Source organism: Sodalis sp. RH19 (assembly GCF_047324215.1).
In the GTDB taxonomy this organism is placed as follows: domain Bacteria; phylum Pseudomonadota; class Gammaproteobacteria; order Enterobacterales; family Enterobacteriaceae; genus Acerihabitans.
In genome coordinates this window covers 5238834-5469519 of sequence record NZ_CP178734.1, presented here as the reverse complement: position 1 = coordinate 5469519, position 230686 = coordinate 5238834, and the positions used below count along the sequence as shown (strand labels likewise).

Annotated in this window: 209 protein-coding genes, 1 tRNA gene, 1 other RNA gene, 4 pseudogenes and 1 riboswitch (2 of these 216 only partly in view); of the genes and pseudogenes, 102 read left to right on the top strand and 113 right to left on the bottom strand. The window is 57.3% G+C overall.

Translation table 11 applies throughout. The features are described 5' to 3' along the window. The 6 genes from ACL2XF_RS24700 to ACL2XF_RS24675 all read left to right on the top strand — a co-directional run. Positions 1-459, top strand: the 3' end of a protein-coding gene (locus ACL2XF_RS24700; protein WP_413727688.1) for an FUSC family protein. It extends 1662 nt beyond the left edge of the window; 459 of the gene's 2121 nt are visible here — the last part of the coding sequence; the start codon falls outside the window, past its left edge; its stop codon occupies positions 457-459. Beyond that, positions 449-643: a DUF1656 domain-containing protein gene (locus ACL2XF_RS24695; RefSeq protein WP_410013535.1), complete on the top strand. Its 195-nt coding sequence runs from the start codon at positions 449-451 to the stop codon at positions 641-643. The genes ACL2XF_RS24700 and ACL2XF_RS24695 overlap by 11 nt, the downstream gene beginning before the upstream one ends. Beyond that, positions 636-1577, top strand: coding sequence for a biotin/lipoyl-binding protein (locus tag ACL2XF_RS24690; RefSeq protein WP_410013534.1), 942 nt, complete (start codon positions 636-638; stop codon positions 1575-1577). The genes ACL2XF_RS24695 and ACL2XF_RS24690 overlap by 8 nt, the downstream gene beginning before the upstream one ends. Positions 1578-1586: 9 nt before the next feature. Further along, positions 1587-3077, top strand: a complete 1491-nt coding sequence (locus ACL2XF_RS24685) for an efflux transporter outer membrane subunit (protein WP_413727687.1) — start codon at positions 1587-1589, stop codon at positions 3075-3077. 177 nt (positions 3078-3254) lie between these two features. Continuing rightward, positions 3255-4103 (top strand): helix-turn-helix domain-containing protein, encoded by an 849-nt coding sequence (locus ACL2XF_RS24680; RefSeq protein WP_413727686.1) that lies wholly within the window; start codon positions 3255-3257, stop codon positions 4101-4103. A gap of 1123 nt (positions 4104-5226) precedes the next feature. Next, positions 5227-6057 (top strand): N-acetylmuramoyl-L-alanine amidase-like domain-containing protein, encoded by an 831-nt coding sequence (locus ACL2XF_RS24675; RefSeq protein ID WP_413727685.1) that lies wholly within the window; start codon positions 5227-5229, stop codon positions 6055-6057. Positions 6058-6374: 317 nt separating this feature from the next. On the opposite strand, the gene ACL2XF_RS24670 is transcribed toward ACL2XF_RS24675, so the two are convergent. Further along, positions 6375-7406 (bottom strand): LacI family DNA-binding transcriptional regulator, encoded by a 1032-nt coding sequence (locus tag ACL2XF_RS24670; protein ID WP_413727684.1) that lies wholly within the window; start codon positions 7404-7406, stop codon positions 6375-6377. 200 nt (positions 7407-7606) lie between these two features. On the opposite strand from ACL2XF_RS24670, the gene ACL2XF_RS24665 reads away from it, so the two are divergent. From ACL2XF_RS24665 to ACL2XF_RS24645, 5 genes are all read left to right on the top strand, one after another. Continuing rightward, positions 7607-7774, top strand: coding sequence for a hypothetical protein (locus ACL2XF_RS24665; protein WP_413721446.1), 168 nt, complete (start codon positions 7607-7609; stop codon positions 7772-7774). A 26-nt stretch (positions 7775-7800) separates the two neighbouring features. Next, entirely contained in the window at positions 7801-9231 is a 1431-nt protein-coding gene (locus ACL2XF_RS24660; protein ID WP_410013529.1) for a 6-phospho-beta-glucosidase, read from the top strand. Positions 9232-9549: 318 nt separating this feature from the next. Then, entirely contained in the window at positions 9550-11004 is a 1455-nt protein-coding gene (gene ascF, locus ACL2XF_RS24655) for a PTS cellobiose/arbutin/salicin transporter subunit IIBC (RefSeq protein WP_413727683.1), read from the top strand. Positions 11005-11199: 195 nt separating this feature from the next. Further along, on the top strand, positions 11200-12318 hold the full coding sequence (gene ompC / locus ACL2XF_RS24650; RefSeq protein WP_413727682.1) for a porin OmpC: 1119 nt from the start codon (positions 11200-11202) through the stop codon (positions 12316-12318). Between the two features lie 323 nt (positions 12319-12641). Beyond that, complete coding sequence (locus ACL2XF_RS24645; protein ID WP_410013526.1) at positions 12642-13319, top strand: helix-turn-helix domain-containing protein; 678 nt, start codon at positions 12642-12644, stop codon at positions 13317-13319. 17 nt (positions 13320-13336) lie between these two features. Here the strand turns inward: ACL2XF_RS24645 and ACL2XF_RS24640 are convergent, their stop codons facing one another. The 7 genes from ACL2XF_RS24640 to ACL2XF_RS24610 all read right to left on the bottom strand — a co-directional run bounded on the left by ACL2XF_RS24640 (position 13337) and on the right by ACL2XF_RS24610 (position 21526). Then, positions 13337-13948, bottom strand: coding sequence for a 2-dehydro-3-deoxyphosphogluconate aldolase (locus ACL2XF_RS24640; RefSeq protein ID WP_413721449.1), 612 nt, complete (start codon positions 13946-13948; stop codon positions 13337-13339). After that, positions 13938-14831, bottom strand: coding sequence for a 2-dehydro-3-deoxygalactonokinase (locus tag ACL2XF_RS24635; RefSeq protein WP_410013524.1), 894 nt, complete (start codon positions 14829-14831; stop codon positions 13938-13940). The genes ACL2XF_RS24640 and ACL2XF_RS24635 overlap by 11 nt, the downstream gene beginning before the upstream one ends. Further along, a complete protein-coding gene (locus tag ACL2XF_RS24630) occupies positions 14828-15727 on the bottom strand; it encodes a dihydrodipicolinate synthase family protein (RefSeq protein ID WP_413727681.1) in 900 nt (299 codons plus the stop codon). The genes ACL2XF_RS24635 and ACL2XF_RS24630 overlap by 4 nt, the downstream gene beginning before the upstream one ends. Beyond that, entirely contained in the window at positions 15721-16881 is a 1161-nt protein-coding gene (locus ACL2XF_RS24625) for a mandelate racemase/muconate lactonizing enzyme family protein (RefSeq protein WP_410013522.1), read from the bottom strand. The genes ACL2XF_RS24630 and ACL2XF_RS24625 overlap by 7 nt, the downstream gene beginning before the upstream one ends. 20 nt (positions 16882-16901) lie before the next feature. Continuing rightward, entirely contained in the window at positions 16902-18224 is a 1323-nt protein-coding gene (locus ACL2XF_RS24620) for an MFS transporter (protein ID WP_410013521.1), read from the bottom strand. Between the two features lie 241 nt (positions 18225-18465). Next, positions 18466-19620 (bottom strand): porin, encoded by a 1155-nt coding sequence (locus ACL2XF_RS24615; RefSeq protein WP_413727680.1) that lies wholly within the window; start codon positions 19618-19620, stop codon positions 18466-18468. Positions 19621-19855: 235 nt separating this feature from the next. Continuing rightward, on the bottom strand, positions 19856-21526 hold the full coding sequence (locus ACL2XF_RS24610) for a methyl-accepting chemotaxis protein (protein WP_413727679.1): 1671 nt from the start codon (positions 21524-21526) through the stop codon (positions 19856-19858). 539 nt (positions 21527-22065) lie between these two features. Between ACL2XF_RS24610 and ACL2XF_RS24605 the strand changes: the two genes are divergently transcribed. Then, positions 22066-22866, top strand: coding sequence for a (S)-acetoin forming diacetyl reductase (locus ACL2XF_RS24605; RefSeq protein WP_410013518.1), 801 nt, complete (start codon positions 22066-22068; stop codon positions 22864-22866). Positions 22867-23051: 185 nt separating this feature from the next. Here ACL2XF_RS24605 and ACL2XF_RS24600 read toward each other — a convergent pair whose 3' ends face one another. After that, positions 23052-24707 carry a methyl-accepting chemotaxis protein gene (locus ACL2XF_RS24600; protein WP_413727678.1) on the bottom strand — a complete coding sequence of 552 codons (1656 nt, stop codon included), beginning with the start codon at positions 24705-24707 and terminating at the stop codon, positions 23052-23054. Positions 24708-25034: 327 nt separating this feature from the next. On the opposite strand from ACL2XF_RS24600, the gene ACL2XF_RS24595 reads away from it, so the two are divergent. Genes ACL2XF_RS24595 through ACL2XF_RS24575 form a run of 5 tightly spaced genes read left to right on the top strand, consistent with a single transcriptional unit; the run spans position 25035 to position 29473 of the window. Beyond that, positions 25035-26159, top strand: a complete 1125-nt coding sequence (locus tag ACL2XF_RS24595) for an FIST N-terminal domain-containing protein (RefSeq protein ID WP_410013516.1) — start codon at positions 25035-25037, stop codon at positions 26157-26159. Further along, a complete protein-coding gene (locus ACL2XF_RS24590; RefSeq protein WP_413727677.1) occupies positions 26137-27252 on the top strand; it encodes a sensor histidine kinase in 1116 nt (371 codons plus the stop codon). The genes ACL2XF_RS24595 and ACL2XF_RS24590 overlap by 23 nt, the downstream gene beginning before the upstream one ends. Further along, positions 27243-27431 carry a hypothetical protein gene (locus tag ACL2XF_RS24585; RefSeq protein ID WP_413727676.1) on the top strand — a complete coding sequence of 63 codons (189 nt, stop codon included), beginning with the start codon at positions 27243-27245 and terminating at the stop codon, positions 27429-27431. Before ACL2XF_RS24590 ends, ACL2XF_RS24585 begins: the two co-directional genes overlap by 10 nt. Further along, the gene (locus tag ACL2XF_RS24580) at positions 27403-28341 is read left to right on the top strand and encodes an HDOD domain-containing protein (protein ID WP_413727675.1); all 939 of its coding nucleotides are present in this window, start codon (positions 27403-27405) and stop codon (positions 28339-28341) included. The genes ACL2XF_RS24585 and ACL2XF_RS24580 overlap by 29 nt, the downstream gene beginning before the upstream one ends. Beyond that, positions 28334-29473, top strand: a complete 1140-nt coding sequence (locus ACL2XF_RS24575; protein WP_410013513.1) for a response regulator — start codon at positions 28334-28336, stop codon at positions 29471-29473. The genes ACL2XF_RS24580 and ACL2XF_RS24575 overlap by 8 nt, the downstream gene beginning before the upstream one ends. Before the next feature lie 57 nt (positions 29474-29530). On the opposite strand, the gene ACL2XF_RS24570 is transcribed toward ACL2XF_RS24575, so the two are convergent. Next, a complete protein-coding gene (locus ACL2XF_RS24570) occupies positions 29531-30178 on the bottom strand; it encodes a TetR/AcrR family transcriptional regulator (RefSeq protein WP_413727674.1) in 648 nt (215 codons plus the stop codon). Between the two features lie 76 nt (positions 30179-30254). Between ACL2XF_RS24570 and ACL2XF_RS24565 the strand changes: the two genes are divergently transcribed. From ACL2XF_RS24565 to ACL2XF_RS24535, 7 genes are all read left to right on the top strand, one after another. After that, positions 30255-30989 carry an SDR family NAD(P)-dependent oxidoreductase gene (locus ACL2XF_RS24565; RefSeq protein ID WP_413727673.1) on the top strand — a complete coding sequence of 245 codons (735 nt, stop codon included), beginning with the start codon at positions 30255-30257 and terminating at the stop codon, positions 30987-30989. 544 nt (positions 30990-31533) lie between these two features. Beyond that, positions 31534-32823, top strand: coding sequence for an MFS transporter (locus ACL2XF_RS24560; RefSeq protein WP_413727672.1), 1290 nt, complete (start codon positions 31534-31536; stop codon positions 32821-32823). Between the two features lie 618 nt (positions 32824-33441). After that, a complete protein-coding gene (locus tag ACL2XF_RS24555; RefSeq protein WP_410013509.1) occupies positions 33442-33954 on the top strand; it encodes a fimbrial protein in 513 nt (170 codons plus the stop codon). A 114-nt stretch (positions 33955-34068) separates the two neighbouring features. Continuing rightward, positions 34069-34755 carry a molecular chaperone gene (locus ACL2XF_RS24550; RefSeq protein WP_410013508.1) on the top strand — a complete coding sequence of 229 codons (687 nt, stop codon included), beginning with the start codon at positions 34069-34071 and terminating at the stop codon, positions 34753-34755. 70 nt (positions 34756-34825) lie between these two features. Next, entirely contained in the window at positions 34826-37375 is a 2550-nt protein-coding gene (locus ACL2XF_RS24545; protein ID WP_413727671.1) for a fimbria/pilus outer membrane usher protein, read from the top strand. A gap of 10 nt (positions 37376-37385) precedes the next feature. Continuing rightward, positions 37386-38408: a fimbrial protein gene (locus ACL2XF_RS24540; RefSeq protein ID WP_413727670.1), complete on the top strand. Its 1023-nt coding sequence runs from the start codon at positions 37386-37388 to the stop codon at positions 38406-38408. A 171-nt stretch (positions 38409-38579) separates the two neighbouring features. Beyond that, complete coding sequence (locus tag ACL2XF_RS24535) at positions 38580-39074, top strand: DUF1198 family protein (protein WP_410013505.1); 495 nt, start codon at positions 38580-38582, stop codon at positions 39072-39074. An 87-nt stretch (positions 39075-39161) separates the two neighbouring features. On the opposite strand, the gene ACL2XF_RS24530 is transcribed toward ACL2XF_RS24535, so the two are convergent. Further along, entirely contained in the window at positions 39162-39578 is a 417-nt protein-coding gene (locus ACL2XF_RS24530) for a winged helix-turn-helix transcriptional regulator (protein WP_413727669.1), read from the bottom strand. A 98-nt stretch (positions 39579-39676) separates the two neighbouring features. Here ACL2XF_RS24530 and ACL2XF_RS24525 point away from each other — a divergent pair, with 98 nt between their 5' ends. The 5 genes from ACL2XF_RS24525 to ACL2XF_RS24505 all read left to right on the top strand — a co-directional run bounded on the left by ACL2XF_RS24525 (position 39677) and on the right by ACL2XF_RS24505 (position 44683). Then, on the top strand, positions 39677-40408 hold the full coding sequence (locus ACL2XF_RS24525) for an SDR family NAD(P)-dependent oxidoreductase (RefSeq protein WP_413727668.1): 732 nt from the start codon (positions 39677-39679) through the stop codon (positions 40406-40408). A 317-nt stretch (positions 40409-40725) separates the two neighbouring features. Next, positions 40726-41529 (top strand): MipA/OmpV family protein, encoded by an 804-nt coding sequence (locus ACL2XF_RS24520; RefSeq protein ID WP_410013502.1) that lies wholly within the window; start codon positions 40726-40728, stop codon positions 41527-41529. A gap of 14 nt (positions 41530-41543) precedes the next feature. Beyond that, positions 41544-42254, top strand: a complete 711-nt coding sequence (locus ACL2XF_RS24515) for a response regulator transcription factor (protein WP_413727667.1) — start codon at positions 41544-41546, stop codon at positions 42252-42254. Then, on the top strand, positions 42247-43629 hold the full coding sequence (locus ACL2XF_RS24510; protein WP_413727666.1) for a sensor histidine kinase: 1383 nt from the start codon (positions 42247-42249) through the stop codon (positions 43627-43629). Before ACL2XF_RS24515 ends, ACL2XF_RS24510 begins: the two co-directional genes overlap by 8 nt. Positions 43630-44047: 418 nt before the next feature. Further along, positions 44048-44683: a transglycosylase SLT domain-containing protein gene (locus tag ACL2XF_RS24505; protein WP_410013499.1), complete on the top strand. Its 636-nt coding sequence runs from the start codon at positions 44048-44050 to the stop codon at positions 44681-44683. Here ACL2XF_RS24505 and ACL2XF_RS24500 read toward each other — a convergent pair. Then, the gene (locus tag ACL2XF_RS24500; protein ID WP_413727665.1) at positions 44680-45639 is read right to left on the bottom strand and encodes a LysR family transcriptional regulator; all 960 of its coding nucleotides are present in this window, start codon (positions 45637-45639) and stop codon (positions 44680-44682) included. The two genes, ACL2XF_RS24505 and ACL2XF_RS24500, sit on opposite strands and share 4 nt — an antisense overlap. Positions 45640-45721: 82 nt before the next feature. On the opposite strand from ACL2XF_RS24500, the gene ACL2XF_RS24495 reads away from it, so the two are divergent. Further along, complete coding sequence (locus tag ACL2XF_RS24495) at positions 45722-46723, top strand: MBL fold metallo-hydrolase (protein ID WP_413727664.1); 1002 nt, start codon at positions 45722-45724, stop codon at positions 46721-46723. A 22-nt stretch (positions 46724-46745) separates the two neighbouring features. Here the strand turns inward: ACL2XF_RS24495 and ACL2XF_RS24490 are convergent, their stop codons facing one another. Beyond that, positions 46746-47654, bottom strand: coding sequence for a LysR substrate-binding domain-containing protein (locus ACL2XF_RS24490; protein ID WP_410013496.1), 909 nt, complete (start codon positions 47652-47654; stop codon positions 46746-46748). A 103-nt stretch (positions 47655-47757) separates the two neighbouring features. On the opposite strand from ACL2XF_RS24490, the gene ACL2XF_RS24485 reads away from it, so the two are divergent. Continuing rightward, entirely contained in the window at positions 47758-48825 is a 1068-nt protein-coding gene (locus ACL2XF_RS24485) for an SDR family oxidoreductase (protein WP_413727663.1), read from the top strand. Positions 48826-48847: 22 nt separating this feature from the next. Here the strand turns inward: ACL2XF_RS24485 and ACL2XF_RS24480 are convergent, their stop codons facing one another. The 14 genes from ACL2XF_RS24480 to ACL2XF_RS24415 form a co-directional block, all read right to left on the bottom strand. Then, positions 48848-49813 carry a D-2-hydroxyacid dehydrogenase family protein gene (locus ACL2XF_RS24480; protein WP_413727662.1) on the bottom strand — a complete coding sequence of 322 codons (966 nt, stop codon included), beginning with the start codon at positions 49811-49813 and terminating at the stop codon, positions 48848-48850. A gap of 59 nt (positions 49814-49872) precedes the next feature. Then, positions 49873-51483, bottom strand: a complete 1611-nt coding sequence (locus ACL2XF_RS24475) for a methyl-accepting chemotaxis protein (protein WP_413727661.1) — start codon at positions 51481-51483, stop codon at positions 49873-49875. A 305-nt stretch (positions 51484-51788) separates the two neighbouring features. Further along, positions 51789-53456 (bottom strand): methyl-accepting chemotaxis protein, encoded by a 1668-nt coding sequence (locus ACL2XF_RS24470; RefSeq protein ID WP_413727660.1) that lies wholly within the window; start codon positions 53454-53456, stop codon positions 51789-51791. Between the two features lie 445 nt (positions 53457-53901). Continuing rightward, positions 53902-54948: a pyridoxal-phosphate dependent enzyme gene (locus tag ACL2XF_RS24465; protein ID WP_410013491.1), complete on the bottom strand. Its 1047-nt coding sequence runs from the start codon at positions 54946-54948 to the stop codon at positions 53902-53904. A 162-nt stretch (positions 54949-55110) separates the two neighbouring features. Beyond that, positions 55111-56154, bottom strand: coding sequence for an iron-containing alcohol dehydrogenase (locus tag ACL2XF_RS24460; protein WP_413727659.1), 1044 nt, complete (start codon positions 56152-56154; stop codon positions 55111-55113). 165 nt (positions 56155-56319) lie between these two features. Continuing rightward, positions 56320-57366, bottom strand: a complete 1047-nt coding sequence (locus ACL2XF_RS24455; protein ID WP_413727658.1) for a DMT family transporter — start codon at positions 57364-57366, stop codon at positions 56320-56322. Positions 57367-57375: 9 nt separating this feature from the next. Then, positions 57376-57753: a 4-amino-4-deoxy-L-arabinose-phosphoundecaprenol flippase subunit ArnF gene (gene arnF, locus ACL2XF_RS24450; RefSeq protein ID WP_410013488.1), complete on the bottom strand. Its 378-nt coding sequence runs from the start codon at positions 57751-57753 to the stop codon at positions 57376-57378. After that, entirely contained in the window at positions 57750-58100 is a 351-nt protein-coding gene (arnE, locus tag ACL2XF_RS24445; protein ID WP_413727657.1) for a 4-amino-4-deoxy-L-arabinose-phosphoundecaprenol flippase subunit ArnE, read from the bottom strand. The genes arnF and arnE overlap by 4 nt, the downstream gene beginning before the upstream one ends. Continuing rightward, complete coding sequence (arnT, locus tag ACL2XF_RS24440) at positions 58097-59761, bottom strand: lipid IV(A) 4-amino-4-deoxy-L-arabinosyltransferase (RefSeq protein ID WP_413727656.1); 1665 nt, start codon at positions 59759-59761, stop codon at positions 58097-58099. Before arnT ends, arnE begins: the two co-directional genes overlap by 4 nt. Further along, entirely contained in the window at positions 59758-60663 is a 906-nt protein-coding gene (arnD, locus tag ACL2XF_RS24435) for a 4-deoxy-4-formamido-L-arabinose-phosphoundecaprenol deformylase (protein ID WP_413727655.1), read from the bottom strand. The genes arnT and arnD overlap by 4 nt, the downstream gene beginning before the upstream one ends. Further along, positions 60660-62642: a bifunctional UDP-4-amino-4-deoxy-L-arabinose formyltransferase/UDP-glucuronic acid oxidase ArnA gene (gene arnA, locus ACL2XF_RS24430; protein ID WP_413728857.1), complete on the bottom strand. Its 1983-nt coding sequence runs from the start codon at positions 62640-62642 to the stop codon at positions 60660-60662. The genes arnD and arnA overlap by 4 nt, the downstream gene beginning before the upstream one ends. Beyond that, positions 62642-63622 carry an undecaprenyl-phosphate 4-deoxy-4-formamido-L-arabinose transferase gene (arnC, locus tag ACL2XF_RS24425; protein WP_410013484.1) on the bottom strand — a complete coding sequence of 327 codons (981 nt, stop codon included), beginning with the start codon at positions 63620-63622 and terminating at the stop codon, positions 62642-62644. The genes arnA and arnC overlap by 1 nt, the downstream gene beginning before the upstream one ends. Beyond that, positions 63609-64763: a UDP-4-amino-4-deoxy-L-arabinose aminotransferase gene (arnB, locus tag ACL2XF_RS24420; protein ID WP_413727654.1), complete on the bottom strand. Its 1155-nt coding sequence runs from the start codon at positions 64761-64763 to the stop codon at positions 63609-63611. Before arnB ends, arnC begins: the two co-directional genes overlap by 14 nt. Positions 64764-65240: 477 nt before the next feature. Beyond that, a complete protein-coding gene (locus ACL2XF_RS24415; protein ID WP_413727653.1) occupies positions 65241-66077 on the bottom strand; it encodes an SDR family NAD(P)-dependent oxidoreductase in 837 nt (278 codons plus the stop codon). Positions 66078-66261: 184 nt separating this feature from the next. On the opposite strand from ACL2XF_RS24415, the gene ACL2XF_RS24410 reads away from it, so the two are divergent. After that, positions 66262-66876 carry a TetR/AcrR family transcriptional regulator gene (locus ACL2XF_RS24410; RefSeq protein WP_410013481.1) on the top strand — a complete coding sequence of 205 codons (615 nt, stop codon included), beginning with the start codon at positions 66262-66264 and terminating at the stop codon, positions 66874-66876. A 49-nt stretch (positions 66877-66925) separates the two neighbouring features. Here the strand turns inward: ACL2XF_RS24410 and ACL2XF_RS24405 are convergent, their stop codons facing one another. Beyond that, entirely contained in the window at positions 66926-67423 is a 498-nt protein-coding gene (locus tag ACL2XF_RS24405) for a DUF1003 domain-containing protein (RefSeq protein WP_410013480.1), read from the bottom strand. 987 nt (positions 67424-68410) lie between these two features. On the opposite strand from ACL2XF_RS24405, the gene ACL2XF_RS24400 reads away from it, so the two are divergent. Beyond that, entirely contained in the window at positions 68411-69322 is a 912-nt protein-coding gene (locus ACL2XF_RS24400; RefSeq protein ID WP_410013479.1) for a LysR family transcriptional regulator, read from the top strand. 73 nt (positions 69323-69395) lie between these two features. Here the strand turns inward: ACL2XF_RS24400 and ACL2XF_RS24395 are convergent, their stop codons facing one another. From ACL2XF_RS24395 to ACL2XF_RS24355, 9 genes are all read right to left on the bottom strand, one after another. After that, positions 69396-70112 (bottom strand): ABC transporter ATP-binding protein, encoded by a 717-nt coding sequence (locus tag ACL2XF_RS24395; protein ID WP_410013478.1) that lies wholly within the window; start codon positions 70110-70112, stop codon positions 69396-69398. Beyond that, complete coding sequence (locus tag ACL2XF_RS24390; RefSeq protein WP_410013477.1) at positions 70109-70984, bottom strand: ABC transporter ATP-binding protein; 876 nt, start codon at positions 70982-70984, stop codon at positions 70109-70111. Before ACL2XF_RS24390 ends, ACL2XF_RS24395 begins: the two co-directional genes overlap by 4 nt. Next, positions 70981-72351 carry a high-affinity branched-chain amino acid ABC transporter permease LivM gene (gene livM, locus ACL2XF_RS24385; RefSeq protein ID WP_413727652.1) on the bottom strand — a complete coding sequence of 457 codons (1371 nt, stop codon included), beginning with the start codon at positions 72349-72351 and terminating at the stop codon, positions 70981-70983. Before livM ends, ACL2XF_RS24390 begins: the two co-directional genes overlap by 4 nt. An 11-nt stretch (positions 72352-72362) precedes the next feature. Next, the gene (locus ACL2XF_RS24380; RefSeq protein ID WP_410013475.1) at positions 72363-73277 is read right to left on the bottom strand and encodes an ABC transporter permease subunit; all 915 of its coding nucleotides are present in this window, start codon (positions 73275-73277) and stop codon (positions 72363-72365) included. A gap of 188 nt (positions 73278-73465) precedes the next feature. Then, positions 73466-74587 (bottom strand): branched-chain amino acid ABC transporter substrate-binding protein, encoded by a 1122-nt coding sequence (locus tag ACL2XF_RS24375; RefSeq protein ID WP_410016730.1) that lies wholly within the window; start codon positions 74585-74587, stop codon positions 73466-73468. Between the two features lie 633 nt (positions 74588-75220). Continuing rightward, positions 75221-76081 carry a D-amino-acid transaminase gene (locus ACL2XF_RS24370; RefSeq protein WP_413727651.1) on the bottom strand — a complete coding sequence of 287 codons (861 nt, stop codon included), beginning with the start codon at positions 76079-76081 and terminating at the stop codon, positions 75221-75223. A gap of 17 nt (positions 76082-76098) precedes the next feature. Then, positions 76099-77091, bottom strand: coding sequence for an N-acetyltransferase DgcN (gene dgcN, locus ACL2XF_RS24365; protein WP_410013473.1), 993 nt, complete (start codon positions 77089-77091; stop codon positions 76099-76101). A 668-nt stretch (positions 77092-77759) separates the two neighbouring features. Further along, the gene (thrP, locus tag ACL2XF_RS24360) at positions 77760-79148 is read right to left on the bottom strand and encodes a bifunctional threonine/serine APC transporter ThrP (RefSeq protein WP_413728856.1); all 1389 of its coding nucleotides are present in this window, start codon (positions 79146-79148) and stop codon (positions 77760-77762) included. Between the two features lie 70 nt (positions 79149-79218). Then, on the bottom strand, positions 79219-79872 hold the full coding sequence (locus tag ACL2XF_RS24355; RefSeq protein ID WP_410013472.1) for an NADPH-dependent F420 reductase: 654 nt from the start codon (positions 79870-79872) through the stop codon (positions 79219-79221). Positions 79873-80005: 133 nt separating this feature from the next. Between ACL2XF_RS24355 and ACL2XF_RS24350 the strand changes: the two genes are divergently transcribed. Then, entirely contained in the window at positions 80006-80899 is an 894-nt protein-coding gene (locus ACL2XF_RS24350) for a LysR family transcriptional regulator (protein WP_413727650.1), read from the top strand. A gap of 2 nt (positions 80900-80901) precedes the next feature. On the opposite strand, the gene arsC is transcribed toward ACL2XF_RS24350, so the two are convergent. Then, entirely contained in the window at positions 80902-81261 is a 360-nt protein-coding gene (gene arsC / locus ACL2XF_RS24345; RefSeq protein WP_410013470.1) for an arsenate reductase (glutaredoxin), read from the bottom strand. Between the two features lie 326 nt (positions 81262-81587). Next, entirely contained in the window at positions 81588-81773 is a 186-nt protein-coding gene (locus tag ACL2XF_RS24340) for a general stress protein (protein WP_410013469.1), read from the bottom strand. A gap of 643 nt (positions 81774-82416) precedes the next feature. Here ACL2XF_RS24340 and ACL2XF_RS24335 point away from each other — a divergent pair. Further along, entirely contained in the window at positions 82417-82575 is a 159-nt protein-coding gene (locus ACL2XF_RS24335; protein WP_413727649.1) for a hypothetical protein, read from the top strand. Positions 82576-82614: 39 nt separating this feature from the next. Here ACL2XF_RS24335 and ACL2XF_RS24330 read toward each other — a convergent pair whose 3' ends face one another. Further along, complete coding sequence (locus tag ACL2XF_RS24330; RefSeq protein WP_413727648.1) at positions 82615-83679, bottom strand: DUF808 domain-containing protein; 1065 nt, start codon at positions 83677-83679, stop codon at positions 82615-82617. Positions 83680-83781: 102 nt separating this feature from the next. Between ACL2XF_RS24330 and ACL2XF_RS24325 the strand changes: the two genes are divergently transcribed. Continuing rightward, a complete protein-coding gene (locus ACL2XF_RS24325; protein WP_410013466.1) occupies positions 83782-84078 on the top strand; it encodes a putative quinol monooxygenase in 297 nt (98 codons plus the stop codon). Positions 84079-84219: 141 nt separating this feature from the next. On the opposite strand, the gene ACL2XF_RS24320 is transcribed toward ACL2XF_RS24325, so the two are convergent. The 6 genes from ACL2XF_RS24320 to ACL2XF_RS24295 all read right to left on the bottom strand — a co-directional run bounded on the left by ACL2XF_RS24320 (position 84220) and on the right by ACL2XF_RS24295 (position 92093). Beyond that, positions 84220-85095 (bottom strand): alpha/beta hydrolase, encoded by an 876-nt coding sequence (locus ACL2XF_RS24320; RefSeq protein WP_413727647.1) that lies wholly within the window; start codon positions 85093-85095, stop codon positions 84220-84222. A gap of 652 nt (positions 85096-85747) precedes the next feature. Further along, positions 85748-86707: an ABC transporter permease gene (locus tag ACL2XF_RS24315; RefSeq protein ID WP_410013464.1), complete on the bottom strand. Its 960-nt coding sequence runs from the start codon at positions 86705-86707 to the stop codon at positions 85748-85750. Beyond that, entirely contained in the window at positions 86704-87684 is a 981-nt protein-coding gene (locus ACL2XF_RS24310; protein ID WP_410013463.1) for an ABC transporter permease, read from the bottom strand. The genes ACL2XF_RS24315 and ACL2XF_RS24310 overlap by 4 nt, the downstream gene beginning before the upstream one ends. After that, on the bottom strand, positions 87677-89158 hold the full coding sequence (locus tag ACL2XF_RS24305) for a sugar ABC transporter ATP-binding protein (RefSeq protein WP_410013462.1): 1482 nt from the start codon (positions 89156-89158) through the stop codon (positions 87677-87679). Before ACL2XF_RS24305 ends, ACL2XF_RS24310 begins: the two co-directional genes overlap by 8 nt. A gap of 91 nt (positions 89159-89249) precedes the next feature. Next, entirely contained in the window at positions 89250-90182 is a 933-nt protein-coding gene (locus ACL2XF_RS24300; protein ID WP_413728855.1) for an autoinducer 2 ABC transporter substrate-binding protein, read from the bottom strand. Positions 90183-90500: 318 nt separating this feature from the next. Further along, complete coding sequence (locus ACL2XF_RS24295) at positions 90501-92093, bottom strand: EAL domain-containing protein (RefSeq protein ID WP_413727646.1); 1593 nt, start codon at positions 92091-92093, stop codon at positions 90501-90503. A gap of 436 nt (positions 92094-92529) precedes the next feature. Between ACL2XF_RS24295 and ACL2XF_RS24290 the strand changes: the two genes are divergently transcribed. After that, positions 92530-93261, top strand: coding sequence for a helix-turn-helix transcriptional regulator (locus tag ACL2XF_RS24290; RefSeq protein WP_410013460.1), 732 nt, complete (start codon positions 92530-92532; stop codon positions 93259-93261). A gap of 202 nt (positions 93262-93463) precedes the next feature. On the opposite strand, the gene ACL2XF_RS24285 is transcribed toward ACL2XF_RS24290, so the two are convergent. Further along, the gene (locus ACL2XF_RS24285; protein ID WP_410013459.1) at positions 93464-94093 is read right to left on the bottom strand and encodes an acyl-homoserine-lactone synthase; all 630 of its coding nucleotides are present in this window, start codon (positions 94091-94093) and stop codon (positions 93464-93466) included. Between the two features lie 222 nt (positions 94094-94315). Here ACL2XF_RS24285 and ACL2XF_RS24280 point away from each other — a divergent pair, with 222 nt between their 5' ends. Beyond that, entirely contained in the window at positions 94316-94984 is a 669-nt protein-coding gene (locus ACL2XF_RS24280) for a carbapenam-3-carboxylate synthase domain-containing protein (RefSeq protein WP_413727645.1), read from the top strand. A gap of 254 nt (positions 94985-95238) precedes the next feature. Further along, complete coding sequence (locus tag ACL2XF_RS24275) at positions 95239-96138, top strand: SDR family oxidoreductase (RefSeq protein ID WP_410013457.1); 900 nt, start codon at positions 95239-95241, stop codon at positions 96136-96138. 60 nt (positions 96139-96198) lie between these two features. On the opposite strand, the gene exbD is transcribed toward ACL2XF_RS24275, so the two are convergent. Further along, positions 96199-96624: a TonB system transport protein ExbD gene (gene exbD, locus ACL2XF_RS24270; protein WP_410013456.1), complete on the bottom strand. Its 426-nt coding sequence runs from the start codon at positions 96622-96624 to the stop codon at positions 96199-96201. Positions 96625-96627: 3 nt separating this feature from the next. Next, a complete protein-coding gene (exbB, locus tag ACL2XF_RS24265; protein ID WP_410013455.1) occupies positions 96628-97584 on the bottom strand; it encodes a tol-pal system-associated acyl-CoA thioesterase in 957 nt (318 codons plus the stop codon). Positions 97585-98010: 426 nt separating this feature from the next. On the opposite strand from exbB, the gene metC reads away from it, so the two are divergent. Both metC and ACL2XF_RS24255 read left to right on the top strand, forming a co-directional pair. Continuing rightward, positions 98011-99237: a cystathionine beta-lyase gene (gene metC, locus ACL2XF_RS24260; protein WP_410013454.1), complete on the top strand. Its 1227-nt coding sequence runs from the start codon at positions 98011-98013 to the stop codon at positions 99235-99237. Between the two features lie 90 nt (positions 99238-99327). Continuing rightward, entirely contained in the window at positions 99328-99993 is a 666-nt protein-coding gene (locus tag ACL2XF_RS24255) for a DedA family protein (protein WP_410013453.1), read from the top strand. Between the two features lie 26 nt (positions 99994-100019). Here ACL2XF_RS24255 and ACL2XF_RS24250 read toward each other — a convergent pair whose 3' ends face one another. Beyond that, complete coding sequence (locus ACL2XF_RS24250) at positions 100020-100889, bottom strand: AraC family transcriptional regulator N-terminal domain-containing protein (RefSeq protein WP_410016727.1); 870 nt, start codon at positions 100887-100889, stop codon at positions 100020-100022. 291 nt (positions 100890-101180) lie between these two features. Here ACL2XF_RS24250 and dkgA point away from each other — a divergent pair, with 291 nt between their 5' ends. Then, positions 101181-102011, top strand: a complete 831-nt coding sequence (dkgA, locus tag ACL2XF_RS24245; protein ID WP_410016726.1) for a 2,5-didehydrogluconate reductase DkgA — start codon at positions 101181-101183, stop codon at positions 102009-102011. 111 nt (positions 102012-102122) lie between these two features. Here dkgA and ftsP read toward each other — a convergent pair whose 3' ends face one another. The 3 genes from ftsP to parC form a co-directional block, all read right to left on the bottom strand. Beyond that, positions 102123-103535, bottom strand: coding sequence for a cell division protein FtsP (ftsP, locus tag ACL2XF_RS24240; RefSeq protein ID WP_413727644.1), 1413 nt, complete (start codon positions 103533-103535; stop codon positions 102123-102125). A gap of 5 nt (positions 103536-103540) precedes the next feature. Further along, positions 103541-104293 carry a 1-acylglycerol-3-phosphate O-acyltransferase gene (locus ACL2XF_RS24235; RefSeq protein ID WP_410013451.1) on the bottom strand — a complete coding sequence of 251 codons (753 nt, stop codon included), beginning with the start codon at positions 104291-104293 and terminating at the stop codon, positions 103541-103543. A 162-nt stretch (positions 104294-104455) separates the two neighbouring features. Further along, a complete protein-coding gene (parC, locus tag ACL2XF_RS24230; protein ID WP_410013450.1) occupies positions 104456-106744 on the bottom strand; it encodes a DNA topoisomerase IV subunit A in 2289 nt (762 codons plus the stop codon). 223 nt (positions 106745-106967) lie between these two features. Between parC and ACL2XF_RS24225 the strand changes: the two genes are divergently transcribed. From ACL2XF_RS24225 to ACL2XF_RS24195, 7 genes are all read left to right on the top strand, one after another. After that, positions 106968-107549 (top strand): NAD(P)H-dependent oxidoreductase, encoded by a 582-nt coding sequence (locus tag ACL2XF_RS24225; RefSeq protein WP_410013449.1) that lies wholly within the window; start codon positions 106968-106970, stop codon positions 107547-107549. Positions 107550-107591: 42 nt separating this feature from the next. Beyond that, the gene (locus ACL2XF_RS24220) at positions 107592-107903 is read left to right on the top strand and encodes a putative quinol monooxygenase (protein WP_162366350.1); all 312 of its coding nucleotides are present in this window, start codon (positions 107592-107594) and stop codon (positions 107901-107903) included. A 288-nt stretch (positions 107904-108191) separates the two neighbouring features. Then, entirely contained in the window at positions 108192-109712 is a 1521-nt protein-coding gene (locus tag ACL2XF_RS24215) for a sugar ABC transporter ATP-binding protein (protein WP_413727643.1), read from the top strand. A gap of 8 nt (positions 109713-109720) precedes the next feature. Continuing rightward, a complete protein-coding gene (locus ACL2XF_RS24210; RefSeq protein ID WP_413728854.1) occupies positions 109721-110707 on the top strand; it encodes an ABC transporter permease in 987 nt (328 codons plus the stop codon). A gap of 229 nt (positions 110708-110936) precedes the next feature. Continuing rightward, positions 110937-112292: a glycerol-3-phosphate transporter gene (gene glpT / locus ACL2XF_RS24205; RefSeq protein WP_410013447.1), complete on the top strand. Its 1356-nt coding sequence runs from the start codon at positions 110937-110939 to the stop codon at positions 112290-112292. A 254-nt stretch (positions 112293-112546) separates the two neighbouring features. Further along, positions 112547-113617, top strand: coding sequence for a sugar ABC transporter substrate-binding protein (locus tag ACL2XF_RS24200; RefSeq protein WP_413727642.1), 1071 nt, complete (start codon positions 112547-112549; stop codon positions 113615-113617). A gap of 10 nt (positions 113618-113627) precedes the next feature. Next, positions 113628-114878 (top strand): LVIVD repeat-containing protein, encoded by a 1251-nt coding sequence (locus tag ACL2XF_RS24195; protein ID WP_413727641.1) that lies wholly within the window; start codon positions 113628-113630, stop codon positions 114876-114878. Between the two features lie 293 nt (positions 114879-115171). Here the strand turns inward: ACL2XF_RS24195 and mtnK are convergent, their stop codons facing one another. Further along, positions 115172-116371 (bottom strand): S-methyl-5-thioribose kinase, encoded by a 1200-nt coding sequence (mtnK, locus tag ACL2XF_RS24190; protein WP_413721489.1) that lies wholly within the window; start codon positions 116369-116371, stop codon positions 115172-115174. A 127-nt stretch (positions 116372-116498) separates the two neighbouring features. Here mtnK and mtnA point away from each other — a divergent pair, with 127 nt between their 5' ends. Continuing rightward, the gene (gene mtnA, locus ACL2XF_RS24185; protein ID WP_410013443.1) at positions 116499-117530 is read left to right on the top strand and encodes an S-methyl-5-thioribose-1-phosphate isomerase; all 1032 of its coding nucleotides are present in this window, start codon (positions 116499-116501) and stop codon (positions 117528-117530) included. A gap of 124 nt (positions 117531-117654) precedes the next feature. On the opposite strand, the gene ACL2XF_RS24180 is transcribed toward mtnA, so the two are convergent. The 5 genes from ACL2XF_RS24180 to ACL2XF_RS24160 form a co-directional block, all read right to left on the bottom strand. Continuing rightward, positions 117655-118200: a 1,2-dihydroxy-3-keto-5-methylthiopentene dioxygenase gene (locus ACL2XF_RS24180; RefSeq protein ID WP_410013442.1), complete on the bottom strand. Its 546-nt coding sequence runs from the start codon at positions 118198-118200 to the stop codon at positions 117655-117657. Further along, complete coding sequence (gene mtnC, locus ACL2XF_RS24175) at positions 118197-118886, bottom strand: acireductone synthase (protein WP_410013441.1); 690 nt, start codon at positions 118884-118886, stop codon at positions 118197-118199. The genes ACL2XF_RS24180 and mtnC overlap by 4 nt, the downstream gene beginning before the upstream one ends. Further along, entirely contained in the window at positions 118883-119497 is a 615-nt protein-coding gene (locus ACL2XF_RS24170; protein WP_413721491.1) for a methylthioribulose 1-phosphate dehydratase, read from the bottom strand. The genes mtnC and ACL2XF_RS24170 overlap by 4 nt, the downstream gene beginning before the upstream one ends. A gap of 152 nt (positions 119498-119649) precedes the next feature. Continuing rightward, a complete protein-coding gene (locus tag ACL2XF_RS24165) occupies positions 119650-120522 on the bottom strand; it encodes an NAD(P)-dependent oxidoreductase (RefSeq protein WP_413727640.1) in 873 nt (290 codons plus the stop codon). 219 nt (positions 120523-120741) lie between these two features. Then, positions 120742-121971 (bottom strand): MFS transporter, encoded by a 1230-nt coding sequence (locus ACL2XF_RS24160; RefSeq protein WP_413727639.1) that lies wholly within the window; start codon positions 121969-121971, stop codon positions 120742-120744. Between the two features lie 112 nt (positions 121972-122083). Here ACL2XF_RS24160 and ACL2XF_RS24155 point away from each other — a divergent pair, with 112 nt between their 5' ends. Then, entirely contained in the window at positions 122084-122698 is a 615-nt protein-coding gene (locus ACL2XF_RS24155; RefSeq protein WP_410016724.1) for a TetR/AcrR family transcriptional regulator, read from the top strand. Positions 122699-122761: 63 nt separating this feature from the next. On the opposite strand, the gene parE is transcribed toward ACL2XF_RS24155, so the two are convergent. The 5 genes from parE to nudF all read right to left on the bottom strand — a co-directional run bounded on the left by parE (position 122762) and on the right by nudF (position 127246). Continuing rightward, positions 122762-124657, bottom strand: coding sequence for a DNA topoisomerase IV subunit B (gene parE, locus ACL2XF_RS24150; protein WP_413727638.1), 1896 nt, complete (start codon positions 124655-124657; stop codon positions 122762-122764). Positions 124658-124752: 95 nt separating this feature from the next. Next, positions 124753-125334, bottom strand: a complete 582-nt coding sequence (yqiA, locus tag ACL2XF_RS24145) for an esterase YqiA (protein ID WP_410013436.1) — start codon at positions 125332-125334, stop codon at positions 124753-124755. Beyond that, positions 125334-126161: a 3',5'-cyclic-AMP phosphodiesterase gene (cpdA, locus tag ACL2XF_RS24140; RefSeq protein WP_413721494.1), complete on the bottom strand. Its 828-nt coding sequence runs from the start codon at positions 126159-126161 to the stop codon at positions 125334-125336. Before cpdA ends, yqiA begins: the two co-directional genes overlap by 1 nt. A 27-nt stretch (positions 126162-126188) precedes the next feature. Further along, the gene (locus tag ACL2XF_RS24135; RefSeq protein ID WP_410013434.1) at positions 126189-126614 is read right to left on the bottom strand and encodes a DUF1249 family protein; all 426 of its coding nucleotides are present in this window, start codon (positions 126612-126614) and stop codon (positions 126189-126191) included. Next, the gene (nudF, locus tag ACL2XF_RS24130) at positions 126614-127246 is read right to left on the bottom strand and encodes an ADP-ribose diphosphatase (protein WP_410013433.1); all 633 of its coding nucleotides are present in this window, start codon (positions 127244-127246) and stop codon (positions 126614-126616) included. The genes ACL2XF_RS24135 and nudF overlap by 1 nt, the downstream gene beginning before the upstream one ends. 221 nt (positions 127247-127467) lie before the next feature. On the opposite strand from nudF, the gene tolC reads away from it, so the two are divergent. The 3 genes from tolC to ACL2XF_RS24115 all read left to right on the top strand — a co-directional run bounded on the left by tolC (position 127468) and on the right by ACL2XF_RS24115 (position 131044). Beyond that, on the top strand, positions 127468-128997 hold the full coding sequence (gene tolC, locus ACL2XF_RS24125) for an outer membrane channel protein TolC (RefSeq protein ID WP_413727637.1): 1530 nt from the start codon (positions 127468-127470) through the stop codon (positions 128995-128997). A 195-nt stretch (positions 128998-129192) separates the two neighbouring features. Further along, complete coding sequence (locus ACL2XF_RS24120; protein ID WP_410013431.1) at positions 129193-129876, top strand: DUF1190 family protein; 684 nt, start codon at positions 129193-129195, stop codon at positions 129874-129876. Between the two features lie 7 nt (positions 129877-129883). Then, positions 129884-131044: a glutathionylspermidine synthase family protein gene (locus ACL2XF_RS24115; RefSeq protein WP_413727636.1), complete on the top strand. Its 1161-nt coding sequence runs from the start codon at positions 129884-129886 to the stop codon at positions 131042-131044. 45 nt (positions 131045-131089) lie between these two features. Here ACL2XF_RS24115 and ygiD read toward each other — a convergent pair whose 3' ends face one another. Both ygiD and norR read right to left on the bottom strand, forming a co-directional pair. Then, a complete protein-coding gene (gene ygiD, locus ACL2XF_RS24110; RefSeq protein WP_410013429.1) occupies positions 131090-131875 on the bottom strand; it encodes a 4,5-DOPA dioxygenase extradiol in 786 nt (261 codons plus the stop codon). Between the two features lie 194 nt (positions 131876-132069). After that, positions 132070-133590 carry a nitric oxide reductase transcriptional regulator NorR gene (gene norR, locus ACL2XF_RS24105; RefSeq protein WP_413727635.1) on the bottom strand — a complete coding sequence of 507 codons (1521 nt, stop codon included), beginning with the start codon at positions 133588-133590 and terminating at the stop codon, positions 132070-132072. A gap of 256 nt (positions 133591-133846) precedes the next feature. Between norR and norV the strand changes: the two genes are divergently transcribed. From norV to tehB, 3 genes are all read left to right on the top strand, one after another. Continuing rightward, a complete protein-coding gene (gene norV, locus ACL2XF_RS24100; RefSeq protein ID WP_413727634.1) occupies positions 133847-135253 on the top strand; it encodes an anaerobic nitric oxide reductase flavorubredoxin in 1407 nt (468 codons plus the stop codon). Between the two features lie 9 nt (positions 135254-135262). Then, entirely contained in the window at positions 135263-136399 is a 1137-nt protein-coding gene (gene norW, locus ACL2XF_RS24095; protein ID WP_413727633.1) for an NADH:flavorubredoxin reductase NorW, read from the top strand. A gap of 116 nt (positions 136400-136515) precedes the next feature. Continuing rightward, complete coding sequence (tehB, locus tag ACL2XF_RS24090; RefSeq protein WP_410013425.1) at positions 136516-137379, top strand: SAM-dependent methyltransferase TehB; 864 nt, start codon at positions 136516-136518, stop codon at positions 137377-137379. 214 nt (positions 137380-137593) lie between these two features. Here tehB and ribB read toward each other — a convergent pair whose 3' ends face one another. Next, positions 137594-138247 carry a 3,4-dihydroxy-2-butanone-4-phosphate synthase gene (gene ribB / locus ACL2XF_RS24085; RefSeq protein WP_410013424.1) on the bottom strand — a complete coding sequence of 218 codons (654 nt, stop codon included), beginning with the start codon at positions 138245-138247 and terminating at the stop codon, positions 137594-137596. Between the two features lie 109 nt (positions 138248-138356). Continuing rightward, positions 138357-138532: riboswitch (FMN riboswitch) on the bottom strand. 129 nt (positions 138533-138661) lie between these two features. Here ribB and ubiK point away from each other — a divergent pair. Beyond that, positions 138662-139063: a ubiquinone biosynthesis accessory factor UbiK gene (ubiK, locus tag ACL2XF_RS24080; RefSeq protein WP_413727632.1), complete on the top strand. Its 402-nt coding sequence runs from the start codon at positions 138662-138664 to the stop codon at positions 139061-139063. 85 nt (positions 139064-139148) lie between these two features. On the opposite strand, the gene hldE is transcribed toward ubiK, so the two are convergent. The 3 genes from hldE to ACL2XF_RS24065 all read right to left on the bottom strand — a co-directional run bounded on the left by hldE (position 139149) and on the right by ACL2XF_RS24065 (position 144904). Further along, on the bottom strand, positions 139149-140582 hold the full coding sequence (gene hldE / locus ACL2XF_RS24075; RefSeq protein ID WP_410013422.1) for a bifunctional D-glycero-beta-D-manno-heptose-7-phosphate kinase/D-glycero-beta-D-manno-heptose 1-phosphate adenylyltransferase HldE: 1434 nt from the start codon (positions 140580-140582) through the stop codon (positions 139149-139151). Between the two features lie 104 nt (positions 140583-140686). After that, positions 140687-143551 (bottom strand): bifunctional [glutamate--ammonia ligase]-adenylyl-L-tyrosine phosphorylase/[glutamate--ammonia-ligase] adenylyltransferase, encoded by a 2865-nt coding sequence (glnE, locus tag ACL2XF_RS24070; protein WP_413727631.1) that lies wholly within the window; start codon positions 143549-143551, stop codon positions 140687-140689. Between the two features lie 45 nt (positions 143552-143596). Further along, positions 143597-144904 carry an inorganic triphosphatase gene (locus ACL2XF_RS24065; RefSeq protein WP_413721504.1) on the bottom strand — a complete coding sequence of 436 codons (1308 nt, stop codon included), beginning with the start codon at positions 144902-144904 and terminating at the stop codon, positions 143597-143599. Positions 144905-145322: 418 nt separating this feature from the next. On the opposite strand from ACL2XF_RS24065, the gene ACL2XF_RS24060 reads away from it, so the two are divergent. Together ACL2XF_RS24060 and ACL2XF_RS24055 are read left to right on the top strand one after the other, a co-directional pair. Next, a complete protein-coding gene (locus ACL2XF_RS24060; protein WP_410013419.1) occupies positions 145323-145943 on the top strand; it encodes a TIGR04211 family SH3 domain-containing protein in 621 nt (206 codons plus the stop codon). A gap of 157 nt (positions 145944-146100) precedes the next feature. Next, complete coding sequence (locus ACL2XF_RS24055) at positions 146101-147354, top strand: multifunctional CCA addition/repair protein (RefSeq protein WP_413727630.1); 1254 nt, start codon at positions 146101-146103, stop codon at positions 147352-147354. A gap of 108 nt (positions 147355-147462) precedes the next feature. Here ACL2XF_RS24055 and bacA read toward each other — a convergent pair whose 3' ends face one another. Next, positions 147463-148281, bottom strand: a complete 819-nt coding sequence (gene bacA, locus ACL2XF_RS24050; RefSeq protein WP_410013417.1) for an undecaprenyl-diphosphate phosphatase — start codon at positions 148279-148281, stop codon at positions 147463-147465. Positions 148282-148425: 144 nt separating this feature from the next. Further along, positions 148426-148785, bottom strand: a complete 360-nt coding sequence (gene folB, locus ACL2XF_RS24045; RefSeq protein WP_413721506.1) for a bifunctional dihydroneopterin aldolase/7,8-dihydroneopterin epimerase — start codon at positions 148783-148785, stop codon at positions 148426-148428. Between the two features lie 105 nt (positions 148786-148890). Here folB and plsY point away from each other — a divergent pair, with 105 nt between their 5' ends. Continuing rightward, positions 148891-149586 carry a glycerol-3-phosphate 1-O-acyltransferase PlsY gene (gene plsY, locus ACL2XF_RS24040; protein ID WP_413721507.1) on the top strand — a complete coding sequence of 232 codons (696 nt, stop codon included), beginning with the start codon at positions 148891-148893 and terminating at the stop codon, positions 149584-149586. Positions 149587-149597: 11 nt separating this feature from the next. On the opposite strand, the gene tsaD is transcribed toward plsY, so the two are convergent. Further along, complete coding sequence (gene tsaD, locus ACL2XF_RS24035) at positions 149598-150611, bottom strand: tRNA (adenosine(37)-N6)-threonylcarbamoyltransferase complex transferase subunit TsaD (protein ID WP_413721508.1); 1014 nt, start codon at positions 150609-150611, stop codon at positions 149598-149600. 450 nt (positions 150612-151061) lie between these two features. On the opposite strand from tsaD, the gene rpsU reads away from it, so the two are divergent. The 3 genes from rpsU (at position 151062) to rpoD (ending at position 155146) form a co-directional block, all read left to right on the top strand. Continuing rightward, positions 151062-151277: a 30S ribosomal protein S21 gene (gene rpsU, locus ACL2XF_RS24030; protein ID WP_001144069.1), complete on the top strand. Its 216-nt coding sequence runs from the start codon at positions 151062-151064 to the stop codon at positions 151275-151277. A gap of 124 nt (positions 151278-151401) precedes the next feature. After that, positions 151402-153150: a DNA primase gene (gene dnaG, locus ACL2XF_RS24025; protein ID WP_410013413.1), complete on the top strand. Its 1749-nt coding sequence runs from the start codon at positions 151402-151404 to the stop codon at positions 153148-153150. Positions 153151-153304: 154 nt separating this feature from the next. Next, positions 153305-155146, top strand: coding sequence for an RNA polymerase sigma factor RpoD (rpoD, locus tag ACL2XF_RS24020; RefSeq protein WP_410013412.1), 1842 nt, complete (start codon positions 153305-153307; stop codon positions 155144-155146). 196 nt (positions 155147-155342) lie between these two features. On the opposite strand, the gene mug is transcribed toward rpoD, so the two are convergent. Continuing rightward, on the bottom strand, positions 155343-155849 hold the full coding sequence (gene mug, locus ACL2XF_RS24015) for a G/U mismatch-specific DNA glycosylase (RefSeq protein ID WP_413721509.1): 507 nt from the start codon (positions 155847-155849) through the stop codon (positions 155343-155345). A gap of 132 nt (positions 155850-155981) precedes the next feature. On the opposite strand from mug, the gene ACL2XF_RS24010 reads away from it, so the two are divergent. Further along, positions 155982-156058, top strand: a tRNA-Ile gene (locus ACL2XF_RS24010). Positions 156059-156168: 110 nt separating this feature from the next. Here ACL2XF_RS24010 and ACL2XF_RS24005 read toward each other — a convergent pair. Beyond that, positions 156169-157325, bottom strand: a protein-coding gene (locus ACL2XF_RS24005; RefSeq protein ID WP_413727629.1) for an IS3 family transposase whose coding sequence is annotated in 2 segments (ribosomal slippage) — positions 156169-157073 and positions 157073-157325 — 1158 coding nt in all. Because the reading frame shifts where the segments join, the coding sequence is not laid out codon by codon here. A gap of 243 nt (positions 157326-157568) precedes the next feature. Between ACL2XF_RS24005 and ACL2XF_RS24000 the strand changes: the two genes are divergently transcribed. Further along, positions 157569-157727: a hypothetical protein gene (locus ACL2XF_RS24000; protein WP_410013409.1), complete on the top strand. Its 159-nt coding sequence runs from the start codon at positions 157569-157571 to the stop codon at positions 157725-157727. Here ACL2XF_RS24000 and ACL2XF_RS23995 read toward each other — a convergent pair. The 5 genes and pseudogenes from ACL2XF_RS23995 to ACL2XF_RS23975 form a co-directional block, all read right to left on the bottom strand. Continuing rightward, positions 157724-158338 (bottom strand): Fic/DOC family protein, encoded by a 615-nt coding sequence (locus tag ACL2XF_RS23995; protein ID WP_410013408.1) that lies wholly within the window; start codon positions 158336-158338, stop codon positions 157724-157726. The genes ACL2XF_RS24000 and ACL2XF_RS23995 overlap by 4 nt on opposite strands. Positions 158339-158342: 4 nt before the next feature. Further along, positions 158343-159454: pseudogene (locus ACL2XF_RS23990) on the bottom strand (site-specific integrase). Positions 159455-160095: 641 nt separating this feature from the next. Continuing rightward, positions 160096-160221 (bottom strand): annotated as a pseudogene (locus ACL2XF_RS23985) (ogr/Delta-like zinc finger family protein); the annotation flags it as partial. Between the two features lie 19 nt (positions 160222-160240). After that, positions 160241-160735: an N-acetyltransferase family protein gene (locus ACL2XF_RS23980; protein ID WP_413727628.1), complete on the bottom strand. Its 495-nt coding sequence runs from the start codon at positions 160733-160735 to the stop codon at positions 160241-160243. Positions 160736-160832: 97 nt separating this feature from the next. Then, complete coding sequence (locus ACL2XF_RS23975; protein WP_413727627.1) at positions 160833-161237, bottom strand: YybH family protein; 405 nt, start codon at positions 161235-161237, stop codon at positions 160833-160835. 395 nt (positions 161238-161632) lie between these two features. Here ACL2XF_RS23975 and ACL2XF_RS23970 point away from each other — a divergent pair, with 395 nt between their 5' ends. Together ACL2XF_RS23970 and tnpA are read left to right on the top strand one after the other, a co-directional pair. Continuing rightward, on the top strand, positions 161633-162274 hold the full coding sequence (locus ACL2XF_RS23970; RefSeq protein ID WP_410013405.1) for a glutathione S-transferase family protein: 642 nt from the start codon (positions 161633-161635) through the stop codon (positions 162272-162274). 302 nt (positions 162275-162576) lie between these two features. After that, positions 162577-162870: an IS66 family insertion sequence element accessory protein TnpA gene (gene tnpA, locus ACL2XF_RS23965; RefSeq protein WP_410013404.1), complete on the top strand. Its 294-nt coding sequence runs from the start codon at positions 162577-162579 to the stop codon at positions 162868-162870. Between the two features lie 355 nt (positions 162871-163225). Here the strand turns inward: tnpA and ACL2XF_RS23960 are convergent, their stop codons facing one another. Together ACL2XF_RS23960 and ACL2XF_RS23955 are read right to left on the bottom strand one after the other, a co-directional pair. After that, the gene (locus ACL2XF_RS23960; protein WP_413723561.1) at positions 163226-163687 is read right to left on the bottom strand and encodes a DUF5680 domain-containing protein; all 462 of its coding nucleotides are present in this window, start codon (positions 163685-163687) and stop codon (positions 163226-163228) included. A 435-nt stretch (positions 163688-164122) separates the two neighbouring features. Then, positions 164123-165787 (bottom strand): methyl-accepting chemotaxis protein, encoded by a 1665-nt coding sequence (locus ACL2XF_RS23955; RefSeq protein WP_413727626.1) that lies wholly within the window; start codon positions 165785-165787, stop codon positions 164123-164125. A gap of 630 nt (positions 165788-166417) precedes the next feature. On the opposite strand from ACL2XF_RS23955, the gene ACL2XF_RS23950 reads away from it, so the two are divergent. Beyond that, positions 166418-167743 carry a hypothetical protein gene (locus ACL2XF_RS23950; protein ID WP_413727625.1) on the top strand — a complete coding sequence of 442 codons (1326 nt, stop codon included), beginning with the start codon at positions 166418-166420 and terminating at the stop codon, positions 167741-167743. Between the two features lie 2 nt (positions 167744-167745). On the opposite strand, the gene ACL2XF_RS23945 is transcribed toward ACL2XF_RS23950, so the two are convergent. Then, positions 167746-168051, bottom strand: coding sequence for an MbeD/MobD family mobilization/exclusion protein (locus ACL2XF_RS23945; protein ID WP_410013400.1), 306 nt, complete (start codon positions 168049-168051; stop codon positions 167746-167748). A gap of 139 nt (positions 168052-168190) precedes the next feature. Further along, the gene (gene rlmG, locus ACL2XF_RS23940; RefSeq protein ID WP_413721514.1) at positions 168191-169318 is read right to left on the bottom strand and encodes a 23S rRNA (guanine(1835)-N(2))-methyltransferase RlmG; all 1128 of its coding nucleotides are present in this window, start codon (positions 169316-169318) and stop codon (positions 168191-168193) included. 212 nt (positions 169319-169530) lie between these two features. Here rlmG and ACL2XF_RS23935 point away from each other — a divergent pair. The 3 genes and pseudogenes from ACL2XF_RS23935 to ACL2XF_RS23925 all read left to right on the top strand — a co-directional run. After that, positions 169531-170505 (top strand): annotated as a pseudogene (locus ACL2XF_RS23935) (Gfo/Idh/MocA family protein); the annotation flags it as partial. A 77-nt stretch (positions 170506-170582) separates the two neighbouring features. Next, the gene (locus ACL2XF_RS23930) at positions 170583-171314 is read left to right on the top strand and encodes a glutamine amidotransferase (protein ID WP_413727624.1); all 732 of its coding nucleotides are present in this window, start codon (positions 170583-170585) and stop codon (positions 171312-171314) included. 282 nt (positions 171315-171596) lie between these two features. Further along, positions 171597-172538, top strand: coding sequence for a TerC family protein (locus ACL2XF_RS23925; protein WP_413721515.1), 942 nt, complete (start codon positions 171597-171599; stop codon positions 172536-172538). On the opposite strand, the gene ACL2XF_RS23920 is transcribed toward ACL2XF_RS23925, so the two are convergent. The 4 genes from ACL2XF_RS23920 to uxaC form a co-directional block, all read right to left on the bottom strand. After that, positions 172535-173077: a YgjV family protein gene (locus ACL2XF_RS23920; RefSeq protein WP_410013396.1), complete on the bottom strand. Its 543-nt coding sequence runs from the start codon at positions 173075-173077 to the stop codon at positions 172535-172537. The genes ACL2XF_RS23925 and ACL2XF_RS23920 overlap by 4 nt on opposite strands. Positions 173078-173173: 96 nt before the next feature. Further along, the gene (locus ACL2XF_RS23915; protein WP_413727623.1) at positions 173174-174661 is read right to left on the bottom strand and encodes a UxaA family hydrolase; all 1488 of its coding nucleotides are present in this window, start codon (positions 174659-174661) and stop codon (positions 173174-173176) included. An 18-nt stretch (positions 174662-174679) separates the two neighbouring features. Next, positions 174680-176131, bottom strand: coding sequence for a tagaturonate reductase (locus ACL2XF_RS23910; RefSeq protein ID WP_410013394.1), 1452 nt, complete (start codon positions 176129-176131; stop codon positions 174680-174682). Between the two features lie 84 nt (positions 176132-176215). Further along, positions 176216-177625, bottom strand: coding sequence for a glucuronate isomerase (gene uxaC / locus ACL2XF_RS23905; protein WP_410013393.1), 1410 nt, complete (start codon positions 177623-177625; stop codon positions 176216-176218). A gap of 555 nt (positions 177626-178180) precedes the next feature. On the opposite strand from uxaC, the gene ACL2XF_RS23900 reads away from it, so the two are divergent. The 9 genes and pseudogenes from ACL2XF_RS23900 (at position 178181) to ACL2XF_RS23860 (ending at position 185768) form a co-directional block, all read left to right on the top strand. Next, positions 178181-179479 carry an MFS transporter gene (locus ACL2XF_RS23900; RefSeq protein ID WP_331120011.1) on the top strand — a complete coding sequence of 433 codons (1299 nt, stop codon included), beginning with the start codon at positions 178181-178183 and terminating at the stop codon, positions 179477-179479. Positions 179480-179751: 272 nt separating this feature from the next. Beyond that, positions 179752-180528: a transcriptional regulator ExuR gene (exuR, locus tag ACL2XF_RS23895; protein ID WP_410013392.1), complete on the top strand. Its 777-nt coding sequence runs from the start codon at positions 179752-179754 to the stop codon at positions 180526-180528. 411 nt (positions 180529-180939) lie between these two features. Continuing rightward, positions 180940-181620 carry a DedA family protein gene (locus ACL2XF_RS23890; protein WP_410013390.1) on the top strand — a complete coding sequence of 227 codons (681 nt, stop codon included), beginning with the start codon at positions 180940-180942 and terminating at the stop codon, positions 181618-181620. Further along, positions 181617-182006 carry an EnvZ/OmpR regulon moderator MzrA gene (gene mzrA, locus ACL2XF_RS23885; RefSeq protein WP_413727622.1) on the top strand — a complete coding sequence of 130 codons (390 nt, stop codon included), beginning with the start codon at positions 181617-181619 and terminating at the stop codon, positions 182004-182006. The genes ACL2XF_RS23890 and mzrA overlap by 4 nt, the downstream gene beginning before the upstream one ends. Before the next feature lie 153 nt (positions 182007-182159). Then, positions 182160-182465 (top strand): DUF883 family protein, encoded by a 306-nt coding sequence (locus tag ACL2XF_RS23880; RefSeq protein WP_162366294.1) that lies wholly within the window; start codon positions 182160-182162, stop codon positions 182463-182465. A 4-nt stretch (positions 182466-182469) separates the two neighbouring features. Further along, positions 182470-182853: pseudogene (locus ACL2XF_RS23875) on the top strand (phage holin family protein); the annotation flags it as partial. 74 nt (positions 182854-182927) lie between these two features. Continuing rightward, on the top strand, positions 182928-183212 hold the full coding sequence (locus ACL2XF_RS23870) for a YqjK-like family protein (RefSeq protein WP_410013388.1): 285 nt from the start codon (positions 182928-182930) through the stop codon (positions 183210-183212). Positions 183213-183440: 228 nt separating this feature from the next. Beyond that, complete coding sequence (locus ACL2XF_RS23865) at positions 183441-183833, top strand: DoxX family protein (protein WP_410013387.1); 393 nt, start codon at positions 183441-183443, stop codon at positions 183831-183833. Positions 183834-184766: 933 nt separating this feature from the next. Then, positions 184767-185768 carry a glutathione S-transferase family protein gene (locus tag ACL2XF_RS23860; protein ID WP_413727621.1) on the top strand — a complete coding sequence of 334 codons (1002 nt, stop codon included), beginning with the start codon at positions 184767-184769 and terminating at the stop codon, positions 185766-185768. A gap of 44 nt (positions 185769-185812) precedes the next feature. Here the strand turns inward: ACL2XF_RS23860 and ACL2XF_RS23855 are convergent, their stop codons facing one another. Next, on the bottom strand, positions 185813-186703 hold the full coding sequence (locus ACL2XF_RS23855; RefSeq protein ID WP_410013385.1) for a LysR family transcriptional regulator: 891 nt from the start codon (positions 186701-186703) through the stop codon (positions 185813-185815). A gap of 196 nt (positions 186704-186899) precedes the next feature. Between ACL2XF_RS23855 and ACL2XF_RS23850 the strand changes: the two genes are divergently transcribed. Beyond that, entirely contained in the window at positions 186900-187628 is a 729-nt protein-coding gene (locus ACL2XF_RS23850) for a pirin family protein (RefSeq protein WP_410013384.1), read from the top strand. Positions 187629-187693: 65 nt separating this feature from the next. Here the strand turns inward: ACL2XF_RS23850 and rnpB are convergent. Both rnpB and rsmI read right to left on the bottom strand, forming a co-directional pair. Beyond that, positions 187694-188070: RNase P RNA component class A (rnpB, locus tag ACL2XF_RS23845), an RNA gene on the bottom strand. 25 nt (positions 188071-188095) lie between these two features. Beyond that, entirely contained in the window at positions 188096-188965 is an 870-nt protein-coding gene (gene rsmI / locus ACL2XF_RS23840) for a 16S rRNA (cytidine(1402)-2'-O)-methyltransferase (RefSeq protein WP_413721517.1), read from the bottom strand. 62 nt (positions 188966-189027) lie between these two features. Between rsmI and ACL2XF_RS23835 the strand changes: the two genes are divergently transcribed. Genes ACL2XF_RS23835 through dolP form a run of 4 tightly spaced genes read left to right on the top strand, consistent with a single transcriptional unit; the run spans position 189028 to position 192618 of the window. Further along, complete coding sequence (locus ACL2XF_RS23835; protein ID WP_413727620.1) at positions 189028-191052, top strand: penicillin-binding protein activator; 2025 nt, start codon at positions 189028-189030, stop codon at positions 191050-191052. Continuing rightward, a complete protein-coding gene (locus ACL2XF_RS23830) occupies positions 191010-191405 on the top strand; it encodes a YraN family protein (RefSeq protein WP_410013381.1) in 396 nt (131 codons plus the stop codon). The genes ACL2XF_RS23835 and ACL2XF_RS23830 overlap by 43 nt, the downstream gene beginning before the upstream one ends. A 37-nt stretch (positions 191406-191442) precedes the next feature. Then, positions 191443-192033 (top strand): DnaA initiator-associating protein DiaA, encoded by a 591-nt coding sequence (diaA, locus tag ACL2XF_RS23825; RefSeq protein WP_410013380.1) that lies wholly within the window; start codon positions 191443-191445, stop codon positions 192031-192033. Between the two features lie 9 nt (positions 192034-192042). Next, complete coding sequence (dolP, locus tag ACL2XF_RS23820; protein WP_413721520.1) at positions 192043-192618, top strand: division/outer membrane stress-associated lipid-binding lipoprotein; 576 nt, start codon at positions 192043-192045, stop codon at positions 192616-192618. Between the two features lie 41 nt (positions 192619-192659). Here the strand turns inward: dolP and mtgA are convergent, their stop codons facing one another. From mtgA to ACL2XF_RS23800, 4 genes are all read right to left on the bottom strand, one after another. Beyond that, positions 192660-193388, bottom strand: a complete 729-nt coding sequence (gene mtgA, locus ACL2XF_RS23815; RefSeq protein ID WP_410013378.1) for a monofunctional biosynthetic peptidoglycan transglycosylase — start codon at positions 193386-193388, stop codon at positions 192660-192662. Beyond that, positions 193385-194038, bottom strand: a complete 654-nt coding sequence (gene elbB / locus ACL2XF_RS23810; protein WP_410013377.1) for an isoprenoid biosynthesis glyoxalase ElbB — start codon at positions 194036-194038, stop codon at positions 193385-193387. Before elbB ends, mtgA begins: the two co-directional genes overlap by 4 nt. 229 nt (positions 194039-194267) lie before the next feature. Then, positions 194268-196601, bottom strand: coding sequence for an aerobic respiration two-component sensor histidine kinase ArcB (gene arcB / locus ACL2XF_RS23805; protein WP_410013376.1), 2334 nt, complete (start codon positions 196599-196601; stop codon positions 194268-194270). 81 nt (positions 196602-196682) lie between these two features. After that, positions 196683-197609 carry a TIGR01212 family radical SAM protein gene (locus tag ACL2XF_RS23800; protein WP_410013375.1) on the bottom strand — a complete coding sequence of 309 codons (927 nt, stop codon included), beginning with the start codon at positions 197607-197609 and terminating at the stop codon, positions 196683-196685. Between the two features lie 678 nt (positions 197610-198287). Between ACL2XF_RS23800 and gltB the strand changes: the two genes are divergently transcribed. After that, entirely contained in the window at positions 198288-202748 is a 4461-nt protein-coding gene (gene gltB / locus ACL2XF_RS23795) for a glutamate synthase large subunit (protein WP_410013374.1), read from the top strand. A 10-nt stretch (positions 202749-202758) separates the two neighbouring features. Beyond that, positions 202759-204177 (top strand): glutamate synthase small subunit, encoded by a 1419-nt coding sequence (locus tag ACL2XF_RS23790; RefSeq protein ID WP_410016723.1) that lies wholly within the window; start codon positions 202759-202761, stop codon positions 204175-204177. 110 nt (positions 204178-204287) lie between these two features. Here the strand turns inward: ACL2XF_RS23790 and sspB are convergent, their stop codons facing one another. The 5 genes from sspB to zapE all read right to left on the bottom strand — a co-directional run bounded on the left by sspB (position 204288) and on the right by zapE (position 207974). Then, positions 204288-204785, bottom strand: a complete 498-nt coding sequence (gene sspB, locus ACL2XF_RS23785) for a ClpXP protease specificity-enhancing factor (RefSeq protein WP_410013373.1) — start codon at positions 204783-204785, stop codon at positions 204288-204290. Between the two features lie 3 nt (positions 204786-204788). Next, entirely contained in the window at positions 204789-205430 is a 642-nt protein-coding gene (sspA, locus tag ACL2XF_RS23780; RefSeq protein ID WP_410013372.1) for a stringent starvation protein SspA, read from the bottom strand. A 336-nt stretch (positions 205431-205766) separates the two neighbouring features. After that, entirely contained in the window at positions 205767-206159 is a 393-nt protein-coding gene (gene rpsI, locus ACL2XF_RS23775) for a 30S ribosomal protein S9 (RefSeq protein ID WP_162366275.1), read from the bottom strand. A gap of 15 nt (positions 206160-206174) precedes the next feature. Then, positions 206175-206603 (bottom strand): 50S ribosomal protein L13, encoded by a 429-nt coding sequence (gene rplM / locus ACL2XF_RS23770; protein ID WP_410013371.1) that lies wholly within the window; start codon positions 206601-206603, stop codon positions 206175-206177. Between the two features lie 243 nt (positions 206604-206846). Then, positions 206847-207974, bottom strand: a complete 1128-nt coding sequence (zapE, locus tag ACL2XF_RS23765; RefSeq protein WP_413727619.1) for a cell division protein ZapE — start codon at positions 207972-207974, stop codon at positions 206847-206849. 211 nt (positions 207975-208185) lie between these two features. On the opposite strand from zapE, the gene zapG reads away from it, so the two are divergent. From zapG to degS, 3 genes are all read left to right on the top strand, one after another. Beyond that, positions 208186-208590, top strand: coding sequence for a Z-ring associated protein ZapG (gene zapG / locus ACL2XF_RS23760; protein ID WP_413727618.1), 405 nt, complete (start codon positions 208186-208188; stop codon positions 208588-208590). A gap of 166 nt (positions 208591-208756) precedes the next feature. Further along, positions 208757-210136 (top strand): serine endoprotease DegQ, encoded by a 1380-nt coding sequence (gene degQ / locus ACL2XF_RS23755; protein ID WP_410013368.1) that lies wholly within the window; start codon positions 208757-208759, stop codon positions 210134-210136. A gap of 341 nt (positions 210137-210477) precedes the next feature. Then, positions 210478-211545: an outer membrane-stress sensor serine endopeptidase DegS gene (gene degS, locus ACL2XF_RS23750; RefSeq protein WP_410013367.1), complete on the top strand. Its 1068-nt coding sequence runs from the start codon at positions 210478-210480 to the stop codon at positions 211543-211545. A 106-nt stretch (positions 211546-211651) separates the two neighbouring features. On the opposite strand, the gene murA is transcribed toward degS, so the two are convergent. The 7 genes from murA to mlaF form a co-directional block, all read right to left on the bottom strand. Beyond that, a complete protein-coding gene (gene murA / locus ACL2XF_RS23745) occupies positions 211652-212911 on the bottom strand; it encodes a UDP-N-acetylglucosamine 1-carboxyvinyltransferase (RefSeq protein ID WP_410013366.1) in 1260 nt (419 codons plus the stop codon). A 65-nt stretch (positions 212912-212976) separates the two neighbouring features. Beyond that, on the bottom strand, positions 212977-213237 hold the full coding sequence (ibaG, locus tag ACL2XF_RS23740; RefSeq protein ID WP_413721524.1) for a BolA family iron metabolism protein IbaG: 261 nt from the start codon (positions 213235-213237) through the stop codon (positions 212977-212979). A gap of 92 nt (positions 213238-213329) precedes the next feature. Next, positions 213330-213638: a lipid asymmetry maintenance protein MlaB gene (mlaB, locus tag ACL2XF_RS23735; RefSeq protein WP_410013364.1), complete on the bottom strand. Its 309-nt coding sequence runs from the start codon at positions 213636-213638 to the stop codon at positions 213330-213332. After that, on the bottom strand, positions 213631-214266 hold the full coding sequence (gene mlaC, locus ACL2XF_RS23730; protein ID WP_410013363.1) for a phospholipid-binding protein MlaC: 636 nt from the start codon (positions 214264-214266) through the stop codon (positions 213631-213633). Before mlaC ends, mlaB begins: the two co-directional genes overlap by 8 nt. Before the next feature lie 14 nt (positions 214267-214280). Further along, complete coding sequence (mlaD, locus tag ACL2XF_RS23725; protein WP_410013362.1) at positions 214281-214853, bottom strand: outer membrane lipid asymmetry maintenance protein MlaD; 573 nt, start codon at positions 214851-214853, stop codon at positions 214281-214283. Positions 214854-214857: 4 nt separating this feature from the next. Continuing rightward, on the bottom strand, positions 214858-215643 hold the full coding sequence (mlaE, locus tag ACL2XF_RS23720) for a lipid asymmetry maintenance ABC transporter permease subunit MlaE (protein ID WP_410013361.1): 786 nt from the start codon (positions 215641-215643) through the stop codon (positions 214858-214860). Between the two features lie 7 nt (positions 215644-215650). Next, positions 215651-216460, bottom strand: a complete 810-nt coding sequence (gene mlaF, locus ACL2XF_RS23715) for a phospholipid ABC transporter ATP-binding protein MlaF (protein ID WP_410016722.1) — start codon at positions 216458-216460, stop codon at positions 215651-215653. Between the two features lie 251 nt (positions 216461-216711). Here mlaF and ACL2XF_RS23710 point away from each other — a divergent pair, with 251 nt between their 5' ends. The 11 genes from ACL2XF_RS23710 (at position 216712) to npr (ending at position 224754) form a co-directional block, all read left to right on the top strand. Further along, positions 216712-217677 (top strand): calcium/sodium antiporter, encoded by a 966-nt coding sequence (locus ACL2XF_RS23710; protein ID WP_410013360.1) that lies wholly within the window; start codon positions 216712-216714, stop codon positions 217675-217677. 34 nt (positions 217678-217711) lie between these two features. Beyond that, the gene (gene kdsD / locus ACL2XF_RS23705) at positions 217712-218698 is read left to right on the top strand and encodes an arabinose-5-phosphate isomerase KdsD (RefSeq protein ID WP_410013359.1); all 987 of its coding nucleotides are present in this window, start codon (positions 217712-217714) and stop codon (positions 218696-218698) included. 14 nt (positions 218699-218712) lie between these two features. Next, the gene (gene kdsC, locus ACL2XF_RS23700; RefSeq protein WP_410013358.1) at positions 218713-219276 is read left to right on the top strand and encodes a 3-deoxy-manno-octulosonate-8-phosphatase KdsC; all 564 of its coding nucleotides are present in this window, start codon (positions 218713-218715) and stop codon (positions 219274-219276) included. Further along, positions 219273-219842, top strand: coding sequence for an LPS export ABC transporter periplasmic protein LptC (gene lptC, locus ACL2XF_RS23695; protein WP_410013357.1), 570 nt, complete (start codon positions 219273-219275; stop codon positions 219840-219842). Before kdsC ends, lptC begins: the two co-directional genes overlap by 4 nt. Continuing rightward, the gene (lptA, locus tag ACL2XF_RS23690; protein ID WP_410013356.1) at positions 219820-220401 is read left to right on the top strand and encodes a lipopolysaccharide ABC transporter substrate-binding protein LptA; all 582 of its coding nucleotides are present in this window, start codon (positions 219820-219822) and stop codon (positions 220399-220401) included. The genes lptC and lptA overlap by 23 nt, the downstream gene beginning before the upstream one ends. A gap of 14 nt (positions 220402-220415) precedes the next feature. Beyond that, complete coding sequence (gene lptB / locus ACL2XF_RS23685; protein ID WP_410013355.1) at positions 220416-221141, top strand: LPS export ABC transporter ATP-binding protein; 726 nt, start codon at positions 220416-220418, stop codon at positions 221139-221141. A gap of 47 nt (positions 221142-221188) precedes the next feature. Further along, on the top strand, positions 221189-222622 hold the full coding sequence (rpoN, locus tag ACL2XF_RS23680; protein WP_410013354.1) for an RNA polymerase factor sigma-54: 1434 nt from the start codon (positions 221189-221191) through the stop codon (positions 222620-222622). 23 nt (positions 222623-222645) lie between these two features. After that, entirely contained in the window at positions 222646-222933 is a 288-nt protein-coding gene (gene hpf / locus ACL2XF_RS23675) for a ribosome hibernation promoting factor (protein ID WP_162366255.1), read from the top strand. A 106-nt stretch (positions 222934-223039) separates the two neighbouring features. Then, positions 223040-223519, top strand: a complete 480-nt coding sequence (ptsN, locus tag ACL2XF_RS23670) for a PTS IIA-like nitrogen regulatory protein PtsN (RefSeq protein WP_410013353.1) — start codon at positions 223040-223042, stop codon at positions 223517-223519. Between the two features lie 111 nt (positions 223520-223630). Further along, positions 223631-224485: an RNase adapter RapZ gene (gene rapZ / locus ACL2XF_RS23665; RefSeq protein WP_410013352.1), complete on the top strand. Its 855-nt coding sequence runs from the start codon at positions 223631-223633 to the stop codon at positions 224483-224485. After that, entirely contained in the window at positions 224482-224754 is a 273-nt protein-coding gene (npr, locus tag ACL2XF_RS23660; RefSeq protein ID WP_410013351.1) for a PTS phosphocarrier protein NPr, read from the top strand. Before rapZ ends, npr begins: the two co-directional genes overlap by 4 nt. On the opposite strand, the gene ACL2XF_RS23655 is transcribed toward npr, so the two are convergent. The 6 genes from ACL2XF_RS23655 to ACL2XF_RS23630 all read right to left on the bottom strand — a co-directional run. Further along, entirely contained in the window at positions 224755-226668 is a 1914-nt protein-coding gene (locus ACL2XF_RS23655; protein WP_413723501.1) for a BglG family transcription antiterminator, read from the bottom strand. 6 nt (positions 226669-226674) lie between these two features. Next, positions 226675-227415: a 2-dehydro-3-deoxy-phosphogluconate aldolase gene (gene dagF / locus ACL2XF_RS23650; RefSeq protein ID WP_413727617.1), complete on the bottom strand. Its 741-nt coding sequence runs from the start codon at positions 227413-227415 to the stop codon at positions 226675-226677. Further along, positions 227412-228530 (bottom strand): DgaE family pyridoxal phosphate-dependent ammonia lyase, encoded by a 1119-nt coding sequence (locus ACL2XF_RS23645; protein WP_413727616.1) that lies wholly within the window; start codon positions 228528-228530, stop codon positions 227412-227414. The genes dagF and ACL2XF_RS23645 overlap by 4 nt, the downstream gene beginning before the upstream one ends. Next, positions 228514-229656 (bottom strand): amidohydrolase/deacetylase family metallohydrolase, encoded by a 1143-nt coding sequence (locus ACL2XF_RS23640; protein WP_413721529.1) that lies wholly within the window; start codon positions 229654-229656, stop codon positions 228514-228516. The genes ACL2XF_RS23645 and ACL2XF_RS23640 overlap by 17 nt, the downstream gene beginning before the upstream one ends. Before the next feature lie 86 nt (positions 229657-229742). Next, positions 229743-230390 carry a DUF4310 family protein gene (locus tag ACL2XF_RS23635; protein WP_410013347.1) on the bottom strand — a complete coding sequence of 216 codons (648 nt, stop codon included), beginning with the start codon at positions 230388-230390 and terminating at the stop codon, positions 229743-229745. A 20-nt stretch (positions 230391-230410) separates the two neighbouring features. Further along, on the bottom strand, positions 230411-230686 hold the 3' portion of the coding sequence (locus ACL2XF_RS23630) for a DUF4311 domain-containing protein (RefSeq protein WP_410013346.1). It continues 501 nt past the right edge of the window; 276 of the gene's 777 nt are visible here — the last part of the coding sequence; the start codon falls outside the window, past its right edge — the gene reads right to left on this strand; the stop codon is at positions 230411-230413.

Below are 230686 nucleotides of genomic sequence, written 5' to 3'. Positions count from 1 at the left end.
ATCCGCGACGACGCGCTGGCCGTACTGCGCGGCACGCGGGCGGATCGCCGCAATTGGCAATGGTATCAGCAGCACCGCATGGCGCAGCTCGGCACCGTATTCAAAACCCAGCCCGCCGCGCTGGATCACGCCATCGGCGACGCGCTGGCCAGCCTGCATCTGGGCCGCGAGCTGCTGCGCTTGCGCGCATGGCTGCGGCTTGCGCCGACCCTGTCCCCATTGCGCCCGCCGGTCGCGGTCGCGCTGCAGCGGATGGCCCGCCGCGCTGATACTCCGGTCCTGGCCGCCCGGCATGCGCGCCGCGCCGCGCGGACCCTGATGTGGATGGGGGCCGGCGAACCGACCTTGACGGCGGACCGGCAGCGCCTGGCCGCGGCGTTTACCGATGTGGCGGCGCTGCTCGAGGGCCATGCCGCCTATTTCGCTACACTGCCGCGGAGCCGTGCCCATGTTCAGTGAAGTCGCCATCGCCGGCATCTACCTGCCGCCCTTTTTCATCTACGCCTGCATCGCGGTGCCGCTGTTCCTGGGCCTGCGCTCCCTGCTGGCACGCTGCGGCCTGCTGCGCCGGGTCTGGCATCCGGCGCTGTTTGAGTTCGCTATTTCCCTTTGTCTGGTTTCCATACTGATTCTTTATGTCTAACACTATGTCTACTGCCGCATTACTCGTAAAACCCGCCGCGAAAGCGGCCCTGACGCTGGCGGCGATCGTCGCGGCGGTGTTGCTGGTCGCCGCGCTTTGGCGCGCCTACGTGCTCGCACCCTGGACCCGCGACGGTCGCGTGAGCGCACAGGTGGTACGTATCGCCCCCGAAGTGTCCGGCACTGTCGCCGCCGTCGCCGTCGCCGATGACCAGTATGTGAAACGCGGCGACGTGCTGTATCGCATCGACCCCGAGCGTTTCCGGCTCGCCGTCGCGCAGGCCGAGGCGCAGCTGGCGGCGGCGACCGCAACGTCGCGCCAGAAGGCCCAGGATGCCAAACGGCGTCAGGGCATGGACGATCTGGTGCCCGGCGAGGACATCCAGCGGGCAAACCAGGCCGTTGCCATCGCCCAGGCGGAACAGCGCCACGCGCAGGTGGCCTTGGACGTGGCGCGATTAGACCTTGAGCGCGCAGCCCTGTACGCCCCGGTCGATGGCTACGTGACGCACCTGCGGCTGCGCCGGGGCGATTATGCCGTGGCCGGACAGCCGAACATCGCGTTGCTGGATGCGCACAGCTTCTGGATCACCGGCTATTTCGAGGAAACCAAGCTTTACGGCATCCATCCCGGCGCGCCGGCGCAGGTCCGGCTGATGGGATACGACGACCTGATCCAGGCGCATGTGTCCAGCATCGGACGCGGCATCACCGATACTAACGAGAAGGCCGACACCCAGGGTTTGCCAAGCGTCGAACCGAGTTTCAGCTGGGTTCGCCTGGCCCAGCGTATCCCGGTACGCGTCGAGATTGACCACGTGCCGCCGGGTATCGTCCTGGTAGCCGGCATGACCTGCAGTATTGACGTCGGCCAGCCGGGACACGCCCCGATTCACCAAGGGCGTTTGACGACCCTGTTGCATCGCTGGATGTAAGGAATGATTATGCGCACAGACATGCATCCCCGCGGATTCACCTTTCCGGTTCCCGTATGGGTACTGCTCCTGGCCACCGGCCTGTCGGGCTGCGCCACCGTCGGCCCCGACTATCAGCCGCCGCGGATCGCGGTGCCGACACACTGGAGCGAGGCGCCGGGCGCCGTCGCAGCCGCCGACCAGGCGCGTTTGCAGACCTGGTGGCGCACGTTTAACGATCCCATGCTCGATCGGCTGGTGGACAGGACGCTGGCCAACAACCAGGATCTGGCCATTGCCCAGGCGCGGTTGCGGCAGGCGCGCGCCGAGCGCGTATCAATCGCCGCCGGCCAGGGGCCAACCGTGTCGGCCGGCGGCTCGGGCGAAGCGTTGCGCTCCAGCAAGAGGCTGGACGATGGGACGCTGGGCGGCCAATCCCGGACCTGGCGCGCCGGCTTCGATGCCAGTTGGGAACTGGATCTGTTCGGCGGCACCCGGCGCGCGGTGGAGTCCGCCGATGCGAACATCGATGCATTAGCCCATGACCAACACGCGTTGCAGGTGAGTTTACTCTCGGAGCTGGCGGCCGACTATGCCGGGCTGCGCAGCGCGCAGGCGCGCCTGGTCATCGCCCACGACAACATCCGCACCCTGCATGAGGGCGAGCACCTGGCCGAGCGGGCAATGCGGCAGGGCCTGGGAACCGCCACGGACGTTATGCAGGCACGCGCCGAGCGCGAGTCCGCCGAGGCGCAACCGCCTCTGCTGGAGGCAGACATCGCCCGCCTGAGCCATGCCATCGGCGTACTGGCCGGAGGCTTCCCCGGCGAATGGCGGGCCACGCTGGCCAAGCCTGCGCCCAGCCTGCCCATGGTACCGGCTTTGCCGCTGGCGTTACCCTCGGACGTTATCCGCCGGCGCCCCGACCTGCTGGCGGATGAACGCCGCCTGGCCGCTGCCACGGCGCAGATTGGCGTTGCCGAAGCAGCGCGTTTCCCGCATTTCAGCATTCCGTTAAGCATCGGTACCTCCGCCAGCCTGTTGCATGACCTGTTTTCCGGCGCCAGCCTGGCGTGGTCGGCCGGGGCGCAGGCAAGCCAGACGCTCTATGACGGTGGCCGCGCGCGGGCCGGCGTCACGGCGGCACAGGCCGGAATGCAGGCGGCGGGGCTGGCCTATGAGCGCGATGTGCGCCTTGCCCTGCGTGATGTAGAAGATGCCCTGACCGGGTTAAATAGCGAACGACTGCGCCAGGCGTCGCTGGCAGCGGCGGTTGGCGACAGCCAACGGGCGCTGGAGGGGGCGACCCGGCTTTATCGCCAAGGCTTGAGTGGCTATCTGCCGGTGCTTACCGCCCAGCGCGCGGCCAATCAAGCCCGCGACGCCCTGGCATTGAGCCAGGGGGACGAAGTGCGCAGCGCTATCGCGCTTTACAAGGCCCTGGGCGCAGGGTGGCAGCGCCAAGCCATGGCCCTGGACAGCCCCGGCGCCGGCCAGCCCAACGCCGCTGCCGATGAATGAATGCACGGCTTTCAGGGTGTGACGCCAACCCGATAAGAAGACGACCGGGCGAGCCTGCAGAACGGCCCTGACCTTATTCCAGACAAGAAACGGCACGCCCCTGTTAATACCCGGTATGAAATCGCGTTAACCGCCATGACTCATTCATCGCCCACGCGGGAACAAGGGAAATTACCGATGACTTATGATGACATTATTTCAGATTTACTTAACTGGCTAGAGTCCCATATCGATCAGCAGTTATCCCTTGATGCCATTGCGGCGAAAGCAGGCTATTCTAAATGGCACCTGCAACGCATATTCCTGAAAATAACCGGCAGTAAGCTGGGTACCTATGTACGGGAGCGAAGGTTATCCAAAGCCGCATTGGCACTCTACCACAGCAGCCGATCCATTTTAGATATCGCGCTGGAATATGGCTTTGATTCGCAACAAAGCTTCAGCCGCGCATTTAAAAAACAATTTTTAATTACGCCCGATCAGTACCGCAAGATGGCGGATTGGGATACTGTCGGCCTCAGACCCCCGATACAGTTACACCCTTTTCATGTACCGCAACCAGCGTTAGTTATGCTGCCCCGCTTGGCATTAGTCCGTCTGCCCGCCAGCGTGTATCGCCCAGTAGATAACGATGGTTATCAGGGCAATACCTTAGCAAGCGATCTGCGAGGATGCGCACGGGACATCAATGCGGATGGAACGTCGATGCTGTATGGATTACATCATCTTTATCTGGCAAGAAAGCATAAACAACAAACTTACTATAGCATTGCCGCCGGTCATATTGACGAAACAGAACGTCAGGCAATATTTATAGAAACGGGAATCTATGCGCGGTTTACCTATAATGGCCCATCGGATATGTTACCTTCATTTATTATGAAGATTTATGAAAACCACTTACCCGCGCTGGGATTCATCCGCCGGCAAGGTTACGATATAACACGTTTCCATGCCCTCGAAAGGACCGTTGCCGCCGCTTCGTTACTGCAATGTGATTATTTTATTCCCTGGAAGGAAAAATGATACCCTTGGGGATATGCAATACTGTTGATGCCATTGAGGTTATCTGGCGTGAAGCGGGTCCGTTCGCGGGCCTTCTATACCGCCCCGCGTGCACGCGGATTCCCGGCGACCGCAGCGATGTCATGCTCTCGAAAGCGTCAGCGTGCTGCTTTGGCGGTCTGCAGATCGGACTGGCCATGCTCTTGACGGACGGTCAGGGCCGGAGCTCAGCCTTACAGATGTTAAAAGCCCCAACTCGGAGAGTCGGGGCTTTTAAGGTACAACGCACTTAAAATTTAACATTCATCAACTTTATAACGACTTACTGCTATGGGTACTGCGTTTATAGATGTACATGTGTATCACAGAATATATGAGCCACCTATATTGTACGATGTCCTCCCATCTGTTGCCTGAAAGGTAATTGTTCACTTAGCCCTATGCGTATCACTTTAGCTAAGCCTGTACAGTACATCCCCCTCGCGATATAGACTTTGTGTTACGTGGCTTTACTTCTGTCGCGATATACCTACTTTGATACCGTTTTACACCCATCGCGAACAATATAATAACTATAAAGCCTTAACTCATCGCGTTTTCATGACGATATTAACATGCGATGGCAGAGATTCACTACCTGGCCTTAAAGCATCGCCGTTCGAGTTTATTGAAGCCACTCTCACCGGCATAATGTTACTCTGTACTTCGTGGCCTTTATCGCATTATTTACTTACTTTTTACTTACTCTTTACTTACGCTTACTACTTAACTCTTACAACCTATACCGCTTAATTTAATCCACTACATACTACGCCGGCTCGATATAATCTTTACTGCTCAATGCACCGGCGTTGGATATAAATCTAATACATCTCACGGTAATGTCAATACTGTTTTTACAACCATGATTTTATTATCTGCAAATCAAACAAACCCGCGTCGGCTCTGCTTATCCAGCTCCTTTTTCTGCTACTGTGCGGCAGGGATTGAGCGTTAGCCTATTGTGCTCAGTACCCGGTATGGATCTGCCGCGCCCTGATTTAGCCCTGGCGGCCGCGATAAAACCGTGCTGCCGGCGTTTATTGAAATTTACCGCCAGGGTGGTAACCTTTTGCCTGGGAGCTCATGCCGGCGAGAGTGATTGATGAATATCGATAATGCTAACGATTATGCTCGTTTATCCTGCGATGAACGAACGGACGCCAGCGAGGTTCAAAGCAGCGTATCCGCTGGCCCGGACGATGCCTTTGCCACCATGGCGACGGATGCCGTTACCTCGGAAAAAATCAACCGGCTTATCGATCGCATCGCGCTGCCCTGCCGCGATCTTAGCCTTGGCCAGCGGCTGGAAAGGCTATCCGAACAGTTTTTAGCCACGCCCTATCAAGCCAATACCCTGGTGGGCTCATTAACCGAAAAAGAGCGGCTGGTGGCCGACTTTCGCGGCGTAGACTGCTTTACCCTGCTGGACTATGTCTGCGCGTTGGCCACATCCCGCAGTGAGCATGACTTTTTCCAGCTCCTGGCGGCAATACGCTATCAGGCGGGCAACATTGATTTTCTGGCCAGAAACCATTTTTTTAGCGACTGGTGCGCCAGGGAACCGGCCAATGCCGTGGATATTACCGCGACACTTAGCCCGCAGGCGATCGGCGTCACCAAATACCTCAACCGCAAGGGCGTTGATGAGGTGTATATTCCGGGGTTGGCTATCGTGGAGCGCAGGATCAGCTATATTCCCACGGAAAAAATCGACGCTGCCGTGCTGGCTGGGCTTTATTCCGGCGATCTGATCGGCATCTATGCACCCTCGCCGGGGCTGGACGTTTCGCACGTAGGCTTTTTGATCAAAAACGCCGACGGGGTTTATTTGCGTAACGCGTCATCGCTTAGCCACAATATGAAGGTGGTGGATTCCCCGTTGGCGGCCTATTTGCAAAACAAACCGGGCATCGTCGTACTGCGCCTCCACTGATATCGGACGAGGCCAAGGCCGTCTTTATTTGCCTGGCGGTTTTAAGCCCGTTATGGTGAATAAACCCGCCGTTCCAGGAGTCCAGCCATCAGAGTCACGGTCATAACGGGTCGTCATCGTTACTCCCGCGCCTGGCGTCACCCGCTTAGGCGATCGCGTCTATAGCGAGTCGGGAAAAACCCTATCCATGGCCGCAAACCGGGATTTGTCCGTCAAAAGCCCCCGGCGGTTCATTGCCCATCGATTGAGTCGGGAACGACACCCTGGCCGGAGAGGCTATGGCCAGTCATTGTTTATATCGCCGGGATATTCTGTATTCAGATGGCGTTCTGCGCAGAAAATTGCGGACCATTAATGACAGAATCCCGCAGAATAAGATCTGAGGTAAATTGATTTTGCTCGGACAAATATCCGCCATCAAGCATCGAAATAATCTGATTAATCACTTCGTTGACCATATCGCTGACGGGATCTTTCACGCTGGACAGCGCCGGAATCAGAAACGGCGCGATCGGGATATTATCAAAACCGATCACCGAGACATCGGCAGGCACAGCTATACCGGCGTCGTTGAGTTTTTTCATGGCACCAATCGCCATTTCGTCGTTACTGGCAAGAATGGCGCTGAACGGCTGATTCCCGGCGAGAAGAGTATCAACCGCGGCCGCGCCGCTGGCCGATGACCATTTACCCTTTACGATCAGCGCTTCCTGCACCGGTAAAGCACAGGCGGTCAATGCCTCTTTATAACCGGAAAAGCGTTCAATGGCCGTGGGGGAATCCATAGAACCGGTAATAAATGCAATGTCATGGTGACCACGTTCAATGAGCGCTTTGGTGGCGTTAAAACTCGATCCTTTATGATCACAATAAATACAGTGGCTCAGATGCTTCCTCAATTTTCGATTCACCACCATTACCGGTATTTTATATTTATCGATGATAGCGTCCATTTTGTCGATGGATAAAAAACGCGGATAAATAATGATGCCATCGCAACCTAAATCATGTAGAAATTCAATGGCCTCCAGCTCCTCGGCGACGCTGTTTTTCCCATCCACCAGAATCAGCTTGCGTCCATTCGCATCCAGTTTTTTGGCCGCCTGAGAAATGAGCTCACTAAAGTAATTACCGTTATACAACGTATTGGTGACCACCAGCCCGATACACTTGGATGTGCTGGTCGCCAGATTACGCGCCAGTAAGTTCGGACGATATCCCGTGTCTTCGATGGCCTTGAACACCTGATCCTTCGTTTCCTGGCTGACATAGCCTTTCCCCGAAAGAACGCGTGAAACCGTGGCTTTTGAGACGCCGGCTCTGGACGCCACTTCCTGCATTGTCGACATCAGGCATACCTAAACGGAAAATGATACGCCATTCTACACATTTTGTGAGTTTTCCGGAGATTTCGACCGGCAATGTCTCCCCATAGGGATCGGCATCACAAAATTGAAGCAGAGTTAAAATTAACTATTGAATTCTAAAATAGATAAACTCACTATTGTGTGAAACCGGTTACTTATCGTTTCAGCAAGAAAGTAAAAAGATGACGATAACGCAGGCTCATAGGCAACAAAAAACTTATAATTACATGAAAAATAGAGACTTATTGTTGATGCCTGCCTATTTTACAGCACTATCGCCGTCCATTGCCGACGCCATGGACATACCCATCGCCCGCGCCGTTTTGCAACGTGCTGTAAATATTGATTAAAGAAATTGAAAAAAGAGGATTGTTAGATGAGTGCATCATTATTTCCCGACGGTTTCTTATGGGGCGGCGCGATTGCCGCCAACCAGGCCGAAGGCGGGTGTTTTGAAGGTGGAAAGGGTCTGGCGACAATCGATATGATCCCGCACGGCGAACATCGTTTGGCGGTTAAACTCGGTCAGGAAAAGCGTTTCACGCTGCAAGACGATGAGTTCTACCCGAACCATCAGGCAATTGATTTTTATCATCGTTATAAAGAAGACATCGCGCTGATGGCGGAAATGGGTTTCACCGTGTTCAGAACCTCCATCGCCTGGAGCCGTCTTTATCCGAACGGTGACGAACTGACGCCGAATGCCGAAGGTATCGCGTTCTATCGCGACGTATTTGCCGAATGTAAAAAAAACGGCATCGAACCTTTGGTGACGCTGAGCCACTTCGACGTGCCGATGAATCTGGTGATTGAATACGGTTCTTGGCGCAACCGCAAAATGGTCGATTTTTTCACCCGCTATGCACGAACCTGTTTTGAAGCCTTTGACGGTCTGGTGAAATACTGGCTGACTTTCAACGAGATCAATATCCTGCTGCACAGCCCATTCTCCGGTGCCGGTTTGGTATTCGAAGCGGGTGAAAATCAGGAGCAGGTAAAATATCAGGCGGTACATCACGAACTGATCGCCAGCGCGCTGGCGACAAAAATTGCCCACGAAGTCAACCCGGAGAACCAGGTCGGCTGCATGCTGGCGGGCGGTAATTTCTACCCGAGAACCTGCAAACCGGCAGATGTCTGGGCGGCGCTGCAAAAAGACCGCGAAAATCTGTTCTTTATCGACGTGCAGGCGCGCGGTGCTTATCCGTCCTACACCAAACGCATTTTTGCCGAGAAGGGCATTACCCTCGACAAAGCGCCGGGGGATGACGAGATCCTGAAAAATACCGTCGATTTCGTCTCCTTTAGTTATTACGCTTCACGCTGCGCCTCGGCGGACATGAGCGAGAATAACAGCAGTGCGGTCAATGTCGTCAACTCGCTGAGAAATCCGCATCTTGACGTCAGCGAATGGGGCTGGGGCATCGACCCGTTGGGCCTGCGTATCACGATGAATATGATGTATGACCGCTACCAGAAACCGTTATTCCTGGTGGAAAACGGCCTCGGCGCAAAAGACGAAATTAACGCACAGGGTGAAATCGTTGACGATTACCGCATCAACTACCTGCGTGAGCACATCAAAGCGATGGGCGAAGCCATCGCCGACGGAATCCCGGTGATCGGCTACACCTCGTGGGGCTGCATCGATCTGGTTTCCGCCTCCACCGGTGAAATGAGCAAACGCTACGGTTTCGTCTATGTCGATCGCGACGACCATGGCAACGGTACCCTGGCAAGAAAGAGAAAAAAATCATTTTACTGGTATAAAAAGGTTATTGCGAGCAAGGGGGCAGATTTGGATTGACCGCCAATATAAACCTTAAACCCACATCAGGTCTGGGTAAGTAACATTATATTCATTCGAAGCGGTGAATGTTGACTTTAGCCCGCCCTCATGAATAGCAAAATAATAGGTTGCACAACTATCATAGCGACCAAGAAATACGTGGGCGGCTGCCTGATGGGTTATTACAGCCCCATGAAGCCACACCGCGATATCATGGGTATGCACCGGTATCAGCTGTAAATATGGCTGATTTACTGTCCGGATATTGTGGCCCACAAGCCGACCAGGTTCAGTAATCTGCATAGAACCGGGTACCTACTTAAGAGGACTTTATTTATGTCTAAAAATTATGCGGCATCAGCACAATCGATAGTCGATGCCCTCGGCGGGGCAAATAACATTACCGCCGTCACCCACTGTATGACACGCTTACGTTTTGTTATTAATGATGATTCAGCGCTGGATACAGAAAAGCTGAAATCCATTAGCGGTGTGCTGGGGGTAGTAAGAAACAACAACCAGTGCCAGGTGATCATCGGCAATACGGTTTCGCAGGCTTATGCCGAAGTCATTAAGCTGCTGCCAGAAAATGCCGGGGCGCAACGCCCCCTGCCGGGGAAAAATAAAATTACCCTAAGACGCATCGGTGCGGGCATTCTGGATGCATTGATCGGCACCATGTCACCGCTGATTCCGGCCATTATCGGCGGTTCTATGGTGAAATTACTCGCTATGGTTTTCACTATGACCGGAGCACTTTCCAGCACCTCGGCGACACTCATTATTCTTAATGCAATTGGCGACGGCGCCTTCTTTTTCCTGCCGGTGATGGTTGCGGCATCCGCAGCGGTAAAATTTAAAACGAATATGTCGCTGGCGATTGCGATTGCCGGTGTATTGGTCCATCCCGGCTTTATTGATCTCATGGCAAAAGCCGCACAAGGCCAGCACGTCGAATTTATGGGAATTTCCGTCACGGCGGTAAAATATTCCTACACGGTGGTCCCGGCGCTGGTGATGACCTGGCTGCTTTCCTATATTGAACGCTGGGTTGATAAAATCACCCCGGCGGTGACCAAAAACTTCCTCAAACCGATGTTGATCGTATTGATCGCAGCCCCGATCGCCATCGTATTGATTGGCCCGTTAGGGATCTGGATCGGTACCGCCATTTCCGCCTTGGTCTACACCATTCATAGCTATCTTGGCTGGTTGTCCGTGGCGATTATGGGCGGGATTTGGCCACTGCTGGTCATGACCGGTATGCATCGGGTGTTCACGCCGACCATTATCCAGACTATTGCTACAACCGGGACCGAAGGCATGGTTATGCCGTCGGAAATCGGCGCAAACCTGTCGCTCGGCGGCTCATCTTTGGCGGTGGCATGGCGAACTAAAAACTCCGAGCTACGTCAGACAGCCCTTGCCGCAGCGGCTTCCGCGATTGTGGCCGGAATTTCGGAACCGGCACTGTATGGCGTGGCAATACGTCTGAAACGCCCGCTTATCGCGTCGATAATCAGTGGTTTTGTGTGCGGCGGCGTGGCGGGCGCGGCAGGATTGGCGAGCCATTCCATGGCGGCGCCGGGGCTTTTCACCAGCGTTCAGTTCTTTGATCCCGCCCATCCGATGTCTATCGTCTGGGTTTTCGGGGTGATGGCGCTCGCCGTGGTGCTCTCTTTTATATTGACGCTGTTGCTGGGCTTTGAGGATGTACCGGTTTCCGGCAACGAAAGCCAAAAAACTCAGCCTGCACCCGCTGTATTGGCGCATGAGATGAAAACAGAATGATGTACTGAAACGCTGTACCATCACGGCCATACTATAGCAATGATAAGATAACGATCTTTACAGGAATATATCCTGGCCGTCGACACGTTCATTGCCATGCCATTTTTATATTAATGACATTATTACGCTGTTATTAAAAAGTAACGTTACCCTTACTATATTACACACACTTAACTTTGATAAAGGTCGTTTATAATGAAACCTTACCTACTGACACTTTTGATTCCTGCATTATTAGTTTCAACCACTTCCGGGGCGGCAGAAATTTATAATAAAGAAGGCAATAAATTAGATTTATATGGTTTTTTTAATGGCATGCATTATTTATCAGATGATAAAAGTGCTGACGGCGATAAAACATATATGCGTTTTGGTTTTAAGGGTTTGACCCAAATCTCTGATCAGCTGGCTGGATTCGGCCGCTGGGAATATCAAATTCAGGGCAACCAAACCGAGAGCCAAAACACCGCATTTACGCGTTATGCCTATGCCGGTTTAAAATTTGCCGGGTCTAACTCTTTCGATTATGGCCGTAACACCGGTGTTTTATATGATGCCGCATCCTATACCGATATGCAGCCGGAATTCGATGCTTCCACCTATGGCTCTGACCAGTTTTTGTTCAAACGTGGCAACGGTATCGCCACTTACCGCAACACCGATTTCTTCGGTTTGGTTGAAGGCCTGAAAGTGGCGTTGCAGTATCAAGGTAAAAACGATAGTGGGGCCAGCGAGCCGGGTACCCGTAACGTATTGTCGCAAAATGGCGATGGCTACGGCTCCTCTTTGAGTTACGATTTTAAGTCCGGTATCAGCGTCGCCGGTGCCTTTTTTAGCTCGAATCTTACCGATGAGCAAAATTCCGCGCCAGGCATCATGGGCGGGGGCGGAAAAGCTGAGGGCTATACCGCGGCGATTAAATATAATGCCGACAGCCTTTATCTGGCGGCCATGTATACGCAAGCCTACAATGCGGCGAAATTCGGATCGCCGAGTGGTACCGCCTACGGTTTAGCCAATAAATCACAGGCCGTGGAACTCTATGCGGGCTACACCCTGCTTTCAGGTCTGATTCCCTTCGTCGCTTATAACCAAACACGCGGCAGCAATTTAGGCACTGACCGTAAGGGCAACAACTACGATGCCCAGGACCTGGTCAAATTTGTTGACTTTGGTTTCACCTACAACTTCAACAAAAATATGGTGACCTATGTTGACTATAAAGTTAACTTGCTGGATGACAACACCTTCACCGAAAATGCCGGTATCGTCACGGATAATGTGTTAGCCGTAAGCATGAAGTACCAGTTCTGAGGGTATAGATAATCAGTCGGTTTTCCGTTTCGTTAAACCGACACGCCTCTGCCTCATTTTGTGTTATTGCCTGTTTTTGATGTCCTAATCCGCATAGCAAAAACAGGCATCCCTAACCGTAACGGTTACTCCCCCCAACCTGATTTACCGATGATAAAATCGCATCAGAGACATCGCTTACTCTTGACGGCGCCTGCGCGCCCAGGATTCCCGCGCCGGGATTCCGACCGCGCCGGATCCAGGTTATAATAGTGACCACCAAGCTGGATGCCGCTGCCCACGGTATTCCCGAACCCCATGGGCATCCCCCGACAGGGAGTAAGATGCTACTACATTCGGTTTATGATGCGTTTCGCTGTATGAACCTGCTGGCCACCCTGAGCGAGCCCACGGGTATTCGTGAGATTGGCCGCCAGTTATCGCTGGATTCGGCAAAAGTGACCCGCATTATGCAAACGCTCCTGGCACTGGAGATGGTGCATCGCAATGAAAAGCGCAAGTACTCGCTCGGCCTTGGCGTACACCGTTTTTCCGCCCATGCCATTCATAATTCCGCCTTTTACAAAGCCGTGCTTGAGATACTCGAGGAAGTGGGCAATAAGCCGGTTTCCATTGTCATCGGCGTGCTAAGCGGCAGGGATGTCGTCTATTTGATTCATACCCGGCAGGGGAAAAGCGTGGCCCGGGCGATAGGGAATTATGATTCGGTCCCGGTGACCGAGTCGATTATCGGCATTAAACTGCTGGCCGCGCGCAGCGATGAGGAAATCGTCAGCCTGATTGGCATCCATGACTTTCATTTGATAAAAGAAGATATCGACGGCGCCCGGCGCCATCAGGTGCTGGTGAAGCGCTATCCGCCGCAGGAGTACCGTATGGCCTGCACCATTCCGGGCATGCAGGCGGCGATAGCGCTGTCAAACCTGAGCGGCGAACGGCTGGAACTGGAAACCCTGAAAAAGTTCCTGGTGTCGGCGGCGCAGAAAATCAGCGGCGGATAAGCGCCGCCGGGCCGGCATTACAGGGCGGGGCCGGCCGGACTTCGCCCCATCAGCGCCACGGCGCGCCGGCGGGTAAGGGACGGCGGCTGTCCAGGCCGGTATAGCGCCGAACCGATGCCCACGCTATCGTAATACCGCAGATAGTCCGCCATATTGTCCGCATCAATGCCGCCCACCGCGCAAAAGGGAGTGGCATGGCAAAACGGCCCCTTAATAAGCTGGGGCCAATTTGCCGGCAGCGCCGCCGCCGGAAAGATTTTCAGCGCGCTGGCGCCAAGCGCGCTGGCGGCGAAAATCTCGGTACTGGTGTACACGCCGATACAGGTTTCCAGCCCCTGGGCCTGACAGGCGCGGACGACGTTTTCGTCAAGGTTGGGCGTGAGGACATAATCAGCGCCGGCCTGCGCGCAGGTCGCCACCTGCGCGGTGGTGATGATGGTGCCCGCGCCGAGATTCACCTGTCGCCCGAAGTGGCGTTTGATAGCCTGGATACTTTGCGCCCAGTCCGGCGAATTGGCGGGAATTTCCACATCGCTGATACCGCTGTCCACCAGGCCGGTGACCTGCGCAATAACGTCGGCCGGGGTTATGCCACGCAGGATGGCGATGACATTGCCATTAAACAGCATCGTCGAATACCTCATTCAATCCGGTGATAATCGCCTCTTCCGCCGCGAGAGTGGTACAGGGAAGATGAAGTAAATGACATGCCCGCTGATAGCGTTCAAGCAGGATGGCGGAGCCGATGAAGCACACGCTTTCGTGCCGCGCATGGCCGGTCAAGACTTCATGGCCCACCAGCAGGCCGGATAGCCAGGCCGCGGCAAAGGCGGCCTCGAATTCGCCAAGGATATAACGCCCCCGGCAGCGGAACAGTTCGCTGAGCAGGGTGCTGTCGCCCCGGTCAATGGCCTCGGCGGTTTCCACCCCCTGCCGGAAAATGTCCTCGGAAAAATCCTGCTCGCCAAGCCCCTTGCCGACCACCGAATGATTCAGCACCAGGTGGTACAGTTCGCCGGTCATCAGCGTGCGCAGGCCGACGATTTTTTGCTGCCGGCGATCAACGGTTATCCATTTGCTGTGGGTGCCCACGGCGGCGAATATCCGCGCGTCGCTGATGCTTAAGGCTCCTGCCAGCTGTATCTCCTCGCCGCGGCAGATTTCGTGCTCCTCGCGGCTGCAGATGCCCGGGCGCACGGTGACGGGATTGGGCAATACGTTTTCCAGCGGCAATCCGCGGGCGGTCAAATCATGAAAGCTGACCGGAAGCGCCAGGTAACCGGCATCCACTATGCCGATATTGCTGCCGATCATGCCGCACAGGATAACCGGCACGTGTTCGTCGTACTCATCGCCCAGCCGCAATAGCTCCTCGCGCAACACTGCGCCCAGCTGCTCGCGCCGGCAGCGGGCGACGCCTTTTTCAGACTGCACGGCGCGCACCACCCTGCCCTGTTTGACGCGCATGGCGCGAAAATTACTGGTCCCCCAGTCGACGGCAATGTAGTTCATTGCGCCCGTGCCAAAATCGCCAGCGGCAGATGGTCGGTTATCTCCTGCAGCTCCAGACGCGTCGTCTCGTCGAGCCCCTTTGCCGGATCGCGCACCGCGGCGGTGGCGAACAGTCCTGAGCGGTGCAATATCTCTTTATGCACCGCCACACCCAATCCTGGCTGCACGCCATAGCGCAGGAAGGGCAAATAACGGTAAAACAGCGCCCGCGCCGCCTCCTTGTCATGTTGTTCCCAGGCCTGCAAAATCGCATTTATCACCTCGGGAAATTCACAGGCGGGCATGGTGCCGACAATGCCCCGCGCGAGTTCCTCGTATAAGAAACCGGCGTTGAGCCCGCCGAAAAGCCCGACCCTGTCACCCAGCGCGGCCTTAAGCTGGCTGATTTTCAGCGTGGTGGGCGGCTGTTCTACCTTGATGTAGCGAATCTGCGGGAAATCCTCACACAGCCTTATCAGCGTGGGAACCGGAAAGCTGACGCCGGTCATTTGCGGCGCGTCCTGAATCATAATCTCGATATCGCTCTGTCGGCAGATGTCGCGGTAGAACCGATAGATCTCGTCCGGGCCGGGTTTTACCACCGACGGGGGATTGATCATCGCCACCTCCGCGCCCCAGCGCTCAACGCGTTTAATCTCCTCTATCGCCACCGGCGCCGCCGCGCCGCCGGTGGCAACCACCAGCGGCAGATCTCCGGTCAGGGCCTTTACGCTGTTAAAAATCGCTTCTTTTTCCCGCCCCGTCAGCGCATAGCCTTCCGAGGCATTGCCAAACAGCGCCAAACCGTCGATACCCTGATCAAGCAAAAAACGCACAAGTTTAACGATGGCGGGGAGATCGACCTCCCCCTGGTTATCAAAAGCGGTTGCCAGTATCGGAACATTACCTTTTAACATGCGTCACTCCAGTGATTTTCACGTACTTTGTCTTCATTGATGTCAATACCCAGGCCAGGCCCCGCGGGCAGCGCATAGTGACCGTCCCGGCAAACCAGGGGCTGGCGCAGCAAGCTGTTGGCCAGGTCAAACACCGGCGGCTGGAACTCAAGCATAAAAAAGTTGGGCAGCGCGGCGGCCACGTGGATGGAGGCGGCGATACAAGGACCCAGGCCGACGCTCAGATGCGGCGCCACCAGCAGGTTCCAGGTTTCGGCAAGGGCGGCGATATGCATCAGTTCGGTAATGCCGGTACGCCCCACATCCGGTTGCAGAATGTCGACGGCGCGCTGCTCGATATAAGGACGGAACTGATAGCGGGTGCGCTCTGTTTCGCCAAGGGCCACCGGCACCGCGCTTTTCCGGCGTAATTCCCGATGACCCGCGACATCCTCGGGCAGCAGCGGCGCTTCAAGAAAACCGACGTCACAGGCTTTAAGGCCTTCCGCCAGCCTTACCGCCTCGTGAACGCTGTAGTTCCAGTGCGCGTCGATAAAGAGGGTTGCCTGCGGCCCGAGCGCTTGCCGGATGGCGCGGACATTTTCCAGGTCCTCGTCGACGCCATAGCCCAGCGCCAGCTTGACGGCATTGAAATTTTTCTCCTGCCATTGCCGGGCCAGCTCGCAGCGGGCTTCGACGGTCGGGCGCGGCAGACCGGAAACATAGCAGGGAACCTGCGCGCGAAAGCTCCCCCCAAGCAGCTGGTGGAGCGGCAGCCCCAGAATATGCCCTTTGAGATCCCACAGCGCGATATCCACCGCCGCCAGCGCATCAATATGGTAGCCGGCGGTATGGCCGCGATCGCGCATTGAGTTGTACATCTGCGCGTTGAGGACATTGCTGCTAAACGGACTGGCTCCCAGCAGCAGCGGTTTAAACAGGTGCGTAATCAACTGCGCGACCACCTGCGGCACCACCGGGGCCAGCGCTTCGCCCCACCCCACATGGCCATCATCACAGGTTATTTTCACCAGGCAGGTTTCCATTTTGCGTGAATAGACGCAGCGGTATTCAGGGCGATAGTAGTAATCCCCGCCGCCATCCGGATCTCCGCCGAGATAAATCTGCTGCGGTTTGATTTTTAACGGGAAACACTGTACGTCGACGATCTTCATATCCACTCCGGTTTTGCGGGTTAATCCAGTTTTTTGCCTGCGGTCTCTTTGGCGAGGCACACGGCGACAAAAGAGATAAGCGCGGTCAGCATGACGTAAAAAGCGGGCGACAACGGATTGCCGGTGGCGGAGATAAGCCCCGCCGAGACCAGCGGCGTTACGCCGCCAAAGACCGCCACCGTCATGTTGTAGGCGATGGCGATGCCGCCGTAACGCAGCGCGGTGGGGAAAAGCTCCGCCATTGCCGCGCCGCAGCCGCCGTTAAATAAGGCGACCAGCATGCCGAGCAGGCTCATGGCGACGATGGAGACGGCCACCGAACCTTGCTCCATGACCATCATCGCCGGGTAGGTCAGCAGAATAAAACCGCCGCAGCCGATAAGCATCAGCGGCCGGCGTCCCCACCGATCGGAGAGATACCCCGCCAGCGGCATGACGATGGCGACGCTGAACAGACCGAGCATGGTGATCAGATAGGAATCGGTATGGGAATAATGCAAATAGGTGGAGAGATAGCTGGGCATAAAAGATTGCAATACCCAACTGCTCACCGCCTTCACCACGACAAAACCGACGCAAAACAGCAGGGCGCGGGTGGAGGTGGTAAGCGTGGTACGCAGCGGGGAGTGTTCCAGTTTTCCCGATTTTTGCAGCATATGGAATTCGGCGGAGTCTTCCATATTGCGGCGCATATAGAGACCGCCCAGCCCCAGCGGCGCGGCCAGGAGGAAAGGAATGCGCCAGCCCCAGTCGTTCATCGCCGGCTCCCCCAACTGGTGGGTCAGGAACAGCACCAGCCCGGAACCGCAGACAAACGCCATAAAACTGAAATTTTCACTCCAGCAGGTCAGGCTGGCCCGGCGATGAGGCTGCGCGCTTTCCGCCAGATAGGTGATAACGCCGGAACTCTCGCCGCCCGCGGCGAATCCCTGCACCAGGCGGGTCAAGACCAGCAGCACCGGCGCGAGTATGCCGACGTGCGCATAGGTGGGAAGAATGCCCATCACAAAGGTGGAACAGGACGTGATGACAATCACCGTCACCAGGACTTTCCGCCGCCCCAGCCGGTCGCCCATCGAGCCGAAGAAAAAGCCGCCCAGCGGACGCATTAAAAAACCGGAACCGAACACCGCGAAGGATTTCAGCAGCGCCACCGTCGGGTCATTGCTGGCAAAGAAGTTGCTGCCGATGATGGCCGCGAGCGTGCCGTAAAGGCCAAAGTCGAACCACTCGATAAAGTGGCCGACGCCCGCCGACATCATGATTTTAAACGTCCGTTGTCTTTTTGTTTTTGATGTCTCGGCCGGATAGTCCTCTGTCCGGTGAGTGATGGAATTGCTCATTTTATCTCCTGAACGAAACGTCATATGCCTGGCGGTACATCGGGACACCGGCAGGCCTGGGCAGCTGTTTTATCCGCATAACCCGCAGTGTAGGCGGCGGCGGGCGACAAGCCACTACGCGTGGGCGTTGCGTGAGAGCAGTCATAAAACCCATGCGGAAATTGCTTCATATGGTGAAGCATTTGCCAAAACAGCCCTGGATTGCGTTAGTACTCATCTCGATTGAATAAGGGGGGTGTTATCAGAACCGATACCAGAGGCGGACCCAGTTTTCATCCGGCTGGTTATCCGTGGTATTGCTGAAGGTGCGTTCATAATCAATTTGGAAGCCATGGGGCAGTTCCGCGGCAATCCCCAGGTAGGTGTGGTTCGTCTGGTAATGCTCCCAGCGCATCCCATCGCCGGCGATATAAGGCTTGACGGCGGTAATGGCCCGGGCGGCCACCGGCCACCGATACGACGCCATATATTCCCACCCCCGCGCCTGCCCTTCAAAATAGGCCGTCGGCACCCTGGCGGTACGCCGCGGAATAAAATCATGGTAATACCCGGCCGTTGCCGCCAAAGTCCAGTTATCCGGTTTCCATTGCGCCGCGATACCGGTTATCTGTTGATTATAACCCGCTGTATCCGCGCCATCCCCCGCCGGGGCGCGGCTGATGATATAAGCCCGGGTATAACTGTAGGCGGCGCTGAGCGTCAAATCCTTGGCGATATGGTAATCCATGCCGCCGGCGCCGCCGGTTTGGCGCTGGTAACGGACATTGTCGCTTCTGATATAATAATCATTCACCGGCGCGTCCCAACTGGCGCTCAGGGTTACCGGTCCCGCGTCCTGGACATATTTGAGCAAATATTTACCGCGGTAGGAACCATCATAATTGCCGTTGACGCCATTGTTCGACCCTTGACCGTGCATATCATTATCCCATACGTCGGTTTTGGCGCCGATAACACTGTATAAGACACTGTTCTGCTGTCCGAAGGTCAAGGTTCCATAGGTCTTGCTGGCGATACCAACATAATGTTTACGGGTGAAGGTGGTATCTTTATTATGATCAAAATGGCTGCCGGCCCCGAGCTCATTAAAGATATCGATACCGACTTCGTAATACCATAATAGATTAATATCATCATTGAGATAATAATTTAAAGAAGTATGAACAAAGCTGCCGCTGTCATATCCCCGCTGCATATAGGTGTGATCATCGGCCGAGCCCATTTTATTACGATATTGCGGCCGGATAAGGCCGCCGAATTGCCATTCCACCCCGTTAAGCATAGGCAGATTATTATTTCGATTAAGCAGCATGATATCCGCCCTGGCCAAATCAGGCAGGGCAAGCAGACTCAACAATACTGCGCTGAAGAACACAGTCGGTTTTTGTAGGGCCATTATTTTATTATTCCTCTGGAAATTGCGGCATTATTCCCGGTAAAAGCTCGGGTATCCGGCAGTGTATGCCGGCGCGGACGGGAAGCTATCGCCCATGCGCGTTGCGTGAGAGGAGTCATAAATTCATTGGCGATATTGCTTCATATAGTGAAGCAATTAACCTGCGCAGAGGAGAAAGGGATGCGCGCCGACGATTCCCGCCCCCAACGTGCGGGCGGAAATATGCGGCGGGGGACTAAAACGTTTCCCAGTTATTGTTGGCCTTGCCGGGCCTGGCCGCCGCTTGTGCCGGGGTAAGAGTGGCCCGGTTACCGGCCCGGTTGATCTTATCGCCGCCATTGCGCGCGTCCGCAGCCTGCGGCAGATGAAATACCGCGACCGTTTCCGTCAGCATCCGGGCCTGTTCTTCCAGCGAGGCCGCCGCCGCGGCCGATTCCTGGACCAGCGCCGCGTTTTGCTGAGTTACGCCGTCCATTTCCGCCACCGCATTGCCCACCTGGCTGATGCCGCGGCTTTGTTCTTCCGACGCCGAAGAAATTTCGCCCATCAAGTCGGTTACCCGGGTCACCGCCTGCACAATGTTATGCATGGTTTCACCCGCGCGGGACGCTTGTCTGGAGCCGGTATCCACCCGCTCAACCGACTCCGCAATCAACCCTTCTATTTCCTTGGCAGCCTGGGCGCTGCGCTGGGCCAGGCTGCGCACCTCCCCCGCCACCACGGCAAAACCACGGCCCTGCTCGCCGGCCCTGGCCGCTTCCACCGCCGCATTCAACGCCAGGATATTGGTTTGGAAAGCAATGCCGTTAATCACCCCGGTGATATCGGCGATCTTTTTCGAGCTGGTGGTGATGCTTATCATGGTTGACACCACGTCATCGACTATTGCGCCGCCCTGTCTGGCGGTATCCGCGGCATCTTGCACCATCTTATTGGCCTGCATGACATTTTCGGTATTTTGCTTCACCGTGGCGCTTAACTGCTCCATGCTGGCCGCCGTTTCTTCCAGCGCCGCCGCCTGCTGCTCGGTGCGCGATGAGAGATCGGTGTTACCCAGGCTGATTTCACCCGCGCCCTGGTAAATGGAGGCCGACCCATCGCGGATAGCGGTGACGGTACGAATCAGGTTGCGCTGCATTTCCTGTAGATCAGGAATCAGCGAGCCAACGTCGTTACGGCCAACATCGACGATGGCATCATCCAAGTGTCCTTCTGATAGCGTATGCAACTGCGCCTTAATACGGCCCAGGGGTTTAATCATATAATTGACGAGATAACGATCGGTGAGGAGCAGTATGACTACGCCGGCGATAATGGCCGCAATGAGTATGGTCTTACACCTGTCAACCATCACCACCATTTGCCGCGCGCTTTGGTCCGACATGGCCGCGGACTTGTATGTTTCCGCCGCCTGCCCAAAGGCGAGGCTGAGCGGGGGATACTGCATCCTGAAAACCTGACGAAATTGTTCAATATCCTTGTTCTGCACCGCGCGGTATAACGGCTCCAGTCCCTGGGAAACCATACGCGACCACGTCGCGATCATGTTTTCGGTCACCGCGGCGTCTATGGAGGGATGAGGGCGCAATTTGAATTCAGCCAGCGCATCCGCTGAGTTTTTCATCGCCACCGCGGCGGAGGCCAATACCTTATCGGCATCGGCCGTTTCTCCCGTCTGGCTATAATCCATAGTACGCGCCAACCGGGTAACGGTGCGGAAATATTGGTCGTTACCACGGGTAATGATATCAATATCTTTTTTCTGATCTTCACTGACAGTCAAAAGATGAGTGACCTGGCCCAATGACGATAGGGTAAATGCCGCAACACCGCCCCAGAGAAGCAAAAAAAATCCAAGCGTGATGATTAATATCACTCTGATACTGCTGTTTTTAAAAAAATTCATAAAACTGCTCCTATTCATCATTTCTATGCTGACATCCGGGCATAGGCGTTATAAGCCAATCAGTTGTAAATAAAATATTACCCACGCCTTATCAATTGGCTGATCTGAGCTTTTATAGGTATCGGTTTATGTGGGCGAAACTTTATAGCAAGGGGGGGGGAAATCAGCTCAAAAACAGAGAGTTAGAATGTGAATGGTTCGTATGAATGCCTACGCCGGTCATTAAAAGCCAAGCCGCTTAAGCCTACATTTAGCCCGCCTATTCTCATGATATTAATAAATAACAGCTTTAAGCCACTCAAGGCATCATCATCGCCCATTTCCCCTCAGTATTATCTCATAATAAAAATATATTGAGCGGGGGCCGCTGCGGTATTTACGCCTGTGTTTAATTGCAAAATTCCCAACTATTCTGTTTCTGTTAATGACTTATGCCAGGATAAAGTCTTTTTTTCTGCTATGCCTAGATACTCGATAAGAGTAATCAGAAGCCGTTTACGTAACGGTTTGCATGTAAACCAGAGACCCAGGAGGATACAGTGGTCGATTCAAGCAAGAAAGTCGCGGTTGTGACCGGGGCCGGACAGGGTATTGGCAGAGCCATTGCGCTGCGCCTGGCGAAAGATGGCTTTGCTATCGGCAGTCTGGACTTTAACGCCGAGACAGCGAAACAGACGGTGGCATTGATCGAGGCAGCCGGCGGCAAAGCCCTGGCCGTGGCGGTGGACGTGGCGAAGCGCGAGGATGTCATATCCGCTGTCGACCAGGTGGTGGCGACGTTCGGCCGGCTTGATGTCATGATTAATAATGCAGGTTTAGGCCCGACAACGCCTCTTGAGGATATTACGCCGGAAATCTACCATAAGGTTTTTGACGTGAACGTGGGTGGCGTCTATTGGGGTATCCAAGCCGCCCTTAAACACTTCAAAACCAGGACACCCGCCAAACCCGGCGACATCGTCGGCAAGATAATCAATGCTTCATCCCAGGCGGGACAGGTCGGCAACCCTGATCTGGCGGTCTATGGCGCCACCAAGTTCGCCGTGCGCGGCATTACTCAAACGGCGGCGCGCGACCTGGCTAAACTGGGCGTTACCGTCAATGCCTATTGCCCGGGTATTGTGCGTACGCCGATGATGGAAAACATCGCTAAAAAAGTCGCCGATGAAAATAAACAGTCCCTGGAGTGGGGTCTGCAACAGTGGGCGAAAACGGTTGCGCTGGGCCGGATATCCGAGCCGGAAGACGTGGCGGCCTGCGTATCCTATCTGGCGGGACCCGACTCAGACTATATGACCGGACAAGCGCTGATTATTGATGGCGGCATGGTCTTCAACTGATAGTCTATGGATAAAAAAACCGAGGCGCGCCCGCACGTTAACAGGCGGGCGCGCCGAAGCCGGCGGTGCGCGGAGCGTACCCATCCGGACACATTTTTCCCGACTGATGGATCCTTAATCCCAGTCCCTTTTCCGTCCCGGCGAACAGGGGCGGGCTCCCGTGTAGCGCTCGGGGGCTAACGTCTTCAGAATGTTTCCCAGCCGGCATTATCCTTGGGGTTATCAAGGGGCTTAACGGCACGACGCGGCGATGCTTTGGCGCCGTTTTGCCGGTTCTCTTCCTGCCGCCCTTGCGGTTCATGCAATTTGAACACCTGAATAGTATCAAGAAGCAGGCGTACCTGCCCCAGCAGCGAGGCGCTGGCCGCTGAGGACTCTTCCACCAGCGCGGCATTCTGCTGCGTGACGCCGTCCATCTGCGAAACCGCGAGGTTAACCTGGTCGATACCGGCGGACTGCTCTTGCGATGCCGCCGAGATTTCCGCCACGGTGTCAGTCACGCACTTCACTGACGACACGATTTCATGCATGGTTGCGCCGGCGCGCTCCACTTGCCCGGCGCCGATATTGACCTTGGCCGCGGAGTCCTCTATGAGCAATTTGATCTCCCTGGCGGCAGATGCGGAGCGTTGGGCCAGGGTGCGTACTTCGCTTGCCACCACCGCAAAGCCCTTGCCGTGCTCACCCGCGCGCGCGGCCTCCACCGCCGCATTCAGCGCCAGTATATTGGTCTGAAACGCGATGCTGTCGATAACCGAAATAATCACGGAAATTTTGCTGGAACTGGAGGAAATCTCGTTCATGGTCTGGACGACTTCCGATACGGCCTTGCTGCCGGACTCGGCCATTTGAGACGCGTTAGCGGCAAGCTGGCTGGTCTGGCGCGCATTCTCGGCGTTTTTCTTGACGGTGGAGGCGAGCTGTTCCATCGAGGAAGCGGTTTCTTCCAGCGAAGATGCCTGCGCCTCGGTGCGAGACGACAGATCGGTATTGCCTGCCGCAATTTCTTTGGAACCGGTGTTGATCTCTTCGACGCCCAGGCGGACCTGCGTGACCAGACGCATCAGGCTTTGCTGCATGCCGCTGATGGCGGAAAGCAATTTACCGATTTCGTTTTTGCTTGATACCTGTATGTCGGCGGTTAAATCGCCTTTGGCGACCGCATCCAGTTGCACAATCGCATAGTTCAATGGTCGCAGTATGATGTTTCGCAACACGTACAACACGGTAAGGGTTATCATAAAGGCAATAAGCAATACGATGGTCATCGTCCACAGCAACTGGCGGTATTCGCTGTTGCGCATCTGCGTCAGCGCGTTTACCGTTTCACGGGTGTTTTTCTGATACTTCTCCAGCGAGGTAGAAAACCGCCCTCCGGCTTTGTCGATATCCTGTATGTTGATAGCGTAATAGCCTTGCACATCCCCCACCTGCAGCAGATGCTCCGCCTGGTCGAGAAGCTGGCTGAGCGCATGCGCCGAGTCCACCAGTTCAGTCTTGATGGCCTCATCGCTGCTTAGCAATACGGGAAGGTCTTTGAATAACTGGATATTGGCCGTCATGCGCCCGTGGGTCTTCTCGATGTTTTTGAAAATCCAGTCATCGGCCTTGCCTTCTTTCAGCAAGCTGGCATAGACCAGGGCAAAGCCTGCGCGGGTACGCGCGGAATCTTTATAGACATCATTGATCAGGATCACCCGGCTGTCGGCCTGGTGAACGAACTCCGTCGTGTCGTTTGAGCGCGTGAGCGCAAACAGGCCCGCGCAGGAAATCGCCAGAATCATCAGAGCGAAAATGGAAATTGCGCCAGTCAACGCAAGTCGTACTGAAATATTCTTCATTAATGATTATTTTCCATAACTGAAACAGCAACACCGGGAGCGGGCGCAATGGATCGTTGTGCGTCGTCGACGTGAGGTTCTGTGGCCGGACACAATGATTGACAATGAGTACTTAACGACCAAAAACCAGGAAACTTTAACTTTTAACGTTACCCCGCCGTCCTTAAGTCAAACCGCGAAGACGCAGGCTATTCCCTGGCCGCAACACGGTTGCTATCTCTGCCGCAAAGACCTAATCTCTTCCCATCGCTATAAACCAAAGAATTTTGAATCGAACGAACGCGGGATCGCAGGCGAAAGTTCTACTCAGAATTGGGAGAGCTTGTCATGAATGATCAATTCCATTACGCCAGCAGCGAGTCGCCGGACCCGCGCCAGGCCGTCGCCGAATTTGCCAGCCAGCTTGGCCATGAAGGCATCGATACCGTTCTTTTCTTCTGCTCCCCTGACTACGACCTGGACATCCTGGGCCAGGAATTGAAGAACGCCTTTTCCTGTCCCTGCATCGGCTGCACGTCCTCCGGACAGATTGGCAAGGAAGGCTTCCAGCACTCCGGGCTGTTGGGTCTCGGACTGGACGGCAACTTTCGCACCCGCGCCTTCCTGATTCAACCTTTGACCAACTACACCGCGCTGGTGGCCGACATCGCCGAAGCCATTCGCCTCGACTGCGAGGCCAGGCCGAACCTGCAGCGCTTCGGGCTGCTGCTGGTAGACGGCCTCTCTATGGCCGAAGAACGCCTGGCGGCGAACCTCTATCAGCAGATCGGCAACATTCCCATAGTCGGTGGTTCCGCTGGCGATAACCTGCGATTCGAGAAGACGCACGTTTATGATGGCAATGGCCATTTTATTTCCGACGCGGCGGTATTCGCCGTTATAGAGACCAACGCGCCCATCACCATCTTCAAGGTCCAGCACTTCGAGCCCAGTGAGGTGGAACTCGTCATCACCGGGGCCGATCCTGAGAAAAGGCTCATCCTGGAGATCAATGGCGAACCTGCCGCCCAGGCTTACGCGGATGCCCTGGGCCTGACGGTGCGCGACTTGACGCCGACGGTATTCTCCCGCAACCCGCTGGTGCTCTCCTTCGGCGATGAGCCCTACATCCGCTCCATCCTGCGGTGGAACGAAGACCTTTCTCTCACCTGCTACTGCGCCATCGAGGAGGGATTGATCGTAGCCGTCGGCAAAGCGAAGGATCCCGTCCAAACCTTCAAGCAGGCTTTCGCCAAGGTCCGCGAGACCATTCCCGAGCCTGCGGCCATCATTGGCTTCGATTGCATCCTGCGCCGTATCCAGTTCGAGCAGGAAGGGCTGGAACAGCAGATCGGCAGCATCATGGAGCAGAATCATGTCGTGGGATTTTCCACCTACGGCGAGCAGTACAACGGCGTGCACGTGACGCAGACATTCACGGGCGTCGCCATTGGAGGACAGAACATTGCCTGATGAAGCCTGTCCGCAAGCGTCCGCCGCCGAATACGAGCGCAAGCTCGCCGCCCGGGACAAGACCATCGAGGTCCTCAAGCGCCGCATCGCACAAGAAGCCAGGCGCGGCAACGCGACGCCTTTTGCCATCCTGGAGCAGAATGTGGGCCTGGAGAAGGTGGTCGCGCGCAAGACCCTGGAGCTGGAAAACGAACGGCGCGAGCTCGAAAAAGCCCTGTCCGAGTTGCGCTTGACCCAGGCTCAACTGCTGCAGGCGCAAAAGATGGAGTCCATTGGCCAACTCGCCGCCGGCATCGCCCATGAGATTAATACGCCGACCCAGTACGTCTCCGACAATGTGGGTTTCGTTAAAGGCGCCACCGTTTCACTGCTAAGCCTGTTGGACGCCGCCCTGGCGCTGGCCGAGGCCGCGCGCGGGAAAATGGCCGGGGAATCCGTCATGGCGGAATTCGACGCGATCCTCAAACGCACCAAAGTGGATTTCCTGCGCCGCCAGATCCCGGGCGCCCTGGACGAATCGCTGGAGGGCCTTGGCCATATCGCCAAGATCGTGTCCGCCATGAAGGAATTCTCCCATCCCGCCCAGGACGAGAAGGAATGGGTGGATGTGCGCGAGGTCATCAATACCACCACGACCGTCGCGCGCAACGAATGGAAATACGTGGCGGAACTTGAGACGCGTTTCGAGGATGACTTGCCGCAGCTGCCGTGTCTGCGCGACATGATTGGCCAGGCCATTCTCAATCTGGTGGTGAACGCCGCCCACGCCATCGCCGATACCATCCAGGAAGGCGTTAAGGAGAAAGGCCACATCATCGTATCGGCGGCGCGCAACGGCGAATATATTGAAATCCGGGTCACCGACGATGGCGGCGGGATCCCTGCGGGGATCCGCGATCGCATCTTCGATCCCTTCTTCACCACCAAAGCGGTAGGCAAAGGCACGGGCCAAGGTCTCGCTATCGTCTATTCAACCGTGGTGGACAAACATGCCGGCCGCGTCTTCTGCGAGTCCGAAGAAGGCGTGGGCTCGACGTTCATCCTGCAACTGCCCCTGCACTGCGATAAAGAGGAGTGCCCGGCATGCAAGTGATGTTCGTTGATGACGAAAGCCGGGTACTCTCCGGCATTGAGCGGGCGCTTATGCTGCAAGACACCGAATGGGAGTGCCGCTTCGCCACCAGCGGCCAGGAAGCGCTGGCGATGCTGGAGGAAGAAGCCGGCCGACGTGGTGGTGTCCGACATGCGCATGCCGCTCATGGACGGCGCTGAATTGCTTACGCGGGTACGCGACCGCTGGCCGGGCACGATACGTATCATTCTGTCCGGCTACTCCGAGGCCAGCTCCACCTTGCGCATGGTGGACGTGGCCCACCGGTTTGTCGCCAAACCCTGTGACAGCACGGCGCTGCTGGCGATGGTGGGCGGCGCCCTGGCCCTGCGCGCCCTGTTTCAGGACCCGGCGGTGGTCGAGGCCGTGGGCCGCATCAGCAGACTGCCGGCCGCCCCGAAAGTCTTTACCGAAGTATGCCGCCTCCTTGCCAGCGCCGGCGGCGATACCCGACGCATCGCCGGGCTCCTGGGCAGTGACCCCGCCCTGAGCGTCAAGATTATGCAGTTGGCTAACTCGGCCTTCTTCAGCAGAGGCGGTCGCATTCATGATATCGGCAACGCCATCACCCGCCTGGGCCTGGATCAGGTGAAGCTGCTGGTCCTGGCTTCCCAGATCTTTGCGGATGCGAGTACGGACCCTTATGTGGACCGGTTACAGCGGTCCTCGCTGCTCGCGTCCACCCTGGCCGCCCGCATTTCCGGACACCAGGAACTGGAGCCGACCGCCGCCCTGCTCGCCAGCATCGCACGGCTTATCCCCGAACTGAGGGAGCCTGGCCGCGAGGTATCCGCCACCCAGGACAATACGTCCATGCATGCCGCGGTAGGCGCCTATCTGCTGGCCTTGTGGGGTTTGCCCATGGACATCGTGGAAGCCGTGGCCTATCACGTCGAGCCCTCCCGCTCCGCGGAGAAAGCCTTCGGCGTGACCGGCGCCGTGCATGTCGCGGTCGCTCTCGCCAACAACCGTATCCCCGATCTGGATTATCTCGAACAAACCGGCGTGCTGAATAAACTGCCCCTGTGGCAGGAGATGCTCGCCCACACGCAGGAGACGCTTGATGACTGAAACCGCCTTGCCCCGGGTGCTGTGCGTAGACGATGAACCCAATGTGCTCGCCGCGATGGAGCGCAGTCTCTTTAATGAATTCGACGTGGTGGTGGCTCTCAGCGGTGAAGCCGGCCTGCGCGCCGTGTCCTCGGGCGAGCGTTTTGCCGTGATCATGTCCGACATGCGCATGCCCGGCATGGACGGCGCCGCCTTCCTGTCCAAAGTGCGGGCAGTCGCCCCCGACAGCGTGCGGATCCTTCTCACCGGACAGGCCGATCTGGCATCCTCCATCGCGGCCATCAACCAGGGCGCCATCTTCCGCTACCTCTGCAAGCCTTGCCCCAGGGAGGAACTGGTATCGGCGCTCAATGACGCGGTCGGTCAATACCGTCTCGTTTGCGCGGAAAAAGAATTGCTGGCGACCACCCTCACCGCGTCGGTCAAAACGCTGACTGAAGTCCTCGCCATGGTCGCGCCATGGGCTTTCCAGCGGTCGGCCTTCGCCCAGTCCTGTGTCATCCACGCGCTGCCCAAGCTGGCGTGGCCTGATGGATGGCTATACACCATCGCCGCCTCATTGAGCCAAATCGGCTGTGTGGGCGTCCCCGCCGACATCGTCCAGGCCGATGTGGCCCAGAGAAAACTCTCGGAGGACGAAAAAAAACTCCTCCAGGAACACCCGGATGTCGCCGCCCGATTGGTTGAGCACATTCCCCGCCTCGAACTGGTGGCCGGGATTATCCGCCACCAGGCCCGTGAGGCCGCGCCAGACGCGCCCCTGGAGGTTATCCGCGGCGCCCACCTGCTGCGCGCCGCCCTTGAACTGGAACGCCACGCGGCGCGGGGGCAAAGCCTGGAACGCCCGTGGGAAATCCTGCGCGCGGCGCGCCCGGCGATCCCCGAGTACATCATCAAAGCCCTGGCTGATTTTCGCGCTAACGTGGCCGGCGCCCGCACCGTGCGCTTTAGCGAACTGATGCCCGGCTGGGTGGTAGACGAAGATATCCGCACCACCAACGGTTTGATGGTGCTGACCAAAGGTCATGAACTTACCGACACCGCCATATCCGCGCTTCAACGCCTCCTCGCCGCAAATGCCGTCAAAGAGCCGATCCGGGTGCGTGGACGGCCGGACGCCGCGGCGTCTTAAGATCCACGCCAGGCTCCCGGGGGAAAATGGCTTAGCCTGTGTTTTCTCCCCGCGGCACTACGCGTCCACCGGCGGCATTTTCGCCGCGTTCAGATAAGTACAGAACATTAACGTCAGCTGTGATGTCAGGCCGCCGCCAACGAACAGTTCCGACATATTCCTGACGAACACATTGCAGACGGTGCCGCACAGGACGTTCAACAGCGTCAGGTTCACCGTAGCGAGATCGGCAAATTTCGCGTCCGGGGCGCTGGCAAACATGGCCTCGCTTGCCGCTTCGACACGCCTGGTCATCGCCTCGACCAGTCCGGCCACATCCACCTCGGCCGCCGCACGATAGAGTGCGCTCGTCACATCGCGGCGCTCGATTTTGGCTGCAATGTAGGTGCTGACGAGCGCGTCGCTCATCTGCGCATAGGGTTTCCCGTGTTGCGCCAGACAGGCCGCCTCAACCCGTTCCGCCAGCATGATGAGATATCTTTCATTCAGCGCATAGAACAACGCCTGCTTATTGGGAAAATACTGATATAGCGAGCCAACGGATACCCCCGCCCTTTCAGCCACGCGCGTTGTCGTCAAACGGGTTGGCCCCGCGGCTAATAAAACCTGAATCGTCGCGTCGAAAATGGCCTCGACAGTGGTGGCCGATCGCGCCTGCTGCGGGACTTTACGGGCGCTGAGGCTGCGTTTGGGGACCGAAAACATAAGCGAATTCAAAACCTGAAGAATTATTCTTATTCTTAATGTGATCGGAATAACCGAAATTATCAAGGAACTTCACATGACAAATATCGCTAACCGCATTGCGCTCGTGACGGGCGCCAATAAAGGAATCGGCCACGAAATCGCCAGGCAGCTTGCGCAAAAGGGTGTCTTCGTCCTGGTGGGTGGACGCGACGCGGGCCGAGGTAAATCCGCGGCCGATAAGCTGGCCGCGCAGGGTTTGCCGGCGTCGTTCATTCAGATTGACCTTTGCGACGCGCGGAGCATAGCCGCGGCCGCGGTCAGGATCGACGCCGAGTATGGCCGCCTCGATATCCTGGTGAACAATGCCGGCGTTTCCGACGCCACGGACGGCGCGCCAGGCGCCGCCGCCCTGGACGCGGTGCGTCGGGTATTCGACACTAATTTCATCGGGACACTGGCGGTTACGCAGGCGATGCTGCCGCTGCTGCGTAAGTCCGAAGCCGGGCGTATCGTCAATCTATCCAGTAGCCTGGGTTCATTGACGCTCAATGAAGATCCCGACTGGCCGTACTACGATGTCCGGTTTATTGGCTACAACGCGTCAAAAGCCGCGCTGAATATGCTGACGATCCAGCTCAATGCCGAACTGCGCGCTACCGGGATTACCGCGGTATCTGCCTGCCCAGGCCTGGTGAACACCGAGCTAAGCGGAAATCGGGGTGATAGGATGCCCGCCGAGGCGGCGGTATTTATAGTGCGCCTGGCGCTGCTTACTGAGCACGACCCGAAAGGCGCCTACCAAAACGAGCAGGGTAGCCTCCCCTGGTAATGTTGACGCAGTCGGGTATGCAGTAGCGCGCTGATGCGCGCAATGAACGAGCCGGCTTGCTCCGCGCCAGCGGCAGCCGCGCTCTTTTTCGCGGGCCATCAAGCCCGCGGATAAAGTGTCCAAAGTGTGATCTGCATTGTAGTACAAGATAAAATTATGGTGCTACAATCACCAACAGATAATTATTGCGAAAGAAACTGCTTGGAAGCAACGACACATTCTTTCATCCATCGGGCAGAACGCCATATTGCCTTTAATACTGACTGATAAATATATTTTCAGCCGGTGGGCCATTAATTTCATTTAACTTAAAAAATTAATGAGTTCTTTTTATTGTATAACGTGCTGCGGTAGTTCATTAGGTTTTTAACACTGTATTGTTTATTTTGTCACAAAGCCAAAGCGCGCATCGCCTGCAAACACAATTTATTTTCGATGCTATAACAATGGATTTCATGCGCGTTTGCAGTTTCTATCAAAAATATTATCAACTCACTACCCACCTTACCTTACATGTTGTACTTTACTGAACGGGATGAACAAGATGGATATCTCAGTAGCCACCGCGCCGTCCAAACGGCGCTATATCACATTGCTCATGATCTTTATTACCGTGGTGATTTGTTATGTCGACCGCGCCAACCTGGCGGTTGCGTCGGTGCATATCCAGCAAGAGTTCGGTATTAATAAGACACAGATGGGATATGTCTTCTCGGCATTTGCCTGGACCTATACCCTTTGCCAGATACCCGGCGGCTGGTTTCTCGATCGCGTCGGCTCAAAAATGACCTATTTCATTGCCATTTTCGGCTGGTCCGTGGCGACGCTCAGCCAGGGATTCGCCAATGGTTTGATTTCACTTATGGGCTTACGCGCCATCACGGGGATGTTTGAAGCGCCCGCGTTTCCAACCAATAACCGGATGGTGACGAGCTGGTTCCCCGAGCAGGAACGGGCATCGGCAGTTGGTTTTTTCACTTCGGGGCAATTTGTCGGTTTGGCTTTTCTGACGCCGCTATTGATTTGGGTGCAGGAAATGCTGAGTTGGCATTGGGTGTTTATTCTCACCGGCGGGGTGGGCATAATCTGGTCGGTTATTTGGCACGTTGTTTATCAACCGCCGAAAAAAAGCAAAGGGATTAATGCGGCCGAACTGCATTATATCGCAGCCGGCGGCGGCATTATTGACGGCGATGCGCCTACCGCCAAGGCGCAACGCATGTCCATGACCGCGGCCGACTGGAAGTTAATATTTCACCGCAAGCTGGTCGGCGTTTATCTGGGGCAATTTGCCGTAACCTCGACGTTATGGTTTTTTCTCACCTGGTTTCCCAATTATTTGACCCAGGAAAAACATATCGGCGCCCTGACCGCCGGATTTATGACTACCGTACCTTTCCTGGCCGCGTTTGCGGGCGTATTACTGTCGGGTCTCTTTGCCGACCGTATGGTGCGCAAGGGCAAAACCATTGGATTTGCACGCAAAACGCCCATCATCTGCGGCCTGTTGCTGTCAACCTGCATTATGGGCGCGAATTATACCAACGATCCTGTTTGGATTATGACGCTAATGGCTTTAGCCTTTTTCGGCAACGGTTTTGCTTCCATTACCTGGTCGCTGGTATCGTCGCTGGCGCCGGTGCGGCTGATCGGACTGACCGGCGGCGTGTTTAACTTTGTCGGCGGGTTGGGCGGCATCACCGTTCCGCTGGTGGTCGGCTATCTTGCCCAGGATTATGGTTTCGCGCCGGCATTGATCTATATCGCGGCGGTCGCCCTGCTGGGCGCATTGTCATACCTGTGCCTGGTGGGTGAAGTAAAACGCGTCGGCTGATATGGCAGACCGCTAAACCCGCCGGATGGGAAGCATCCCCAAGGAATCACCGGCATTATTGCCTGCCGCGCCGACATGGGCGGCATTATTTTTATATACGCCTTATTTTTTGGCGGCGCAGCCGCACCGTTCATTAACTATCCATCACCGATTAGGCACCTGCTCTAATGCAGGCTATCAATTTCACTCAACATTCTATAACAATAATTTATCTGGCTATATCCCATATAAAATTAAAATTCATTATGATTATTTATGCGTAACCTATCTTGTCTCACAAAGAGGTTTTTATCCTAATTGCTCCCCGCCCCTTAAAATAACTCACCATTAAAAATCAATATCAAGGTTTTTATATTTTTTTATTCATTATTCACTTTGGCCCTATTTACAGAAGGTGACGTACCGGCGTTATTATCAACTTGCATCGCACGCTGTATTTTCTGCAAATACACCCTAATGAGGTTTATTATTCACTTGATCCCCTACTGGCGTTTTTCCCCACGCTCGTTGACAGGTAATGAGATCACGCGATCACGTTCCGGCAAGATTGAGTGGCATGTTTCAAAAGGGCAGTGATTTATCCAGCGATAAATAATATTAGTGAACGAGGGGCCTTATATGAAAAGCACATTTACCCTTCCCGCGTTAGCCGTAGCCGGCATTCTGTCCTGCGGCCTGGCTAATGCCGCCGATGGTACCATCAACTTCACCGGAACCATTCTGGATACAGCCTGTGTCGTGGAACCTGCCGTCGTGGCGGTGAATATGGGCAGTTTAACCGTCGCGGCGTTTAGTGGTGTTGGCGCAACCGCGGGTTCCACGCCGTTCTCCATTACGCTGACCTCCTGCCCCGCGGGTTTAACCACTGCCCAGGTCTTTTTTTCCGGCGCTGCGGATCCCGCGGATAGCACGGTATTAGGTTTAACCGCCGGGGGAGCCACCGGCGCCGGCATCGCGCTGTTTGAATCCGACGGCAGCACCCGGGTGAATCTTGGCGCGGCGTCCGTGGCGCAGCCTGTCACCGCGGCCGGCGGTTCGCTGGACTTCGTGGCGAAGTACATGCAAACCGCGACGCCGATTGTAGCAGGTGCCGCCAATGCCACGGCGGAATTCGTCCTGCAATATCCCTAAACATAAATGCCGATGCCCTGGCCCCGTCTTTAGGTCGCCCCAGAGGCCATATTTAATCTCTATCGGTCATTACTCTTGGGCCATGGCGCGCGTAGTGGCGGATTTTTACTGGAGATGACCATGTTTCAGTGGCTGAAAGCGGTATGCATGGCAGCCGGGCTGGTTAGCGCCTTACTGGCTCAGGCCGGCGTGGTGGTGGGCGGAACCCGGGTCGTTTACGATGCCGGGAAGAAAGAAGCGTCGATTTCCGTCAGCAATCCGGACAAATCGCTGCCCTATCTTATTCAGTCCTGGATTGATAACGAACGCGATAGCGACACCCTCAGGGTGCCGTTTATCATCACCCCGCCGCTGTTCCGGCTGGATGCGGGGCAGGAAAATGTCCTGCGCATCGTGCGCGCCGGCGGCAACCTGCCCGGGGACCGCGAATCGGTGTTTTGGCTCAATATTAAATCCATCCCCGCCACCGATAAAAATGCGATCAACCAGTTGCTGATCAGCATCAATACCCGCATCAAACTGTTTTATCGTCCGCAAAACCTGGCCGGTCGTGCCGGGGATGCGTATAAAGCCCTGAATTTCTCCCGCCAGGGCGGGCAATTAACGGCGCGTAACCCTACCCCGTTCTACGTGTCGTTCGCCAGTTTGAGCGTAAGCGGCCAGGACATTACAAATCCCGGCATGATTGCCCCGCTGGGCACCCTGAGCTGGCCGTTGCCGGCCGGGGTACGCGGTAACGTGATGTGGCGGGCGATTAATGAATTCGGCGGCACTTCCGCGCCGGCCAGCGCGCCGTTGTGATGGCTTAACGACGGCACGCCCATTAGCCGGCGAATCATCCGTTTGCCAGCATGCGGTAGAGGGGGTGAATATGAAAAATGCGCTATCCCGGCTGCCTGTCAAACCGATGTTGATGAGCTGCTTCGCCTGGTCCATCCCGCCTGTTTTGCCGGTCTTATCGCTGGGTCTCGTCCCGCTGCCGTCGCCGGCGCAGGACTACTTTAATCCCAACGCCCTATCCCTCAAGGGGGCGGCAATGCACACGGTTGATCTCTCCCAGTTCTCTGATATCGGGGGACAACTGCCCGGCATCTATCGCGTCGATATCTATCTCAACGGCAATAAGGTGGATACCCGCGAGGTCACGTTTGTGGCCTCCGCGGCGGGGCTGCAGCCCGAACTCACCGCCAGGCAACTGGCGGAGTATGGGGTGAATCGCGGCGCCTTCCCGGCCCTGCGGGCGCTGCCGGACGACCAGCCTATTACCGCGCTTGGCCAGTACATTCCCGAGGCCGGCAGCACGCTGAATTTCCAGCAATTGCGCCTGGATCTCAGCGTGCCGCAGGCGGCGCTGGACAGCCAGGCGCGCGGCTATGTCGATCCGTCGCAATGGGATCAGGGGCTGCCCGCCCTGATGCTGGGCTACGCCTATTCCGGCTCTACTACCTGGTATGACGACCAGTCGGGCAGCGACGAAAACCATTATCTCAACCTGCGCAGCGGGGCCAATCTGGGCGGTTGGCGATTAAGGAATTATTCTGTTTATAGCAACAGCAGCCGGGAGCGTTCCCATTGGGACAGCATCAACACGTACGTCCAGCATGACGTGCAGTCGCTTAAGGGCCAGTTTACCGCCGGCGACGCCTACACGCCCGGGACGATATTCGACAGCGTGCCGTTTCGCGGCGCGCAGTTGGCCTCCGATGATAATATGCTGCCCGATAGCCTGCGCGGGTTTGCCCCGGTTGTACGAGGCATCGCGCAAAGCAACGCGCAGGTGACCATTCGCCAGAATAATTCCATTATTTATCAGACGTACGTCGCCCCCGGCCCTTTTGTGATTACCGATCTGTTTCCCACCGCGGCCAGCGGTAACCTGGACGTGACGATACGGGAAGCCAGCGGCGCGGAACGCCGTTTTACCCAACCGTTTTCGGCGGTGCCTATCATGCAGCGCGAGGGCAGGTTGAAATATGCCGCCAGCGCCGGCCGATACCGCTCCGCGTTTAACGACGCGCGGGAGCCCAATTTTCTTATGGGCAGCCTGATTTACGGCCTGCCCGGGGACACGTCGGTCTACGGCGGGTCAATCGCCTCGGCGGACTACCAATCCCTGCTGCTGGGGATGGGCCGTGGTTTTGGCGACCTGGGCTCCGCGTCGTTCGATGTGGCCCGGGCCAACACCACGTTGCCCGGCAGCGATGAGCGCCATACCGGCCAATCGTATCGCTTCCAGTACGCCAAAGTCTTTACCGACTACGGGACCTCTTTTACCCTCGCCGGGTATCGCTACTCCAGCAAAGGCTTTTATGACTTTGGCGATGCCAACGAGATGACCCATCAAGCCTCCGACGCCTGGCAACGGCTCTACAACAAGCGCAGCAGGATCCAACTGAATGTCAGCCAGTCTATGGGCGATGCCGGCAGTCTGTATCTGGCGGGCTACCAGCAGGACTACTGGCGGCAAAGCGGTTATCAGCGCAGCTTAAGCGCCGGGTACAGTCTTAGCCACGCCGGCATCACCTATTACCTGAATTACACTTTTAGCCAGACGCCGGGGCCGCAGGACAACGATCGGCAATTTGCGTTCAGCGTGCAAATCCCGCTCAGCAAATGGCTGCCGAACAGCTGGGCGACCTACAGCGTCAATGGCGATAACCACGGCGCGGTCAATCAGCAGGCGGGCATCAGCGGCACCCTGCTTGCGGATAATAATTTTAACTACAGCGTGCAGCAAAGCTACGGCAACCGGGGTACCGGCGCCAGCGGCAGCGCATCGGCGTCGTACCGGGGAGGGAGCGGCGAGCTCAACGCAGGCTATAACTACAGCCGACACAACCGGCAGGTAAACTACGGGGCGCAGGGCGGCGTCGTGGCGCATCCTTATGGCGTCACGCTGTCGCAATCGCTGGGCGATACGCTGGCGCTGGTACGCGCGCCGGGCGCCGACGGGGTACGGGTGGAAAACAATACCGGCGTGGTGACCGACCGGCGTGGTTACGCCGTGGTGCCCTTTGCCACCACGTATCGCCGGAATCGCATTGCGCTCGACACCACGACGTTGGGTGAGGATGTGGATATCGATATCAATACCCAGACCGTCATACCCACGCAGGGAGCGCTGGCGCTGGCGGACTTCAAGACCCGGGTGGGCAGCCGGGTGCTGCTGACGATAACATATCGGGGTCAGCCGGTGCCCTTCGGCACGCAGGTCACCCAGATACAGGCCGCCGGTGAAAGCGAAAACAGCGGTATTGCGGATGCCGCGGGCCAGGTGTACCTGAGCGGAATGCCGGAACAGGGCCGGATCAAGGCGGTCTGGGGCCAGGGCGCGGACCAGCGGTGCGAAGCCGGCTACAGTCTGCCCGCCGCGGCATCGCCAACCCCCTCGATTCGCATGGCCAGTGTGCCATGTCGTTAGGAGCCATCGTATGAAGCAACAACGCATTTTATGGTCGATAAGCGCCCTGCTGGCGACGGCGTGCGCGGCGCTGGCGTATACCCCACCGGCCATGGCCGCCTGTACCACCACGGGAGCATCGCAGACCGGCGCCCCCGTCACCTTAACGTTAGCGCGTGATAAACCCAACGGCCTGATAGGCAACCCCTATGTTTTTCCGAGCTCGGATAGATATTCGTGCGCCCCCGCCGGCATAACCCAGCAACAATTTGGGCTACAGGGAAATTCGGAAAATATCACAGGTGAGGTATCGGCTGGCCGCAACATCTATAAATTGGGTGATACCGGATTAGGTTACATCGTCTATGGCGATGTGCAGCCTACAGGAGACTGCGTAGGATCCGCCTATATAGGCACCGGCCCGCAGATGGGGGGGGATGCCAATACCGTTCAGCTATGCTCCAATCCAAGCGGCTACATCCCGCAGTTAACCGGCGGCGCAACAATCACTTTTTATAAACTCGGTCCCGTCACCCCCGGAACCCTCCCCTCGACACATCTCGCCAGTTTTATCAATGTCGTAAACGGCAGTGATTTGACTTTGCCGGCGGTATCGCTTTTCTCGGGAATTATTACCGTTATCGTCAATGCATGCTCAGTGACCAACACCGCCATTACGGTGCCGATGGGTAATGTGGATCGCGCAGAGTTTACCGCCATCGGCAGCACGGCGGGCCTGCGCGGCTTTACTATACCGCTGGATTGTAATCCCGGCATTAATGTCAGAGTGCAGTTCGACGGCATCAGCGCCGGCAGCGCGACGAACGTACTGGCGCTGAGCCCATCCTCTTCCCCCCCCGCCGCCACCGGCGTGGGCGTGCAAATACTGTATAATAGCAATCCGGTCACCCTCGGCGCGCCGCTGGCCGTTGGCACCACCACCGCGGCAGGATTTTTTAATATCCCGTTAGAGGCGCGTTATTACCAGACTGAAAGCACGGTGACGCCCGGACTCGCCAACAGCACCGCCACCTTTACCTTAACCTACCAATAAATCACGGCGGGATGAAATGGGTTGGCCTTAAAGCGGACGCCAGTGCGCAGCTCCGGCAATAATGGTAAATTGCGGGTCGCTGAATCCCGGTGAACATCTTTCTTCCGCACGGCTGTTTTCTCGGCGGTGATTTACTCTTATGATGGACCCTGGTTTGCTTGAGGACGTCCCATGATCTGGCTCATACTGGCAACGCTGGTTGTCGTTTTCCTTGTCGGTTTTCGCATCCTAAACTCCGATTCCCGCCGGGCGTCGCAGGCGTTGACCAAACGCCTGAATATCGAGCCGGTCTATGTGGAATCCATGATAAGCCAAATGGGGAAAAAAGCCGGCGGCGAGTTTGTCAGCTATTTATTACATAACAGCGAATCACATCTCGGCAACGCCGCGGGCGTGCTGCTGATCTATCAAACCTTTATTGTCGATGACGCCGAAGAGAGTCTGGCATTCTGGCATTCGGTGTTGCATAAAGCGCGGCTGCCCACCGAACTGACGCATAAACATGTCCGTTTGGCGCTCTCGTTTTTACGGGACCTTGAGCCGGAAGCAAATGATCTCGCCGCTTACCGGCAACGCTATAACGCGCGCTTTACCGATATCTTTAACCAGGTCCCCGCCGCCAACAGCAATGTGTATTATCTCGACGGTGTCGCGCCGAAGAATTAAGGCGGCAGGACGCATTTGTCCAACAGGACGGTAAACCGTTCAGCCAGGCCATCACTCTGCGGATAAGACCGATGTCTCAATGCGGGTTCAATTAACCGCGCTGTTCATTTGATGAATATGCTGATCGAAATCCCGCTGCGCCCGTTCGATGTCGGGCTGATGATCGACAGCCCAGGCATAAATCGCGGCAAACGGTGATTGCAAGGTATGCCCCAACGGCGTGAGCGAATATTCAACCGCGACCGGCGATGAGGCTATAACACATCGTTTTACCAGCCCGTTTCTCTCAAGACGACGCAGGCTCTCGGTCAACGCCTTCTGGGTTATCCCCCCCACACGCCGCTGCAACGCGTTAAAACGAACCGGCTGCTCACAAAGGACAATCAGGATCATCAGGGACCATTTATTGGCGATTTGGTCAAGAATCGGGCGCGCCGTGCATACAGCGGCAAGGGTGTTCACCGCGCATGCGGCAGCAAGGGTGTTGATAGCGGGCCGGGACATAGTGGTTTCCTTGTGTATACCTACGCGACTCAAGGTGCGTAATTGACAGTAAGTATATAAGTTATACCATCATGGTTCAAATTCAATGGAGTACTTATATGTCGAACTTAAACGGGAAAATCGCGGTCGTCACCGGCGGCGGCAGTGGCATCGGCCTGGCCATCGCACAACGCTTCGTGCAAGCAGGCGCTTATGTCTTTATCACCGGCCGCCGCCAGGCGGAACTCGATAAGGCGGTGGCATTGATCGGCGGAAATATCGCGGCGGTGCAAGGGGATGTGACGGAAATGGCGGACCTTGACCGGTTATATGCCGCGGTCAAGGCTCAAAAAGGTCGGCTGGATGTTCTGGTGATCGCCTCAGGCGTTTCCGTGCCGTCCACATTAAACGAGATAACCGAAACCCATTTCGATCTGATGTTTGATGTTAACGCCCGCGCCGCGCTGTTCACGGCGCAAAAAGCGCTGCCGCTGATGGATAAGGGCGGCAGTATGGTATTGATTGGATCCATCGCCGGATTTATCGGCACCCCCGGCTATGGCGTCTATGGCGCGACCAAAGCCGCCATGCGCTCCTATGCCAGAACGTGGGCCAACGAGTTCGCCGATCGGGGAATTCGCGTGAATACGCTGAGTCCCGGACCGATCGACACGCCAATGTTTGATCAGGTTACGCAAGAGGTTCGGAAAACCTTGATCGGCCATATTCCGTTAGGCCGTCTGGGCAAATCGGAAGAAGTCGCGGCCGCCGCCCTTTTCCTCGCCTCGGATGAAAGCAGCTTTATTACCGGGGCAGAATTGTGCATTGATGGCGGAATGGCGCAAATTTAACCGGCGGCGCCCAGGCCGGCTACATGACTATCGTCGCCACCCAACCCGTGACCCTGGCCGGCGGATACATTCCGCCTCTTTGCCGGTCCCTGCCGGCGGCTCGGGGCCGGCGCGCGTTGTTCACTTATGTCATGTTGCCGGCACCCTCCCAAATTTATTCACTGCGATGACCATGCCATGAAATGATGGCGGACTGCCGCTGAAGGGATCATTAATCGCCTCGCTGTAAGTCGACTGTAAGCCTGACGGCCTTAGAGTTGACCCCATCTTGGTCACGTCCTCCCGGCGACATCCAGACAACCACTGTGAGAGAATTCATGCAACATCGGCTCAGGATAGGGTATGCAGTAGCATCCGTAGCGTTTTTTTCCGGCGCCGCCTGCGCTGCCGGCACCGCCCCGGCGACGGCGGAGAATGACGCGACGGGCTTTTCATTTTGGAGCGATGCGCCCAACGTTACCCACTGGGGTCTTGGCATCGGCGTGGGCTATGAGCAATCGCCTTACAAAGGAGACGATGCCAGCGTCTCCCCGCTGCCCCTGATCTATTTCGATAACAAATGGATCCATCTCTTCGGCAACAAACTTGACGTCAAGATCGGCCGCTGGGATAACGTCAGCGTTACCCTGCGCGGGGAATATGCCCTGGGCGATGGCTATAAGGAATCGGATGCGCCGATACTCGACGGCATGCAAAAACGCAAAGGCGGATTCTGGGTCGGACCGGCCATGGCCTGGGACAGCGGCTACGGCACCTTCGGCGCAAACGTCCTGACGGCGGGGAATAAAGGGCTGAAAGCGGGCATTGATTACCACCGGGCGTTCGAATACGGGGACGTCACGCTCGTGCCCCACGCCGGCATTGACTGGTATAACAGTCGCTATGTGGATTATTATTACGGCGTGGAAAATGATGAAGCGCGCGCCGGACGCGATGCCTACGCGGGCAAAGCCACCTATAACTTCTCGGCGGGCGTGCGTTTCGATTACCAGCTTACGCCGCACCAAAGCCTGAGCCTGGACGCCGGCGTCTCTCATCTGGGCGGCGGAATCACCGACAGTCCATTGGTTGACAGGACAGTGATCCCCGAGGCCCGGTTCGGCTACCTTTATCGTTTCTAACGGGAAAACACGACATGGCGCGTATCGCACTTATCGAGGATAACGAGCGTCTGGCGGCCATGATCGGTCAGGCGCTGTCCGGTGCCGGGGTGGAAACCGATTTTTTTTATACCCTGTCGCAGGCGAAATACGGCGTAAAGCAGGCTGATTATGCCGTGCTTATCATCGATCGCGGCTTGCCCGACGGCGACGGATTGGATTTTTTAAGGGAGTTGCGGGCCACGGGATATATGACGCCCTGCCTGATCCTGACCGCCCGGGATGCCTTGCACGATAGGGTCGACGGACTGGAAAGCGGCGCAGACGATTACGTTACCAAACCGTTCGCCATGAGCGAACTGGTCGCGCGCATCCGAACGCTGATGCGGCGGCCGGCTGAAACCGCCGGCCTGGTATACGCCTTCGCCGATATTACCCTTGATCCCCGGGAACCGACGCTGTACGGCGCAACGCAGTCCGTTTTGCTCGCCCCCACCGAGCTGCAAATATTGCTGGCGTTGCTTAAGGCGGGCGGGCAGACGGTGCGTCATGCATCACTGGAACACGCGGCATGGGGATTAGGGGAAGCGGTCACGCCGAATGCGCTGGAAGTCACCGTTCACCGGCTACGTAAAAAAATGTCCACCGCGGGCGTGGCCGCCCAAATCGTAAATGTCCGTGGCGTCGGCTTCGCCCTGGCCGTGAGGACGGCCTCCCGCGATGACGGCGGGCTTGGCTATGCTTAAGAAATTTCTCCGTGCGCAATGGATCCGTTACTGGACATATAGCCTGTCGGCAAGATTATGGCTGACCAGCATTGCGGTCCTGGCGGTCAGCCTGTCGTTTATCGCGGCGCTTTACCTCTACGCGTTAAATCAGTTTCCCCGGGAAATGTGGCAGAAAGATAATAACCAAAAAAACGCGCTGCGGGTTTCCGCCGGCTTACAATACAACGAACTGGGCATGCCCGTCTCCGCCAGGCTGGATGAACAAACGGCCTGGCTATTCGCTATCGCCCCCACCGAAGTGATGTATCGCGTGTTTGATAACCACGGCACATTGATGCTCAGCAGTGGGAAAGACAACAGCGGCCTGGCATGGGGCAAGGGCCGGCTGGCGGATCTGGCGGATTCCCATCAGCGCGTGACCATCAACGGCAGGCCATTTGATGTAATAACGCTTGCAACCGATCACGGGGGAAGGCGCTTTTACGTGCAGACCGCGACCAGCGACGTCTTCGGGGAAAATGTGGCGAATATGAAATTCGCGCCGTTGCCGGAGATCATCGCCTGGAGCATATTAATCGCGACCATCGCGTTCGGCCTGGCATTCCCTTTTACCATACGCCGTGTGCTCTATCCCCTGAAAGTGGCCTCCGAGGCCGCCATGTCGATCACGCCCGCTAATTTGCAGACACGCTTAAACGATCGTGATATTCCCAGTGAAATCAAGCCGCTGATTGTCGCTTTTAACGCCGCCCTGGCGCGACTGGAAACGGGTTTTATCGCCCAGCAGGATTTCCTCGGCGCCGCGGCGCACGAGCTGCAAACTCCGCTCACGTTACTGCGGGGACAAATTGAGCTGCAGCCCGAAATCGAAAATAAAAACCTGCTGTATCGGGAAATCGATCTGATGGCGCGTCAGGTCCGCCAGCTATTGCACCTGGCGGAGGTGAGCGAATCGCAGAACTATAGCTTTGGCGAGGTGGACCGGCTTGCCGTAATGCGCGACGTGGCATCCTATCTGGACCGCAAGGCCGCGGGCAACCGTATCACGTTGCGCCTGTGGCTGCCGGATACCCTGCCGCCGATACACGCGGATAAAAGCGCGCTGTTTATCTTGCTGAAAAACATCGTCGAGAATGCCATCCACTACTCCCCGCCCGGCGGTACCGTTGATATTCTGGCCGACGCCGCCTCCATCCAGGTCTCGGACAACGGGCCTGGCCTTAAAGCCGATGAAGCGCCGCGGGTGTTTGACCGGTTCTGGCGCGCGCCCGGCGCGGTACATGGCGGTACGGGACTGGGACTGGCCATCTGCAAAGAGATTGCCGTCGCCCATCACTGGCAGCTTGATGTCAAAGCCCTGCAGCAGGGCAGCCGATTTATTTTGCGGTTCTAACGCTTATGGCGCGGCAATATCCTGCCGGCGCCGGCAGGCGGCAAAATATCGCAGCGCATGTCGCGCTAAGATAAAAATAGAAATGAAAAATCGGTATAACCTGCGTTATTTACTTAATATCGACAGTTAAATTATACTGACATCGTTGTCGTATTTGGGGCCAGTCGCGTTATTTGGGCGGCAACGGCGATGCCGCGCGCTATTTGAGCGCGGCGTTACCCTTATATTTTTTTGAATATTTAAATATAATTTTAGGATGCATCTTAGAGACAGGGGAATATTCCAGCCGGAATCCCGCGCAATCTAACGAAACGGCGAGAAAAAATGCAATTTGCCTCGCATCACTGAAAAAAAATATTCAGAACTGGCGCAAACCTGTATATGCTGAGGGTCGCTCCCGTCGCCTGAGGCATACTGCGTGAAATTAAACTCCCTTTTCCTGATAGCGGGTTTGCTGTTGGCCGGGTGTGCCAAACAACCCACAGAGCGGCCTGTCGCCATCGTTACTCCCCCCCAGCCGCAGCAAATGTTGCCGCAGTCAGCGCCCAAGGGAATCTATGGCGGCTATATCCACGACTCCGCCAGCATTTACGGCGTCGATGAAACGCTGGTGAAAGCCATTATTCAGGTAGAGTCGGGTTATAATCCCAGCGTAATCAGCAAATCCAACGCCGTCGGGCTTATGCAGCTTAAGGCGTCTACCGCCGGACGCGATGCCTATCGGTTAAAAGGCCGCTACGGCCAGCCGAGCGTCCGTGATTTAAAAGACCCCGCCACGAATATTGATCTGGGCACGGCCTATATCAGCATCCTGCAACGGCAGTTATCCGGCATCCACAACCCCGAGACGCTGCGTTACGCCATCGCGGTCGCCTACGTTAACGGCGCGGGCGCCCTGCTGCGCTCGTTCTCAAGCGATCGGGACTACGCCATAAACAGAATCAACCAACTGACGCCGGAACAGTTCTACCAGCACATCCAGGAAAAACATCCCCAGCCGCAGGCGCCGCGATACCTGTGGAAGGTAAAAAACGCCTATCTGGCGATGCGCTAAGACTCTAAGTGCTTTGTCTCCGCGGTGCGCGGCGCCGCATTATTTCCCGCTATAGCGCTTATCTGCCCCGCGAGCCAGCGGCGGCCTGCATCGGCGTCATTTCTGGCATGCCATAACAGCGACAGGTCAAATCCCGGCAGCGCCAACGGCGGCGGACTGGCGCAAAAAGCGACATTGCGCATCCACGCCTGCGCCAATGCTTGCGGTACCGTGGTCAGCACCGGCGTATTCTGTAATATCCCCGGCAATGAAGAGAAGTGCGGCGTGGTATAACTGATGCGCCGTTCCATGCCCTGTTGCGCCAGCATATCGTCCGCCACGCTGCGCGCCCTGGAGCGATAGGTCACCAGCAGATGTTCATATCGCAAGTAATTGTCAAGGGAGAGCGGGGCGGGCAGCGGCAGCTGACGCGGATGCCATAATACCAGGAATTCCTGGGATAGCAGCTTCTCCCGCCGTAGCCAGGGGGCCTGATCGCTGGTGACTGAAACCACCATATCCACCTCGTGCTGCTCAAGAAAAGCCGGGTCCTCAAAGGGCGTGGTGGCGATAACGTTGATTCGAATAGCCGGCGCGTGCGTCCTGAGCTGTTTTAACAGCGGCGGCATCAGCCAAATCTCTACCCAATCCGTCATTCCCAGAGTGAATGTCCGCTGGCTCGCGCCGGGGATAAACTCATCGGAATTAAATAAAATCGACTGGATCTGTTCAAACTGCGGCGCAAACCGCTGGGCCAGGAAATCCGCCCTGGCGGTGGGTTGCATCCCGCGGGCGGTACGGATAAACAGCGCATCGTCAAATAACGCGCGCAGCCGGGCCAGGGCGCTGCTGACCGCCGGTTGCCCCAGGAAAAGCTTCTGCGCGGCCAGTGAAACGCTGCGCTCCCGGTACAGTACCAGGAAAGTAATCAGCAGATTCAAATCCACACCACGAAAATCATTTTCGTTGATATTCATAATTACTCCAATCAATTTGATCAATACTATCGCCGACCAGATACTTTAGCCATTGATTTATGTCGTTTTAAAATGGAAGGTAATGATGAAAAGAGTCAACAAGGTCAAGGTCGCCGCCGTCTTTATGCTTGCTACGGCGCTCTCACCCGCCCTGGCGCTGGTGCCCGCCGCCGCGACCCCGGTGGCGCAGCAAAAACACCAGGCTCCGGGCTTTTATCGTATGATGCTGGGCAAGTTTGAAATCACCGCCGTTTCCGACGGCACCGTCACCATCCCCCTGGACAAGCTGTTGCTGGACATCACCCCCGCCATGCTCAAACAGCGCCTGGCCGATGAAGATATGTCCGCCAATGTGGAAACGTCCATTAACGCCTATGTCATCAACACCGGCAGCAACCTGATACTCGTCGATACCGGTTCCGGCCCGCTGTTTGGCAACAATGGCGGACGTCTGCTGGAAAACCTGCGCGCTGCCGGTTATCCGGCGGAAAAGATAGATACCGTCTTGTTAACCCATATTCACGCGGATCATTCGGGCGGATTGGTGCATAACGGCCAGTACGCTTTCCCCAATGCCACCGTTTGGGTTAATCAGCGGGATGTCGACTTTTGGCTGAATCCCAGGAATATCGGCCAGGTGCGGGAGAGTGAAAAGCATACCTTCGCGGAATCCGCGTCCTCCTTCCGCCCGGTAATCGCCGCGGGAAAATTAAAAACCTTCACCGGTCAAACCCAGCTGTTTCCCGGCATAAACGCCATCCCCGCCCCGGGCCATACGCCGGGCCACACGCTTTATATGATAGAAAGCGCCGGCCAGAAGCTGTTGATCTGGGGCGATACCATTCATTCATCCGCCGTGCAATTTCCCGATCCGGACACGACGATTACCTATGACTGGGACAAGACGCAGGCGGCCAAATCCAGGAAAGCCATTCTGGAGGAGGCGGTAAAAAATGACTATTTGATTGCCGCCGACCATATTGCTTTTCCCGGCCTGGGCCATGTGAAATACCGGGATAGGACGGGCGATCGGCGGGGTTACCGGTGGGTGCCGGTGAATTACAGCCTGGCGGGATTAGAATAACCGCGGCACGCGCGCGCATGCCTTAGCGGATGCGCAGCTGCCCGGCGAAAGTTCGCAACAATAAATCGATCTTGGGGGTCAGTTGCTTATTTTTCGGCCAGGTAATATGCAAAGGCAGGCCGTCGACCACGGCCTCGGGCAGGACAGGCACCAGTTTGCCCTCATCAAGGCTTTTGCTCACCAGCCAGGTGGCTATTTGCGCCAGGCCCGCCCCCGCCTCGAGGGCCGCCACCTGCGCTTCGCTGTCGCTGACCATCATATGATGCGCGATCTCAAGCCCCCTAGTCCGCCCCCCCTCCGCCGGCAATAACCAGCGCGCCCCCGCGCCATCGCTTTTACCATAGACCACGCAATCATGATCGCTTAACGCCTTCACGGTGAGCGGTACGCCCCGGGATTTCAGATAAGCGGGCGCGGCGCAGAAAATCAGGCGTTCGGTGCCCAGGTAGCGGGAGCCGATCGCCGGCGGCAAATCGCCAACGCCGCCGATACGCACCGCGACATCCACGCCCTCGTCAACCAAATCGACAAAACGATCGGTAAAGGTGATATGGGGCCGCAGATGGGTATGCCGCCGGAAAAACGCGATCAATATCGGCATCACGATAAGGCGGCCGAACGAGGCCGGCAGATCGATACGCAGCCGGCCCATGGGCGTATGGGCATGGGACGCCAATACCGCCTGGGCATCGGCCAGGTCGTTCAATACCCGGGTACAGGTGGCGAAAAACGCCTGTCCGGCATCGGTCAGGACCAACCGGCGCGTAGTGCGCTCAAACAGCCGTGTGTCCAGGCGTTGTTCAAGGCGCGCCACGCTTTTACCCACCGCGGAACTGGTGAGGTTCAGCTGTTCGGCGGCGGCGGCGAAGCTGCCGTACCTGGCGGTGTAAACAAACGCGCTCAGGCCTTTCAGACGTTCCGTGGGATGCATATTATCAGGGATAAAAATTCTCGAATGGAAGGAAACAATAGCCGGGATAAGAATTAAATTCCAGTCTAAGCTGAAGACCTGGAATGATAATGGGAGATAAGCTATGCAACATCGTGCCTTAATCGTCGGCGTTAGCGGCATTATCGGCAGCGCGCTGGCAGTGAAATTATTGCACAGTGGGTGGCGGGTCTACGGTTTATCCCGTGGCCGCACGCCGGTGCCGGAAGGCTGCGAAGCCATCGTTGCCGACCTCACCGACGGGCAGTCCGTGACGGCGGCGTTGAAAGATCTTGCGGTCGATCGCGTGTTTTTCACCGCCTGGTCGCGTCAGGCTACGGAAAAAGAAAATATCCGCGTGAACGGCGCCATGGTCAGTCATGTCCTGGATGCGCTGGGCGCCTCTATGGCAGGCGGCCATGCCGCGCTGGTCACCGGGCTGAAACATTACCTCGGTCCCTTTGAGGCTTATGCCACCGGCGCGGTCCCCGTCACGCCCTTTCGCGAAGAACAGGGGCGGCTGCCGGTGGACAATTTTTATTACGCCCAGGAAGATCGCCTGTTCGCCGCGGCCAAACGCCATGGCTTCACCTGGAGCGTCCATCGCCCGCATACCATCGTTGGTTATGCCATCGGCAATGCCATGAATATGGGGGTAACGCTGGCGGTTTATGCCACGCTGTGCAAATACACCGGCCAGCCGTTTATTTTCCCGGGTTCCGCCATGCAATGGCACGGCCTGACCGATATGACCGATTCCCGGCTGCTGGCCAGTCACCTGGAATGGGCCGCCACCCATGACCAGGGGAAAAACCAGGATTTTAACGTCGTAAACGGCGATATCTTCCGCTGGCGGTGGATGTGGTCGCAGATAGCCGATTATTTTGGCGTGTCGCCGGCGCCGTTCCCCGGCCAGGCGTCACCGCTTGGCGAGCGCATGCAGGACGCGCCGGCGCAGTGGACGGACATTGCCGCGCGCTTTGGCCTGCGCGAGGCCAATATCGATAACCTGGTCTCCTGGTGGCATACCGACGCCGACCTCGGCCGGCCGATGGAAATCGTGACCGATATGAGCAAAAGCCGTAAGGCCGGTTTTACCGGCTACCAGGATACCCGCGACAGCTTTATCGACCTGTTTGACCGTCTGAAAGCCGAGCGTATTATCCCGGCGTAACCGCCAGATCCCGGCGGCCCGGTTATGCCAGCAGCCGGATAGGCCGGCCGGCGTGCCAGGCCAGGATATCCTCGATCATATCGCTGAAGAACACCTGGTAGCTTTCACGGGTTACGTAGCCGATATGCGGCGTCGCCAGGACATTATCCATGGCGCGAAACGGATGCGCCGCCGGCAGCGGTTCCTGGTCAAAGACATCCAGGGCCGCGCCGGCGATGCGCCGTTCGTGCAGCGCGGCAATCAGCGCCGCCTCATCAATTATCGGTCCGCGCGCGGTGTTGACCACATACGCCGAGGGTTTCATCAGCGCCAGCGATGGCGCGTCCACCATTGCGCGGGTGCGCCCGCTCAATACCAGATGGACGGATAAGACATCCGCCTGTGCAAACAGCGTTGCTTTATCAACATAGGTCACACCTGATTCGGCCGCCCGCTCAGCCGTCAGGTTTTCACTCCAGGCGATAGTCTCCATGCCGAAGGCCTGCGCATAGCGGGCCACCTTCCGGCCTATCTTGCCCAACCCCAGGATACCGAGCGTGCGGCCGTGCAGGCTGGTGCCCAGCCCCTGCTGCCAGCCGCCCGACCTCAACGCAGTCGCCTCCGCCAGCAGGTTGCGGGTAAGCGCCATAATCAACGCCCAGGTCAGTTCGGGGGTGGCATAGGGATTGCCGTCGGTGCCGGCGACGCTTATGCCCAGCTCTCCGGCGGCGGCAATATCAATCGCGGCATTTTTCATGCCGCTGGTCACCAGCAGCTTTAACTGCGGCAACTGCATCATGAGCGCGCGGTCAAAACGGGTCCGCTCACGCATGGCGCAGATAACGTCATAGCATTGCAGCCGTGCGGCCAACGCCGCGGTATCGGCGGGGAACTCGTGCAAAAATGTCACGTCGCCGACCGGCGTCAGCGCAGACCAGTCCACGACCTGACCGGCGACGGATTGCCAGTCGTCGATAACCGCAATACGTACAGGGGATAATTGGCTCATTTTATTCCTCGCAGTGGCACAAAGGATGGCAGGAAAATATCATCGGCTTTTCCGGCCGGTCATGCCAGCGCGAACTTACTGACGCTTTGCCGCAAACGTTGGGAATGGCCTATAAGCGCATCGGACGCTGTGGCGCACGCCAGGGTCAGCAGGTTGCTTTGCGCGATTTGATCGTTGAGCTGTTTAATTTCACCGGCGATGGTATTCACCCCTTCGCTTTGCGACGCGGCGTTGCGCTGCAGTTCATCCAATAACAATGCCACCCCCTGCACCGCCTGGACAATATCGTGGTATACCCGGTCCAACGCTTTTACCCGGCTGAAACCGCTGTCGATGTGCCGGTGGGTGGATTGGATCAGCATATCGATATCACGCGTCGACCCACCGCTTTTTTGCGACAACAGGCTCATTTCCCGCGCCACCACTGAAAATGTGCGGCCGTTTATCCCTGAGTGGGCCGCTTCGATGGCCGCGTTCAACGACAACAGTTTGGTTTGCATGGAGATACCGTCGAGGAAGGTCACGATACCGGCTATTTTTTCCGACTCCGCCACGATCTCATGCATTTTTTTATCAACCTCCGTCACCATCTCGCCACAGCGCCGGGTCAACGCCTCCGCATCACTCATATGACGTGTGGCATTACCGGCGAACTGCGCTCCGGTTTCCGCTTCCTGCGCCACATGGTTTAACCGCTCGCCGATAGTTTGAAAAGCCTGGGTCTGGTGCCGGTTATGCTGGCTGACGCGCTGGTTATGACTGGCGATGTCGCCGGCGCCCTGCATCACCAGGGAAGATATTTCATTGATTTCATTGACGATATGTTGCAAGCCCAGTTGCATCTGGCCGATACCTTGATTCAGATCCACGATCTCCCGCGACTGCCAGCGGGAGGCCGTCATAGGTTCGCTGAGGTTGCCGGTAGCAATCTGCGCCATATGGCGCAGGGCGTGGTCGAGAGGCATGATAACGGCATAGGACAGGGCCAGGCCGGCTAGCGCCAGCAAACCTGCCAGCAACGCCGAGATACCAAGCGACAGGCTGCGACCGGTGGTCAGCGAGGATAATATCGCTTGGTTAAAGCGCCCGGCTTCGGCGGTATCCTGGCTTAGCCGCTGATAAAACGCCGTGTTGAATTGTTCCTGAAACGCCTGGATGGGCACCATGAAAAACGAATCGATATTATCCGCGCGCAGTCCCTTTAACTGCTCATTCAGCCCGTCAAACACCAGGGCGAAATTCTGGCGCAGAGCGGCGTCGTTATCCTGCGCGCCATCCAGCTTTTGATAATCGGCAAAAAAGGACTGAGCCGCTTTTAGCGCTGTGTCGGCGCTGTCGGCCAAGGCCTGCCAACTGCCGACGGAGCCGCTTTGTTTATCCTGCATAAAATAAACGCCGGCGCGATTGATATTATCGCTGGCGGTCAATAATTCTATACGGGATTTATTCATTAACGCCTGACGTTCCGTCATGGCGTGGGCGGTGGTGATATTGCTTTTCATATGGGTGACCAACTGAGAAAGCAACGCGATAGAGAGGCATTGCAACAGACAAAATAGCAACAGGAACAGGACAAACCCGCCGCGCAGGCTGGTCATCCATTGCGGCGCGTCGATGCGCGGCAATCGCCATCTGCGGCCCTTGAAACCACCTTGACCAATAACCAACATGATTTTATCCATCATAAATAAAATGCAGTATTCGGCGGCTTGATGTCAGTGATGTTACAGCGGGGCAATCGGGGCGGTAAAAAACCGTATCCCCGGCGCTAAGTCAAATAAGCGGCAGGATATGCGGCATGGGTAACGCAATGGATAACGCAATAGGACGGTCTTGATCCGCGGCGTTCGCAACGCGCGCGCCGGGGGTTAAGGGGCGAAGAGAAGGGAGATCGTCTGGCGGCGGGACGGTGGGCGCCTAGCGGCGGCCGACACTTTTCCGGCAGCCACCAGGCGTTACTCAAAAAGGATTGACGTTAAAATGTTTCCCAATTTTCGTTAAGTTTTTCCCGGCCAGCCGGCGTTTTTAATCCGTCCTTTGGCGCCGCGGCGCAAGACGATATCGAGGTGTCTGTTTTCAGCAATCGCCCCGCCGCCGGCAATTGAAATACCGACACGGTTTCCGTCAGCAAACGGGCCTGCTCTTCCAACGATGCCGCCGCCGCCGCGGATTCCTGCACCAGCGCCGCGTTTTGCTGGGTTACCCCGTCCATTTCCGCCACCGCGGTGCTGACCTGGCTGATGCCCCGGCTCTGTTCTTCCGAGGCCGAGGAGATCTCGCTCATTAAATCCGTCACGCGGTTTACCGCCTGCACAATACTGTGCATGGTCTCGCCGGCGCGCGAGGCCTGCACGGACCCCGTGCTTACCCGTTCAACCGACTCCGCAATCAGCCCTTCAATTTCTTTCGCCGCCTGGGCGCTACGTTGGGCCAGACTGCGCACTTCGCCCGCCACCACGGCGAATCCACGACCCTGTTCCCCCGCCCTGGCCGCCTCCACCGCGGCGTTTAACGCCAGGATATTCGTCTGGAAGGCAATGCCGTTGATGACGCCGGTGATATCGGCAATTTTTTTCGAACTGGTGGTGATGCTGCTCATCGTGGCCACCACCTCATCGACGATTTCGCCACCTTTTTTAGCGGTATTGGAAGCATCCTGTACCATTTTATTGGCCTGGAACACATTTTCCGTATTTTGCTTAACCGTCGCGCTTAGCTGCTCCATGCTCGCGGCACTCTCTTCCAGGGCCGCCGCCTGTTGCTCGGTGCGCGAGGAAAGATCGGTATTGCCCCGGCTGATTTCCCCCGCGCCCTGGTAAATGGAGGCGGAACCGTCGCGAATGGCGGAGACCGTGCGGATCAGGTTCTGTTGCATTTCCTGCAAATAGGGGAATAGCAGGCCCACATTGTTACGGCCGAACACGGCGATGGTATCGCCCAAATGTCCGCCGGAAAGCGTGTGCAGCTGTACTTTAAACCGTTCCAGCGGCTTAATCATGCAGTTGACAAGATAGCGGTCGGTCAGGACCAGGATGATAAGTCCGGCCACGATGGCCGCAATCAATATTTTTTTGCACCAATCGACCACCACCGCCACCTGCAGCGCGCCTGCCTGCGACATGGCCTCGCTTTTGAATTTTTCCGCCGCCGCGCCGAAAGCCTGGCTGAACGGCGGTGATTGCGTCCGGTATATGCGGCGGTATTCATCCATATTTTTCGCCTGGGCCGCCTGCAATAAAGGCTCCATTCCCTGATTAATAAGCTTGGTCCAGCTGCTGATGATGTTTTCAGTTACCGCGGGGTCAATAGAGGGATGTTGCCGCGCTTTGAACTCATCAAGCGCCGCTTTGGTGCTCTGCATGGCGGTAATAGCCGTCGCCAGTACCTTATCGGCATCCCCTATTTCGCCAGTCTGGACATAATCCATGGCCCGCGACAGGCGCGTAACGGTGCGAAAATACTGGTCGTTGCCGTGGGTGACAATATCAATGTCTTTCTTCTGATCTTCACTGACTGCTAATAGATGGTTTACCTGATTCAGCGAGGACAGGGTAAATGCGGAAACCCCACCCCACAGTACCATAAAAAAACCAAGTGTTATTAAGAGTATAACTCGAATACTGGTATTTTTTAGAACACGCATAGGTACTGCTCCTGTTAATTATTTCTATGCTGGCTTGTGCGCATATGTTTGGCATGCATGGAGGATGGGGGGAAGCGTAAGAACATTTATTGCACCATTCATGCCCAGCCCAAACTGGAAATGATTTTTGCGCGCCGATCTGTCCGTTTAATGAAATCAAATATTGTCCACACCCTGTGAAACGACTTATCTGAGATACAATGGTTATCGGCAAACGTTAACAAAGCTTGATAGAAGATGAAGAAAAAAAAGATCAAAAACAGACAGTTAGCTAGGCGTGTACTCGGCTGTTAATAAATAAGGGTTTTAGGGGTTTTTTCCCCTTTAATTTCACGAAAAAAATATACGTATTATCTTATATGAGCCGCTAATGGGCGGCGGCATTGGGCATATTCAGCGCAAATACCGCCAATGTAATCCCGGTATAATTTGCCGGTGATGATCCTTACAGCATAACGCCCGCCCGGTCCGAACGGTTTGCGCTAGTGAAAAAAACCTCGCCCTTTTCACGGTCGCTGTCGCTACCCGCATCGGCAAACAGCGTTACCACCTGTTGATCGGGACCCAGCGTTTGCGCCAGGCGGCAAGCGCTCTTCCAGTTAGCCGCCGATGAGGCGCCGATGCGTATGCCGGTCAGGTGATAAAATTCATACATTGCCGCCAGCGACTCTTGCCAGCCAATCAGGCTAAACGGCAGCACGTCGAGCTGCATGCGGCTGATAAACGGCTGGCGGAAACCAAAGCCCATGCCGCCGGCACCGGCAAATTTATCCCGGCCGTTAGGCGGAGCCAGGGTGCCGAAAGGCAATTCCCTGGGCGTGGTGCCCTGCACTTTTAGCGCCGGATTATCCTGCGCCAGCGCGGCGTATACCCCGGATAAGGTCCCGCCGGTGCCCACCGCCGCCACCCAGCCGCCGGCCTTGTCGCCGCGCAGCTGACGGCGGATTTCCTGGCCGGTGCCGTGTTGATGTACGGCGACATTCACCAGGTTCCGGTGTTGGGCAAGCAGGGTCCAGCCGGGGTCCGCCAGCGCAATTTCCTCGGCGCGGGCCATTAATCCCAGCAGGAAATACCGGGAGTCCACCAGGGTCAGCCCGGCGTTGGCTTCCCGCAAGGCCTTAACCAATACCTCCGGCGAGGAGTCCGGGATAACCAAATGCACGGCGATATCGCACATATTGCCCAGCATCGCCAGCGCGCGGCCCATATTACCGCCGGAAGCATCAAGCAGCTTCAGCGGTCCCTGGTGAAAATCGTGCTTGTTTACCGCCTCGCAAAACATGCCAAACGCGGTGCGGTCCTTGACCGATCCGAAGGGATTTTCAAACTCCAGCTTCGCCATTATGCTGGCGCCGCCCTCAGGACCGGGTACCGGCATCAACGTGGTATTGCCCAAGGCTGCATGAAAAGAGGACAGTTGGGGAAACATATCCAGTGCCTTAGAGGGATCCGGCGCACGATCAATATCGTTGAATAATTCCAGGTTCATCATCGTTCCTTGAAAGAATCTATTATGCGGGAGCATAATTATCCTATGATTAACATCATGATCAATAAAGAATTATTCAATAAGTTATTTTTCTCGGCTCCCCTTTGCCGCCTGGTTATTTCATATAAAAGCGGCCAATATCGTCTCTGTCTGGCGCGACGCTGGCTATTTTATCTCAGTGAGAATGCTCTTTATAAATATGTCGGATATGGCATTATTGTATTTATCGCCAAAGGTATTCTCCCATAGGCAGGTCAAACTATCCCGGGTCGCATTCATTACCGATAATATTTTTTGTCGATCCGCGCTGGGGCCGGCGTTAATCTTATAATCCACCGCATATTGGCGACAAAATGCAAAAGCGACCTGGGCGTATTGGTCAAAAAAAAACCTCAGGTGGCCGAGCGCCACTAAATTGGCCTTCGAATGGCAAATGCCCATGGCATTTGATACGCCATACGATAATGCATGGACCGCGCCTAACGATCCGCCAAGTAATGAAAAAGCGCTGGTATAATTGGCATAATAAGCTAATTGGCACCATTTGCTATCCTGCGGATGGTAGCCGCTTTTGATGATTTCATTAAAGATCGAAATGACGTTACGGCAGGCGGTGCGCGACGCATGCGACCCTTTAATACCCTCCAGGCATTCCATGGCATGAATGTAGCCGTTCAGCAGCACGGGGATGCCGGTTTCCGCGCTTACCGAGGCAAAGAAGCGGGGATCCACCAGCGCGACTTCCGGCCTGAGGTAAGGTGAAGTCAGGTTCTGCTTGTAGCCGTCGCCGCTTAATACCGCGGATGCGCTAAACTCCGCCGCCGTGCCGGGTATCGTGGGGGCGACAATAATCGGCAATCCTGGACGGATAACCGTATCCTGGTCGCACAGCTTTTCCACATCACCGCCGTTGGTTAATGTTATGGCGATGGCCTTGCCGAGATCCATGGTTGAGCCGCCGCCAACGGCAATGATATTTTCGGTTCGTGGATAATTATTTACCGCTGCATTCACATCTTCCATGGTCGGTTCCCTGGTCACCAACAGGATATTCTTTCGTTTTAGCAGGCTGATGGTTTCTTTAATAATTTCATGGTTAACAACATTTACGTCAATTAATATTAAAGCATTATTTATGATATTTTTAGAGAAGTAAGTCTGTAGCATACCGGCGGACATTAATACATTTGTGGTAATATTCAGATTCATTACACACCTCTTCACCTATGACAATGAGTGTACTTACCATTTCTAAATTATATTTATTCCTTATTCTACCGTTTGTTTTTAAAACCCATGGGCAATAAACTCTACTCTTATAAATATTTTTTTATTTTAATTAGTTCATTACGAGTTAATCGGCACGACATAAAATTAATGATCGTGGCGGTGATGGGCGTCGGGGAAATGCGGATGGGAATGGGCCATGGGGTCATGTCGATGCCAATGCCGGTGAACGGTTCCCGGTGCCGGCGTTTCCTCATGCGAATGTTGATGATGCTCATCATGGCGGTGTTCATGATCGTGCGCCATGGGCGCGTGGACATGAGGATGCTGATGACGCTCGGTAAGGTGCAACCCGATGCCCAACGCCATCAGCGCCCCGGCGGCAAGCATTTGCAGCGTCAGCGTATCGCCGAGGACGACGGCCAGCGCGGCGCCGAAAAACGGCGCCACGGAAAAATACGCGCCGGTGCGGGCGGTGCCGAGCTGGCGCAGGCCGACCACAAACAGCGCCAGGCTGACGCCGTAGGCCAGGAACCCGAGCGTCAGGGCCCCTGCCGCCTCGGGCCAGCTGGGGAAGGCCACGCCGGCGGCAAAGGCCAGCGACAGATTCACCAGACCTGCCGCCAACCCTTTTACGGCGGCGATCCAGGTCGCGTCGGTTAAAGAAACCTTGCGGGTAAGGTTATTATCGATACCCCAGGCGAAACACGCGCCCAAAATGGCAAGCGCAGGCCACAGACCGGCAAATCGGGCCTCGCCCGGCCAGCTCAGCACCACGGCGCCGGCCACGATCGCCGCCATGCCCAATGCAATGCGGCGATCGACATTCTCTTTAAAGGCAAACCATGCCAGCAATGAGGTGAAGACCCCCTCGGCATTGATCAGCAGGGACGCGCCCGAGGCGGGCATGGCGGCAAGCCCCAGCATCAGCAACACCGGGCCGATAACGCCGCCGGTGATAATGGCGCCGGCAAACCACGGCACTTCCGCCCGCGGCAAACTGATCCTGGGGGCGCGCCTGATAAACCGGTACAGCGTCAGCCCCAGCCCGGAACCCAGGTAAAGCAATCCCGCCAGCAGCCAGGGGTTGACGCTGGTTAACAGCAATTTCGCCAGGGGCGTTCCCGCGCCGAATAATATCGCGGCACCCAGCGCCGCCAGTACGCCGGGATGGCGCAGCCCATTTTGCATCATGACCCCAACCTATGGGTGATGGCGATGGATAAGCCACACGCCGAATAAAATAAACGCCACGCCCAGGGTCTTGGCCGCGCTGGCCGCTTCGTTAAACATCGGCAGCGCGATCGCGGCGCAATAGACCAGGGCGTAACTGATGCTGAGCAGGGGATAGGCCAGGCTGAGCGGCAGATAGAGCAAAGCGCAGAACCAGCATAACATCGACAGGATGTAACCCAGCACACCCACCGCCACCGCCAGCAGAGGTATACCGTAATGGATGGCGAAGGCCGGCGTCAATGCCTTTAGCGACAACAGCGGGATCTGCTGCATCCCCCACTTCATCAGCAGTTGCGCCAGGGTGACCAGCAGCACGCTGGTCGCCGCCCAGAGATAACCCTTCATGGATTCAGACCCATCAGCACGATGCCGACCATAATGGCCGCCACGCCCCACCAGTGGCGGGACGTGGCGCGCTCATGGAAGATGCCCTGCGCGGCCAGCGTGACCAGCACAAAATTCAGGCTCAGCACAGGATAAGCCACGCTCAGCGGCAGGCGTTGCAAAACGCCAAGCCAGAACAGCAGCGCCACCCCCAGCAAAACCAGCGCCCCCGCCAGCCAGCCCAAGGTTACCGTGCGCCGGTTTTGCCGCGGCGGGCATTGCTGCCAGCGCACCGCGGCCTGTTTCTGACATAACTGCCCCGCGCAGGTGAGAACGCTGACCAGAAGTATCAGCAGATATCCGCTCATGGCCGTTGCCGGTACAGCACCAATGCCAGATGGGAGCTGCGTTGCATGTCATCGGGCGCGGGCAGGTAAACCGGCAGCCGGTTGTCGTCGGGCAGGCGGAGGAGAAGCGCCACATCCCCTTGCCTGCGCGCCGTTGCCAACCAGCCGGGGAAATCCTGTTCGCTGATAAAACGCCCGCGCGCGTCGGGATAAGATAACCCATAGGTCAACTCGCCGCGCTCACGAAACATTTTCACGTCATCGCGCCTGAGCTCCCAGGCTATGGCGGTCGCCAGGCCCACGCTGTTGCTCAGCACGTATTGGCTGTGGCGCAGCACGCCGGCATTGGCGCGTATAATGTGCTGCGGCAGCTTATTGTCGATCACCCGCTGGGGAATGGCATGGCCCACCACCAGGCTGAACAGGACGGGACAGGCCGCGGCCCAGGCCCAGCGCCGCCCACCCTGGCGCCAGGACACGGCGGCAAAGAGAGCCCAGCCGGCGAATCCCAGCAGGCTTAGCGCCACCTTGGGCCATTCATCGTGGCCTAATATAATCACCTGCGGCAGCAGCCTGGCGCCCAGCGCCGCGATAGCCGCCATGCCCAACAGACCGAAGGCGCCGTTGATCACCGCGTTAAGGCGGAAAACCCGCACGCGGCGGGATGCGATGCAATCTTGCGCATATGCGGCCATCAGCAGGCTCAGCGGCGCCATGCACGGCAAGATATAGGTAAGCAGCTTGCCTTTGGCGAGACTGAAAAACGCCAGCGGCATCAGCATCCAGCACAGCAGGAAAAACAGCTCCGGCCGCGTCGCCCGCTCACGCCAGCCCTTGAGCAGAGATCCCGGCAGCAGCGCCAGCCAGGGCAATGATCCCGCGATGATAACCGGCAGGTAGTACCATACCGGCGCTTTATGCTGCGCGTCGTCATCGGCAAAACGCTGGATATGCTCAATCCAGAAAAAATAGTGCCAGTAATCCGGCTCACGCCGGGCAACGGCCAACGCCCAGGGCAGGCTCAGCGCCACCGCGGCCAGTACCGCCACCGGGCCGAAGATCAGCAGATCTTTCAGCCGGCGCCGCTGGATGGCGACGGGCAGCGCGGCAATCACCGGCACCGCCAGCGCCAGGAAACCCTTGGTCATAAAACCCAAACCGCAGGTAATCCCCAGCAGGATATAGGCGCCCAGCTTATCGCGCGCGCCGCTCGCGTTGATCGCCAGATAAAAACTGACCATCGACGCCGTCAGCCACAGCGACACCATGGGATCAAGCACGCTGTAGGTGCCGACGCCGAATACCAGCAACATCGAAAGGAATATCAGCGCGGCCAGGCACGCGGTGCGGCGCGCTTGCCACATCATCATGGCCAGCACATACACCAGCAGCGCGCTGGCGCCGGTGCTCAACACCACCCCGAAACGTACGGCGAAATTAGAATCGCCGAACAGCCATTGGCTGATATTGTTAATCCAGTAACCCAGTACCGGCTTTTCAAAATAACGCACGCCCAGCAGATTAGGCACAATCCAGTCGCCGCGCAGCAGCATTTCGCGGCTGGTCTCGGCATAGCGGATTTCATCGGGCTGCCATAACAAACGGCTGTTCAAAGGCAGCAGATAGACCAGCGCATAAAACAGCGCCAGTATCGCCGCCCAGTAATGTTTAATTAATTTCATGGCGGTGAATTTGCCGGGGCCTGGCAACACAGCCAGCCTTCCCGTCCGGGAAAAGGGGAACGGACGACACGCCCCACCGGCACCGTGGAGACATCGGCCGGCAACAGGTCGGGCAACGGGCAAAAGGTGATGCCCTGCTGCTGCGCGCGTTGTAATAATTGCTCGAATAACGCCGACTGCGATCGCCCTTCCACTTCACTATGGATGGTGTAGACCGGCACACCGCTATCCCGGGCGATCTGCCCGAGGATATAATCGTTGAAATTTTCCAGACGCGCCTCTTTGCCGATGACTTCGTCAAAGGTAGGCAAGGTGACGGGAATCTGTATCGCGCCGATACGGTTATCGCTTAATAGCGGCCGGAAAGGATGGCGGCCGCGGCAGTCGCTATTGTAGTAAAAACCGAAATTCTCCTTCGCCGCCAATACGCGCGTATCGGCGCGCCAGCCCGCCGCGGCGGAGCACGTTACCGGCCGCCCGATGCTCGTCTCCAGCGCCTCCACGCCCAGCCGGATCTGCCGCTCCAGCTCGGCGTCAGGCCAACGCCCGGCCTTGGCCTGCCATCCCTGGTGATCCCAGGCATGAAGGCCGACGTCATGTCCCGCCATCAAGGTCTGTTTCATTAACGGTGCCTGGGACGGGGTAATGCATCTGCCCGGCCAGGCGGTGCCGGCCAGCAGGATATCCCAGCCATAAAGGGAAGCCGCCTGGGAACGCAGCATCTTCCATAAAAAACGCGGGCGCAGCAGGCGCCATAAATGGCGCCCCATGTTATCCGGGCCGACGCTGAAAAAAAAGCTGGCCTTGATATCATACTTTTCAAACAGTTCCAGCAAACGCGGCACCCCATCACGGGTGCCGGTGAAGGTATCCACATCAACCCGCAGGCCGACCTGCCTCACGCGTCCACGCCTTCTTTAACCGTGCTGCGCAGGAAGAAATCCAGCGTCTGGTCAACGGTGCGCCGCATCTCGACGGTCGGCTGCCAGTTCAGTAAGCGGCGGGCGTTTTCAATGCTCGGTTTGCGATGTTCGACGTCCTGATAGCCGTTGCCGTAATAACTTTTGCTTTCGATATCCTTAAAGCCAGCAAACGGCGGGAAATGATGGCGCAGCGGATGGTTTTCAAAACTGTCCAGCAGCATTTGCGCCAGTTCACGGATGCTGGCCTCGTTGCCGGGGTTGCCGATGTTGATGATCTGGCCGTCGCAGCGGGCGTCGCGATTTTCGATAATGCGAAACAGTGCCTCGATGCCGTCGCTGATATCGGTGAAACAGCGTTTTTGCTCGCCGCCGTCCACCAGCTGTATCGGCGATCCCTCCACCAGATTCAGGATCAATTGGGTAATGGCGCGCGAACTGCCGATTCGCGCGGCATCCAGGTTATCCAGGCGCGGCCCCATCCAGTTAAACGGCCGGAACAGGGTGAACTTCAGGGTCTCTTTGGCGCCGTAGGCCCAGATGACCCGATCCAGCAATTGCTTGGATACCGAGTAGATCCAGCGCTGTTTATTGATCGGGCCGACGATGAGCCGGGAGCGATCCTCGTCGAATTCCTTATCATCGCACATGCCGTAGACCTCGGAGGTGGAAGGGAAAATAATGCGCTTATGGTATTTCACGCAGTCGCGCACTATTTTCAGGTTTTCCTCGAAGTCCAGTTCAAATACGCGCAGCGGATTGCGGGTATATTCGATAGGCGTGGCGATGGCGACCAGGGGCAGCACCACGTCGCATTTCTTGATATGGTACTCCACCCATTCCGAGTGGATGCTGATATCCCCTTCCACGAAGTGGAAACGCGGGTTCGTCATAAAACGGCCGACGGCGTCCGAACTGATATCCAGGCCATAGACTTCATAGCCGTCCTCACGCAACAGGCGTTCAGTCAGATGGTTGCCGATAAATCCGTTTACGCCGAGGATCAGGACGCGGGTCCGGCGCCGCTGCGCGGGGCTGGGTTTAGCCGCCAGCCGCACGCCGGCCATCATGCCCATCTCCCGCGCCAGCCGGCTGCCCTGCAAAAATAAACCGGCTTCGCTCTGCCCGGTGATAATCTCCAGCGCGCCGTCGCCGCAGGCAATGGTCAGCGGTTCGGTGGCCAGCACGGTACCCGGCTGTTTATCATGCCGGATATCCCGGGCGCGCGCGTTCCAGACGATAAGCTTGCGCTGGCCCAGATAGCTGAAGGCGCCTGGATAGGGTTCGGTTACGGCGCGCACCAGGTTGGCGATATCGTGCGCGCAATGATGCCAGTAAATCTCACCGTCGGCGGCGGTGCGGCGGCCAAAGTGGCTGGCTTCTTTTTCATTTTGCGGCGTCAGGCTAAGGGTGCCCGCCTTCAGCGGCGGCAATAAATCGCGCAACAGCCGTTCCGCCGCGTCGCTGAGTTTGGCATGCAGCGTTAACGCGGTATCGTCCGGGGCGATATCAACCGCGGCCTGCCCGGCAATATCCCCGGCGTCCGCGCGCTTGACCATGCGATGCAGCGTAACGCCGGTCTGTTTTTCACCCTTGACCAGCGCCCAGTTTACCGGCGCGCGGCCGCGATAACGCGGCAACAGCGACCCATGCAGGTTAAAGCCGCCCCGGGGCGCCAGCGATAAAATATCCTCGCCCAGCAGCTGACGATAATAAAACGAGAAGATAATCTCGGGTTTCAGGTTGCGGATAGTCTCAACCCAGAGCGGATGGTTGACATCGTCCGGCGCGTAAACCGGCAGCTCGAGACTCGCGCCCAGCCGCGCCACCGAGGGGAAAAACCTGTTTTCGTCCGGGGCGTCGGTATGGGTGAACACGGCCTGTATGTCATAGCCGGCTGCCACCAAGGCTTTTAAACCGATACAACCAATATCATGGTAGGCAAATACAATAGCTTTCATCATTCTTCTTCCTGGGTAGTCGAGGACGGCCGGGCGCCGATCACCTGCTGCACGAAATAACGGGGTCTGGCGCGGACATCGTTGTAAATGCGGCCGATATATTCGCCCAGCAGCCCCATGCCGACGAACTGCGCGCCAATAAAGGTAAAAAGCACCGCGAACAGGGTAAAAACCCCCTCGGCCGCCCACGTGGGCCCAAGGAGCAGGCGCAGGGCGATCAGGATGATCGAGAGGGTGAACCCGGAAATGGCGATAATGCTGCCGACCACGCTTAACAGGCGCAGCGGCGTGGTGGTCAGGCAGGTCACCAGGTCGTACATCAAATTGATTAACTTCATCAGGCTGTATTTGGAATCGCCGAACTCGCGCTCGGCGTGCGCCACCTCAATCTCGATGGTGCGCCGGGCAAAAGAATTGGCCAGGATGGGAATAAATGTGCTGCGCTCATGGCAGTGCAGCATCGCTTCCACCACCTGGCGACGGTAGGCGCGCAGCATGCAGCCGTAATCGCCCATCGCCTTGCCGGTGGCGCGCTGGATAAGACGGTTAATCATGCGCGAGGCGCATTTGCGGAACCAGGAATCCTGGCGCCTGGCCCGCACCGTTCCCACCACGTCATAGCCTTGTTCCGCCACGCTCACAAGCCTTGGGATCTCCTCCGGCGGATTTTGCAAATCGGCATCAAGGGTGATGACCAAATCGCCGCTGGCCTGGATAAAACCGGCCATGATGGCGGAATGCTGGCCGTAATTGCGATTGAGCATTACGGCGACGATATGGTTTTCCGGCGTCTGCGCCGCCGCCGTCATCAGCTCGATCGAATCGTCGCTGCTACCGTCGTCCACCAGGATAATTTCATAGGATTGGGTTAACCGCCCGCAGGCGGCGACGGTACGCGTAATTAACGCCGGCAGGCTTTCCTGCTCATTAAATACGGGAATAACCACCGAGACCTTAGTAATAGGTTCAACGCGCGACAATGTTCAGCTCCAACACAGAAAACAAGGCGGCAACCACCCGATCGACATCGCTGTCGGCCATATCCGGAAACAGCGGCAGGGTACACAGACGGGCTGAATTCCATTCGGTCTCCGGCAAGGACACCTGTGGATAACGGTCACGGTAATATTTTTGCGTATGCGCGGCGCGGAAATGCAGGCCGGTGCCGATGCCCTTCGCCTGTAAACGGTTCATCAGTTCATCTCGGTCCAGCCCGCAGCGCTCGGGATCGATACGCACCATAAACAGATGCCAGGCATGCTGATGATCGTAGGCCGGCAACCCGAGCGGCAGAAACGGGGAACCCGCCAGAGCGTGGAGATAGCGCCCGGCAAGAGACCTGCGACGGGCGTTCAACGCCGGCAGGCGGGCCAGTTGCACCACGGCGATGGCCGCATGGATATCGGAGAGGTTATATTTGTACCCCGGCTCCACCACTTCGGCCTGCGGCTTGCGCCCCTGCTGACGGCGATCGAAGGCGTCGGCGCCCAGGCCGTGAAATTTCAGCCGCCGCACGCGCGCCGCCAGGGCATCGTCGTCGGTGCCGACCAGGCCGCCTTCGGCGCAGGTCATGTTTTTGATGGCGTGGAAAGAAAAAATCGCCGTACCCGTGGCGCCGATCCAGCGTCCTTTATAACGGGTGCCCACCGCATGGGCCGCATCTTCGATTAAAGGTATGGCGTGGCGGCGAGCCACGGCGCGCAGCGCATCCAAATCCAGCGGCGCGCCAGCGTAGTGCACCGGCACGATGGCTCTGGTGCGCGGGGTAATGGCCGCCTCCACCGCCGCCGCCGCGACCATCAGCGTGTCGCGATCGATATCGACCATCACCGGACGCGCGCCCAGCAGCTCGATCATGTTCAGCGTGGAAACCCAGGTCTGGGAAGGGGTAATGACTTCATCACCGGGGCCGATGCCCAGCGCCGCAAGGACCAGATGCATGCCGGCGGTGGCGGAGCATACCGCTATGGCGTGTTTACAGCCGAAAGCGGCGCAAAAGTCCGCCTCCAGCCGCTGATTTTGTGGTCCGGTGGTGATCCAGCCGGAGCGGAGAACGTCGCCCACGGCCGCAATTTCGTCCTCACCAATGGAGGGACGGGAAAAAGGTAATAGTTGATCCATAAATAAAATCGAATCCAAAAATGCATTTTGAAAGTACTATACCGACCAATAATTAAACGAAGATTAAATTTAAAAAAGAAAGCCTGATTTAATATTGCCGCCGTAGCCATGGCAAAGAACAAGGCAACGTATTTAGGCAGGGAAAAATAAGCTATATCATGCTTCAGGCATACCGCGTTTTTCGCCGCAGAATTATTACACCGGTTAAGCAATTGTAAAATTAAATTCTTCTAACGCCTTTGCAATAAACAGCGCGGCTCAACCTGGGTTTGAATATTTCAACGGCGACGGAACTTTTATGAAAGAACGGAATATGAAAATATTATTAATGTAATGACGTTACCTGCCCGGCTCTATTCTTACAGAATTCAGAGGTCTCCGTTGATATTCCCCGCATCGGTCTCTGGCATACTATAAGGAGGAGGCGCGGATTATCATTATCCGCGTAGCCCCGCGCGACATCCTCCCCCCGAGAGGTTATTGCGCCGCGGTCATCGTCACATGATAGCGCGTGGCCGGGCGTCCCCGGTTAACCTTACTGAACAGTTTAAGGCGCGCCTGAGTGTAATCCGCCAGCAGCCCGGCCTCTTCCAGTGAAGGCAGGGTTATGGCCTCGCCCATATCCAGACCCGCCAGCGCGGCGTCCACGCACTGCCCGGCCTGCATTATTGTGTCGGGGTCCAGCGTGGAGAGGGGCACGCCGGAAATATCCCAAATTTCCGTGGCGGTGGTGGCCGGAGCCACTAACTGAATCCTGACATTGGTATCGGCGAATTCCAGTTGGAGCGCCTGGGTGAAGCCGAGCACAAAGGACTTGGTGCCGCTGTAGACGGCGCTGCCGACGATGGAACTGAATCCCAGCACCGAGCCGATATTGATAAGCGTACCGCGGTTTCGCGCTCTGAATCCCGGCAGGACCGCCAGGCTAAGCCGGGTCAGCGCGGTAACATTTAAATTCAGCAGCGCCGCCACCGCCGGCGCGGGTGTCTGCTCGGCCGCCACCATCAGCGAGGTGCCGGCGTTATTGACCAGCAGGGTGATGGACGCATCGGCGGCCAGGATAGCGGCCACTCGGTCCAGATCGGCCGCCACGCCCAGATCCGCCACCAGGGTACGCGTTTCATGGCCGTAACGGGAGCGCAATTCCTCCGCCAGCGCCGACAGGCGATCGCCGCGGCGCGCCACCAGCAATAGATCATAACCGCGCTCCGCCAGCCGGCGGGCATACACTGCGCCGATACCCGACGACGCGCCGGTGATAACCGCGGTGCCACTGGCATCGCTGACAGGGTGAGTATCTGTTGGTTTCATCATCTTCTCCTGATAAGGCCGGTTGCCCTGCGGCCAAGCCGCAGAGGGGATTTGTCACCAAGCATGACACTCATCATGTTTGCAGGTAAATAACATGATGCTCGTCATGCTTGATGGCGACAAGCATGACCACTATCATGTATACTTGTCAAGCCCTGGCGCTAAACTGACGACAATAGGATGGAAGATGAGATATCCCGCGGCCGAAACGGCAGAAAAACATCAACGTATTCTCCAGGAAGCGGCACGGCTGTTTCGTGAACGCGGTTTCTCGGGCGTGAGCGTCGCCGAGATTATGAAGGCCACCGGCCTGACGCACGGTCCCTTCTATAATCATTTTGCATCCAAGGAAGCATTGATGCAGGAGAGCTTCGAGTATCGGGCGCAGACGACGCTTGCCGGTATAGATGAGGCCGCCGCCACGCCGGCAGGGCTGCTGGACTACGTTGATCATTACCTGAGCGTTCAGCATCGCGATAACCCGGCCCTCGGTTGCCTGGTGTCGGCGCTGGCAACCGAAATCGCCCGGGAAGAGACCGTCAGGCCGTCCCTGACCCGGCTGGTGGCCGCCACGGTTGAACGGCTGACCCGTTATTTCCCCTGGCGCAGTAATAAACACGCCCGGGGCGACGCCATTCGTCTGCATGCGTCGATGGTGGGGGGCATTATCCTGGCGCGCGCGGTCAACGACGAGGCGTTTTCCCGGGAAATCCTGCGCGAAGTCAATGCCGGGATACAACGGTTTGCGCGCGCGGGGGCCGCCGGCAATGATAATGTCCAGGGCGGACGGGTGGAAAACTAGCGGCAGGCGGCGGGCGCCGCCTCAATAGCGATGTTGCCGGCCGGTTGGGTCAGCCTTGTTTTTGCTTGATCTCTTCAAGCTGCCGGGTGATCTGCGCCAGCTGTTCTTTTATTGACGTGACGATGTCGCCTTCCAGATAATCAATCTTATCGTGCAGCGCATACATTTCCAGATCGGATTTCACATTCACGTTGGACGCGATTTCCGCGCGGTAGCGGTCCACTTCCCCTTCCCGCTTCTGACTCATCATAATGGCCGGCGCGGTATAGGCGGCTTGAAATGATAAGAAAAGATTCAGTAAAATAAAGGGATAAGGATCGAATCCGCTTTTACCGACGGCCAGGTTATATCCGGTCCAGCCGATGATAATAATGGTTTGGGTAATGATAAAGGTCCAGGTGCCGATAATGGCCGTGATCCTGTCGGCTAAACGTTGGCCCAGGGTCCGGGGCGCAACGGAATCAGATGACGGCATCAGCAGCGTGGCATGCTCGCTTCTGCTGCTGGCGCGTAACTCTTCAAGTTGCTTTTTGGATCTGGCATCCATGGTGCGTTTCCTTAATAAAGACGTTGAATTAACTGACATTATTATATTAGGAAAAATTATAAGTTATCTTTTGTGTTTTACCACTCGTCCCCGGCAGGAAATGTATATTAAATTGTTTCTGGCAATGCCATCAGGGCAAGAGACCGGCAAGCCGGGAACAGAGGTTAACCTTTACGATCTACCGCCGGCTTATACCATCATCCCGCGGTTTACCTCAACTTTTAGAGTAATCCAATGACCAGAATGGCGATATGGACCGGTTTTTTCCTTAATCATCATTCTATCTTAAATCATCGCCCGCCCCGTCGCCCCCGCACCTGGCGGCGCTGTAAATCGTAAGCAATTGAAATTGATCAATTTTAAAAACGCCAGAATGCGTTTACATCAATTTATTAACATGTCAGCAGGCGTAATCTGATATTGATGGCTAATATAGCCGACGGGGAATATCTGCTGATAATTAGCATTGCCTTTTGCATGCCATGGCCATTTTCGATACCTAATGTTAACAAGCGTGAGCTGGTTAACATTATTCGCCAATTGTTCTAAAGGATTTCAATGAAGGACTTGTCAAATACTATACTAACGTCGTAACGTCTATTCACACCACTGATAACAGCGAAGCAACTCCAGCGATTGATGTTGCGTTGCTGGTTAACTGTTTTTTGAATAAATCAGTTGAACGAATAAAACCATTCATAATGATGGTTTTAAGACATTACTGAACATCTCATTTTTTTTCGAGTTAAGAGCGGCATTTCTTAAAAAATATTCTAAATAAGCCTAGCGCTGTTTATTATAGTTCTCAGTAAATTCAGCAATGATTTTTCGGTTGCTGCTGACACCCTTAATATCAATAATATTAATAATAAAATAGCCTGGCAATGTTATTTGAAAAAAACAAAATAATTTTAATAATTATTCTATTTTTAAAAATATTTTCTTATAAATCTAGTCAATATAAGCAAAAGCCACCGGGGGCCTAATATGATCTTAATATCTAAAACATTACGGTATTTCATCGTGACCGCACAACAGCAGTCTATTCGGTTGGCGTCGATGATTCTCTGCATCACGCCATCCCCGCTTTGCCGGACAATTAAAATGTTCGAGTTAAGCCTTGGCCATAAACTGTTTTCCCGCACCAGCAATGGCTTAAAACTCACCAGTTACGGTAGCGAACTGTACGCAACGCTGCTACCGCTCTATCAGGAAGTGTGTGAACTGGAAAGCAAAATTCTGAAAAAAAACACCAATAAAAATCATATCGCCACCCAGTATAAACTGGGAATCGATCATCATGACTATTCCTATTTATCTCCTTTGCTTTCTGACTCGCCCTTCAAAAACGAGATTACCCTGGAATACTATGCTCCAGATAGCACGAGTATGGAAGACGTGCTCAAGGAGGGATTGTGCAAGATTTTTTTCTCGGATAAACCGCTACGCTGCCCGCCAGGGGTCATACATCAGCTTTTAGCGGAGGATGCCCTCATGCTGGCAGTCGGCAGCGATGTGAATATCCGCAATGTGCCCATAAATCAACTCTTGTATGATAAAGTCCTGGTGCAATACGAGGCGCAACTTCCTGGAAAGATCAATGAGGAGATAGATGCTCATTTGCAATTTAATAACTTAATGTTGAAACGGCTTCATGTCCCCACGTTTCAGGGACAGCTGTCGACGATTGAAAAGAGCGATGCCATTGGTTTTTTCCCCGCATCGGTAAAAAATATCATTGAAGAACGGCAGTATAAAATAAAATTACTGCCCTTTAAGTTCAGGAATAAAGAACTATTAATCCAGCGTCATATTTATTATTTTAAAGATGACAGCAATTGGGTTGAACAATATATCGCGCCACGCATAGCACCTGTTCCCAATAAGATAGCCTGCTGATAGTCGCGCGCCGGCGGAATGGCTGTTTAGCGCGGTCATTCCGGCCATGGAACGATATTGCGGTATTGCCGGGCTATATACCGCCTAAATAGGCCTTGCGTACCTCTTGGTTGCCCAGGAGTTCGGCCCCGCTGCCGCTAAGCCGGATCTGGCCGTTGACCATGACATAGCCCCGGTCCGATAACTTCAGCGCGTGGTGAGCATTTTGCTCCACCAGAAAGATGGTCATGCCGGTGCGGGCCAGCTCGCGGAGAATCTGGAAAATGTGCTTGACGATGATCGGCGCCAATCCAAGACTCGGCTCGTCAAGCAGCAGCAGCTTAGGCCGGCTCATCAGCGCACGCGCAATGGCCAGCATCTGCTGCTCGCCGCCGGAAAGCGTCATGGCGCGCTGGTTGCGGCGCTCACGCAGGCGCGGAAAAAGGTCGAACATCCGGAGCAAATCTTCGGCCTGATGGCGATTGCCGATGGGAATAGTGCCCATCAGCAGGTTTTCCTCCACCGTCATATCCGGGAATACCCGCCGCCCTTCCGGCGACTGGGCAATGCCGTTGGCGGCGATGAAATGAGTCGACTTGCGACTGATATCCTCTCCGCGCAATAGGATCTGCCCCGCGCTGATGCGCGGCTGGCCGAAGATGGACATCAGCAGCGTGGATTTGCCCGCGCCGTTGGCGCCGATCAGCGCCACCGTTTCCCCTTCATGCACCTGGATGGAAACCTGCCGCAGGGCCTGGATCGGACCGTAAAATACGTCTACATCGCGAAATTCCAGTAGAATGTCGGTCATAAGGCCAATTCCTCCTCGTCGGTGCCGAGGTAGGCGGCAATCACGCTGTCGTTATTCTGGATGGCTTGCGGCGTACCGGTGGCGATGACATCGCCATGATCGAGCACGATAATATGATCCGAGATGTCCATCACCATGCCCATATCATGCTCGATCAGCAACACCGTGATGCCATGGCGGTCGCGCAGCAGGCGGATAATTTTACTTAAGGTACGGGTTTCCACCGGATTAAGTCCCGCCGCAGGCTCGTCCAGGCAAATCACTTCCGGGTTGGTGCACATGGCGCGGGCGATCTCCAGCCGCCGCTGCTGGCCGTAGGACATTTCACCCGCCAGTCGGTTGGCGCAATCAACCAGTTCCACCACTTCCAGCCAGTAAAACGCACGATCCAGGGCGCGGTTTTCGGCGCGTTTATAGGCCGGCGTATTGCATATCCCGGCAATCAGGTTGCGGTTGGCCTGCATATGCTGCGCCACCAGCAGGTTCTCCACCACCGACATCTCGCGGAACAGGCGGATATTCTGGAACGTGCGCGCCAGCCCGGCGCGATTGACCAGATGGGTGCCGCCGAACATTTTATAAAAAACGCGCCGGCCCAGCCGGGCCGGATGGATAAAATCGGCGGCGCGAAATTTTTGCCCGAGGATCTGGATAATATTGGTGGGCCGCCCGCGGGTGTTGAGCATAATATTGCCGCCTGTGGCCTGGTAAAAGCCGGTCAGGCAGTTAAATACCGTGGTTTTACCGGCGCCGTTGGGGCCGATAAGCGCCGTTATGGAACCCCTGCGCACCTCGAGATTGACGTCGTTCAGGGCCTTAATGCCGCCGAAATGCATCATCAGGTGCTCGACGCTCAGGATAGTGTCGCTCATGGCGCCACCCCCTTACGGGCGGCGAAACCGGCGCGGCTGATACGGATAAGGCCGCGCGGCCGCCAGATCATCATCACCACCATCAGGATGCCGAACAGCAGCACCCGGTATTCGGCAAAACTGCGCAGCAGTTCGGGGGCCACGGTTAGCACAAAAGCGGCAATCACCACGCCGATGGTCGAACCCATGCCGCCCAGCACCACAATGGCCAGGATCAGCGCCGATTCAAAAAAGGTAAACGACGTGGGATTGACGAAACCCTGGTAAGTGGCGAAAAACACCCCGGCAATGCCGGCGGTGGATGCGCCGAGCGTAAAGGCCGACAGTTTAACCAGTACGTGGTTCAGTCCCATGGCGCGGCAGGCGATTTCATCCTCGCGCAGCGCCTCCCAGGCGCGGCCGATAGGCATGCGCGTCAGGCGGTGCTTGATATACAACACCAGCAGCACCACCAGGATCAGCACGCCGTAGATGAAAATAAACTTCAGGTTGGGATTATAGGGAATATTGAGGAACTCATGAATGGGTACCCCGCCCTCCCTGGCGCGGCGACCGGATTCCAGGCCGAAAAAGGTCGGCGACGGCACCGAGACGCCATTGGGGCCGCCGGTAAAAGCCAGCCAATTGTTTAAAATCAGCCGGATGATCTCGCCAAAACCCAGGGTCACTATCGCCAGGTAATCGCCATGCATGCGCAACACCGGGAAACCCAATAACGCGCCGGCTACGGCCGCCATGATTGCCGCCAGCGGTAGCATGGACCAAAATCCCAGGCCGAGATATTCATACCCCAGCGCCAGTCCGTAGGCGCCGATAGCATAAAACGCCACGTACCCCAGATCGAGCAGTCCGGCCAGGCCGACCACGATATTCAGCCCCAGTCCCAGCAGCACATAAATCAGGCCGAGAATTGCCACGGTCAGCAGGTATTTGGTCGCGACGAAGGGAAACAGCGCCGCGAGTACCAGGATCAACGGGATAATCCAGCGCAGGCGGCTTTTGTAGTCGGCTGGACGGACGTAGACGCCGCCGCTGTCGCCGTTAAAACGCAGTTGGAAACGTTGTCCCGGCCCGGTTTGCAGAAACAGGCTAAGGGCAAAACGCCCCGCCATCACCGCCAGGATAATCCAGGCCAGGCGCGGAGCGTGGAAATTGAAGCTGTAGCCGTCCAGCACCACGCCCACCACCGGGCCAAAAACAATCAGGGCAATAAAACCGGCCAGGACGGCATCAAGCAGGCATTGCCGGATATCCAGCCCTGCGGGCGGAGGCGATCCCGGGGAACGCGGCGCGGAGGTTGGCTTGTCCGGTGATTGAGCCACTGGAGGAGGCGTCCCGGCGGATTGCGGCGCTGTGGGTTGCGACATTATCTCTCCCTTTATACCTTAGCCACCAGTGGCCGGCCCAGCAGACCCTGCGGGCGAAAAATAAGAATGACCACCAGTAAGGAAAATGAAAATACATCTTTGTAATCGGAATTGACCATGCCCGAAAACTGCGCCTCGGCGACGCCCAGGATCAGGCCGCCCAGCATGGCTCCAGGCAGCGAGCCGATACCGCCCAGCACCGCGGCGGTGAATGCCTTAATGCCGATGATAAAACCGGCATAAAAATCAAAGGTGCCGTAGTTCATGGTAATCAATACCCCCGCCAGCCCCGCCATGGCGGCACCGATAACAAATACCCAGGAAATAACCCGGTCGGTATTGATGCCGAGGATCGAGGCCATCTTGCGATCCTGCTGGGTGGCGCGGCACATGCGCCCCAGCCTGGTGTGGCCGATAATATAGGTTAGCGCCAGCATCCCCAGCAGCGACGCCACCAGGATAAAGATCTTGGTATAAGTGAGCTGGACAAAGCTGTCGCCGATGTGGAACCTGAGCACCCCGTCCAGCATGGTGGGAATACCCTGTTGACGTGGCCCCTGGCTGATTTGCGCATAGTTTTGCAGGATAAGCGACATGCCGATGGCGGAGATCAGGGGCGCCAGCCGGGTAGAGTTGCGCAGGGGCCGGTAGGCAATGCGCTCGATAACCCAGCCGTAGACGCCCGTAACCGCGATGGTAAACACCAGGGTGCCGAGGATGAGCAGTGGAAACGAATGCAGGCCGAAAAACGACAGCAGCGCCAGCGCGATGGCGCACAGATAGGCGGAAATCATATAGACTTCGCCGTGGGCGAAGTTGATCATGCCGATAATACCGTACACCATGGTATAGCCGATGGCGATCAAACCGTAGACGGCGCCCAGTGTCAGGCCGTTAAACATTTGCTGCAGGAAGGAAGAATCCATAGTTACACCGTCTCGTCTTGCTTACAGATCGCCCGGCGGCCAGAAAAGCGACCACCGCACGGCGCGCGGGGTATTTTCCCCCGGTGAAACATGGCGTCGGGGCCGGCCCGTCAGCGGCGACGCCCACGGACAACCCCGGCGCCTGGCCCAGGGTCCGCCTGGCGCATTACCTTTAGCCCATGGTGGCTTTAGGGGATTTCGTGATATTTACCCTGGTCGTCCCATTGATAAACCACGTAATCGGATACCTTCAGATCGCCTTTGCTGTCCCAGGCCTTTTTGCCCATCACCGTATCTACGCTGTTGGCTTTCAGCCACGCGCTGGCCTTAGCGGAATCGCTGCCGCCGACGGCGTTAAACGCCGCGGCAATAGCCTGTACCGACGCATAGGAATAGAGAGTGTACCCTTCAGGCTCAAACTTGCCGGCGCGGAACTTCTCAATCACCGCCTTGCCGTCGGGAATAACGCGGGGATCTTTGCCGAAGGTCATTAAAACACCGTTGGTATACTGCGGGCCGCCGGCGGCGGTGACCAGTTCACTGGTGACCACGCAGTCGCCGGAAAAGAATTTAGCGGTGACGCCCTGCTCACGCATCTGGCGCACCAGGGGACCCGCCTCGGGATGGCAGCCGCCGAAATAGACCACGTCCGGATCCAGCGCGCGGATTTTCGTCACCAACGCGTTGAAATCTTTTTCACCGCGCGACAAGCCTTCATACATCACCTCCTTCACGCCGCGTTTGTTCAGCTCCGCCTTGGTGGCATCCGCCAGGCCCTGGCCGTAGGTGTCCTTATCGTGGATGATGGCCACTTTTTTCGCCTTCAGCTTATCGATAATGTAGTTGCTGGCAATCAGTCCCTGCTGGTCGTCCCGCCCGCACATACGGAACATGGCGGTCTGGCCACGCTCGGTAATCTGTGGATTGGTGGAGCCGGGAGTGATGGCGATAATACCCGCCTCGTCATAGACTTCCGACGCCGGCATGGTGGATGAGGAGCAGAAGTGGCCAATCACCGCCTTCACGTGTTCCTGATCCACCAGCCGGTTGGCCACCGCCACCGCCTGTTTGGGTTCACAGGCGTCATCTCCTTGCACCAGCTTAATTTTTTCCCCCTTGATGCCGCCCGCGGCGTTAATATCCTCGGCCGCCTGGGAAGCGCCGCGCCAGTATTGATCGCCATAGGTGGCATTGGGTCCGGAAAACGGCCCGGCAACGCCGATAACCACATCGGCATGGGCGGAGAAAGCCGCGCCCAGGCAACCGATAAGCAGGGCGGAAAGCGGGGTTCTTATCAATTTCATTGACATCATCTGGTTCCTTTATACAGTTTCAGCAAAACGCCCGAGGCGTGGACCATAAATCCTGAAGCTTAAACGTACAACCCATGAAGACGACGGGTATTTACCCCAACAAAATAAGCAATTATCCGGCCATAATGGCAAATTTCCGGCACATTAGAGGCACAGACCGTTTCGCTCCGGGGAGCTATCATCAGGGCGGGCGCCGCGCCGCCCCCTTTCAGTGCGCTTGTGCCGCCGGAAAACGGCGCCGGCGCCGCGGTTGCACCATTTCGGTGATACCGTCTATTAAAGACTATCTTTTAACGTTAAAGTCTAATTTTAATAACAAATAGGACATGTATCACATTAATTATCGGCGCGCCGCGGCACATGCCGCCTGGCGATTTAGCGTTAAAAAATAGTTGGTAAACACCAACGTATTTCTGAACCTTGAGATAATAAAAAGCGGCGCCTCAACACTTTCGCTGACTAATATTTACTGATAAGAAAAAATTAACCGCCCGCGCCGGTTTTATTGCCATAAAAATCATCAGCAATAAAGAACGGGCCTGAAAATAAAGGACCGGAATACCAAAATAAGGGCGGATACACCGCCCCCGGCCGGCGAAACCGCGGCATTGCCGGCCCGGGGCGTTATTATCAGGCGGTGGCCCGCAGCGCCATATCCACATATATCGCCCGCAGCGCCCGGGTTACCGGACCGGGAACGCCGTCCCCCACCGTCCTGCCGTCAATGCCGATAACCGGCCAGATAAAGGTGGTGGCGGAGCTGATAAACGCCTCCCGCGCGGCATAAGCCTCCTCAACGCTGAATGCCCGTTCCTCAAACGGGATAGCATGGGTTTCGGCCAGCATCAGTAGCGAACGGCGGGTTATGCCGTGCAAAATATCGTTGCTGAGCGGCCGGGTCACCAGGGTGCCGGCGGGCGTGACAATCCACGCGTTACAGGCGCTGCCTTCGGTTATCAGCCCGTTCTCCACCAGGAAGGCATCGTCCGCGCCCTGGGCATGGGCATACTCCTTGGCCAGGCAAGGCGCCAGCAGTCCCACCGTTTTGATGTCGCGGCGGTGCCAGCGGATATCCTCCAGCGTCACCACCCGGATGCCGTTGATAGCCTTGGCATTATTGATAACCGGCCGCGCCTGGGTAAACAACGTAAGCGTAGGCGGAGTGCCGGCCGGCGGAAAATCAAATTCCCGATCGCCGGTAGTGCCGCGACTCAGTTGCAGATAGACCGCGCCTTCCCGCAGTTGATTGCGGGCGATCAGCTCCCGCTGTATCGCGTCCAGTTCAGCGGGCGTAACGGGCAGGGAGAGTTTAAGCTCCCGGCAGGAGCGCACCAGACGGGCGATATGGCCCTCGTTTTCCAACAGCTTACCGTTTAATACCGCGGTGACTTCATAGACCGCGTCGGAGAACAGGAAGCCCCGGTCGAAGATGGAGATCCTGGCGTCCTGCTCCGGCACATAGTCGCCGTTAAGATAGACAATTCTGCTCATGGATTCTTCCGCCGTGGTTAAAGTTGCTCAATAATGCGCGCGACGCCCTGGCGGAACGGATCCACCACCGGCAAACCGTAGCATGTTTCCAACTCCGCCATATAGGCCAACGCGTCCGCCTCCGGCAGCAGGGCGCTGTTAACGGAGATGCCGACAAATCGCGCCTGCGGGTTGGTCAGCCGCGCCGCCCGCAGGTTCAGCGCCATACAATCGGCCAGGTCGGGCAGCGGATAATCGACGCCGCGCATAGTGGTACGCGTCGGCTCATGACACAAGACCAGCGCATCAGGCTGCGCGCCGTGGATAAGCCCGAGGGTGACCCCGGCAAACGACGGATGGAACAGCGACCCCTGCCCTTCGATGATATCCCAATGATCCGGCTCGTTGTCCGGCGCCAGGGTTTCCACCGCGCCGGCGATAAAGTCCGCCACCACCGCGTCGATACTGATTCCCGCGCCGCTGACCAGGATGCCGGTCTGGCCGGTGGCGCGAAACGTGGCTTTTCTGCCCTGTTCCAGCATGGCCTTCTCAATGGCCAACGCGGTATACATTTTACCGCAGGAACAGTCGGTGCCCACCGGCAGCAACCGTTTACCCGCGCGCTTGCGCCCGTTGCCCACCGGCAAAGCGGCGCGGGTGTGGCGCACATCGAACAGCGAGCGGCCAAGCCTTTGCGCCGTGGCTTGCAGTACCGGAACGTCCGACAGGCGATTATGCAGCCCGGCGGCCAGGTCCATGCCGTTTTCCAGCGCGTCGCGCAGCACCTCGACCCAATGCCCGGCAATCACCCCGCCGCGATTGGCCACGCCTATCACCAGCGTTTTGGCGCCCATGGCCCGGGCGGCGGCAATGTCCAGATCGGGCAGGCCGCAATCCACCTGGCAACCGTCCATGCGCAATTGGCCGACGCAGTATTCCGGATGCCAGTGGCGGATGCCGGTGGCGACTTTCGCCGCCAGCCGATCGTGCGCGTCCGCCAGGAACAGCAGATAAGGTTTTTGAATTTCCATCAGCAACGCCTCATTAAACAGTTAGGGTAAAGGGTGCGCCCCACCGATGCTGCGGACCCGTTGCTCCACGGACAGAGGCGGCCAGGGGGTTGGCGCGATACCACTACCTAGCACAGGTTATGCCAAATAGACTCCAATCCTAAATAGCGTTATAGATCAATTAAATAAAATCATCTTCCGCCATCGCGACCGATAAAGCCGTGGTCGCCGTGCTTTTTTGCACCAAATTCAGGCGTTAACGCTGCTTTATTGCCTCACCATGGTGATATTTAATAAAATATTAACAATTAGCCAGGTTAAAACCCGGCATATTGGTAAAATAATGGCATAAACCACGGCGCAAAAACGGCGTTGCCACGATAAAATCCGCTGCAAACCGAATCCGCCGCTGTTTGTGCGGTAAAACCGTTATCCGGCGCTGAAAAACAACAGAGTATCTTGCCGGCGGGCAGACACGGCGGGGCGTTTTGCCGGCTGGGGGCGAAAAAAAACCTAAACCGCTTGTTTGCCACCGCTGATACAGCGAGAGAAACAAGGAGTTTAGGTTTTACCTGGACGGCGGCGGTGCCGCCGACAACAGTGATTGATAATGCCGCCGGCGCGTTATTTTAACAAGTGCCGCCCGGAGGCAGATGTTAATAATGTGACGCCGTTCAGATTTTAATCAATCACCCGGCGTTCGGCGTCCCCGCCTGCGCCGCGCGATTAAATCCCAGCACGCGGTAAATTACGGCAACCAGGACTAAAAAGGCCGAACCTACCACCAGCGACAGCCGGGTGTCCGGGCTAAAGGCCATACCCGCCAGCACGCAGACTAAAAAGGCCATGGTCAGGTAGTTGGACCAGGGAAACCATACCGAGCGGAACGGATGCGACGCCATGGCATCCCGGTGTGTCCGGCGAAAGCGCAGCTGGCTTATCAGCACCACAAACCAGGGCACCATGCCAGGCAGAACGCTGGCGCTGTAGACATAAACGAATACCCGCTGCGGATTGGGAATAATATAATTCAGGCACGAGCCCAACAGCAGCACCACGATGGACAGCATCACCCCCACCGCCGGGATGCCGTTGCGCGAGACCCGCCCTACCGCCGCCGGCAGCTGGCGGTTTTGCGCCAGGGCGAAGAGCATGCGGCCGCAGCTGTACATGCCGCTATTGCAGCCGGACAGCGCCGCGGTGAGGATAACAAAATTGATAATGCCCGCCGCCGCGGTAATGCCGATTTTGGCGAAGGTCAGCACAAACGGGCTACCGCCGCCGTCGATTTGATTCCAAGGGTAAATCGTTACGATAACAAATATTGCCCCGACGTAAAAAATCAGAATGCGCCAGAGGATCTTGCTCACCGCGCGCCGCAGGGTCACCTGGGGATTACGGGCCTCGCCGGCGGTGATGCCGACCAGCTCCACGCCCTGATAAGACGCCACCACAATACAAAGCGCAAACAGCAGGCCCTTCCAGCCGCCGGCGAAAAAACCACCGTGGGCGGTAAGATTGCCAAGCCCCACCGCATGGCCGTGGTTGCCGATGCCGAAAAAGATAATACCCAGTCCCACCGCGATCATCACCACGATAGTGGTGATTTTGATCATGGCGAACCAAAACTCGATTTCGCCATACAGCCTGACCGCGGCCAGGTTAGCGAGCGCCACCAGGGCGACGGCGGCCAATGCCGGCAGCCATTGCGGCAGGTCGGGAAACCAGTACTGGACATACACGCCGATGGCGGTGATTTCCGACACCCCCACCGCCATCCACATAAACCAATAGCTCCAGGCGGTAAGGTAGCCGAAAAACGGACTCATATAGCGATGGGCATAGACCGCGAAGGAGCCGGCGATGGGTTCCAGATAAAGCATCTCCCCCATCGAGCGCATAATAAAAAAGACAAATAACCCGGCGATAATATAGGCCAGCAGCACCGACGGCCCGGCCCATTGCAGCGTGCTGGCCGCGCCCATAAATAAACCGACGCCGATGGTGCCGCCCAGGGCAATCAGTTCGATGTGCCGGGCTTTGAGGCCGCGCTGCAACTCCTGCTTTGGTTCCACTATCATCCCTCTGAATCCGTTGGCTCATTTCCGCGCGCGGATTTAACAATGAATATTATCGAGGGCAAGGAGATTACCGCATTTTGCGTGATATAACATGCTCCTCATCGTTTTCGCGCAGCGCTTTTTGCAGCCCGGCGGCATCGAAACGTTCGCAATACATCGGCCTGCCCCGCTGGAAACGCCACCCCTCGGCCAGAGACCCGGCATCCACGACATCAAAGCCGAATTGATCGATAAGCGCGGCGGCCTGCTGCTTTGCCTGCGCGTCGTCGCCGCTGATGGGCAGCGCGCGCCGTCCCGGCGCGCCCGCGGGCATACCGTCGCGTTCCAGATCGTTAACCCGGATGGAATTGAACGCCTTGACGATGTTCGCCCCGACAAGATGACGGGCCAGCAGCTCGCTGGTGGTGATGGATTGATTCTCCAGCTCAGGCATCTGCCCGTCGCGTTCGGGATAATAATTATTGGCGTCCAGCACCACTTTACCGACCAGGGGCGCAACCGGTACTTGCAGGTAATTTCTCAGGGGAATGGCGACTACCACCAGTTCGCCGAAGGCGGCGGCCTGTGCCGCGGTGCCGGTCAAACAGCCTATTGACGCCACCAGGCTCATCAGGGTTTGCGGGCCGCGTGAATTGCTGACCATCACCTCATGCCCTTGCTTCATCGCCAGTTGGGCGATGGCGCGGCCGATAAAACCCGCGCCGATAATGCCTATTTTCATAAGTCAGAACTCCAGTTGGAAGAAAAAAAATACCGAGGACCGACTTTACATTACCAACCGTTTTGCGATAAACAGGCATATCAGAACATATCCCGCAACCTACAGTTGTGAATTATCCGGCAGGAGCGCCGTAATGGACCGACTGACCAGCATGGCGGTATTTGTTAAGGTCGCCGACCGGGGGTCTTTTGCCGCCGCCGCCGAGGCGCTGAATATTTCAGCGCAAATGGTGGGCAAGCATGTGGTATTTCTGGAGGATCGGCTGGGGGCGCGCCTGCTAAACCGCACCACCCGCCGGCAGAGCCTGACCGAAATCGGCGTGGTGTTTTACCAGCGCTGCAAGATAGTGCTGTCCGAAGCGCAGGCGGCCGAGTCCGTAGCCCTTGAACTCAGCGCCGCGCCGCGCGGCCAGCTGCGCGTCAACGCGCCAGTGACGTTTGGCGCCTACGCCCTGACGCCGATGATTAACCGTTATCTGCTGGCGTTTCCGGCGGTGAAGGTGGATTTAACCTTGACCGACCGCTTTGTGGATGTGGTGGATGAGGGTTTTGAGGCGGTCATTCGCCTGGGCGCGCTGAAAGACTCAAGTCTTGCCGCCCGGGAACTCGCGCCCTACAGGATGATTGCCTGCGCATCGCCGGGATATCTGGCCCGTTGCGGGTTTCCGCGCCAATTAAGCGATCTTGAACGCCATGAATGCCTGGGCTATAGCTTCTGGTCGCGTCCGCCGCTCAGTGAATGGCGCTTTACCCGCGGCGGCGAGGAACAACGGGTGCGGGTGCTAAGCCGGCTACAGATTAACGACAGCTCGGCGCTGTTAACCTCCGCGCTTCACGACGGCGGGATTCTCCTCGGCCCGGAAGTGATACTGCGGCCCTATCTGGCATCCGGCCAGTTGGTGCGGGTATTGCCGGACTATGAAGCGCCGTCCCGGCCGCTGCATATCCTGTTCGCCGCCCAACGGCAGCTGACGCCGAAATTGCGCAGTTTTATCGACTGCGTGGTGGCGGAATTCGGGGCGCGCTAAGGTCAAACCGGCGGCAGGATCTCGAATACCGCCTCTTTAGGCCGGCATAACCGGGTGCCCAGGGGCGTGACGACGATAGGGCGATTGATCAACACCGGGTATTGCACCATAAAATCGATAAGCTGTTCATCGGTCCAGCGATCTTCCGCCAGGCCCAGTTGCTGGTAAGGATCGTTTTTGGTGCGAATCAACGCGCGGACCGGCAGGCCCATATCCCTGATCAACGTCTGCAACTGCTGATGATTGGGCGGCGTTTTCAGATATTCGATAACCTTGGGCTCAATGCCCCGTTCGCGCAGCAACGCCAGCGTATTGCGGGAGGTACCGCAGGTGGGGTTGTGATAAAGGGTGACGTCACTCATAGCGTGTCTCTTGTCCTTGGGTAATGACCCACTGGTCCGGCAATCCAAACAGTATCGTCAAAACCCGGTGACGGCGCACGCGGTATTTTTGTATTGTCTCCGACCCGACATCTGGCGCAGGAAGCGCCCAAACCACGATAAGCCCGACCAGAGCGTCGGGCTTATCGTTTATGTCATGGCATAGTATTTGAATTAACGCGGCCGGATCTTGGTTTAGTCCGACCGCCTTTACCTGTTTCTATTACATAATTACTCTGTTGTGAACAGGCATAGCCACCTAACTTACAGATTATAATTATGTAGCGACGAAACAAGCATAGAACCTATTATTTCGACGGTTTTCTGCCGCCGCCATGGCTGTTGCGCCCGCCTTTTTCACCGGCTTCGGATGCGCGCTGGGGGTCGTTTTTGAAGTTGCCGCCGCTCGCCTGGCCGCCTTTCTTGCCGGCGCTGGATGCCTTTGCGCGATCTTCCGCGAAATTGCCCGATCCGCCACGATGTTGTTCAGCCATCTTAAACCTCCGGTTGAAATAAAGTGAATTTCAATTATTCTGTATCTTTTCAAAGCGGCATAAAAATAAACTGCGATAATTTAATGCGGTTTACCGCATTTTTACTCCACTTAATTGCTTTCCACCCAATAACAGATAGGCAACTCATATCATGTCATAGGTATATTTAATACTAGACGACATACTCATACTGGCAAGCGTCATTTACAGATTGATACAAACTCCGCCCAAGGAATCAGCGTAAGTAGGTGCATTAATTTCTTAACTATCTATTATTTAAGGTTTTTTATTAAAAACATTATTTAAAGCCACATTATTTAACCCGTTATTGCATATAATTTAAAAATCGTGGGATACCTGCTGGGAACAACCGAAGCCGCAATTCTCTTTTTGCACCTAAAAATAAGAGACTTATAAGGCCTATAAAGATTATTCTCCCTATTGTCTTGTATGCCAGCCGCTTATCATGATGGAATCAGCACCCTATCATTTTTATTTCTGTCTATACTTAATGCGGACACTCATTCTATATTCGCAATCCGTGGTGTCCGACCGGTCCAGCCGCCGGCGGCAAGGTAAACATTAACCGCAACATTTTGCATGTTTGCATGTCGCTGCAAAAAATATTCACGGGAGAAAAACAATGTTCACCAACCAGACCCGATACCCTGGCAAGCCCGATGGACTGCTGATAGCGCAGGCGCCGCAACCCGTGGCGCCGGCCAAGCCGGCTGATCAAAAAAGTAAGGATGACCCGGCCAACGCGCCGGAATCCGGCGACAAACTGCCCGACCAGCAATAATCGACCCGCATTGCCAGCCAGCAGTCATACGCCGGGCGATTATGCATGGCTTTTTCCGGCAATTTTCATACCCGCCGTCACCAGCGCCACGATAATCCCGCCGGCCACCAGTCCCAGCAGCATATCGGTGGCGCTGGTCATCAGGGTGCCAACGAAACCGCCGTGCCCTTCTTGCATGCGGTCAATAAGGCCATGGGTCCAGGGCAAGCCGTGCGCCAGAATGCTGCCGCCCACCAGGAACATGGCGATGGTGCCGATAACCGACAGGGATTTCATCAGCAGCGGCGCGGCATTGACCACCCCGCGCCCCATGGCGCGCAACAGCTTGCGCGAGCCGCCCTGGCCGGGCAATTCGCTCAGGTAAAGTCCCACATCATCCATTTTGACGATGGCCGCCACGATGCCGTAGACGCCCAGGGTCATGGCGATGGCGATCAGCACCATCACCGCCACCTGGTTCATCAAGGGCGCGCTGGCCACGGTGCCCAATGAAATCACGATAATCTCCGCCGAGAGGATAAAATCGGTACGCACCGCGCCTTTAACCTTTTTATTTTCCAGCGCCAGCACATCTTCCGGGGTGACGCCGGATCCTGACGCCGGCGCATCCGTCTGGCGGGTCTCGTCCGGGGCCACCGAAGCGCCCTGCGCCACACCCGCCGGCGCGGCCTGCGCGGCGGTGGCCGGGACGATCGGCGGCGCATCGGCATTGAGCACCGCCATCGGCGCGGACGGGACCGGCTCAGCATGGTTTTTTTTCTGCTGACGGCGATGCCAGCTTTCGATCAGTTTTTCAACGCCTTCGTAGCACAGATAGGAACCGCCCAGCATCAGCAACGGCGTAATGGCCCAGGGAATAAATGCGCTGATAACCAGCGCCAGCGGCACCAGTATCGCCTTGTTGATCAGTGAACCCTTAGCGACTTTCCATACCACCGGCAGCTCACGGTCGGCCCTCACGCCGGATACCTGCTGCGCGTTCAGCGCCAGGTCGTCGCTGAGCACGCTGGCGGTTTTACGCGCCGCCACCTTACTCATCGCCGCCACGTCATCCAGTATCGAGGCTATATCATCAAGCAGCGCCAACAGGCTGGTTCCCGCCATATCGAATTCCTTTAATTGTGCTTTTTATCATTAGTATCGTTATGATTAAAGCAGGCTATTCCCATATTGTTAATAATTCATATCAGTTATTTGGAGAATGTTATGTCTGCAGAGGTTCATATCGTGGCGGTTGTCGAAGGTAAACCGGGCAAGGCGGAAGCTATCAAAGCGGTGATAAAACCCTGTATCGAAGCCACCCGCCGGGAAGAAGGCTGTCTGAAGTACCAGTTGCATCAGGATATTGTCCGGCCCGATCATTTTATTTTTGTCGAGCAGTGGGCAAGTGAGGAAATTGTGCAAAAACACAGCAAATCCGCGCATCTCAAAACCATGGTGGACGGGCTGACCGATCTTATCGTCACGCCGTTGGAAGTGTCGCTATTAAAAAGCATTTACTGAGCCGGCGTCTGCGCGCCGTGTTGCATGTCTGGCGGACGACGGCGACCACGGCCGCACCGATAGCATGGATACCGGCGCTTATGGCATAGCCCCGAACACAACCGGGCCGGGCAATGCCGCTGCGGCCCATGTCTGCGCCCTTCACATGTGTTTACGTAGCCAGTCCAGTTGCTGTCCTGCGACGCGATTAAGATGCTCGCCGGCAAAAACCTGGTAATGACGCGCCTTGGGCTGGATATGGCAGCGTTTATCCGCGCTAATGGCCTGGTATAAAGCCAGGCCGTATTCCAGCGCGATGACTTTATCATTTTCAGCAAACACCATAAACGTCGGCTGAGTCACCCGCGCCGCAGCTTGCGCCGGATGATAAAGAATGGTTTCCCATACCGCCAGATAAGGGACTTTATTCCCCAGGACCGGGAATTCCTTTTTTTTCTTTTCAAAGAACACGCGCGACTCCTCATCGGTCATGACCTTGATAATGGGCACCAACAGTTCACTGCCGCTCTGCTGCTGCTTACTCGCCATCCTTTTCAGGGTATCCATAAAGCGGGCCTTTTCCTCCCCCCCCATATCGCCGGTCACCAATTGCTCGCCGTCGGCGAAAGCCAGTTGGCTGAGGACGCATTTTATTTCCGGGCGGCGGGCGGCCACCTCGATAACGTGACAGCCGCCAAGCGACGTGCCCCACAGGGCGATACGCCGGGCATCTATCCCGGGTTGGGCTTGGCACCAGTCCAATACCGCCATGATGTCTTCAATCTGCCGTTCCGGCACTACCCTGCCGGCGTCGCCTTCACTGTCGCCGAAGCCACGGTAATCAAAGGTAACAACGCAGTAGCCGGCCGCGGTAAAATGCTTAACAAAGCCCGATAATAAGATGTCCTGGATGCAAAAGAATCCGTGGCACATCAATACCGCCGGCAGCGGCGATGTGGTGCTACCGCCTGCACGATGTATCCGTATGGCCAGTTTGTCCCCCGCAAATTCTATAGCGTGTCGCTCAATTTCCATCATATTTTCTCCTTAGGTAACTAATAATTTCGTCGTTTTAATTACAAATTTCGAACGCGCAATGAAAGTGGCGATCATCGCTGTTCACCGACAAATATTTTCATTAAAATATCAAGATAGTTATTTTAATTGATAATAATACAAATGCTAATGATATTAGGAACTCATAAATTGATAATACCGGTAATTATTATCGTTGAGCAAGGTAAATAATTTATTATCAGGCTCGTTTTTTATTATTGAGTGATAAACAGCAGGAAAATATAAAATACTCCAATTGAGCCTTTTTTAAAGACATATTATGTTAACTGCCAGTCAATCTTAACGTTTCTACTAATAGCCAGCCATTGTATAATAACATCTCTATGTTACTCAATCAGTTAAAGAGACAGCAATCAATTGCTTGGCTAATTATTTATTAGATTTATATTTATATACTCATAAAAATGGTTATTTTGACCGATAAAAGCCTGCGTTCCTGTGGGCAGTGATTAAAATCAATAAATAACTATTTTATTTGCATTTATATGAAAAGATTCTTTCACCGGCGGGGAGGATAACATGCATAACATTTTTCTGGGCAACGCGGACGGGAACGCAAGTTGCCGGGAACGCCGCACGGTTCGTCCGCCGCGCGGCGTTTTAATCGTCCCGGTTAACGGCTGGGAAAAGGTAGCCGTATGCCCTTCAGGAAGAGAAACGCCAATAACAGGCCGCCCCATAGCGCCATCGTGATATAACTGCTTATTCCCATGATATTCAGGCCGCTTTCCAGCATCTGCAGCAGGATCAGCGCCAGCACCATACCGACAATCTTGCCGAAACCGCCATCGGGATTAATCCCCCCCAGTACCGCCGCCAGGATACTCGTCAGCAGGTAGGACTCGCCGTAGGCGGCCTTGGCGGAATTCAGCTTGGACATCATCAGCAGCGCCGCGACCACGCACAACAGCGAGGAGATGACATAAACCGCCATCAGCGTGCGCGGCGTATTAATGCCGGCATAATGGGCCGCCCGCTGATTGGAGCCGATAAGATAAATACGGCGGCCCAGCGGCGACCGTTCCAGCACGATCCACATGATAAGCGCCACCAGGGCAAAGAGGTACAAGGGTACCGGGATGCCCAGCCAGTTATGGTTGTTCAGCCACAGCACATAGGCGGGAAAATTGGAGATAGCCGTCCCCTTGGATATCAGGATGGTCACCCCCTTCAGCAGGGTCATCATGCCCAGGGTGGCCAATATGGGAGAGACGCGGATGACGGCGATCAGGACCCCGTTCAGCAGGCCGATGAGACCGGCCATAGCGATACCGGCCAGCAGCATCAGCAGGGCGCTGCCTATCGACGGGGCAAAATGGGTGGCAACCCAGGCCATGACCAGGGCGCAGCAGTTGGTGGTGGCGATAATCGACAGGTTGATGCCGCCGGTCAGCATGGTCACCGCCATGGCGAACGCCAGCACGCCTAATACCGGCAATTGTGATCCGATGGACTGGAAATTCGACGCCGACCAAAATACGCCCGGAATCTGCACGCTGAAGGTCACCACCACCACTACCAGCAGCACCATCAGGTACAGCTCCACATGATCTTTTACTTTGGCGCCGCTCATGACAGGATCTCCGATTTACTGCGCTGACTCCAGGCGGTGGAGCTGATACTGACCACAATGACCAGGCCGGTAATCACCATCTGCCAATAGGAAGACACACCGATTAAATTCAAGCCGTTCTGCAGCATGGCCAGCAGTACCACGCCCAACACCGTTCCCAGCAGCGTGCCGCGCCCGCCGATGATACTGGTTCCACCCAGCACCACCGCCGCCAGCACGGTCAGTTCATATCCCAGCAGCGAGTCCGGCGCCACCGTCATCACGGTATAGGATTGCACCACCCCGGCCACGCCCGACAACAGCCCCATGAAACCATAGACAAACAGCTGTAGCTTGAAAATACCGAAGCCCAGCCGGGAAGCCGCCTCGCGATTACCGCCCATGGCATAGATTTTACGCCCGATACTGCTGCGTTTCATCAACAGGCCGGTGATGATCAATACCGCCAGCAGGGTCATAATGGGCAGGTTCAGGCCATAGTCATAGCCGTCGGCGGCGGTAAAAGTAAATAATGTCAGGCCGCCTTCGAACCAGTCGGGATATTTGTACAGCCACACGCCTTTGGAAAAATAGAGCAGTAAGCCATAAAATATATTCAGCGTAGAAATAGTGACAATAATGGAAGGCACTTTCAACCGGTTGACCAGTACAGCGTTGATCAGGCCCAGCACGGTACCGACGCCGCCGGCGATGAGGAACGCCACCAGGAAATTACCACCGTATCTCAGCAGCGCGGTGACCATGATATATTGCGCGATGATGGTCATCGCGGGAAAAGAAATATCGATGCCGCCCGAGATCAGGACGATAAACAGCCCGCAGGCCAGGATCAGCAGCATGGCGTAATTGTTGATAAGATCGTAAAGATTGCCGAAGGTGAGGAAATCGCTACTGTTCAGGCTGAACACGATCCCCATGATCAGGATGGTCGCGATCAGCAATACTTCATGCCGGTGCAATGCGGCTTTGTTAACCATTGACCACCTCCGCCAGCGCCGCTTCGGTGGTTTGGGACGTAAGGAATTCAGCCACCAGGGTGCCCGCTTTCATCACCAGAATCCGATGGCTGTTAAAATACGCCTCTTCAATTTCATCACAAATCATCAAAACCGCGATGCCCTGGGCGGCCAGCGCGTTAATAATCTGGTAAATCCCCGCCTTATTGGCAATATCGACGCCGACCGTGGGCGAATCCAGGATGAGCAGACGCGGACGGGTTGCCAGCCATTTTGCGATCGCCACCCGCTGGGCATTGCCGCCGGAAAGGGTATTGACCGGCAGCGAGGTATTATCCGACTTGATGGTCAGCCGGCCGATCATCTCATCGACCAGGGCCTGCGCTTTTTGCTTATCGATAAGGTGCCAGCGGTCTTTCACCTGCGCCAGTACCGTTGAGATGATATTGTCCTCAATGGACTGCTCCATGACCAGCCCGGTGCCCAGGCGGTCTTCTGACACATACCCTACGCCTGCGGCAATCGCATCGCGATTGCTGTTGAACGCGACCGGCCGCCCGTCGATTTTAATGCTGCCGCTGTCCGGGCGGTTCAGGCCGAACAGGCTCAGGCAAAGTTCCGTGCGCCCTGCGCCCAACAGCCCGGTGATGGCGACGATTTCACCTTGGCGCACCTGCAGCGAAATATCGTGGTATTGCCCGCGGCGGCTTAACCTCTCCACCTCCAGCACCACCGGCTTGCCGCCCGCATAAGGGGTCAGTACTCGATAATCGAACGCCAGCCCGGTCATCAGGAACGCCAGCTGTTTACTGCCCATTTCGGCGGCGGGGAAGGTGCCGATGTACTCACCGTCCTGCAACACGGTAATGCGGTCGGATACCTCCATAACCTCATCCAGCCTATGGCTCACAAACACCACGCAGATCCCCCGCGCCTTCAGCTGATGCACCAGCCGCAGCAGCCCTTTGACTTCCGTCATGGTAAGTGAGGCGGTAGGCTCGTCCATGATAATCAGCCGGGCATCCTGCGCCAGCGCCCGGCAAATCGCCACCAGTTGCCGCTGCGCTATCGACAGCGTTTCAAGGGGCGCGTCCAGGTTAAGCTGGATGCCGATATCGTCCAGGGTGCGCTGCGCCAGCTGGTAAAGATGGCGTTTATTCACCCAGAGATGGTGATGATAAAGATTGATGGCGATATTTTCCGCCACGCTCAGGTTGGGAAACAAGGACAGATCCTGGTAGATCACCTGGATGCCGCGTTTAACGGATTCCCCCGGCGTCAAATGGGAGAACTCGCGATCGTCGAGGGTGATTTTCGCCCCGGCATCCGGTTGATAAACGCCGGAAATAATCTTAATCAGCGTAGACTTGCCGCAGCCATTCTGCCCGGCCAGGCAATGCACCTCGCCCGGCAGTAACGTCAGTGCAATATCATTGAGCGCCTTCACCCCATAAAATGTTTTGCTGACATGTTCCATCGCAATTAACGGCTTCATTGCAACCTCATAGTAACGCGTCCGGGTGACCGGCCGGGGCAGTCGCCCTTCCCCGGCCAGAGCCTCGCAGGATGTAAACAGCGGCGAACAATTAATACAGGCTGTCGATGTTGTCCTTGGTAACCCGCAGCACCTTATGGAACTTAATCACTTTCTTGTCGGCATCCACTTCCGCTTTGCCCAGGCCTTTTACTTCATAGCCCGGGCCGATATTTTCGCCTTTCAGCAGGCTGGCCGCCACCGCCGTCAGGGCATACCCGGCGGTAGCCGGATCGTAGGTAATGCCTTCGGTGATATCGCCGCTTTTAATCAGCGACGCCGCCTGGGACGGAATCATCATGCCGTAGACATGGACTTTATTTCTGGCGCGTTTCTCCTTAACCGCGCGTCCCGCGCCGATGGGTCCCTGCGATCCAAACGCCACGATGGTATTCAGATCGGGGTGGGCCTTCATCAGATCAAGGGTGGTACGGCGGGAGTCATCGATGCTTTCCGACACCGGCATGCGGCTGGTCACTTCATGCATATCGGGATAATGCTCTTTCTGGTATTTCACAAACAAATCGGCCCAGAGATTATGCTGGGGCACCGTCAGGCTGCCCACATAGATGACATATCCCCCTTTACCGCCGTTGGCCTTGGCGACCTCCTCCACGTTGTCGGCGGCAAACTGCTGGTTGTCGATAATTTCGACATCCCAATTGGCGCTGGGCTGGCCCGGCGATTCATTGGTTAATACCACGATGCCCGCCGCGCGCGCTTTTTTAAATACCGGCTCCAGCACATCGGCATCATTGGGCACGATGGTTATGGCGCTGACTTTTTTGGCAATCAGGTCTTCAATGATTTTCACCTGTTGGGGAGCATCGGTACTGGACGGTCCGACTTGATAGGCATTGACGGAAAGGTCCTTACCGGCCTGGGTGACGCCTTCGCCCATACGGTTAAACCAGGGCATGCCGGCGATTTTGGAGATATTGACGATTTCGGACTGCGCGGCAAAGGCGCTGGACGCGCTCAGCATCAGGCCCAGGCAACCTGCGGTTAACCAGTTGTGCAGGGTATTTATTTTCATTTTATTTATCCTCATGAAGCAATAAAAGGTCGTGGTAGCTAGAGTTAAAATTTACAGAAAAGGCCATGGGAACAGGGTTAAAATTAAAACGCTTTTTCAACGCGTTATATCAAAAAAATAAGGAATTATGCGAAGAAAACGATTGAAATATGGAAGGATACGGAAAAATTATCCATATACATATTGGCTGTATATATGGATAAATAAGGCACTATTTTTGTTTGGGATTAAGCTCACAAAACGATTATAAAAAACCAGCAAGCCGGATTATGGTGCTATAGCTGTGGCGGCATGGCGCGCGTGTTCCTCGCGCATATACAGGGAAAATTGCGTCAGCGCCATCGGCCTGGAGAAAAAGTAGCCTTGCTGAAAGAACACCTGTTTATCCAGCAAATACGCCTTTTGCCGCGCGTTTTCCACACCTTCGGCAATCAGCTTCATATCCAGCTTCACCGCCAGATCGATAACCACGTCCACGATAATCCGGGAAGTGGTCTCCTCTTCAATCATCGCCACGAAGGATTGATCGATCTTCAGGAAATCGATATTCATCTTGCTCAGATAGGACAGGCCGGAATATCCCGTGCCGAAGTCGTCGATGGCAATCGCCACCCCGAGTTGTTGCAGCTCGGCCAGCACGGCCAGCGTCGTATCGTTGACGTCGATAAATTGCCGTTCCGTCAGCTCCAGTACCAGCCGGATATTTTTATCCTGCACCGTCTGCAAAAAAGTCCGGCAATCTTCCACAATCTGCCGGTCGGCAAGATGGTTAGCCGAGATATTGATGGCGACATGCAGCCTCTCCCGCCAATGCACCGCGCTATCGGCAATCACCGTAGCTACCTGCTGCATAAGCTGACGCGTTAAGGGAATGATGAGGCCCGACTCTTCGGCCAGCGGGATAAATACCTCGGGAGAAACAAATCCGTCCGTGGGATGCCGCCAGCGCGTGAGGATCTCCACGCCGGCGCAACGATCGTTGGCCACATTCATCACCGGCTGGAAATAGGGTTCAAACTCATTACGCTTCAGCGCCAGGGCCATATTGGTGCGAATGGACGTGGTAGCCGCCAGCCAGTTGCGGATAAGCAGCGACATGACCAGGCAAACCACCACTGAAAACAGGATTATGACGGCATACGTATCGACCATATAGTCAAAAAACTGACGTTGGGTAATGGCGATGCTCAACGCAAAAGGAAAATCCCGCGAAACCCGGTTGACGGCGATAAACCCGGTTTGCAGCTTGTCAGATGGGATCAGCCGCCCATCAGGCGACAGGGATTGATTCTTTATGCTCAGGAAAATCCGGTTATTGGATCCCACCGCATCCATCATATAATGCATATATTGCGTATCAATGACCACGCTGACGCCGTCATTGCCGCGATGCTTGCGCAACACGATGACAGCAATGCCGGGAAACAGGAGCGTGCCGGCGCGCAGCTCGATTTCCGGCGTCAGATCGCGCATTTCCGCTGCGTATTTGCGCGGCTTCATATTGGGCGGCGCCGGCACCGGGGAGCAATACACCAGGCCTTGATGATCCAGGATAACGGTGCGCACCAGCGAATGGCGCATGTTGATCATGCGTAATCGATCGACGATCTCCGCGCAAGGTCGGTTCAATAACATGATGGCTTCATCGGCCGTTGCGTCGGCGTCGTTTAATAACGTGTCGACAAAGGCCAGCGTACTGCCTATCTCATGATCGGCGCGGGATTTCAACGTCTGGTAAGCAAAAAAACTAATGAGAGAAACGGAAAAAATAAAAAAGCACAAGGGAATGATTACCCAAAAGAGCATGCGATACTTGTTGGCGATTTTTGCTATGATCCTGCTTTTCAGGCTGATAGGCATTGTGCGTTCCCTACTCCTCGGCACATCCCCGGGGGAGATGCAATCCCGCGTATTCGCCTCTGCGAAACTGTGGTAACTGGTTTGAGTATACACCCAGTTAATTATTTCACTCCTAATGCTTCGGGCAGGGAGGCGATATCACAGGAGCAGCTTGCCAGGGATTATACGGACGGCCAGGCTGGCCGGCAAGCGGACAACGCCGGGCACAAGGCGCAGACAGAAAGTATCTTGCACGATGAATAATATAAATTAAAATAATTAGCTTTATGCTTATATATATAATGATTTTTTTAGCGGGACGCATTTTCTCATTGACCGAATCTGTTAACTGATTTACTATCGATTAAAATAATATTATATAATAAAAACCTGCATTTCAATGTATTAAATATATCCCAGATCATTAACTAAACTCAGCTAAAATGATGAGATTCATATGCTTCTTACTGCAAATTCAATCAGGAAAAATGAACACAATCTTATCATTAAAAACATTAGCGATACTATTTTTCGTGAATTTCGCTTTCCGGCGCAAACCCGGTTTGCCTACGCCGTGATTAACAAAAGATACCCGAAGCCGCCGGTTATCTACTCCAACTATCCGGAAAAATGGATAGAAAAATATATCAATATGACATTATATAAATACGATCCCGTTGTCTTATTGGCGCGAAAAAGCATCATGCCCTTCGTGTGGGATGACAAAACGCCATTATTCAATAGTAGCGCCTATAGTAAAATTTTCTCGGCCGCGAAAGAATATAATATCCTCAGCGGTTATACTTTCCCACTGCACGATCATGAAAATAATCTGGCAACCTTAACCCTGTACGCGGAGGAAGAATGCGCGCTTCTCAAACAGCGCATCGAGGAGCATAAAAGAAATATCCAGCTGCTGCTGCTCTCCGTCCATGAGCAATTTATGCTCATACATCCCTATCATGCGCTGCCTGAGAGAGATGAAAGAACGTTAACCACCCGGGAAACCGAAGTCCTTCGCTGGGCAAGCCTCGGGAAAACCTATGGCGAGATTGCCATCATCATGGGCATAACGGAGAGTACCGTTAAATTCCATATCAGTAATGTCATTGTAAAACTTGGCGTAGTGAATGCCAAACACGCCATTAAAAAGGCATCTGACCTGCAACTGTTGAATACCCATGAATAATTGCGGCGGCGTCAAGGCAGCGGGCAATGACTGGCGCCGTCATCATCGGGAAATCGTTATGAATAATGGCGGTGGACATTGTCATGCCATGGTTACAGACCCATCCCGACCGTTACCTATTATCATCTTATTTAATTGAAACGACATTGACAATAAAACACTTAAAATAAACCCTGGCATGACCCATGATGCACCTAAGCGCTCAAAGATAAATAGGCCATTTTTTCAGATAACTTCCCTCACAATAATAATGACGGCGTATATATTTGATCAACGCGTCCTGGCTGTCTTCACCGATGCCGAGACGCAGCAAATATACCGGCTCTTTTTTTTCCGATAATCCGGTACTCTCGATCGCTATATTCCAGCCGCTCCGCTTAAGAATGGTATACATTGATTTACTGCATACCGTCATTATTGCCTGCTTACCAAGCATTCGGGCATAATTCACCATCCCCAGGAACAGCAAATGGCAAAACGGCAGCTTTGTCTCGGCAAGGTCCTTTACCCGCCCTTTATCAACAAAAAAGCGGCTGGACTCAATCAAGGCACCGTCTTCAGGCGCCTGATAATTAAAAAAATCCTTAAAAGGGCCCGTAATCATATTCGGCTGGTCCATGGTTATGAAACGCACGCTGCAGACGATTTCACCGCCATAGCATCCTAATAAATAATGGGTGTGTTCATTATCATAGCCGTCAAATTCCCGGTCACCGACGCAGGTGACCTGCCAGTCCAGGCGATCCTTGAAGGTTTTTTTACGCAGCAGATATAATTCATCGAGTTTATCATTGATAATATCCTGGTACTTAACACTAATTAAATTAAACATAGTCCACCCTTTTATGATTATATATTAATGCTCTTTGATTTAACTTAATACAAAGTTAATTTATGGTATCAGTTAAGAAAAGCCCTAACAACCTGTACTAAAGTACAGGCAATAACTGTACTTAATACTAGCTTTTTACCCGTATCGATAACGTGTAATGTCTTTGCAACCGGTTATTTTTTATAACAGTAATTAGCATAATTAATAGTTACAAGAGGGTGTATGGGCAATCGTTTTTGTGTCATCCTTAACCAAGGAAATAATATCTTAACCATCACATCACGTCCGCACGGAAAAATACATCGGTTAAGGCAAGGCCAATTATTTATCGGTGACGGCACACCCTATAAGACGTATAATCAGGGAGATGAATCATGGCATATTATCGGCCATATCGACAACCTGCCGCTGCTAAATTACTTATTATTCAATTATTACCCCTCCGGCGCCGATCCGATCAGCGAAGAGATCATCAGCCTGGCGGTGAAGCGCCACGGCATGAGCATCATTGCGCTGCTGAAAGGTGATTTTTGCATTATCCATGAAGACGCGGAAGGTAACCTTACGCTGGTGTCAGAAGAGGAAGACGAGTGGTGCGCGCCGGCGGGCGCTGATACCATCGCGGGATCCGCCGCGATAAACGATGAAGGCCCCTGCACGCCGGCGGGCGCGTATTCGTTCTACAGCGCGAACGGCAACACAAACCATTGCGACGCCGTGCCGGCATGCCTGAGTCCCGCGGGCGAATATTTGGGGCAGCGCCGTATATGCGTCACACGCTGGCGCGAGCACAATTTACATTTTATCCGCAGCTTCCGCAGCCGCGTGGACCCGGGCAGCAGGAGTGTTAACAGCGACAATCCGCCTGATGCCAAGGGTTATTTTTTCTAGACCTTGATCATTATTACTCTCTTATTTTTTTGAATAAAAACCCGGGTAATTTTATTAATTTATAGCATGGTAATTTAGCCAATTGGAACATATCCATTAATTTTAAATAAATATTAATGCACCTGTTGGCATTTTTATGATTATTTATAATTGAGATTAAAATAATCGCTCGAAATTTTTATATTCGACAAATCCGTAAAATCAACTAGGCTTAGGTTTAAATAGGTATGCTTATTATTTAAAAGGAGAGAAAGATGGCTGATTTTGATCAATATACCATGCGTAATCCCGTGACCCAATATACCCGGGAGGACTTTCCTGAACAACGCCAGGACGCGCCTGGACTACAATCCGACATGACCCCGGTTCCTGATTGCGGTGAGCAAACCTATCGCGGCAGCGGCCGCCTGGCCGGACGCAAGGCCTTGGTTACCGGCGCTGATTCCGGCATCGGACGCGCCGTGGCCATCGCCTATGCCCGGGAAGGGGCGGATATCGCCCTGGCATATCATCCCGATGAACATAAAGACGCCGAGCAGGTAGCGGAACTGATTAAGGAAGCGGGACGCAAAGTATTTATGCTGCCCGGTGATTTAAGCGACGAGTCGGTAAATGTCAAAGTGGTGGAAGATGCGTACAACCAACTGGGCGGGCTGGATATCCTGGCGCTGGTGGCCGGGAAACAAACGGCGGTGGAGGATATTGCCGATCTGACGACCGAACAGTTCCGCAAAACGTTTGAAACCAATGTCTTTTCACTGTTCTGGATGACCAAGGCGGCGTTGCCGTACCTGCCCGCCGGCGCGTCCATCATTACCACCTCGTCCATCCAGGCCTACCAGCCCAGTCCGTCGTTACTGGATTACGCGGCCACCAAAGCCGCCATCCTGAACTTTACCCGCGGACTGGCTAAACAGGTCGCCGCCAAAGGCATCAGGGTTAACTGCGTGGCGCCCGGCCCCATTTGGACCGTATTGCAGGTGTCCGGCGGACAGCCCACCGAAAAGCTGCCTTCATTCGGCACGCAGACCCCGCTTGGCCGTGCCGGTCAACCCGCCGAACTGGCGCCCATCTATGTCTATCTGGCTTCGCAGGAATCCAGCTACGTCACGGCCGAAGTCCACGGCGTCACCGGCGGCAATCACTTAAGCTAACCGTTCCATGGCGGGCCAGGCCCGCCAGCACCGGCTCAAAGCCGCCGAATTCACAGCAGCCTAGCGCTTGCCGCCGGATTCCGCCCCAACCAACCCCACCTTGAAGTACCCTCCCTGGCGCAGGTTATCCATTACCGACATCAAGGTCTCGTAATCAACGCTTTTATCAGCCTGGAAAAAAATCGTGGTGTCTTTATTGCCCTGGGTCAGCGTATCCAGCGACGTCGCCAGGTTAGCCGGTGTAACGGGTTGATCACCGAGGAACAACTGCTTATCCCCTTTTACCGACAGGTAAACCGGCTTTTCCGGACGCGGCTGCGGGGCCGCGGTGGAGTTGGGCAAATCCACCCGGATATCCACCGTTGCCAGCGGGGCGGCCACCATAAAAATAATCAACAACACCAACATCACGTCGATAAACGGCGTCACGTTGATATCGTGCATCTCCCCGTCGCCGTCAATGTCTTCATTCAAGTGCATTGCCATCGCTTAACCTATCCGAAACTTTGCCACGGCATGCGCGCTTTGACGCCCGGCGCTGGCGGCCAGATCCAAATCACGGCCCAATAACAGGAGAACCTGCGCGGCGCAATCTCCCACCATGGCTTTATAGCCGGCGATAGTGCGCGCAAAAATATTATAGATAACCACGGCGGGGATAGCGGCGAACAGACCGATGGCCGTGGCCAGCAGCGCCTCGGCAATGCCCGGCGCCACTACCGCCAGGTTAGTGGTCTGGGTATGGGCGATGCCGATAAAACTGTTCATGATGCCCCAAACGGTCCCGAATAAACCGATAAACGGCGAAATGGCGCCGATGGTGGCCAGAAAACCGTTGCCTTTACCCATCGCGCGGCTGGTGGCCGCGACGCTGCGTTCCAGCCGGAAGGCGACACGCTCTTTAATGCCGTTGCTGTCGTTAGACTCGGCGGAGAGATCCAGCTCATTTTGCGTCATGGCCAGCAGCCGGCCGGCGACGCTGGCTTCTTTAAATGCCGCCGCGGCCGAAAAAGCCTCGTCCAGGCTCTTCACCTCCGCAAGCGACGCCATCTCGCGGCGCAGCCGGCGTTTCGCCGACGACAGTTCGGCGCTTTTACCAAAAAACAACGCCCAGGTGATGATGGAGGCAATCAGCAGCCCAATCATCACGGTCTTGACCACCACATCGGCATGCTGATACATACCCCATACCGACAGATCCATCTGCGGCAGCAACCGCTGGCCGGAGGCGTCGACAGGTATCGCCTGCGGCAACCTTTGCGGCGCGGCGACGGCGGCGGTTCCCATCGGCGCGGGGGCGGTATCCGGCGCGGCGGCGGCGGCCGGCCCTGTCAGGCCAAATACCATAAGCGTCGCGACGGACATGCCACGCAACACTGCGGATAATGAATAAGCACGTCGCTGCGCCCTTTGGGACAGGACCTGGACCCGTTGTAAAACAGCCATTTTCACGCTGCGCCTCCACCTAAAACTTTGCTAAAAAATAATCCAGCCAGAATGATAGCAAACAGAACGGGAATTGATAGTGGTTCTCATTATTATTTGTATCAACCATTCTTGCGCCACCGACAACCCGCGATAAAATTTATCCTGCGCTCATCAACCTAATAACACCTCGCCGTGGAAAATAACGTTATTAACACTTCGGTTAAAGAACCGTTCAGTTCCCGTACGCGCGGGTTACGGCGGCGGCGGCGCTTATGCCGGATCCCTCTTTTTAAATCAAAATTAATATTATTATAAATCGTTTCAGCCCGGCCAAAACGCCTGCCGCCGCGGCGTATTCATGTTAACGTAGCACAGCGAACACCAGCGTCATTGCGCCGGTGGACCCTTCAGTACAGACAATCAGTTAAAGGCGTAGCGTGGATAATGAAGGCTAAGAAAATCGAGACGGCGTTGATTACCGCCGGCAGGGATAAAAAATATACCCAAGGGTCGGTCAATGCGGTTATCCAGCGGGCCTCGTCGTTGGTCTTTGACTCGGTCCAGGCGAAAAAAAAAGCCACCGCCGGACGTGCCCAGGGCGAGCTGTTCTATGGCCGGCGCGGAACGCTGACCCATTTTTCCCTGCAGCAGGCCATGGTGGAACTGGAAGGCGGGGCGGGATGCGCCCTATACCCCTGCGGCGCGGCGGCAGTGACCAATGCCATTCTCTCGTTCGTCTCGGCGGGCGACCATATCCTGGTTACCGGCTCAGTCTATGAGCCGACCACGGATTTTTGCCGCCATATCCTGGGCAAGCTGAATGTCGCCACCACCTGGTTCGATCCGCTGATAGGCGCCGGGATCGCCGCCTTAATCCAGGAAAACACGCGGGTGGTATTCCTGGAATCGCCGGGGTCCATCACCATGGAAGTACAGGATATCCCGGCGATCGTGAAAGCTGTTCGCGCGATCAACCCCGATATCGTGATTATGCTGGATAATACCTGGGCGGCGGGCATTTTGTTGCCGGCTCTGGAACTGGGCGTGGATATTTCCATCCAGGCCGGCACCAAATATATTATCGGTCACTCCGACGCCATGCTCGGCACGGCGGTCGCCAACGACCGCTGCTGGGATCAGTTGCGCGAACAATCGTATTTGATGGGCCAGATGGTGGATGCCGATAGCGCGTATATGGCCGCGCGCGGCCTGCGCACCCTGGGCGTGCGTCTTAAGCAACACGCCGAGAACGGCATGCGGGTAGCCTCCTGGCTGGCTGGCCGGCCGGAAGTGGCGGTGGTCAACCATCCGGCGTTGCCCAGCTGTAAAGGCCATGCGTTTTTTGTCCGTGATTTTACCGGCGCGAGTGGACTGTTCTCTTTTGTGCTGAAAGCGCGTCTGAGCCAGGCGCAACTGGAGTATTATCTCGATCACTTCATCCATTTCAGCATGGCTTATTCATGGGGTGGTTTTGAATCGCTGATCCTGGCCAACCAGCCCGAGGACATCGCGGCTATCCGCCCCGCCGGCGGAGTCGACTTTACCGGCACCCTGGTCAGGCTACATATCGGCCTGGAAAATACCGATGACCTTATCGCCGATCTTGCCGCCGGTTTCGCCAGGATTGAGGAAGCGTCTCATCGCGCATACCCGGGATCAGGTCTAAAATAGTTAATAAATATTGTCTGATTGCGTACGCGATCGAGGACAGACAGGGATGTTAACGTTAAGCTGCCAATAAAATGAGATAAGCAGGTAGAGATGAGCGTATTACATGAGATTATCCGCGCGCTTTGGCAACAGGATTTCGCCGCCCTGGCAAATCCGCGGGTAATCGGGATAGTTTACTGTGTGATGTTCGCCACCCTATTCCTGGAAAACGGATTGCTGCCGGCCTCGTTTTTACCCGGCGATAGCCTGTTGCTGCTATCGGGCGCCATGGTGGCGAAGGGGGTGATGGCGTTTATACCCACCCTTATCATCCTTACCGTGGCGGCAAGCCTTGGCTGCTGGTTCAGTTATCTGCAGGGCCGCTGGCTCGGGGATACCCGTATTGTCCGCGGCTGGCTGCTGCACCTGCCCGCCCATTACCATCAGCGCGCCTACGCGATGTTCAATCGCCATGGCCTGATGGCGCTGCTGGTCGGCCGTTTCCTGGCGTTTATCCGCACGCTGTTGCCCACCATGGCGGGAATTTCCGGCTTAAGCAGCACCCGTTTCCAGCTGTTTAACTGGTTAAGCGCCCTGATATGGGTCGGCACGCTGCTGACGCTGGGATTCGCCATCAGCCATGTGCCCTTGGTAAAACACCATGAAGACCAGGTGATGATGATCCTGATGGTGCTGCCGCTGGTATTGCTGTGCAGCGGGCTGGTAGGCACGCTGGTGCTGCTGCTGCGCAAACGCAAGGTCAAGGATGCCGCCTAGCCCCCTTTTTCTCCCCCCGGCGGGGGTTATATCTGCAACGCCGGGTTATGTCCCGGCACGCGCACGCGCGCCACGTCTTCCCGGGGCGAGATACCGAAATAACGTTTAAACTCCCGGCTGAACTGCGAGGGGCTTTCATACCCCACCTGCATGGCCGCGGTACCGGCGTTCAGTCCGTCATGCAGCATCAGGATGCGCGCCTTATGCAGCCGGTAGGTTTTCAGGTATTGCAAAGGCGAAGTGCTGGTCACCGCTTTGAAATTATGATGGAACGCCGACAGGCTCATATTGACGTCCGCCGCCAGTTGCTCGATGGTCAGGTTATCGGCAAACTGCCGTTCAATTTTTTTCAGGATCTTGGCGATCTGGTTAAAATGCGATTGCCGGTTCGCCAGGGCGTACAGCGCGTCGCCGCATTCGCCCTGCAGCAGGTAATACAGAATTTCGCGCACCACGGCCTGCCCCAGCACCCGCGCGTCCAACGGCTTATCCATAATATCCAGCAGGCGTTCGGCGGCACAAAATAATTCTTCGGTCAGCGGCGCGGCGTTAATGCCGCTTGACCGGGGGGTAACCGGCCTGAACTGCGCATCGTCCCCCATATCGATAATCAAATCCTGCAGCATCAGGGTATCGACGCCAATAAACAATCCCACCAGCGGCTCTTCCCGCGAGGCGAACGTCTCGCATTCGAACGGCAGCGGCACGCTCAGCAGCAGATATTGGCTGGCGTCGTAAACAAAGGTTTTGCCGCCGAGATAACCGGTTTTACGGCCCTGGAACAGGATAATGATGCCCGGCTCGTACATTACCGGGGTGCGGGCATAATAGGCGTCGGCATGCAGCAGCTTCACATGGGGAATGGTCACGGCCTTGTTCTCCCGCAACAATTGCATGGCGCGCAGCGACAAACGGGTACAGAGGGATTGATTTTGCGTCATGGCAAGGTTCTCTTGTTTGTACGATCCTACAGGTATAGTGCCTTTTTTTACTCCTTTTCTATAGTCTTTTGGAGAAACAGGCAAATAGCGGACAGGAATAAGCATTGAGTCCCAGCCGTGGGATGATCACAATGGAGGGGTACTCACGCCACGCAACACCGCAATTTCTACTAGAATAACTGATCTCGCAACGAGAGATCCCTGCCGGCCTGAACGGGACCGGCGCATGGAAAGTAAGGAGAAATGATGTCGACGCAACCTACAGTAAAATTTCATGATGGACGTACCATGCCACAGCTCGGGCTGGGCGTTTGGCAGGCCAGCAACGAAGAAGTCCTGAAGGCGGTGCAGGAAGCGCTGAAAGTCGGTTACCGCTCTATCGACACCGCGGCCATTTACAAGAACGAGACCGGCGTCGGCGAAGCGCTGCAGGCGGCCGCATTGCCCCGTGAACAGCTGTTTATCACCACCAAGCTGTGGAACGCCGATCAGACGGTGGCGCCTAAGGCGCTGGAAGAAAGCCTGAAGAAGCTACAGCTTGATTATGTCGATCTGTATCTGATGCACTGGCCGGTACCCTCGCAGGATACTTATGTCCAGGCCTGGCGCGATATGGTCAAGCTGAAGGAGGAGGGACTGGCAAAAAGCATTGGCGTTTGTAATTTCCATGCTCCTCATTTGCAGCGCCTGCTGGATGAAACCGGGGTTACGCCGGTGATTAACCAAATCGAACTGCATCCGTTGCTGCAACAGCGCGAACTGCGCCAATGGAACGCCGCCCACGATATCCTGACCGAATCCTGGAGCCCGTTGGCCCAGGGCGGGGAAGGCGTTTTTGACCAGGCAATTATCCGCAAGCTTGCGGAAAAATACGGTAAAAGCCCGGCGCAGATCGTGATCCGCTGGCATCTCGACTCCGGCCTGGTGGTGATACCGAAATCGGTAACGCCGTCGCGTATCAAAGAGAACTTCGCGGTGCTGGACTTCAAGCTGCAGCAGGACGAGTTGGACGCCATTGCCCAACTGGACTGCGGTAAACGACTGGGGCCAAATCCGGATACGTTTGTGAAACCCTGATAAGCGCCGGTGGGCATGACTGGCCTGGTCATATTCTCTCCGGGTCCCGCCGGGATCCGGGGGGGCTTACATTGCCGTGAGCCGCCGCAGTCGTATGGCCGGGCCGGCAATTTAGCCGGGACTGACGGTAAACTGGCCGGCGCAGCCGCGATCGGCCATTTCCAGCGTCTGGCTATAATACAGGAACGGGAAATGGTCGCCGGCCACCTGCGGAAACCAGACCATCAACTCCACATCGCCGTCGACCCATACCGTATCCTTCCAGCCGCGGTCTTCCGGCAAGGGCGAATTGCCATTGACCCGCTTGATCAAAAACGCCACGCCCTGGATATGGAATGACTGCGCCGTCTCGGCGTGGATGATCCAGCGCTCAAAGCTGCCTTGCAGCGCCCGGAAATCGGTGCGGTTCATATCCCACATGGCGCCGTTGATTTCAGGCTGGCTGCCCCCGAGATGAAACTCCCGCGTGCGGGTGATATTGCCGTCGATCACCTGGTCCGACAGCAGCCGCATCGGCAGGTTATCGGTGACCAGCGGCAGCAGGCCGGTGGGTTTGAGCGTCAGCACAATGGTTGAGATCAGGATCGACGAGGGTTCAAAAAAACCGCGCACCCGATCCATAATGCCCGCCGCCGCGCCGGCGGTGATCGCCACTTCTTCGCCTTTCGACATATCAATCAGGATTTCGCGCCGCTCGCCGGGGGCAAGCGAGAGTTGGCTTACCGGCACCGGGGCCGGTAAAAACCCCTGATCGCCGGCCACCACCTGCATGGTGCGTCCGTCGCTCAGCTGCAGCTGGTAGCGCCTGGCGTTCGAGGCGTTAAGCAGCCGCAGGCGCACCCAGCCCCGGGAAACCTCCACGAACGGACTCTGGGCGCCATTGGCCAGCAGGGTGTCGCCGAAAAAACCGCCGTTGGCCGGCGGGTTATAGACCGGGGTGCCAAAGTTATCCAGGCGCTTATCCTGGATGATGACCGGGAAATCGTCCACGCCGTAATGATTAGGCAGAGGTGAGGACTTACTGACTTCATCTTCCACCAGCCAAAGCCCCGCCAGGCCGTTATAGATATGCGGCGCCATGCGGTTGGGGGTGTTGGCGTGATACCAGCAGGTGCCGGCCGGCTGGCGGATGGGGATAACCGGCGACCAGTCGACGCTGGCCGACATCATGCGCGGGGCGCCGCCCATCAGCGAGCCGGGCACTTGCAGGCCGCTGACCGTCATGGAAACCGGTTCGTTAAGACGATTGTTATAGATGAGCTTAACGTCGTCGCCGTTGTATACCCGTACCGTCGGGCCAAGGTAGCCGCCGTTGATACCCCAGGTGGCGGCGCGCCTGCCGGGCATAAACTCCCAGTGCGCCCGTTGCAGCGTCAGGAACAGCGGCTGTCCCCGGCGCGATTCCAGCAACGGCGGAATGGGCAAGGCGGTCGGTTGCCCGGCGGCCCGCGCCCTCAGCGGCAGCGCGCCGGCGCATAACGCAATCCCCGATGCCTGGATAAACTGACGCCTGTTGAATGACATAGCCGTTACCCGGCCTTTTGCGGCGCCGGACGCCCTTCGCGCTGGGCCACTTCCGCATCCAGCTCCGCCAGTTTGGCCGCCATGATATCGCGGCAGTGCGCGGCCAGTTCGCGCACCTGATCGCGCCCATAAGGCGTGATATCCACCGGCGGCAGAATTTCCACGATCACCAGGCCGTTGTTCCAGCGGTTCAGCCTGATCTTACCGTTGGACGTATTGGAGACGCAAATCGGCACCACCGGCACCCCGGCGGCGATGGCCGCGTGGAACGCGCCCATTTTAAACGGCAGCAGCCCGCGGCCCCGGCTGCGGGTGCCCTCCGGGAACATCCAGATGGATATGTTTTTTTTCTTTATCTGCTTAACGATTTCAGCAATGGTGCCGTGGGCGCGCGAACGGTTTTCGCGATCGATAAGCAGATTGCCCGTCAGCCAGTAAAGCTGGCCGAAAAAGGGAATCCACAGCAGGCTTTTTTTACCCACCGTCACCGTGCGCGGCTGCACCATGCTCGCGGCGGTCACCATGTCATAATTATTTTGATGATTGGCGATATAGATGCAGTTTTGCCGGGTCACCAGCGTTTGGGGGTAACGCAGTTCGACCTTCAGGCCGAGGATGGGAGCCATTCGCCCGAACATCCGGCCGAAAGTGGCGACATGACGTGGGTTTCTCGGGCTGAACAGACAATAAATCAAGCCAAATACGCAAATACAAATAGAAAGCAGCACCACCACAATGGTACGAATAATCGCTAGCATATTAACCTCTTAACCATCAGCCGCCGCTAGTATACCGGCTTCATGACAAAATACACGGTTATTCCCCGTACGGCGCTGATAACATTTAAGTCAAACCGCGGCCGGCTGACCTCAACGCCGCCGGGGGCCCGGCGGAAAAGCGCGGGCCCAACGGCCGGACCGCTACTGGTCCGGCAGCGCGGCCTGGCCAGGATCGGCCGCGGCCAGCGGGTCGTCTATCTCAATGCGGTCGATACGCTGCAGGCCGCGGGGCAGTAGCGTTCCTTTCCGTCCCCGTTCGGCGCGATATTTTTGCAAGTCCTCCGGTCGCAGGGTTAATTTGCGTTTGCCGACATATAGCGTAGCCGATCCCTTGGTGGACAACAGCAGCATCCAGACCAGGCGATCTTTGCCGGCGGCCGCGTCGGCCGCGGCAATCGAGACAATTTTATTGCCTTTGCCCTTGGTAAGCTGCGGGAGATCGCTTACCGGGAACAGCAGCAGCCGTCCCGCCTCGGTAATCACCATCAGCAATTGCTCGATCTCATCATTCACCCAGAGCGGCGGCATGACCCGGGCGTTTTCCGGCAGGGTCAGCATCACCTTGCCGGCGCGGTTGCGGGCCACCAGATCGTCGAAGGTGCAGACGAACCCGTATCCGGCATCGGAGGCCAGCAGCAGTTTCTGCTGGTCGGTGCCGGTCAGCATCTGCTCGACGGTAGCGCCGGGCGGCAGCGTCAGCTTGCCGGTTAACGGCTCTCCCTGCCCTCTGGCCGATGGCAGCACGGACGGCTCCAGCGCGTAGCTGCGCCCCGTGGAATCGATAAACACCACCGGCTGGTTGCTTTTGCCGCGGGCGGCGGAAAGGAAGTTGTCGCCGGATTTATAGTTCAGCGCGCTGGGATCGATATCGTGCCCCTTGGCGCTGCGCACCCATCCCATGGTGGACAGGATGATGGTCACCGGTTCCGACGGCGTCAATTCGTTTTCGCTCAGCGCCCTGGCCTCGCCGCGCTCAACCAGCGGCGAGCGGCGGGGATCGCCGTAGGCGGCGATGTCCGCCTCGATCTCTTTCTTCAGCAGATTGCTCAGCTTGCGCTCGGAGGCCAGGATGCCCTGCAGCTTTTCGCGCTCTTTTTCCAGCTCCGCCTGCTCACCGCGGATTTTCATCTCTTCGAGTTTAGCCAAATGGCGCAACTTTAATTCCAGGATGGCGTCGGCCTGGGTCTCGCTGAGCGCAAAGCGCTGCATCAATTGCTGTTTCGGCTCATCCTCGGTGCGGATGATATGGATGACCTCATCCAGGTTAAGGTAGGCCACCAGCAGCCCCTGCAGGATATGCAGGCGGCGCAGCACTTTTTCCAGCCGGTAGTTCAGGCGGCGGCGCACCGTGTCGCGGCGATACACCAGCCATTCGGTGAGGATTTCCAGCAGGTTCTTGACCGCCGGACGGGCGTCAAGACCAATCATGTTCATGTTGATGCGGTAGCTGCGCTCCAGATCGGTGGTGGCGAACAGATGATGCATCACCGCCTCCAGGTCGACCCGGTTGGAACGCGGCACCACCACCAGACGGGTGGGATTTTCATGATCCGACTCGTCGCGCAGATCCTCCACCATCGGCAGCTTCTTCGCCCGCATCTGGGCGGCGATTTGTTCCAGCACCTTGGCGCCGGACACCTGGTGCGGCAGCGCGGTAATCACCGCCTCGCCGTCCTCGATTTTCCACAGGGCGCGCATGCGCACCGATCCGCGTCCGCTTTGGTAGATTTTGCGGATATCCTCGCGCGGGGTAATGATTTCCGCCTCGGTGGGATAATCAGGCCCCTTGACATGGTCCAGCAACTGCTCAAGGGTGGTTTTCGGATTGTCCAGCAGCGCGATAATCGCGGCGCCGACCTCGCTGACATTATGCGGCGGGATATCCGTGGCCATGCCGACGGCGATGCCGGTGGTGCCGTTAAGCAGGATATTGGGCAGCCGCGCCGGCAGGGTTTTCGGCTCCTGCAGCGTGCCGTCGAAATTAGGGGCGTAATCCACGGTGCCCTGGCCGAGCTCGCCGAGCAGCAGCTCGGCGTATTTGGACAGCCGGGACTCGGTGTAACGCATGGCGGCGAAAGACTTGGGATCGTCCGGCGCCCCCCAGTTGCCCTGGCCGTCCACCAGCGGATAACGATAGGAAAACGGCTGCGCCATCAGCACCATGGCTTCATAGCAGGCGCTGTCGCCGTGGGGATGATATTTACCCAGCACATCGCCTACGGTACGGGCCGACTTTTTATATTTGGCGTTGGCGTTTAGCCCCAGCTCCGACATGGCATAGACAATACGGCGCTGTACCGGCTTGAGGCCGTCGCCGATAAACGGCAGCGCGCGATCCATGATGACGTACATGGAATAGTTAAGGTAGGCATTCTCGGTAAATGTATGCAGCGCCAGGCTTTCCGCGCCGTCATGAGCCAAATCACTCATTGATTGTTGTTTCCTCTCACCGCGGTATGGTCTGGGTGGCTAGCCATACCCTTTGGTTTGGTGGTAATAGTCCATGATACTACCCTATCCGGCCCCCGGCTGTCACAGGGCTTGATGGCGCGGCTTTATTGCGCCGCGGACAAAAATGTTGTGCGTCAGGCGCCCTGTTTCATTTTGTCCGCGCGGGCTACACTGCCGTTCAATCTATTTAAGGCAGGATAAAATGAAAAACGTCTTTATTATTAACGCAGGTAAAAAATTCGCCCACTCCGAGGGCGCCTTAAACAACACCATGGCCGACGTGGCCGCCACGTTCCTGACGGAGGCTGGCCTGAACACCCGCGTGACGGTGGTGGACCAGGGTTACGACAGTGAACGCGAGGTGGACAATTATCTTTGGGCGGACGCGGTCATTTACCAGATGCCCGGCTGGTGGATGGGGCAGCCCTGGATCCTGAAAAAATATATCGACGAGGTTTTTACCGTCGGTTACGGACGCCTGTATGCCAGTGACGGGCGCACGCGTTCGGACAGCACGAAAAAATACGGGTCCGGCGGCCTGATTCAAGGGAAAGGCTATATGCTGTCGCTGACCTGGAACGCCCCGCTTGAGGCCTTCACGGACCCGGATCAGTTTTTCGAGGGCGTGGGCGTGGACGGGGTTTACCTGCCGTTCCATAAAGCCAACCAGTTCCTCGGCATGTCGATGCTGCCGACCTTTATCTGTAACGATGTCATAAAACAACCGCAAATTGAGCGGGATATCATAAAATATCGCGAGCATCTCGGCCGCGTCTTTGGTTAACTAGTGTCGACCCGAACTACCCATCCAAAAACTGAGGAATCGATGATCACGGTAATTGCAGAAATCAAAGTGAAACCGGGACGAAGAGAAGCGGTTTTAGCCGCCATCCAGGCACTCCGGCCCAACGTTCTGGCGGAAGACGGTTGCAGCGAATATACCTTGCTCACCGACTATAAGGCGCAGGTGCCCTGGCGCAAAACCGCCCCCGACTCCATTTTCATGCTGGAGCAGTGGAAAAGCATCCGTCATCTCGAGCAGCACCAGCAGGCGCAGCATATGGACGATCACCGCGCTCATATCCGCAACGACGTCATGGACGTGACTTTCCATATTCTGGAAAGACGCACCGATTGATTTTTGCCGGGCAGCCCCGCGCGGCTGTCACCGATAATACCAGGCCGGCAGTGACCTGCGATGCGGGGCAACTGCCGGATTATCTCCTCGCCGGTCCATCAATGTTTGCCCTCTGCCCCGCCCATGGGGGATTCAAGGGCGTCAGCGCGTCGGCAGGGATAAAGATCAAGACCGTTTTTATGTAGCTTATGCTTTTTCCGTTATTGCCAAAACACCCCTGTTGATGAAATATTCCGTCATTATGGAATAACGGTCCTTTATGGCGTGTCGGAAAAAATCCCCGTGCTCATGTCTACACCCAGGCCCAAAGAGACGTCCCGCCTGGAAATGCGTCATATTTCCATTGCCTTCGCCGGTTTCAGGGCATTGGACCAGGTCGACTTCACCCTAGAAGGCGGCTCGGTGCACGCGTTGATCGGCGCTAACGGCGCCGGCAAATCCACACTGATGGCCATCCTGTCCGGCACCCACGCCCATTACCAGGGCGAGATCCTGATAGACGGCGAACCGGTGGATCTGCGCTCGCCGCGCCAGGCCAAGCTGCAGGGGATCCATCTGGTGCAGCAGGAAGTGGATGTGGCGCTGGTGCCGACGCTGACGGTGGGGGAAAATATCATGCTGGACAGGCTGGCGGAACGCGGCCAGCTGTGCCACTGGCCCCGGCTCTACCGGCAGGCGCAGGCGCTGCTCACGCAGCTGGAGGTCAATCTTGACGTGCGCCTGCCCGTCGGCCGTTGCACGCTGGCGGAAAAACAGCACATCCTGCTGGCGCGGGCGTTGTCCCACCGCTGCCGTTTCCTGATCCTCGACGAGCCCACCGCGCCGCTCGATCTTGCCGAAAGCGAGCGGCTGTTTGCGGTGACCCGACGTTTGCAGGCGGAAGGCATCGGCGTGGTGTTTATTTCCCACCGCATCCACGAACTGGCGCAAATCTGCGATAGGTTAACGGTACTGCGCGACGGCAGGCGGGTCGGCGACGGCCCCATGGCCGGTTTGACCAGCGCGCATATCATTGAAAAAATGCTCGGCCATCCCCTGGACGCTATTTTCCCGCCGCCGCGTCCGTCCGCCGCCAGCCCGATCCTGCTGCGGGTAGAGGGACTGCACGATGAAAGCCTGCTGCGCGATATTTCCCTTTCGCTTCGCCGGGGTGAAATCCTGGGGATAGCGGGCCTGGCCGGCGCCGGTAAAACCGAGCTGTGCAAGGCGTTGTTCGGCGCCTCGGCCGCCGGCGTCGCCCACGGCGAACTGAACGGTAAACCCTGGCGCCCGACGACGCCTTATGACGCGGTAAGGCGGGGGCTGGCCCTGGTGCCGGAGGAACGGCGCAAAGAGGGCATCTTTATCCACGAAAATATCCCCATGAATCTGAGCGTCTGCGCAGACGCTACGTTTACCCGCTGGGGCTGGTTCAGCGCCGGCCGGGCGCGGCGCTTCGCGCAGCAGGTGGTGGATCGCCTGGGCATTCGCGCCAGCGGACTGGATCAACAATTGCTGCGCCTGTCGGGCGGCAACCAGCAAAAAGTGGCCATCGGCAAATGGCTGCGCGGCCACGCCGAGGTGCTGATCTTCGACGAACCGACCAAAGGCGTGGATATCAAGGCCAGGCAGGATCTGTTTGTGCTGATCGACGGCCTGGCGCGCCAGGGCAAGGGCATTATCTATGCCTCGGGCGAGTTTTCCGAACTGCTGGGCCTGTGCGATCGGATTTGCGTGATGTGGGACGGCCGTATCGTGGCGCAGCTGGACGCGCGCGCCACGGATGAGGAAACCCTGTTGTTATATTCAACCGGAGGTACGCTCCCGTGAGCAACGATCTGTTCGTAAAGGCTGGCGCGCTGCCCTGGCGCCACCGTTTGTTTGAATTTTTATACCGTTGGGGGATGCTGCTGACGGTAGTGGCGCTGGTGGCGCTGTTCGGCCTGGCCTCGGATAACTTTCTCGATCCCAATAATATCGTCAATATCCTGCGCTCCATCGCCATTGTCACCGTGATCGCCATCGGCGTCTCCCTGTCGCTGGCGGTGGGTGGTTTCGACCTGTCGGTGGGGTCGACCGCGTCGCTTGCCAACGCGCTGGTGATGTCGATGTTTGTCTGGCATGGCCTGGATACCACGCAGGCGATAGTGCTGACCCTGGCCGCCTGTACGCTGGTGGGACTGTTCAACGCCTTTCTGATCGTGGTGCTGAAAATCCCCGATATGCTGGCGACCCTGGGATCGCTGTTTGTGGTGCAGGGCGTCGCGATGACCTACAGCTTCGGCGGCTCCATCACGCAAAATATGGTGCTGCCGGGGGGCGATATGGCGGAAGGCGAGATACCGGCGGTGTTTTCCACCCTGGGCCAGGTGCCGGTCATCGTGATTATCATGCTGGCGGTCACGGTGGTGGTGCAGCTCGGTTTATCCCTGACCAAGCACGGGCGCCGGATGTACGCCATCGGCGGCAATCCGGAAGCGGCGCGGCTGGCCGGCATCCGTACCGCACGTTACCGCATCCTCGCCTATGTCATCTCGTCGTGGCTTGCCGCGCTGGGCGGTATTTTACTGGCCTCGCGCATCGGGTCTTCCCAGGTAAACGCCGGAGGCGGCTACCTGATGGACGCGGTGGCCGCGGCGTATATTGGCTTTTCCCTGGCGGGGTCCGGCAAACCCAACGCCTTGGGCACGCTGGTGGGCGCGGTGATCCTGGGCGTATTGCAAAACGGCCTGGTCATGATGTCGGTACCCTACTATGCGATGGATATCATCAAGGGCCTGGTGCTGGCCGCGGCGCTGGCCATCACCTATATCCAGCGCCGCTGACGCAAGGTGGTGTTGCCGTCGCGCGCCGGGCGGACCGGCGGCATAACCCTATTAATGTAAGTGTTTCTATCAGATTCCCGCAGCATTCTATCAAAAACGGAATATTCCTCCCGACGCGGGTCGCGTAATACGTGGCCCATGCGCGACTTTGCCCCGCCGCTCCGGCCATACTTCGGTTGCCTGAATAAAAGTATAGGCAGGTCATTTTTTCAACATCACCGGAGACGAAATGCTACGTTTGTTCAAACCCGCCGCCCACCAGCCCCGCGTACCCGATCAACGGGTTGATCCCCTTTACCGCCGCCTGCGCCGGCAGCTGTTTTTAGGTATTTTTTTCGGCTACGCCGCGTATTATCTGGTGCGTAAAAATTTTGCGCTGGCGATGCCTTACCTGGTTGAGCAAGGCTATAGCCATGGCGACCTGGGCGTTGCCTTCTCAGCCATTTCCATTGCCTACGGCATATCCAAATTCGTCATGGGTTCGGTGTCGGATCGGTCCAATCCCCGGGTATTCCTGCCGGCCGGGCTGTTACTGGCCGCCGCGGTGATGCTGTTTATGGGGCTCGTGCCCTGGGCGACCTCCAGCATCGCCATTATGTTCGCGCTGCTGTTTGCCTGCGGCTGGTTCCAGGGCATGGGCTGGCCCCCGTGCGGGCGCGTCATGGTGCATTGGTGGTCCCATAAGGAGCGCGGGACCATCGTCTCGGTATGGAATTGCGCCCACAACGTGGGCGGCGGCATTCCGCCGCTGCTGCTGCTGCTGGGCATGATTTGGTTTAACGACTGGCACAGCGCCCTGTATATGCCGGCCGTGGCCGCCATCGTCGTGGCGGTGGTCGCCTACGCGCTGATGCGCGACACGCCCCAGTCCTGCGGGCTGCCGCCGATAGAGGAATACAAAAACGACTACCCGCCGGAATATGATAAACACGCCGCCGAACAGGAGCTGACCACCCGGCAGATCCTGCAAAAATATGTCTTCCCCAATAAGCTGCTGTGGTATATCGCCCTGGCCAACGTGTTTATTTACCTGCTGCGCTACGGCATTCTCGACTGGTCGCCGACCTACCTTAAGGAGGTAAAGCACTTCACGCTGGATAAATCCTCCTGGACCTATTTCTGTTATGAATATGCCGGTATTCCCGGCACGCTGCTGTGCGGCTGGATGTCCGATAAAGTTTTCAGGGGCAATCGCGGCGCCACCGGGATGTTTTTCATGGTGCTGGTCACGCTCGCAACGGTAGTGTACTGGCTTAATCCGGTGGGCAATCCCGGCGTGGATATGCTGTGCATGCTGATGATTGGCTTCCTGATTTACGGTCCGGTGATGCTGATAGGGCTGCACGCCCTGGAGCTGGCGCCGAAAAAAGCCGCCGGCACCGCCGCCGGTTTTACCGGCCTGTTCGGCTATCTTGGCGGCTCGGTGGCGGCCAGCTCCGTGGTCGGCTATACGGTGGACTATTTCGGCTGGGACGGCGGATTTATGATAATGATCGGCGGCTGCGTCCTGGCCGTGCTGTTGCTGGCGCTGACCATGTTCGGTGAAAAACAGCACCGCCGGCAGCAGGCGGCGGCGAACGCCTGACCGGCATCACTTCTGCGCGGCGTAGTCCGATGATACGCCGCGTTTTTATCCCCTGGGTGGCCCACCGCACGCCAATCATCCCCAAACACACGAAATGGCATAACATCTGCCAAAAAGTCATAACGGAAAACATTTCTTATTACGCGCGCGCTGGCTATGATGCAATGCCGGGCCGAATAGACATCCAGACATACAGGCTTCTATCTTATGCCCCGGCGCCCACGCTTATCCTATTTACCCTCATGGAGCCGTTGATGAAAAAATTATTCTCCCCGCTGCTGGCGCTGGGCCTGCTGGCAGGCCTGCCAGCCTTCGCCGCCGCGCCCGCGCCCGTGCCCGCCGCCATCGCCCAGCATAACGGTCCCATCCGCATCGCGGTCATCCGCAACCTGGGATCGGATGACAATACTACACAGTTTGTCTCGGGGGTCATCGAGGAGGGGAAAAAGCTGGGTTTTAAGGTCAGTACCTTTTTAAGCAACGGCGACGATGCCCGGTTCCAGGATTTTGTTAACCAGGCCATTACCCAGAAATACGACGGCATTATCCTGTCCCAGGGGCGGGACCCTTATTCCACCGAGCTGGTCAAACGCATCGCCGCCAGCGGTATAGCGGTGTCGGTATTCGATACGGCGGTTAACGGCGTGGTGCCGGGCGTAACCGTCACCCAGCAGGATGACGCATCCCTGACCCGGGAATCCTTCGGGCAGTTGATCAAGGACTTCAACGGCAAGGCCAATATCATTAAATTATGGGTGGCCGGCTTCCCGCCCATGGAGCGGCGCCAGGCGGCCTATAAAGCCCTGCTGCAGGACAATCCCGGCATTCATGAGCTGGAATCCCTCGGCGCGGTGTCGTCGGATGTGCAGGGCGATACCGCCAATAAGGTCGGCGCGGTGCTGGCCAAATATCCCAAAGGTAAAATCGACGCTATCTGGGGCACCTGGGACGCCTTTAGCCAGGGAGCCTATAAGGCGCTCAAGGAAAACGGCCGAACCGAAATCAAGCTGTACAGCATCGACATTTCCAACCAGGATCTGCAATTGATGCGTGAATCGGACAGCCCCTGGAAGGTCAGCGTGGCGGTGGATCCAAAGCTTATCGGCAAAATCAACCTGCGCCTGGTGGCCAATAAAATAGCCGGCGCGCCGACGCCCGCGACCTATGAATTCCGCGCCGCCGTTATCCCCCAGGCGCTGCTGGCCAGCCAGCCGGGGACGGTGAATATGGCGTCGCTGGCGACCATTATCCCCGGCTGGGGCCGGGCGGACGACTTTGTCGCGCCCTGGTTTGCCACCCTTGAAGCCGTTCACGCCAAAAAATAAGGGCATACCGATGGCAGATAAGCAACTCCCCGTCCCGGAATACAGCCGCAATATGCGGCTGCTCAGCCATAGCGACCAAGGGGGTAGACCCGACGGCGTGCAGGTCATGGTGCACCGGGGCTACGCCTACATTGGGCATATGGTGTCGCAAGGCGTATCCATTGTGGATGTGCGCGATGTCAAGCATCCGAAACCCGCCGGTTTTATCGCCGCGCCGCCCGGTACCTGGAACGTGCATTTGCAGGCCCATGACGACCTGCTGCTGGTGATTAATGCGCGCGATTTGTTTGCCGACGCGCGTTTTGCCGATGAAAAAGTCTATTACACCCGCCAGGTCAACGATACCGTGAGCCAAGGCCCGGCGGATCGCGGCTGGAGCGCCGGTTTACGCATTTTTGATATCAGCGTTCCCGACAGGCCGCGGGAAATCAGCTTTTTATCCCTGGACGGCATCGGCATTCACCGCATCTGGTATGCGGGCGGGCGCTGGGCGTATGTGTCGGCCCTGTTGGACGGCTACAGCGATTATATTTTCCTGACCATCGATTTGGCCGATCCCGCCCATCCCGCGGTAGCGGGAAAATACTGGCTGCCGGGCATGCACACCGCCGGCGGCGAACAGCCGGATTGGCCACAGGGCAAACGTTATGCCCTGCACCATGCCATTGTCAGCGGCGACACCGCCTACGGCAGCTGGCGCGACGGCGGCCTGACCCTGCTGGATGTCAGCGATCGCACGCGGCCGGCATTGATAAGCCACCGCAACTGGAGTCCGCCGTTTGGCGGCGGCACCCATACCGCCCTGCCCCTGCCGGACCGGGATCTGCTGATCGTGCTGGACGAAGCGGTGCTGGATAACCAGGAAGACGGCGAGAAACTGATTTGGGTCTTTGATATCCGCGCGCCGGCGAACCCGGTGAGCATCGCCACCTTCCCGCAGCCAAACGAAGCGGATTACGTGCGTAAAGGCGCGCATTTCGGTCCGCATAACCTGCATGAAAACCGTCCGGGCAGTTTTATCAGCTCGACGCTGATTTTCGCCACTTACCAGAATGCCGGGATACGCGCCTATGATATCAGCGATCCCTATCATCCGCGGGAAACCGGCGCGCTGGTGCCCGCGCCGCCGGCGACGCTAATGGATAAACGCCCCGGCAGGCCGAAGGTCATACAGTCCTGCGATGTCTTTGTGGATGCCCAGGGCATTATCTACGCCACGGATTACAACGCCGGGCTGTCGATTATCGAATATTTGGGCTGAGGATAAAGTACCAGCGGGCGTTCGCGGGCTGGGTCCGCGAACGCCGCACAGCAATAGCGGGAAAAAACTCAGAAGATTAATTTGAACACGCCGGTGAGGGTTAACAGACCAACAATAAAGATAATCGCAATAATCCACAGAAAAATTTTCATTCCCTTTTCCTTCTCGTTTGGGTTGTCATCGTTTAGCGCTTAAGTCGATGAAATCGTTATATCAGTATAGAAGAAGAAAACAGGAATGCAGGCCACCCGCAAGAAAAAATACGCATCATTGCGGCGGCCCGGTCCGGCGGCTCAGCCGTTCTGCCTGATGCGGGCCAGCAGCGCGTCGACATCGGGAATATGCGCCGCCGCCAGAATCAGCGTCTTGCCCAGGCTCAGCGCCTGGCGCTGGCATTGATGGCGCATTGCTTCGTCGGTGATGGTATCCAAATCCGCGACATGGGCAAAACCGATAGTGCGCCGGATTAGCTCGGTGCCGCAATATCCCACCGCATCCGTCCAGACCTGCTGCAGGAACCGCCGCGCATAGCCGGGCTCGGCCAGCATGATATCCCGGCTTTTTTCAACAGCCAGACCCAGGAACCCTTCGGCGAACGCCTGCCACAGCGCGCGCACGTCCCTAAGGCGCTGCTCGCGGGCGCCGGCCGCCTCGCGCAGGGCCAGCAGCCCCGGCAGGCCGCAGTAATTGAGCAGCAGGTTGCCCATGGCGGTGCCGAGATCAAACCCCATCGGGCCGTAATAGCCGAACTCGGCGTCTATTACTTTTAGCCGGCCCGCGGCGACAAAGATCGACCCGCTGTGGACATCGCCGTGCAGCAACGCCTGCGCCTGGCTGAGGAAGCGATGCTTTAAACCCGCCACCGCCGCCTTCAGCGCGCTGTCGCCCTGTATCGCCGCCACCTCGTCCGTAAGCGACGGCGGGAATGCATTGCGCTCATGGGTGATATAAGGATCGGTAAAAAACAGATCTTCGGTGATCTGGCACATCTCCGGATTAGTGAAACGGCTGACCTCCGCTTTTTTGTGCTGGGGACGCTGGTAAAAATCCGAGGTATGGAATAGCGCCTGCGCCAGATATTCGCCCAGCTGGCCGGCGGCCTGGGGATAAACAGCGCCGTTGATCAGTTCACGGCGCCAGATGCTATGGTCGGAGAGATCTTCCTGAATCATCACCGCCAGGTCCGCGTCGTGGTGCAGGATGCGCACCGTGTGCCGCGGGCAGAACGCCCCGTGGATGAGCAGGGTTTCCGCTTCGATCCTGGCGCGATCGAGCGTCAGCGGCCATGATTCGCCGACGCAGCGCACATAAGGCAGCGCCTGCTTGACGATGACCCGGCTGACGCCCTGGCTGTCCAGGATTTTAAATACCAGGTTCAGGTTGCCGTCCCCGACCTCTTCGGCGGCCACCAGGGCATCCGGTTGATCCACGCCGGCATAATGGCGGGCATAATCCACGGCGTCGGCGGCGGTGAGGGTATGGTAAACAGACAAGGCGCACCTCATACAAAGGGAATTAAGGCCGTAAAGGCGTAAAAGCATGTAGACGTCTATACATCTTCCCGTCATGTTGGCAGAATAGCCATTAAGTTGCAATAACCTAAAAGGGACTTAACGATCGATGCAAAATCTTAACACCGCCAGCATGCGCGTGCGCGACGGCCGTTTGTGGATTCTGGACCAGCAGGCGCTGCCGCAGCGGCAAAACTGGTGCGCCACCGATACCGCGGCGGATCTTATCGATCATATCCGCACGCTCCGGGTACGCGGCGCGCCGCTGATCGGCCTGTCCGCCAGCCTGCTGCTGGCGCTGCTGGCGGAAAGCGGCATGGCGCGCCCGCAGCTGGCGCAATCCCTTGCCGCTTTAGGCGCGGCGCGGCCCACGGCGGTTAACCTGATGAATAATCTGGCGCGAATGCGTCTGGCGCTGGAGCAGGAGGCTTATGCCGCCGCCATGGCGGCGGAGGCGTTGCGCCTGGTGGAAGAGGACCGCTCGCTGTGCGCGGCCATTGCCGGCCACGGCGCGGCGCTGGTGCGCCCCGGCAGCCGCCTGCTGACCCATTGCAATACCGGCGGCCTGGCCACCGCCGGCATCGGCACCGCCCTTGGCGTGATAAGCGTGGCCGCCGCGCAGGGCAAGGTACAAAAGGTCTGGGTGGATGAAACCCGTCCGCTGCTGCAGGGCGCGCGCCTGACCGCCTGGGAGCTGGGAGAACAGGCCATACCCTATACGCTGATTTGCGACGCCATGGCCGCCGGCCTGATGGCGCGGCGGGAAGTGGACGCCGTTTGGGTCGGCGCGGACCGGATTGCCGCCAACGGCGACGTGGCCAATAAAATCGGCACTTATAGCCTGGCGGTGCTGGCGCGCTTCCACGACATCCCCTTTTATGTCGCCGCGCCTCACACTACCCACGATCCCGCGTGCCCCGACGGGGACGCCATTCCCATTGAGCAGCGGGCGGCAAGCGAGGTCACCGGGGTAGCCGGCAGCTTCGGCAGTTGCCAATGGGCGCCGCAAAACGCCGATGTCTATAATCCGGCGTTTGATGTCACTCCCGCCGCGCTTATCAGCGCCTGGGTGCTGGATACCGGCGTGGTGACACCGGGGCAGGCGCAGGCAGGCATCTTCCGCCGCCCGCTGGCGTGCTAGCACCGGCGCGAAGCCACAGTCTACCGGAACGCCATCGCTCACGCCGGCCGGTAATCAACCGGGCGGCCATAGCGGCATCCGGCGCGGGATGCCCCGACCGGATGCCGGGCATTGATGCGGCCGCTTATCTCTCCAGGCGCGGATAACGGTCGGCGATGGCATCGCCGGTAAACCTGGCCACCCATCCTTCCGGGTTGTCAAAAACCCGGATGGCGGTGAAATGCGGGGCGCTTCCCATATCAAACCAATGGGGCGTGCCGGCGGGCACCGAGATAAGATCGTTCTTCTCACACAGGATCTGCCAGATTTTTCCATGCAGATGCAGGCAAAACAAACCGGCGCCCTCGACAAAAAAGCGCACCTCGTCTTCGCCGTGGGTGTGTTCCGCCAGGAATTTTGCCCGCAGCTGCTCGCGCTCCGGATGATCGGCGCGCATGCTGATCACATCCCAGCTCTGGTAGCCTTTCTCCGCCACCAGCCGGTCGATGGCCGGCTGATAGGCGGCGATCACCGCCGCCGGAGCCGGATCCCGCTCCAGTTCACGGTCGGCCTGCCAGCGCTCAAAACGAACGCCGATGTCGTTAAGCTGCCGGCGGATGGCCTCGGCGTCACGGCTTTGCCACACCGGCTGGCCGGCATGGGTATCGCTGAAAATCGTTAACGCGCTCATTGGGCGATCTCCTGTAAGTCAATCTGGTCAAACCGGTTAACCTGGGGGTAATGCTGCTGCGGGTCCGCCTCGTCGCGCACCAGCTGGCACACCCGCCAGCCCGCCGCGCGCGCCGCCGCCAGCTCTTGCCCGATATCGGACAGGAACAGCAGCTCGCCGGGCGGCAGCCGCAGCTCGCGGGAAATGGCGCGATAGGACGCCGTCTCCCGTTTGGCGCCGATGCGGGTATCAAAATAGCCATCGAACAGCGGGCGCAGGTCCCCGGCCTCGCTGTGGCCGAACAGTAATTGCTGGGCCTCCACCGAACCGGAGGAGTACACATACAGCCCCAGCCCCTGCCGCCGCCATTCGGCCAGTCTGGGCGCCACATCGGGATAAAGGTGGCCGAGAAAATCGCCCTCCTGGTAGCCCTCGCGCCAGATCATGCCCTGTAGGGTTTTCAGGGCGGTGGACTTGCGGTCTTCATCCATAAAACCGAACAGCGTGGCGATAAGCGCCTCGGTATCGGCCTCGGGCCGGTTGATTTCCCGCCGTAATGCCGCCAATGCCCGCGCCACGTCTTTCCCGGCGGCATGCCGGCGCACATAGCCCGCCAGCCGTTCGCGCGCGTAGGGAAACAGCACCTGATGGACAAAACGGATATCGCTGGTGGTGCCTTCGATATCGGTGACGATGGCCCTGATCATTTTGCCTCCAGCTGGCGGCGCAGCAGCTCGCACTGGAACAAGAACTCCAACCCTTCCAGATGGCGCCGCGCCTCGAAGACATCGCGCCCCCAGCAGTAGAGGCCGTGGCCGCGCACCAGAAAGCCGTGGCGCAACGAGGTAACCTCGTGATGGGCCGCCACCCGGGCCGCCAGCGCCGGGATATCCTGATCGTTATCGAAAATCGGCACGGCCACCTGTTCCAGGTGGCTGGCGACGCCGTCGAGGGATTTTTGCATCTCGTAGCCCGTCAGCAGCAGCGCCTGGCCGGCCTCAAGACGCGACAGCACGGTGGCATTCACCGAATGGGTATGCAAAATGGCCCCGGCCGCCGGAAAACAACGGTACACCAGGGTGTGCAACCCGGTCTCGGCGGAGGGTATGCGCGCGTCCAGCACCTGGTTGGTGGTGATATCCACCGGCAGGAAATCCTGCGCGCGCAGCCGTCCCTTATCCTTGCCGGATTCGCTGATAAGGCACAGCCCCGCCTGCGCGCGCACCGACATATTGCCGCCGGTAGCCGGGCTCCATCCTTTGGCGCCGATCCAATGGCACGCGTCCACCAATGCGGCCAACTGCTGATTCTCTGCCATACCTGTCCGTTCTCCTGCCGCGGGCGATAAGGGTCAACGTGATTTTTAGCCGTTTAACCATCCGCATGTCTTGATAGCTAAATAGTAACATCGGGGTAATGCAACGGCAACATGGCGTGAGCAGACTCTTTCCCCAGGGTATACAACAAGGATTACCGGGGAAAGTCAGGTTCATCCTTTTGTCTGTTGATGGTGAAATCCGCCACCACCGACCAATCCCGCCCCCCATGGCCTGCGGCCACGGCATCGCCCATCTGCCGATGAATGGCGGCAAGCATGGGGAGTTGCCGCCCCAGCTGTTCGGCCGCCTCCCGTGCCAGGCGCAAATCTTTAAGGCCGAGTGAAGCCTTGAAGCCGGGCTCGTAACGTTCTTGCGCGATATTGGCCGCGTACAGCTGGTAGGAACGGCTGCCAAACAGGGTGCCGAGGATCAGCTCGAAAAAGCGATCGCGCGCCAGGCCGTTAGCCTCGGTGAGCACCACCGCCTCCGCCATCGCCTCAATCGCCATGGTGATCATCATATTGCAGGCAATCTTGGCGGCATGCGCGGTGGGCGGCTGTTCGCCCATGTCCCAGACGCGCTTGCCGATAATCGCCAACAGCGGGCGAACGGCGTCGATTGCCGCCGCGGCGCCGGCGACCAGGATATTGAGCTCGCCTTTGGCGGCGACGTCCGGGCGACCCAATACCGGCGCGGCCACATAGGCAATCCCCGCCTGCTGATGATACGTCACCAACTCCTGCGCAAACGCCACCGAAATAGTCGACGCCACCACGTGCACCAGCCCGGGTCTTGCATGCGCAAACGCATTTGTATCAACCAGCACGCTGCGAATGGCTGCATCGTCGGACAGCATCGTCAGCACCACCTCTGATTGCAATACCTCAACCGGCGTCGCCATGATGTCCACCCCTTCGAGATGGCTGCCTGAGCGATTCCAGGCTGTTACCCTATGGCCGGCCGCAACCAGTTTCAATGCTATCGCGCTCCCCATTGCGCCTAATCCGATTAATCCAATGTCCATTGTTGTTCCCCTGTATCAGTGGTTTGGCGCAGCGACGGCGGCATTGAGGAAATCGGCCGTCGGCGGACTGGCGGCGGCGAAGGCCGAGGCCTCTGCCGTCACATAAGAATGGGTAAATCCACCAGTGAGGGCAGCCGCAAGCACCCTGGGCGCCCATGCCGTACTGCCGCGCGTCGCTGGCCGGCGGTTCAACCCGCAGCGTGCAACGGCATAATTTTTCTAATCGGTAACTAAGGCGCGGTCCTGCCGGCTGCCGGCGGGAAATCCATGCCGGGAGGCGCGGGAGGCGACGGCAAGGCCTGCCAGTAAAAGGGCCAGCAGAACCCAGGGGAATGACCGTACGCCCCCATGGTCAAGCAGCAGTCCGCCGAAAAGCCCGCCAAGGGCAATGGCGCTGTTCCAAACCACGACGTTCATTGACAGCGCAACGTCCGCGCCCGCCCCGGCCGCGTCGGCCAGCGCGGTCTGGAGCAGTGTGGCGGCGCCGCCGAACGTCAGTCCCCAAACGGCGACACCGGCATAGATCATCAGGGGTGAGGCGGCATTAAGGCCAAAGAGGAGTGATATCAGCGCAAACACGGATAACGAGATCAGCACCGCCCGGCGCAGATGTTGTTCGACAACGCGTCCCGTAATGGAGATGCCCCCGAGCGCGGCCAGGCCGAAAGCCAGCAATACCCGATCGACGCTGCCGGCAAGACCGGCCGGACCAATAAACGGGGCAACGTACGTATACAGCATGTTATGAGCCAGCATCCAGAGTAATACCACCGCCAGTACGGGTTTTACGCCCGGCGTGAAAAGGACTTTTTTCAGCTGCATCCGTTGCGGATCCGACTGTCCCGGATAGTTCGGCACGGCGGCAAGAACCCAAACGATGAGGATGACGGACAGTCCGGACATCACAGCGAAAGTCAGGCGCCAGCCCAGCACACTCCCCAGCCAGGTACCCAGCGGCACGCCAAGGGAAAGCGCAATAGGGGTTCCCACCATCGCCAGGGCCATTGCCCGGCCCTGTAATGCCGGCTGTACCATCCGGCGGGCGTAGCCGGCCAGCAGGCTCCAGGCGAGACCGGCGCAAGCCCCCGCCAGAAAGCGCGCCGCCAGCGTAAGCATCATGCTGGACGACATCGCCGTCAGCGTATTGAACGCCAGAAAACCGGCGATCGTTACCAGCAACACGTGCCGGCGAGGCCATGTGCGTGTCGCGAGCGTCAATGGAATGGCCGCAATCAGTGAACCGGCGGCATATACGGTCACCATTTGGCCCGCCAGCGACATCGAGATCCCCAGGCCGGCGCTGATTTCGGGTAATAAGCCAGCGGGAACGGTTTCGGTCATAATGCATATAAACCCCGTCATGGCGAGGGCCAGCAGCGCGAGTACCGGCAGGCTTTCATTTTGCTGCCGGTAGTCTTGGCGCCGGGAGGGAGAATGCTGAGATTTCATCGCGTATACTCTTGGGCTTATTTATATATCGATTAGTACAAATATCGTGAAACGAATAGGTTGTCAAACAATTATGTATCAATTAGTATAAAATTATTGAAGCAGGAGAGAGATCATGCGAACCGGACGACCCAGACAGTTTGATCGCGACGAAGCCGTGCGCCAGGCAATGCATCTGTTCTGGGAATATGGTTATGAATCAACGTCATTGACGCAACTGAAAGCGGCTATCGGCCGCGGCATCACCGCACCCAGTTTTTATGCCGCCTTTGGTTCAAAAGAAGGGCTTTTTCGTGAAGCGGTGGCCTGTTACCTGGCCACGCACGGGCGCGTCACCGAGCCGCTTTGGGATCCGGCACTGCCGCCTCGCCAGGCCATTGAGCGGGCGTTGTCGGATTCCGCCCGCATGCAGTGCGAACCCGGGCATCCCAAAGGGTGCATGGTGGCGCTCGGCGTCATGTCTGCCGGCTCCCCCGAGTACAACCCGGTGCTCAAACCGCTTGCCGATTCCCGCAACCGCACACGCACCGGATTAAGAAACTGTGTTAACAGAGCTATCAGCTCAGGAGAACTGCGGGAAGAGGCCGGTACGCAGGCCCTGGTGGTTATTTTTGACAGCTTCCTGCTGGGGATATCCACGCTGGCGCGCGACGGCATACCCCTGAGCGATATCGAAGGGGCGATTGCCCAGATTATGACCTTGTGGGATGCGGCGTCCGCCAGTTAGCCCAAGAGGTTTCAGGCGGCTATCCGCGCAGCCAGCACGGCAGGCGCCCCTGCCGTAAGGGGACTATACCTCGATCTCGGCCTCGTCGCCTTTTTCCTGCAGCCAGTTGCGCCGGTCTTCCGAGCGTTTTTTCGCCAGCAGCATATCCATCATCGCCAGCGTCTGCTGCATATCCTCGTCGTTGATGGTGAGCTGCACCAGGCGGCGTGTGTTGGGATCGAGCGTGGTCTCGCGCAGCTGCAGCGGGTTCATTTCCCCCAGCCCTTTAAAGCGCTGCACGTTCGGGGTGCCTTTTTTGCGTTTCAGTTGCTCGAGCACGCCGGCTTTTTCGCCTTCGTCCAGGGCATAAAACACTTCCTTGCCCAGATCGATACGGTACAACGGCGGCATGGCGACATACACATGGCCTTCCTTCACCACCGCGCGGAAATGGCGCACAAACAGCGCGCACAGCAGGGTGGCGATATGCAGGCCGTCGGAGTCGGCATCGGCCAGGATGCAAATCTTGCCGTAGCGCAGCTGGCTTAAATCATCGCTGTCCGGATCAATGCCGATCGCCACCGAAATATCATGCACTTCCTGCGACGCCAGCACTTCATCCGAGGAGACTTCCCAGGTGTTGAGGATCTTGCCCTTCAGCGGCATGATCGCCTGGTATTCCCGATCGCGCGCCTGCTTGGCCGACCCGCCGGCGGAGTCCCCTTCCACCAGGAACAGCTCGGTGCGCGCCAGATCCTGCGCGGTGCAATCCGCCAGTTTCCCCGGCAGCGCCGGGCCGCTGGTCAACTTCTTGCGCACCACTTTTTTCGAGGCGCGCAAACGCCGCTGGGCGCTGGCCACCGCCAGTTCCGCCAGCTGTTCGGCTACCTGGGTATTTTGATTCAGCCACAGGCTGAAGGCATCCTTCACCACGCCGGAGACAAACGCGGCGCACTGGCGGGAAGACAAACGCTCCTTGGTCTGGCCGGCAAACTGCGGATCCTGCATTTTCACCGACAGCACATAGGCGCAGCGCTCCCAGATATCTTCCGCCGACAGCTTAACGCCGCGCGGCAGGATATTGCGGTATTCGCAAAACTCGCGCATGGCGTCCAGGAGGCCCTGGCGCAGCCCGTTGACATGGGTGCCGCCCTGGGGAGTGGGGATCAGGTTAACATAGCTTTCGGTCAGCAGCTCGCCGCCCTCGGGCAGCCAGAGCAGGGCCCAGTCGACGGTTTCGGTATCGCTGGCAAAGGCGCCGGTAAACGGCGCCTCGGGCAGGGTAATCAGCCCGTTGATCGCCTGGTTAAGGTAGTCGGTCAGGCCGGAGGCGTAGCACCAGCGGTGCTCCGTGTTATTAACCTGATCGGTAAAGACTATTTCCACGCCGGGACAAAGCACCGCCTTCGCTTTGAGCAAATGGGCCAGCCGGGAGGCTGAAAAACGCGGGCTGTCGAAGAACTGCGGATCGGGCCAGAAATGCACGCTGGTGCCGGTGTTGCGTTTGCCGCAGGTGCCGATGATCGACAGATCCTCGACCTTATCGCCGTTTTCGAACGCGATGGCGTAGATGTTGCCGTCGCGGCGCACCGTCACATCCACCCGGGTAGACAGGGCATTGACCACTGAAATACCCACACCGTGCAGGCCGCCGGAGAACTGGTAGCTTTTGTTGGAGAATTTACCGCCCGCATGCAGGCGGCACATAATCAGCTCGACCGCCGGCACCCCCTCCTCGGTATGGATATCCACCGGCATGCCGCGGCCGTCGTCGGTCACTTCCAGGGATTGATCGGCATATAACACCACGTCGATACGCCGGGCATGGCCCGCCAGCGCTTCGTCGACGCTATTGTCGATGACCTCCTGGCCCAGATGGTTGGGCCGGGTGGTGTCCGTGTACATGCCGGGACGACGACGTACCGGCTCCAGTCCGCTTAATACTTCTATCGCATCGGCGTTATAGCTTGATTGAGTCATGGCTTAAAGTATATTTCGTGACAAATTGTTGGAGAGCCTACCGCAAAGGACACCCCCTCGGGAAGCGTTATTCGCGCGGCTCAAACGGCGGCGATTCAGACTTTATTCAGCCCAAGGAAATCAATTATGGGAGAGAAAAAATGCTCGAACCCGACAAAGGCGTGATTCCCGCCCGATTCCACGGTCTGGCGGCAGTGGGTGTAATACTCCTGCGCCTGCCGGTAATCAAGGATCTCGTCGCCTGTTTGCTGCAGCAACCAGATAAGGTCCGGCGATTCCAGCCTGTCGACATGCATCAGCTTCAGGTCGTAGACATGGCGAGACTCTAGCACATAATGTTGGCCGGTGTAGGGATTCTCATTCTTGCCCAGGAACTCCGCCAGCAGCTCGAACGGCCGCACCGCGGGGTTGACCACCACGGCGGGCAGCATAAAGGATTGGGACAGCCAGGTGGCATAATAACCGCCCAGGGACGACCCGACAATGCCCAGCGGTTCGCCAGCCCGGTCAAGGACCAGCGACTCGATCATGTCGGCCGCGTCGGCGGGATAGACCGGCAACTGCGGGACGATCATCTCGATATCGGGATGATGCCGGGCGAGCCAGGCCTTGAAAGACGTGGCCTTGGCCGAGGCGGGGGAACTGTTGAAACCATGAAGATAAAGCAGGACCGCCATCAATAGCCTTCCGAATCCGTGTCGGGCAGATACTCGTCGCCGGATAACCGATGGACCTCGGTCGACAACGTGCCGTCAGGATGCAAATCGAGATAACGCCAGCCGGGCCCGACGGAATCGATAGTAAAATTGGTGCAGTGCGGTTTGAACTGCACGCAGGTGGACGGCGAGGCCAAAACGCGCCGGCCCTGCCAGTCGACATCCAGTTCCTGGTGTATATGGCCGCACAGCAGCGTGGTTACCCTGGGAAACCTGGCCAGCGTCGCCGCCAGCATATGCGCGTTGCGCAGGCTATGCTGGTCAAGCCAGATGCAGCCGGACGCGAACGGATGGTGATGCAGCAGCAGCAGCGTATAGCGCTCGGGCTGCGAGTCCAGGGCCTTTTCCAGCCATTCAAGCTGATAATCGCTCAGTTCGCCGTGCGGTACGCCGAACACCTGGCTGTCAAGCAGCACCAGTTGCCATTGATCGCCGAGCAGCACATGTTTCGACGGCGATATTCCGCCGTCCGCCAAGGCCTTGACCATTGCCGGCTGGTAATCATGATTGCCTGGTAACCAGACGCAGGGCGCGGGCAACCGCGTAATGCCCCTGGCGAAGTGCTGGTAGGCCTCAAGGGAATGGTCCTGGGCCAAATCACCTGTCGCGACCACCAAATCGTAATGATGACGTTCAGCTTCAACCGCGTCCAATACCGCGCAATAGCTACGGTAGGTATTCACCCCGAGCAGCGCCTCATCCTCACCGGCGAACAAATGAGTGTCTGTGATCTGTAAAATCCTGATAATGGCCCCATTCGCCACAGGAAGTGTCAACAGGCTTTCCAAAGGGTATCCTTGGTTATTGAAATCTGCCTAACAAACGGGAACCGCCATCGCCCCATACGCTAAACAATAGCGTAGCCAATCCGCAAGGAATTGGTTGATTTGATGTTTTTCGTCACGTTGGTGTAACTTTTTATTAGGGTAATCATACCTTGCCTTGAAACGATAGATCTGCTGACTGGAACACACTTCCGCAACCATGGCGTCCCGGTATAGCCGCACGCTCATGGACGGCAGGCTCCAGTAGCTGACCAGCGGTTCGGTCTGGAGTATCTGCACCAGGGTGGTGTAACGCGTCGCCTCCAGTATGGTCAGGCGATAGCTGGCGCCGTTGACCTGATAGGTTATGGCGTCCCCCACCTCGTTGGTGCGCGGCAACAGCCGGCGCAGCTGGGCGAAATTGGTCTCGCACAGGCGCATCATTTCAGGAAAATCAGGGGTGTAGCGCTTGATCATTAATCGGCCCACTCTTTTCGTAAGGATTCATGGTGTAGTGCCAGCCATTGCAGGGCAATGACGGAGGCCGCGTTATCGATAATCCCTTCCTCAACCCAACGGTAAGCCTGCTCCCGGCTGACCACGTGAAGACGGATATCTTCGTTTTCTTCCACCAATCCGTGGATACCTTCGGCCAGCTGCGCGTCCACCTCGCCGGCCATAATCGTCAAGCGTTCGCTGGTGCCGCCCGGACTTGCCAGATAGCTTAGCAGCAGTTTGCAACGGCCGATGTCCAGCCCCGCCTCCTCAATGGACTCCCGCCGCGCCACCTGTTCGTGCGATTCGCCAGGCTCGATCATACCGGCTACCAGCTCCAACAGCCAGGGGGTCGGACTGCTATCATAAGAGGCAATACGAATTTGTTCCAACAATACAACTTCATCTCGCACCGGATCATAGGGTAACAATACCACGGCATGTCCGCGCTCTAAAATTTCCCGCCGCACCTCGCCGCTCATCTCGCCGTTAAACAGGCGATGGCGGAACCGATACAACTCCAGGGAAAAAAATCCACGGTAAAGCGTTTCGCGTGCAATAATTTCTACATCATTTTTACCAAATGTTACCGGTGAGGGTGTGGACGAAACCATGGAAACGACTCCTTTTGGGATGATTTGTCAGTAGCGACGGCGTCAGGCAATCACTTTTCTCGCTAATTAGGTGGATTGTGATAAATTTTATCCCACAGATTCAAGATGGCACATTAAGCCACCACCTACTTCTGGCGGACTCTGGTAGAATCGTGCACTATTTCATGGCTCATTATCGCCAGCGCTACCATAGCAATTTTGCTGTATCAAAAGGAATGCAAATGAAGAAACTGCTCCCCCTTCTTATCGGACTCGGCCTCGGCGGCTTCAGTGCGTTAAGTCAGGCAGAAAATCTGCTACAGGTATATCAGCAGGCGCGGTTGTCCAACCCGGATCTGCGGCAATCCGCGGCCGATCGCGACGCGGCATTTGAAAAAATCAACGAAGCGCGCAGTCCGTTGTTGCCACAGCTCGGGCTGGGGGCGGATTATACGTATAGTCAAGGCGCCCGTGATAGCAAAGACATCAATTCCGGCGTTGCCAGCGGGTCGCTGCAGCTGACCCAGACCATCTTCGATATGTCGAAATGGCGCGCGCTGACCATTCAGGAAAAAACCGCCGGCGTCCAGGACGTCTCTTACCAGGCCGCCCAGCAGACCTTAATCCTGAATACCGCCACCGCCTATTTTAACGTATTAAGCGCCATTGACGCGCTGTCTTATACCGAGGCGCAGAAACAGTCGATTTACCGCGAACTGGATCAAACCACCCAGCGTTTTAACGTCGGCCTGGTGGCGATTACCGATGTGCAGAACGCCCGCGCCCAGTATGACCAGGTGCTGGCCGACGAGGTCACCGCCCGCAACACGCTGGACAACGCGCTGGAAAGCCTGCGCCAGATAAGCGGCAACTTTTATCCGCAGCTGGCCTCGCTTAACGTGCAGCGCTTCAAGGCTGAACGTCCCCAGCCCATCGCCGGCCTGCTGAAACAGGCGGAAACACGTAACCTGAACCTGTTAAGCGCCCGCCTGTCGCAGGATGTGGCGCGCGAGAATATCCGTTATTACGAAACCGGCCATTACCCGACCCTGAGCCTGAATGCCGAGTCGTCGGTGACCAATACCGATTATAACGGATCCAGGACAAATAATGATCCGACTTACGCAAACCGGCGTGTCGGCCAGAACTCTATCGGCCTGAGCCTGAACGTGCCGATTTACTCCGGCGGTTCGGTGACCTCGCAGGTAAAACAGGCGCAGTACAGTTTCGTCAGCGCCAGCGAACAGTTGGAAAGCGCGCATCGCAGCGCGGTGCAGACCGTACGTTCTTCCTTTAATAATATTTCCGCCTCCGTCAGCTCCATCGACGCTTATGAACAGGCGGTCATTTCGGCGCAAAGCTCCCTGGACGCGTCCGAAGCTGGTTATGAAGTGGGCACCCGCACCATCGTCGACGTGCTGGACGCCACCACCACGCTCTATAACGCCAAGCGGCAGCTGTCGGATGCGCGTTATACCTATGTCATCAATCAGCTGAACCTGAAACAGGCCCTCGGCACCCTGAATGAAGGCGATATCCAGGCGCTTAACGCTTCCCTCGGCCAGCAGATTGCCACCAGTCCCGAACAGGTGGCGCCGGAAAATCCGTCCCAGGTCGCCAAGGCCGAAGGCGTCAGCCCGAGCCAGACTGCCAACGCGCCGCGCGCCAACCAAAGCCAGGAGCAGGCGACACGCCCCCAGGCCGCGACGGTCAGCGCCATCGCGCCGGTTAATTCCAGCTCCGCCACCGGCCGCAATCCCTTCAGGCATTAAGCGTTTTCCAGGCGGGCAGCCCGCCCGCCTGGCCCCTCCGGCGACATCCCGCCTTTCCGCCGCGATCCCACCTTTATGTATAACTATGTAAAGATGTTTCCGCAGTCGCCGCCGATGCTTCTTATTTAGGCATTTTTACCCTATTCTTAGAGCGTATCTCCGGGAATGTTAAATCGTTAATAAAGCAGGAAAATAATGAAACGGACAAAAGACATTAACCACGCCAGTTTCCGCAAGCAATGGCGTGCCTGCCGCATGGCGCCGGTCGCGCTGGCGGTCGGCGCGGTGTTTATGCTGGCCGGCTGCGAGAAAAGCGACGAGAACGTGTCGCTGTATCAAAACAGCGATGACTGTACCCGCGCCAATCCGTCCATGAGCGAGCAGTGCACCACCGCGTTTAACAACGCGCAGAAAGAGGCGGTGAAAACCGCGCCCAAATACGCCTCGCGCGAAGACTGCGTCGCCGAATTCGGCGAAGGGCAATGTACCCAGGCCCCCGCCCAGGCCGGCGTGGCCGCCGAATCGCAGCAAAGCGGCAGTTTCTGGATGCCCCTGATGGCCGGCTATATGATGGGCCGCATGATGGGCGGCGGCGGTTATGCGCAGCAGCCGCTGTTCACGTCGCGCGCGCCCAACAGCCCGGCGAACGGCAAGTTTGTCGACGCCACCGGCCGTAACTACGGCCCCGCCACTACCGGGCGCAGCATGAATGTGCCGAAAACCGCCATGGCGCCCAAGACGCCGACCACCAATACCGTCACGCGCGGCGGCTTCGGCGAAACGGTAGCGAAACAGAACGCCACCATGCAGCGCAGCAGCAGCACCGCGCCACGTCGCAGCAGCACCGCGCCACGTCGCAGCATGAGCATTGGCGGCTAAGCGGGACATGAAACGAGTTACCCTGAACGAACGCCCGGACTGGCGCGAAAAAGCCGCCGAATATGGTTTTGAGTTCCATACCATGTACGGCGAGCCCTACTGGTGCGAGGATGCGTATTACCAATTTACGCTGGCGCAGATAGAAACGCTGGAGGATGTGACCGCCGAGCTGCATCAGATGTGCCTGAAAGTCGTGGCGAAAGTGGTGGACAGCGACGCGCTGCTGGCCAAATTCCGCATCCCCAAGCATACCTGGCAATTTGTGCGCAACGCCTGGCATACCCAACAGCCCTCGCTCTACTCCCGTCTGGATTTAGTCTATGACGGCCGGCAGCCGCCAAAACTGCTGGAAAATAACGCCGATACCCCCTCGTCCCTGTATGAAGCCGCTTTTTTCCAGTGGATTTGGCTTGAGGATCAGATCAAGTCCGGCCAGCTGCCGGCCGGGGCCGACCAATATAACAGCCTGCAGGAAAAGCTGATCGAACGCTTCCGGGAGCTCAAGGAGCAGCATGGTTTCAGCTTGCTGCATTTTGCCTGCTGCCAGGATACCACCGAGGATCGCGGCACGGTGCAGTACCTGCAGGACTGCGCGCTGGAGGCGGAATTACCCAATGATTTTCTGTTTATCGAGGAAATCGGCCTGGGCGAAAGAGGCCAGTTTACCGACACCGAAAACCGGGTGATCGGCAATATGTTTAAGTTCTATCCGTGGGAATTCATGCTGCGGGAGATTTTCTCCACCAAGCTTGAGGACGCGGGGGTGCGCTGGCTGGAACCGGCCTGGAAAAGCATTATCTCCAACAAGGCGCTGCTGCCGATGTTATGGGAAATGTTCCCGGGGCATCCCAACCTGCTGCCGGCCTATTTTGCCGAAGACAACCCGCCGCCGATGGATCACTATGTGGTGAAGCCGCTGTTTTCCCGCGAAGGCGCCAATATCCGCATCGTCGAAAACGGCAAGGAAACCGCCCGCGTGGACGGGCCTTATGGCGAAGAAGGCGCCATCGTGCAGCAGTTTTGCCCGTTGCCGCGCTTCGGCGACAGCTATACCGTTATCGGCAGCTGGCTGGTGAACGACAGGCCTTGCGGCATCGGCATCCGGGAAGATAAAGAACTGATCACCCAGGATCTGTCGCGCTTTTACCCGCATATTATCCTCGACTGAGCGCCCCAAAGCATACGCAGCGGCAGCGCCGCTGCGTAACAGCGTTTAACCCACCTGCACCGACAGCATGCTTAACGACGCCATCTCAATGCCGTCCACCGGTATGGAAATCGCCTCTTCGCCATCCCAGGCGCCCAGTATATACAGCAGCGGCAGGTAATGATCGGGCGAGGGGTTGGACAGCGCCGCGCCGTCATGAGCCATAAAATCCACCAGCGGATGGACGCCCTGGCCGCGCCAGCCGATATTGTCGCGCACAAACTGGTTAAAGGATAACGCCCAGGGATAGGGCGGCGCCTCGCCGTGCCATTGGATCATGCGCAGGTTATGCACCACGTTGCCGCTGGCGACCATCATCACGCCCTGGTCGCGCAACGCCGCCAGTTTTCGTCCCAGCTGGAAATGATATTCCGGCGGCTGGGTACCGTCGATACTGAGCTGTACCATGGGGATATCCGCGTCCGGATACATTTTTTTCACCACCCCCCAGGAACCGTGATCGAAACCCCATTCGGTCAGATCGGCGCTGACAGCCACCGGCAGCAGCAGTTCCTGGATGGTGGCGGCAAGGGCGGGCGAGCCCGGCGCCGGATAACGGATATCAAACAACGCCTGGGGAAAACCGCCGAAATCATGGAGGGTGCGCGGGTTTTCCATCGCGGTCACCGCGGTGCCGCGGGTAAACCAATGGGCGGATATCGCCAGGATGGCGCGGGGACGCGGCAAGGTCCGGCCGAGGCGTTGCCAGGTTTGGGTATATTGATTATCTTCCAGCACGTTCATCGGACTGCCGTGGCCGAGAAACAGCGCGGGCATACGGGGTTCGCTCATGGGTCATTCCTTCTGTATCATCTTATCGCGCCTGGCGCCTTATGCTGATTAACTTACGCCTTGCGGCCGGAAAATAAACCCGGATAAGCATGATCATCATATTCAATATATTTGAATAAACCTAAACGTCCGCATGGCTCGTCCCCGCGCGCCAGGGACGACGATGCCGCGGCGCAAAGCCGGGCGGCGGCCTTTCACTTAATCCCCAGCCGCTTCGCCAGCCGGTGCAAATTGCCGGGATTGACCGCCAGCCTGCGCGCGCAGGCCGACCAGTTATTGCCGCAGCCGGCCAGCGTCATGCGGATTAAGCGGCGCTGATAATCGTCGGTACCGTCGCGCAGGGTAGCGGAAGCGATAGGGTCATGCGGCGGCGCGACGTGCGTTAATGGGGGCGAGGCCCCATCCAGGGCAAAATTCTCCGGCCGCAATACCACCTCGGCGTTGCCCTGCCCCGCCCGCGCCAGCACCGTGGCGCGATAAATGGCATGCTCCAGCTCGCGCACATTGCCCGGCCAGCCGTTTTCCGCCAGCAACGCCAGGGTGGCCGGCGCCAGCGCCACGCGCTGCAGTCCCAGCCGGATGCGGCTGCGTTCGCAAAAAAAACCGGCCAGCAGGGCAATATCCCGCCCGCGCTCGCGCAGCGGCGGCACATGGACGGGAAACACGCTTAAGCGGTGAAACAGATCGGCGCGAAACTGCCCGGCCAGCACCGCCTCCTTCAGCACGCGATTGGTGGCGGCCAGGACGCGCACATTGACCCGCAGGCTTTGATCGTCGCCGACGCGCTGTAAATCGCCGTACTGCAATACCCGCAGCAGTTTTGCCTGCAATGTCAGCGACAGCTCGCCGATTTCATCCAGGAACAACGTGCCGTTATCCGCCAGTTCAAATTTACCGATACGATGATGAATGGCGCCGGTAAAGGCGCCTTTGACATGGCCGAACAATTCGCTTTCCGCCACCGATTCCGGCAGGGCCGCGCAGTTAAGGTACACCAGCGGATTGGCCGCCCGTGGCGATTGCAGATGTATTGCGCGCGCCACCAGCTCCTTGCCGACGCCGGTTTCACCGGTGATCAGCACGTTCAGATCCGAATTGGCCACGATGCCGATTTCCTTTTTCAGCTGCGCCATGACCCCGGACAAGCCGATCATTTCGTCGGCGCCCTCGGTTTGCGGCCGGCCGACGGCGCTTATCGGCGCAATGGCCTGTTTTTCCAATTGCTCCACCAGCAGCGCGTTGCTGAGCGCGACCGAGAACAGCGCCCCCACCAGACGCAGTTCCTCATCGCTGAAATGATCGAGCTGATGCGCATCCATATCGTCAATGGTCAGGGCGCCGACCAGGTTCTGGTGGGTAAACAGCGGCAGACCGATACAGGCATGCACCTTCAATTGCTCATGGCCCGGGATCAGCCCGTCGTAAGGATCGGGCAACAGGCTGTCCGCCGGAAAACGCACCACATCGCCGGCGCGGGCGATGGCCTCCAGACGGGGATGCTCGGACAGCCGGAAACGGCGCCCCAGCACGTCGGGCGACAGACCGGCGATCGCCAGCGGCCGGAACAGCTGCTGTTCATAGCTGAGCAGCGCGCAGGCGTCGCACGCGAGCAACCGGCGCAGGCTGTTGATCAACTGCTGGAAACGGTCCCTGCCGGTGATGCCCGATTGCAGCTCAATGGCAATCCGGCTCAGGGTTTGCATGGATAACGCCATAAGGATAAGCACCTGACAAGGTAAAAAGCGGCGACAAGCCACAGCGTCATTACGCCGCGCAGGGCGGATGCGGCCCGGAGCGCCGACTATCTCATTGTGACAATAGCTGTGTCAAAAAAACATATTTCCAATTTCGTCATTTTGACAAATAAATAATTTAAATTCTTTAATTTCAATGAATTAATTATTGGCATGGGTTATGCAGCACTGATGCCATCCAGCGGTTTTCAGTGGCAATTTACCATGAGGTTTTATCATGACGGTACAGGTCAAAAACACTATTCATTGGGTGGGACAACGGGATTGGGAAGTACGCGATTTCCACGGCACCGAGTATAAAACCCTTAAAGGCAGCAGCTATAACAGCTATCTGATCCGTGAAGAAAAAACGGTATTGATTGATACTGTGGACTATAAGTTCAGCCGTGATTTCCTGCAAAACCTCGAGGCGGAAATCGATCTCGCCACCATAGATTATATTATCATCAACCACGCCGAGGAGGATCACGCGGGGGCCCTCACCGCGCTGATGGCGCGTATCCCGCATACGCCGATTTATTGCACCACCAACGCCATTGACTCCATTAACGGCCACCACCATCACCCGGAATGGAACTTTCGCACGGTTAAAACCGGCGACAGTCTGGATATCGGCAACGGCAAGCAGCTGATCTTTATCGAGACGCCGATGCTGCACTGGCCCGACAGCATGATGACCTATCTCAGCGGCGATGCGGTGCTGTTCAGCAACGACGCTTTCGGCCAGCATTATTGCGACGAGCATCTGTTTAACGACGAAGTGAACCAGAATGAACTGTTTGAGCAATGCCAGCGTTACTACGCCAATATCCTGACGCCGTTCAGCAGGCTGGTCACCGCCAAGATCAATGAAATCCTGGGCTTTAACCTGCCCCTGTCGATGATCGCCACGTCCCATGGCGTGGTGTGGCGCGACAATCCGACGCAGATCGTCGCTAAATATCTGCAGTGGGCCGACAGCTACCAGGAGGACCGTATTACCTTGTTTTACGACACCATGTCGAACAACACCCGCATGATGGCGGATGCCATTGCCCAGGGGATTACTGAAACCGATCCCGGCGTGGCGGTAAAAATCTTTAACGTCGCCCGCCATGATAAAAACGAAATCCTGACCCAGGTTTTCCGCTCCAAAGGGGTGTTGGCCGGCTCCTCCACGATGAATAACGTCATGATGCCCAAGGTAGCGGCGCTGCTCGAAGAACTGGCGGGACTGCGCTTTCGCGATAAAAAGGCCTCGGCCTTCGGCAGCTACGGCTGGAACGGCGGCGCGGTGGACCGGGTGCAGACGCGGCTGATGGACGCCGGGTTCGAAACCTCCCTGCCCCTGAAGACTAAATGGCGACCGGACGGCGCGGCATTGGACCTCTGCCGCGAGCACGGCAGGGAAATTGCCCGCCAGTGGGCGCTGCATCCTTTGGATGAGCAGGTCGCGGTTGCCCCCGCCCCCGCCGCCGCGGACACCGTCAGGATGCAATGCAGCGTGTGCCAATGGATTTACGACCCCGCCCTGGGCGAACCGATGCAGGAAGTGGCGCCCGGTACCGGTTGGCCGCAGGTGCCGGAGACCTTTTTATGCCCGGAATGCGGTCTTGGCAAAGACGTCTTTGACGCGTTGAAATAAGGCGATGAGATGAACGAAGGCATTGTTATTATCGGCTCCGGCTTTGCCGCCCGGCAGTTGATCAAGAACCTGCGCAAGCTCGATGACGGCGTGCCGATCCGGCTTATCGCCGACGACAGCTGCGATGAATACCACAAGCCGGAGCTAAGCCATGTGTTCAGCCAGCGGCAACGCGCGGACGACCTGACCCGGATGACCGCCGGGGACTTTGCCGAACAGTTCCGGCTGACGCTGCACCGTCATTCACGGGCGCAGCGTATCGATGCCGCGGCGCGGCGGGTCTATTGCAGCGACGGCGAATATGGCTACCGTCAGTTGATCCTGGCCACCGGCGCACAGGCCGTTATCCCGGCGATTGAAGGCCGGGAACTGATGCTGACGCTCAATAGCCAGCAACAGTACCGCCGGATAGAAGACCAGCTGCGGCAGGCGCGGCGGGTCCTGTTATTGGGCGCCGGCCTTATCGGCACTGAACTTGCAATGGACCTGACCCGGGCGGGCAAACAGGTGATCCTCCTCGATCAGGCGGCCAGCATCCTGGCGTCCCTGATGCCGGCTGAAGTCAGCGCGCGTCTCCAGCATCGCCTGGTCCGGCAGGGGGTGGAGCTGATCCTTAACACCCGGCTGCTGAGCCTTTGCCCGACCGCGACCGGCATCGCCGCCGCCCTGCCGCGCGGCCGTCTGCTGGAAGTGGATGCCGCCATTGCCGCCATCGGGCTAAAGCCCGACACCGCGCTGGCCTTATCGGCCGGTCTGGATACCGGCAGGGGTATCCGGGTTAACGACAGATTGCGCACCTCGGATCCCGCCATCTATGCGCTGGGCGATTGCGCGGAAATCAACGGCGCGCTGATGCCTTTTTTACAACCGATACAGCTCAGCGCCGCGGTGTTGGCTAAAAATCTGTTGGGCGGTAACGACAGCCTGTTACTGCCGCCGATGCTGGTAAAGGTGAAAACGCCCGATATGCCGCTGCACCTGGCGGGCCAAACGCAGCGCACGGATTTACACTGGCAGATCAACTTTGACACCCAGGGTATACTGGCGCAGGGTTGGGATGAACAACGGCGGCTGTGCGCCTTTGTCGCGGGAGAAGCGCGGATGAAGGAGGCGTTTTTACTGCTGCGCCAGTTGGCGCCATGCTGAACGCGTCCTCACGGCCGGCGGCCCGGCGGTAGCCGCCCGGTCGGTATTGACCCGCCATCCCCGGCATTATGTTGATAAATTGACGATGGCCGTTGCCCCCAACGGCGGAGAACGATATGCAAGATTTGATGTGTTATAAAACCCTGCCCGAATGGGATAGCCAGACGCTGCCGGAGGCCTTCCGCCAGCGGCACAATACCCAGGAGGGCGTATGGGCGAAACTCACTGTACTGCAGGGCACGCTGTCCTTTGCGTTTTTAAGCGAAAACGATGAGGTGCTGGAATCCCACGCGTTTACGCGCGACAACCCGCCGCCCCTGGTGGAGCCGCAGCGCTGGCACCGTATTGTCGCCAGCTCGGCGGATATGCGTTGCCAACTGGCCTTTTACTGCCGGCCGGAGGATTATTATCATCTTAAGCACGGCATGACGCGCACGCATTCCGAGGTGATTAACGCCGCCGCATACGCGGCGCCGGGCAAAGCGCTGGATCTGGGCTGCGGCGCGGGCCGTAATGCGCTGTATCTGAACCTGCTGGGGTTTGATGTCACGGCGTATGATAAAAGCCAGCAAAGCATCGATGCCCTGAATACCCTTATCGCGATCGAGCAACGCGATCATATCTCAGCCGGCGTTTATGATATCAACGAACAGCTGATAAACGGCCGGTACGACTTTATTCTCTCGACCGTGGTGCTGATGTTTTTACAGGCCGACCGGATCGAGCGCGTTATCCGCAATATGCAGCAAAGCACCAACGACGGCGGGCTGAATCTTATTGTCGCCGCCATGTCCACCGAGGATTGTCCCTGCCCGCTGCCGTTTCCGTTTACTTTCAGCGCCGGGGAACTGTCCGGGTATTATCGCGATTGGGAAATAATAAAATATAACGAGGATAGGGGAGAACTGCATAAAACCGACGCCGAAGGCAACCGCATTAAGCTGCGTTTTGCCACGCTGCTGGCGCGCAAGCGGCCCTGACAGAACCGGGAAAGCAACCGGGCGCCCCCGGCGGCCGGGGCTTCCCGGCACAGCGGCATCGCCAGTACATACGGACGTTTCAGGGCAGAATGCGCGCGGCGAACCTGCTACCCGCGGGGCCAGCGCCGCCTGGTCCCTTCTGCATGCCCGCACGGCGCCGGGCTATTGTCCCGGCCCGGCGAAAGCTGCGGCCGCGGGCGACGGCAACCGCGCGTCAGCTGGCCTGACGTGCCAACGAGCGGCGGTAGTCCACCAGATCTTCGATGGTGACCACCGGCATATCATACTTTTTGCCGAACGCGATGATTTCCGGAGCATGGGCCATGCTGCCGTCCTCATTGGTGACTTCGCACAGCACGCCCATCGGCTTGAGGCCGGCCAGGGTGGTCAGGTCGATGCTGGCCTCGGTATGGCCGCCGCGGGTGAGCACGCCGCCCGGCTGGGCGCGCAGCGGGAACACGTGGCCGGGACGATTGAGATCGCTGGGCTTGGCGTTGTCTTTGATGGCGGCGCGGATGGTGGTCAGGCGGTCGGCGGCGGAAACGCCGGTGGTGACGCCTTCCGCGGCTTCGATGGTGACGGTAAACGCCGTCTGGTAGTGGCTGGAGTTGTGTTCCACCATCATCGGCAGATCCAGCTGCCGGCGGCGCTCCTCGGTCAGGCACAGGCAAACAATGCCGCTGCCGTGGCGGATGGCCAGGGCCATCTGTTCAACCGTCATGCTTTCGGCGGCAAAAATCATGTCGCCTTCGTTTTCACGATCTTCATTGTCCAGCACCAGCACACCGCGACCATGGCGCAATGCGTTAAGTGCGTTTTCCACGCGTTCTGTCGGCGTACCGAACTCGGAAAGAAGCGTCTGATTCATGGTAAAAAAAACCTCATAAAGTATATGGATTACCAGAACCAGGGCAGACTTAGGAGTAGCCTTAACAGGCTAAAAGATAACGAGAATGAGCTGGCAGCTCATTGTTGGCCGTTACTCTCTCCCATCCGGACTATAACCGTCGGCCCCGGAATTACACCGGGTCTGCTGACCTCAAATCCTACGGCAATCTGAGCGCTCGCGGGCTTCCTGTGCAATAATCGTCAATAGCAATTAGCGCACGGGTTTACCGCCGGTGGGGAGTTTCGCCCCGCCCTGAGAATAAGCGGAATTACTATAACGCCATTGGATTATCGGAGCAATTAGCAAACGAATAATTTCTGGCGGCTCTTTTAGTTTCTTCTCGGCTGATCTGGCATTACACTTAACCAAAACTAACGCGTTAGGGAACTACAGATGATAGACACCAAAAAAATCGAACAGCTTGCCCGTCAGATCCATGAGTCCCTGCCAAAAGGCATCCGCGATCTGGGCGATGACGTGGATAAAAAAATCCGCCAGGTGTTGCAAAGCCAGTTCAGCCGGATGGATTTAATCAGCCGCGAGGAATTTGACGTGCAGACCCAGGTATTGCTGCGCACCCGGGAAAAGCTGAACCAGCTGGAACTGCGCCTCAATGCGCTGGAAACCATGCCGAACAGCGGCGGCGCCCCGACGGTGGCCGGCGCCACATCACCTGTAACCCCGGGCGCCGCCGTATCGGCCCCGGCCGCCGCGCCGGCAAGCGATGAACCGCCGGCCGAAACGCAGGCTGGAAGCATCGCCGCAGACATTAAGGACGCAGGCAAGAAGCCGTAGGCCGCCGCAAAATATCGGGCGGCCGCGGACACGTTATCCGCCGGGAAAAGCGGGGGGCAACGGCGCCGTCGCGGCGCCCTTGCCTTTAACCGCGTTTGCCGGTTTTGATGGCGTTAATGATATTGGTGGTGGAGCAGCCGTCTTCAAAGTTGAGCACCCTGACGTCGCCGCCGTTGGCCCACACTTCCTTACTGCCGGCAATCTGTTCGGGCCGGTAATCGCCCCCCTTCACCAGCACATCGGGCAATATCTTGGCGATCAGCCGCTGCGGGGTATCCTCGTCAAAGGCCACCACCCAATCCACGGCGCCCAGCGCGCCCAGGACTACCATGCGCTGCGCCAGCGGATTGACCGGCCGGGACTCCCCCTTCAGGCGCCGGGTCGAGTCATCGCTGTTTACCGCCACGATCAGCCGGTCGCCCAGCCGCCGGGCGTTGGCCAGATAGGTCACATGCCCGGCGTGCAGGATATCGAAGATGCCGTTGGTCATGACCACCTTTTCGCCGCGCTGGCGCGCCTGCGCCACCGCCTGCTCAAGCTCGGCCTCGGTCATGACGCCGAAACCGGCGTCGCCACGCCCGTGAATGGCGTTTTCCAGCTCGATGGGACTGACGGTGGACGTGCCCAGCTTGCCGACCACCACGCCGGCGGCGGCATTGGCCAGGAAACAGCACTCTTCCAGCGGATTTCCGGCCGCCAGGGCCGCCGCCAGCACGCCGATCACCGTATCGCCGGCGCCGGTGACGTCATAGACTTCCTGCGCCTGCGTCGGCAGGTTCAGCGGCGGCTTGCCGGGTTGCAGCAGCGTCATGCCCTGTTCGGAACGGGTAATCAGCAATGCCGACAGGCCGTAATCGGCAATCATCTTCATGCCGCGGGCGACCAGATCGGCTTCGTCGGCGCTGCGGCCTGCCACCGCCTCGAACTCGGATAAGTTCGGCGTCAGCATGGTGGCGCCGCGATAACGGGCGAAATCGGTGCCTTTGGGATCGACCAGTACCGGCACCCCGGCGGCGCGCGCCAGCTGGATCATATCCTGCACGCGGGCCAGCGCGCCTTTGGCGTAATCCGACAATACCATCGCGCCGGCGGCGGGCAACGCCGTCTTGATGCGCTCCAGCAGCGGTCCGGCGTCCACGCCGTCAAAGCCTTGCTCAAAGTCCAGGCGCAGCAGCTGTTGGTTACGCGACAGCACCCGCAGTTTGGTAATGGTGGGATGGGTGGACACCGCCACGAAATCACAGGTCACGCTGACGCCGTTGAGCCGCTCGCCCAGGGCGCGGGCGGCATCGTCGACGCCGGTAAGGCCGACCAGGCGCGAACCCGCGCCCAGCGCGGCGATATTCATCGCCACGTTGGCGGCGCCGCCGGGGCGCTCCTCGATGGTATCGACTTTGACTACCGGCACCGGGGCTTCCGGTGAGATACGGCTGGTTGGGCCGGACCAGTAACGGTCCAGCATGACATCACCCACCACCAGCACGCCCGCCCGGCGAAAATCAGGCAACGTAACTTTCATCCACTCGCTCCAGACTTAACGATTTTATTGCGCGGGATTCTAGCATAGGCTGCGGCAATTCTCTCCCACCCCCGATAGTGGAACGCATTTTCCCGCCCTTGCCCTCAGTCGAGCCATTTTTTCCAGTAGGCGGTAATCAGCGCGCGTTCGGTTTGAAACCGATGGCTATCCACGCGCCCCGGCAGGTCCTGCAGCGCCAGATGATGGATTTCGTCGCGCAGGGTGGTATAGGCGTCGCTTAATCGCGCGGCGTCGTCCGGGCTGATGATCCCGTGGCGCGCCATCAGCGCGAAAATGCGCACATTATCGGACCAGCGCGTCAGTTCCGGGATGGCGCAGGCATAACGCAGCACCAGGTACTGCGCCAGAAATTCAATATCGGTGATGCCGCCTTCGTCTGCCTTGATATCAAACTGTTCGCCGTTTTTACCGGCCAGGTGCCGGCGCATTTTGGCGCGCATCTCGCTGACGTCCACGCGCAAGGCCGCCGGATCGCGCTCCCGGCACAGCACCTCGCGGCGGATGGCGGTAAAACGCGCCCGCAGCGCGTCGTCGCCATATACCTGGCGCGCCCTGACCAGCGCCTGGTGCTCCCAGGTCCAGGCCTCATGCAACTGGTAGTCCGCAAAAGCGTCCAGGGTGCTGACCAGCATACCGGCCGCGCCGGAGGGACGCAGGCGCGGGTCGACTTCATACAGCACGCCCGCGGGCGTGCGGGTGCTGAATAAATGCATGATCCGCTGCGCCAGGCGCAGGTAGAACTGGCGGCCGTCAATACTGCGCTCGCCGTCGGTCATCACCTCCGCCGGACAATCATGTAAAAACACCACATCCAGATCCGAGCCGTACCCCAGCTCCCAGCCGCCCAGCTTGCCATAGCCGATTACCGCGAATCCCTGGCCGCCCTGCTCGCCCAGATGGGCGGGACGGCCGTAACGCGCCACCATGGTCTTCCAGGCTTGCTGGAGCACGGCGGCAATCATGGCCTCGGCCAGATAGGTCAGGTGATCGCTGACCCGCATGACCGGCAGCACGCCGGTAATATCGCTGGCGGCAATGCGCAGTTGCTGCGCCTGCTTAAACTGGCGCATGGCGTCGAGCTGCTGCTCTTCGTCCTCCTCCGGCACCCGCAGTAAATACTGACGCAGTTCATCACCGTAAGCTTCAGGCGCCAGGGGATGGTAGAGCGTGGCCGGATCCAGCAGTTCATCCAGCAACAGCGGATGGCGGGCCAGTTGGGTGGCGATCATCGCCGAGGCGGCACACAGACGGATCAGGTGGGTCAACGCCCCCGGATACTCCACCAGCAGTTCCAGGTAAGTGGTGCGGGACACGATGCTCAGCAGCATCGGCGCCAGCCGTCCGAAGACATCGTCGGCGGCCGGCTGCGGACAGATTTGCGCCAGCAGCCGCGGCATCAGTTGATCGAGCACCTCGCGCCCGCGCGGGCCGATGGTACGTTTCGCTATGTCGCGCCGTAATTCCACCAAGCGGGCCAGAAGGCGCCCGCGCCCGGCCTCATCCAGCTGCGGCGCCAGAAGTCCGGCATCCTGCTCCGGCGCGTCGTCAAACCACAGCGCGCCATAGCGGTCGAAATCCACCGGGTCCGCCGGATCGGGCGCGTCGTCGCCGATAAGCATATCAAAGATTAACCGCACCCGCCGCATATGGCCGGACAGCGCGTCCTCAAGGGCCGGCCAGTCGGCCACCGCCATGCCGTAGGCCAGGCGGGCGCGGTTGAGCGCATCGGCCGGCAGGGTCTGGGTTTGTTCATCGTTGATGGCCTGCAGCAGGTTTTCCAGCCGGCGCAGGTAGAGATAGGCCTGGCTTAATTGTTCGGTCTGGCCGGTGGTCAGCAGGCCAAGCTCGCCGACCGCGCTCAGGGTAGGCAACAGCGAGCGCTGCTGCAGACGGGGTTCCCGGCCGCCGCGGATCAGCTGGAATACCTGGGTAATGAATTCTATTTCCCGAATGCCGCCGGCGCCCAGCTTGATATTGTCTTTTAGTCCCCGGCGCCGCACTTCGCGGGCAATCATGATTTTCATATTGCGCAGGGATTGGATCACGCTGAAATCGATATAGCGCCGGAACACAAAAGGACGCAGCAGGCTTCGCAGTTCCTGGCAGTAGGCGTCGTCACCGTCGCCCATCAGCCGGGCCTTGACCATGGCGTACCGCTCCCAGTCACGCCCCTGTTCCTGGTAATAATCCTCCAAGGCGGCAAAACTCAGCACCAGCGGCCCGCTGTCGCCAAACGGCCGCAGGCGCATATCCACCCGGTAGACAAATCCGTCGGCGGTCGGCTGATCGAGGACTTTGATAAGCCGCTGCCCCAGGCGGGTAAAAAACAGCGCGTTGTCCAGCTCGCGCCGCCCGCCCCGGGTCTGGCCGTTTTCCGGATAGGCGAAAATCAAATCGATATCGGAAGAGAAATTCAGCTCGCCGCCGCCGAGCTTGCCCATACCCAACACCAGCAGCGGCTGCGCGGCGCCGTGCGCATTAGACGGCGTGCCCCACTCACGGCAGCACACCTGGTATAGCCAGTCGCGCGCCGCAATAATCAGCGTTTCGGCAAGCTGGCTGAGCTGGATCAGGGTATCGGTGGTCGCGCAGGCATCCAGTGCCTGCGCCCAGGCAATACGCACCAGGGCGCGGCGGCGGAACAGGCGCAGCTCACGCATCAGCGCCGCCTCGTCCTGCACCTGCGCCAGCCGCGCCTGGAGCGACGAGGCATAACCGCGCCACTCGTCCGCGCGGGGCGGATCGCGGTGCAATTCCTCCAGCCAGTCCGGCCGGGCAATCAGCGCTTCGCTGATAAAATCACTTAACGCCAGCGCGACGGCGGTGTTTTCGTCCACCACAGCAGACCCGGCGGCCGCCTCCCCGTCCGCCGGGCGGGCGGGCATCAGCCGGGCGGCCATCGCCTGCGCCTGGCGATCCAGCAGGGGCGGAAGAGGCAATTTCATCATCGATCTCCTGGGGATGTCACGGGCAACGCTGCGGCCCCGCGGGGCTTAGCGGTTATTGACGCTGCGCCAAAAACCCGGCTGGGTCAGCGCCTGGCGCCGCATATGCTCCAGATTGTTGGTGCCGGGCAGGATAATCGCCTGCTGCAGCGCCTGCCAGTGTAAAATATAAGATAAAACCTTCTTGACCGGATAGGCGCCCGACAGCAGATGGAAAGCCATGATCCGCCGCTCCAGCCGCGGCAGCTGCTGCTGGTATTCCTCGTGGGACATCACGCGGCCGAACGCCACTTTTAACTCGGCGGCGCAGCGCGACAGCATGATATCGGCAAAACGCTTAAAGGAGCCGTCCAGTTTCCGGCGCGCCTTATCATCGAGACTGTCCCGCCAGCCGGCGAGAATCAGCCAACGGGTCAATGCCAGCTTACATTGCAGGTAAGCGGCGTCATAGCACAACCGCCGGGGATCGCTGTCCGGCGGTTGCAGCCGGTCGGTCACCTCCGCCAACCGGGCGCGCAGCTCGTTGGTGGCCTTGCGCGGGATCATATTGCCCATCACCACAAAGGTTTCCCGGATCAGCATAATGGCGGACAGGATGCTTTCCCGCGCCAGCGGAATGCCCTGCAGCCACAGTTCCTCATGGTATTGCCAATGGGCCAGCGCCAGGGACAGCGCCTCGCTCAACCCCTGCTCCACCGTCGCCTTGGGCGCGGGACGCAGCAACGGCAGGGCGCGGATTTCACGCGGCTCATTGCCCGCGGCCAGATGATAGCCGCGCGCGGCCTTGCTCAGGCTGCCCTGGCGCAGGCCGCCGTCGGCGCAAAGCGTGCCGGCCAGCGCCAGTAGGTCCGCGACGTTGCCGTGCATGATTTCCAGTTCCAGTTCGCAAATGGCCTCGCTCAGCTCACCCGCCACCACTTCGCCCTGATCAAACGCCACTTCTATCTCGCTGTCACCGTAGGTTATCAACCACTTTTCACGCAGATAATCGGTACGAAACAGGGGTTGCAAGCGCTGCTGCAACGTCGCCACATCCATGTCCGGCGGCCAGATGTCGGCGGGCAACAGCGTAATATCGATATCGGGGCCGGGCAGTGGAATATTATATTCCGGGTGCTGGTGCAGGCCGCCGACGATGGTGCCGGCGGTTTTAGCCGTCATTTCGTAACGTTCGTTATTGCCGCGTACGCGTAAACCCACGCCGTGCCGGCGCAGGTCAAGCCCGACGGTGTCAAAATAGATGTTAATCAGGCGCTGCGCTGCCGTATGACTGCCTCCGCAGGCGGATACACGCTCCGCCATGGACGCCACCGCATCGGGATGAACGATAAATTTTATTTCTATTTCTTCACTCATAGCTTCGGTTACACCACTGGTTGCTCAACGAGCAGTTGCGGAACGACACCCGGCCCGGCGCCGTTTGTCACGGGGATGCCGCGCAGGTGTCGGGCTGAAGAACGTAATAATCGCCTTAATGCCGCTTATGGACAAGCACTGATATGATTTGAATGACAATTTATAACAAAAAATTAATGCGCTTAACGCGACATGCCGCCGTTTTTATCCATTACAACGTTAATCGGCGCCGTAACGGATAAATTACCCGTTCAAGAGACCGGACATGGCCATTTAAATAACGCTATTGCATCTTTCCTCCCCTGGCCGGGGCCTTGCGCAGCCTGATAGTAAGATAGTTCCCATTTCTGTTTAAGCATTGCGTCGTCAAACTGAACCCACTACTATCGACCCACATTTGCCTGAAAACGACGGAACTATGTACAAATTACGCCATATTTGCTTCGCGTTATTGAGTCTAGGCTTCGCCGCCAGCACTCATGCCGATGAGACGCGCTTTGTTTCCGATGAGCTCATCACCTATATTCACAGCGGGCCGGGCAACCAGTACCGGATCGTCGGCACGCTGAATTCCGGAGAAGAAGTCACGCTGCTGAGCGTCAGCGAAGGCAATAACTACGGCCAGATCAGGGATACCAAGGGCCGCACCGCGTGGATCCCGCTCGATCAGCTCAGCGACCAGCCCAGCCTGCGGGTCAAGGTGCCGGCGCTGGAGCAAAAGGTCCAGGACCTGACGCAAAAACTCAGCACCATCGACGCCAGCTGGAACCAACGCACCGCCGAAATGCAAAAGAAGGTCACCGAGAGCGACGGCAATATCCAGACCCTGCGCGACGAAAACCAAAGCCTGAAAGATCAGCTGGTGGTGGCCAGGAAAAAGGTGGATGCCGTGGCGGTACAGCTTGATGATAAACAGCGCGCCATTATCATGCAGTGGTTCCTGTACGGCGGCGGCGTGGCCGGCGTCGGCCTGGTGCTTGGCCTGGTGCTGCCCCATCTGATCCCGCGCCGTAAAAAAGACAATCGCTGGATGAACTGATCCCGCGGGTTTGCCTGTTGTCCTGGCGGTTTAACGTCGCCGCAATATTGCTGTTTACGCTAAGCGCGGTAAGCATGATAACGAAGAGGTAATCAGCGTTGCGGATGCGACTACACTTAACAGATGATGGCAGAACCGACATTGTCAGGAGTTCACAGTGAAAAAATATCTGGTCGGCGGCGCCGTCCGCGACGGATTATTGCAATTGCCGGTGCATGAGAAAGATTGGGTCATCGTGGGCGCCACTCCGGAGCAGTTGCTGGCGGAAGGCTATCAGCAGGTGGGCAAGGATTTCCCGGTATTCCTTCACCCGCGCACGCGCGAGGAGCATGCCCTGGCGCGTACCGAGCGCAAATCAGGACCAGGCTATACCGGCTTTACCGTCTATGCCGCGCCGGATGTTACGCTTGAGCAGGATCTGATGCGCCGGGATCTGACCATCAATGCCATCGCCCAGGATGAAGACGGCCGGCTGATTGATCCCTATCACGGCGTGGCCGATATCGAGCAGCGGCTGTTGCGCCATGTGTCGGACGCGTTCGGCGAAGATCCGCTGCGCGTACTGCGCGTGGCGCGTTTCGCGGCGCGTTTTGCCCATCTTAACTTTCGCATCGCCCCGGAAACCCTGGCGCTGATGCGGCAAATGGCCGAGGACGGCGAACTGCCGTCCATCTCGCCGGAACGGGTGTGGACCGAGACCGAAAAAGCGCTCGCCACCCGCAACCCCCAGGTCTATTTCCAGGCGCTGCGCGATTGCGGCGCCCTGGCGGCGCTGTTCCCGGAAATCGATCGCCTATTCGGCGTGCCGGCGCCCGCCAAATGGCATCCGGAAATCGACACCGGCATCCATACGCTGATGACGCTCTCGATGGCGGCGCAGCTTACGCCCGACGTCGCCGTGCGTTTCGCCACGCTGTGCCATGATGTGGGCAAGGGGCTGACCCCGCGTAACCTCTGGCCTCATCATCACGGCCACGGCCCGGCCGGCGTCAAGCTGGTCGAGGCCCTGTGCGCCCGCATGCGGGTGCCCAACCACATTCGCGATCTGGCAAAAATCGTCGCCGAATACCATGATTTGATCCATACCGTAGATCGCCTCACCCCCAGGACCCTGATGAAGCTGTTCAGCGCCATCGACGTCTGGCGCAAGCCGGAGCGCCTGGAGCAGATGATCATCACCAGCGAGTCCGACGCCCGGGGGCGCACCGGTTTTGAAAATAACCCTTATCCGCAGGGAGACTGCCTGCGCGAGGCATATCGGGCGGCGGCGGCGGTGACCAATCGCGAGGTGATCGAGGCGGGGTTTACCGGCGCGGAAATCGGCGAGGAGATCCGCCGGCGCCGGCTGCAAGCGCTGGCGGACTGGAAGCAACGCCAGGAACAATCGCGCGCGGAGACTCTGCAGGACTAGTCCTCCTCCCCGCAGCCGGCCTTATCCTGACGATAAACAACGCCCCGCCGGGCGCAAGACCGGCGGGGCGTTGTTTTGGCAAACGTTAGCGTAGCGGCGTCCCCGGCGCTACATCAGCACCCAGTACACCAGTCCCGCCAGGATAAAGCGGTAGATGGCGAAAGGCACAAACGAGATACGCTTGATGATCTGCAGGAACAGCTTGATGGCTACCAGCGCCACGACAAAGGCGGTGACAAACCCCACGGCAAACATCGGGAAATCATGCCAGGAAAGGAAAGGCAGGCTTTTATAGAGATCGAGGGCAGTCGCCCCCAGCATCATCGGCACCGCCAGGATAAACGAAAACTCCGACGCCGCATAACGGCTCACACCCACCAGCAGGCCGCCGCTGATGGTGGCGCCTGACCGGGAAAACCCCGGCCACAGCGCCAGGCACTGGAAACAGCCGATCAAAAAAGCCTGCAGGTAGGTGATATCATCAATGCCTGCGGCGCGTGGCACCTTCGGCTTCAGCCACTCGCCAGCCAGCAGCAGCACGCCGCCGACCACCAGGGCGAACATGACGTATTTCGCCTCGAACAGCCCTTTGATTTGTTCATGGAACACCAGGCCCATCACCACCGCCGGTATCATGCCCAGCAGGATATGCCCCAGACGCAGGCGCCCGGTGCCGATGCCCTCGTGCGGCACCCGGCCGAAATGAATACCGATCAGGCCGAACAGCCGGCGCCAGAACATCACCACCACCGCCAGGATCGACCCCAGCTGGATAATCACTTCAAAGGTTTTTGCCTTATCATCCGTAAAACCCAGCAATGTGCCGACCAGAATCATATGCCCCGTCGAGGAGACCGGCAAAAATTCGGTTAACCCTTCCACCACCCCAAGAATAAAAGCAATAAATACATCAGGCAGTCCTGTCATACAAAACGTTCCCCTCAAGCAACCGACAACAAAAAAGCGGCGGTTTGACGTCAAACCCAGCCGCTAAAACAACCCGGAAAATGAGACAAACATACGGTAAAAAGGTTTCCGCTGCATGAATTTTAGATTAAGAGTCATAAACTTTCAGACTTTTCGGTTACCGCGCTCGATTATCACGCCAACGCTTTTCGCCTGCGGCACCGCGCCCGGCTTGCTGAGTTTAATGCGCACCCAGGGCAGGTTAAAACGCTGGCGGAGCAGCCCGGCCACGTCTTCGGCCACCCGCTCGACCAGCGCAAACCTATTGCCCGCGACAAACGACAGCACCGCTTCGCTGACATCGGCGTAGCTCAGGCAGTCGGCCACGTCGTCGCTGCGCGCCGCGGGCCCGTTATCCCACCCCATCTCGATATCAAACACCAGCTTTTGCAGCCGGGTCTGCTCCCAGTCATATACGCCGATAACCGTCATCACCGTCAGCTGTTCTATAAATACAATGTCCATGCGCCATACCCGCTTTTTGTGGATGTTGGATACCACTTCGAAAGGAATATGCGTATTATCCACACTCAGGCAAATAAAACGATGATTACGGGATGGAACTTGGTTATGAATGCTATTGCGATTGGCATGATAATCTTCGCCTATCTTTGCGGCTCGGTGTCCAGCGCGATACTGATATGCAAACTCGCCCGTCTGCCCGATCCCCGCACCCACGGCTCAGGTAACCCTGGCGCCACCAACGTGCTGCGTATCGGCGGCAGGACGGCGGCGGCGGGCGTTATGGTATTTGACGTACTCAAGGGCATGCTGCCGGTCTGGCTGGGCTACCATCTGGGGGTGCCGCCCTTCTACCTGGGGCTGATTGCCATCGCCGCCTGTATCGGACACATCTACCCGGTGTTCTTCCACTTCCAGGGCGGCAAAGGCGTCGCCACCGCGTTCGGCGCCATCGCGCCCATCGGCTGGGACCTGACCGGCCTGATGGCCGGCACCTGGCTGCTGACGGTACTGCTCAGCGGTTATTCGTCGCTGGGCGCCATTATCAGCGCGCTGATCGCGCCCTTTTACGTCTGGTGGTTTAAACCGCAGTTTACCTTCCCGGTGTCCATGCTGTCATGCCTGGTGCTGCTGCGCCACCACGACAATATCCAGCGCCTGTGGCGCGGGCAGGAAAGCCGTATCTGGCGCAAGCGGCAAAAAGACAAAGATATCGACCGCCAGGAAGGCGCGCCGGATAACAGGGACGCCGATCTGCGGGCCGGCACGCAAAACGACGCGCAGGACAGCCATAGGGACAGATAACGCCCCCTCCCTTATACCGGCGTCAGTTCGGCCAGGGGCCAGCGCGGCCGCACGGTAATGCCCAAATCCGCATGAGCGCCGTTTTGCAGGCGCACCATGCCCGCATAGGCGATCATCGCGCCGTTATCGGTGCAAAATTCCGGACGGGCGTAAAACACGTTGCCGCCGCGTTTTTGCATCATCTCCGCCAGACGCGCGCGCAGGGTTTGGTTGGCGCTGACGCCGCCCGCTATCACCAGCCGCGTCAGGCCGGTCTGATCCAGCGCGCGGCGGCATTTAATCGCCAGCGTATCCACCACCGCGTCCTCGAACGCCCGGGCAATGTCCGCCCGCGTCTGGTCGTCCTGCCCGTTGGCGCGAACGGTATTGGCGGCAAAGGTCTTCAGGCCGGAAAAACTGAAATCCAGCCCCGGACGGTCGGTCATCGGGCGCGGAAAGGTAAAACGCCCGGCCGTACCCTGGCGCGCCATTTTCGACAGCAGCGGGCCGCCGGGATAATCCAGTCCCAGCAGCTTGGCGGTTTTATCAAAGGCCTCGCCGGCCGCGTCGTCTATCGACTCGCCCAGCAGTTCATAGCGGCCGATGCCGGTCACGGCGATCAGCTGGGTATGCCCGCCCGACACCAGCAGCGCGGCGAAGGGAAACGCCGGCGGGTTATCTTCCAGCATCGGCGCCAGCAGATGGCCTTCCATATGATGCACCGCGATGGCCGGCACCTTCCAGGCATAGGCCAGGGCGCGTCCCACGGTGGCGCCCACCATCAGCGCGCCCACGAGGCCCGGGCCGGCGGTATAGGCCACGCCGTCGATATCCCGCCCCTCCAGCCCCGCCTCGCGCAGCGCGGCCTGGATTAGCGGCACGGTCTTGCGCACATGATCGCGCGAGGCCAGTTCGGGCACCACGCCGCCGTAGTCGGCATGCAGCTTGACCTGACTGTAAAGCTGGTTGGCCAGCAGCCCCGACCGCTCGTCGTAAATCGCCACGCCGGTTTCGTCGCAGGACGTCTCAATACCTAAAACTCGCATAATTTTTCATCAACTCCACGTTGTGCGGCGCATAGTCTACCATATTCCGGCCCGCGGGCACCCGCCGGCGCGGTGCCGCGGCGCGTAAATTCGGTGTCTTTATTGCCCGGGCCATGATACAAGTATGCCCCTTGCGGATCGCGGGATCCGCGGGAAGATCCAGGATCGGCCGCTCAGGATCCCGGATCAACAGGCCAGGCCACTTAATTTCATGCTTTTTAATCGAGCACGCCAATCATGTGCAGCAAATTTGGCCGTTTTGCGCTATAATAAGTCCAAGAAATCATGAATGACGCGGCAAAGACCCACGCTGTTTGCCGGCCGGCCAGCAAGATCATTGGCCGTGGCGCTTTACAAAGCAGCCCTGGTTGAAGTAAAATTCCGCACCATTTTGAAACGGCTGACACAAGGTCAGCAGCAAAATCCGAATTCTATCGAGGTGAGAGTTACATGCCGGTAATTAAAGTACGTGAAAACGAGCCCTTCGACGTAGCACTGCGTCGCTTCAAACGTTCATGCGAAAAAGCAGGTGTCCTGGCCGAAGTTCGTCGTCGTGAGTTCTATGAAAAACCGACTACCGAACGTAAACGCGCCAAAGCATCCGCAGTAAAACGTCATGCAAAAAAATTGGCTCGCGAAAACGCACGCCGCACTCGTCTGTATTAATTTTTCGGGGTGAAAACCCCAACCGCGTGATTAATCCGCAGACTTAGCAGTTGCATACGAAGGCCGTGCGATCCGGAAGGATTGCGCGGCTTGTTCTCGTTTATAGGCTAACCAATCAGGGCTTATGGCTGGACGAATCCCACGCGTATTTATCAACGACTTGTTGGCTCGCACCGATATCATCGACCTGATCGACGCTCGGGTGAAGCTGAAAAAACAAGGCAAGAATTATCACGCTTGTTGTCCGTTTCACCATGAAAAAACCCCGTCGTTTACCGTCAATGGCGAGAAGCAGTTTTACCATTGTTTCGGATGCGGCGCCCATGGCAATGCCATCGATTTCCTGATGAATTACGACCGGCTTGAGTTTGTCGAATCCATCGAGGAACTCGCCACCATGCACGGCCTTGAAGTGCCGTCCGAGACGGGCGCCGGTCCCAACCAGCAGGAACGCCACCAGCGTCAGAGCCTCTACCAGGTGATGGAGAAGCTTAGCGACTACTATTTGCAGGCGCTGCAGCAGCCCGCCGCCGCGCCGGCGCACCAGTACCTGGACAAGCGGGGGCTGAGCGCGGAGATCATCAGCCATTTCGCCATCGGCTACGCGCCGCCCGGCTGGGACAACGTGTTGAAACGCTTTGGCCGCTCGGCGGACGATCGCACGGCATTGAACGATGCCGGAATGCTGGTGACTAACGATCAGGGACGGGTTTATGATCGCTTTCGCGAGCGCGTCATGTTCCCGATCCGCGACCGGCGCGGGCGGGTTATCGCCTTTGGCGGGCGCATCCTTGGCGACGGCCAGCCGAAGTACCTGAACTCGCCGGAAACCGAGATTTTTCATAAAGGCCGCCAGCTGTACGGGCTTTATGAAGCGCAGCAGAAGCACCCGGCGCTGTCGCGCCTGCTGGTGGTGGAAGGCTATATGGACGTGGTGGCCCTGGCGCAGTTCGGCATTGATTATGCCGTCGCCTCGCTCGGCACCGCCACCACCGCCGAGCATATCCAGCTGCTCTACCGCGCCACGGATCAGGTCATCTGCTGCTACGACGGCGACCGCGCGGGCCGGGAAGCCGCCTGGCGCGCGCTGGAAACCGCCCTGCCCTATTTGAACGACGGGCGCCAGCTGCGGTTTATGTTCCTGCCGGACGGGGAAGATCCCGATACCCTGGTGCGCCAGATTGGCAAAGAGGCCTTTGAGCAGCGCATGGAACAGGCGCAGCCGCTATCGGTTTTTTTGTTCGAGACGCTGATGCCGCAGGTGGATTTAAGCAGCCCGGACGGCCGCGCCAAGCTCAGCACCCTGGCGCTGCCGCTGATAAGCCAGGTGCCCGGGGAAACGCTGCGCATGTACCTGCGCCAGCAATTGGGTAATAAATTGGGCATTTTGGACGATAACCAATTGGAAAAGCTGCTGCCGAAGCAGGCGGGCAATACAAATATTTCGCCGCAACCCCGGATAAAACGCACAACCATGCGTATACTTATAGGATTGCTGGTGCAAAACCCGCGCCTGTCGGCCCTTATCCCGTCCTTACAGGGATTGGAGCAGGCGAATCAACCGGGTGTGCCGCTGTTTATTGAATTAGTCCAGACCTGCCAGGCGCAGCCGGGCCTGACCACGGGGCAGCTGCTGGAGCTGTACCGGGATAATAAATCCAGCCCGCAGCTTGAAACGCTGGCGATTTGGAACCACATGATCATAGAGGATATGATCGAAGCGACGTTTGTCGATACCCTGACGAGCCTTTATGACTCCATACTGGAACAACGTCAGGAAGAGCTGATAGCGCGCGATAGAACGCACGGATTGACGACCGAAGAACGAAAAGAGCTTTGGTCACTGAATATGGCTCTGGCCAAAAAGACATGAATGACACCGAGGCTTAATTGCCTATAAATGGCAGGGCAATGCCCTGTGCGATGCCGTATTGGGCTGCGGCGTTAAACAAAGGCCTGCACTCTTGTTGGTGATGAAATTTCACCGACCAACACCGAATTATAATCTGAAGTGTGGATACCGTCTTATGGAGCAAAACCCGCAGTCACAGCTCAAGCTACTTGTCACTCGTGGTAAGGAGCAAGGCTATTTGACCTTTGCCGAGGTCAATGACCATCTGCCGGAGGATATCGTCGACTCCGACCAGATCGAAGACATCATCCAGATGATAAATGACATGGGCATCCAGGTGATGGAAGAAGCACCGGATGCCGACGACCTGCTGTTGGCCGAAAACACCTCCGACACCGACGAAGATGCCGCCGAAGCGGCCGCGCAGGTCCTGTCGAGCGTGGAGTCCGAAATTGGACGCACCACCGACCCCGTGCGCATGTACATGCGCGAAATGGGTACCGTTGAACTGCTGACCCGTGAAGGTGAAATCGATATCGCCAAGCGTATCGAGGACGGGATTAATCAGGTGCAATGCTCGGTTGCCGAGTATCCTGAGGCAATCACCTACCTGCTGGAACAATATGATCGCGTCGAAGCGGGCGAAGCGCGCCTGTCGGACCTGATCACCGGTTTTGTCGACCCGAACGCCGAAGAAGAGATGGCGCCGACCGCGACCCATATCGGCTCCGAACTGACCACCGCCGAACTGGCCGACAACGATGACGACGAAGAAGAAGATGACGACGACGCGGAGGACGATAACAGTATCGATCCCGAGCTGGCGCGCCAGAAATTCGTCGATCTGCGCGATCAGTACGAAGCCACGCGCAATGTCATCAAAGCCAACGGCCGCAGCCACGCCAAGTCGGCGGATGAAATCCTCAAGCTCTCCGAGGTGTTCAAGCAGTTCCGCCTGGTGCCGAAACAGTTCGACTACCTGGTAAGCAACATGCGCTCCATGATGGATCGCGTGCGCACCCAGGAACGGTTGATCATGAAGCTCTGCGTCGAAAACTGCAAAATGCCGAAGAAAAACTTCGTCACGCTGTTTGCCGGCAACGAGACCAGCGAAGCCTGGTTCAAGGCGGCGCTGGCCATGAACAAGCCTTGGTCGGAAAAACTGCGCGAAGTCGATGAAGACGTCCATCGCAACCTGCAAAAGCTGCGTCAGATTGAAGAAGAAACCGGCCTGACCATCGAACAGGTGAAGGACATCAACCGTCGCATGTCCATCGGCGAAGCGAAAGCCCGCCGCGCCAAGAAAGAAATGGTGGAAGCCAACCTGCGTCTGGTTATCTCGATTGCCAAGAAGTACACCAACCGCGGTTTGCAATTCCTGGATTTGATCCAGGAAGGGAATATCGGTTTGATGAAGGCGGTGGATAAGTTTGAATACCGCCGCGGGTACAAGTTCTCGACCTATGCCACCTGGTGGATCCGTCAGGCCATTACCCGCTCCATCGCCGACCAGGCGCGCACCATCCGTATCCCGGTACATATGATTGAGACCATTAACAAGCTCAACCGTATTTCCCGCCAGATGCTGCAGGAAATGGGCCGCGAGCCCACCCCTGAAGAGCTGGCGGAACGGATGCTGATGCCGGAAGATAAAATCCGCAAGGTGTTGAAAATCGCCAAGGAGCCGATCTCCATGGAAACGCCGATCGGCGACGATGAAGATTCGCATCTGGGTGATTTTATCGAGGATACCACCCTCGAGCTGCCGCTGGATTCCGCCACCTCGGAAAGCCTGCGTTCGGCCACGCATGATGTGCTGGCCGGCCTGACCGCCCGTGAAGCCAAAGTCCTGCGCATGCGTTTTGGCATTGATATGAATACCGACCATACGCTGGAAGAAGTGGGCAAACAGTTTGACGTTACCCGCGAGCGTATCCGTCAGATCGAGGCGAAGGCGCTGCGCAAGCTGCGCCATCCCAGCCGGTCTGAAGTGCTGCGCAGCTTCCTGGATGACTAAACCCCGCAGGACCCGGCAACGGGCCTGCCCGGCGCGTTAACGGCCGCAACAAGCCCCGCTCTCGACAGGCGGGGCTTTTTTTTTGATTGATGCCCGTGCTATTTCCCCGCGGCGCGGCACTCGCCTTACGATCGGCGCTGCGTTTGGCCCGGGCATCCGGCGGCCAGGCCTGGTTATGCCCCTTGACCGGGCCGGGTTACCGGCCCCGCGTCGCCAGTATGGCATCCAGCTCGCGATAGGATTTGATCAGCGTCTCGAAACCCATACGGTTCAGTCCGCTGGGATTGGGCAGCACCCAGATTTCGGTTTTGCCGATGGTCACCTCCTGCTTGCCCCAAATGGCGTTGCTCACCCGAAACGCCTGCCGGTACGCCTGCTTGCCCAGTACCGCCAGCGCGGTGGGCTGATACGCCTGAATCTTCTCGATCAGGCGTTTGCCGCCCTCCCGGTACTCCGCCAGCGTCAGCTCGGACGCCTCGGTGGTGGGCCGCTCTGCCAGCATGGTAATGCCGCATCCCGTATCCAGCAGTTGACGTTCTTCCTCAGGCTTAAGCTGCCGCTCGGTAAACCCGGCCTGATGGATGATTTTCCAGAACCGGTTATTGGGATTGGCGAAATGCACACCCTTATGGGCGCTCGACAATCCCGGGTTGATACCACAAAAAACCACCCGAAGCCCCGGGGCCAGAATGTCCTCTATCATCTTGAAACTCCTGAAAATGCAACGCGCTACACACGCCGGCCAATAATAGCGCGTAATTGGCGATAAATCAGCCAAGCAAACCGGGACACTATGGATCTGTCACCGCAGTTACTCTATAATCAACGCCCACTCGGCCCCTTAGCTCAGTTGGTTAGAGCAGGCGACTCATAATCGCTTGGTCGCTGGTTCAAGTCCAGCAGGGGCCACCAAGAAAAACCTTACAGAACAATATATTAAGCCACCATATTGCATGGTGGCTTTTTTGTAGGCGCTACAGGATGGCAGCAAAATGGCAGCAGAGTAATCCTGATTCTATCCTTCAAACACGCAGAGGTAGCCAAAATTGACCTCCCCCCATATCCTGATCATGGCTAAATGAGAGGATTTGCCGTTTTTGGTGACTTCGGATAAATTCCGCCGGAGTCAGATCATTTAATGAAGAAGGTGTCCTGTCATGGTTATATTCCTCCCGCCAGCGATCAAGCTTTTCCTGCACATCTTCCATCGACAGGAACCCGTGGATATTTAGGCATTCATCCCTCAGGCTGCCATTAAATGATTCGATAAACGGGTTATCCGTCGGCGTGCCGGGGCGTGAGAAGTCCATGGTGACCTTATTTTCGTACGCCCATCTATCCAGCACTTTTGAGATAAATTCGCTGCCGTTGTCGGCCTGGATCCTTAACGGCACACGATTGTGCATCAACCTCAGATGCTCCAGTACCGCCACCACATCCTCGCCCCTGAGCGACTGGCCGGCATGGATCGCCAGGCATTCCCGACTAAAATTATCGACCACAGTTAACGCCCGAAACCGGCGCCCGTTAAACAGATTATCAGCAACGAAATCCATGCTCCAGCATTGATCCGGATTTGACAGTAGCGGCCTCTCGAGCCGGTGGGCCGCCGTCACATGGCGCCGGGGCCGTTTGCACCGCAAATTTAACCCCTCCTGGCAGTATATGCGGTGCGTTTTTTTGTGGTTCACTCGCCAGCCTTCACGCCTGAGCTGTACATGTATTCGCTCGCAGCCATAACGGATCCGGGTTTCAGCAATCTCCCTGATCCGCATGGTCAGCACCCGGTCATCACGGCAAGAACGGTAGTGATAAACCGAGCGGCTCATGGGGATCGTCTGGCAGGCGCGACGAATGCCTACCCGGTAAGCGTCAAGCAAAAAATGGACAATTTCACGCATACGGGCAGGTTTTAAAACTTTCGTTTTAGCACATCCTGCAGCATCTCTTTGTCCAGGCTCAGATCCGCCACCAAGCGTTTTAGCCGCTGATTTTCATCTTCCAGCTGACGCAAGCGCCGCAGTTCAGCCACGCCCATGCCGCTAAATTTTTTCTTCCAGTTGAAAAAGGTCGCTTCAGAAATGCCCATCGTGCGACACACTTCCGCCACGCGGGTGCCGCCTTCCGCCTGTTTCAAGGCAAAAGCTATCTGTTCCTCGGTAAACTTGGATTTTTTCATGCCCGGATCCCCCCTTTAGTATGAGAAGTGTGGCAGAAAGCTCCCGTTTAGCCTGGTCCTGTTTAATGGGAGGAGATCAGGAAGAGATCACAAGGTAAAGCGATGAGTTTAAAAACTATTTAATGACAAGTCAGTTTTTTCATCATCTCAAATCGAGAGATGTACAGTGCTATCCCATTGTACCAGCCTTGCGGGCTGTCCCTATCCACACTAGAATGATTGCAACAAAACGAGGCTTTCACCATGACAAAAAAAACAGCACATACTCAGATCACCAGAACTCAGATCTATCGTTCCGTCGCCAGTTCAACCGCGATCGAAACAGGCGTTTCCGTGCAAAAGATTGAACAGCAACTCAAAAAAAATCAGGTACAGGCGAAAGCTGTTGGCCTCGCCCGTTAATCTGGCAAGATATCGTCCACCAGTTGCATCATGGGGCTATAGTTCCCTGATATGCCTGCCTGTATTGCCTTGAAGTAAAACGCCTTGTGCTCATCCCACAGGCTGTAGTCCAGTAAGCCCTTCCCCGACAGAACCGACAACACATCGCAAAGCAATCTCGACAGACGCCCGTTACCTTCTCTGAATGGATGGATCAAAATAAATTCCACATGGCATTCAGCCAGATAACGAACCAGCTCCGGACGAGCCAGGGATTTCAGTTCACCAGAACGGGAGAGAAACTGCTTCTCGAAACCATCAAGAAGAAGCGGAATCCTGTCGGCAGCAGCAAACTGGAAACCGTCCTTAGTTAAGTTGGCATTACGCAACCTCCCCGCCCAGTCGTACACATTCCCCAGCCATTGACGATGCCAGCCGCTGATATGCTCAAAAGCCAGCGCCGCTGGCGGCTGGCCTTCGATAAATAGCTGTTCATAAAGCATCAGCAATAGACCAGACTCCAGCGCCTCCATTTCCTCTTCTTCAGTGATCCCTAGCTTATTAGCCAGCACCAAGTCTCCAGAGCCCGGCTGATAACGCTCTTCTGCTGAATTAAGCTCATATTTTGACAAGCTCTTACCTCCGTCCAAATAAGTTCACACCGTTGTTTTCCTGCTGGCGCTGATAGTTGTTAACCCGATCCTCCCAGATCTCAAGCGCCCTGCGCTTTTCAGTCAGGTAATCATAACGATCATAGTGTTTCGAGCTAACGTCGTTCAACGCGTGGTTCTGGATACGATCGCGGATCTCTTTACTGATCCCCGCCTCCCCCATCAGCGTTTTACAGGTGCGACGTAAATCTCGCGCCGTGAAAACGTTAAACTCAGGACTAGAGGCCCGGAAATACATGATGGAACGCGCCAGACTATCGGTGCGCACCGGTCGCTCGCCGTTGGTCGAGCGTGGGAAGATATAGAGGCTACCACTTTCCTTAGTCAGTTCTTTAACAGAGGCTAATTCATTTAATGCCGACTCAGTCAGCGGGATCAGGTGCTCACGCTTGTTTTTCGATACATCGGCAATGACCAGTAACGTCTTCTGCTGCCAGTCAATCGCGTTCCACTGGCTGGCAATCATTTCAAACGGGCGCTGCCCGCCAGCAAAAACACAGAAGCGAATCAGATGCTGCATCAACGGGCCAACGTTAGTTGCCTGAGCGAACTGTTCCATGACAAAACGTAGCTCTTCCAGCGTTAACCATGTATCACCCACTTTCTCCGCCGAGGACTGCTTCGGTATGGCCGATACCGATTAGCATCAAGCCCGAACGTAATGCCTACGCTGGTATTCATCGGATCGTTATCGGCTTTAAGCCCGTAGTTGAAAGCCGCCATCAGGTAGGAACGAATTCGGTTTGCATGGACCACCGCATCACGCTGGATGATGCCAGACAAGATCGTTTTGATCTGTAAGGGCGTGACATCCTTCGCTTTGGTCTCGCGAGGAATGACTGAATAGCACTCTTTTTCAAGACGCTTCAGTACATCGGCCCAGGTCCGCTTATTGTCGAGCTTAATCTTGTTAACATAGCCGTGTACCAGTTCTTTAAACGATCCCTGCGAGCGATGAAGCTGCATGATGTGCTGTTCGGCCAGGCGTTGTTGCTCAAGCTCTTGCTGGGGATTTTTTCCTTCAACAAGCCAGGCTCCGTACTTTTTCGCCAGCTCATTGTCCGTCACCAGTTTCATCTCAGGCTAGATGCCCAGCTGAATGAATTTCTCTTTCTTCCCTTTCTCAATGTAGTAACGGAAATAAAAAATCTTGCTGCCTGAAGGCTGAACTTTGACACCAAGCCTGCCGGTACCGCGCTGAGCGCTGTTGCTCCACACGTAGTACGACGTGCTTTTTATCTTCAATCCACGTATAGCAGTCTCGGTAAGATTAGCGGCCATGAGGTTGCCTTTCTGAGGATAAGCGTTACCTGACCCGATGCCCATTTTGGGTCAGGTAACGATAGTACAATGGGGAGACGAGACAACCAATCAGAAACAAAAATAACCTCATAACTGATTGATTATAGAAAATTAAAAATACAATAGGCGCCAATGGCGAACGATTAGAAACATGCCGATTTTATGACTCATAATCGCTTGGTCGCTGGTTCAAGTCCAGCAGGGGCCACCAAGAAAACTTATATAAATCATCCTATTACAACCACCCTTCCCCGTTTCGATTTTTCCTGTTTTACCCGAGTGTCTCAAAAGTGTCTCACCAGAAAATATCGTGCCTCATCGACGACGCAGTTTAGACATCGGAAACAGGCAAACGGCAGGCGAAAAAAAACCTGCTCTCGCAGGCTTGGCTCAGAGCCAAACGCATCTTGCTTGGCCCTGGGATGGGGCGGCGCCGGATTTACCCGGCCGGGGATCATAATGGATTCCGTAATGCTTTCCATAGTCTTAAACGTATGGCCGCAATTGATATTAGTGCATTGGTGATAATGTTCTTTGGTGGTATCCCGGTTACGAAGCGGGTTAGAAGTCCAGCCTCATAAGAAGCTCGTCATGGAACACGCCATCAACACATAATGCAGCGGTATCTGTTGCCCATTCTTTGAATCCAACAGAACGATAAAGCGCCTGCGCCGGACGGTTTGTCGAGACGACGGAAAGCTTCACCGTCCTCACCGTTCCAACCGCCTGCAGTGCTGCCGCCATAAGCGCCCTGGAAAGACCGCTGCCCCTCAGTTCAGCCCGGACATACATTCCCCAAAACGTGGCCACATGGCTCAGCTTTGGCGCAGTACTGAAACTGATGCCAATGATGCCCTGCAATCTATTATGCAGGTCAAACCCGCCAAATACCGTATTTAACAGCAGGCGCTCAGCAAAGAACTCATCAGGCTTCTGGCTTTCATCTGCAAATGAAGCGCCGAATGCCTCCGGGTAAAGCCTGAGAGCTTCGAGTCTGACATACCTGAAATCGCCAACATGGTTTCTGGTAACGCGGCGTACCGTAAATACGTCCATTTCCCGCTCCCTACTGCCGCAAAGATGATGTTCGTTATCCTCGGCGGGGCTGAATTTAACACCACCCCCGGCAACGCCTGCCCATCATTGCCTGTTTTCAGACGATATTATTATCCAGAAGGGAGGTGCCGTAAGAATTATCGACAGTACACAACCACCGGCCGTCGCCCTCCCGGCGGAATACATAGGTTGCCCGCCGGATGGTCTCGGCCGTTCCACCCTGGTCATCCGGAAAACGAAGCACCGTTTCCATGATAACCAGAGCATTCCCGCCGCCTTCAATAACCTGCATTTTCCCCTGCTCCACAATGAGCCGATCCTGGAAATAGTCAGATATGGCAATGAAAGCGCGGCGAATATCGTCTTTACCCCGGGCTATCATGCCCGGTTTAACAACCAGCGCCGCATCTTCGGCGTAATGTGCCATCAGCGCGTCAAAATCTTTTGCTGAGATAGCCTTATCACATGACGCAATGATCTGCCGGATCGGGTGTGAATTCATGTATTACTCCCCTGAGAATTAACCTTTTCTATTTACCATAACATCTAACACCCGCCCCCTGAAAGGCGCGCTAACGCTTCTCTGTAGTGTTATGCTGCCCCTCGGCGATCAACCTCAACCCGCTGGCGGCTCGCATCAGGCACGCTTTAGCCTCTTCCGGCATTAATTGTATCCCCCTGGCCCGGGTCTGTTCTATGAGGTCGGCGGTGCGGATGCGTACGCCGTTAGTTTCGGAGCAAACCACATGCGCGAAGGCATCACCTAACTCGTTCTCTCTTATCATTATCAGCCCTCGCCTATTACGGGAAAGGCTACCCGAAGTAGGGAAAAAAACGTTATTACCGGACAAACAGCAGGTAAACTATCCACTCCAATAACAGAGGCGGTGAAGCGATATGCTGCAAGTATGGGGAAGGAAAACGTCATCCAATGTCCAGGCGCTGATGTGGTGCATCGGTGAATTGCAACTCGATTATCAGCGTTACGATATCGGCCATAAATACGGCGGCAATCACACGCCGGCGTTTTTAGCCATGAATCCCAACGGCACCGTGCCGGTGTTGCAAGATAACGCTGGCCCGGCGTTATGGGAAACGGGCGCCATACTGCGGTATCTGGCAGCCAGGTATGGGAATGATGTTTTTTGGCCGCGGGATGAGAATTGCCGGGCGCAGGTGGATATGTGGGCGGAGTGGTCAAAAATTAATGTGGCGCTTAACTTTACCGCCCCCATTTTCTGGCGCGTGGTGCGCACGGCGGCGAACGAGCGGGATCCGCTGGCGATTGGCCGCGCGGTGGAAACGCTGGCAACCGTTTTATCTATCGCTGAACGCCAGTTAGCCCTGCATCCTTATCTAACGGGTCATGAATTGACTTTAGCGGATATACAGTTCGGCCATGTACTATATCGTTATTATGATATTGATATTCCTCGCCCGGCGTTGCCTCATTTGCAAGCCTATTATCAACGGCTAGCTTCCCGGCCGGCGTACAAAAAACATGTGATAATTTCTTACGAGGAATTACGCGTTTTCTGATGTCGCTAAAACAGCGGTCGCCAGGGGCCGTTTTTCAGCCTGCGCTCTTTATCTGATTTTCGCCGCATCCAAGCCATGGCTGCAAGATAAAGGTTCTCGTTACTTATCCGTGTAAATAGAACTAGTATTGTCAAAATTATTTCCAAACGATAATGTGAATGGTATATTCAGTTGCAGCGCGCCATCATGCGATAAAGCAAAAAGAATAATAAATTATATTTTCATGATTATTTATTTTGTTATTAAATTTATTTAATAATTAATTCCAATCACATGTTATAAATACATTATCGAGGTAATTAATGGCAAACCGGTATCCCCTGACTGTGCAACTGCATCATATCCAGGCATGGCTGCTCAGCGGATTGTCCAAACAGGACTATTGCGCGCGCGAAAAATTGACGTTAAGTACCTTTTATTATTGGTTAAATAAAAACAAGTTTGACGCGGAAAAAGGCAATATCGGGGCGGCCGGGCGCACCGAGCTCTTAAGAGACGACCCCAATACCGTGACCCTGCACCTGCCCAATGGCTGTTCTGTCAGCTGTTATCCCGGCCAGCTCACCACCATTATGCAAGCGTTGGCCCTGGCATAACGGCGGCGCCGCCGCGGAATTTACCGGCCGTCCTGGGTCAGGCCGTTGCCTGCGGTTGCAAAAGTACGGTTCGGCCACTGCCATTGCTACCTCATAACCGGTAAGCAGGCGACTTACCCGATGGGTAACGCGGATAGCGCTCAAGACAGGCTGTTTTATACGATGGCGGTAAAGCAACTTAGCTGAAATTGGCTGTTTCCGGCCGCCGGGGTGGTCGCCGCATGCCTGGGAATTGCCTTTGCAGAATAGCGCATGGGAAGGTTAATATTAAGAGTAAAGAAACTGTGTATCGCAGCAGGATAGAAAGCCCCCGTAACATGAACAAGGGCTTGGTCAGCGGCGGATTAACGCCGGGCTAATATATCACATCGCCGCCCGAGTAGCTCAGGCTATAAATTAACCGCAGGTTACCCAACGTAACGGTTTCGGTGCCGTTAAACTTATTAATGGTACCAAAAAAACGATTGTTATAGATCATTTTGCCATCCTGGAATTCGGATGGGCCCCGGATAGGCTGTTCAAGCGTCGACCTTGCCAGGTTTTGCCTGACAAACGCATAGATTTTCCTGACAGAATCGTCTGAATCCTCATGGTTGATTACCCCGCCTTCGTATGTCATGATCCAAATGGGCTTATTATCTTTAAGTATTAAAATTTTGCCATTTAACGAGCGGTAACCTACATAATAATTCCGATAAATAAAATTATCGCTGCAATGCTCGATTACTTTCATGTCACCGCTAAGGGTGTCCCTGATAAGGATATTATCAGGAAATTTATAGAGGAACTTATTTGCTTCGACTAAAAATTTAATCATTATATTTGTACAAGTCCTTGGAAAAGAGGGCGCGTTATAATAAATTCGCTACCTTGGCATTATATTAAGAAAAAGATCAAAATATTTGCCCATCACCCCAAAGAGCACCTCACAACGCCAGACTAGCATCATATTATTTGTCTTAGCAAGGCATTATATTTGTTAAATCGTCTATTTAAATATAGCTTTTACCCAATCGCAACGCATGCCGATAATTAATATACATATTATTTATTTATTTTATGTTTTTACCAAAAAAAGCAAGAGGATCTAAATGAAGGGAAAGCGGCATTTTGCCGAATAAACGCATGTCCGCAGAATGTCATGACGAAGAAAGTAGGGAACGGTAAGGATAATCGCCTTTTGCGGGTTAGTCATAAGAAACCCGGCCTGAAGGCCGGGCGAAGTATTTATCTCATTACAGGAAAACCATCATTAAAATGTCTGCCAATGCTCATCCTGGCTGGAGGGCGTCTTGCGGCCGGCAATGGCCCGCGGCGCTTTGCCTGCCGGCACCGGCCGGCCCGGAGCGGAGATACCAGCCTGTTTTAACTTGAACACTGAAACCATCTCGGTCAGGTGACGCGCCTGTTCTTCAAGCGAGGCGGCCGCGGCCGCCGATTCCTGTACCAGCGCCGAGTTTTGCTGGGTGACGCTGTCCATTTCAGTTACCGCCTGGCCGATTTGCTGAATGCCTTTGCTTTGCTCATCCGAAGCCGAGGCGATTTCGCTCATGATATCGGTCACATGGGTGATGGCCTTTACGATATCCTCCATGGTTTCGCCTGCGTGCGCCACCTGGGTTGAACCGACGTTAACCCGTTCCACCGATTCGTTAATCAGGGTCTCGATTTCTTTCGCCGCTTCGCCGCTGCGTTTGGCCAGGTTGCGTACTTCACTGGCCACCACGGCGAATCCCCTGCCCTGTTCGCCGGCGCGGGCTGCTTCCACCGCGGCGTTCAGCGCCAGGATATTGGTCTGGAAGGCGATACTGTTAATCACGCCGATAATATCCACTATGCGCCGCGAACTGGAGGCGATACTGCCCATGGTGGCGACCACTTCCTGCACGCTGGCGCCGCCTTTCCTGGCGGTTTGCGAGGCCGATTCCGCCAGTTTGCTGGCCTGGTGCGCATTGCCGGTATTTTGCTGCACTGTCGAGTTGAGTTCCTCCATACTGGCCGCCGTTTGCTCCAACGCGGAGGCCTGCTGTTCGGTACGGGACGACAGATCGGTATTCCCCATGGAGATCTCGCTTGATCCCTGGTAAATCGCTTCGGCGCTGGCCCTGATGCTGGTTACCGTGGTGACCCAGCTGTTTTGCATTTCCAGCAGGAACGGAATTAACTGGCCAACGCAGTTGCGCCCGAAATTCTTGATCTCGACATCAAGCCGCCCGGCCGCCAGTTCGGTGAAATAGTATTTTATGGTGTCGAGGGGTTTGACCAGATAACGCACCAGGTAACGATCGGTAATCACCATAAGGAGAATTCCCGCCAGTAGCGCGCCCATTAGCGTGCGCTGACACCAGGAGACCAGCAGGTTTATGCGGATACTCGAGTCCGCCTTGATTTTTTCTATCGAGGCATTATATGAATGCATAGCGGTAGTGAACTGTTTGCGCAATGTCAGATACGGGTCGGCGAGCTGACGCTCGGCATCGTCCAGCCGTCCGGTTTGCACCGCCAGGGCGAGCGGTTGAATGCCCTTGGTAAACAAATCGAAGGATGAGTTATAGATGTTATCTACCAGTGCCGGTTCCAGCAGCCCATGATCCATGACTTTAAACTGTTTTAATCCCGCATCGATGGCGTTCATCTCTTCCGAGACCGCAGCCATTTCATCGTCAAAAGCCTGCTTATTGCCGGCCTTGGCCTGCTTGGCGGCCCGCTCCAGCGTGGTGACCGCGCGGTAGTAGTGATCGTTGGCGCCGTTGATGACGTCACCGTTAACCTGTTGATTATCGCTAAGCTTCAGGGTTTCATTAACTTGATTTAAGGAAAATAGCGTAAACGTCGATACCGCTGCCCAGAGCAACGAAAAAATAATGAGGATGAAGACCAATACCCACCTGATTTTAAAATTTTTCAATATATTCATTTACTTTTCCTTTCGTGCTCTCTTTGTTATTCCTTGCCCGGGCATCCTCTTGACGGTTGCCTTGGCATGTCGGCTTATCTCTTGGCGCCGGTAAATCAGGTTCTGGACGGGGCCTTATGAAAATATGCCTTCTGTTAATGGCAATACCCTAATCATCGGCAAAAGCAGGCCAAGGTTTATAGTGCGGAGAATATTTATCCGCATTATTAATCAGCGGCGTTAAAATTGGGTTTAAGGTAAAGATAAAAGTATTGCCATAGCCGTCAGGATGGCCGTTTAGGCGCGCAAAGCGTACATGTACTGTATGAAGGTATTATTAGACATCGAACTATATACCATCTTTGATAAGGCGTTCCCATCCTGATAGTGACCTAAGGAAGTATATTTTAAGGCATTGTAATTAGAGGTAAAAAATGACGTTACTTTTGGCATCACGCTTGTTTATTGAGAACAGTTATTTATATATTGACTCTATTACCCTGCGCGGCATACCGCGTTTAACATGATATAGGCTAAAATACAGGCCGTCATTTTCGTACCATGCTGAAATGGCTAAAAGAAAAAACATGACTGTGTACAAAAACCTATTATATATCACTTATTAATATTCCATCGGTTCAAGAGGAAAGTATGCTCAGCGTTAATGCCAACGATAAATCATATTGCAATAATATAACATATAGCGAGATACCGGAAAAAAATCGCACAGACGTTAGTTTATATGATCATAAAAAATTTACCGAAAACATTAATTTTATTAAAGAAATTTATCGAGCTAAGTATCAGCCAACAACCAATATCACACCTCATGCATTCGTGAATGATTACCTGACCGTATGTGTCGATGCATCGTCTGACTCGCCCCCCTGCCTGCCGGCGCGCAATCATGAGATAAGGCCAAGTCCGGATACCTGCCAGCGTAATTTATTCAGGTTCATGCTAAATACCTGGTTTCAGTGGTACGAAGCAGACGTTGAGGCAAACATTAAGATAAAACTTACCCAATGCATGCGTTTATTTTTGCATGAATATGAGAACTATCACTATTCTGGCACGCCGTTGTCCGACCATGCCATGCTGGAACAGACCTTCGTCCTGCCGGAGGAATTAAAATGTATCCTGCCGCCGGGAGTATTTGTGGAAAAAATCATATTGGAAACGATGATTTATTTACTTTCGCAAGAGAAAACGGATTTTTTTTGTACCCCGACCCTGCTTTATGGACATCAGGCGAATAGAATCAATAACCACTTTCCTCTTTATTTAAGGGAGGATACGCAGAAGCGTTTTCACATTGCCCGTGTCAGGATGGAAACACTCGCTATAGGCCATTATCTGATGATGCCTTTATTATCTATGCAAAGAGGAGAAGATGGTGTTTTATCCCAGGGTGATCATTTCAGCGCTATTTTAGTGGAAAAAAAATCAAGGGGTTTTGTTTTTAATATCTTCGACAGTTACGACTCAGGAGAGGAGAATGAAGATAAAGAAAAATTATTAGACGCTCTTATTGACGAATCAAGTGATAACGAAATTCGCTATTTTGGCCAGCAGTTTCAATTTAATAATGATTGTAGTATTCATACGTATAATTTTCTCAGATTATGCACTCTGGCGCCGTCCGCCGCATTATCTGAACAGCATCAAATTCGTCAGATGACCGAACGCTATATACTCAATATCAAATCATTGCAGCAACTGCTCGGGAGAGATGACAACGCAACAAGCCAGATGTTACGTACGTTTTTTGTTCTGGACGGGATTAAAAGCGGTTATACGCAGGGGATGGCCCATGATTTCGAATTGCTGGGCAAGATCTATGATGTGCAGGAAGGCGGCGCCGTTGCCGGCAACGCCACCCGTCCCCCCGGCTTTTGGCAACGATTGCGCCGTAACCCATCATTGACCTTGAGGCCCTGGAAGCGGTGCGGCAAAAATAGCACATCGCCGGCGTGACATTAATTAGCGCCGGGCAGGGACCGGCGGAACGCCGCCGCATCCCTGGCCAGCGCGTCAATATGGGTGCCTAATATTTTGATTTTGTGGATTAACGGATTGCGATCGGGCGAGCTGTCCAGGTTGTTGAGCTGGCTTATCAGTAGCGCATTTTGTTCACGCAGCTTTGCTTCGCGGCGCAGGCTCAAATCCAGTTGTTGCTGCAAAGTCTGATGGTCCAGCTGCCACAGTTTATGGTGGCGGCCAAAGCTTTGCTCCAGCTCCGTCAACGCATCGTTTAACCGTGTTTCGAACTCTTGCAACAACATAATCGTTCCTTAAAAATGACCTTTGGCGAAGTATAATCACTGTCGGCATAGCCAACAAATGCATTAGTGCCCGCCTTTTTTCACCGGTTAAATGCTTACCAAAACGTCCTGGGAAGCAGGCCGGAAACCGCTTGCGGCATCAGATTTTTACCGCGCGCAACACCACGAATTTTGGATTCGAACCAAGTGTAGTGCAGTTGCCGAATAACTGTTTGATCTGATGATAATAATCTAAGTGTCGGTTGGCAACGACGCGTAATTCCCCCCCGACGCGCAGGGTGCGCTTCGCATCCCGGAACATTTCCCTGGCGATGTGATCGGTTATCGCCTGCTGCTGGTGGAACGGCGGGTTGCATAACACCGCCTGCACGCTGCCGGCGTCATAACCCGCCAGCGAATTTTCCACGCTGAACCGGCAGCGCGCCATATCCTGGGGGCGGTTAATCTCTATATTAATCCGGCTCGATGCGACCGCCATATAGGATTCATCGACAAAATGCACTTCGGACCCGGGATTTTGTCCCAGGGCGGTTAAACCCAGCACGCCGTTGCCGCAGCCCAGATCGACCAGGGTGCCGTCGAGCCCTTTGGGCAGATGGTGCATAAAGAACCGGGCGCCGATATCAAGCGACGCGCGGGAAAACACATTGGCATGATTATGGATCTGGTATCCGCTCTCCTCAAGGGTCCAGACGCAGCGCCGATCGGGACTGTCCGCCGCCGGCGCGGTCACCTGGCTGAAAATCAGCCGGGCTTTCTTTTTGGCCAGGGACGTGCGCGTGGGCCCGAGGATATCGCTAAACCGTTGCAGGGTGGAGTTATGGATATCCTTAACCTTTCCCGCCGCGATAACCTGCGTGGCGGCGGTGGCCACCCGGCGCAGGGCATAGAGCTGATACTCCAGCAGCGCCAGGGTCTTGGGAATTTTCATCACCACCAGGCCGGGGGCGTCCGGCAGCGGGGACAGGCTGTCCAGAAAATGGATTTCACCGTCGTCGCCGGGATTTTGCCGGTCATTATGCCGGGTCGCCAACTGGCTGAGGTAGGAGTCGCCGCTGCTATAGGGCGAGAGGGCGCGCAGCGCGCAGGCCAGCGCGCCGAAGCTGTCGTTGAGAATCAGCGTCGGCCCGGCGACGGCGCCCAGGGTGGCGATATGGGCCAGCAGGTATTCGTCCGCCGCATCCCAGGCCTGTAAATTGTCATCGGCCGCGCCGGGCGGATATCTGTCAAGCTCCAGCGTGCCGGAAGCATAGTCAAAGCGGCTCATAGGCCTTTCCTGAAACAGTCAAATTGGGGTGTTTATCCCTGAAAACGCCACCGCAGTAAACTCTTTTTTCATCCGCCGGGCAAAAACCGCGCCGATCGGGGCGATTTAACGCCGGGCGGGCGGGGTTAACCTGCCCGCAGGGATGTTTTCCTTCTACTATTAGCGTGCTAATCTGAGGCTTCGTTTACCACTGCGCAGGATAATGATTCAGTATGATTCGCTTCGCTGTGATAGGTACTAATTGGATTACCCGGCAATTTATCGATGCCGCCCATGAGAGCGGCAAGCTTAAACTGACGGCCATCTATTCCCGCACCCTCCCACAGGCGCAAATACTTGGGATCGATTATCCGGTCCAGTACTATTTCGACTCGCTGGAGGCCCTGGCGCAATCCGATGCCGTAGACGCAGTGTACATCGCCAGCCCCAACGCCATGCACTGCTCCCAGGCGCTGTTGCTCCTGGGCAATAAAAAACATGTGATCTGCGAGAAGCCGCTGGCCTCCAACCTGCGCGAGGTGGAAGACATGATTGCCTGCGCGCGCGCCAATGGCGTCGTGCTGTTCGAGGCGTTTAAAACCGCCAGCCTGCCTAATTTTCATGCTTTGCAACAAGCGCTGCCGCGCGTGGGCAAATTGCGCAAGGTGTTGCTTAACTATTGCCAATATTCCTCGCGCTACCCGAAATATCTGGCCGGTGAACAGCCCAATACCTTTAATCCGGCATTTTCCAACGGCTCCATCATGGATATCGGCTTCTATATGCTGGCGAGCGCTGTGGCGCTGTGGGGCGAGCCGCTGCGCCTGTACGCCACCGCCTCGTTGCTGGCCAGCGGCGTTGACGGCCACGGCACGGTGTGCCTGGATTATGGCGATTTTGACGTGACGCTTAGCCATTCAAAGGTCAGCCAGACCGCGTTGCCAAGCGAAATCCAGGGGGAAGACGGGTCCCTGGTGATTGAAAAAATGTCCGAATGCCAGCAGATCACCTGGGTGCCGCGCAGCGGCAATAAGCAGGATCTTACCCAGCCGCAGCATATCAATACCATGCTCTACGAAGCGGAACATTTTGCCGCGCTGGTGGAAAACAACGAGGTGGAGCACGCCGGTCTGGCGCATGCGCGCGCCACCGCCGCCCTGTTAACCGAAATCCGCCGCCAGACCGGCGTGGTATTTCCCGCCGATAATCCCACGGCTAGCAGCCATGCCGTTGACGCACGCGCCGGCGGCCTGGCGATAAACGCCCGGGATGGGGGGACGGTGGCATGACGACCGCGGCCAAACCCATTCTGATCCTGCAAACCGGCGACGCGCCGCCGGATGTGATCGCGGCTAACGGCAATTACGACACGATGTTCCTGCAGGCGACCGACCTGGACCCACGGCAGGTGTGGATTGTCCACCTGCCGGGCGGCGAACGGCCCGACACGCCCGATGCCTATTGCGGCGTGCTGATTACCGGGTCGGCGGCCATGGTGACCGAACGGCTGGCCTGGAGCGAATTCGCCGCCGCGTGGCTGCGCCGGGCGATGGCGGCCGGGATACCGATTTTCGGCGTCTGCTACGGCCACCAGCTGCTGGCCTACGCGCTGGGGGGCGAGGTGGACTATCTTGCCGACGGCATGGAGGTGGGCACCCAGGCGATTGAAGTATTGCCCGCCGCCGCCAACGACCCGTTGATCGCCCGGCTGCCGGAGCGGTTCCAGGCCAATCTGATCCATTCGCAGACCGTGATCACGCCGCCCGCGGGCGCCACCGTGCTGGCCCGATCGGCGCGCGATCCCCACCAGATCCTGCGCTATCGCCATAATGTGATCACCACCCAGTTCCATCCGGAGTTTTCCGCCGCGGTGATGCATGATTTTTTAGCGGGCATGACGGCCGAGGAGCCGATGCGCGGACCGGAGCTGGCGCAAATCGGCTGCGGGATCGCCGATACGCCCGACAGCGAGGCCCTGATGGCGGCGTTTGTCCGGCAATGCCTGCGGGCGGGATAACGCGGCGCGTCCGGGGTAGCGCGAGGTTAACCGGACGGGAGATTGACTGTCGCAAATTTTTACATTAATGTTGCGCCTAGCAAAGGGGAGTAACTTCTTCGTCGGTTTGCCGTCAATACGATGCCAACGCATCCGGCTACCGGGCAATCAGGACAGCGGAATCAATCCTGTCCTGCGTTGTAAGTGAGACCTTGCCGGAAGGCGAGGTATGTTTGCATCCTGGATCAGGAAAAAACGGCTGCGTCTTCCGACGTTAGCCGTTTTTTTTTGAGGATATCCCTGATGAATACCGTTGGCACACCTTTGCTGTGGGGCGTTTTTTCCGTGGTGGTCGTTATCATGCTGGCCATCGACCTGCTGCTCCAGGGCAAAACCATGACGTTGAAACGCGCCGCCTGCTGGTCCGTGGTGTGGGTCTCCCTATCCCTGCTGTTTAACGCCGCCTTTTGGTGGTATCTCGCCACCACCCAGGGGCGCGCCGTGGCCGACCCGCAGGCGCTGGCATTCCTTACCGGTTACCTGATTGAAAAAGCGCTGGCGGTGGATAATGTCTTTGTCTGGCTAATGCTGTTCGGTTATTTCGCCATACCGGCGCAGCTGCAACGGCGGGTACTGGTCTACGGGGTATTGGGCGCCATCGTACTGCGCACCCTGATGATCTTTGGCGGCAGCTGGCTGGTGACCCGGTTCGACTGGCTGCTGTATATTTTCGGCGCCTTCCTGCTGTTTACCGGGATTAAAATGGCCTGGTCAAAAGAGGATGACGCCGCGCTTGACCAAAAACCGCTGGTACGCTGGCTGCGCGGCCATTTGCGCATGACCGGTGAAATCCACGGCGAGCGCTTTTTTGTCCGCCAAAACGGCGTACTGTTCGCCACGCCGCTGATCCTGGTGCTGATCCTGGTGGAATTCAGCGACGTCATTTTCGCCGTCGACAGTATTCCGGCTATTTTTGCCGTCACCACCGATCCCTTTATCGTCCTGACCTCCAACCTGTTCGCTATTCTGGGCCTGCGCGCCATGTATTTTATGCTGGCGGGCGTGGCCGAACGCTTCTCGCTGCTGAAATATGGCCTGGCGCTGATCCTGGTCTTTATCGGCGCCAAGATGCTGATCGTGGATATTATCCATATTCCCGTGGCGATATCCCTGGGCGTGGTGGCCTCTATTCTGGCAGCCACCCTGCTGATTAACGCCTGGGTTAACCAGCGTAAAGGGGGTTAACGCGTCGAGACGGCTTTATGTTCCGCGGCGAACGGGTCGATGCCGCGTAATTGCATACGGCGAAAGCGCACGATATTAATGCCGTTGACAATCAAAAAGCTGCCTTCGATAAGCGAGCCGCCGATAGAGCCAAGCCAGATATTATGGGTGACCCAGCCGGCGGTGGAACACCACATCACGCAGCGGGTGGTCAGCCCGCGGGTGCGGAACAGCGCCCAGGTGCTGATAACCGTACCGATAATGGGCAGCAGCTCCACGGCGTGCTTGACCTCGGAGAGCCCGAGCGCCAGGGTGAGGATAATGAATGCAAACATCACCAGAATGCTGCGGGTACGTGTTGAGATCACCGTACGCAGCGCATTCAGCACCGCGCTCATGCCCGCGGCGTTGGCGCCCATCAGGAAAAAATGGCAACCGATGATAAAGCTGTAAAGCGCGAGCTGCAGTTTGAACTTGCGATCGTCACGTTTGATAAACATGGTGATGCCGACAAAAAATGCCAACACCCCCACGCCCTGAGCGACCCAGTAAAGGCTCATGGCACGGCATTCCTGTAATTTGGGGAAAGAATAAAATGAAAACGGCGCTTCATAATTATGAAACGCCGTTCTTATAGTAAGGATTCAGGCCGGTTTTTACAACGTTACGCCGCTTTTAAATATGGCCAGTTCCCGGAAATCATTCACTTCGTTGCGCGTGTGCTTGCCATTGGCAATGGCGACGATTAAATCGACGAACTCCGCCAGCACCTGATCCATCGCGACGCCGTGAATCAACCGGCCGGCGTCGAAATCAATCCAATGAGGCTTTTTCGCCGCCAGTTCGCTGTTGGTGGCAAGCTTCACCGTCGGCACAAAACCGCCGTAAGGCGTGCCGCGCCCGGTGCTGAACAGCACCATATGGCATCCCGCGCCCGCCAGGGCGCTGGTGGCCACCGCGTCGTTGCCCGGCGCGCTGACCAGGTTGAGGCCCGGCACATGCAGGCGCTCCCCGTATTTCAGCACGTCCATCACCTTGCTCTGGCCGGCTTTTTGCGTACAGCCGAGGGATTTCTCCTCCAGGGTGGTAATGCCGCCGGCCTTATTCCCCGGCGATGGGTTTTCATAAATCGGCTGTTGATGGGCGATAAAATATTGTTTGAAATCATTGACCATATGCACGGTCTTTTCAAACGTCGCCTCGTCCCGGCAGCGGCTCATCAAAATACGCTCGGCGCCGAACATTTCCGGTACTTCGGTTAATACCGAGGTGCCGCCGTTGGCGATGACATAATCCGAGAAGCGTCCCAGCAGCGGATTGGCGGTAATGCCGGACAACCCGTCCGAACCGCCGCATTCGAGGCCGAATTTCAGCTCGCTGAGTTTGCCCGGCTGGCGCTTATCCCCGCGCATCGCCAGGTAAAGCGCGCGCAGGCACTCCAGCCCCGCCTCCACTTCATCATCCTGCTGCTGGCAGACCATAAAGGTCACCCGCTGCGGATCATACTCGCCAAGCGTGGTGCGGAACACGTCGACCTGATTGTTTTCGCAGCCCAGGCCAATCACCAGCACCGCGCCGGCGTTGGGATGGCGCACCATGTTTTGCAGCATGGTGCGGGTGTTTTCATGATCCTGCCCCAGCTGCGAGCAGCCGAACGGATGGGTAAACAGATGAACGCCGTCGATATCCTCGGCGCCAAAGGTTTCCTTCAAAAAACGCTGCTGGATCTGTTTGGCGATGCCGTTGACGCAGCCGACGGTCGGCAGGATCCACAGCTCGTTGCGGATGCCCACCTCGCCGTTGGCGCGGCGGTATATCTGAATCTCACGATCGGGCATCTGCGCCGGCAGGGTTTTGAAATCCGGCAGGTACTGATATTCATCCAGGTCGCTAAGATTGGTCTTGGCATTTTGCGAATGAATGTGCTGGCCGGGAGCGATGGGGCTCAGCGCATGGCCGATGGGCAGACCATATTTAACGATCATTTCGCCCTCGCCTATGGGCGCCAGGGCAAACTTATGGCCCCGGGCGATAGGCTGGGGCAGCGTGATGGTCACGCCCCCGATTTCCACCGTTTCATTCGTGTCGAGGTCTTGCAGGGCGACCGCCACATTGTCTGAGGAATGAATTTTAATAATATTCATGAATTAACCTTTTTGCTTTCAGCAATAGGCTGAAACGGCAGTGCGCATGCCTTGGTCGATAATGGCCTGCAACTGCTGTTCAACCTGTTTCGCCAGGCCGGGAACCTTGAGCAGATCCTGTTCCCAATGCTCTGTATCGCCCAACACGTCATTTACTAAGGTGCTTAACGCCACCTCGCCTTTGTCCACGCCGCTCCAAAGCGATTTGAAACGGGTGATCCATTTTTCATCATCCTGCATCGGGTAGCTTTCGCCGTTGCGTTCTCCGCGGTAAAACGCGATCAGCGCCGCCAGGGCGAAGGTCAGCCGGGCCGGAAGCTCGCCGTGTTTTTCACGATAGGACAACAGCTGCGGCAGGATGCGGGTACGGAATTTGGTCATGCCGTTCAGGGAGATGGACAATAACTGATGCTGGATAAAGGGGTTGCGGAAACGGCTTAGCACCGCCTGCGCAAACGAGGTCAGTTCATCATGGGGCAGATCCAGCACCGGCACGATTTCTTCGGCGATGGTTTTTTCCACATAAGCGCTGATCAGTTTATCGTTCATCGATTCGCCGACGGTGTCCAGGCCGGACAGGAACGCTACCGGCACCAGCGCGGTGTGCGCGCCGTTAAGGATGGCGACCTTGCGTTCTTTGTAGGGCTTGATGTCGTCGACGATGCGCACGTTCAGGTCCATCTGGTCCAGGCGCAGTTCCTTGGCCAGCCACTGCGGTCCCTGGATAACAAACAGATAAAAATACTCGGCGGTATCAAGGAAGGTGTCCTGGTAGCCCAGTTCGGCCTGCAGTTCTTCCACTTCGCCACGCGGGTAACCGGTCACGATACGGTCGACCAGGGTGGAGCAAAAGGTGTTGTGTTCATTGAGCCAGGTGGTGAACCCGGCCGGCAGCGCCCATTGTTGGGCGTAACGCAGCACCAGCTCTTTCAGCGCGTCGCCGTTATAGTCGATCAGTTCGCACGGCACCAGCACCCAGCCTTTATCGGCGGCGCCGTCAAAATGGCTGAAACGTTCGAACAGCAGTCGGGTCAGCTTGGCGGGATAGCTGGCGGGCGGCGTATCGGTCAGCTTGTCCCCGGCCTGGTAGCTGATGCCGGCCTCGGTGGTGTTGGAAAAGACGAAACGGATATTGGCGTCGTGCGCCAGGGCCAGGTAATCGTCGAATTCATGATAGATATTGATTTCACGGTTAACCGAGCGGATAAGCCTGGGCTCGCGCACCGCTTCGCCCTGTTCATTCAGGCCGCGGATAACGGTGGTGTACAGGCCGTCCTGGGTGCTGAGCGACGGCGGGAAATCCGTATTGATTGGACGGATGATAACGATGCCGGCGTCCAGATCGGTATGTTCATTAAGCAGATCCAACTGCCAGTCGATAAAAGCGCGTAAAAAATTTCCCTCGCCGAACTGGATGACACGCGTGGTGTACTGGGGTCCGGGAAAGTTTTGACGATTTAGCGTTTGCATGCGAAATTTACCTTAAAAATTACCCGGCTGCGGATAATAAAAAATAGCGTTTTAACCGGGCGAGCCTAAGGCCCGCCCCCAGAATCAAAGCTCAATGGCGAAGTAGTTTTTCGCGTTATCAAAGCAGATATTTTTCACCATTTCGCCCAGCAGGTTGATATCCGCCGGCGCTTCGCCCGCTTCCACCCAGTGGCCCAGCATGCGGCACAGGATGCGGCGGAAATACTCGTGGCGGGTATAGGACAGGAAGCTGCGGCTATCGGTCTGCATGCCGACAAAGCGGCTCAGCAGACCCAGGTTGGCCAACTGCAGCATCTGGCGTTCCATACCGTCTTTCTGGTCGTTAAACCACCAGCCCGGGCCGAACTGCATTTTGCCTGGCATGCCTTCACCCTGGAAGTTGCCGATCATGGTGCCGATAATTTCGTTATCCGACGGGTTCAGGCAATACAGGATGGTTTTCGGCAGGGCGTTGTTACGGGCCTGCGCATCCAGCAGGCGGGACAGCGCCATGGCGACCGGCTGGTCATTGATGGAGTCGAAGCCGGTATCCGGGCCGAGCTGTTTCAGCATGCGGGTATTATTGTTGCGCAGCGCGCCGATATGGTATTGCTGGGTCCAGCCGCGGCGGGTGTATTCACTGCCCAGGAATATCAGTACCGCGGTGCGGAACTGGGCGATTTCGTCCTTGGAGGGCAGCTTGCCGTCCAGACGGCGGGCCAGGATGCCGTTCAGGGTGTTTTCGTCCGCTTCGCCGTAAACCACCACGTCCAGCGCATGGTCGGAGACCTTACAGCCATGGGCGGCAAAATGGTCCAGACGTTTTTTCAGCGCGTCGGTCAGGGTGCTGAAGCTGGTGATGGCGGTGTCGGCAGCGGCTTCCAGCAGCTTCATATAATCGTTAAAGCCTTCCGCTTCTATATTAAAGGCTTTATCCGGGCGCCAGCTCGGCAGCACTTTGATATTGAAGCTGGCGTCTTCGGCCACCGCCTTGTGGTGAACCAGGGAATCCACCGGATCATCGGTGGTGCCGGCCAGCTTCACGTTCATCTGTTTCATGATGCCGCGGGCGGAGAAATTGTCCTGGGCCAGCATTTCGTTGCCGCGATCCCAGATTTCCCGCGCGGTGGCGGGGCTCAGCAGTTTATCGGTGATGCCGAACGGACGGCGCAGTTCCAGGTGGGTCCAATGGAACAGCGGATTGCCGATGGTATGGGGAACCGTCTTGGCCCAGGCTTCGAATTTTTCATAGTCCCCGGCGTCGCCGGTGCAAAAACGCTCGGCCACGCCGTTGGTGCGCATGGCGCGCCATTTATAGTGATCGCCTTTCAGCCAGATATCGTACAAATTCTTGAAACGGTAATCTTCCGCAATCTGTACCGGCGGCAAATGGCAATGGAAGTCATAAATCGGCTGGTCCACGGCGTAATCATGATACAAACGGCGAGCGAATTCGCTATCCAACAAAAAATCTTCAGTCAAAAACTGGGACATTTCAGGCTCCTCACCTTCATTTCTTTGAGTTATGTTTCTTAAATGTTGAAAGGTGTTATACCAATTTAGCAGGAAAATGCAGATCCTGCCGGTGCTGATATACCATTTCCTGCCAAATTCAACAAAAACTCAACATATATAGGTCAGCTACAGGGCTTACGCCCGGCTAACGGGACGATTTATTATCCCTTAAAATAAAAATGGTTTTTGTGATGTCACTCAACTTTTAAATCTGTATGACAAGTTATCGTAGCGCCACATTGAGTCTGGACTCAATCATTTTGTTTAGATGACTGCACTCAGGGTCATGAATTCATCTGACGGGCCAGGGCGATGCGGATTTCCGGCGGCGATTTGCCGGCAGTCCAAACAGCGGTAAGCGGTATCGGGTTAAAGCGGCAGGCGTTGGCAAGGCGCGGGTCGTTAGACCGGATAACAGGCCGACAGAATATAACAATACCCGGAGAGCGCGCTCTCCGGCTGGCTCTATACCCGTCGTCCCCATGATATCTGGGTAGTGGTGATGACGGCTCATACTCATTGGGAGAAGTGGTAATGCGTAAAATAAAAGGGTTACGCTGGTATATGATCGCCCTGGTCACCGTTGGTACGGTGCTGGGTTACCTGACGCGTAACGCCATTGCGGTGGCAGCTCCTACCCTCCAGGACCAGCTGCATATCACCACACAGCAATATTCCTATATTATTGCCGCCTACTCTGCATGTTATACGCTCATGCAGCCGGTAGCCGGTTATGTACTGGATTTGCTGGGCACAAAAGTCGGTTACGCCGTATTCGCCATCGTTTGGGCGCTGATGTGTATGGCGACCGCGCTGGCCAGCAGCTGGGGCGGACTGGCGATTGCCCGTGGCGCCGTCGGCATGGCTGAAGCGGCTATGATCCCCGCCGGCCTGAAGGCCAGCAGCGAATGGTTCCCGGCGAAAGAACGTTCTATCGCCGTGGGTTACTTCAACGTCGGCTCGTCAATCGGGGCGATGCTCGCACCGCCGCTGGTCGTCTGGGCGATTGTGGTTCACAGCTGGGAACTGGCGTTCGTTATCGTCGGCGCGCTGAGCCTGGCCTGGGCCATCGCCTGGCTGGTACTGTATAAGCACCCGAAAAACCAGAAGAAACTGAGCGACGAAGAGCGCGAATATATTCTGGGCGGCCAGGAAGCACAGCATCAGGTAAACAACGCCAAGAAGTTGTCCGCCTGGCAGATTATCCGCAACCGTCAGTTCTGGGGCATCGCCATCCCGCGTTTCCTGGCTGAACCGGCCTGGGGTACCTTTAACGCCTGGATCCCGCTGTTCATGTTCAAGGCTTACGGGTTCAACCTGAAAGAAATCGCCCTGTTCGCCTGGATGCCGATGCTGTTTGCGGATCTCGGCTGTATCCTCGGCGGCTATATGCCTCCGTTCTTCCAGCGCATCTTCGGCGTTAACCTGATCGTTTCACGTAAACTGGTCGTGACCCTCGGCGGTTTCCTGATGATTGGCCCTGGCCTTATCGGTCTGTTTACCAGTCCTTACGTTGCCATCGGCCTGCTGTGCATCGGCGGTTTTGCCCATCAGTCCCTGTCCGGCGCACTGATTACGCTCTCCTCCGACGTCTTCGGCCGTAACGAAGTCGCCACCGCCAACGGCCTTACCGGCATGGCGGCCTGGACGGCAAGCACCATGTTCGCCCTGGTCGTAGGCGCCCTGGCGGACACCTTGGGCTTCAGCCCGCTGTTCGCGGTACTGTCGGTATTTGACTTACTGGCCGTGCTGGCGGTATGGACCATACTGCAAAACCGTCCGGTGGTGGAACTGCTGCCCGGGCAAGAGCCGCTCAAACCGGCCCATAGCTAAATGACGCCGCAACGCGCGCTGTTTTCCGCGCGACGCGGCGACCAATAGCACGTCCCTGAAATCCCCGGCACATGCATGACGCATTGCCGGGGATTTTTATTCCGGGGCGGAAAAGTAGGTGTAATGGGATATGTCCATCTAGGCGCTTCATTTAATAAGTGGTATAACAAATATGTCATCGATGTGAGTTCTAAACGAGCAACTTTTGACGCGTTGCGCAGTGATGGCGCGGCACCGACTAAAACGTTACCCAACATTTAAGAGCCTGTATCATGGAATTCACCGAAACCCGACGATTATATCAACAGCTGGCCGCCGAGCTGAAACAACGCATCGAGACCGGCGTCTATCCCGTGGGTGAAAAACTGCCGGCGGAGCGCTATATCGCGGAAGAGATGAATGTCAGCCGCACCGTGGTGCGTGAAGCCATCATCATGCTGGAAGTGGAAGGCTATGTTGAAGTGCGCAAAGGTTCCGGCATCCACGTCATCTCCAGTCAGCAAAAAAACCTGCTGCTGCCCAGCGGCGAGTTTCAGTTCACCACCGCAGGTCCGTTTGAACTCCTGCAGGCGCGCCAGCTGATCGAGAGCAATATCGCCGAATTCGCCGCCACGCAGGTTACCCGCCAGGATATCGTGTTATTAATGGATATCCAGGAAAATGCCCGCCTGGAAGATCGTTTCCGCGATTCAAAATGGGATCTGAAATTCCATGTCCAGGTCGCCCTGGCGACGCAGAACACCGCCATGGCCACCATTGTCGAGCAGATGTGGAGCCAACGGCTGCACAACCCGTACTGGCGCAAGCTGCATGAACATATCGATGATAAATCCATCGAAAGCTGGTGCGAAGATCACGATCATATCCTCAAGGCCTTGATCCGCAAAGACCCCTACGCGGCCAAACTGGCGATGTGGCAACATCTGGAAAACACCAAGCAAATGCTGTTCCACGCCACCACCGATGATTTCGAATTTAACGTCGACCGTTACATGTTTACCGAAAATCCGGTCGTACACCTTGATAGCCTGGCCAACGGCACCAAATAAACCCTCGCGTTGCATGTGATGATCAGGCCGCGGCGCGCCACTGAGGGCCCGCATCCGTGTAGGCGCCCTGGCGCCACGCCGGGGGCGTTCGTTCATTTCAGGCCAATGGCGCGCCATGCTTGACTCTTCTTACCCCGTCCCAGGCGGATGTGCGCGTTTTCAACCTCCTGTTTTTTTTAGTCTTGCCAAGCGCTTGCGCCCGGCGGCCGGACCACGTCAGCAAGTGTCGTTTTTCTGTCAGCCCATGTAAAAGAAGCCTTTGCCAGGCGTTTTTATTGCAATATATCCTCGCGGCGGGACGATTGTCGGTTATATTTCCCTGTCTCACGATGTCTGATTTTGTTACAGTGAGATGGCTTTTTTTACATTTTAACCAGGTTGTAAGCTGCTGTTTCAAGTTAGGAATGCTGAATGGATATACTAAAATCCCTGGTACATGCCCTCTGGCGACAGGATTTTGAAACACTTGCCGACCCTACATTGGTCTGGACCCTCTATTTGATATTGTTTGTCATTTTATTTCTGGAGAACGGCTTGTTGCCCGCGGCTTTCCTGCCCGGGGACAGCCTGCTGATCCTGGTGGGCGTGCTGATAGCCAAAGGCACCATGAATTTTCCCCTGACCCTGCTGATACTGACGGCGGCCGCCAGCCTGGGATCGTGGATCAGTTATATACAGGGTAAATGGCTGGGCAATACGCGCATGGTGCAAAGCTGGCTGTCCCATTTGCCGGCGCAATATCACCAGCGCTCGCATTCTTTGTTTTACCGGCACGGGCTTTCGGCGCTGCTTATCGGTCGTTTTGTCGCCTTTGTCCGCACCCTGCTGCCGACCATCGCCGGCCTGGCCGGACTGAGCGATACCCGCTTCCAGCTGTTTAACTGGCTGAGCGCGTTTATCTGGGTATTTATCCTGACCACCGTCGGTTTCCTGCTTGGCAAAACCGCCCTGTTCAAGCATTACGAAGATGAGCTCATGCTGGGATTGATGTTACTGCCGCTGATCTTCCTGGTGATGGGACTGGTCGGCTCGCTGCTGATATTGTGGCGTAAAAAACGCGCCACGGACGCCGTAAAAAGGTTAAGAAAGTGAATGTGAACGTAAAATGGCGGCGCGGGTGGATGTCATGGCGAGCGGTATTGGTGGCGACAGCCTCGCTGCTGGTCTTGATATTGCTGCTGCCGGCGCTGATGACCAAAGAGACGGCGCTGGAGATTACCCTTGCCAGCGAACGCGGTTCCCTGCCCGACGGTTTTTATATCTACCAGCGCCTTGACGAGCGCGGCATCAGGATCAAAAGCATCACTCCCGCCAGGGACAGCCTGATTATCCTGCTCGATACGCCCGAACAGGCGCTGGCGGCGCAGCGCGCCCTGGAAGATCTGCTGCCGGAAAATTATTCGGTTTCACGCAGCCGGCACTATCCCCGATGGCACTGGCTTCCCTATCTGCATACCGGCAATGCCCGGGTAGGCTAACCCTATTAACCCTAAGAAATTGCTATAAGTTTTTTGCGGTTTGCCAAATCCGGGGCTACGCTTACAACAAGCGCTAAATATTAGACGCCTAGGTAGTAATGATGGATTAATACGGGCTAACACTGATTCGTAAACGTCGAAGGAGTAAAAAAGATGGTTAAAGATACGACCTCTGAACATTTACGCGCCGAATTAAAGTCATTGGCGGATACGCTGGAAGAAGTGCTGCGTGGCTCCTCTCAGAAACCCAAGGCTGAATTTGACAAGTTGCGCAGCAAGGCGGAAAGCGCGCTCAAGGAAACCCGGACCCGTCTCGGCGATGGCGGCGAGCGCCTGGCCGAACAGACCAAAGTGGTTGCGGAAAAGGCCGATGAATATGTACATGACAACCCCTGGACGGGTATCGGCATCAGCGCCGTAGTCGGGTTTGTCCTTGGTGCGTTAATTATGCGGCGTTGATAAAATGATTGAACAGCAAAGCCAGGGCCCTGGCAAGGGCATTTTCACCATAGGCCAGCGTATTATTACCATTATTGTCAGTATGGTGGAGACCCGCCTGCGTTTGGCAGTGGTAGAGCTGGAACAAGAAAAATCCAATATTATCCAAATGCTGATGATGGCCGGTATTACGTTGTTACTGGCCGCTTTTGGCTTGATGAGCCTGCTGGTGCTGCTGATCTGGGCCATCGATCCGCAATACCGCCTGACGGCGATAGCCACTACCACCGCGGTGCTGTTCGCGCTGGCGATTATTGGCGCCATCTGGACGTTGGGCAAGGCTAAGCGTTCCACCCTGCTGGGTTCCACGCGCGAAGAACTGCAGGTTGACCGGAATATATTGGAAAAGGTCCAGGACGAAATTCAGGAAGAAGAGAAAGCCCGCAAGCGCGAAAAGGAAAGGGAAAGAGCCAGGGAGGACAGATGAGCGACCATCAGCCTAAAATGACCAAAACCCAACTCCTGCGCACCATACACCAGCAGCGGCTGGATCTGGGGGCGGAAAAACGCGCCTGGTATTTTGCCACCGCCCGCTACGACCGCGGCTGGAACACGGTATTGAGCCTGCGCAAGTATCTGATAGCCGGTTCCAGCATACTGGCGCTGTACAATATCCGCCATCCCAGCCGTTTTATCCGCTGGACAAAACGCGCGCTCGGCATTGTCGGTACGCTTAAACTGATTCGCACCACGCTTCAATCACGTTAATACGCTCTCCCGCGGGCGAAAGCCCGCAGGAATCTCCACCGCCCCGCCCCTTACTCAATTTTTTTGATAATAACCGACAGTTTTAATCGCTATCACCCAATCTTTCTTACGGATAACATCTCCCTCATCAAACGCAACGGGTCCATTAAGCCGCCTAACCTGCTTTAAAACCTGCTGTAATCTGGCTTTCGTTTTGAAGGCCGTCCTTTAAAATAAGATGGGAAGAAGATGAAAAAATTAGATGATAGCGCCATCCTGGTTGCCCGGATCCTGTTGCCGATCCTGTTTATCGTTTCCGGCTTCGGCAAAATAGGCGGCTACGCCGCTACGCAGCAATATATGGAAGCCATGGGCGTGCCCGGCTTTATGCTGCCCCTGACCATCTTGCTGGAATTCGGCGGCGGCCTCGCCATCCTGTTCGGTTTCCTCACCCGCACGGTTGCGTTGATCACCGTGGTCTTTGTCCTGCTGACCGCCTTTATTTTCCATAGCGATTTCTCCCAGGCTGGCAACCAGATCAACTTTATGAAGAACCTCTCCATCTCCGGCGGCTACTTACTGCTGGCGGTGCTGGGCGCCGGTTATTTCAGCATCGATCGCCTGCTTAACAAAAAGTGGTAACAGGCCGCAGAAGGCAAAGCTGACTACACTTAACACAAGCAGTGTTCAAGGGAAAACGCCCCATGGCATGGTAGGCACCCGATCATCGAGCTCACATAAGTCGTGTTAAAGGGAGAGCGTGCCAATGGGGTCGAATCGGGCGTGGTTTTCCCGCCCGACCGAGCGCCCCATGGTGCGCTATGCCCGCCAACGCCTAACTCAACGCAGGCGTGTTAAAGGGAGAGCGTGCCAATGGGGTCGAATCGGGCGTGGTTTTCCCGCCCGACCGAGCGCCCCATGGTGCGCTATGCCCGCCAACGCCTAACTCAACGCAGGCGTGTTAAAGGGAGAGCGTGCCAATGGGGTCGAATCGGGCGTGGTTTTTCCGCCCGACCGAGCGCCCCATGGTGCGCTATGCCCGCCAACGCCGAACTCAACGCAGGCGTGTTAAAGGGAGAGCGTGCCAATGGGGTCGAATCGGGCGTGGTTTTCCCGCCCGACCGAGCGCCCCATGGTGCGCTATGCCCGCCAACGCCTAACTCAACGCAGACGTGTTAAAGGGAGAGCGTGCCAATGGGGTTGAATCGGGCGTGGTTTTCCCGCCCGACCGAGCGCCCCATGGTGCGCTATGCCCGCCAACGCCGAGCTCAACGCAGACGTGTTAAAGGGAGAGCGTGCCAATGGGGTTGAATCGGGCGTGGTTTTCCCGCCCGACCGAGCGCCCCATGGTGCGCTATGCCCGCCAACGCCGAATTCAACGCAGACGTGTTAAAGGGAGAGCGTGCCAATGGGGTCGAATCGGGCGTGGTTTTCCCGTCCGACCGAGCGCCCCATGGCATGGTAGGCCCGCGATCATCGAGCTCACATAAGCCGTGTTAAAGGGGGAGTGTTCCATCACACCGCAGGCCCGCTGGCACCGGCCGCAATTATCCACTGACTATAAGGAACTCGCATATGGGACTGCTCGTAGAGGGCCAATGGCAAAACAGCTGGTACGACACCAAATCCACCGGCGGACGCTTCGAACGCTCGGCGGCGCAGTTCCGCAACTGGATCACCCCTGACGGCGCGCCCGGCCCCACCGGCCGCGGCGGATTCGCCGCGGCGAACCACCGCTACCACCTCTATGTCTCGCTGGCTTGCCCCTGGGCGCACCGCACACTCCTGATGCGCAAACTCAAAGGCCTGGAGAACCTGATCCCGGTGTCCGTGGTCCACCCCCTGATGCTGGAAAACGGCTGGACCTTCGGCACAGATTTCCCCGGCGCCACCGGCGACCCGCTTTACCACAAGGATTACCTATACCAGCTCTATCTCGAGGCAGACCCCCGCTACAGCGGGCGCACCACGGTACCGGTCCTATGGGATACCGCGGGAAAAACCCTCGTCAGCAATGAATCGGCGGATATCATCCGCATGTTCAACAGCGCCTTCGACGGCGTCGGCGCCCGCGCCGGCGACTATTATCCCCGTGAACTGCGCGCGCAAATCGATGAGATTAACGGCTGGGTTTACGACCAGGTCAACAACGGCGTCTATAAAGCGGGCTTCGCCACGTCCCAGCAAGCCTATGATGAAGCGGTGGAAGGCGTATTCGCCGCGCTGGATCGGCTCGAGGCGATACTGGGCCGCCATCGCTACCTCACCGGCGACCGGCTGACCGAAGCGGACCTGCGCCTCTGGACCACCCTGATCCGTTTTGATCCGGTCTATGTCACCCATTTCAAATGCGATCGCCGCCGGATCGGCGATTATCTCAACCTCTCGGGCTTCCTGCGCGATATCTACCAAATGCCGGGCATCAGCGACACGGTGGATTTCGCCCATATCCGCAACCACTACTACCGCAGCCACGCCACGCTCAATCCCCACGGTATCATTTCCATCGGACCGCGGCAGGATCTGGACGAACCGCACGGCCGCGACGATCGTTTCGGCCCGGCGGACGAGGACTGACCGGCGCCGGGATGCGGCGGCGTCAGGTTAACAGCGGCCGGATCTCAGGCGAATAATTTCGGGATTTCGCGCAGGAACCAGGATTTGGCCTCGCCCATGCTGTCGCGGCGCCAGGCCATAATGATATCGTTCTCCATACTGTACTCGGGGCCCACGACCCGCAGGCGTCCGGCGGCAATGTCCTCCGCCACCAGCGGATAGGGCATGGTGGCCACGCCCAGCCCGGCCAGCAGCGCCCGGCGCTTATCGTGCATGGAGCTTACCGTCAGGCGTTGCTGCTTATCCAACAGCTGCACGGTCAGCACCGGACGTTCGCGGGCGGTATCGGCAATGGCGATGCCGCGGTATTTTACCCGCGTCAACTCCGACAGCGGCTCCGGCTCCTGGTGAATGGGATGATCCGGGCTGGCCACGTACACGTTGAGGATTTTATACAATTTGCGGCTGTTGATTTCCGACGAGGTGCGAAAATGCATATCCGGCGCGATAACGATATCAGCCCGGCCCTGCTCCAGCCGTTCCCAGGCACCGGCCAGCACTTCGGTAATAATCGACACCTGGGTATTGGCCTTGCGCGCCAGCTTCTCGATTAAGGGGAACAGCTTCTCGCTCGGCACCAGGGCTTCCGTCACCACGGTTAAATGGGTTTCCCAGCCGCGCGCCAGCGCCTCGGCGTCGGTGGTCAGCTTATCCGCCGCTTCCAGCAGTACCCGCCCGCGCTCCAGCAGCATGCGCCCGACGTTGGTAAACTTGGTGCGATGCCCCGAACGGTCGAACAGCACCACATCCAGCTCTTCTTCCAGTTTTTGCATGGTATAGCTTAGCGCCGAAGGTACCCGGCCCAGTTCATCCGCCGCCGCGGCAAAACTGCCGCGCCGGTCGATGGCATCCATCACCCGTAATGCTTCCAGCGTTAACGCCCGTTCTCTAGCCATGCCCGGTCTCATTCAGGAAATTTGAATATACTGACCAGATTAACTTGCTAACAATCCGCCGTCCATACCCTTACTATTTATAGAGTAAAGTTTTGGCGCCGCCGTCCCTATGCCGCCAGGCGGATAATAAACACGCCATCCGACCCTACACATAAAAAATGGGCAGCTTGTCCATAGAAAATAAGCAGACAGAGCCATGATTACATTCAGAACGGCAAAACAATGCGGCCATGCCGACTACGGCTGGCTCCAGGCGCGTTACACCTTTTCCTTCGGCCATTTTTTCGATCCCAAGATGCTCGGCTACGCTTCCCTGCGCGTGCTGAACCAGGAGGTGCTGGCGGTCGGCGCCGCCTTTCAGCCGCGCGCCTATCCGCAAGTGGATATTCTTAACCTGATCCTTCAGGGACAGGCGGAATACCGCGACAGCGAGGGCCGCCATATCCAGGCCGCCACCGGCGACGCCCTGCTGCTGTCGGCACGCAACGGCGTCACCTATAGCGAACAAAACACCGGTTCGACGCCGCTGACCCGGCTGCAACTGTGGATGGACGCCTGCCCGACGCGGGAAAACGCCGCGGTCCAGCGCCTGGCGATACCCGACCAGCCCCATTTGCTGCTGGCCTCGCCGGATGGCGAAGGCGGCAGCCTCCAATTGCGTCAACAGGCCTGGATACATCACGTGGAACTGGCGGCGGGCCAAAGCCTGACCTTGGAATTAAGGGGATCGCGCGCTTACCTGCAATCGGTGCATGGCACGATTCACATCGATAACCCGGCGACAGATAGCCCCGCTCACCGCGAGGACACCGCCAATCCCACCTTGCTGACCTGCGGCGACGGCGCTTTTATCCACAATGAGCGCCGCGTCCGGCTACAGGCGCAAACGCCGCTGCGGGCGTTATTGATCGACCTGGCGGAATAAACGCGAAGGGGGGTTGCCGGGCAAAAAAAAACCCCATGCCATAAATAAGCATGGGGCTAACGCGATAATAGAGTTGACCGGTAAGCCGGGTTCTGTCGAGGACAATCATTCATCTAGGCCAGCGCTCGCGCGCTGGCTCAAGCAGCCTACCCGGGTTCAGTACGGGCCGTACCTTGTGAACCCCTATTTGGCCTTGCTCCGGGTGGAGTTTACCATGCCGCAAACTGTTGCCAGCCGCGCGGTGCGCTCTTACCGCACCCTTTCACCCTTACCTGATCCCGCTTGCGCGGGCCATCGGCGGTTTGCTCTCTGTTGCACTTGTCGTGGGTTTGCACCCCCCAGGCGTTACCTGGCACCCTGCCCTATGGAGCCCGGACTTTCCTCCCCATGACGTTGCTTCCCGAAGGAAGGTCGGTCAAGCGGCGATTGTCTGGTCAACTCCGGCGCGGAGTATAAAAGCTTTTCGATCAATTGTCATCCCCAAGCTGGTCCAGGGCATAACGATAAAGGGCATTTTTTTTCACGCCGTGGATTTCGGCGGCCAGGGCGGCGGCTTTATTCAGCGGCAGCTCCTTTTGCAGCAGGCCGAGCGTACGCAGCGCCTCCGGCGGCAGGGCGTCGTCCTTGACCTGGAAACCTTCGACGATCAGCACCATTTCGCCGCGCGCGCGATGCTCATCCTCGCCGACCCAGGCCAGGAGTTCGCCCACCGGCGCGCCGTAGATGCTTTCCCATGTCTTGGTCAGCTCGCGCGCCAGCACCACGTAGCGCGCCGGCCCCCATACGGTGACCATATCCTGCAGGCTCTCCAGCAGCCGATGGGTGGATTCGTAGAAGATAAGGGTGCGCGGTTCCTGTTCCAGGGCCAGCAGCGTATCCTGGCGGCCTTTGCGCTTCGCCGGCAGGAAACCCTCGTAGCAGAAGCGATCGGAAGGCAGGCCGGCGGCGGACAGCGCGGTAATGGCCGCACAGGGACCCGGCAGCGGCACCACCCGGATACCCGCCTCGCGGCAGCGGCGTACCAAATGATAGCCCGGATCGTTGATCAACGGCGTGCCAGCGTCGCAGACAAGTGCGATACTCAGTCCTTCCTGCAGCTTTGCCAGCAAAACATCCGCTTTTTGCTGTTCGTTATGATCATGTAACGCGAACAGGCGCGCATTTATGGCAAAATGTTGTAACAATAGGCCGGTATGACGGGTATCTTCAGCAGCAATCAAGTCGACCCGCTGGAGTGTCGACAGCGCCCGCTGGGTGATGTCTTCCAGATTACCAATGGGAGTCGGTACCACATAAAGCGTTGATGCGGAAATATCTGCTTGTTGGTGTTGATTCATTGTCTCATCCGGATTGCCGATTTAATATTGAGCATCTTGAAAAAAACATCACTGGATACAGAATGCTTTACTCATATGTCATGGGTTTTAAAACAGGGCGTGTTCTACCCGTCGTGCTGGCTGCGCTGATCCTCGCCGCGTGTTCCAGCCAGGCGCCGCAGGCCCCTGCCGGCGGCGGCCAGGCCAAGCCCGGCGCCAATGCCGGCGCCAACGCCGATTATTACCTGCAGCAAATGCAGCAGGCGGGCAATGATAATAGCAAGACCGACTTTCAATTACTCGCCATTCACGCCTTGATCGGCGAAGGCAAGACCGATCGGGCGCAGCAGTTGCTCGGCACGCTACCCCAAGCGATGACCGATGTCCAACAGCGCGAGCAGCTTTTGCTGTCCGCCGAGCTTGCCGTCGCGCAAAAACGGCCGCAGGACGCAGCAGCCGCGCTGCAAAAACTCGACCCCGGCCAGCTTTCCCAGGAGCAACAGGCGCGCTTCCTGCAGGTGCGTATTGCCGCGGGCGCCGGCCAACAGCCGTCGCTGGATTTGCTGCGCGCCTATATTGCCCAGGAGCCGCTGTTGGCCGACCCGGCGGCGCATCAGCAAAATATCGACCAGACCTGGCAAGCCCTGCTGGCCTTTTCAGCCCAGCCGCAGGCAAGCCTGGTGATTAACGCCAATGAAAATGTTCTCCAGGGCTGGCTGGATCTGCAGCATGTCTACCAGGACAATAAACAGGATCCCGCCCTGCTGAAAGCCGGCATCAAGGATTGGCAGACCCGTTATCCGCAGAACCCGGCGGCCAAGACCCTGCCGACCCAGCTCAACCAGGTCCTGAACTACCAGCCCTCGTCGGTCGGGCAAATCGCCCTGTTCCTGCCGATGAACGGCCAGGCCCAGGTGTTTTCCAATGCCATCCAGCAGGGATTCAACGCCGCGAAAAACGGCCTGAATACGGCCGCCGCCCCGGTGCCGCCCACCGATGCCTCCGCGGGCCAAACCCCGCCGGCGGTCACCGCGCCGGCCGACGCCACGGCGCCCGCCGACGCCGCCACCGCCGTTACCGCCGCGCCGCAGCCGGCGGCCGCGCCCGTTGCCGCCGGACCGGCAAGCAATGCGCAAGTGAAGGTCTATGATACTTCCAGCCAGCCGCTGCCGGCGCTGCTGGCGCAGGCGCAGCAGGAAGGCGCCACCCTCATTGTCGGGCCGCTGCTGAAAAATGAGGTGGAACAACTCTACAGCAGCCAGAGCACGATGAATATCCTGGCCCTCAACCAGCCCGAGCATCTGCAGAACCGGGCGAATATCTGCTATTTCTCCCTCTCGCCGGAAGATGAAGCCCGCGACGCCGCCAACCATATCTTCCAGCAGCACCGGCAACAGCCGTTATTGCTGGTGCCGCGCGGGTCGCTGGGCGATCGCGTCGTCAAGGCCTTTGCCGAGGCCTGGACCAAAGCCGGCGGCGGCACCGTGCTTGAGCAGCGTATCGGTTCCGTCGGCGAGCTGAAACAGGCCATCAACAGCGGCGCCGGCATCCAGCTTTCCGGCCAGCCGGTAGCCACCGCGGCGCCGTCGGAACCGCAGTCGGTGACCATTGCCGGTCTGACCATCCCGGCGCCGCCAAGCGATGCGGCGATCTCGCCTTCCGCCGGCGGCGGCGTCGACGCGGTGTATATTATCGCCACGCCGTCCGAGCTGGCGCTGATCAAGCCCATGATCGACATGCGCACCAGCTCGCGCTCGCGCCTGGGCCTGTATGCCAGTTCGCGCAGCTACCAGGCCGAGGCCGGCCCGGATTACCGCCTGGAAATGGAAGGGCTGGAATTCAGCGATATCCCGCTGCTGGCGGGCGCCAATCCCGGACTGCTGCAACAGACCAGCGCGCAGTTCAAGGAAGATTATTCACTGGTGAGGCTGTACGCCATGGGCATGGACGCCTGGACGCTGGTTAACCATTTCTCCGAAATGCGCCAGATCCCAGGCTTCCAGGTGGCGGGCGAAACCGGCCAGCTCTCGGCGACACCGGATTGTGTCATCAACAGGAAGCTATCTTGGCTGAAATACCAACAGGGAAAACTGGTACAGGCACTCTAACCCGGCAGCGGTCCGGCGCGCGGGCGGAATATCTGGCGCGCCGGTATCTGGAAAGCGCTGGCATGCGCTTCGTCGCCGCCAATATGCGGGTGCGCGGCGGCGAAATCGATTTAATCATGCGGGAATCCCGCGCCTGGGTATTCGTCGAAGTGCGTTATCGCCGTAATAACGCGTTCGGCAGCGCCGCTGAAAGCGTCACCCTCCGCAAGCAGCGCCGGTTATTGCTGGCGGCGGCGGTCTGGCTGGCGCGCCGGGGCGAAAGCCTGGAAACATCCTCTTGCCGTTTCGATGTCCTGGCCATTACCGGTTGCCGCGTAGAATGGCTGGTAAACGCCTTCGGCGCAGCGGGATAACCGCTACTTCATTTATCACAGATTAGGCTTAACTACCGTGCTGGAAAGAATCAAAGGTTGTTTTACAGAAAGTATCCAAACCCAAATCGCGGCGGCGGAAGCCTTGCCCGACGCCATCTCCCGCGCCGCCACGGCCTTGGTGCAAGCGCTGCTCACCGGCAATAAAATCCTGTGCTGCGGCAACGGGACATCCGCCGCCAACGCGCAGCATTTCGCCGCCAGCATGATCAACCGTTATGAAACCGAGCGTCCCAGCCTGCCGGCCGTGGCGTTAAACGCCGACAGCGTAGTGCTGACCGCTATCGCCAACGACCGCCTGCATCAGGAAATCTATGCCAAGCAGGTGCGGGCGCTCGGCCAGGCCGGCGATATCCTGCTCGCCATTTCCACCCGGGGCAATAGCCGTGATATTGTGAAGGCGGTGGAGGCGGCGGTAACGCGCGATATGACCATTATCGCCCTGACGGGTTACGACGGTGGCGAACTGGCCGGCCTGCTCGGGCAGCAGGACGTTGAAATCCGTATTCCTTCACACCGCAGCGCGCGCATACAGGAGATGCATATGCTGACGGTTAATTGCCTGTGCGATCTTATTGACAATTCATTGTTTCCTCACCAGGACGATTAAGGAGCTCAAATGAAGGTTCGTTTCCCCTTTGTACTGCTGTTCACCGCCCTGTTGCTGCAGGGATGTGTCGGTGCGGTAGTCGTCGGCAGCGCGGCGGTGGCAACGAAAACCGCCACCGATCCCCGCACGGTAGGCACCCAGGTCGATGACGGCACGCTGGAAGCCCGCGTCGGCAACGCCCTGGCCAAAGACGCGCAGATCAAGAAAGAAGCGCGTATTGTGGCCACCGCCTATCAGGGCAAGGTGTTGTTGACCGGCCAGGCGCCCACGGCGGAACTGGCCAATCGGGCCAAACAAATCGTGGTAGGCGTGGACGGCGCCACGGAAGTGTATAACGAAATTCGCCTGGGGCAGCCGGTCAGCCTGGGACGCGCCTCGATGGATACCTGGATCACCACCAAGATCCGCTCGCAGCTGCTGGCCAGCGATGCGGTGAAATCATCCAATGTCAAAGTGACCACCGAGAATGGCGAAGTCTTTTTGCTGGGACTGGTGACCAATGAAGAGGGTAAGGCGGCGGCGCAAACCGCCAGCCAGGTCAGCGGCGTCAAGCACGTCACCACCGCGTTTACCTATATCAAATAAATAGCGGGGCGGGTTCTCCCGCCCGCCCTTTCCCCTGGCGCTCAGCGCAGGCGATTTTCCCTCAGGTAGTCCTCTCCCCCCATCTGGCGCATCTGGCGCATGATCCATTGCTGGCGCATCTGCACATAACGCGACGGGGCATTGGCGCGAAAAAGCAGCGGATTCGGCAATACCGCCGCCAGCAACGCCGCTTCCGCGGCGGTCAACCGGCTGGCGGGCTTGTGGAAAAAACGCTGCGCCGCCGCTTCCACGCCAAAGGTCCCCTCGCCAAATTCGGCGATATTCAGATATACCGTCAGAATACGCCGTTTGGTCCAGAGTCCTTCCATGGCCAGGGTAATACCGGCTTCCAGCCCCTTGCGCGTCCAGCTGCGTCCGTTCCATAACAGCAGGTTCTTCGCCGTCTGCTGGGAAATGGTGGACGCGCCGCGCATCCGCTGGCTGCGTTCATTATGCGCCGCGGCCGCCTGGATGGCGTCGATATCAAATCCCCAATGCCGGGCGAACTTCTGGTCCTCGGCCGCAATCACCGCCAGCGCCATGTTCGGCGAAATATCGCTCATGCCGACCCAGTCGGAATGGGCGACATAGGCAAAATCGCCGTGCAGCCAGGCGCCCAGTTGCCGTTCCATCATCACCGCCGAAAAGGGCACCGGCAGAAAAGCAAACAGCACCACCGCCGCCAGCCACGCGCCGACAAGCGCAGCGCACCCCGCCAGCAGCCATTTCGCCGCGCGCCATGCGGAAAACCGGCCGCCTGCGATCCTCATGCGGTGAATTCCAGTACCCGCGCCACCAGTTTATCGATGCCCTTCGCCGCCTCGGTGATGGAGGTGGCCAGCATATAGCCGGGCGTGGTGATCACTTTATTGTCGGCATCGACCACAATATCATCCACCGGGCACACCACATGGATGCCCCCCATGTCTTCGATCATTTCCGCGGTATCGTTATCCGTGCCGATGGTTAACCGCAGCGGCGTATCAATCAGTTTCGGCAACAGCGCCGGGGCGATGCAAATAAAACCGATTGCTTTACGTTGTTTATGTATTTCCTGCGTCAGACGACGCAAATCGGCATCCACGTCGCCCTCGTTCCCTTTGCCGGCGATATCGCTCAGGTTCAGCACGGCGCCGAATCCACCCGGCACGATCAGCGCGTCCAGCTCATCGGCGCGCGCCTCCGCCAACGGACGTATCTGGCCGCGCGCGATACGCGCGGATTCAACCAGGACATTGCGTTTTTCGGTCATTTCTTCGCCGGAAAAATGATTAATAACATGGGCCTGGAGTTTATCCGGCGCAAAACACACCGCCTGCGCCCCGGCGCGGTCCAGGGCCAGTAACGTCAGTACCGCTTCGTGAATTTCACTACCGTCATTCACGCCACATCCGCTTAAAACGACGCCAACGCGTTTCATAAATATCCTCGCTTCCATCAGGCCGGTGAAAATATTATTTCTATTGACAAAGTCTATTCTACATCCCAAATTTTAATGGTTCTTGTAACATTACAGCGTTCTTTTGCTATGTTGATAATTAACGCTTAACGAATTTTACCACCCCGCCAACCAACAACACCTGAGAATGGGCGGGTAACAGTTTCCCTGGTGTTGGCGCAATCTTCGCGCACCCCGGCCTAGGTCGGGGTCATTTTTTTTCAGCCTTACGTACCCACTCCCGCAGCGTCTGCACATCGTTACGCCACTCCTGCCCCAGTTCGTCCACCCACTCCTGCACGTTATCCCACCAGGCCGGCAGTTCCGGCGATTGGATCTGCTGGGCCAGCTGCTGCAGGTGCAGCAGGCCGATGGAGCCGGCGGCGCCTTTGATCTTATGGCCTTCCTCGGCGATGCCGTGCCGATCGCGCGCGGTCATATTGGTCGACAGCAGAGTCATATACCCCGGCATCATCTTCTCGAACATCTCCAGGCCCTGGTATATCAGGGACGGTCCCACCAGGTCCAGATACTGCTCCAGCATCGCGGTGTCCAGTATGGCCTGCGCCGCCGGCGCTCCGGCGGCATCCTCCGCGTCGGCGGGCCGATCGCCGGGATGATCCCAGAAGCGCTGGATGACCTCGGTCAGGGCCGATACCGCCAGCGGCTTGCTCAGCACATCATCCATGCCGGCATCGAGGTACTCCTGTTTGTTTTTCAGTACGTTGGCGGTCAGGGCGATCAGCGGCGGCAAATCCCGCCCGGCGTAGCGCCGGCGCAGCTCGCGGGAGATATCCAGCCCGGTCATATCCGGCAACTGGATATCCAGCAGCACCAGGTCATATTCATCGGGATCAAACATCTCCAGCGCGTCGCGGCCGGTCATCGCCACATCCACGCTGCTGCCCAGTTTTTCCAGCACCGAACGCGCCACCACCACATTCAGCTCAATGTCCTCCACCAGCAGCACGTTGAGCGCCGGCAGCGGCAGGTCATCTTCGTCGTCCTTCGGCTCAGGCCGCACTTCCGGCGCCGTGATGGACAAGCTGAAACACGAGCCTTTGCCCGGCTGGCTTTTTACCTGGATATCGCCGCCCATGGCCTGCGCCAGGCGTTTTGACACCGCAAGGCCGATGCCGGTGCCGGTGGCGGGCTTGCCGCCGTTCTGATCCTTGACCTGGTAATACATGGCGAAAATCTTGTCCTGCTCGTCCTCGGGAATGCCGATACCGGAATCCTCCACGTCAAAGCACAGCAGATCGTCTTTTTCGCGCCGGACGCGAATAATAATTTCACCGCTGCGGGTAAATTTCACCGCGTTGCCAATCAGATTCCACAGGATCTGGCGCAGGCGGGTGCCGTCGGCAAGAATGGCGGCCGGCAGCGGCGCGCAGGGCTGCATCACCAGCGTCAGCCCCTTGGGCTGCACCAAAAGGCCGGACAGGTTCTCCAAATCGGTCAGGAAGGCGTTGAAATCCATCGGCTGGTTATCCAACTGCACCTTGCGCCGCTCCAGTTTATCCATTTCGATAATATCGTTGAAGATATTGCCGAGGGTGATGGCGCTGACGTGAATGGTCTTCAGGTAATTGAGCTGCTCCTGATCCAATTGGGTATCGAGCAGGATGCGGCTTAAGCCGACGATGCCGTTAAGCGGCGTACGCAGCTCGTGGCTGATCGTTGAGATAAAGGTGGTCTTCTCCCTGCTGGCGTTCTCCAGCGCGTCCTGGTAGCGCTTACGCTCGGTTATATCGCGGCCGAAACCCATCAGGCCGTGTCGTTTGCCCACCCGGTCGTAAAAAGGCACCTTGCGCAGTTCAAAACAGGCCTTGCGTCCGTCGGGATAGACCAGCCACTGCTCGTAGGTCAGCGAGACATTATGGCGGAACACCTTCTCATCGGTTTCGATCACTTTTTCCGCGATATCCGGCGCATACACATCGCGTGGGGTCAAGCCTACCAGCTGCTTCTCGCTTTTCCCCACCAACAGTTCCGTCGCGCGGTTGCAGCCGGAAAATTCCTTGTTTTCATTGCGGTAGTACACCAGGTCGGGCGAGGCGTCCAGGAAAGAGCGCAGCAGCGACGACTGCTGTTCCAGCTCGATTTGCGCCTGTTCGCGCCGGGCCATTTCCTCGGTCAGTTTATCCATGGCGCGCTGGCGGGCGTCCTCCGCCTTCTCGCGATCGGCAATCTCCTGGTTCAAATGCGCGATATTGTCCTGCAACTGCTGGTTGAGCTGCAGGTCGCGGTTGCGCATTTCCTCCAGTTTATCCACCAGCCGCGCCAGCCGCTGGCGGGATTCCTCCAGTTGCTCAACCACCACCGAGAGAAAATACACCGCCCAGGGCGTGATCAGCAGGCCGAAAAAGATCGAGCGCACCACGTCGATGCTTTCAACCTCGCCGCGCAGCAGCATGGTCACGGCCATCTGCACAATCATGGCCAGCACCACCAGCGCCGACGCCAGCAGCAGCGAAAAACGGACCAGCCCCAACTTGACCATCAGGTCGACGTAATATTGCGCCAGCAGGCGGATTTGCTTCATAGCGGTTTCCTTGGGTGACGATGCCGTCAATCATACCGTAAAAAACGATACCGTAGGTGACGTCGCGGGGGGAGAAGGCGGTCAGGCCCCGGGCAAGAACGGCATGCCCAGGGCGCTGCCCTGGCCGCCCCGCGCTTTGAGGTCATTGTACAGCGCATTCATCCCGTTCCAGTGATTGGCGCACCACAAAGGTGCAAGCAGGGTCGGCGGACGGGCGCTGGCGCTAATACGGTGGAAAATAACCTGCGCGGGGGTATGGCGGATCATCTCGCCGGCAATGGCGGTATAGTCCTCCAGGCTTAGCGCGGCAAGACGCCCCGCCCGCCAGGCCCTGGCCATCACGCTGCCCTCGACCAGCAGCAGCGGATGCAGCTTCAGGCCGTCGACGCCCGCCGCCAACACCCGATCGAGGGTGGACAGGCATTCCGCCGCCCCCTCGCCCGGCAAGCCGACAATCAGGTGCGTGCACACGCGCAGGCCCCGCGCCCGCGCCGCCGCCACGGTATGGCGATAACAGGCAAAATCATGACCGCGGTTGATACGGCGCAGGGTTTTATCCTGCGCGCTTTGCAGCCCCAGTTCCAGCCAGACCTCATACCCCTGGCGCTGGTAGCCGGCCAGCAAGTCCAATACCTCGGGCGGCGCGCAATCCGGACGGGTGCCGACGCAGATGCCGACGATATCGGCCTGCGCGAGCGCCTCGCGGTAGAGACGGTCTAAAACCCTCACTTCTGCATAAGTACTGGTATAGGCCTGAAAATAGGCCAGGTAGCGTTTGGCCCGGTCGGCGTTGCGCGCCTGGCCGGCTACCTGCTCGCCGACGCTGCGGAACTGGCTTTGTTCGTCGGCAAAAGAGGCGACATTGCAAAACGTGCAGCCCCCGCGCCCGAGGGTGCCGTCGCGGTTGGGACAGCTAAACCCCCCGTGCAGCGAGAGTTTATACACTTTCTGGCCGTAGCGGCGCAGAAGATCGCCGCCAAACATATTGACTACCTGGAGCAACTGCATATTCTGGTTATCCCGGCCGGTTGAGGTCGTCCAGACTAGCCGGTTTGCCCGCCGGCCGTGATGATATCGATCAATACCCATCGCCGTCGCCGGCCGCATCGCATATTTATGCAAAGAAGGTGAGAATAAAATCAATTCTCATCGATTAAAATTTCTTATTTTCTCCCGGCGAATCATTCATAATGTCACTATCGCGACAAAACAGAGCCATACACGCCAGAAAACACGCTAGCCAGCAGATCCTGCTGTTATGGGACCTAGCACTAGCATGGTGCAGAGATACTAGCGCTGCACTACAGTGAGACAGCGCATATCGGCGCCGGCCGCTCCCGCCGCCCAGACGACGGTCAAACCGGCTTTAATTAGATTATTATCAACTGGTTAATAGTGTTTTCAGGCGATTTAAGCCCCTTTCTAGCGGGATTTGACCTGCGTGGTGTTTATCGTTAATTTGGAAGGCCGCTGGAAGAATTCTGGACGGGTTAACGACTCGTCATAGTTATGCAGTTATGAAGACTCCTTCTTAAAGCAAGTCGTTTATCACGAGCAAAGACCGCCACGATGAGGTTACCTGGAGAGAGTGGAACAGCAGGACGTTTAATCCGCTGCCGCTCAATACGGATACGCCTCCTCGCAGTAGGTTGTGAGAGTCACCTGGAGCCTGGGGAGGTCCACGATATGTTGTACGATGAATCCCAAGAGAAGGACAACTGCGGCTTCGGCCTGATTGCCCATATAGAAGGCGAGCCCAGCCACAAGGTGGTCCGAACCGCTATTCATGCGCTGGCCCGTATGCAGCATCGTGGCGCTATCCTGGCCGACGGCAAGACCGGCGACGGCTGCGGTCTGCTGTTGCAAAAACCCGATCGCTTCTATCAGATGGTGGCGCTGGAGCGCGGCTGGCGGCTGGCTAAAAACTACGCCGTCGGCATGATATTCCTGAGCCGCGATGAAGACGAAGCCCGCGCCAGCCGCCGGATTGTCGAAGAGGAACTGCAAAACGAAACGCTGTCGATAGTCGGCTGGCGCGAGGTTCCCATCAATCCCGATGTGCTGGGTGAAATCGCACTCTCCTCGCTGCCCCGTATCGAGCAGATTTTTGTCAACGCACCGGCGGGTTGGCGTCCCCGTGATATGGAACGCCGCCTGTACGTGGCGCGCCGCCGTATAGAAAAGCGCGTGGCCGACGACAGTTTTTACGTCTGCAGCCTCTCCAATCTGGTGACCATTTATAAAGGCCTGTGCATGCCGGCGGACCTGCCGCGCTTTTACCTGGATCTGGCGGACCTGCGGCTGGAATCGGCCATTTGCCTGTTCCACCAGCGCTTCTCCACCAATACCGTGCCGCGCTGGCCGCTGGCGCAGCCGTTTCGCTACCTGGCGCACAACGGCGAAATCAATACCATCACCGGCAACCGGCAGTGGGCGCGGGCGCGCGCCTATAAGCTGAAGACGCCGCTAATCCCGGATTTGCAGGACGCCGCGCCGTTCGTTAACGAAACCGGCTCCGACTCCAGTTCGCTGGATAATATGCTCGAGCTGTTCCTGAGCGGCGGCATGGACCTGATCCGCGCCATGCGCCTGCTGGTGCCGCCGGCCTGGCAGAACAATCCCAATATGGACCCGGAGCTGCGCGCCTTTTTCGATTTTAACTCCATGCACATGGAACCCTGGGACGGACCGGCGGGGCTGGTGATGTCCGACGGCCGTTTCGCCGCCTGTAACCTGGACCGCAACGGCCTGCGCCCGGCGCGTTATGTCATCACCACCGATAAGCTTATCACCTGCGCCTCCGAAGTGGGCATCTGGGATTACCAGCCCGACGAAGTGGTGGAAAAAGGCCGCGTCGGACCGGGCGAGCTGATGGTGATCGATACCCGCAACGGGCGTATCCTGCACTCGGCGGAAACCGATAACGACCTGAAAAGCCGCCATCCCTATAAAGAATGGATGGAAAAGAACGTGCGCCGCCTGACGCCGTTTGAGGAGTTGTCCGACGATCAGGTCGGTCACCGCGAGCTGGACAATACCCTGCTGGAAACCTACCAGAAGCAGTTCGGCTATTCCAATGAGGAGCTGGACGCCATTCTGCGCGTACTGGGCGAAAACGGCCAGGAAGCCACCGGCTCCATGGGCGACGATACCCCCTTTGCCGTGCTGTCGAGCCGCCCGCGCGTGATTTACGATTATTTCCGCCAGCAGTTCGCCCAGGTGACCAACCCCCCCATCGACTCGCTGCGCGAAGCCCACGTCATGTCGCTGGCCACCTGTATCGGCCGGGAAATGAACGTGTTCTGCGAAGCGGAAGGCCAGGCGTTCCGGCTGGCGTTTAAATCGCCGATCCTGCTCTACTCCGATTTTACCCAGCTGACCACCCAGGAAGAGCATCATTACCGCGCCGACAAGCTGGATATCACCTACGATCCCAGCGAGCGCAATATGCACGAGACGCTGCTCAAGCTGTGCGACGACGCGGAAGAGAAAGTGCGCCAGGGCACGGTGCTGCTGGTGCTGACCGATCGGGCCATTTCCCCCACCCGGCTGCCGGTGCCCGCGCCGATGGCGGTGGGCGCCATCCATACCCGCCTGGTGGAAAAAAACCTGCGCTGCGACGCCAACCTGATCGTGGAAACCGCCAGCACCCGCGACCCGCATCATTTTGCGGTGCTGATTGGCTTTGGCGCCACGGCCATCTATCCGTACCTGGCCTATGAAACCCTGGCGGCCATGATCGACAGCGGCACCATCGAAAAAGATTACCGTACCGTGATGCTGAACTACCGTAACGGCATCAATAAGGGCCTGTACAAGATCATGTCCAAGATGGGCATCTCCACCGTGGCGTCGTACCGCTGTTCCAAGCTGTTTGAGGCCGTCGGCCTGCATCGCGAACTGACGGATCTGTGTTTCCAGGGCGTGGTCAGCCGTATCGGCGGCGCCAGCTTCAGTGAATTTGAACAAGATTTGCTGAATCTCTCCAAACGCGCCTGGCTGAAACGCAAACCGCTGGATCAGGGCGGCCTGCTGAAGTATGTCCACGGCGGCGAATACCACGCCTACAACCCGGACGTGGTCAAGACCCTGCAGCGGGCGGTGCAAAGCGGCGAGTACGGCGAATACCAGCAGTACGCCAAGCTGGTCAACGAACGTCCCATCGCCATGCTGCGCGACCTGCTGGCCATCAAGCCCGACGGCAACGCCGTGTCCCTGGACCAGGTGGAGCCGGCGGAAAACCTGTTCAAACGTTTTGACACCGCCGCCATGTCCATCGGCGCCCTCAGCCCGGAAGCCCATGAATCGCTGGCGCAGGCCATGAACAGCCTGGGCGGCTTCTCCAATTCCGGCGAAGGCGGCGAAGACCCGGTCCGTTACGGCACCAATAAGGTCTCGCGCATCAAACAGGTCGCCTCCGGGCGCTTCGGCGTCACGCCGGCCTACCTGGTCAACGCCGATGTTATCCAAATCAAGGTGGCGCAGGGCGCCAAGCCGGGCGAAGGCGGCCAGCTGCCGGGCGATAAGGTGACCCCGTATATCGCCAAGCTGCGTTATTCGGTGCCCGGCGTGACGCTGATTTCCCCGCCGCCGCATCATGATATTTACTCCATCGAGGATCTGGCGCAGCTGATTTTCGATTTAAAACAGGTCAATCCAAAGGCGCTGATTTCGGTCAAACTGGTTTCCGAGCCCGGCGTGGGCACCATTGCCACCGGCGTGGCGAAGGCCTATGCGGATTTAATCACCATCGCCGGCTACGACGGCGGCACCGGCGCCAGCCCGCTGTCGTCGGTAAAATATGCCGGTTGCCCGTGGGAACTGGGCCTGGTGGAAACCCAGCAGGCGCTGGTGGCCAATGGCCTGCGCCATAAGATACGCCTGCAGGTGGACGGCGGCCTGAAAACCGGCCAGGACATCATCAAAGCGGCGATCCTCGGCGCGGAGAGCTTCGGCTTCGGCACCGGTCCGATGGTGGCGCTGGGTTGTAAATACCTGCGCATCTGCCATTTAAACAACTGCGCCACCGGCGTGGCCACCCAGGATGAAAAGCTGCGCCGCGATCATTATCACGGCCTGCCGGAACTGGTGACCAACTACTTCCGTTTTATCGCCCGGGAGACCCGCGAAATCATGGCGGAGCTGGGCGTGACCCGGCTGGTGGATCTTATCGGCCGCACCGATTTACTGCTGGAGCTGGACGGCATTTCCGCCAAGCAGCATAAGCTGGACCTGTCGCCGCTGCTGAAAACCGCCACCCCGCATCCGGGCAAGGCGCTGTATTGCACGGAAAGCAGCAATCCGCCGTTCGACAAGGGACTGATGAACAAAACCCTGGTCGAACAGGCCATGCCCCATGTGGAGCTGCGCCAGAGCAAGACGTTTTATTACGATATCCATAACACCGATCGCTCGGTGGGCGCCTCGTTGTCCGGCGCCATTGCCGCGCAGCACGGCGACCAGGGCTTATCCGCCGATCCGATCAAGGCCTTTTTCACCGGCACCGCGGGCCAGAGTTTCGGCGTGTGGAACGCGGGCGGCGTGGAGCTGACCCTGACCGGCGACGCCAACGATTATGTCGGCAAAGGCATGGCCGGCGGCAGTATCGTTATCCGTCCGCCGGTGGGCTCGGCGTTTCGCAGTCATGAAGCCACCATTATCGGCAATACCTGCCTGTACGGCGCCACCGGCGGCAAGCTGTTTGCCGCCGGCCGCGCCGGCGAGCGCTTTGCGGTGCGTAACTCCGGCGCCATCACCGTGGTGGAGGGCATCGGCGACAACGGATGTGAATATATGACCGGCGGCATCGTCTGCGTGCTGGGTCGTACCGGCGTCAATTTCGGCGCGGGCATGACCGGCGGCTTCGCGTATGTCCTTGACGAAGAAGGCGATTTCCGCAAGCGGGTGAATCACGAACTGGTGGAAGTGCTGGACGTGGAGCAATTGGCCATCCATGAAGAACACCTGCGCGGCCTGATTACCGAACATGTCCAGTTGACCGGCTCCCATCGCGGGGAAGAAATCCTGGCCGACTGGCCGGCCTGGGCATCGAAATTTACCCTGGTCAAACCAAAATCGAGTGATGTGAAAGCGTTGCTGGGTCACCGCAGCCGTTCTGCGGCAGAGCTTCGCGTGCAAGCGCAGTAAGAGGTTAATGATGAGTCAAAATGTTTATCAATTTATCGACTTGCAGCGTGTGGATCCGCCTAAAAAACCGCTCAAGATCCGGAAAATTGAGTTTGTGGAAATCTACGAGCCGTTCTCGGAATCGCAGTCCAAGGCGCAGGCGGACCGCTGTATTTCCTGTGGCAACCCTTACTGTGAGTGGAAATGCCCGGTACATAACTACATTCCCAACTGGCTGAAGCTCGCCAACGAAGGCCGGATTATCGAAGCGGCCGAGCTGTCGCACCAGACCAACAGCCTGCCGGAAGTGTGCGGACGCGTATGCCCGCAGGATCGCCTGTGCGAAGGCTCCTGTACGCTGAATGACGAATTCGGCGCGGTCACCATCGGTAATATCGAACGCTATATCAACGATAAGGCGATTGAAATGGGCTGGAAGCCCAACGTGTCGGGCATTGTGTCCACCGGCAAGCGGGTGGCGGTGATCGGCGCCGGTCCCGCGGGGCTGGCCTGCGCCGACGTGCTCACGCGCAACGGCGTACAGGCGGTGGTGTTCGACCGCCACCCGGAAATCGGCGGCCTGTTGACCTTCGGCATCCCGTCGTTCAAGCTGGAAAAAGACGTGATGATCAAACGCCGCGAGATATTCAGCGAGATGGGCATTGAATTTCGGCTGAATACCGAAGTCGGCAAAGACATTATGATGAGCGATCTGCTGGGCGAGTTTGACGCGGTGTTCCTGGGCGTCGGCACCTATCAGTCCATGCGCGGCGGCCTGGAAAACGAGGACGCGCCCGGTGTTGTGGACGCGCTGCCGTTCCTGATAGCCAATACCAAGCAGCTGATGGGCTTTGAAAACCCCGAGTCGGCGCCTTACGTCAGCATGGAAGGCAAACGCGTGGTGGTGCTGGGCGGCGGCGATACGGCGATGGACTGCGTGCGCACCTCGATACGCCAGGGCGCAACCCATGTGATCTGCGCCTATCGCCGCGATGAGGAAAACATGCCCGGCTCGAAACGCGAAGTGAAAAACTCGCGCGAGGAAGGGGTGGAATTTATGTTCAACCTGCAACCGGTCAGCATCGAAATCGATGCCGCCGGTAAAGTGTGCGGTGTGAAGATGGTACGCACCGCCATGGGCGAACCGGACGCGCACGGCCGTCGGCGCGCCGAGATTATCGCCGGGTCGGAGCACGTGCTGGCGGCGGATACGGTGGTCATGGCGTTTGGTTTCCGTCCGCACAGTATGCAGTGGCTGGCGGATTTCAGCGTCGAGCTGGACAGCCAGGGACGGATTATCGCGCCGGAAGGCACCGAAACCGCGTTCCAAACCAGTAATCCGAAGATTTTCGCCGGCGGCGACGCGGTGCGGGGTTCCGATCTGGTGGTGACCGCCATTGCCGAAGGCCGCAAGGCCGCAGATGGCATCATGAACTACCTGGAAGTGTGATTGCCGCTAAGGCCCTCCCGCTCCGCCAGGGGCGGGGGCGGGAGGGCCTTGCCGTTACGGGCACGGATGAAATCGTTCCCGCCGTGATGGGCGCAGAGGGGGCCTTTGGCTTATTTCACGACCCGCAGCGACGGACGCCCGCCACGCGGCGGCGTTGGCGGCTCGTCATCGGGATGATAGTCATCATCGCTATCAGGACGGTCGCCGTCAATAATGGACATGACCGTTTCCGGCGCGTTACCCAGGGTCGACGCATCTTCCGCCACGCCATTTTGCTCATAGCCGACTTCCGGCTCAAACATGGTGCCGGCGCCGTTTTCGCGGGCATAAATGGCCAGCACGGCGGCAATGGGCACATTGACCTGACGCGGGATACCGCCGAAGCGCGCGTTAAAACTCACTTCGGCGTTGGTGAGCTCGAGACTTGCCACCGCCCGGGGGGCGATATTGAGGACGATTTGTCCGTCACGGGCAAATTCCATCGGCACCGAGACGCCGTCCACCGTGACATCCACCACCAGGTGCGGCGTCAGGTGGTTGTCCAGCAGCCACTCATAGAACGCCCGGAGCAGGTAGGGGCGGCGTGGGGAGAGTTGAGAGACTTCCATACCTTAGCCCCGGGTTTGCAGGCGCATTTCGCGCTCAGCTTCGGTTAAGGAGGCCAGGAAGGCGTCACGCTCGAATACGCGCGTCATATAGCCCTTGAGCTCCTTGGCGCCGGCGCCGGCCAACTCGATCCCCATCTGCGGCAAACGCCACAGCAGCGGGGCCAGGTAGCAATCCACCAGGCTGAACTCTTCGCTCATGAAGTACGGCGCTTCGTTAAATACCGGCGCTACGGCCAGCAGCTCTTCACGCAGCTGGCGGCGGGCGCCTTCCGCTTCCTGGGCGCTGCCCTGCTCGACCTTGCGCATCAGGGAGTACCAATCGTTTTCGATGCGATGCATCATCAAACGGCTGGTGCCGCGCGCGACCGGATAAACCGGCATCAACGGCGGATGGGGAAAACGCTCGTCAAGATATTCCATGATGATGCGCGATTCATACAGGGTCAGTTCGCGATCGACCAGGGTCGGCACGGTGCGGTAAGGGTTGAGGTCAATCAGGTCCTGCGGTAGATTATCAAGTTCTACCTGCTCAATTTCGACACTGACACCTTTTTCCGCCAGTACGATGCGTACTTGATGGCTAAAAATGTCGGTCGGGCCAGAAAACAGCGTCATCACCGAACGTTTGTTGGCAGCGACAGCCATGAAAACCTCCAAGTTTATCTAGAAAATACCGCGAATAGCCAACTAACCCGGCTACTATCCTGAAATTGTTTGACTGTTAATTCACCTGGCGCCACGCTGCCCATCGCAACCGCGGCAAGCGCTGCTTGCGGCATCATGATAAATCGCCGGCGACATCAACAGACATAAAAGTGTTTAACAGTTTACCAGATTTTTGCATGTTTAGGGGGATGGCGTGTGGCAAATCGCGTTGAATACATCGACGCAATCAGATATTTGGCGTTAAATCAACGCTCGGGAAATAAAAAAGCCCGGACCGTGCCGGGCTTTGTCAGCTGTAATAATAACAGCCGGGAATTAACGTTTGGAGAACTGCGGACGACGACGTGCTTTACGCAGACCGACTTTCTTACGTTCAACCTTACGGGCATCGCGGGTAACGAAGCCGGCTTTGCGCAGTTCTGCGCGCAGCGATTCGTCATATTCCATCAGTGCACGGGTGATACCGTGACGGATTGCGCCTGCCTGACCGGAAATGCCACCGCCGGTAACGGTGATGTACAAATCCAGCTTTTCAACCATGTCGACCAGTTCCAGCGGCTGACGAACTACCATGCGGGCAGTTTCGCGACCGAAGTATTGATCCAGACTACGCTGGTTGATAACGATGTTACCGCTACCCGGCTTCATGAAGACGCGTGCGGAGGAGCTTTTGCGGCGACCAGTGCCGTAGTATTGATTTTCAGCCATTGCCTATAATCCCGATTAAATGTCCAGAACTTGCGGTTGCTGAGCCGCGTGGTTGTGCTCGGTACCCTTGTAAACTTTCAGTTTACGATACATTGCACGACCCAGCGGGCCTTTTGGCAGCATGCCTTTAACCGCGATTTCAATCACACGCTCAGGGTGGCGGGCAATCATCTCTTCAAAGGTCGTTTCTTTAATACCGCCGATGAAACCGGTATGATGATAATAGATTTTGTCGGTACGCTTTTTGCCGGTGACGGCAACTTTTTCGGCGTTCAACACGATGATATAATCACCGGTATCAACATGCGGCGTAAATTCCGGTTTATGCTTCCCGCGCAGGCGACTGGCCAGTTCAGTAGCAAGACGACCCAGGGTTTTACCGCTGGCGTCGACAACATACCAGTCGCGTTTGACGGTTTCTGGTTTTGCTGTAAATGTTTTCATTAAAAGCTTACCCAATTAAAGTTACACGTTGGTGAACACCCAAACGCTTCAATGAATAGTTATGAGGCTCACACGGCTATCTAGTCCAGCAAACCTACCCCTTCGAATAGCCGTTGCTGGCGCGATCGAAGTTTTCGGGAAAAAAACTTCTTGTAACGTGGGGTCGCAAGATTATAGAGAAGACGAGGCCAAAGGTCGACTGTTATTTACGATTCCAGCCCAATCAGTCGGCGGGCGCGCCGCTCACGGCAAGTGCGGCAGGGCCAGGTACTCTTCGCTTTGCATCTCCTGCAGGCGCGACAGGCAGCGCTGGAATTCAAAACGCAGCAACTGGCCCTGGTACAAAGACGCCAGCGGCGCGTCGGCGGCAATCACCAGCTTAACCTGCCGTTCGTAGAACTCATCCACCAGGGCCACAAACCGCCGGGCGGTATTTTCATCCTGCGGGCCCATCGCATGCACATTGTGCAGCAGCACGCTGTGATAAAGGCGGGACAGGACAATATAATCATTCTGGCTGCGGGCGCCGGCGCACAGCGTGGCGAAATCCAGGGCCACCACGCCGTCCCGGGCGCCGAGCGTCGGCAACGGACGATGATTGACCGTCAGCACCGGCGCGCCGTCCGGCCGTGCGCCGGCCAGGCGGGTGAAAATGCGCGCCATATCGGCGGCGGTCTGCTGATCCAGCGGCGTCAGGTAGAGGCTCGCCTGGGTCAGGGTGCGCAGCCGGTAATCAATGCCGGCGTCTACGTTCATCACCGCGCAATGGCGTTTGATCAGCGCGATGGCCGGCAGAAAGCGGGCGCGCTGCAGACCGTTGCGGTACAGGTCGTCCGGCGGGATATTGGACGTGGCGACCAGGGTGATGCCGCGGGCGAACAACGCCTGCATCAGCGTACCCAACAGCATGGCGTCGGTAATGTCCGCGACAAAAAACTCGTCAAAACAAAGCACGTCGGTTTGCGCCTTGAAATCATCGGCAATCAGTTCCAGCGGGTCTTCATGCCCCTGTAAACGGTTCATCTCCTCGTGCACCCGCAGCATAAAGCGGTGGAAGTGCAGGCGCAGCTTACGTTCTCCCGGCAGGCTTTGAAAAAAAAGATCCATTAACCAGGTTTTTCCGCGCCCTACCCCGCCCCACATATATAATCCCTGTACGGGTTCGGCGGCTTCGGCGTTTTTTTTGCCGCGCAGGCGCTGGCCCAGGCGCCCCAACAGCCCGCCGGCGGCCGGCGCGGCGGCGGGCTTCGCCAGCAGCTGGCGGTGAAGGTGTTCAAGCTTATCGACGGCCGCGGCCTGGACGGCGTCGGCCTGGTATTCGCCTCCTGCCAGCATCTGCTGGTAGAGGGATAATGGCGATGTGACATGCATGGCGGCAAACGATCCCTGATAACGATTATTTGTAACACTTTTGTTGCGGCCAGCTTAAACAGCCGCGCCGCGGAACACAAGGGCAACAAATAACAATGCTTTGCCCGCGGTGACGCTATCGGGATTCCCCACCGACCGGGTAAACGGTTATAGTGGGAAGTATAGAGTGTGAAAACCCTACGGGACAACGAAGTCAAATATAGGAGTCATTATGACCTGGGAATATGCGCTGATTGGATTAGTGGTCGGTATCATCATCGGTGCGGTCGCAATGCGGTTCGGCAACCGCAAACTACGTCAGCAGCAAACGCTGCAGCATGAGCTGGAAAAGAGCAAGGCGGAGCTGGAGGAATACCGCGAGGAGCTGACCGGCCATTTCGCCCGCAGCGCCGAACTGCTCGATAACATGGCCGACGATTACCGCCAGCTTTACCAACATATGGCCAAAGGCTCCAATAGCCTGTTGCCCAACCAGAGCGGCGAGGATAATCCGTTCCGTTACCGCCTGACCGAGGCGGAATCGGACAACGATCAAATCCCGGCGGGCATGCAGCCGCGGGATTACCCCGCCAGCGCCACCGGCCTGCTGCGGGGCACGCGGGAACCACGCAAATAACTTTACAATAAGGCGGGATATCGCCAGCCCCCGCTGACATAACCTTACTGCGCCACCGCTGAACTTTAGCCGTCCCAACAGGGTCATAGAAGAACAAAAAGTGGCGTTTTAACATGGTTAATGATTAATGGCGTCGTTCACGGACAGCAAGCGAGTAATAAGTTTAATGAAAACCACACCTTTATTCAGCGCATTGGCACTTTGCATCTCATTCGGCTTAACCTCTTCCCTGCCTGCCCAGGCGGCGCTGCCGGCCGCGGTACCCGGGCAGACCATGCCCAGCCTGGCTCCCATGCTGGAAAAAGTGCTGCCGGCGGTGGTCAGCGTACATGTGGAAGGTACCCAGCAGGTGCAGCGCCCGACCCTGCCGAAGGAATTCAAATACTTTTTCGGCCCGGGCACCCCGCAGGGCGATCAGCAGCCCGGCGATTCCCGTCCGTTTGAAGGCCTGGGCTCCGGCGTTATCATCAACGCCGCCAAGGGGTATGTCATCACCAACAACCATGTGGTGAACGGCGCGGATAAAATCAAGGTGCAGCTTAACGACGGCCGCGAGTTCGACGCCAAGCTGGTCGGACGCGACGAACAGACCGATCTCGCGCTGCTGCAGCTGCCGGACCCGAAAGGCCTCAGTGAAATCAAGATGGCCGATTCGGACAGCCTGCGGGTCGGCGATTTTGCCGTGGCGGTGGGCAACCCCTTCGGCCTGGGGCAGACCGCCACTTCCGGTATTATCTCGGCGCTGGGGCGCAGCGGCCTGAACCTGGAAGGGCTGGAAAACTTTATCCAGACCGACGCCTCCATTAACCGCGGCAACTCCGGCGGGGCGCTGATTAACCTCAACGGCGAGCTTATCGGCATCAATACCGCCATCCTGGCGCCCGGCGGCGGCAATATCGGCATCGGCTTCGCCATCCCGAGCAATATGGTGCAAAACCTGAGCCAGCAGTTGATTGAATTCGGCGCGGTCAAACGCGGCCTGCTCGGCATCAAGGGCAGCGAAATGACCGCCGATATGGCCAAGGCCTTCAAGATCGATACCCAGCGCGGCGCCTTTGTCAGCGAAGTCCTGCCGGGTGGCGCCGCCGCCAAGGCGGGGGTGAAGGCCGGCGATATTATCGTGTCTATCGAAGGCAAGCCTATTACCAGCTTTGCCGAGCTGCGGGTGAAAATCGGCACCACCGCGCCGGGCAAGGCCGTTAAGCTGGGCCTGCTGCGCGAAGGTAAACCCGTGGAAGTGACGGTCACGCTTGACGACAGCGCCGCCACCACCAGCAGCGCGGAAATCCTGACCCCGGCCCTGCAGGGCGCCTCGCTCAGCAACGGGCAGTTGAAGGACGGCACCAAGGGCGTGGCGGTGGATGACGTGGCCAAAGACACCCCGGCGGCCCAGATCGGCCTGCATAAAGGCGATGTGATCATCGGCATCAACCGCGAACGGGTGGAAAACATCACTCAGTTGCGTAAAGTGCTGGAGGCCAAGCCCGCGGTCATGGCCATGAATATCATGCGCGGCGACGAGAGTATTTTCCTGTTACTGCGCTGATGAACCCTATAGCTTTCGGGTGACAGGCAGGCGGCAAGCGAGTGAATCCCGATGAGCTTACTCGTGTAAGTGATTCGGGTGAATAAGCGTAGCCAACGCACCTGTCGCGTGAAAGATGACGGGTATACCCTATAGCTTTCGGGTGACAGGCAGGCGGCAAGCGAGTGAATCCCGATGAGCTTACTCGTGTAAGTGATTCGGGTGAGTGAGCGTGGCCAACGCACCTGTCGCGTGAAAGATGACGGGTATAGGTCAAAACATAAAAAATCGGACACTGACCATGCAGCGTTCGATAAACTCATGTTATCCTGCCGCTATTTCCTTTCTCTTGTTCGGACATCATGCTGGTTAAGCTTCTACGTGCGGTTATTTTTGGACTTATCATCGCGGGCGTCATGCTGCTGGCGTTGCCTGGGCTGCGTTCCACCACCGGCACGCTGATTGCCGGCCATGCCGACAGCGACGACGAGACCCCGGTCAGCTATAACCAGGCGGTGCGCCGGGCCGCGCCGGCCGTGGTCAACGTTTACAACCGCAGCATGAATACCGGTTCCCAAAACGAACTGGAAATCCATACCCTGGGTTCCGGCGTCATCATGAACCAGAAGGGTTACCTGCTCACCAATAAGCATGTTATCAACGATGCCGAGCAGATTATCGTGGCGTTGCAGGACGGTCGGGTCTATGAGGCGCTGCTGGTCGGCTCCGATAGCCTCACCGATCTGGCGGTGCTGAAAATCGACGCCACCAACCTGCCGGTTATCCCCATCAATCCCCGCCGCGCGCCGCATATCGGCGATGTGGTCATGGCCATCGGCAATCCCTATAACCTGGGCCAGACCGTGACCCAGGGCATTATCAGCGCCACCGGCCGCATCGGCCTCAGCCCTTCAGGGCGCCAGAATTTTCTCCAGACCGACGCCTCCATCAACCGCGGCAACTCCGGTGGGGCGCTTATCAACAGCCTGGGCGAACTGGTGGGGATCAATACCCTGTCGTTCGATAAAAGCAATAACGGCGAAACGCCGGAAGGCATCGGTTTCGCCATTCCCACCGCCCTGGCCACCAAGGTGATGAACAAGTTGATTCGCGACGGCCGGGTGATCCGCGGATATATCGGCATCGGCGGGCGCGAGGTGGCGCCCCTTCATACCACCGGCGCCAATATGGATCGCATCCAGGGCATTATCGTCAATGAAGTCACCCCCGGCGGCCCGGCGGCGCAGGCCGGCATCAAAGTCACCGACGTTATCCTTAGCGTCAACAATAAGCCGGCGATATCGGCGATTGAAACCATGGACCAGGTGGCGGAAATCAGGCCAGGCTCGGTGATCCCGGTGGTGATTTTACGCAACGGCGCCAAGCTGACGCTGAATGTGACCATCCAGGAATATCCGGCTTCGGATTAACAAGGGTGTTGACGGTGCCGATGAATACGCCGGCGGCCGACGCTTAAGCGGGGATGGAGCGGGGGAATAACGCCCTGCCTGAAAACACCGGCAGGGCGATAAGCGGTTATTCGCCGGTGACGCGTTCGATATTGGCGCCCAGCTTGCGCAGCTTGGCCTCGATGCAGTCATAGCCGCGATCGATATGGTAGATGCGATCCACCAGCGTAACGCCTTCGGCAATGCATCCGGCCAGCACCAGGCTGGCGGAAGCGCGTAAATCGGTGGCCATCACCTGCGCGCCGGACAAGGTTTCCACCCCGTGGCAGATGACCGTATTGCTTTCTATCTCCGCCCGCGCGCCCATGCGGATCAGCTCCGGCACATGCATAAAGCGATTTTCAAAAATGGTCTCGGTAATCACGCCGGTGCCTTCGGCCACCAGGTTCAGCAGGCTGAACTGAGCCTGCATATCGGTGGGGAAGCCGGGATGGGGCGCGGTGCGCACGGTGACGGCTTTAGGCCGCTGGCCATGCATGTCCAGGCTTATCCAGTCGTCGCCGGTTTCGATATCCGCGCCGGCTTCGCGCAGCTTGGCCAGCACCGCGTCCAGCGTATCGGGACGGGTTGCCCGGCAGACTACGCGCCCGCGGGAGACCGCCGCCGCCACCAGGAAGGTACCGGTCTCGATGCGATCGGGCAGCACGCGATAAACGCCGCCGCCAAGGCGCTCCACGCCCTCGATGGTGATTTTATCGGTTCCGGCGCCGGCGATCTTCGCCCCAAGCGTAATCAGGAAGTTGGCGGTATCGACAATTTCCGGCTCGCGGGCGGCGTTTTCAATAATGGTGGTGCCTTCCGCCAGGGTGGCGGCGCTCATAATGGTTACCGTGGCGCCGACGCTGACTTTATCCATAACGATATGCGCGCCGCGCAGCCGCCCGTCCACCGACGCCTTGACATAACCCTCTTCCAGCTTGATGGTGGCGCCGAGCTGCTCAAGGCCGGTAATATGCAGATCCACCGGCCGTGCGCCGATGGCGCAGCCGCCGGGCAGGGAAACCTGTCCCTGGCCGAAACGGGCTACCAGCGGCCCGAGCGCCCAGATGGACGCGCGCATGGTCTTGACCAGTTCATAAGGCGCGCAGAACACGTCCACCCCGCCCGCATCCACATGCACCGACCCGTTGCGCTCGACTTTGGCGCCAAGCTGGCGCAGCAGTTGCATCGTGGTATCGATATCTTTTAATTTTGGTACATTTTGTATTTCTACCGGCTTTTCCGCCAGCAGCGCGGCGAACAATATCGGCAACGCCGCATTTTTAGCGCCGGAAATGGTCACTTCGCCATTCAGGCGGGTCGGACCCTGGACACGGAATTTATCCATCAACACTGCTCTCTGTATTTAACGGGCTTAGATATACAACGCCATAGCGCGGCATCGCCTACAACTTAAAAACCATTCAGCTTACGATCGCGCCGCCACTCTTCCGGGGTATACGCCTTGATAGAGAGTGCATGGATACGATTGTCCGAAATATATTCCATCAACGGGCCGTAGACCGCCTGTTGTTTTTTAATACGGCTCATGGAGGCAAACCGCTCGCTCACGACGATGACCTGAAAATGGCTGCCATCGCCCGTTACATGCGCTTCTTCCAATGCCAACGCCTCGGCGTTCATCAGCACTTCTTTGATTTCGTGGTTTTCCATAAGGGTCAAATCACTGTCATGGGTCGGGAAACAAGCCGATATCTTAGATGAATACGTCGTCATCGGAAACAGGCAATAATGTGTTCATTCTGTCAGCCGGGCGAATCATCCGCGCAGGGCAGGATATTATGCAGGTTGTACAAGGTGATAAGGGTGCGCAGTTTATCGGTGACGCCGGTAAGCATGAGCGTACCGCCGCGCCTGGCCTGCAGCGCGCACAGGTGCAGCATCAGGGCCACGCCGGCGGAGTCCACCCGATCCAGCCGCGAGACGTCCAGGAAGCGGATGCCCTGCAGGGCCTGTTCGCGCTGTTCCCAAAACGGCAACAGCGTGACGCGATCAAGCTCGCCCCGCAGGACAAGCGTGTCTTCCTCGGCTTGCCAGCTCAGGGTTTCAGCCATTGCTTTTCTTATCCAGCGAGATAGGTTGCGCGGCGGCGGCCTGTAACTGCCTGGTCAGCCCCTCGATCCCCTGCTGGCGCAGCGTCGAGGCCCATTCATTCTGCTTGGTGGTGATCATGCTCACCCCTTCGGCGATCATATCGTAGGCCTGCCAGTTACCGGTCTGGCTGTTCTTGCGCCATTGAAAATCCAGCCGTACCGGCGGGCGCCCACCCTGATCGACGATGGTGACGCGAATGGCGACGATCGTGGCATCGCCCACGGGCTGCGGCGGGGCAACCTGGTAGGTCTGGTTGCTGTACATCGCCAGCGCCTGGCCGTAGGCCTGCTCCAGATAAGCCTGGAAAGCCTTGAAGTAGGCATCGCGCTGCGCCGGGGTGGCCTGGCGGTAATAGGTGCCGAGCACCAGCGCGCCGGCGTATTTGACCTGCACATAGGGCAGCAGTTCTTCACGCACCACATCGCGCAGCACGTTGGGATTGGCGCGAATCTGGCTTTGTTCGTTCTTGAGGCGGGTAAAGGTTTTATCCGCCGCCGCGTTCATCAGCGCATAGGGATTGGTCTGGTCGACGGCCTGGGCCAGCGGCGCGACCGCAAGCAGGGCCAGCAGTAAAAATCGTGTAAACATAAAACATTATCCTCTTATTTTGCCGCCGCCGCGGGGGCGTTGCCGTCGGCGGATGCAGGTGCGTGGGCCGCGCCGCTGGTCGGGGCGGGCCCGTTGTCGCCGGAAACAGGCGCGGGTTTGTCGCCGCTTTTGTACAGGAACTGGCCGATCAGGTCCTCCAGCACCAAGGCTGATTTGGTATCCTGAATAATACCGCCATCCTTAAGGATAGACGTTCCCATATCCGGGTCCTCGAAGCCGATGTTCAGCGCCAGGTATTGTTCGCCCAGCAGGCCCGAGGTGCGGATCGCCAGGGAGCTGGTATCGGGGATATGATTGTAGGTGTCCTCGATGTCCATCGATACCCTGGGCGCATAGGTTTTCGGGTCGAGGGTAATCTCCGCCACCCGGCCTACCACCACGCCGCCCACTTTGACCGGCGAACGCACCTTCAGGCCGCCGATATTATCGAAAGTGGCCGAAATACGGTAGGTGGACACGCTGCCCATCGAGCGGATATCCGCCACTTTCAGGCACAGGAAAATAACGGCGCACAGGGCGATGATCATAAAAACGCCGACCCAGATTTCACTCTTTTTCGTTTGCATTAACTCACTTCCCAAACATCAGTGCTGTCAGCACAAAATCCAGTCCCAACACCGCCAGGGACGCATGGACGACCGTTCTGGTGGTCGCGCGGCTAATCCCCTCCGACGTCGGGATCGCATCATAACCGTTAAACAGCGCGATCCAGGTGACCGTAATGGCGAAAACCACGCTCTTAATCAGACAATTCACCAAATCCTGGTGCCAATCCACCGCGCCTTGCATGGCGGACCAGAAATAACCGTTGTCGATCCCCTTCCAGTCCACCCCCACAATGCCACCGCCCCAAATGCCCACCGCGACAAAAATGGCCGTCAGCAGCGGCATGCTGATGACGCCGGCCCAAAAACGGGGCGCCACGATGCGCCGCAGCGGATCGACCGCCATCATCTCCAGGCTGGACAACTGCTCGGTGGCCTTCATCAACCCGATTTCGGCGGTCAGCGCCGACCCGGCGCGCCCGGCGAACAGCAGCGCGGTCACCACCGGGCCCAGCTCGCGCAGCAGCGACAACGCCACCATCATGCCCAGGCTGGCCTCGGCGCTGTAGGTGGTCAGGATAATATAGCCCTGCAGCCCCAGCACCATGCCGATAAACAACCCCGACACAATAATAATGATTAACGATTGTACCCCGACGCTGTAGAGCTGCTTTATCAACAGCGGCCACTGCTGCCGGAAGGCGGGTTTGCCTACCAGCGCGTTAAATAACATCACGCCTGACCGCCCGAAAGTATGGCAGACGCTGATGCCCCGGCGTCCAAAGGACGCTAATGCTTGTTGTAGTAGCATGGCTCGGTCAACTCCCTGAACCTAAAAGCTGTGTTTTATAATCTCTGGCGGGGAAATGAAACGGCACCGGACCATCGGCGATGCCGTCCAGGAACTGCCGCACCCGCGGATCCTGGTTGGCGCGCAGCTCGGCCGGCGTTCCTTCCGCGATAACATGCTGCTCGGCCACGATGTAAGCGTAATCGGCGATGCTCAATACCTCTGGCACGTCATGGGAGACCACGATGCAGGTGACGCCCAGCGCGTGGTTCAATTCATCAATAAGTTTGACCAGCACGCCCATGGTAATGGGGTCCTGCCCGACGAAAGGCTCGTCAAACATAATCAGTTCCGGGTCGAGGGCGATGGCGCGGGCCAGCGCGGCGCGCCTGGCCATGCCGCCCGAGAGTTCGGAAGGCATCAGCGACGCGGCCCCGCGCAGCCCCACCGCCTCGAGTTTCATCATCACGGTGGTGCGCAGCACTTCTTCCGGCAGCCGCGTGTGCTGCCGCAGGGGGAACGCCACGTTTTCAAACACGTTGATATCGGTAAACAGGGCGCCGGACTGGAACAGCATGCTGATTTTTTTGCGCACCTCGTATAGCCGCCCGCGCGATAAGGAGGGAATATTGTCGCCGTCAAACCAAATTTCGCCGCTGTCGGGCGGCAGCTGGCCGCCAATCAGGCGTAACAGGGTGGTTTTACCGATACCCGACGGCCCCATGATCGCGGTGATCTTTCCCCGCGGCACCTGCAGGGTGATGTTGTCGAATATCGGCCGATTGCCGCGCCGGAAGCTCAATCCGCGGATATCGACCAAATGCTCCGTCTGGTTCATGTCATTACTGCCCATATCTTGCCCACTTAAAGCCCATTGCCCTAGATATTAAAGCAATAGGACCGATTCATCGAACTTTTACATAAAATTACCCTGGCGGCGGTAAGATAGGATCAATAGCCGATGTTTTACTTTTGGCCCGCGGGCAGTCAAAATTAAGACGCGCGCCGGTTGCCGGCATCCTTACCCTTCCGCCCGGGAAGCGGCGGTGGCGACGGCGGCCCAGGATTCTTTCACATCAAGGACTTCATATGTTTTTTGCCACGTCATTATTAGTTATTGGTCTTATTCTACTGGTTTATGGCGCGGATAGATTGGTTTACAGTGCTGCCGTGATCGGCCGGTCGCTGGGTATGGCGCCCTGGCTGGTGGGCTGCACCATCGTCGCATTGGGCACGTCCCTGCCCGAACTGCTGATCGCGGTGACCGCCGCGCTGAATCACCAACTCGATATGACCGTGGGCAATATCCTTGGTTCCAATGTGATCAATAGTTTATTGATCGTCGGCGGCGCGGCGCTGATCCGCCCCATGGCCTTCCATTCGGACATCGTGCGGCGCGAGCTGCCGCTGCTGCTGCTCGCCACCGCGCTGTGCGGCCTGGCGCTGGCGGATCGCGCCCTGGGCCGCCTGGATGGTATAATACTGTTGCTGGCGGCGATAGGGTATATTGCCGCCATGATCGCCCTGACCCGCCGGGCGCAGAGCGCCGGCAACGACAGCCTGACCCGCGAACGGCTGGCTGAGCTGCCGCAGGACACGCCGGATAGCGGCACAACCGTGGCGGTGCTGTGGCTGGCGCTGGCCTTTATCATCATGCCCATATCGGCGCATATGGTGATTGATAACGCGGGCGTGGTGGCCCGGCATCTGGGGGTAAGCGAGTTGGTGATCGGCCTGACGGTGGTGGCCTTCGGCACCAGCCTGCCCGAACTGGCAACCGTTATCGCCGGCGCCCTGAAAGGGGAAAACGATATTGCCCTGGGCAATCTCATCGGTTCCAATATCGTCAATAGCCTGCTGGTGCTGGGCGTGCCGGCCCTGCTTTCGCCCGGCCGGTTCAATCCGCTGGCGTTTACCCGCGATTATTGGGTTATGCTGGCGGCAAGCATTATATTAACCGCCTTTTGCCTGGGAAAGCGCCGTAGGATCAACTCTGGCATGGGCGCTCTGTTATTATGTGGTTTTGCCGCCTATGTTACGGTGTTGTTTATTTAGCCCGCGGACGCTGCCGGGCGCATCAGGATACGTTATGTCACATTTGTCGTTAGCGCCGGATTTTGATTTCCCGGCAGCAGGTAAACAGGTCCTCGCCGCCGAGCGTGAAGGCCTGGCGCAGCTTGATCAATATATCAACGACGATTTTCGCCGCGCGTGCGAAAAAATATTTTATTGCAGCGGCAAAGTCGTGGTGATGGGGATGGGCAAATCCGGCCATATCGGCCGCAAGATGGCGGCGACCTTCGCCAGCACCGGCACGCCCTCCTTTTTTGTCCATCCCGGCGAGGCCAGCCATGGCGATCTGGGCATGGTATCGGCCCAGGACATCGTCATCGCCTTGTCCAACTCAGGCGAATCCAATGAAATCCTGGCGCTGATTCCGGTGCTCAAGCGCCTGCAGATCCCGCTTATCTGCATGACCGGCAATCCGGCCAGCGCCATGGGCAAGGCGGCGGATATCCATATCTGCGTCCACGTGCCCCTGGAAGCTTGCCCGCTGGGCCTGGCTCCCACCACCAGCACCACCGCCGCCCTGGTGATGGGCGACGCGCTGGCGGTGGCGCTGCTGCAGGCCCGCGGCTTTACCCCCGAAGACTTCGCCCTGTCCCACCCCGGCGGCGCGCTGGGCCGTAAACTATTGCTGCGGGTGACCGATATCATGCACAGCGGCGAAGAAATCCCGGTGACGCCGCGGGATGCGTCATTACGCGACGCCCTGCTGGAAATCACGCGTAAAAATCTCGGCATGACGGTGATATGCGACGATAAGCTGAATATCGCCGGCATTTTTACCGACGGCGACTTGCGCCGGGTGTTCGATATGGGCGTGGATTTAAACCAGGCGCGCATCGCCGACCTGATGACCGCCGGCGGTATCCGGGTGACGCCCAATACCCTGGCGGTCGACGCCCTTAACCTGATGCAGTCGCGCCATATCACCTCGGTGCTGGTGGCCGACCAGAACCGGCTTATGGGCGTGGTGCATATGCATGATATGCTGCGAGCCGGCGTTATTTAACAAGGAAACCCGCCATGCAAGAGACCACCCTTATCGAGACCTGTTACGGCCCGGTCGACCAGCGGATACTGCAATGCGCCCGGGATATCCGGCTGCTGGTGTGCGACGTGGACGGCGTCCTGTCGGACGGCTTTATCTACCAAGGCAACCAGGGCGAGGAGCTCAAGGCGTTTAACGTCCGCGACGGCTACGGCATCCGATGCTTACTGACATCCGGCATCGAGGTCGCTATTATTACCGGCCGGTCCGCCCAACTGGTGGAAGATCGCGCGCGTACCCTGGGGATCTCCCATCTCTACCAAGGCCGGTCGGATAAGCTTTTGGCCTTTGAGGATCTATTGGTTAAACTATCTTTAACAGCGGATCAGGCCGCGTATATCGGCGATGATCTTATTGATTGGCCGGTGATGTCGCGGGTGGGATTAAGCGTCGCCGTGGCGGACGCGCATCCTTTGTTGCTGCCGCTGGCCGATTATGTGACGCATATCGCCGGCGGTCGCGGCGCGGTTCGCGAAATCTGCGATTTAATTCTGCTGGCGCAAGGAAAGCTTGATGATGCCAAAGGGCAGTCGGTATGAGTAAAACAAGATGGTGGGTCACCCTACTGCTGGTATTGGTGGTCCTGGTGTTAATCGGCCTGAACCTGACCGATAACGACGGCAGCCAGAACGCGGCGGCGCCCGATGCCGGCGAACCCACCTACCAGAGCGAACATACCATTACCCTGGTATACAATCCGTTGGGCGCCATGAATTATCGCTTGATTTCCGAGCACGTCGAGCACTTCGCCGTCGAGCAGATTAGCTGGTTTACCCAGCCGGTGGCGACGATGTACGATGAGAATAAAGTCGCCACCTGGACAGTCCGGTCCGATCGGGCCAAGCTGACCAATGATAAAATGCTTTATTTATACGGCCATGTTCAGGTTGACAGTCTGACCGAAACCTCACAACTGCAGCGTATCAGAACCGATAACGCGGTGGTGAATCTTGTTACGCAGGATGTTTCCTCCGATGACGAGGTGACCCTATATGGCATCGGATTTAACTCTAAAGGCATGAAAATGCGCGGAAACCTGCGGAACAAGACTGCCGAGCTGATTGAAAAGGTTAAGACCTCTTATGAAATCCAAAATCCAAAATAACATCTGTTACGTTTTTGCGGCCGGCGCGCTGCTGCTGGCGAGCGCCAATGCCCTGGCGCTGACCGGCGATACCGACCAGCCGATCAATATTGATTCCGAGCAGCAGGCCGTCGATATGCAGACCAATGTCGTCACCCTTACCGGTACGGTGGTGGTCAAACAAGGCTCCATCGACATCCGGGCGGACAAAGTGGTCATCACCCGCCCCAACGGCGAACAGGGCAAGGAAGTGGTCGAGGGTTACGGCAATCCGGTGACGTTTTACCAGATGCAGGACAACGGCAAGCCGGTGAAGGGCCATGCGCAAAAGGTCCGCTATGAGCTGGCCAACGATTTTGTGGTGCTGACCGGCGACGCTTATCTCGAACAGCTCGACAGCAACGTCAAGGGCGATCGCATCACCTACCTGGTGAAACAACAGCAAATGGAAGCCTTCAGCGACAAGGGCAAACGGGTCACCACCGTATTGGTGCCATCCCAGCTGCAGGATAAGAACCCGGCGGGCGCGGCACCCAAAGCGTCCTCAGCGCCCAAGGCGCCCAAATCCGGCACTAAATAAGAGTAATTGAACCCATGGCAACATTAATCGCAGAAAACCTGGCTAAAGCCTACAAGGGCCGACATGTGGTGGAAGACGTCAGCCTCAAGGTCAGCTCAGGGGAAATCGTCGGGTTGCTGGGGCCGAACGGGGCCGGCAAGACCACCACGTTCTACATGGTGGTCGGCATCATCCAGCGCGACGCCGGGCGCATTATTATCGATGACGACGATATCAGCCTGCTGCCGTTGCATACCCGCGCCCGGCGCGGCATCGGCTACCTGCCGCAGGAAGCGTCGATTTTCCGCCGCCTGAGCGTGTTTGATAACCTGATGGCGGTATTGCAGATCAGAAACGATCTCAGCGCTTCGCAGCGCGACGACCGCGCCAATGCGCTGATGGAAGAATTCCATATCGCCCATCTGCGCGATAACCTGGGGCAATCATTATCCGGCGGCGAACGGCGGCGGGTGGAAATTGCCCGCGCCCTGGCGGCCAACCCCAAATTCATCCTGCTTGACGAGCCTTTTGCCGGCGTCGACCCGATTTCCGTCATCGATATCAAGAAAATCATTGAACATCTGCGCGATAGCGGCCTGGGCGTGCTGATTACCGATCATAACGTACGCGAAACATTGGACGTCTGCGAGCGCGCCTATATCGTAAGCCAGGGACATCTTATCGCCCATGGCACACCCGCCGAAATCCTTCAGGACGAGCAGGTGAAGCGTGTTTATCTGGGCGAAGAGTTCCGCCTCTGATAAGGTGTCCTGAAGTGAAAGCCCCAAGAGGTTAATTAACGCATTATATGAAGCAAGGTTTGCAACTCAGGTTTAGTCAGCAACTCGCCATGACTCCGCAGTTACAGCAAGCAATACGCCTGCTGCAACTGTCTACGCTTGAACTTCAGCAGGAGATTCAAACCGCGCTGGAAAGCAACCCCTTACTTGAGCAAACCGATGTCCATGAAGAAATAGACTCACACGACGTACCCGACAGCGAATCGCTTGATACCCGCGAGGCGATGGAGCAGAAGGACATGCCGGAAGAACTGCCGCTTGACGCCACCTGGGACGAAATGTACTCGGCGGGCACGCCCTCGGGCACCGGCACCGACTACCGCGACGAAGAACTGCCGATTTACCAGGGCGAAACCATCCAGACCCTGCAGGATTACCTGATGTGGCAGGTGGAGCTGACGCCGTTTTCCGATACCGATATCGCCATTGCCACCTCCATCGTCGACGCGGTGGATGAAACCGGTTACCTGACGGTGCCGCTGGAAGATATCCTCGAGTGCATCGGCGACGACAGCGTCACCATGGACGAAGTGGAAGCGGTATTAAAACGCGTGCAGCGCTTTGATCCGGTGGGCGTGGCGGCGCGGGATCTGCGGGATTGCCTGCTGATCCAGCTATCGCAGCTGTCGAAGGATTTCCCTTACCTGAACGAAGCCAGGCTTATCGTCAGCGACTATCTCGATCTGCTGGCCAGCCATGATTTCCGCAGCCTGCTGCGGTCCACCCGCCTAAAGGAAGACGTGCTGAAATCCGCCATGGCGCTGATCCAATCCCTCGATCCCCGGCCCGGCCAGTCAATCAACACCACCGAATCGCAATATGTCATCCCGGACGTCCTGGTGCGCAAGGTGCATAATCGCTGGACGGTGGAGCTCAATACCGACAGCATTCCCAATCTTAAAATCAACCAGCAATACGCCGCGCTCGGCAATACCACCCGCAATGACTCGGACGGACAATTTATCCGCAGCCATTTGCAGGAAGCGCGCTGGTTAATCAAAAGCCTGGAAAGTCGTAATGACACGCTGTTAAAAGTGACCCGCTGCATCGTGGAGCAGCAACAGGCGTTTTTCGATCAGGGAGAGGAGTATATGCGGCCCATGGTGCTGGCGGATATCGCCCAGGCGGTGGAGATGCACGAATCGACGATATCCCGCGTCACGACGCAAAAATATCTGCACAGCCCGCGCGGCATTTTTGAACTGAAATATTTTTTCTCCAGCCACGTCAATACCGAGGGGGGAGGCGAAGCGTCTTCTACGGCCATTCGTGCGCTGGTGAGAAAATTAATCGCCGCGGAAAACCCGGCGAAGCCGCTAAGCGATAGCAAGCTGACCACCCTGCTTTCCGATCAGGGCATCATGGTGGCGCGGCGAACCGTGGCAAAATACCGAGAGTCTTTGTCCATCCCGCCGTCAAACCAGCGTAAGCAAATGGTTTGACCTCTACAGAGAAGGAAGACACTATGCAGCTGAATATTACCGGACAGCGCGTTGAAATCACCGATGCTTTGCGCGATTTCGTGACGACGAAATTTTCCAAGCTGGAACAATACTTCGACCGGATCAATCAGGTATATATTGTTCTGAAGATCGAAAAAGTCCAGCAGATTGCCGAAGCGACGATCCATGTCAACGGCGGTGAGCTGCACGCGACGTCAGAGGCGGACGATATGTATGCCGCCGTCGATTTGCTGATCGACAAGCTGACGCGCCAGTTGAACAAACATAAAGAGAAACTGAAACAGTACTGAATTCACTGTAGCCATTATCGCTACCTAACCTCACATCGGCTCGTTATCCGTACGATAACGGGCCGATGAGTCTTAAAGGTGAAACAAGCGCCTTAAGTGAAATGAAATGACTAACGATACAGCTTTGCAAATAAACACGGTGTTAAGCCTTGAGTGCACCCGCGGCTCCATCCACTGCCAGAGCAAAAAACGCGCGCTGGAAATTATCAGCGAGCTGGCGGCCAAGCAGCTCAACCTGGCGCCGCAGGTGGTGTTCGAGGCCGTATTGACCCGTGAACGCATGGGCAGTACCGGTATCGGCAACGGTATCGCCATCCCGCATGGCAAGCTGGAAGAAGACACCCTGCGCGCGGTCGGTGTGTTTATCCGCCTGGAGCAGCCTATTGCCTTTGATGCGATAGATAACCAACCGGTGGATTTGCTGTTTGCGCTATTGGTGCCGGCCGAGCAGTGTAAAACCCATTTGCACACCCTGGCCCTGGTGGCCAAGCGCCTGGCCGATAAAACGGTCTGCCGTCGCCTGCGCGCCGCGCAAAGCGATGAAGAGCTGTATGCCATAATGACGGAAACGGAAGCCGGGTCTTAACGCGCCGGGTCGGATTGCCTGCCCGGCGCTGTACCGACCAGCGGGGAGTCATTGGCGCGATTACGGCAAGCGTGGCCAATGGGTCAATAAAAATACCAGAGGGGAGTCGTCATGGTGCTGATGATTGTCAGCGGTCGATCCGGTTCAGGGAAATCAGTCGCGCTGCGCGCGCTGGAAGATATGGGGTTTTATTGCGTCGATAACCTGCCGGTGGTGCTGCTGCCGCAATTGGCCAATACGCTGGCCGATCGGAATATCTCCGCCGCGGTGAGCATTGATGTGCGCAATATGCCCGAGACGCCGGAGATTTTCGAGCACGCCATGGACAACCTGCCGCAAAGCTTTTCGCCGCAGCTGTTGTTCCTCGACGCCGATCGCAGCACCCTCATCAGGCGGTATAGCGATACCCGGCGCCTGCATCCGTTATCCAGCAAGAACCTGTCGCTGGAAAGCGCCATTGATGAAGAGAATGAACTGCTGGAACCGCTGCGCTCCCGCGCGGATCTGATTATCGATACCACGGAAATGTCGGTGCATGAGCTGGCGGAAATGCTGCGTGCCCGGCTGCTGGGCAAACGCGAGCGCGAGCTGACCATCGTGTTCGAGTCTTTCGGCTATAAGCACGGCCTGCCCATCGACGCCGATTATGTTTTCGACGTGCGTTTCCTGCCCAACCCGCACTGGGATCCCAAACTGCGGCCGATGACCGGGCTGGATAAGCCGGTGGCGGCCTTTCTCGACCGCCATACCGAAGTGCATAATTTTATCTATCAAACCCGCAGTTACCTGGAGTTATGGTTGCCGATGCTGGAAACCAATAACCGCAGCTACCTGACCGTGGCCATTGGCTGCACCGGCGGCAAACACCGCTCGGTCTACGTGGCCGAGCAGCTGGCGGACTATTTCCGTTCACGCGGTAAAAACGTCCAGTCCCGGCACCGCACCCTGGAAAAGCGCAAACCATGACGGTTAAACAAACGGTGGAAATCAAGAACCGCCTGGGCATGCACGCCCGGCCGGCAATGAAGCTATTCGATCTGGTGCAAAGCTTTGACGCGGAGGTGTTGCTGCGCAACGATAGCGGCACCGAAGCGGAAGCCAGCAGCGTTATCGCCCTGCTGATGCTGGACTCGGCCAAAGGCCGGGTGATCGAGGTGGAGGCCACCGGCCCGGATGAGATACAGGCGCTGGCGGCGGTGATCGAGCTGTTTAACGCCGGTTTCGACGAAGACTGATCACGCGCGGCTCAGGCTATCGATGGCCACCGCCTTGAAGCCGGCGAAATCGCGGCTGTCGCGCAGCCTGGGCATGGAGCGCTCGCGCACGAAGGTCACGAACAGCTCATAGATCGCCATCGCCTCTTCATAATCGGTCTTATTGATCGCCAGCAGGAAAATCACGTAGGCGGTTTCATTATCGCCCCAGGCTATGCCCTGCGGCGCCAGAATGGTGTAAATCACCGTCTGCCTGGCCAGCAGCCCCAGGGAATGCGGCAGCGCAATGCCGTCGCCCAACAGGGTACTGACGATAGCCTCGCGCTCCACCACCGAGGGATAGAAATCTTTATCCACAACCCCTTCCCGCTTCAGCTGGCCGCATACCTGCTTAAACAGCGCCTGCTGGGTCAGCGGCCGGTCGACAATCATAAAATGCTGTTCAGAAAAGAACTTTTCCAGCATATAAGGGCGGGTGCGATCCACCAGCACCAGTTTGCCCAGCTGTTCGAGCTGATAGTCGCTGGGGAACGGCGCCAGCACCATCACCGGTTTGTTTTTTTCACCGATCCTGACGGTGGAAATGACAAAATCCTCCTCCAGCGCCGGCAGCTTGTCATATTCCCGTAATGAAATCACCTGCGTCACGGCAATCTGCGGATATTTGCGCTTGAGCATCGCCTGGATCATGCGCACCGTCGAGTTGCCGCTGTCGCAGACCAGCAGCGCCTGCGGATGGCGCTGGTAGCCGATATTGTAGTGCCGTTCCAGGCCGACGCCGATATGCAGGACCAGATAGCCTATCTCGTTTTCACTGATGACATACGGGGTATATTTGCCCCAGCTGGTTACCGCCGCCAGCGTCACGTCATAGGCCATGGGATAGTGCTGCTTGATGTTGGCCAGCAGCGGATTGGGAATGGTGATTTGATAGCGCACCCGGGTGATCATGGTCTTGATATGGGTCAGCAGGTCGGCGCGCAGCTGGCTGTCGTTTTGCAGGTTATAGTTATAGTGGCTGTTGATATAGCTGAGGATATAGTCCACCAGCGTTTCGTCGTCGTCGGCGTTAATGGACGAGGGATTGATGTCCTGTATCCGCCGCGCGGCAATATGGATGCGCAGGTAATTTTCCTCCGCCGCCGAAAAGCCCTTGCCGGTTAACGGTTCGATCAGGCGCACCAGCTGCGCGGACGCCGTTTTAATCCCCTCGTCCACCTCCTCCATCGGGAAATCCGGCAGGGGGTAGCCTTGCCGGATGCGTTTGACCGCCACCGCGCTGTACAGGGCCAGATATTGTTCGCCCTCATCGGTAAGCTTGATGCCGCTGGCCACCAGGCTTTGGTGCCAGGCCGGCTTCAGCCGCGGCAGAATATCGAACGGCAGCTCGCTGCTGGCCAGCAGATAGCTGTCATGCTCGTCCAGCGACAGGGAATACATCAGATCGGTCAGGCACACCCGGATGGACGCTTCCTTGCCGAACAGCTTCATGCCGTGGCGGGGTTTGGTCTCGATGGTCAGATCGTAGCGCGACAGCCGTTCGCGCACTTCGCCCATATCGCTTTGCAGCGTGCCGCGGCTGACATACCATTCGTCGGCCACATCCTCCATCTTAAAGGCATAGGCCGAGCTTAAAAAGCGTACCATCAGCGCCGGGATACGCTCGGCGCTGGAATGAGGCGTGCGATTTTGGCGCGGCGTCTGCCGGGAGAGCGAGGCAAAAAGCGGCTCGTCGTCGATTTTCAACTGATAGCCGCTGCCGCGGTTGAGAACAAACTGCGCGCCATGGCCGGACAGGATGGCGTTCAGCGCCTGGATATCGGCCCGCACGGTGCGGGTCGATACCGAAAAACGTCTGGCCAGCTCTTCCTGCGGCAGCGATTCCGCCTGTAATGCGTCGAACATATTGGCCAGTCGCTGGTTAGGAAATCTCACCATGGCTTATGCAACCTGCTTTTTTACCAGCGCCAGCAATGTCGCCACGTCCTGGGGGCGGGTATTGCCGGTCTCTTTGTCGATAATCGAGCTGTAGATATGCGGAATGATGCGTTTGACCCCGGCGTCCAGCGCGATCTGCAGGATCGGGGCGAAGTTGTCCAGATCGATGCCGCCGGTCGGTTCCAGATAAAAATCATGACGCGCGCAGGCCAGCGCCACCGCCCGGTATTCATCCAGGTGATCCAGCCCGCCCATGGGGAAAAACTTAATGGAGCTGCCGCCCATGTCCTTTAGCAGGGCGATGGCCGTTTCAATGGGCACGATGCCGTCGGGCGACCTGGCGCTGAGCGGACCGGTGGAGATTTTCACCAGCCCCGGCCGGCCGGTGGGCGACACCAGGCCATTGACCAGGGTATCGGTCTGGCCGAGCAGCGCGCGGCTGGCGCCGACGCCGGTAAACACCTGGTTGACGTGCTGCGGCTGCAGGACGCCGGCAATGGCGGCGACCATCGCCGACTGGTTCGGATCGCCCGCTCCCAGGCCAACCGACAGCGCGTTGTCAATCAGGGCGGCGTAGGCGCGCATATCCTCGACGGCCGACGGCACGTCGGGATAGTTTTTCGAGAGGACGCCAACCAGCACATGGCCTTCCGCCGCCTCGTAGATGGCGCGCGCGTTTTCTTTGGAGCCGGCCAGAACGTTCAGGCAAACCCGGTCGCGGTAATAATTGGGGGTTAATTTCATGAACGGGATCCTTTTCCTATTTCACTGATGCGTGAACTAATGATATCAAGCTGGGCCGGGGTCACGCTGCGCACATCCACCTCGATAATGCCCGCGTTAGCCTTATACCCGCGAAAATAAATCGCCGGATTGCCCATTTTCAACGCCGAGACGATATCCGCCGTGGCGATGCCCAATACCGTCTCGTCAAAATGGATTTCGGCGCGGGCGATGTCGCGCCCCGCCCCATCCCACACCACCCGCGCGCTGATGCCGGCCAGGGTATTCAGCCGATCGATAAACGGCGTCATTTTGGCCACCATCTCGCCGCCCGACTCTTTTTCACGCGCCAGATAGCTTTCGATGGCCTGGGTCAGGCCCAATATGCCTTCCTTGCCGATTTTCATTGCCCGGCCGATGCCGCCGCCCTGCCGCTTGACCCACTCCACCGCCTGCGTTTTGCCGATAACCAGCCCGCTGGTCGGTCCCTCGAGCGCTTTGGCGCCGCTGTAGATCACCAGGTCGGCGCCCTGGCGGTAATATACCGCCAGATCTTCCTCGGCGGCGGCGTCGACAATCAGCGGCAGATGATGGCTATGGGCGATTTCCGCGGCCTGCGCCACGGACAATATGCTCTTTTGCACACAATGGTGCGATTTAATATACAACACCGCCGCCGTTTGCGGACCGATGGCCGCCGCCAGTTGCTCCGGGGAGCACTCGTTGGCATAACCGGCCTCCACCACCTTACCGCCGCCCAGCGCCACCATGGTGCCCACCGGCGCGCCAAAATTCACGTTATGCCCCTTGGGCAGCACTATTTCATGAGGCACGGCCAGCGGTGCGGCATGCAGGTTCACCAGCAGGTTCAGGTCGTCCTTAACGATAAACGCCGCCACCGACTGGGCGATGCCCGCCGAGGCGCAGGAGACGATAACCGCGCTCTCAACGCCCAGCAAACCGGCCAGGTAGGCGCCGGTCTTATCCACCAGATCCTTCATTTCAAAATAATGGTTCAGGCCCAGATTGACCGCGTCGACCACATCCTGCCGGGGTGTGGACACGCCCAGCAGGGTCATGCGGCCCGAGGCGTTGATCACTTCTTTCAGCTGATATTTTTCATAAATCGAAGACATGGGAGGTTTTTCCTTCGTCCGTTAACAAACAAACGCCCGCCACCACCGCCGCCAGCGGGATCAACTGCTGCTCCCCGGCGACGGAGTGTCCCTCGGCGTCGGTGAACACGCAGGGGGCGGTGCGAACGTCAAACAGGGTTATATCCGCATCGCAGCCGGGTACAAGCCGTCCTTTTTTGGTCAGGCGCAGCGCATCGGCCGCATGCAGGGTTACACAGTCAATCACCTGGGCGAGCGTCATGCCGAGGGTGAAAAATTTAGCCATCACCGCCGCCAGGCTATGTACAGGCCCGTCAATACGGTTGCGGCAATAGATATCGGAGCTGATGGTATAGGGATAGATACCCTGGGCTATCGCCAGGCGGGCCACCTCGAAGCTGAAGCTGGCGGTGCCATGGCCGACATCCAGGCGCACGCCGCGTTGCAGCGCCTTGCGCACCGAGGCGCGCAGTTCGCCCGCGGGCGTCAGGATGCGGTTGGGCTTGCCGTTATAACAATGGGTGACAATATCCCCGGCGCCGAGCAGATCGACGATGCGCCCGAGATCCGGCGGATTATTGCCGATATGCACCATTAACGGCAGATTGCCGTTTTCCCGCTGGATTTCCTTGGCGCGCTGCAGGGGCTTGACGCCGTTGGCGCCCACCACGCTGCTGCTGATCCTGGCCTTGATACCGATAATAAAACCGCGATGACGGGCAATCGCCTCACCGGCCAGCGCTTTGTCGATGCGCGTCATATCCGCCAGTTCATCCTGGGTGACGATGCCGGTGCGCGCGATATTCAGCAGGGCATACACCCGGGTTTTGGCCGCCCGGGTCAATTGATAAAAATCGTCCACCGCGTCGGCGCCGGTGCTGCCGGCGTCGACCACCGTGGTCACGCCGCAGGCGATACCCACCTTATCCGGCTCGTCATGGTATATCGGCGAGGCGGGATAGCAATGGACATGGGAATCAATCCAGCCGGCGCTGGCATAATAGCGCCCGCCCAGGTTAATCTCGCGCCGGGCGGAAGTCGGCACGGCGCCCACGGCGGCGATGCGCCCGTCCAGCACGGCGATATCGGCAAGGGTGCCGTCCGGCTGCCTGGCCTGCCGGATAATCAGATCATATAAGGGTGCCAAGGGTCCTCCTTATGTTATCCGCCCGCCGCCCCGTGGCGCGGCCGGATAATCAACACAGTGATGGCGTCCCGGCGGCGGGCGTTAGGTTACGCAATAGCCACCGGGAAAAACGCGCCCAGCAGCATCGCGCCGAGGATGGCGCCGCCGGTAATGGGTTTATTCCACAGATAAAACAGCAATGCCCCGGCCAGGGATCCCAGGCCGATGGGGATCGACGCGGTAATGGCCGACAGGATAATCAGCGGCCCGAGAAAACGGCCCGATGCGTTGCCCGCGCCCATCATGACATCCGCCCCGTAGGTGGCGTTGCTTTGGTTAATGGTGAATCTGCGCGCCAGGATAATCAGGCCGCCGATGGCCAGGCCCAGCACCATGCCGGTCGCCAGCGAGGCAAGGAAATTCTCCAGGGGAAATTTGATGCCCGCGCCCAGCAGCAGCGCCGGCACGCCCAGGCCGACCCCGGTCTGCAGCGCGCCGCCGATATCCAGGATCCCCACCAGGGATCCTTCGATAATGCGCGCAAACAGGAAACTGGCGCCGAAAGCGGCCACCGCGCCGTAAACGCCGGTATCGATACCGGTGCGCAGCATGGCGACAAAGGCGACCTCGTTAAAGGCGCCGATGCCGTACAGATAGTACATATGGGTCCCGGCAAAAATCCCGGCTGAAAGCAGTCCGACAAAAATCGGGAACGACCAGTCGGCATACCAAAAACCGCGTTTTGTTTCTTCCATTTTCTTAACCCCTGTAAAATTTATTTACCGCTTAAGGCGTTATGGATGCCGTTCAGCCAACCGGGCACGCCCAGGCTAAAGGACTGCAGCATTTTCATATCAAAACCACGGAAGAAACCGCTGAGGACAAACAGGGCGATAATCGCCGCCATCATGATGCCGGTGATTTTATTCCAGCCGCCCTCTTCCACGCCCTTGCCGATCAGGATGCCCAGCACCAGGCCCGGCACGGCGTTGCCCATGATAAGCTGCGCCAGGCCGCCGAAAATGGTGGCCCAGAAACCGGAGCGTTTGCC

Coding starts and splice junctions, on each gene's coding strand:
- kdsD (WP_410013359.1), top strand. CDS start 217,712: ATGTCACATTTGTCGTTAGCGCCGGATTTTGATTTCCCGGCAGCAGGT.
- arnB (WP_413727654.1), bottom strand. CDS start 64,763: ATGGATCAACTATTACCTTTTTCCCGTCCCTCCATTGGTGAGGACGAA.
- ACL2XF_RS24235 (WP_410013451.1), bottom strand. CDS start 104,293: ATGCTAGCGATTATTCGTACCATTGTGGTGGTGCTGCTTTCTATTTGT.
- exuR (WP_410013392.1), top strand. CDS start 179,752: ATGGAATTCACCGAAACCCGACGATTATATCAACAGCTGGCCGCCGAG.
- ACL2XF_RS23860 (WP_413727621.1), top strand. CDS start 184,767: ATGGGACTGCTCGTAGAGGGCCAATGGCAAAACAGCTGGTACGACACC.
- ACL2XF_RS24600 (WP_413727678.1), bottom strand. CDS start 24,707: ATGAAGAATATTTCAGTACGACTTGCGTTGACTGGCGCAATTTCCATT.
- mtgA (WP_410013378.1), bottom strand. CDS start 193,388: ATGAGGATCGCAGGCGGCCGGTTTTCCGCATGGCGCGCGGCGAAATGG.
- metC (WP_410013454.1), top strand. CDS start 98,011: ATGAAGGCTAAGAAAATCGAGACGGCGTTGATTACCGCCGGCAGGGAT.
- ACL2XF_RS24570 (WP_413727674.1), bottom strand. CDS start 30,178: ATGTTTTCGGTCCCCAAACGCAGCCTCAGCGCCCGTAAAGTCCCGCAG.
- ACL2XF_RS24305 (WP_410013462.1), bottom strand. CDS start 89,158: ATGAAGCCGTTAATTGCGATGGAACATGTCAGCAAAACATTTTATGGG.
- mlaC (WP_410013363.1), bottom strand. CDS start 214,266: ATGTTTACACGATTTTTACTGCTGGCCCTGCTTGCGGTCGCGCCGCTG.
- zapG (WP_413727618.1), top strand. CDS start 208,186: ATGACCTGGGAATATGCGCTGATTGGATTAGTGGTCGGTATCATCATC.
- nudF (WP_410013433.1), bottom strand. CDS start 127,246: ATGGTTTCGTCCACACCCTCACCGGTAACATTTGGTAAAAATGATGTA.
- ACL2XF_RS24685 (WP_413727687.1), top strand. CDS start 1,587: ATGCGCACAGACATGCATCCCCGCGGATTCACCTTTCCGGTTCCCGTA.
- ACL2XF_RS23975 (WP_413727627.1), bottom strand. CDS start 161,237: ATGAATTCACACCCGATCCGGCAGATCATTGCGTCATGTGATAAGGCT.
- bacA (WP_410013417.1), bottom strand. CDS start 148,281: ATGACAGGACTGCCTGATGTATTTATTGCTTTTATTCTTGGGGTGGTG.
- ACL2XF_RS23850 (WP_410013384.1), top strand. CDS start 186,900: ATGATTACATTCAGAACGGCAAAACAATGCGGCCATGCCGACTACGGC.
- ACL2XF_RS24455 (WP_413727658.1), bottom strand. CDS start 57,366: ATGATGCAAAATGGGCTGCGCCATCCCGGCGTACTGGCGGCGCTGGGT.
- ACL2XF_RS23890 (WP_410013390.1), top strand. CDS start 180,940: ATGGATATACTAAAATCCCTGGTACATGCCCTCTGGCGACAGGATTTT.
- ACL2XF_RS24635 (WP_410013524.1), bottom strand. CDS start 14,831: ATGAACTACATTGCCGTCGACTGGGGGACCAGTAATTTTCGCGCCATG.
- uxaC (WP_410013393.1), bottom strand. CDS start 177,625: ATGTCCCAGTTTTTGACTGAAGATTTTTTGTTGGATAGCGAATTCGCT.
- ACL2XF_RS24665 (WP_413721446.1), top strand. CDS start 7,607: ATGACGATAACGCAGGCTCATAGGCAACAAAAAACTTATAATTACATG.
- ACL2XF_RS24335 (WP_413727649.1), top strand. CDS start 82,417: ATGTTCACCAACCAGACCCGATACCCTGGCAAGCCCGATGGACTGCTG.
- ACL2XF_RS24135 (WP_410013434.1), bottom strand. CDS start 126,614: ATGATCAAGCGCTACACCCCTGATTTTCCTGAAATGATGCGCCTGTGC.
- mlaF (WP_410016722.1), bottom strand. CDS start 216,460: ATGAACCAGACGGAGCATTTGGTCGATATCCGCGGATTGAGCTTCCGG.
- ACL2XF_RS24340 (WP_410013469.1), bottom strand. CDS start 81,773: ATGGCTGAACAACATCGTGGCGGATCGGGCAATTTCGCGGAAGATCGC.
- ACL2XF_RS24485 (WP_413727663.1), top strand. CDS start 47,758: ATGCAACATCGTGCCTTAATCGTCGGCGTTAGCGGCATTATCGGCAGC.
- mlaE (WP_410013361.1), bottom strand. CDS start 215,643: ATGCTACTACAACAAGCATTAGCGTCCTTTGGACGCCGGGGCATCAGC.
- arnE (WP_413727657.1), bottom strand. CDS start 58,100: ATGAGCGGATATCTGCTGATACTTCTGGTCAGCGTTCTCACCTGCGCG.
- ACL2XF_RS24290 (WP_410013460.1), top strand. CDS start 92,530: ATGCTTCTTACTGCAAATTCAATCAGGAAAAATGAACACAATCTTATC.
- murA (WP_410013366.1), bottom strand. CDS start 212,911: ATGGATAAATTCCGTGTCCAGGGTCCGACCCGCCTGAATGGCGAAGTG.
- ACL2XF_RS24170 (WP_413721491.1), bottom strand. CDS start 119,497: ATGGCAGAGAATCAGCAGTTGGCCGCATTGGTGGACGCGTGCCATTGG.
- degQ (WP_410013368.1), top strand. CDS start 208,757: ATGAAAACCACACCTTTATTCAGCGCATTGGCACTTTGCATCTCATTC.
- ACL2XF_RS24460 (WP_413727659.1), bottom strand. CDS start 56,154: ATGAATCTGAATATTACCACAAATGTATTAATGTCCGCCGGTATGCTA.
- norV (WP_413727634.1), top strand. CDS start 133,847: ATGACGGTACAGGTCAAAAACACTATTCATTGGGTGGGACAACGGGAT.
- ACL2XF_RS24555 (WP_410013509.1), top strand. CDS start 33,442: ATGAAAAGCACATTTACCCTTCCCGCGTTAGCCGTAGCCGGCATTCTG.
- ACL2XF_RS24510 (WP_413727666.1), top strand. CDS start 42,247: ATGCTTAAGAAATTTCTCCGTGCGCAATGGATCCGTTACTGGACATAT.
- tnpA (WP_410013404.1), top strand. CDS start 162,577: ATGGCAAACCGGTATCCCCTGACTGTGCAACTGCATCATATCCAGGCA.
- ACL2XF_RS24535 (WP_410013505.1), top strand. CDS start 38,580: ATGATCTGGCTCATACTGGCAACGCTGGTTGTCGTTTTCCTTGTCGGT.
- arsC (WP_410013470.1), bottom strand. CDS start 81,261: ATGAGTGACGTCACCCTTTATCACAACCCCACCTGCGGTACCTCCCGC.
- ACL2XF_RS23865 (WP_410013387.1), top strand. CDS start 183,441: ATGAAAAAATTAGATGATAGCGCCATCCTGGTTGCCCGGATCCTGTTG.
- ACL2XF_RS24300 (WP_413728855.1), bottom strand. CDS start 90,182: ATGCTGAGCGCGTCCAGCGCCTTTGCCGCGCAGTCCGAAATCGTCAAT.
- ACL2XF_RS24530 (WP_413727669.1), bottom strand. CDS start 39,578: ATGTCCCGGCCCGCTATCAACACCCTTGCTGCCGCATGCGCGGTGAAC.
- ACL2XF_RS24545 (WP_413727671.1), top strand. CDS start 34,826: ATGAAAAATGCGCTATCCCGGCTGCCTGTCAAACCGATGTTGATGAGC.
- ACL2XF_RS24515 (WP_413727667.1), top strand. CDS start 41,544: ATGGCGCGTATCGCACTTATCGAGGATAACGAGCGTCTGGCGGCCATG.
- yqiA (WP_410013436.1), bottom strand. CDS start 125,334: ATGGCGGTCCTGCTTTATCTTCATGGTTTCAACAGTTCCCCCGCCTCG.
- ACL2XF_RS24415 (WP_413727653.1), bottom strand. CDS start 66,077: ATGATGAAACCAACAGATACTCACCCTGTCAGCGATGCCAGTGGCACC.
- kdsC (WP_410013358.1), top strand. CDS start 218,713: ATGCAAGAGACCACCCTTATCGAGACCTGTTACGGCCCGGTCGACCAG.
- ptsN (WP_410013353.1), top strand. CDS start 223,040: ATGACTAACGATACAGCTTTGCAAATAAACACGGTGTTAAGCCTTGAG.
- ACL2XF_RS24375 (WP_410016730.1), bottom strand. CDS start 74,587: ATGTCAATGAAATTGATAAGAACCCCGCTTTCCGCCCTGCTTATCGGT.
- ACL2XF_RS24630 (WP_413727681.1), bottom strand. CDS start 15,727: ATGTTAAAAGGTAATGTTCCGATACTGGCAACCGCTTTTGATAACCAG.
- ACL2XF_RS23930 (WP_413727624.1), top strand. CDS start 170,583: ATGACGACCGCGGCCAAACCCATTCTGATCCTGCAAACCGGCGACGCG.
- dgcN (WP_410013473.1), bottom strand. CDS start 77,091: ATGGAAATTCAAAAACCTTATCTGCTGTTCCTGGCGGACGCGCACGAT.
- ACL2XF_RS24675 (WP_413727685.1), top strand. CDS start 5,227: ATGAATATCGATAATGCTAACGATTATGCTCGTTTATCCTGCGATGAA.
- ACL2XF_RS24690 (WP_410013534.1), top strand. CDS start 636: ATGTCTAACACTATGTCTACTGCCGCATTACTCGTAAAACCCGCCGCG.
- ACL2XF_RS24470 (WP_413727660.1), bottom strand. CDS start 53,456: ATGCGTGTTCTAAAAAATACCAGTATTCGAGTTATACTCTTAATAACA.
- ACL2XF_RS23960 (WP_413723561.1), bottom strand. CDS start 163,687: ATGATTAAATTTTTAGTCGAAGCAAATAAGTTCCTCTATAAATTTCCT.
- rpoD (WP_410013412.1), top strand. CDS start 153,305: ATGGAGCAAAACCCGCAGTCACAGCTCAAGCTACTTGTCACTCGTGGT.
- ACL2XF_RS23800 (WP_410013375.1), bottom strand. CDS start 197,609: ATGCAGTTGCTCCAGGTAGTCAATATGTTTGGCGGCGATCTTCTGCGC.
- dkgA (WP_410016726.1), top strand. CDS start 101,181: ATGTCGACGCAACCTACAGTAAAATTTCATGATGGACGTACCATGCCA.
- rapZ (WP_410013352.1), top strand. CDS start 223,631: ATGGTGCTGATGATTGTCAGCGGTCGATCCGGTTCAGGGAAATCAGTC.
- ACL2XF_RS24645 (WP_410013526.1), top strand. CDS start 12,642: ATGCTACTACATTCGGTTTATGATGCGTTTCGCTGTATGAACCTGCTG.
- ACL2XF_RS24395 (WP_410013478.1), bottom strand. CDS start 70,112: ATGACCGACATTCTACTGGAATTTCGCGATGTAGACGTATTTTACGGT.
- ACL2XF_RS24250 (WP_410016727.1), bottom strand. CDS start 100,889: ATGCAATTGTTGCGGGAGAACAAGGCCGTGACCATTCCCCATGTGAAG.
- arnA (WP_413728857.1), bottom strand. CDS start 62,642: ATGAAAGCTATTGTATTTGCCTACCATGATATTGGTTGTATCGGTTTA.
- gltB (WP_410013374.1), top strand. CDS start 198,288: ATGTTGTACGATGAATCCCAAGAGAAGGACAACTGCGGCTTCGGCCTG.
- ACL2XF_RS23645 (WP_413727616.1), bottom strand. CDS start 228,530: ATGTCTTCGATTTATGAAAAATATCAGCTGAAAGAAGTGATCAACGCC.
- ACL2XF_RS24315 (WP_410013464.1), bottom strand. CDS start 86,707: ATGAGCGGCGCCAAAGTAAAAGATCATGTGGAGCTGTACCTGATGGTG.
- ACL2XF_RS23790 (WP_410016723.1), top strand. CDS start 202,759: ATGAGTCAAAATGTTTATCAATTTATCGACTTGCAGCGTGTGGATCCG.
- ribB (WP_410013424.1), bottom strand. CDS start 138,247: ATGAATCAGACGCTTCTTTCCGAGTTCGGTACGCCGACAGAACGCGTG.
- livM (WP_413727652.1), bottom strand. CDS start 72,351: ATGTCGCAACCCACAGCGCCGCAATCCGCCGGGACGCCTCCTCCAGTG.
- plsY (WP_413721507.1), top strand. CDS start 148,891: ATGAATGCTATTGCGATTGGCATGATAATCTTCGCCTATCTTTGCGGC.
- dnaG (WP_410013413.1), top strand. CDS start 151,402: ATGGCTGGACGAATCCCACGCGTATTTATCAACGACTTGTTGGCTCGC.
- ACL2XF_RS24220 (WP_162366350.1), top strand. CDS start 107,592: ATGATCACGGTAATTGCAGAAATCAAAGTGAAACCGGGACGAAGAGAA.
- ACL2XF_RS24200 (WP_413727642.1), top strand. CDS start 112,547: ATGAAAAAATTATTCTCCCCGCTGCTGGCGCTGGGCCTGCTGGCAGGC.
- ACL2XF_RS24330 (WP_413727648.1), bottom strand. CDS start 83,679: ATGGCGGGAACCAGCCTGTTGGCGCTGCTTGATGATATAGCCTCGATA.
- ompC (WP_413727682.1), top strand. CDS start 11,200: ATGAAACCTTACCTACTGACACTTTTGATTCCTGCATTATTAGTTTCA.
- ACL2XF_RS23910 (WP_410013394.1), bottom strand. CDS start 176,131: ATGCAAACGCTAAATCGTCAAAACTTTCCCGGACCCCAGTACACCACG.
- ACL2XF_RS23855 (WP_410013385.1), bottom strand. CDS start 186,703: ATGGCTAGAGAACGGGCGTTAACGCTGGAAGCATTACGGGTGATGGAT.
- sspA (WP_410013372.1), bottom strand. CDS start 205,430: ATGGCTGTCGCTGCCAACAAACGTTCGGTGATGACGCTGTTTTCTGGC.
- glpT (WP_410013447.1), top strand. CDS start 110,937: ATGCTACGTTTGTTCAAACCCGCCGCCCACCAGCCCCGCGTACCCGAT.
- norW (WP_413727633.1), top strand. CDS start 135,263: ATGAACGAAGGCATTGTTATTATCGGCTCCGGCTTTGCCGCCCGGCAG.
- rlmG (WP_413721514.1), bottom strand. CDS start 169,318: ATGAGCCGCTTTGACTATGCTTCCGGCACGCTGGAGCTTGACAGATAT.
- ACL2XF_RS24275 (WP_410013457.1), top strand. CDS start 95,239: ATGGCTGATTTTGATCAATATACCATGCGTAATCCCGTGACCCAATAT.
- ACL2XF_RS24520 (WP_410013502.1), top strand. CDS start 40,726: ATGCAACATCGGCTCAGGATAGGGTATGCAGTAGCATCCGTAGCGTTT.
- ACL2XF_RS23710 (WP_410013360.1), top strand. CDS start 216,712: ATGTTTTTTGCCACGTCATTATTAGTTATTGGTCTTATTCTACTGGTT.
- ACL2XF_RS24575 (WP_410013513.1), top strand. CDS start 28,334: ATGACTGAAACCGCCTTGCCCCGGGTGCTGTGCGTAGACGATGAACCC.
- ACL2XF_RS24065 (WP_413721504.1), bottom strand. CDS start 144,904: ATGAGTGAAGAAATAGAAATAAAATTTATCGTTCATCCCGATGCGGTG.
- ACL2XF_RS24060 (WP_410013419.1), top strand. CDS start 145,323: ATGTACAAATTACGCCATATTTGCTTCGCGTTATTGAGTCTAGGCTTC.
- ACL2XF_RS24490 (WP_410013496.1), bottom strand. CDS start 47,654: ATGCATCCCACGGAACGTCTGAAAGGCCTGAGCGCGTTTGTTTACACC.
- ACL2XF_RS24625 (WP_410013522.1), bottom strand. CDS start 16,881: ATGAAGATCGTCGACGTACAGTGTTTCCCGTTAAAAATCAAACCGCAG.
- ACL2XF_RS24380 (WP_410013475.1), bottom strand. CDS start 73,277: ATGGATTCTTCCTTCCTGCAGCAAATGTTTAACGGCCTGACACTGGGC.
- ACL2XF_RS24120 (WP_410013431.1), top strand. CDS start 129,193: ATGAAACGGACAAAAGACATTAACCACGCCAGTTTCCGCAAGCAATGG.
- ACL2XF_RS24115 (WP_413727636.1), top strand. CDS start 129,884: ATGAAACGAGTTACCCTGAACGAACGCCCGGACTGGCGCGAAAAAGCC.
- ibaG (WP_413721524.1), bottom strand. CDS start 213,237: ATGGAAAACCACGAAATCAAAGAAGTGCTGATGAACGCCGAGGCGTTG.
- dolP (WP_413721520.1), top strand. CDS start 192,043: ATGAAGGTTCGTTTCCCCTTTGTACTGCTGTTCACCGCCCTGTTGCTG.
- dagF (WP_413727617.1), bottom strand. CDS start 227,415: ATGAAATTAACCCCCAATTATTACCGCGACCGGGTTTGCCTGAACGTT.
- ACL2XF_RS24540 (WP_413727670.1), top strand. CDS start 37,386: ATGAAGCAACAACGCATTTTATGGTCGATAAGCGCCCTGCTGGCGACG.
- ACL2XF_RS24480 (WP_413727662.1), bottom strand. CDS start 49,813: ATGAGCCAATTATCCCCTGTACGTATTGCGGTTATCGACGACTGGCAA.
- tolC (WP_413727637.1), top strand. CDS start 127,468: ATGAAGAAACTGCTCCCCCTTCTTATCGGACTCGGCCTCGGCGGCTTC.
- ACL2XF_RS23950 (WP_413727625.1), top strand. CDS start 166,418: ATGCTCAGCGTTAATGCCAACGATAAATCATATTGCAATAATATAACA.
- ACL2XF_RS24255 (WP_410013453.1), top strand. CDS start 99,328: ATGAGCGTATTACATGAGATTATCCGCGCGCTTTGGCAACAGGATTTC.
- rpsI (WP_162366275.1), bottom strand. CDS start 206,159: ATGGCTGAAAATCAATACTACGGCACTGGTCGCCGCAAAAGCTCCTCC.
- ACL2XF_RS24390 (WP_410013477.1), bottom strand. CDS start 70,984: ATGAGCGACACTATCCTGAGCGTCGAGCACCTGATGATGCATTTCGGC.
- ACL2XF_RS23835 (WP_413727620.1), top strand. CDS start 189,028: ATGCTTTACTCATATGTCATGGGTTTTAAAACAGGGCGTGTTCTACCC.
- ascF (WP_413727683.1), top strand. CDS start 9,550: ATGTCTAAAAATTATGCGGCATCAGCACAATCGATAGTCGATGCCCTC.
- ACL2XF_RS24400 (WP_410013479.1), top strand. CDS start 68,411: ATGATCTTAATATCTAAAACATTACGGTATTTCATCGTGACCGCACAA.
- ACL2XF_RS24550 (WP_410013508.1), top strand. CDS start 34,069: ATGACCATGTTTCAGTGGCTGAAAGCGGTATGCATGGCAGCCGGGCTG.
- exbB (WP_410013455.1), bottom strand. CDS start 97,584: ATGGCTGTTTTACAACGGGTCCAGGTCCTGTCCCAAAGGGCGCAGCGA.
- ACL2XF_RS24325 (WP_410013466.1), top strand. CDS start 83,782: ATGTCTGCAGAGGTTCATATCGTGGCGGTTGTCGAAGGTAAACCGGGC.
- ACL2XF_RS24610 (WP_413727679.1), bottom strand. CDS start 21,526: ATGAATTTTTTTAAAAACAGCAGTATCAGAGTGATATTAATCATCACG.
- ACL2XF_RS24495 (WP_413727664.1), top strand. CDS start 45,722: ATGATGAAAAGAGTCAACAAGGTCAAGGTCGCCGCCGTCTTTATGCTT.
- ACL2XF_RS24280 (WP_413727645.1), top strand. CDS start 94,316: ATGGGCAATCGTTTTTGTGTCATCCTTAACCAAGGAAATAATATCTTA.
- npr (WP_410013351.1), top strand. CDS start 224,482: ATGACGGTTAAACAAACGGTGGAAATCAAGAACCGCCTGGGCATGCAC.
- ACL2XF_RS24195 (WP_413727641.1), top strand. CDS start 113,628: ATGGCAGATAAGCAACTCCCCGTCCCGGAATACAGCCGCAATATGCGG.
- norR (WP_413727635.1), bottom strand. CDS start 133,590: ATGGCGTTATCCATGCAAACCCTGAGCCGGATTGCCATTGAGCTGCAA.
- ACL2XF_RS24695 (WP_410013535.1), top strand. CDS start 449: ATGTTCAGTGAAGTCGCCATCGCCGGCATCTACCTGCCGCCCTTTTTC.
- ACL2XF_RS24580 (WP_413727675.1), top strand. CDS start 27,403: ATGCGCATGCCGCTCATGGACGGCGCTGAATTGCTTACGCGGGTACGC.
- ACL2XF_RS24295 (WP_413727646.1), bottom strand. CDS start 92,093: ATGCCTATCAGCCTGAAAAGCAGGATCATAGCAAAAATCGCCAACAAG.
- ACL2XF_RS24680 (WP_413727686.1), top strand. CDS start 3,255: ATGACTTATGATGACATTATTTCAGATTTACTTAACTGGCTAGAGTCC.
- arnT (WP_413727656.1), bottom strand. CDS start 59,761: ATGAAATTAATTAAACATTACTGGGCGGCGATACTGGCGCTGTTTTAT.
- lptB (WP_410013355.1), top strand. CDS start 220,416: ATGGCAACATTAATCGCAGAAAACCTGGCTAAAGCCTACAAGGGCCGA.
- parC (WP_410013450.1), bottom strand. CDS start 106,744: ATGAGTGATTTGGCTCATGACGGCGCGGAAAGCCTGGCGCTGCATACA.
- ACL2XF_RS24355 (WP_410013472.1), bottom strand. CDS start 79,872: ATGAAAATAGGCATTATCGGCGCGGGTTTTATCGGCCGCGCCATCGCC.
- lptA (WP_410013356.1), top strand. CDS start 219,820: ATGAAATCCAAAATCCAAAATAACATCTGTTACGTTTTTGCGGCCGGC.
- glnE (WP_413727631.1), bottom strand. CDS start 143,551: ATGATGAAATTGCCTCTTCCGCCCCTGCTGGATCGCCAGGCGCAGGCG.
- zapE (WP_413727619.1), bottom strand. CDS start 207,974: ATGCATGTCACATCGCCATTATCCCTCTACCAGCAGATGCTGGCAGGA.
- ACL2XF_RS24405 (WP_410013480.1), bottom strand. CDS start 67,423: ATGGATGCCAGATCCAAAAAGCAACTTGAAGAGTTACGCGCCAGCAGC.
- ACL2XF_RS24180 (WP_410013442.1), bottom strand. CDS start 118,200: ATGAGCGCGTTAACGATTTTCAGCGATACCCATGCCGGCCAGCCGGTG.
- ACL2XF_RS23635 (WP_410013347.1), bottom strand. CDS start 230,390: ATGGAAGAAACAAAACGCGGTTTTTGGTATGCCGACTGGTCGTTCCCG.
- ACL2XF_RS24215 (WP_413727643.1), top strand. CDS start 108,192: ATGTCTACACCCAGGCCCAAAGAGACGTCCCGCCTGGAAATGCGTCAT.
- elbB (WP_410013377.1), bottom strand. CDS start 194,038: ATGAAACGCGTTGGCGTCGTTTTAAGCGGATGTGGCGTGAATGACGGT.
- mlaD (WP_410013362.1), bottom strand. CDS start 214,853: ATGCAAACGAAAAAGAGTGAAATCTGGGTCGGCGTTTTTATGATCATC.
- rsmI (WP_413721517.1), bottom strand. CDS start 188,965: ATGAATCAACACCAACAAGCAGATATTTCCGCATCAACGCTTTATGTG.
- ACL2XF_RS24000 (WP_410013409.1), top strand. CDS start 157,569: ATGACAAAAAAAACAGCACATACTCAGATCACCAGAACTCAGATCTAT.
- ACL2XF_RS24320 (WP_413727647.1), bottom strand. CDS start 85,095: ATGATGGAAATTGAGCGACACGCTATAGAATTTGCGGGGGACAAACTG.
- ACL2XF_RS23920 (WP_410013396.1), bottom strand. CDS start 173,077: ATGAGCCTTTACTGGGTCGCTCAGGGCGTGGGGGTGTTGGCATTTTTT.
- mlaB (WP_410013364.1), bottom strand. CDS start 213,638: ATGGCTGAAACCCTGAGCTGGCAAGCCGAGGAAGACACGCTTGTCCTG.
- ACL2XF_RS24640 (WP_413721449.1), bottom strand. CDS start 13,948: ATGCTGTTTAATGGCAATGTCATCGCCATCCTGCGTGGCATAACCCCG.
- ACL2XF_RS24660 (WP_410013529.1), top strand. CDS start 7,801: ATGAGTGCATCATTATTTCCCGACGGTTTCTTATGGGGCGGCGCGATT.
- rplM (WP_410013371.1), bottom strand. CDS start 206,603: ATGAAAACATTTACAGCAAAACCAGAAACCGTCAAACGCGACTGGTAT.
- arcB (WP_410013376.1), bottom strand. CDS start 196,601: ATGAAGCAAATCCGCCTGCTGGCGCAATATTACGTCGACCTGATGGTC.
- ACL2XF_RS24565 (WP_413727673.1), top strand. CDS start 30,255: ATGACAAATATCGCTAACCGCATTGCGCTCGTGACGGGCGCCAATAAA.
- rpoN (WP_410013354.1), top strand. CDS start 221,189: ATGAAGCAAGGTTTGCAACTCAGGTTTAGTCAGCAACTCGCCATGACT.
- ACL2XF_RS23900 (WP_331120011.1), top strand. CDS start 178,181: ATGCGTAAAATAAAAGGGTTACGCTGGTATATGATCGCCCTGGTCACC.
- lptC (WP_410013357.1), top strand. CDS start 219,273: ATGAGTAAAACAAGATGGTGGGTCACCCTACTGCTGGTATTGGTGGTC.
- mtnA (WP_410013443.1), top strand. CDS start 116,499: ATGCAAAATCTTAACACCGCCAGCATGCGCGTGCGCGACGGCCGTTTG.
- ACL2XF_RS24615 (WP_413727680.1), bottom strand. CDS start 19,620: ATGGCCCTACAAAAACCGACTGTGTTCTTCAGCGCAGTATTGTTGAGT.
- parE (WP_413727638.1), bottom strand. CDS start 124,657: ATGACTCAATCAAGCTATAACGCCGATGCGATAGAAGTATTAAGCGGA.
- folB (WP_413721506.1), bottom strand. CDS start 148,785: ATGGACATTGTATTTATAGAACAGCTGACGGTGATGACGGTTATCGGC.
- ACL2XF_RS23915 (WP_413727623.1), bottom strand. CDS start 174,661: ATGAATATTATTAAAATTCATTCCTCAGACAATGTGGCGGTCGCCCTG.
- ACL2XF_RS24560 (WP_413727672.1), top strand. CDS start 31,534: ATGGATATCTCAGTAGCCACCGCGCCGTCCAAACGGCGCTATATCACA.
- tsaD (WP_413721508.1), bottom strand. CDS start 150,611: ATGCGAGTTTTAGGTATTGAGACGTCCTGCGACGAAACCGGCGTGGCG.
- ACL2XF_RS24350 (WP_413727650.1), top strand. CDS start 80,006: ATGGACCGACTGACCAGCATGGCGGTATTTGTTAAGGTCGCCGACCGG.
- ACL2XF_RS24620 (WP_410013521.1), bottom strand. CDS start 18,224: ATGAGCAATTCCATCACTCACCGGACAGAGGACTATCCGGCCGAGACA.
- hldE (WP_410013422.1), bottom strand. CDS start 140,582: ATGAAAGTTACGTTGCCTGATTTTCGCCGGGCGGGCGTGCTGGTGGTG.
- ACL2XF_RS24310 (WP_410013463.1), bottom strand. CDS start 87,684: ATGGTTAACAAAGCCGCATTGCACCGGCATGAAGTATTGCTGATCGCG.
- sspB (WP_410013373.1), bottom strand. CDS start 204,785: ATGGAAGTCTCTCAACTCTCCCCACGCCGCCCCTACCTGCTCCGGGCG.
- ACL2XF_RS24160 (WP_413727639.1), bottom strand. CDS start 121,971: ATGAAATCTCAGCATTCTCCCTCCCGGCGCCAAGACTACCGGCAGCAA.
- degS (WP_410013367.1), top strand. CDS start 210,478: ATGCTGGTTAAGCTTCTACGTGCGGTTATTTTTGGACTTATCATCGCG.
- ACL2XF_RS23945 (WP_410013400.1), bottom strand. CDS start 168,051: ATGTTGTTGCAAGAGTTCGAAACACGGTTAAACGATGCGTTGACGGAG.
- ACL2XF_RS24225 (WP_410013449.1), top strand. CDS start 106,968: ATGAAAAACGTCTTTATTATTAACGCAGGTAAAAAATTCGCCCACTCC.
- ACL2XF_RS24670 (WP_413727684.1), bottom strand. CDS start 7,406: ATGTCGACAATGCAGGAAGTGGCGTCCAGAGCCGGCGTCTCAAAAGCC.
- tehB (WP_410013425.1), top strand. CDS start 136,516: ATGCAAGATTTGATGTGTTATAAAACCCTGCCCGAATGGGATAGCCAG.
- ftsP (WP_413727644.1), bottom strand. CDS start 103,535: ATGTCATTCAACAGGCGTCAGTTTATCCAGGCATCGGGGATTGCGTTA.
- ACL2XF_RS24465 (WP_410013491.1), bottom strand. CDS start 54,948: ATGATGAACCTGGAATTATTCAACGATATTGATCGTGCGCCGGATCCC.
- ACL2XF_RS23880 (WP_162366294.1), top strand. CDS start 182,160: ATGGTTAAAGATACGACCTCTGAACATTTACGCGCCGAATTAAAGTCA.
- ACL2XF_RS24595 (WP_410013516.1), top strand. CDS start 25,035: ATGAATGATCAATTCCATTACGCCAGCAGCGAGTCGCCGGACCCGCGC.
- rpsU (WP_001144069.1), top strand. CDS start 151,062: ATGCCGGTAATTAAAGTACGTGAAAACGAGCCCTTCGACGTAGCACTG.
- ACL2XF_RS23955 (WP_413727626.1), bottom strand. CDS start 165,787: ATGAATATATTGAAAAATTTTAAAATCAGGTGGGTATTGGTCTTCATC.
- ACL2XF_RS24165 (WP_413727640.1), bottom strand. CDS start 120,522: ATGGACATTGGATTAATCGGATTAGGCGCAATGGGGAGCGCGATAGCA.
- exbD (WP_410013456.1), bottom strand. CDS start 96,624: ATGGCAATGCACTTGAATGAAGACATTGACGGCGACGGGGAGATGCAC.
- ACL2XF_RS24370 (WP_413727651.1), bottom strand. CDS start 76,081: ATGAGCAGAATTGTCTATCTTAACGGCGACTATGTGCCGGAGCAGGAC.
- ACL2XF_RS23925 (WP_413721515.1), top strand. CDS start 171,597: ATGAATACCGTTGGCACACCTTTGCTGTGGGGCGTTTTTTCCGTGGTG.
- hpf (WP_162366255.1), top strand. CDS start 222,646: ATGCAGCTGAATATTACCGGACAGCGCGTTGAAATCACCGATGCTTTG.
- ACL2XF_RS24410 (WP_410013481.1), top strand. CDS start 66,262: ATGAGATATCCCGCGGCCGAAACGGCAGAAAAACATCAACGTATTCTC.
- arnF (WP_410013488.1), bottom strand. CDS start 57,753: ATGAAGGGTTATCTCTGGGCGGCGACCAGCGTGCTGCTGGTCACCCTG.
- ACL2XF_RS24285 (WP_410013459.1), bottom strand. CDS start 94,093: ATGTTTAATTTAATTAGTGTTAAGTACCAGGATATTATCAATGATAAA.
- ACL2XF_RS24525 (WP_413727668.1), top strand. CDS start 39,677: ATGTCGAACTTAAACGGGAAAATCGCGGTCGTCACCGGCGGCGGCAGT.
- ACL2XF_RS23870 (WP_410013388.1), top strand. CDS start 182,928: ATGAGCGACCATCAGCCTAAAATGACCAAAACCCAACTCCTGCGCACC.
- ACL2XF_RS23970 (WP_410013405.1), top strand. CDS start 161,633: ATGCTGCAAGTATGGGGAAGGAAAACGTCATCCAATGTCCAGGCGCTG.
- ACL2XF_RS24475 (WP_413727661.1), bottom strand. CDS start 51,483: ATGTTGGTTATTGGTCAAGGTGGTTTCAAGGGCCGCAGATGGCGATTG.
- mtnC (WP_410013441.1), bottom strand. CDS start 118,886: ATGATCAGGGCCATCGTCACCGATATCGAAGGCACCACCAGCGATATC.
- ubiK (WP_413727632.1), top strand. CDS start 138,662: ATGATAGACACCAAAAAAATCGAACAGCTTGCCCGTCAGATCCATGAG.
- mug (WP_413721509.1), bottom strand. CDS start 155,849: ATGATAGAGGACATTCTGGCCCCGGGGCTTCGGGTGGTTTTTTGTGGT.
- ACL2XF_RS24585 (WP_413727676.1), top strand. CDS start 27,243: ATGCAAGTGATGTTCGTTGATGACGAAAGCCGGGTACTCTCCGGCATT.
- ACL2XF_RS23980 (WP_413727628.1), bottom strand. CDS start 160,735: ATGGACGTATTTACGGTACGCCGCGTTACCAGAAACCATGTTGGCGAT.
- ygiD (WP_410013429.1), bottom strand. CDS start 131,875: ATGAGCGAACCCCGTATGCCCGCGCTGTTTCTCGGCCACGGCAGTCCG.
- ACL2XF_RS24500 (WP_413727665.1), bottom strand. CDS start 45,639: ATGAATATCAACGAAAATGATTTTCGTGGTGTGGATTTGAATCTGCTG.